Annotated in this window: 189 protein-coding genes and 4 pseudogenes (1 of these 193 running past the window's edge); 96 read left to right on the forward strand and 97 right to left on the reverse strand. The window is 60.3% G+C overall.

The window, feature by feature from the left end; all coding sequences use genetic code 11:
• The 6 genes from murC to lpxC all read left to right on the forward strand — a co-directional run.
• Window positions 1–819, forward strand: the 3' portion of a protein-coding gene (gene murC, locus AACY44_RS04865) for a UDP-N-acetylmuramate--L-alanine ligase (RefSeq protein ID WP_339417584.1). It extends 627 nt beyond the left edge of the window; the window shows 819 of its 1,446 coding nt (coding positions 628–1,446); its start codon lies off the left edge, out of view; the stop codon is at window positions 817–819.
• Entirely contained in the window at window positions 816–1,772 is a 957-nt protein-coding gene (locus AACY44_RS04870) for a D-alanine--D-alanine ligase (RefSeq protein ID WP_339417585.1), read from the forward strand. The genes murC and AACY44_RS04870 overlap by 4 nt, the downstream gene beginning before the upstream one ends.
• 3 nt (window positions 1,773–1,775) lie before the next feature.
• Complete coding sequence (locus AACY44_RS04875; protein WP_339417587.1) at window positions 1,776–2,645, forward strand: cell division protein FtsQ/DivIB; 870 nt, start codon at window positions 1,776–1,778, stop codon at window positions 2,643–2,645.
• A gap of 15 nt (window positions 2,646–2,660) precedes the next feature.
• On the forward strand, window positions 2,661–3,923 hold the full coding sequence (gene ftsA, locus AACY44_RS04880; RefSeq protein ID WP_339417589.1) for a cell division protein FtsA: 1,263 nt from the start codon (window positions 2,661–2,663) through the stop codon (window positions 3,921–3,923).
• Between the two features lie 130 nt (window positions 3,924–4,053).
• Window positions 4,054–5,259, forward strand: a complete 1,206-nt coding sequence (ftsZ, locus tag AACY44_RS04885; protein WP_339529870.1) for a cell division protein FtsZ — start codon at window positions 4,054–4,056, stop codon at window positions 5,257–5,259.
• 112 nt (window positions 5,260–5,371) lie between these two features.
• Window positions 5,372–6,283 carry a UDP-3-O-acyl-N-acetylglucosamine deacetylase gene (lpxC, locus tag AACY44_RS04890; RefSeq protein ID WP_003171886.1) on the forward strand — a complete coding sequence of 304 codons (912 nt, stop codon included), beginning with the start codon at window positions 5,372–5,374 and terminating at the stop codon, window positions 6,281–6,283.
• Between the two features lie 193 nt (window positions 6,284–6,476).
• Here lpxC and AACY44_RS04895 read toward each other — a convergent pair whose 3' ends face one another.
• From AACY44_RS04895 to AACY44_RS04915, 5 genes and pseudogenes are all read right to left on the reverse strand, one after another.
• Window positions 6,477–7,979: a GGDEF domain-containing protein gene (locus AACY44_RS04895; protein WP_339417609.1), complete on the reverse strand. Its 1,503-nt coding sequence runs from the start codon at window positions 7,977–7,979 to the stop codon at window positions 6,477–6,479.
• Window positions 7,980–8,063: 84 nt separating this feature from the next.
• Complete coding sequence (locus tag AACY44_RS04900) at window positions 8,064–9,386, reverse strand: OprD family porin (RefSeq protein WP_339417611.1); 1,323 nt, start codon at window positions 9,384–9,386, stop codon at window positions 8,064–8,066.
• A 318-nt stretch (window positions 9,387–9,704) separates the two neighbouring features.
• A pseudogene (locus AACY44_RS04905) lies at window positions 9,705–10,278 on the reverse strand (response regulator).
• A gap of 31 nt (window positions 10,279–10,309) precedes the next feature.
• Window positions 10,310–13,405 (reverse strand): multidrug efflux RND transporter permease subunit, encoded by a 3,096-nt coding sequence (locus tag AACY44_RS04910; RefSeq protein ID WP_339529913.1) that lies wholly within the window; start codon window positions 13,403–13,405, stop codon window positions 10,310–10,312.
• Window positions 13,405–14,571 (reverse strand): efflux RND transporter periplasmic adaptor subunit, encoded by a 1,167-nt coding sequence (locus tag AACY44_RS04915; protein ID WP_339417612.1) that lies wholly within the window; start codon window positions 14,569–14,571, stop codon window positions 13,405–13,407. Before AACY44_RS04915 ends, AACY44_RS04910 begins: the two co-directional genes overlap by 1 nt.
• A gap of 213 nt (window positions 14,572–14,784) precedes the next feature.
• On the opposite strand from AACY44_RS04915, the gene AACY44_RS04920 reads away from it, so the two are divergent.
• Together AACY44_RS04920 and AACY44_RS04925 are read left to right on the forward strand one after the other, a co-directional pair.
• Complete coding sequence (locus AACY44_RS04920; RefSeq protein ID WP_339417613.1) at window positions 14,785–15,018, forward strand: hypothetical protein; 234 nt, start codon at window positions 14,785–14,787, stop codon at window positions 15,016–15,018.
• A 164-nt stretch (window positions 15,019–15,182) separates the two neighbouring features.
• Window positions 15,183–15,953 (forward strand): transporter substrate-binding domain-containing protein, encoded by a 771-nt coding sequence (locus AACY44_RS04925; RefSeq protein WP_339493665.1) that lies wholly within the window; start codon window positions 15,183–15,185, stop codon window positions 15,951–15,953.
• A gap of 179 nt (window positions 15,954–16,132) precedes the next feature.
• On the opposite strand, the gene AACY44_RS04930 is transcribed toward AACY44_RS04925, so the two are convergent.
• From AACY44_RS04930 to AACY44_RS04950, 5 genes are all read right to left on the reverse strand, one after another.
• Window positions 16,133–16,876 carry a YkgJ family cysteine cluster protein gene (locus AACY44_RS04930; RefSeq protein ID WP_339417616.1) on the reverse strand — a complete coding sequence of 248 codons (744 nt, stop codon included), beginning with the start codon at window positions 16,874–16,876 and terminating at the stop codon, window positions 16,133–16,135.
• Between the two features lie 108 nt (window positions 16,877–16,984).
• Window positions 16,985–17,467 carry a GNAT family N-acetyltransferase gene (locus AACY44_RS04935; protein WP_339417618.1) on the reverse strand — a complete coding sequence of 161 codons (483 nt, stop codon included), beginning with the start codon at window positions 17,465–17,467 and terminating at the stop codon, window positions 16,985–16,987.
• Window positions 17,464–18,366, reverse strand: a complete 903-nt coding sequence (locus AACY44_RS04940; protein WP_339417620.1) for a chemotaxis protein CheV — start codon at window positions 18,364–18,366, stop codon at window positions 17,464–17,466. The genes AACY44_RS04935 and AACY44_RS04940 overlap by 4 nt, the downstream gene beginning before the upstream one ends.
• A gap of 113 nt (window positions 18,367–18,479) precedes the next feature.
• Window positions 18,480–19,454: a 2-hydroxyacid dehydrogenase gene (locus AACY44_RS04945; protein ID WP_339436101.1), complete on the reverse strand. Its 975-nt coding sequence runs from the start codon at window positions 19,452–19,454 to the stop codon at window positions 18,480–18,482.
• Between the two features lie 207 nt (window positions 19,455–19,661).
• A complete protein-coding gene (locus tag AACY44_RS04950) occupies window positions 19,662–20,630 on the reverse strand; it encodes a LysR family transcriptional regulator (protein ID WP_186688424.1) in 969 nt (322 codons plus the stop codon).
• 182 nt (window positions 20,631–20,812) lie between these two features.
• On the opposite strand from AACY44_RS04950, the gene AACY44_RS04955 reads away from it, so the two are divergent.
• Genes AACY44_RS04955 through AACY44_RS04970 form a run of 4 tightly spaced genes read left to right on the forward strand, consistent with a single transcriptional unit; the run spans window position 20,813 to window position 25,612 of the window.
• Entirely contained in the window at window positions 20,813–22,348 is a 1,536-nt protein-coding gene (locus AACY44_RS04955) for an efflux transporter outer membrane subunit (RefSeq protein WP_339417628.1), read from the forward strand.
• Between the two features lie 10 nt (window positions 22,349–22,358).
• Window positions 22,359–24,548 (forward strand): FUSC family protein, encoded by a 2,190-nt coding sequence (locus tag AACY44_RS04960; RefSeq protein WP_339417630.1) that lies wholly within the window; start codon window positions 22,359–22,361, stop codon window positions 24,546–24,548.
• A complete protein-coding gene (locus tag AACY44_RS04965; protein ID WP_012722318.1) occupies window positions 24,538–24,738 on the forward strand; it encodes a DUF1656 domain-containing protein in 201 nt (66 codons plus the stop codon). Before AACY44_RS04960 ends, AACY44_RS04965 begins: the two co-directional genes overlap by 11 nt.
• A 10-nt stretch (window positions 24,739–24,748) precedes the next feature.
• Window positions 24,749–25,612 carry an HlyD family secretion protein gene (locus AACY44_RS04970; RefSeq protein WP_339427142.1) on the forward strand — a complete coding sequence of 288 codons (864 nt, stop codon included), beginning with the start codon at window positions 24,749–24,751 and terminating at the stop codon, window positions 25,610–25,612.
• 6 nt (window positions 25,613–25,618) lie between these two features.
• Here the strand turns inward: AACY44_RS04970 and AACY44_RS04975 are convergent, their stop codons facing one another.
• The 7 genes from AACY44_RS04975 to AACY44_RS05005 all read right to left on the reverse strand — a co-directional run bounded on the left by AACY44_RS04975 (window position 25,619) and on the right by AACY44_RS05005 (window position 30,331).
• A complete protein-coding gene (locus tag AACY44_RS04975; protein WP_339529873.1) occupies window positions 25,619–26,077 on the reverse strand; it encodes a hypothetical protein in 459 nt (152 codons plus the stop codon).
• Window positions 26,067–26,915 (reverse strand): NAD synthetase, encoded by an 849-nt coding sequence (locus AACY44_RS04980; RefSeq protein WP_339427141.1) that lies wholly within the window; start codon window positions 26,913–26,915, stop codon window positions 26,067–26,069. The genes AACY44_RS04975 and AACY44_RS04980 overlap by 11 nt, the downstream gene beginning before the upstream one ends.
• 249 nt (window positions 26,916–27,164) lie before the next feature.
• The gene (locus AACY44_RS04985; protein ID WP_339417637.1) at window positions 27,165–27,623 is read right to left on the reverse strand and encodes a hypothetical protein; all 459 of its coding nucleotides are present in this window, start codon (window positions 27,621–27,623) and stop codon (window positions 27,165–27,167) included.
• The gene (locus tag AACY44_RS04990; protein WP_339529875.1) at window positions 27,613–28,533 is read right to left on the reverse strand and encodes an NAD synthetase; all 921 of its coding nucleotides are present in this window, start codon (window positions 28,531–28,533) and stop codon (window positions 27,613–27,615) included. Before AACY44_RS04990 ends, AACY44_RS04985 begins: the two co-directional genes overlap by 11 nt.
• Window positions 28,534–28,638: 105 nt before the next feature.
• Window positions 28,639–29,040 (reverse strand): DUF4440 domain-containing protein, encoded by a 402-nt coding sequence (locus AACY44_RS04995; protein ID WP_339417640.1) that lies wholly within the window; start codon window positions 29,038–29,040, stop codon window positions 28,639–28,641.
• Window positions 29,040–29,852 (reverse strand): SDR family oxidoreductase, encoded by an 813-nt coding sequence (locus AACY44_RS05000; protein WP_339437897.1) that lies wholly within the window; start codon window positions 29,850–29,852, stop codon window positions 29,040–29,042. Before AACY44_RS05000 ends, AACY44_RS04995 begins: the two co-directional genes overlap by 1 nt.
• Window positions 29,853–29,866: 14 nt before the next feature.
• Window positions 29,867–30,331 carry a multidrug transporter gene (locus AACY44_RS05005; RefSeq protein ID WP_339417643.1) on the reverse strand — a complete coding sequence of 155 codons (465 nt, stop codon included), beginning with the start codon at window positions 30,329–30,331 and terminating at the stop codon, window positions 29,867–29,869.
• A 357-nt stretch (window positions 30,332–30,688) separates the two neighbouring features.
• Here AACY44_RS05005 and AACY44_RS05010 point away from each other — a divergent pair, with 357 nt between their 5' ends.
• Both AACY44_RS05010 and AACY44_RS05015 read left to right on the forward strand, forming a co-directional pair.
• Window positions 30,689–30,925, forward strand: a complete 237-nt coding sequence (locus AACY44_RS05010; RefSeq protein ID WP_339417645.1) for a hypothetical protein — start codon at window positions 30,689–30,691, stop codon at window positions 30,923–30,925.
• A gap of 177 nt (window positions 30,926–31,102) precedes the next feature.
• Window positions 31,103–31,579 (forward strand): hypothetical protein, encoded by a 477-nt coding sequence (locus tag AACY44_RS05015; protein ID WP_339427139.1) that lies wholly within the window; start codon window positions 31,103–31,105, stop codon window positions 31,577–31,579.
• Between the two features lie 92 nt (window positions 31,580–31,671).
• On the opposite strand, the gene AACY44_RS05020 is transcribed toward AACY44_RS05015, so the two are convergent.
• The 13 genes from AACY44_RS05020 to yaaA form a co-directional block, all read right to left on the reverse strand.
• Window positions 31,672–33,123: a mannose-1-phosphate guanylyltransferase/mannose-6-phosphate isomerase gene (locus tag AACY44_RS05020; RefSeq protein ID WP_339417649.1), complete on the reverse strand. Its 1,452-nt coding sequence runs from the start codon at window positions 33,121–33,123 to the stop codon at window positions 31,672–31,674.
• 140 nt (window positions 33,124–33,263) lie between these two features.
• Complete coding sequence (locus AACY44_RS05025; RefSeq protein ID WP_339417650.1) at window positions 33,264–33,917, reverse strand: alginate O-acetyltransferase AlgF; 654 nt, start codon at window positions 33,915–33,917, stop codon at window positions 33,264–33,266.
• Between the two features lie 16 nt (window positions 33,918–33,933).
• Complete coding sequence (locus AACY44_RS05030; protein ID WP_339436096.1) at window positions 33,934–35,118, reverse strand: alginate O-acetyltransferase; 1,185 nt, start codon at window positions 35,116–35,118, stop codon at window positions 33,934–33,936.
• An 11-nt stretch (window positions 35,119–35,129) separates the two neighbouring features.
• The gene (locus AACY44_RS05035) at window positions 35,130–36,662 is read right to left on the reverse strand and encodes an MBOAT family O-acyltransferase (protein ID WP_339529878.1); all 1,533 of its coding nucleotides are present in this window, start codon (window positions 36,660–36,662) and stop codon (window positions 35,130–35,132) included.
• 214 nt (window positions 36,663–36,876) lie between these two features.
• Window positions 36,877–37,986: a mannuronate-specific alginate lyase gene (locus AACY44_RS05040; RefSeq protein WP_339455519.1), complete on the reverse strand. Its 1,110-nt coding sequence runs from the start codon at window positions 37,984–37,986 to the stop codon at window positions 36,877–36,879.
• A 24-nt stretch (window positions 37,987–38,010) separates the two neighbouring features.
• Window positions 38,011–39,456 (reverse strand): alginate O-acetyltransferase, encoded by a 1,446-nt coding sequence (locus AACY44_RS05045; protein WP_339427208.1) that lies wholly within the window; start codon window positions 39,454–39,456, stop codon window positions 38,011–38,013.
• Window positions 39,457–39,467: 11 nt separating this feature from the next.
• Window positions 39,468–41,042 carry a mannuronan 5-epimerase AlgG gene (algG, locus tag AACY44_RS05050; RefSeq protein ID WP_339417657.1) on the reverse strand — a complete coding sequence of 525 codons (1,575 nt, stop codon included), beginning with the start codon at window positions 41,040–41,042 and terminating at the stop codon, window positions 39,468–39,470.
• Window positions 41,042–42,529, reverse strand: a complete 1,488-nt coding sequence (locus AACY44_RS05055) for an alginate export family protein (protein ID WP_339417658.1) — start codon at window positions 42,527–42,529, stop codon at window positions 41,042–41,044. The genes algG and AACY44_RS05055 overlap by 1 nt, the downstream gene beginning before the upstream one ends.
• Window positions 42,526–44,049: an alginate biosynthesis TPR repeat lipoprotein AlgK gene (algK, locus tag AACY44_RS05060; protein WP_339417659.1), complete on the reverse strand. Its 1,524-nt coding sequence runs from the start codon at window positions 44,047–44,049 to the stop codon at window positions 42,526–42,528. Before algK ends, AACY44_RS05055 begins: the two co-directional genes overlap by 4 nt.
• An 8-nt stretch (window positions 44,050–44,057) precedes the next feature.
• Entirely contained in the window at window positions 44,058–45,224 is a 1,167-nt protein-coding gene (locus tag AACY44_RS05065; RefSeq protein ID WP_339417660.1) for an alginate biosynthesis protein Alg44, read from the reverse strand.
• A 37-nt stretch (window positions 45,225–45,261) separates the two neighbouring features.
• Window positions 45,262–46,743, reverse strand: coding sequence for a mannuronan synthase (alg8, locus tag AACY44_RS05070; RefSeq protein WP_314569913.1), 1,482 nt, complete (start codon window positions 46,741–46,743; stop codon window positions 45,262–45,264).
• An 83-nt stretch (window positions 46,744–46,826) separates the two neighbouring features.
• Window positions 46,827–48,143 (reverse strand): nucleotide sugar dehydrogenase, encoded by a 1,317-nt coding sequence (locus AACY44_RS05075; protein WP_339417661.1) that lies wholly within the window; start codon window positions 48,141–48,143, stop codon window positions 46,827–46,829.
• 852 nt (window positions 48,144–48,995) lie between these two features.
• Window positions 48,996–49,775, reverse strand: coding sequence for a peroxide stress protein YaaA (gene yaaA, locus AACY44_RS05080; protein ID WP_339417662.1), 780 nt, complete (start codon window positions 49,773–49,775; stop codon window positions 48,996–48,998).
• A 120-nt stretch (window positions 49,776–49,895) separates the two neighbouring features.
• Between yaaA and AACY44_RS05085 the strand changes: the two genes are divergently transcribed.
• The 5 genes from AACY44_RS05085 to moaE all read left to right on the forward strand — a co-directional run bounded on the left by AACY44_RS05085 (window position 49,896) and on the right by moaE (window position 54,015).
• The gene (locus AACY44_RS05085) at window positions 49,896–51,020 is read left to right on the forward strand and encodes a polysaccharide deacetylase family protein (protein WP_339417663.1); all 1,125 of its coding nucleotides are present in this window, start codon (window positions 49,896–49,898) and stop codon (window positions 51,018–51,020) included.
• A gap of 339 nt (window positions 51,021–51,359) precedes the next feature.
• Window positions 51,360–52,754, forward strand: coding sequence for a PhoH family protein (locus tag AACY44_RS05090; protein WP_339417665.1), 1,395 nt, complete (start codon window positions 51,360–51,362; stop codon window positions 52,752–52,754).
• Between the two features lie 96 nt (window positions 52,755–52,850).
• Window positions 52,851–53,324 (forward strand): cyclic pyranopterin monophosphate synthase MoaC, encoded by a 474-nt coding sequence (gene moaC, locus AACY44_RS05095; protein ID WP_339417667.1) that lies wholly within the window; start codon window positions 52,851–52,853, stop codon window positions 53,322–53,324.
• Window positions 53,321–53,563, forward strand: coding sequence for a molybdopterin converting factor subunit 1 (gene moaD / locus AACY44_RS05100; protein WP_053131334.1), 243 nt, complete (start codon window positions 53,321–53,323; stop codon window positions 53,561–53,563). The genes moaC and moaD overlap by 4 nt, the downstream gene beginning before the upstream one ends.
• A 2-nt stretch (window positions 53,564–53,565) precedes the next feature.
• On the forward strand, window positions 53,566–54,015 hold the full coding sequence (gene moaE, locus AACY44_RS05105) for a molybdopterin synthase catalytic subunit MoaE (RefSeq protein WP_339417672.1): 450 nt from the start codon (window positions 53,566–53,568) through the stop codon (window positions 54,013–54,015).
• A gap of 53 nt (window positions 54,016–54,068) precedes the next feature.
• On the opposite strand, the gene rhlB is transcribed toward moaE, so the two are convergent.
• Complete coding sequence (gene rhlB / locus AACY44_RS05110) at window positions 54,069–55,544, reverse strand: ATP-dependent RNA helicase RhlB (protein WP_339417858.1); 1,476 nt, start codon at window positions 55,542–55,544, stop codon at window positions 54,069–54,071.
• A 96-nt stretch (window positions 55,545–55,640) separates the two neighbouring features.
• Window positions 55,641–56,297, reverse strand: a complete 657-nt coding sequence (locus AACY44_RS05115; protein WP_339417673.1) for an alpha/beta hydrolase — start codon at window positions 56,295–56,297, stop codon at window positions 55,641–55,643.
• Window positions 56,298–56,642: 345 nt separating this feature from the next.
• Between AACY44_RS05115 and AACY44_RS05120 the strand changes: the two genes are divergently transcribed.
• The 5 genes from AACY44_RS05120 to AACY44_RS05140 all read left to right on the forward strand — a co-directional run bounded on the left by AACY44_RS05120 (window position 56,643) and on the right by AACY44_RS05140 (window position 62,203).
• Window positions 56,643–57,674 carry an amino acid ABC transporter substrate-binding protein gene (locus AACY44_RS05120; protein WP_339417674.1) on the forward strand — a complete coding sequence of 344 codons (1,032 nt, stop codon included), beginning with the start codon at window positions 56,643–56,645 and terminating at the stop codon, window positions 57,672–57,674.
• 72 nt (window positions 57,675–57,746) lie between these two features.
• Window positions 57,747–58,928: an amino acid ABC transporter permease gene (locus tag AACY44_RS05125; protein ID WP_339417675.1), complete on the forward strand. Its 1,182-nt coding sequence runs from the start codon at window positions 57,747–57,749 to the stop codon at window positions 58,926–58,928.
• 10 nt (window positions 58,929–58,938) lie between these two features.
• Complete coding sequence (locus AACY44_RS05130) at window positions 58,939–60,036, forward strand: amino acid ABC transporter permease (protein WP_339417676.1); 1,098 nt, start codon at window positions 58,939–58,941, stop codon at window positions 60,034–60,036.
• Window positions 60,037–60,047: 11 nt separating this feature from the next.
• Entirely contained in the window at window positions 60,048–60,812 is a 765-nt protein-coding gene (locus AACY44_RS05135; protein ID WP_339417678.1) for an amino acid ABC transporter ATP-binding protein, read from the forward strand.
• Between the two features lie 95 nt (window positions 60,813–60,907).
• Window positions 60,908–62,203 carry a CynX/NimT family MFS transporter gene (locus AACY44_RS05140; RefSeq protein ID WP_339417680.1) on the forward strand — a complete coding sequence of 432 codons (1,296 nt, stop codon included), beginning with the start codon at window positions 60,908–60,910 and terminating at the stop codon, window positions 62,201–62,203.
• A gap of 90 nt (window positions 62,204–62,293) precedes the next feature.
• On the opposite strand, the gene AACY44_RS05145 is transcribed toward AACY44_RS05140, so the two are convergent.
• From AACY44_RS05145 to AACY44_RS05200, 12 genes are all read right to left on the reverse strand, one after another.
• Window positions 62,294–62,917, reverse strand: a complete 624-nt coding sequence (locus tag AACY44_RS05145) for a DUF1120 domain-containing protein (RefSeq protein ID WP_339436093.1) — start codon at window positions 62,915–62,917, stop codon at window positions 62,294–62,296.
• Window positions 62,918–62,952: 35 nt separating this feature from the next.
• Window positions 62,953–63,579 (reverse strand): DUF1120 domain-containing protein, encoded by a 627-nt coding sequence (locus tag AACY44_RS05150; protein ID WP_339417684.1) that lies wholly within the window; start codon window positions 63,577–63,579, stop codon window positions 62,953–62,955.
• Window positions 63,580–63,614: 35 nt separating this feature from the next.
• Entirely contained in the window at window positions 63,615–64,235 is a 621-nt protein-coding gene (locus AACY44_RS05155; RefSeq protein ID WP_339417686.1) for a DUF1120 domain-containing protein, read from the reverse strand.
• A gap of 41 nt (window positions 64,236–64,276) precedes the next feature.
• The gene (locus AACY44_RS05160) at window positions 64,277–64,912 is read right to left on the reverse strand and encodes a DUF1120 domain-containing protein (protein WP_339417688.1); all 636 of its coding nucleotides are present in this window, start codon (window positions 64,910–64,912) and stop codon (window positions 64,277–64,279) included.
• Window positions 64,913–64,922: 10 nt separating this feature from the next.
• Entirely contained in the window at window positions 64,923–65,555 is a 633-nt protein-coding gene (locus tag AACY44_RS05165; protein ID WP_339529882.1) for a DUF1120 domain-containing protein, read from the reverse strand.
• A 10-nt stretch (window positions 65,556–65,565) separates the two neighbouring features.
• Complete coding sequence (locus AACY44_RS05170; RefSeq protein ID WP_339427135.1) at window positions 65,566–66,690, reverse strand: DUF1120 domain-containing protein; 1,125 nt, start codon at window positions 66,688–66,690, stop codon at window positions 65,566–65,568.
• 11 nt (window positions 66,691–66,701) lie between these two features.
• Entirely contained in the window at window positions 66,702–69,140 is a 2,439-nt protein-coding gene (locus AACY44_RS05175) for a fimbria/pilus outer membrane usher protein (RefSeq protein ID WP_445261110.1), read from the reverse strand.
• Window positions 69,141–69,277: 137 nt separating this feature from the next.
• Window positions 69,278–70,024 (reverse strand): fimbria/pilus chaperone family protein, encoded by a 747-nt coding sequence (locus AACY44_RS05180; RefSeq protein ID WP_339417692.1) that lies wholly within the window; start codon window positions 70,022–70,024, stop codon window positions 69,278–69,280.
• Between the two features lie 2 nt (window positions 70,025–70,026).
• Window positions 70,027–70,653 carry a DUF1120 domain-containing protein gene (locus AACY44_RS05185; protein ID WP_339417694.1) on the reverse strand — a complete coding sequence of 209 codons (627 nt, stop codon included), beginning with the start codon at window positions 70,651–70,653 and terminating at the stop codon, window positions 70,027–70,029.
• Window positions 70,654–70,735: 82 nt separating this feature from the next.
• On the reverse strand, window positions 70,736–71,359 hold the full coding sequence (locus tag AACY44_RS05190) for a DUF1120 domain-containing protein (protein ID WP_339417695.1): 624 nt from the start codon (window positions 71,357–71,359) through the stop codon (window positions 70,736–70,738).
• 38 nt (window positions 71,360–71,397) lie between these two features.
• Entirely contained in the window at window positions 71,398–72,015 is a 618-nt protein-coding gene (locus tag AACY44_RS05195; RefSeq protein ID WP_339417697.1) for a DUF1120 domain-containing protein, read from the reverse strand.
• Window positions 72,016–72,109: 94 nt separating this feature from the next.
• Window positions 72,110–72,739, reverse strand: coding sequence for a DUF1120 domain-containing protein (locus tag AACY44_RS05200; protein ID WP_339417699.1), 630 nt, complete (start codon window positions 72,737–72,739; stop codon window positions 72,110–72,112).
• Window positions 72,740–73,131: 392 nt separating this feature from the next.
• Here AACY44_RS05200 and AACY44_RS05205 point away from each other — a divergent pair, with 392 nt between their 5' ends.
• The 7 genes from AACY44_RS05205 (at window position 73,132) to dacB (ending at window position 81,134) form a co-directional block, all read left to right on the forward strand.
• Window positions 73,132–73,944: a response regulator gene (locus AACY44_RS05205; protein ID WP_339417701.1), complete on the forward strand. Its 813-nt coding sequence runs from the start codon at window positions 73,132–73,134 to the stop codon at window positions 73,942–73,944.
• A gap of 180 nt (window positions 73,945–74,124) precedes the next feature.
• Window positions 74,125–74,760: a response regulator transcription factor gene (locus AACY44_RS05210; RefSeq protein ID WP_339417702.1), complete on the forward strand. Its 636-nt coding sequence runs from the start codon at window positions 74,125–74,127 to the stop codon at window positions 74,758–74,760.
• Between the two features lie 463 nt (window positions 74,761–75,223).
• Entirely contained in the window at window positions 75,224–75,694 is a 471-nt protein-coding gene (locus tag AACY44_RS05215; RefSeq protein ID WP_339417703.1) for a nuclear transport factor 2 family protein, read from the forward strand.
• Between the two features lie 36 nt (window positions 75,695–75,730).
• Window positions 75,731–76,003 (forward strand): GIY-YIG nuclease family protein, encoded by a 273-nt coding sequence (locus AACY44_RS05220; RefSeq protein ID WP_339417704.1) that lies wholly within the window; start codon window positions 75,731–75,733, stop codon window positions 76,001–76,003.
• Between the two features lie 75 nt (window positions 76,004–76,078).
• Complete coding sequence (locus AACY44_RS05225) at window positions 76,079–77,014, forward strand: glutathione S-transferase family protein (RefSeq protein ID WP_339417706.1); 936 nt, start codon at window positions 76,079–76,081, stop codon at window positions 77,012–77,014.
• 109 nt (window positions 77,015–77,123) lie between these two features.
• Window positions 77,124–79,544 (forward strand): TonB-dependent siderophore receptor, encoded by a 2,421-nt coding sequence (locus AACY44_RS05230; RefSeq protein WP_339529886.1) that lies wholly within the window; start codon window positions 77,124–77,126, stop codon window positions 79,542–79,544.
• A 144-nt stretch (window positions 79,545–79,688) separates the two neighbouring features.
• Entirely contained in the window at window positions 79,689–81,134 is a 1,446-nt protein-coding gene (gene dacB / locus AACY44_RS05235) for a D-alanyl-D-alanine carboxypeptidase/D-alanyl-D-alanine endopeptidase (protein ID WP_339417708.1), read from the forward strand.
• 1 nt (window position 81,135) lies between these two features.
• Here the strand turns inward: dacB and AACY44_RS05240 are convergent, their stop codons facing one another.
• Window positions 81,136–81,915 carry an IclR family transcriptional regulator gene (locus tag AACY44_RS05240; RefSeq protein ID WP_339417709.1) on the reverse strand — a complete coding sequence of 260 codons (780 nt, stop codon included), beginning with the start codon at window positions 81,913–81,915 and terminating at the stop codon, window positions 81,136–81,138.
• 120 nt (window positions 81,916–82,035) lie between these two features.
• On the opposite strand from AACY44_RS05240, the gene hmgA reads away from it, so the two are divergent.
• From hmgA to AACY44_RS05260, 4 genes are read left to right on the forward strand one after another with little or no spacing between them, the layout of a single operon-like run.
• On the forward strand, window positions 82,036–83,319 hold the full coding sequence (hmgA, locus tag AACY44_RS05245; RefSeq protein ID WP_339417711.1) for a homogentisate 1,2-dioxygenase: 1,284 nt from the start codon (window positions 82,036–82,038) through the stop codon (window positions 83,317–83,319).
• Window positions 83,320–83,322: 3 nt separating this feature from the next.
• The gene (fahA, locus tag AACY44_RS05250) at window positions 83,323–84,609 is read left to right on the forward strand and encodes a fumarylacetoacetase (RefSeq protein ID WP_339417713.1); all 1,287 of its coding nucleotides are present in this window, start codon (window positions 83,323–83,325) and stop codon (window positions 84,607–84,609) included.
• Window positions 84,610–84,621: 12 nt separating this feature from the next.
• A complete protein-coding gene (gene maiA / locus AACY44_RS05255) occupies window positions 84,622–85,263 on the forward strand; it encodes a maleylacetoacetate isomerase (RefSeq protein WP_339417715.1) in 642 nt (213 codons plus the stop codon).
• A gap of 55 nt (window positions 85,264–85,318) precedes the next feature.
• Window positions 85,319–86,686 (forward strand): MFS transporter, encoded by a 1,368-nt coding sequence (locus AACY44_RS05260; protein WP_339529889.1) that lies wholly within the window; start codon window positions 85,319–85,321, stop codon window positions 86,684–86,686.
• Here the strand turns inward: AACY44_RS05260 and AACY44_RS05265 are convergent.
• The gene (locus tag AACY44_RS05265) at window positions 86,683–87,486 is read right to left on the reverse strand and encodes a SirB1 family protein (protein ID WP_339417717.1); all 804 of its coding nucleotides are present in this window, start codon (window positions 87,484–87,486) and stop codon (window positions 86,683–86,685) included. The two genes, AACY44_RS05260 and AACY44_RS05265, sit on opposite strands and share 4 nt — an antisense overlap.
• A 187-nt stretch (window positions 87,487–87,673) precedes the next feature.
• On the opposite strand from AACY44_RS05265, the gene AACY44_RS05270 reads away from it, so the two are divergent.
• The gene (locus AACY44_RS05270; protein WP_339417718.1) at window positions 87,674–88,693 is read left to right on the forward strand and encodes a Glu/Leu/Phe/Val dehydrogenase family protein; all 1,020 of its coding nucleotides are present in this window, start codon (window positions 87,674–87,676) and stop codon (window positions 88,691–88,693) included.
• Window positions 88,694–88,747: 54 nt separating this feature from the next.
• Here AACY44_RS05270 and AACY44_RS05275 read toward each other — a convergent pair whose 3' ends face one another.
• Window positions 88,748–89,008 (reverse strand): YebG family protein, encoded by a 261-nt coding sequence (locus tag AACY44_RS05275; RefSeq protein WP_003171979.1) that lies wholly within the window; start codon window positions 89,006–89,008, stop codon window positions 88,748–88,750.
• A 252-nt stretch (window positions 89,009–89,260) separates the two neighbouring features.
• Here AACY44_RS05275 and AACY44_RS05280 point away from each other — a divergent pair, with 252 nt between their 5' ends.
• Window positions 89,261–89,749 carry a phosphate-starvation-inducible protein PsiE gene (locus AACY44_RS05280; RefSeq protein ID WP_339417719.1) on the forward strand — a complete coding sequence of 163 codons (489 nt, stop codon included), beginning with the start codon at window positions 89,261–89,263 and terminating at the stop codon, window positions 89,747–89,749.
• Here the strand turns inward: AACY44_RS05280 and AACY44_RS05285 are convergent.
• Together AACY44_RS05285 and AACY44_RS05290 are read right to left on the reverse strand one after the other, a co-directional pair.
• The gene (locus AACY44_RS05285; RefSeq protein WP_339417720.1) at window positions 89,746–90,060 is read right to left on the reverse strand and encodes a DUF3509 domain-containing protein; all 315 of its coding nucleotides are present in this window, start codon (window positions 90,058–90,060) and stop codon (window positions 89,746–89,748) included. The two genes, AACY44_RS05280 and AACY44_RS05285, sit on opposite strands and share 4 nt — an antisense overlap.
• A 228-nt stretch (window positions 90,061–90,288) precedes the next feature.
• Window positions 90,289–90,512, reverse strand: a pseudogene (locus tag AACY44_RS05290) (HAAAP family serine/threonine permease); the annotation flags it as partial.
• Window positions 90,513–90,761: 249 nt separating this feature from the next.
• Between AACY44_RS05290 and AACY44_RS27655 the strand changes: the two are divergent.
• Together AACY44_RS27655 and AACY44_RS05300 are read left to right on the forward strand one after the other, a co-directional pair.
• A pseudogene (locus AACY44_RS27655) lies at window positions 90,762–90,962 on the forward strand (LysR family transcriptional regulator); the annotation flags it as partial.
• A gap of 221 nt (window positions 90,963–91,183) precedes the next feature.
• Window positions 91,184–91,594: an HPF/RaiA family ribosome-associated protein gene (locus AACY44_RS05300; protein WP_339417721.1), complete on the forward strand. Its 411-nt coding sequence runs from the start codon at window positions 91,184–91,186 to the stop codon at window positions 91,592–91,594.
• 61 nt (window positions 91,595–91,655) lie between these two features.
• Here the strand turns inward: AACY44_RS05300 and fecA are convergent, their stop codons facing one another.
• The 3 genes from fecA to AACY44_RS05315 all read right to left on the reverse strand — a co-directional run bounded on the left by fecA (window position 91,656) and on the right by AACY44_RS05315 (window position 95,510).
• Entirely contained in the window at window positions 91,656–93,992 is a 2,337-nt protein-coding gene (gene fecA, locus AACY44_RS05305; RefSeq protein ID WP_339435843.1) for a TonB-dependent Fe(3+) dicitrate receptor FecA, read from the reverse strand.
• A gap of 91 nt (window positions 93,993–94,083) precedes the next feature.
• Entirely contained in the window at window positions 94,084–95,025 is a 942-nt protein-coding gene (locus AACY44_RS05310; protein ID WP_339417723.1) for a FecR domain-containing protein, read from the reverse strand.
• On the reverse strand, window positions 95,022–95,510 hold the full coding sequence (locus AACY44_RS05315; RefSeq protein ID WP_339417724.1) for a sigma-70 family RNA polymerase sigma factor: 489 nt from the start codon (window positions 95,508–95,510) through the stop codon (window positions 95,022–95,024). Before AACY44_RS05315 ends, AACY44_RS05310 begins: the two co-directional genes overlap by 4 nt.
• A 170-nt stretch (window positions 95,511–95,680) precedes the next feature.
• Between AACY44_RS05315 and AACY44_RS05320 the strand changes: the two genes are divergently transcribed.
• From AACY44_RS05320 to AACY44_RS05340, 5 genes are read left to right on the forward strand one after another with little or no spacing between them, the layout of a single operon-like run.
• A complete protein-coding gene (locus AACY44_RS05320; protein WP_339417725.1) occupies window positions 95,681–95,983 on the forward strand; it encodes a DUF3649 domain-containing protein in 303 nt (100 codons plus the stop codon).
• Entirely contained in the window at window positions 95,980–97,554 is a 1,575-nt protein-coding gene (locus tag AACY44_RS05325) for a PepSY-associated TM helix domain-containing protein (RefSeq protein WP_339435844.1), read from the forward strand. The genes AACY44_RS05320 and AACY44_RS05325 overlap by 4 nt, the downstream gene beginning before the upstream one ends.
• Window positions 97,555–97,881, forward strand: a complete 327-nt coding sequence (locus AACY44_RS05330; protein WP_339417729.1) for a DUF3325 domain-containing protein — start codon at window positions 97,555–97,557, stop codon at window positions 97,879–97,881. It begins immediately after the preceding gene.
• A gap of 7 nt (window positions 97,882–97,888) precedes the next feature.
• Window positions 97,889–98,467, forward strand: a complete 579-nt coding sequence (locus AACY44_RS05335) for an RNA polymerase sigma factor (protein WP_339417860.1) — start codon at window positions 97,889–97,891, stop codon at window positions 98,465–98,467.
• Entirely contained in the window at window positions 98,464–99,441 is a 978-nt protein-coding gene (locus tag AACY44_RS05340) for a FecR family protein (RefSeq protein WP_339417732.1), read from the forward strand. Before AACY44_RS05335 ends, AACY44_RS05340 begins: the two co-directional genes overlap by 4 nt.
• Here AACY44_RS05340 and AACY44_RS05345 read toward each other — a convergent pair whose 3' ends face one another.
• Complete coding sequence (locus AACY44_RS05345) at window positions 99,442–99,792, reverse strand: glutaredoxin family protein (RefSeq protein WP_339417734.1); 351 nt, start codon at window positions 99,790–99,792, stop codon at window positions 99,442–99,444.
• Window positions 99,792–100,796, reverse strand: coding sequence for a nucleoid-associated protein YejK (yejK, locus tag AACY44_RS05350; RefSeq protein ID WP_049709838.1), 1,005 nt, complete (start codon window positions 100,794–100,796; stop codon window positions 99,792–99,794). Before yejK ends, AACY44_RS05345 begins: the two co-directional genes overlap by 1 nt.
• Window positions 100,797–101,193: 397 nt before the next feature.
• Here yejK and AACY44_RS05355 point away from each other — a divergent pair, with 397 nt between their 5' ends.
• A complete protein-coding gene (locus tag AACY44_RS05355; protein ID WP_003212743.1) occupies window positions 101,194–101,475 on the forward strand; it encodes an HU family DNA-binding protein in 282 nt (93 codons plus the stop codon).
• Window positions 101,476–101,552: 77 nt separating this feature from the next.
• On the opposite strand, the gene rlmF is transcribed toward AACY44_RS05355, so the two are convergent.
• The 6 genes from rlmF to AACY44_RS05385 form a co-directional block, all read right to left on the reverse strand.
• A complete protein-coding gene (gene rlmF, locus AACY44_RS05360; RefSeq protein WP_339417735.1) occupies window positions 101,553–102,572 on the reverse strand; it encodes a 23S rRNA (adenine(1618)-N(6))-methyltransferase RlmF in 1,020 nt (339 codons plus the stop codon).
• A 36-nt stretch (window positions 102,573–102,608) separates the two neighbouring features.
• Window positions 102,609–102,764 carry a hypothetical protein gene (locus AACY44_RS05365; RefSeq protein ID WP_339435845.1) on the reverse strand — a complete coding sequence of 52 codons (156 nt, stop codon included), beginning with the start codon at window positions 102,762–102,764 and terminating at the stop codon, window positions 102,609–102,611.
• A gap of 12 nt (window positions 102,765–102,776) precedes the next feature.
• Window positions 102,777–105,623 carry a valine--tRNA ligase gene (locus tag AACY44_RS05370; RefSeq protein ID WP_339427129.1) on the reverse strand — a complete coding sequence of 949 codons (2,847 nt, stop codon included), beginning with the start codon at window positions 105,621–105,623 and terminating at the stop codon, window positions 102,777–102,779.
• A 121-nt stretch (window positions 105,624–105,744) separates the two neighbouring features.
• Complete coding sequence (locus tag AACY44_RS05375) at window positions 105,745–106,125, reverse strand: DNA polymerase III subunit chi (RefSeq protein WP_339417741.1); 381 nt, start codon at window positions 106,123–106,125, stop codon at window positions 105,745–105,747.
• Between the two features lie 7 nt (window positions 106,126–106,132).
• Window positions 106,133–106,561: a DNA polymerase III subunit chi gene (locus AACY44_RS05380; RefSeq protein ID WP_339417743.1), complete on the reverse strand. Its 429-nt coding sequence runs from the start codon at window positions 106,559–106,561 to the stop codon at window positions 106,133–106,135.
• 51 nt (window positions 106,562–106,612) lie between these two features.
• Complete coding sequence (locus AACY44_RS05385; RefSeq protein ID WP_339417745.1) at window positions 106,613–108,103, reverse strand: leucyl aminopeptidase; 1,491 nt, start codon at window positions 108,101–108,103, stop codon at window positions 106,613–106,615.
• Between the two features lie 284 nt (window positions 108,104–108,387).
• Between AACY44_RS05385 and lptF the strand changes: the two genes are divergently transcribed.
• From lptF to tadA, 10 genes are all read left to right on the forward strand, one after another.
• Complete coding sequence (gene lptF / locus AACY44_RS05390; RefSeq protein WP_339417747.1) at window positions 108,388–109,506, forward strand: LPS export ABC transporter permease LptF; 1,119 nt, start codon at window positions 108,388–108,390, stop codon at window positions 109,504–109,506.
• On the forward strand, window positions 109,499–110,578 hold the full coding sequence (gene lptG / locus AACY44_RS05395) for an LPS export ABC transporter permease LptG (protein WP_339493629.1): 1,080 nt from the start codon (window positions 109,499–109,501) through the stop codon (window positions 110,576–110,578). Before lptF ends, lptG begins: the two co-directional genes overlap by 8 nt.
• 151 nt (window positions 110,579–110,729) lie before the next feature.
• Complete coding sequence (lepA, locus tag AACY44_RS05400) at window positions 110,730–112,529, forward strand: translation elongation factor 4 (RefSeq protein ID WP_339417750.1); 1,800 nt, start codon at window positions 110,730–110,732, stop codon at window positions 112,527–112,529.
• A 5-nt stretch (window positions 112,530–112,534) separates the two neighbouring features.
• The gene (gene lepB, locus AACY44_RS05405) at window positions 112,535–113,386 is read left to right on the forward strand and encodes a signal peptidase I (protein WP_339417752.1); all 852 of its coding nucleotides are present in this window, start codon (window positions 112,535–112,537) and stop codon (window positions 113,384–113,386) included.
• A gap of 152 nt (window positions 113,387–113,538) precedes the next feature.
• Window positions 113,539–114,228, forward strand: coding sequence for a ribonuclease III (gene rnc / locus AACY44_RS05410; RefSeq protein ID WP_017136295.1), 690 nt, complete (start codon window positions 113,539–113,541; stop codon window positions 114,226–114,228).
• Window positions 114,221–115,123: a GTPase Era gene (gene era / locus AACY44_RS05415; RefSeq protein ID WP_027604661.1), complete on the forward strand. Its 903-nt coding sequence runs from the start codon at window positions 114,221–114,223 to the stop codon at window positions 115,121–115,123. Before rnc ends, era begins: the two co-directional genes overlap by 8 nt.
• A 163-nt stretch (window positions 115,124–115,286) precedes the next feature.
• Window positions 115,287–115,976: a DNA repair protein RecO gene (recO, locus tag AACY44_RS05420; protein ID WP_339417755.1), complete on the forward strand. Its 690-nt coding sequence runs from the start codon at window positions 115,287–115,289 to the stop codon at window positions 115,974–115,976.
• Window positions 115,977–116,027: 51 nt separating this feature from the next.
• On the forward strand, window positions 116,028–116,771 hold the full coding sequence (gene pdxJ, locus AACY44_RS05425; protein ID WP_339417757.1) for a pyridoxine 5'-phosphate synthase: 744 nt from the start codon (window positions 116,028–116,030) through the stop codon (window positions 116,769–116,771).
• A 152-nt stretch (window positions 116,772–116,923) separates the two neighbouring features.
• On the forward strand, window positions 116,924–118,300 hold the full coding sequence (locus AACY44_RS05430; protein WP_339493626.1) for a multicopper oxidase family protein: 1,377 nt from the start codon (window positions 116,924–116,926) through the stop codon (window positions 118,298–118,300).
• Window positions 118,300–118,797 carry a tRNA adenosine(34) deaminase TadA gene (gene tadA, locus AACY44_RS05435; protein ID WP_339417759.1) on the forward strand — a complete coding sequence of 166 codons (498 nt, stop codon included), beginning with the start codon at window positions 118,300–118,302 and terminating at the stop codon, window positions 118,795–118,797. Before AACY44_RS05430 ends, tadA begins: the two co-directional genes overlap by 1 nt.
• Before the next feature lie 139 nt (window positions 118,798–118,936).
• Here the strand turns inward: tadA and cmoB are convergent, their stop codons facing one another.
• The 7 genes from cmoB to AACY44_RS05470 form a co-directional block, all read right to left on the reverse strand.
• Window positions 118,937–119,893, reverse strand: coding sequence for a tRNA 5-methoxyuridine(34)/uridine 5-oxyacetic acid(34) synthase CmoB (gene cmoB, locus AACY44_RS05440; RefSeq protein ID WP_339417760.1), 957 nt, complete (start codon window positions 119,891–119,893; stop codon window positions 118,937–118,939).
• On the reverse strand, window positions 119,890–120,633 hold the full coding sequence (cmoA, locus tag AACY44_RS05445; RefSeq protein ID WP_339417761.1) for a carboxy-S-adenosyl-L-methionine synthase CmoA: 744 nt from the start codon (window positions 120,631–120,633) through the stop codon (window positions 119,890–119,892). Before cmoA ends, cmoB begins: the two co-directional genes overlap by 4 nt.
• A gap of 145 nt (window positions 120,634–120,778) precedes the next feature.
• The gene (locus AACY44_RS05450; protein WP_339417762.1) at window positions 120,779–121,201 is read right to left on the reverse strand and encodes a hypothetical protein; all 423 of its coding nucleotides are present in this window, start codon (window positions 121,199–121,201) and stop codon (window positions 120,779–120,781) included.
• A 135-nt stretch (window positions 121,202–121,336) separates the two neighbouring features.
• Window positions 121,337–121,996, reverse strand: a complete 660-nt coding sequence (locus AACY44_RS05455; protein ID WP_339427126.1) for a lysoplasmalogenase — start codon at window positions 121,994–121,996, stop codon at window positions 121,337–121,339.
• A gap of 1 nt (window position 121,997) precedes the next feature.
• Window positions 121,998–122,387 carry a protease inhibitor I42 family protein gene (locus tag AACY44_RS05460; RefSeq protein WP_339427125.1) on the reverse strand — a complete coding sequence of 130 codons (390 nt, stop codon included), beginning with the start codon at window positions 122,385–122,387 and terminating at the stop codon, window positions 121,998–122,000.
• A 204-nt stretch (window positions 122,388–122,591) separates the two neighbouring features.
• Window positions 122,592–125,015: an endopeptidase La gene (lon, locus tag AACY44_RS05465; protein WP_339435848.1), complete on the reverse strand. Its 2,424-nt coding sequence runs from the start codon at window positions 125,013–125,015 to the stop codon at window positions 122,592–122,594.
• A 139-nt stretch (window positions 125,016–125,154) separates the two neighbouring features.
• Complete coding sequence (locus AACY44_RS05470) at window positions 125,155–126,144, reverse strand: GntR family transcriptional regulator (RefSeq protein WP_339435849.1); 990 nt, start codon at window positions 126,142–126,144, stop codon at window positions 125,155–125,157.
• Between the two features lie 337 nt (window positions 126,145–126,481).
• Between AACY44_RS05470 and AACY44_RS05475 the strand changes: the two genes are divergently transcribed.
• The 9 genes from AACY44_RS05475 to AACY44_RS05515 all read left to right on the forward strand — a co-directional run bounded on the left by AACY44_RS05475 (window position 126,482) and on the right by AACY44_RS05515 (window position 136,760).
• Entirely contained in the window at window positions 126,482–127,804 is a 1,323-nt protein-coding gene (locus AACY44_RS05475) for an amidase (RefSeq protein WP_339455534.1), read from the forward strand.
• A gap of 11 nt (window positions 127,805–127,815) precedes the next feature.
• On the forward strand, window positions 127,816–128,694 hold the full coding sequence (locus tag AACY44_RS05480; protein ID WP_003234086.1) for a polysaccharide deacetylase family protein: 879 nt from the start codon (window positions 127,816–127,818) through the stop codon (window positions 128,692–128,694).
• A gap of 33 nt (window positions 128,695–128,727) precedes the next feature.
• On the forward strand, window positions 128,728–130,068 hold the full coding sequence (locus tag AACY44_RS05485; protein WP_339529893.1) for an MFS transporter: 1,341 nt from the start codon (window positions 128,728–128,730) through the stop codon (window positions 130,066–130,068).
• A gap of 10 nt (window positions 130,069–130,078) precedes the next feature.
• Window positions 130,079–130,840, forward strand: coding sequence for an SDR family NAD(P)-dependent oxidoreductase (locus AACY44_RS05490; RefSeq protein ID WP_339427122.1), 762 nt, complete (start codon window positions 130,079–130,081; stop codon window positions 130,838–130,840).
• A gap of 69 nt (window positions 130,841–130,909) precedes the next feature.
• Window positions 130,910–131,659 carry an SDR family NAD(P)-dependent oxidoreductase gene (locus tag AACY44_RS05495; protein ID WP_339417775.1) on the forward strand — a complete coding sequence of 250 codons (750 nt, stop codon included), beginning with the start codon at window positions 130,910–130,912 and terminating at the stop codon, window positions 131,657–131,659.
• A 13-nt stretch (window positions 131,660–131,672) separates the two neighbouring features.
• Window positions 131,673–131,972 carry a hypothetical protein gene (locus AACY44_RS05500; protein ID WP_339417776.1) on the forward strand — a complete coding sequence of 100 codons (300 nt, stop codon included), beginning with the start codon at window positions 131,673–131,675 and terminating at the stop codon, window positions 131,970–131,972.
• The gene (locus AACY44_RS05505; RefSeq protein ID WP_339455538.1) at window positions 131,969–132,943 is read left to right on the forward strand and encodes a CobW family GTP-binding protein; all 975 of its coding nucleotides are present in this window, start codon (window positions 131,969–131,971) and stop codon (window positions 132,941–132,943) included. The genes AACY44_RS05500 and AACY44_RS05505 overlap by 4 nt, the downstream gene beginning before the upstream one ends.
• A complete protein-coding gene (locus AACY44_RS05510; protein WP_339417779.1) occupies window positions 132,940–134,115 on the forward strand; it encodes an ABC transporter substrate-binding protein in 1,176 nt (391 codons plus the stop codon). Before AACY44_RS05505 ends, AACY44_RS05510 begins: the two co-directional genes overlap by 4 nt.
• Window positions 134,116–134,423: 308 nt before the next feature.
• Window positions 134,424–136,760 carry a putative bifunctional diguanylate cyclase/phosphodiesterase gene (locus AACY44_RS05515; RefSeq protein ID WP_339427121.1) on the forward strand — a complete coding sequence of 779 codons (2,337 nt, stop codon included), beginning with the start codon at window positions 134,424–134,426 and terminating at the stop codon, window positions 136,758–136,760.
• 89 nt (window positions 136,761–136,849) lie between these two features.
• Here the strand turns inward: AACY44_RS05515 and AACY44_RS05520 are convergent, their stop codons facing one another.
• Window positions 136,850–139,261 (reverse strand): glucose/quinate/shikimate family membrane-bound PQQ-dependent dehydrogenase, encoded by a 2,412-nt coding sequence (locus tag AACY44_RS05520; protein ID WP_339455541.1) that lies wholly within the window; start codon window positions 139,259–139,261, stop codon window positions 136,850–136,852.
• A 414-nt stretch (window positions 139,262–139,675) separates the two neighbouring features.
• Window positions 139,676–141,694, reverse strand: a complete 2,019-nt coding sequence (locus AACY44_RS05525) for a TonB-dependent receptor (protein WP_339455543.1) — start codon at window positions 141,692–141,694, stop codon at window positions 139,676–139,678.
• A gap of 149 nt (window positions 141,695–141,843) precedes the next feature.
• On the opposite strand from AACY44_RS05525, the gene AACY44_RS05530 reads away from it, so the two are divergent.
• Both AACY44_RS05530 and AACY44_RS05535 read left to right on the forward strand, forming a co-directional pair.
• Window positions 141,844–142,077 (forward strand): VF530 family protein, encoded by a 234-nt coding sequence (locus tag AACY44_RS05530; RefSeq protein ID WP_012722427.1) that lies wholly within the window; start codon window positions 141,844–141,846, stop codon window positions 142,075–142,077.
• 4 nt (window positions 142,078–142,081) lie between these two features.
• Window positions 142,082–142,705, forward strand: a complete 624-nt coding sequence (locus AACY44_RS05535; protein ID WP_339417785.1) for a Pr6Pr family membrane protein — start codon at window positions 142,082–142,084, stop codon at window positions 142,703–142,705.
• A gap of 107 nt (window positions 142,706–142,812) precedes the next feature.
• On the opposite strand, the gene AACY44_RS05540 is transcribed toward AACY44_RS05535, so the two are convergent.
• Together AACY44_RS05540 and AACY44_RS05545 are read right to left on the reverse strand one after the other, a co-directional pair.
• Window positions 142,813–143,580, reverse strand: a complete 768-nt coding sequence (locus AACY44_RS05540; protein ID WP_339417786.1) for a siderophore-interacting protein — start codon at window positions 143,578–143,580, stop codon at window positions 142,813–142,815.
• Window positions 143,577–144,098 carry a PadR family transcriptional regulator gene (locus tag AACY44_RS05545; protein WP_049709805.1) on the reverse strand — a complete coding sequence of 174 codons (522 nt, stop codon included), beginning with the start codon at window positions 144,096–144,098 and terminating at the stop codon, window positions 143,577–143,579. The genes AACY44_RS05540 and AACY44_RS05545 overlap by 4 nt, the downstream gene beginning before the upstream one ends.
• 487 nt (window positions 144,099–144,585) lie before the next feature.
• On the opposite strand from AACY44_RS05545, the gene AACY44_RS05550 reads away from it, so the two are divergent.
• The 5 genes from AACY44_RS05550 to AACY44_RS05570 all read left to right on the forward strand — a co-directional run bounded on the left by AACY44_RS05550 (window position 144,586) and on the right by AACY44_RS05570 (window position 150,256).
• Window positions 144,586–145,074 carry a CS1 type fimbrial major subunit gene (locus tag AACY44_RS05550; RefSeq protein ID WP_339435855.1) on the forward strand — a complete coding sequence of 163 codons (489 nt, stop codon included), beginning with the start codon at window positions 144,586–144,588 and terminating at the stop codon, window positions 145,072–145,074.
• Window positions 145,075–145,203: 129 nt separating this feature from the next.
• Window positions 145,204–147,726: a CS1-pili formation C-terminal domain-containing protein gene (locus AACY44_RS05555; RefSeq protein WP_339417788.1), complete on the forward strand. Its 2,523-nt coding sequence runs from the start codon at window positions 145,204–145,206 to the stop codon at window positions 147,724–147,726.
• A gap of 72 nt (window positions 147,727–147,798) precedes the next feature.
• Complete coding sequence (locus AACY44_RS05560; protein WP_339417790.1) at window positions 147,799–148,539, forward strand: molecular chaperone; 741 nt, start codon at window positions 147,799–147,801, stop codon at window positions 148,537–148,539.
• 4 nt (window positions 148,540–148,543) lie between these two features.
• A complete protein-coding gene (locus tag AACY44_RS05565; RefSeq protein WP_339417792.1) occupies window positions 148,544–149,026 on the forward strand; it encodes a CS1 type fimbrial major subunit in 483 nt (160 codons plus the stop codon).
• Between the two features lie 18 nt (window positions 149,027–149,044).
• A complete protein-coding gene (locus AACY44_RS05570; protein WP_339455545.1) occupies window positions 149,045–150,256 on the forward strand; it encodes a hypothetical protein in 1,212 nt (403 codons plus the stop codon).
• A gap of 66 nt (window positions 150,257–150,322) precedes the next feature.
• Here the strand turns inward: AACY44_RS05570 and AACY44_RS05575 are convergent, their stop codons facing one another.
• Window positions 150,323–155,182 (reverse strand): NEL-type E3 ubiquitin ligase domain-containing protein, encoded by a 4,860-nt coding sequence (locus tag AACY44_RS05575; protein ID WP_339529898.1) that lies wholly within the window; start codon window positions 155,180–155,182, stop codon window positions 150,323–150,325.
• 217 nt (window positions 155,183–155,399) lie between these two features.
• Between AACY44_RS05575 and AACY44_RS05580 the strand changes: the two genes are divergently transcribed.
• A complete protein-coding gene (locus tag AACY44_RS05580; RefSeq protein WP_339417797.1) occupies window positions 155,400–159,983 on the forward strand; it encodes a hypothetical protein in 4,584 nt (1,527 codons plus the stop codon).
• 96 nt (window positions 159,984–160,079) lie between these two features.
• Here AACY44_RS05580 and AACY44_RS05585 read toward each other — a convergent pair whose 3' ends face one another.
• Both AACY44_RS05585 and AACY44_RS05590 read right to left on the reverse strand, forming a co-directional pair.
• Entirely contained in the window at window positions 160,080–160,214 is a 135-nt protein-coding gene (locus tag AACY44_RS05585; RefSeq protein ID WP_339417861.1) for a hypothetical protein, read from the reverse strand.
• Between the two features lie 8 nt (window positions 160,215–160,222).
• Window positions 160,223–160,839 (reverse strand): annotated as a pseudogene (locus tag AACY44_RS05590) (transglycosylase domain-containing protein); the annotation flags it as partial.
• Window positions 160,840–161,018: 179 nt separating this feature from the next.
• Here AACY44_RS05590 and AACY44_RS05595 point away from each other — a divergent pair.
• A complete protein-coding gene (locus tag AACY44_RS05595; protein WP_339417799.1) occupies window positions 161,019–162,437 on the forward strand; it encodes an amino acid permease in 1,419 nt (472 codons plus the stop codon).
• A gap of 39 nt (window positions 162,438–162,476) precedes the next feature.
• Here the strand turns inward: AACY44_RS05595 and AACY44_RS05600 are convergent, their stop codons facing one another.
• The 3 genes from AACY44_RS05600 to AACY44_RS05610 all read right to left on the reverse strand — a co-directional run bounded on the left by AACY44_RS05600 (window position 162,477) and on the right by AACY44_RS05610 (window position 166,194).
• Window positions 162,477–163,607, reverse strand: a complete 1,131-nt coding sequence (locus AACY44_RS05600; protein WP_339417800.1) for an OpgC family protein — start codon at window positions 163,605–163,607, stop codon at window positions 162,477–162,479.
• Between the two features lie 174 nt (window positions 163,608–163,781).
• Window positions 163,782–165,401 carry an FMN-binding glutamate synthase family protein gene (locus AACY44_RS05605; RefSeq protein ID WP_339417802.1) on the reverse strand — a complete coding sequence of 540 codons (1,620 nt, stop codon included), beginning with the start codon at window positions 165,399–165,401 and terminating at the stop codon, window positions 163,782–163,784.
• Window positions 165,402–165,429: 28 nt separating this feature from the next.
• A complete protein-coding gene (locus tag AACY44_RS05610; protein WP_065872550.1) occupies window positions 165,430–166,194 on the reverse strand; it encodes a helix-turn-helix transcriptional regulator in 765 nt (254 codons plus the stop codon).
• 93 nt (window positions 166,195–166,287) lie between these two features.
• On the opposite strand from AACY44_RS05610, the gene AACY44_RS05615 reads away from it, so the two are divergent.
• The 6 genes from AACY44_RS05615 to AACY44_RS05640 all read left to right on the forward strand — a co-directional run bounded on the left by AACY44_RS05615 (window position 166,288) and on the right by AACY44_RS05640 (window position 171,440).
• Complete coding sequence (locus tag AACY44_RS05615) at window positions 166,288–167,103, forward strand: carbon-nitrogen hydrolase family protein (protein WP_339417806.1); 816 nt, start codon at window positions 166,288–166,290, stop codon at window positions 167,101–167,103.
• 92 nt (window positions 167,104–167,195) lie between these two features.
• Window positions 167,196–168,521, forward strand: a complete 1,326-nt coding sequence (locus tag AACY44_RS05620; RefSeq protein WP_339435861.1) for an APC family permease — start codon at window positions 167,196–167,198, stop codon at window positions 168,519–168,521.
• Between the two features lie 100 nt (window positions 168,522–168,621).
• Window positions 168,622–168,894 carry a type B 50S ribosomal protein L31 gene (locus AACY44_RS05625; protein ID WP_339417808.1) on the forward strand — a complete coding sequence of 91 codons (273 nt, stop codon included), beginning with the start codon at window positions 168,622–168,624 and terminating at the stop codon, window positions 168,892–168,894.
• 166 nt (window positions 168,895–169,060) lie between these two features.
• Entirely contained in the window at window positions 169,061–170,401 is a 1,341-nt protein-coding gene (locus AACY44_RS05630) for an HD domain-containing phosphohydrolase (RefSeq protein WP_339417809.1), read from the forward strand.
• Between the two features lie 128 nt (window positions 170,402–170,529).
• The gene (locus AACY44_RS05635) at window positions 170,530–170,937 is read left to right on the forward strand and encodes an NUDIX hydrolase (protein WP_339417811.1); all 408 of its coding nucleotides are present in this window, start codon (window positions 170,530–170,532) and stop codon (window positions 170,935–170,937) included.
• Complete coding sequence (locus AACY44_RS05640) at window positions 170,934–171,440, forward strand: GNAT family N-acetyltransferase (protein WP_339417813.1); 507 nt, start codon at window positions 170,934–170,936, stop codon at window positions 171,438–171,440. The genes AACY44_RS05635 and AACY44_RS05640 overlap by 4 nt, the downstream gene beginning before the upstream one ends.
• 56 nt (window positions 171,441–171,496) lie before the next feature.
• Here AACY44_RS05640 and metR read toward each other — a convergent pair whose 3' ends face one another.
• Complete coding sequence (gene metR, locus AACY44_RS05645) at window positions 171,497–172,414, reverse strand: transcriptional regulator MetR (RefSeq protein ID WP_049709781.1); 918 nt, start codon at window positions 172,412–172,414, stop codon at window positions 171,497–171,499.
• Window positions 172,415–172,596: 182 nt separating this feature from the next.
• Here metR and AACY44_RS05650 point away from each other — a divergent pair, with 182 nt between their 5' ends.
• The 5 genes from AACY44_RS05650 to AACY44_RS05670 all read left to right on the forward strand — a co-directional run bounded on the left by AACY44_RS05650 (window position 172,597) and on the right by AACY44_RS05670 (window position 176,149).
• Window positions 172,597–173,616 carry an alpha/beta fold hydrolase gene (locus tag AACY44_RS05650; RefSeq protein WP_339417814.1) on the forward strand — a complete coding sequence of 340 codons (1,020 nt, stop codon included), beginning with the start codon at window positions 172,597–172,599 and terminating at the stop codon, window positions 173,614–173,616.
• Window positions 173,617–173,671: 55 nt separating this feature from the next.
• A complete protein-coding gene (locus tag AACY44_RS05655) occupies window positions 173,672–174,325 on the forward strand; it encodes a DsbA family oxidoreductase (RefSeq protein ID WP_339417816.1) in 654 nt (217 codons plus the stop codon).
• Window positions 174,326–174,450: 125 nt separating this feature from the next.
• Entirely contained in the window at window positions 174,451–175,371 is a 921-nt protein-coding gene (locus tag AACY44_RS05660; protein WP_339427117.1) for an arginase, read from the forward strand.
• Window positions 175,368–175,748, forward strand: a complete 381-nt coding sequence (locus AACY44_RS05665; RefSeq protein ID WP_339417819.1) for a transporter — start codon at window positions 175,368–175,370, stop codon at window positions 175,746–175,748. The genes AACY44_RS05660 and AACY44_RS05665 overlap by 4 nt, the downstream gene beginning before the upstream one ends.
• Window positions 175,745–176,149, forward strand: a complete 405-nt coding sequence (locus tag AACY44_RS05670) for an EamA family transporter (protein WP_339417821.1) — start codon at window positions 175,745–175,747, stop codon at window positions 176,147–176,149. Before AACY44_RS05665 ends, AACY44_RS05670 begins: the two co-directional genes overlap by 4 nt.
• Before the next feature lie 25 nt (window positions 176,150–176,174).
• Here AACY44_RS05670 and AACY44_RS05675 read toward each other — a convergent pair whose 3' ends face one another.
• Entirely contained in the window at window positions 176,175–176,945 is a 771-nt protein-coding gene (locus AACY44_RS05675; protein WP_339417823.1) for a MipA/OmpV family protein, read from the reverse strand.
• 228 nt (window positions 176,946–177,173) lie between these two features.
• Between AACY44_RS05675 and AACY44_RS05680 the strand changes: the two genes are divergently transcribed.
• The 6 genes from AACY44_RS05680 (at window position 177,174) to AACY44_RS05705 (ending at window position 184,536) form a co-directional block, all read left to right on the forward strand.
• On the forward strand, window positions 177,174–177,878 hold the full coding sequence (locus AACY44_RS05680) for an MtnX-like HAD-IB family phosphatase (RefSeq protein ID WP_339417825.1): 705 nt from the start codon (window positions 177,174–177,176) through the stop codon (window positions 177,876–177,878).
• Window positions 177,871–179,265, forward strand: a complete 1,395-nt coding sequence (locus AACY44_RS05685; protein WP_049709772.1) for an aspartate aminotransferase family protein — start codon at window positions 177,871–177,873, stop codon at window positions 179,263–179,265. Before AACY44_RS05680 ends, AACY44_RS05685 begins: the two co-directional genes overlap by 8 nt.
• Window positions 179,262–180,170 (forward strand): alpha/beta hydrolase, encoded by a 909-nt coding sequence (locus tag AACY44_RS05690; protein WP_339427115.1) that lies wholly within the window; start codon window positions 179,262–179,264, stop codon window positions 180,168–180,170. Before AACY44_RS05685 ends, AACY44_RS05690 begins: the two co-directional genes overlap by 4 nt.
• Before the next feature lie 85 nt (window positions 180,171–180,255).
• Entirely contained in the window at window positions 180,256–181,380 is a 1,125-nt protein-coding gene (locus AACY44_RS05695; RefSeq protein WP_339417830.1) for a GNAT family N-acetyltransferase, read from the forward strand.
• Window positions 181,380–183,149, forward strand: a complete 1,770-nt coding sequence (locus AACY44_RS05700) for a sensor histidine kinase (protein ID WP_339529902.1) — start codon at window positions 181,380–181,382, stop codon at window positions 183,147–183,149. The genes AACY44_RS05695 and AACY44_RS05700 overlap by 1 nt, the downstream gene beginning before the upstream one ends.
• On the forward strand, window positions 183,139–184,536 hold the full coding sequence (locus AACY44_RS05705) for a sigma-54-dependent transcriptional regulator (protein ID WP_339529904.1): 1,398 nt from the start codon (window positions 183,139–183,141) through the stop codon (window positions 184,534–184,536). The genes AACY44_RS05700 and AACY44_RS05705 overlap by 11 nt, the downstream gene beginning before the upstream one ends.
• A 32-nt stretch (window positions 184,537–184,568) precedes the next feature.
• Here the strand turns inward: AACY44_RS05705 and AACY44_RS05710 are convergent, their stop codons facing one another.
• The 11 genes from AACY44_RS05710 to AACY44_RS05760 all read right to left on the reverse strand — a co-directional run bounded on the left by AACY44_RS05710 (window position 184,569) and on the right by AACY44_RS05760 (window position 196,848).
• Window positions 184,569–184,907 carry a GlpM family protein gene (locus AACY44_RS05710; RefSeq protein WP_339529906.1) on the reverse strand — a complete coding sequence of 113 codons (339 nt, stop codon included), beginning with the start codon at window positions 184,905–184,907 and terminating at the stop codon, window positions 184,569–184,571.
• Window positions 184,907–186,256: a sigma-54-dependent transcriptional regulator gene (locus AACY44_RS05715; RefSeq protein ID WP_339417837.1), complete on the reverse strand. Its 1,350-nt coding sequence runs from the start codon at window positions 186,254–186,256 to the stop codon at window positions 184,907–184,909. Before AACY44_RS05715 ends, AACY44_RS05710 begins: the two co-directional genes overlap by 1 nt.
• On the reverse strand, window positions 186,253–188,154 hold the full coding sequence (locus tag AACY44_RS05720) for a sensor histidine kinase (protein WP_339417838.1): 1,902 nt from the start codon (window positions 188,152–188,154) through the stop codon (window positions 186,253–186,255). The genes AACY44_RS05715 and AACY44_RS05720 overlap by 4 nt, the downstream gene beginning before the upstream one ends.
• A gap of 107 nt (window positions 188,155–188,261) precedes the next feature.
• Entirely contained in the window at window positions 188,262–188,996 is a 735-nt protein-coding gene (locus AACY44_RS05725) for an amino acid ABC transporter ATP-binding protein (RefSeq protein WP_339417839.1), read from the reverse strand.
• Entirely contained in the window at window positions 188,993–189,664 is a 672-nt protein-coding gene (locus AACY44_RS05730) for an amino acid ABC transporter permease (protein ID WP_339417840.1), read from the reverse strand. The genes AACY44_RS05725 and AACY44_RS05730 overlap by 4 nt, the downstream gene beginning before the upstream one ends.
• Window positions 189,664–190,410 (reverse strand): amino acid ABC transporter permease, encoded by a 747-nt coding sequence (locus AACY44_RS05735; protein ID WP_065872525.1) that lies wholly within the window; start codon window positions 190,408–190,410, stop codon window positions 189,664–189,666. Before AACY44_RS05735 ends, AACY44_RS05730 begins: the two co-directional genes overlap by 1 nt.
• A gap of 193 nt (window positions 190,411–190,603) precedes the next feature.
• On the reverse strand, window positions 190,604–191,530 hold the full coding sequence (locus AACY44_RS05740) for a glutamate/aspartate ABC transporter substrate-binding protein (protein WP_339417842.1): 927 nt from the start codon (window positions 191,528–191,530) through the stop codon (window positions 190,604–190,606).
• A 304-nt stretch (window positions 191,531–191,834) separates the two neighbouring features.
• Window positions 191,835–193,373 carry a glycerol-3-phosphate dehydrogenase gene (glpD, locus tag AACY44_RS05745; protein ID WP_339529909.1) on the reverse strand — a complete coding sequence of 513 codons (1,539 nt, stop codon included), beginning with the start codon at window positions 193,371–193,373 and terminating at the stop codon, window positions 191,835–191,837.
• A 184-nt stretch (window positions 193,374–193,557) separates the two neighbouring features.
• A complete protein-coding gene (locus AACY44_RS05750; protein WP_339417845.1) occupies window positions 193,558–194,313 on the reverse strand; it encodes a DeoR/GlpR family transcriptional regulator in 756 nt (251 codons plus the stop codon).
• A gap of 95 nt (window positions 194,314–194,408) precedes the next feature.
• Window positions 194,409–195,914 (reverse strand): glycerol kinase GlpK, encoded by a 1,506-nt coding sequence (glpK, locus tag AACY44_RS05755; protein WP_339417846.1) that lies wholly within the window; start codon window positions 195,912–195,914, stop codon window positions 194,409–194,411.
• 76 nt (window positions 195,915–195,990) lie between these two features.
• Window positions 195,991–196,848: an MIP/aquaporin family protein gene (locus tag AACY44_RS05760; protein ID WP_049709757.1), complete on the reverse strand. Its 858-nt coding sequence runs from the start codon at window positions 196,846–196,848 to the stop codon at window positions 195,991–195,993.
• Between the two features lie 327 nt (window positions 196,849–197,175).
• On the opposite strand from AACY44_RS05760, the gene ybaK reads away from it, so the two are divergent.
• Window positions 197,176–197,646: a Cys-tRNA(Pro) deacylase gene (ybaK, locus tag AACY44_RS05765; RefSeq protein ID WP_049709756.1), complete on the forward strand. Its 471-nt coding sequence runs from the start codon at window positions 197,176–197,178 to the stop codon at window positions 197,644–197,646.
• Between the two features lie 44 nt (window positions 197,647–197,690).
• Here the strand turns inward: ybaK and AACY44_RS05770 are convergent, their stop codons facing one another.
• Complete coding sequence (locus AACY44_RS05770) at window positions 197,691–198,800, reverse strand: ABC transporter ATP-binding protein (RefSeq protein ID WP_339417848.1); 1,110 nt, start codon at window positions 198,798–198,800, stop codon at window positions 197,691–197,693.
• Window positions 198,797–199,717, reverse strand: a complete 921-nt coding sequence (gene argF / locus AACY44_RS05775; protein WP_339417850.1) for an ornithine carbamoyltransferase — start codon at window positions 199,715–199,717, stop codon at window positions 198,797–198,799. The genes AACY44_RS05770 and argF overlap by 4 nt, the downstream gene beginning before the upstream one ends.
• 434 nt (window positions 199,718–200,151) lie before the next feature.
• Here argF and AACY44_RS05780 point away from each other — a divergent pair, with 434 nt between their 5' ends.
• Window positions 200,152–202,260, forward strand: a complete 2,109-nt coding sequence (locus tag AACY44_RS05780) for a molybdopterin oxidoreductase family protein (RefSeq protein ID WP_339437935.1) — start codon at window positions 200,152–200,154, stop codon at window positions 202,258–202,260.
• 77 nt (window positions 202,261–202,337) lie between these two features.
• A complete protein-coding gene (grxD, locus tag AACY44_RS05785; RefSeq protein ID WP_339417852.1) occupies window positions 202,338–202,676 on the forward strand; it encodes a Grx4 family monothiol glutaredoxin in 339 nt (112 codons plus the stop codon).
• Between the two features lie 154 nt (window positions 202,677–202,830).
• Here grxD and bfr read toward each other — a convergent pair whose 3' ends face one another.
• Entirely contained in the window at window positions 202,831–203,301 is a 471-nt protein-coding gene (gene bfr, locus AACY44_RS05790) for a bacterioferritin (protein WP_065872518.1), read from the reverse strand.
• A gap of 201 nt (window positions 203,302–203,502) precedes the next feature.
• Window positions 203,503–203,721 (reverse strand): bacterioferritin-associated ferredoxin, encoded by a 219-nt coding sequence (locus tag AACY44_RS05795; RefSeq protein ID WP_339418292.1) that lies wholly within the window; start codon window positions 203,719–203,721, stop codon window positions 203,503–203,505.
• Between the two features lie 243 nt (window positions 203,722–203,964).
• Between AACY44_RS05795 and AACY44_RS05800 the strand changes: the two genes are divergently transcribed.
• Window positions 203,965–204,567, forward strand: a complete 603-nt coding sequence (locus AACY44_RS05800; protein WP_003172097.1) for a peroxiredoxin — start codon at window positions 203,965–203,967, stop codon at window positions 204,565–204,567.
• A 77-nt stretch (window positions 204,568–204,644) separates the two neighbouring features.
• Here the strand turns inward: AACY44_RS05800 and rnt are convergent, their stop codons facing one another.
• Together rnt and pyrC are read right to left on the reverse strand one after the other, a co-directional pair.
• Window positions 204,645–205,316 (reverse strand): ribonuclease T, encoded by a 672-nt coding sequence (gene rnt, locus AACY44_RS05805; RefSeq protein WP_339418291.1) that lies wholly within the window; start codon window positions 205,314–205,316, stop codon window positions 204,645–204,647.
• Window positions 205,313–206,359 carry a dihydroorotase gene (gene pyrC / locus AACY44_RS05810; protein ID WP_339435865.1) on the reverse strand — a complete coding sequence of 349 codons (1,047 nt, stop codon included), beginning with the start codon at window positions 206,357–206,359 and terminating at the stop codon, window positions 205,313–205,315. Before pyrC ends, rnt begins: the two co-directional genes overlap by 4 nt.
• A 156-nt stretch (window positions 206,360–206,515) precedes the next feature.
• Here pyrC and AACY44_RS05815 point away from each other — a divergent pair, with 156 nt between their 5' ends.
• Together AACY44_RS05815 and AACY44_RS05820 are read left to right on the forward strand one after the other, a co-directional pair.
• Complete coding sequence (locus AACY44_RS05815; RefSeq protein ID WP_339418289.1) at window positions 206,516–207,424, forward strand: flagellar protein MotY; 909 nt, start codon at window positions 206,516–206,518, stop codon at window positions 207,422–207,424.
• Window positions 207,425–207,566: 142 nt separating this feature from the next.
• Complete coding sequence (locus AACY44_RS05820) at window positions 207,567–208,784, forward strand: argininosuccinate synthase (RefSeq protein ID WP_339418288.1); 1,218 nt, start codon at window positions 207,567–207,569, stop codon at window positions 208,782–208,784.
• A 56-nt stretch (window positions 208,785–208,840) separates the two neighbouring features.
• On the opposite strand, the gene AACY44_RS05825 is transcribed toward AACY44_RS05820, so the two are convergent.
• Window positions 208,841–208,961 (reverse strand): transposase (locus AACY44_RS05825; RefSeq protein WP_141228961.1); only part of this gene is annotated, 121 nt, incomplete at its 5' end.

Consider the following 208,961-nt stretch of genomic DNA (forward strand, 5'->3'; position numbering starts at 1 on the left):
ACCTTCGTCGAGTTCCTGCACAACCTGCCGTTCTACGGTCTGGCCGTGGTGTGCCTGGACGACCCGGTGGTGCGTGAAATCCTCCCATCGGTCAAGCGCCCAACCGTGACCTACGGCTTCAGCGAAGACGCCGACGTGCGCGCGATCAATGTGCGCCAGGAAGGCATGCAGACCTATTTCACCGTGCTGCGCCCGGACCGTGAACCGCTGGATGTCTCGGTGAACATGCCGGGCAACCACAACGTCTTGAACTCGCTGGCGACTATCTGCATTGCGAGTGACGAGGGCGTCAGCGATGAAGCCATCGTCGAAGGTCTGTCGCGCTTTGCCGGCGTGGGCCGTCGCTTCCAGGTCTACGGCCAACTGCCGGTAGAAGGCGGCGACGTGATGCTGGTGGACGACTATGGTCACCACCCCACCGAAGTGGCCGCCGTGATCAAGGCCGTGCGTGGTGGCTGGCCGGAGCGCCGCCTGGTGATGGTCTACCAGCCGCACCGTTACAGCCGTACCCGGGATTTGTACGACGATTTCGTCAATGTATTGGCCGATGCCAACGTGCTGTTGTTGATGGAAGTCTACCCGGCCGGTGAAGAACCGATTCCGGGTGCCGACAGCCGCAAGCTGTGTAACAGCATCCGTCAGCGTGGCCAGTTGGACCCGATCTACATAGAGCGCGGTGTGGACCTGGCCCCTATCGTCAAGCCACTGCTGCGTGCCGGCGACATTCTGCTGTGCCAGGGGGCCGGTGACATTGGCGGCCTTGCCCCGAAATTGTTGGCGAGCCCGCTGTTTGCGGCCGCGAAGGGGAGGTCGAAATGACCACTGACTACGGCTCCCTGTTCTCCACTGTCACGCCTGCCGACTTCGGTCGCGTGGCGGTGCTGTTCGGCGGCAAAAGCGCTGAACGCGACGTGTCGCTCAAGTCCGGCAACGCCGTGCTTGAAGCCCTGCAAAGCGCTGGTGTGAACGCGTTTGGTATCGACGTAGGCGACGACTTCCTCGCCCGCCTGCAGGCCGAGAAAATTGACCGCGCCTTCATCATCCTGCACGGCCGTGGCGGTGAAGACGGCAGTATGCAAGGCCTGCTGGAGTGCGCTGGCATTCCTTATACCGGCAGCGGCATCCTCGCGTCGGCATTGGCCATGGATAAGCTGCGCACCAAGCAGGTGTGGCACAGCCTGGGCATTCCGACCCCGCGTCACAGCGTGCTGTGCAGCGAAGACGATTGTATTTCTGCAGCCAAGGAACTGGGCCTGCCTTTGATCGTCAAACCAGCCCATGAAGGCTCCAGTATCGGCATGGCCAAAGTGAACTCGGCCGCCGAATTGATCGACGCATGGAAAGCGGCAAGCACCTACGATTCGCAAGTATTGGTTGAACAGTGGATCCAGGGTCCCGAGTACACCATCGCCACCCTGCGTGGCCAGGTATTGCCGCCCATCGCATTGGGCACGCCCCACACCTTTTACGACTACGACGCCAAGTACGTGGCTTCCGATACCCAGTACCGGATCCCGTGCGGCCTTGATGCAACCAAAGAACAGGAATTGATGGACCTCACGGCGAAAGCCTGTGAGGCGCTGGGTATCGCCGGTTGGGCGCGGGCAGACGTGATGCAGGATGACCAAGGGAATTTCTGGTTCCTTGAAGTCAACACCGCTCCGGGCATGACCGATCACAGCCTGGTGCCCATGGCCGCTCGCGCAGCCGGTCTGGATTTTCAGCAGTTGGTGCTGGCGATCCTCGCGGCAAGCATTGAGCCCAGAGGCTAAGACATGAAAGGCGCATCGCTTCGTCATCAGCCCGCACAAGCACCGAACCGCAAGCCGGTGCCTCGGGGTGCCAGCCGAATGGTGGCTAAAGAGCCGATGTCGGCGCGCCTGCCGAAAGCCAATTTTGGTTTCCTCAAGGCGCTGTTCTGGCCGGTGCTGCTGGTGGTGTTGGGTTTTGGCACTTACGAGGGCGCACAGCGTCTACTGCCGTACGCCGACCGGCCGATCACCAAGATCAGTGTGCAGGGCGACTTGAGCTACATCAGCCAGCAAGCGGTACAGCAGCGCATCGGCCCGTACCTGGCGGCGAGCTTCTTTACCATCGACCTGGCCGGTATGCGCGCGGAGCTGGAACAGATGCCGTGGATCGCCCACGCCGAAGTCCGCCGTGTATGGCCGGACCAGGTAACGATCCGCCTGGAAGAACAACTGCCCGTGGCCCGTTGGGGCGATGAAGCGCTGTTGAACAACCAGGGCCAGGCGTTCACCCCGCGTGAGCTGGCCAACTACGAGCACCTGCCGCAGTTGTTCGGGCCACAGCGGGCGCAGCAGCAAGTGATGCAGCAGTACCAGGTCTTGAGCCAGATGCTGCGGCCACTGGGCTTCTCCATTGCACGCCTGGAGCTGCGTGAACGGGGCAGCTGGTTTTTGACGACCGGGGCTGGCAGTTCCGGCCCGGGCATCCAGTTGTTGCTGGGACGCGACCGCTTGGTGGAAAAGATGCGCCGCTTCATTGTCATCTATGACAAGACCTTGAAAGAACAGATTACGAACATTGCGAGCGTCGACCTGCGTTACGCCAACGGCCTTGCCGTCGGCTGGCGTGAACCGGCTGCGCCCACGGCAGCGCAACCCGCTGTCGCGAAGAATTAAGAAGAGGCAGGACCCATGGCAAACGTGCAAAGCGGCAAAATGATCGTCGGTCTCGATATCGGCACCTCCAAAGTGGTGGCGCTGGTGGGCGAGGTTGGGGAAGACGGCACGATCGAAATCGTCGGTATTGGCACGCATCCGTCCCGTGGCCTGAAGAAGGGCGTGGTGGTGAACATCGAGTCCACCGTGCAATCGATCCAGCGCGCTATCGAAGAAGCGCAACTGATGGCCGGTTGCCGGATCCATTCGGCGTTTGTCGGCGTGGCGGGCAACCATATCCGCAGCCTGAACTCCCACGGCATCGTGGCGATCCGCGACCGCGAAGTCAGCTCGGCTGACCTTGAGCGTGTACTCGACGCTGCCCAGGCCGTGGCGATCCCGGCTGACCAGCGTGTGCTGCACACCCTGCCGCAGGACTACGTGATCGATAACCAGGAAGGCGTTCGTGAGCCTCTGGGCATGTCGGGCGTGCGCCTGGAAGCCAAGGTCCACGTGGTGACCTGCGCCGTCAACGCTGCACAAAACATTGAGAAATGCGTGCGCCGCTGTGGCCTGGAAATCGACGACATCATTCTCGAGCAACTGGCCTCGGCCTACTCGGTACTGACCGACGATGAAAAAGAACTGGGCGTATGCCTGGTCGACATCGGCGGCGGCACCACCGACATCGCGATCTTCACCGAGGGTGCGATCCGTCACACCGCCGTGATCCCGATTGCCGGCGACCAGGTGACCAACGACATCGCCATGGCGCTGCGTACACCGACCCAGTACGCCGAAGAAATCAAGATCCGCTACGCCTGCGCCCTGGCCAAGCTGGCCGGTGCCGGCGAGACCATCAAAGTGCCAAGCGTGGGCGACCGTCCACCGCGCGAATTGTCGCGTCAGGCCCTGGCCGAAGTGGTCGAGCCGCGCTACGACGAGCTGTTCACCCTGATCCAGGCTGAACTGCGTCGCAGCGGCTACGAAGATTTGATCCCGGCCGGCATCGTGCTGACCGGTGGTACTTCGAAGATGGAAGGCGCGGTCGAGCTGGCCGAGGAAATCTTCCACATGCCCGTCCGCCTGGGCTTGCCCCATGGCGTCAAAGGCCTGGGCGACGTGGTACGCAACCCGATTTATTCCACCGGTGTGGGCTTGCTGTTGTACGGGCTGCAAAAGCAGGCCGACGGCATTTCCTTGTCGGGCCCGAGCAACCGTGACAGTTACCGCAGCGACGACGAGGCGAAAGCGCCGTTGTTCGAGCGTTTGCAGGCATGGGTCAAGGGCAACTTCTAAAGAAGTAGCTTCAAGCGGCAAGTTACAAGCTTCAAGTAACACGCTTCAAGCTTGCAGCTAATAGCTTGCAACTTGTAGCTGATGTAAAGCAGTAGGCGAAAAAACTAGAGAAAATGAAAGGAGAGGGAACATGTTCGAACTCGTAGACAACATCCCCGCTAGCCCGGTCATCAAAGTGATCGGTGTCGGCGGTGGCGGCGGTAACGCTGTGAACCATATGGTCAAGAGCAACATTGAAGGCGTTGAATTCATCTGCGCCAACACTGATGCCCAGGCGCTGAAAAGCATCGGCGCGCGGACCATCCTGCAATTGGGCACAGCCGTGACCAAAGGCCTCGGCGCTGGCGCCAATCCGGAAGTCGGCCGTCAAGCCGCGCTGGAAGACCGTGAGCGTATTGCTGAAGTGCTGCAAGGCACCAACATGGTGTTCATCACCACCGGCATGGGCGGCGGTACCGGTACCGGTGCTGCGCCGATCATTGCCGAAGTGGCCAAGGAAATGGGCATTCTGACGGTGGCTGTCGTCACCCGTCCGTTCCCGTTCGAAGGTCGCAAGCGCATGCAGATCGCCGACGAAGGCATCCGTCTGCTGTCTGAAAGCGTCGACTCGTTGATCACCATTCCCAACGAGAAGCTGCTGACCATCCTGGGCAAGGACGCAAGCCTGCTGTCCGCGTTCGCCAAGGCTGACGATGTACTGGCCGGTGCCGTTCGCGGTATCTCCGACATCATCAAGCGCCCAGGCATGATCAACGTCGACTTTGCCGACGTACGCACTGTCATGAGCGAAATGGGCATGGCGATGATGGGCACTGGCTGCGCCAGCGGTCCGAACCGTGCACGTGAAGCGACTGAGGCGGCCATCCGCAACCCGTTGCTCGAAGACGTGAACCTGCAAGGCGCACGCGGCATCCTGGTGAACATCACCGCCGGTCCTGACCTGTCCCTGGGTGAGTACTCCGACGTGGGTAGCATCATCGAAGCCTTCGCTTCCGAGCACGCGATGGTCAAAGTCGGTACCGTTATCGATCCAGACATGCGTGATGAATTGCACGTGACCGTGGTTGCGACCGGCCTGGGCGCTAAAATCGAGAAGCCTGTAAAGGTGATCGACAATACCGTTCATACCAGCCACAACAGCCACGCCAGCCAAGCGGCTGCTGCTCCAGCGCCTTCGCGCCAGGAACTGTCGTCGGTGAACTACCGTGATCTGGACCGTCCGACCGTGATGCGCAACCAGGCTCAGGCCGGTGCTGCTGCGTCCCGTAGCCCGAATCCGCAAGATGATCTGGACTATCTGGACATCCCGGCATTCCTGCGTCGTCAGGCCGATTGATGGAATGTATCAGGGCTATGAAGGTGATTGGTGTTCAGCAAAGGTCTGGTCTGCTATTATCGCCAGCCTTTGTTGATACCAGTTCGCAATTTGCGCTCAAGCGGTCCAAGCCATGATTAAACAACGCACCCTGAAGAATATTATCCGTGCCACAGGTGTAGGTCTGCACTCCGGGGAGAAGGTATACCTGACCCTCAAACCTGCACCTGTCGACACCGGCATCGTGTTTGTTCGTGCCGACCTGGACCCTGTGGTGCAGATTCCTGCTCGCGCGGAAAACGTTGGCGAAACCACGATGTCGACCACATTGGTCAACGGTGACGTCAAAGTGGACACGGTGGAGCACTTGCTCTCGGCCATGGCTGGCCTGGGCATCGATAACGCCTACGTCGAGCTCTCCGCGTCCGAAGTCCCGATCATGGATGGCAGCGCTGGACCCTTCGTATTCTTGATTCAATCTGCCGGCCTGGAAGAACAGGACGCAGCCAAGAAGTTCATTCGCATTCTGCGGGAAGTGACAGTAGAAGACGGCGACAAGCGCGCCACCTTCGTCCCGTTCGAAGGCTTTAAAGTGAGCTTTGAGATCGATTTCGATCACCCGGTATTCCGTGACCGCACACAAAGTGCAAGCGTGGATTTTTCCAGCACTTCGTTCGTAAAAGAAGTCAGCCGCGCCCGTACCTTTGGTTTCATGAGTGACATCGAGTACCTGCGCAAGCACAACCTCGCACTCGGCGGCAGCGTTGAAAACGCCATTGTGGTCGACGCGGATGGTGTACTGAACGAAGACGGCCTTCGCTACGAAGACGAATTTGTGAAGCACAAGATCCTCGATGCAATCGGTGACCTCTACCTGTTGGGCAATAGCCTGATAGGCGAGTTCAAAGGCTTCAAGTCGGGCCATGCCCTTAACAACCAGTTGCTGCGCAAGTTGATTGAGCAGACAGATGCTTGGGAAGTTGTGACCTTCGAAGATGCCAGCACCGCACCGATCTCTTACATGCGTCCCGTCGCGGCGGTGTAAGTAACAACTCTCTTTCTTTAGTTTTGAAAGGCTGCCTTCGGGTGGCCTTTTTTATGTGCGCTGTTTCTGAGAGCAAAGCAACTCGAATGTGGGGCTGTCGAGCCCCAGCGGGGCTGCGGTGGGATCACCTCATTGTGCCTGCAGTAACGAGTCGTCTGCATCCCAGGCGAGCCAGCTCCCACATTGACCGGGCTCACACATCTCGCAGTGATGCAGCATCCACAATTCTATTGCGCCCACTGTGCTTGGCCTCATACAGCGCCCGATCCGCACTCAACAACAACGCCTCCAGCGACATGTGACTGCGCTTGTCCCAAGTGCTCACGCCGATACTCACGGTAATCGGCCGCTCATCCCCTGCCACCCGTGGCAAATGCTCGATGCTGCTGCGGATGTGCTCGGCAATCACCCTGGCGCCCTTGGCATCGGTATGCGGCAGCACCACTGCAAACTCTTCTCCACCATAGCGCGCGGCCAGGTCGCCAGGGCGACGGATGTTGCTGACGATCACTTGGGCCACGGTGCGCAACGCTTCGTCCCCACCGTGATGGCCGTGGCGGTCGTTGAAGGCTTTGAAGTGGTCTACGTCAATCATCAGCACCGTCAGTGGCTCGGCCGAGCGCTGGGCGCGCTCCCATTCCAGGCGCAGGCGTTCGTCGAGGATGCGGCGGTTGGCCAGGCCGGTCAGGGCATCGGTGGCTGCCAGTTCTGACAGTACACGTTCAGCGCGATAACGGCGCCGCAGTTCCCGGCGCAGCATCCAGGTCAGCCATAACACGCCAATACACAGGATGCCGGTGGCCCCACTGGTGAGCAGCGCGGCGCGCTTCCATGGCGCCAGCACGTCTTGGCTGGACAGCGCCACCACCACGATCAGCGGCAATGCCCCGACATTAGTGAACGTATACAGGCGCTCCTTGCCGGTGATGGTCGAGATGGCCTGAAAACTCCCGCTGCCTTCATCGAGCATGCGTTTGAAGTTCGGACGATCGCTCAGGTCCTTGTCAATCATGTCGCGCTCCAGCAGTGGTTGCTGGGCTAACAGAATGCCGCGGTTGTTGAGCAGGTTGACCGAGCTGCCGTTGCCGATCGTCAGGCGACTGAACAGTTGGTCGAAATAAGCCAGGCGCATGGTCGCTACCGCTACGCCGGCAAACTCGCCATTGGGGCCTGATACGCGCCGGCTGAATGCAATGCGCCACACTTGGTCGCAGTGACAGTGGATGTGGAATGGACGACTGATATACAACTCCGTTTGCTCAGCGTTTTTGTGTGCCAGGAAATAGTCACGGTTGGCGAAATTACGCGGTGTCGGCGTGAGTGTCGACGAGTCTGCGATCACTGAACCATTGGCGTCCAGCAGCAGGACCTCGCCTTTGAAAGGCGCGGCGATGGATTGATCAAACTGCACCAGGTGCTGGATGGCCGCCGATGCCTGGGACAAGTCCTGATGCTGCCTGGCAGTGATCAATCCCTGCAAGGCAAAGTCATAGAGTTCGACGTTACGCAACACGTCGGCGTTGATCAGTTGTGTGATGTTGCTCGTCGAGCGTTGAGCGGCCTGCAAGGTGCTGGCGTGTTCACGAATCAACAGCGCCGCGACAATGATCACAATCAAGGTCACGGTGAAACCGCTGCCCAGAATCAGTAACAGCTCCGGGCGCGCAGGCAGGGTACGAGTGCGGCGTTGGCTCATCGCGCAGGCTTCAGCAGGGAAGATACTGGCAGTTTAGCCCTACCCGATGAAAATCAAATAATCGCCGCGAAAGAAATGAGAGTGTCAGAACACGTTGATCGGATAGTCGACGATCACCCGATATTCATCCACATCCCGATCCACCGCTGAGTAACCGTTGCTGCCCCGGTTGACCGCCCATTGCAGGCGCAATGCCAAGTCCTTGGCCTTGCCGCCTTGTACCACGTACTTCACATCGATATCCCGTTCCCAGTGCTTGGCGTTCTTACCGTCAGCGCTGTACCAGGCGCTGTAGCCACGGCTTTGCGGATCGACCTTGGTCAGGTCGGTCTTGCCGCTGATATAGGACACGGCCGTGCTCAGGCCGGGTAGGCCCAGGCCGCCGAAGTCATAGGCGTACCTGAGCTTCCACGAGCGTTCGTTGGGGCCGTTGAAGTCGGAGTATTGCTGTGAGTTGTCCAGGTACACACTATCGCCCTGGGCAATGTAGTCGAACGGCGTGTTGCCATTGACTCGCTGGTAGGCGGCGGTGACGCTGTGATGGCCCGCGTTCACGGTGAAATGCAGGCTGTAAGTATTGTTATCAATATCTCCCAGTAGCGACTGCCCGGTGTCCTGGGTGTGATAGTAGTGCAGGCCGGGGTTGAGACTGATCATCTCGTTCACCACATAGGTGTAGTCCAGGTCGTAGTAGTACTGGTTCCACACGTCCTTGAGTTCTGAGGCGTAGAGGTTGCTGGTCAGCCCATCGATGCCGCTGAACGACATGCCTGCCCAGTTCATGTGCTGGCTGTCCGCGTTGTTCGGCAGAGCGCCGTAGCTGGTGCCGATGCGCCGGTGGCCGCTCTGGTTATAAAGCTTGGTGAAGCTGGCCTGACCACCTTCGAACATCCAGCCATCCAGGCTGTGGTTGGCCAGGCTCACGCCGCGGAAGGTCTGTGGCAGCATGCGCGTCATGCCGCCGGCGATCACCGGGTTATTCAGAAACAGGTCGCCGGCTTTCAGCTCGGTATCGAACACACGCATTTTCAAGGTGCCACCGGCTGTGGAAAACGAGCCGGGTGCCTTGCCGTTGCCACTGCCGTAGGGAAGGATGCTGGAGCCATCAGTGCCGCCACCGCCGTCGAGCTTGAGGCCAAGCATGGCGTGAGCGTCCAGGCCGAAGCCGAGAGTGCCCTGAGTGTAGCCGGATTCAAAAGTGCCGATGAAACCCTGGCCCCATTCTTTGCTGTCATCGGTGTGGATGTCGCGCCGGTCGCGGTTCATGTAGTAATTGCGGGCGTTTAGCGTGAGGCTGGAACCTTCGACAAAGCCATCGGCAGGGGGAGTGTCTGCCGCATGGGCAAGAGGGGCAATCGTTGCTGCAATCGCGAGGAATAACGGGGTGAACGTCAGCGAGTTCTTCACCGGTGGAGCTCCTTTGGTCAATCTGGAACGGCCAATGTCGTGGGGGTGTGCCTGGCCTTTTTTATGGCAAAAAAAAGCCGCTGAAGTCAGCGGCTTTAAGACAGATTCCCAGTGTAGAGCCCTGGAAATAAGTCGAGGGAAATTCGGGTAAGCGCAAGCTGCCTTTGCCGTCGCGCTCATCGATGCGTCAAATTAACGCAGGCGAGCGGTACGATACAGAGTGTAACAAGATAATGACTGTTGCCCAAACTGCAACAGTCGGGCTGCCTGATATCTTCGTCTGGTGTACATCGAACAAACTGTGGGAGGGCAATGGAGTTAGCTGACACTGCGACTCTCCAGCACATACCTCATGCCACGAATGGTGTGCAGCAGCTTGGTGTCGAACGGCCCATCGAGTTTGACGCGTAGGCGCTTGATCGCCACTTCCGCGGCGTTGGCGCCGCTGTCGAAATTGATGTCTCAGACCATTTCTGCAATGCGGCTGATCAGGTCGATCCACAGGTCGGCAACGGTTACCTGCACCGGCTCATGATCACCGCTGCGGCGGGTCAAGGCTTGCAAGCGTGCCACCAGCTCCAGGAAAGAGAACGGCTTGCCGAGGTAATCGTCAGCGCCTTCGCGCAGGCCATGAATGCGATCTTGCACGCGCTTGCGGGCGGTGAGCATGATCACCCGCGTTTGTTTGCGCGCACGCAACGTACGCAATAACCAAAGCCATCGAGGCCTGGCAGCATCACATCGAGCACGATCACGGCGTAGTCATTCTCCGCGCCAGGTGCAAACCCTCGACGCCTTCGCGGGCCACATCGACGGTCTAGCCCTGTTCTATCAGGCCGTGGTGCAGGTAGTCCGCGGTTTTTTCTTCGCCTTCAATAATCAGGACGCACATGAGCCTTTTGCTCTAGGGTGGGGGCCCAGCCTCAATGTGTGGTCGCCAACTCAGGTGTTGGTTTGGGCTTGTGGAAAAACTTCTCAAGGTACAAGTAGATGACCGGCGTGGTGAACAGCGTCAGCGCCTGGCTGACCAGCAGCCCGCCGACCACTGAGATGCCCAGCGGCTGGCGCAGTTCCGCACCGGCGCCATAACCGAGCATCAGCGGCAGGGCGCCGAGCAGCGCGGCCAAGGACGTCATGATGATCGGTCGGAACCGTGTGATGCAGGCTTCGAAGATCGCATCCTGCGGTGACAGCCCACGTGTGCGCTGGGCGTCCAGGGCGAAATCGATCAGCAGGATACCGTTCTTCTTGACGATGCCGATCAACAGCACCAGGCCGATCAGCGCCATGATCGAGAAATCCTGGCCCAACAACCACAGCATGACCAGCGCACCCAGGCCTGCCGAGGGCAACGTCGAGATGATCGTCAGCGGGTGCACGAAGCTCTCATACAGCACGCCGAGAATGATATAGACCGCCACCAATGCCGCAAGGATCAGCCACGGCTGGCTGGCCAGCGAACTCTGGAACGCCTGCGCCGCACCCTGGAAACTGCCAATGATCGAAGCCGGCATGCCGATCTCGTTTTTCGCCTGGTTGAGCAGAATCACCGCATCACCCAACGCAATACCGGGCGCCAGGTTGAACGACAGGTTGGCGGCCGGGAACATGCCGTGGTGGCTGATGGAAAGCGGCCCAACAGTGGGCGCTTCGACGCGGGCCAATGCCGACAGCGGCACCATTTCATTGGTCAGCGGCGAACGCAGGTAGAAGTAATTCAGGCTTTCGGCCTTGCCGCGCTGTTGGGTGTCCAACTCCAGTACCACTTGGTATTGGTTGACCTCGGTTTGGAACTCATTGACCTGGCGTTGGCCGAAGGCGTCATACAGCGCTTGGTCGACGTCGGTGGCGGTGAGCCCGAACCGTGCTGCAGCGCGGCGATCGATGGTGATGTGGGTGATGCTGCCGCCCAGTTGCAGGTCATTGGATATGTCGCGGAACGCCGGAATGGAACGCAGTTTTTCGGTCAGACGTTGGGTCCAGGTATTCAGCGTCGCGCCGTCGTTACTTTTGAGCACGTACTGATATTGACTACGGCGTGGGCCAGAGCTGAGGTTGATGTCCTGGCCTGCGCGCAGGTACAACACGATGCCAGGCACCTTGGCCAGCTGAGGTCGGATGCGGTCGATAAATTGGCTGGCGGACACATCCCGATCACCCCGGGGTACAAGGGAAATCCAGAAGCGCCCGTTGGCGATGGTCTGGGTTCTACCGGTTACACCGACGGAGTGGGAGAACGCTCGCACAGCCGGATCTTTTTTCATGATTTGCGCCAGCGCCTTGTGCTTGGCGACCATGTCCGGGTAAGACGCGTCCGCCGCCGCCTCGCTGGTGCCGAGGATAAAACCGGTGTCCTGCACCGGAAAGAAACCCTTGGGAATAAACACATAGCCAGCCACGGCCAGGGCCAAGGTCAGCATGAAGATGCCAGCCATGGTGCGCTGGTGGGCCAGGGCGCGACGCAAGGTTCTTTCGTAGGCTGCCAGCAGTCTTTCACCAAAGCCGGGTTTGTCATGCGCGCGGTGGTTTGGTGCATTCATGAACAATGCCGCCAGGGTCGGCGCCAGCGTCAGGGACACCACGACAGAAATCAGAATGGTCGACGTGGCGGTCAAGGCAAACTCCTTGAACAGCCTGCCGACTACGCCGCCCATGAACAGCAGCGGAATAAACGCTGCCACCAGGGACACGCTGATAGACACCACGGTAAAGCCAATTTCACTGGCCCCCTTGATCGCCGCCTCGCGCTTGTCCATGCCGGTCTCAAGATGGCGATGGATGTTCTCCACCACCACAATCGCATCGTCCACTACAAAGCCTACGGCCACCACGATGGCTACCAGGGTCAGGTTGTTCAGGCTGAAGCCCAGCACGTACATCAGGGCAAAACTCGCGATCAACGATACGCCCAGCACGCTGGAGACAATGATGGTTGCCGACCATTGGCGCAGGAAAATCGCCATCACCCCGACCACCAGCAATACGGCGATCAACAAGGTCATTTCCACTTCGTGCAGCGAGGCACGGATGGTGGTGGTACGGTCCATCAGCACGCTGGCCTGCACCGATGCCGGCAACATGGCCTCCAGTCGTGGTAATTCGGCCTGGATGCGCTCCACGGTCTCGACGATGTTGGCGCCGGGCTGGCGGGTAATTACCAGGTTAACGCCAGGCGTGTCGACGGCCCACGCCTGTACGTAGGCGTTTTCCGATCCGCTGACGACTTTGGCGACGTCGCGCAGTTGAACAGGTGCGCCATCCTTGTAGGAGACGATCAAGTCGCCGTATTCACTCGGGTGAAATAGCTGATCGTTGGTTGCCAGGGTCGAGACGCTGTTCTTGCCGTACAGCGCCCCTTTGGCCAGGTTGAGGCTGGATTGCTGGATCGCCAGGCGGATGTCGGCCAAGGTCAGGCCGATGGCGGCGAGCTTATCGGGAGAAGCCTGCACGCGAATCGCCGGGCGCTGCTGGCCGGTGATGTTGATCTCGCCTACGCCGTCGATCTGGCTGATCTGACGCGCCAACAACGTTTCGACCAAATCACTCAGTTCAGTGCCGGACATGTCGTGGGAGCTGACGCTGACGATCAGAATCGGACTGTCCGCCGGGTTTACCTTGCGCCAGGTCGGCAGACTCGGCATATCGCTCGGCAGTTTGCCGGCAGCGGTATTGATAGCTGCCTGGACTTCCTGCGCAGCGGTATCGATGCTTTTATCGAGGGTGAATTGCAGGGTCAGCAGAGTGGAGCCCAAGGCACTGCTGGAGGTCATCTGAGTCATGCCAGGGATTGCGCTGAACTGCACTTCCAGCGGGGTCGCAATCGACGATGCCATGGTGTCGGGGCTGGCACCTGGTAACTGTGCGGTCACCTGAATGGTGGGAAATTCAGCCTGTGGCAGTGGGGCGATGGGTAATTTTGGAAAGGCAATCAGCCCGAGCAGCACCAGGGCGAAGGTGAGCAGCAGGGTGGCGACCGGGCGGTCGATACACCAGGCGGAAATCGAGCCCCGGGATGTCATCATGGCTGCACCTTGACGTCAGCGGTCTGGATCACTTGGGGTGGTTCTTTGAGAACCTCTATCTTGGCGCCCGTCTTGAGCCGCGACTGACCATCGCTGACCAGCACATCGCCCGCCTGGATGCCCTTGAGAATGTTGCGTTCACTGTCCTGATACACCACTTGCACCGGCACGATTTCAACCTTGTCACCGTTGACGCGGTACACAAAGTGCGAGTCCAGGCCGCGCTGCACCACGCTTGGCGGAACCGCCAGGGCGTTGCGGTCGAGGGCGGTCTGGATCTTGATCGTCACCAGTTGGCCCGGCCAGAGTTTCTGTGTGCTGTTGCTGAATTCGGCCTTGGCGCGGAGGGTGCCGGTGGTACTGCTGATCTGGTTGTCGATCAGACTCAAGCGGCCCTGGCCCAGCAGGTCGGCGTTGTCGCCTTCGGTATCGGCACCCAGGTAGGCGTCCACGCGGGCGGGATAAGCGGCTGCGATCAGGCCCTGCAACGTCGGTAACATCTGCTGTGGCAGGGAGAATTCTATGCCAATCGGGTCGATCTGGGTGACCGAGAACAGCCCTTGGGCATCGCTCATGCGCAGGAAGTTGCCTTCATCCACACTACGGATACCGACGCGGCCGGTGACGGGCGAGCGAATCTGCGTGTAAGACAGTTGCACCTGGGCCGCGTCGATGGCGGCCTGATTACCCTGTAACGTGGCTTTCAGCTGGTTGACCAGCGCTTGTTGCTGGTCGTAGGTCTGCTTGGAGATGCCATCATCAATGCTCAGCTCCTTGTAGCGCTTGAGGTTGACCTGCGCCACGTGCAGTTGCGCCTGGCTTTCGCCCAGTTGTGCCTTGGCCTGGTCGAGGCTGGCACGGATCGAGCGGTCATCGATGCTCGCCAGCAGATCACCAGCCTTGACCCGTTGCCCCTCCTTGACCAGCAATCGAGTGAGGATGCCGTCGATTTGCGGGCGAATGATCACGCTGTGCAACGACAGCACCGAGCCGATTCCGGTCACGTAGCGCGGCAAGTCCTGCTCCACCACCTTCACGACCCTTACCGGCACGGCGGTGGAGACAACCAGTTTGGGCTTGGCAGGTCGGGTCAGCGCCCAGGCCGCGACAGCCAGAATTGCGAGGACTCCTACGGTCAATACAGTTTTTCTTTTAATGTGCATGCTGTAAGGCGCCAAGGCAGGGGTTGAGGTAGGTGGGAGTATTTATAGCCTGCTGACCCAGTCAGTAAAGTGACCGCTATCTGACAGCTGCGTCAGTTAACTCCTGACCATTCGTACGACGTTGGTCAAAGATCTGAGTCGCACAGGTATACTTCCTATCTATGTGGCCCTTCACTTGGGGCTACATCATTTTCTGCATGCCCCGGAGCTTTCATGAAATCCCCGACACCCCCCTCTGTTGAAGCGGCCGAACTCGTCGATTCGGCCAACGCCGACGGCGTTGAAAAAGCCGAGATCCCGGCGTTCAAGTTTCCCTTCAAACCGGGTGAACTGGGCGGCAGCAAGAGTGACGCCCAGCCCTGGTACAAAAACGGTGCCAAGAACGGCCACACCAAGACCCCAGGCATGGCGCCGCCGGGTACTCGTCGTTCGATGGGTAAACGTTAGGAATAATCTGCAACACGCATTGCAGGATGCTACCTACAGCGCCCGCTGAAATTTCCGCTTGTAGGCCCGCGATCGTTTCTTGAAAGCTTGCACCGCTTCTGTTCTGCCTCGACTTTTTACCGAGGCTGAACAGACGGCGCTCTTTCCGGAAAAGGATGTTTCCTGTGGCCCTGATACAGCTCTGTGTAGCGCTTGCCCTGTTGCTCGCGGTGGATGCCGTTGCTGGCATTGATCAACCGCGACGCGAAATCCGCTTCGCCGTTGCCGCGCAATTCCCCCCCTTCCAGAGCCGTAACCCTAAAGGGCAGTTGGTCGGTCTGAATATCGAGCTGGGCAATGCTTTGTGCCAGCAGTTGAATGCGCGCTGCACCTGGGTCGACCAGGTGTTGGTCGAGAACTTCGAAGGCCTTGATGCCCGCCAATTCGATGCAATCATGGGGATCGCGCCCACCCCCAAGCGGCGGCGCTGGGTGAGCTTCAGCGATATCCTCTACCCCTTCACCACGCGCCTGGTCGCGCATCGAACCTCAGGCCTGATGCCAACGACAGCGTCGCTCAAGGGCAAGCGCGTTGGCGTATTGTTGGGCAGTAATCGCGAAGCCTTTGCCCGGTCGCAATGGGCGCGCAACGGCGTGATCATCAAGAGCTTCTGGCTCAACGACGAATTGGTGCGCAGCCTGGTGGCAGGCGATATTGACGCCACTCTGCAGGGCACTGTGGAAATCCGCAACGCCCTGCTCGACACGGTCGCTGGTGCGGATTTCGACTTTCTGGGCCCTGCCGTGTCTGCCGAACTGCTGGGCGAGGGCGTGGCGATTGCACTGCGCAATACCGACACGGCGTTGCGTACTGAGCTTAATCGCGCCCTCGAACACCTTATGCACAACGGCGAGTATCAGCGGATTCTTGCGCCTTACCGGCTGAATGCACCGTGAGCGTCCAACAGGCCCAGCATGCTGGCGTCGCACTGGAGGTGCCAGCCCCAGCCAGTGCGTCACGCAAATCAACGCCCTCGTGGTGAAAGCGCCATCGCTATCGCGGGCAAGCCCGTCTCCCACAGGGGCACGCAGTCTGCTGTGGGAGTCGGGCTTGCCCGCGATGAGGCAGGAACAGCCTAAGCCGCCCGCAACGAAATAAACGCATAGTTGGCCGGCACCTCAGTCGCAACCCGCGCGCCGGCGTCCAGCACCTGTTCGGCGATGTCCAGGCCCGACACATGGAACACCCACTCGCTGGCCACGGGTGGCTGATTCGCTGCGGACTCAATCGCCTGGCCAAATGCGCCCATGTCCGGCAGGTAAGCGGTAAACCCATCCCCCTTGAGCGCCGTGGTCCGTATGCCCAGCAAGGCGCACACCGTTTCCTTGGTCTGCACGTCATCGCGATCGGCCTGACGTGAACGGCGGATCAACTCAGCCAGCTCCAGGTCCATCAACTCACCGCCCACGATCAGCGCAGGGCCCTGTTCCCAGGATTCCGGTGGGCAATCCTTGGCGGCAGGGTTCAGCGGGATGTGCGGGTTGATCTCCATTGGGTAGATGCGGCACACCAATGGCCGGCGTTCATAGATGCGGCACAGGTTGTCTTCGTCAAGATTCCGGCAGCGTCCGGCGTTGTAGGCGGCAAAGGTGATCGCCACAAACGCCTCGGTGTTGCCGCTGGGCACCACCACCGAACGGCGCTCGGCATGTTCGCGTTGCTGCTGGGGCAGGCCCAGGCCATTACCCAGGAACCCTTCCACCAGGACGATGACGTTACCGCCGTCCGCCGCCCACAGGCGGGCCTCGTCGAGTGTCAGGGGCACGTGATGGTCGGTGCAGCATTTACCGCAACCGACGCAGGAAAAGTGAGTGTTCATGGCAGATCTGTCACCAGGCTAGGTCAGAAGGCACGCAGGAACGGTGACGGGTTTTTACCTCTGTTCACCGTTCAGGGACTCTGGAAGCAAGTTATGCGCCAGCGACTGTCAGTCGTCTGCGGCCACATCCCGTAGGACAAATACCATGCCCGCGCTTTCATACAGTTGCCGGGCACGCAGGTTGCTCTCCAGCACCTTGAGGTCCACGTAGGGTTCGCCGCGCTGCTTGAAGACCTGGAAGCTGTGCAGCAACAACGCGCGGCCCACTCCCTGGCCCTGGGCGCAAGGGTGTACGCAAAGGTTCTTGATAAAGGCGCTGGTCCAGCACTGGGCCACGCCGAGAATGCTCTCGCCGTTGCTGGCCACCAGGCACAGCGTGGGGTCGAACTCGGCATCGGTATTGAATTGGCGCTGCCAGGTTTCCAGGTTGGGAACGCGGCCGCCGCCCTGGTCCTGGGTCATGCGCAACACCGCGTGAATCGCCGGGGCGAGGTCTGCGCGGTAATGATCCAACTGTGTATTGGCCGGCCACTGCGGGGCGGGCAGGCTGCCCCTCAGGTCGCGGCGCAGTAGTTGGAAATACTCGGTCACAGACCCTGTTGCGCCACGGTTTTGGCGGCCACTACCAGGCACTTGGTCAGCTCGGGCGAGGAAAACTTGGTCAGCACCGAGTTAGCCCCGGCCAGGCGGGCTTTTTCGCTGTTCATCGCGCTGTCCAGGGAGGTGTGCAGCAATACATACAGGTGCTGGAAGTCCGGTGTTTCACGCAGGGTGCGGGTGAGGGCATAGCCGTCCATTTCAGACATCTCGATGTCCGACACCACCACATTGATCTGCTCGGCCGTGCCTTGCAGCTCCAGCAGCACATCAATAGCTTCCTTGGCGCTGCGCGCGGTGTGGCAGGTGAGGCCGAGGTTGCGCAGGGTGTGCACCGATTGCTGCAGGGCGACCTGGCTGTCGTCGACCACCAGGATCCGCGCATGGCCGAGTACTTCAGCTTCTTCCATGGTCAGGTCGGTAGGCGCCACTTCGACCGGTGCCGGCGCGATACCGTGGATGACTTTTTCGATATCCAGTACCTGCACCAGGCCGCCTTCCACCTGGGTGACCCCGGTGATGAACGCGCGGTTACCGCCGGAGCCATAGGGCGGCGGGCGGATGTCGGTGGTCAGGCAATGCACGATCTTGCTCACCGCCTGCACATGCAGGCCCTGCTTGGAACGGCTCACATCCGTGACGATCAGGCAGCCGCCGTTGGGGTCTTCAAGGGGCATTTCGCCCAGGGCACGGCTCAGGTCGATCACTGCCAGCGAGGCACCGCGCAGGGTGGCAATGCCTTTGACGTGCGGGTGAGACTCCGGCAGCTTGGTCAGCGGCGGGCACGGAATGATTTCGCTGACTTTCAGCAGGTTGATGGCCATCAGCTTGCCGCTGCGCAAGGTAAAGAGCAGAAGCGAAAGTGAGTCTGCGCGGGCTTTGGTGGTGGACATAAAAACCTTCTGTGGATCAGGGAGGACGATCTATGGAAGGTTATCGACTTGGGCGCGCCAGGCTTTAACCGTATTTTGTGTGGTACATGGCCCGCTCCCACAGAGAATTTTTGTCAACCCTTCCACACCTGCGGGTTCACCAGGTCCTGCGGACGTTGACCCAGCAGGGCGCTGCGCAGGTTGTCCACCGCACGGTTGGCCATGGCTTCACGGGTTTCATTCGTGGCCGAGCCAATGTGCGGCAGGGTCACGGCATTGCTCAGTTGGAACAGCGGCGACTCGGCCAACGGCTCTTGTTCATACACATCCAGCCCGGCGCCACGGATGCGCTGGGTTTGCAGTGCTTCGATCAGCGCCGGCTCGTCGACCACCGGGCCTCGGGAAATGTTGATCAGGATCGCGCTGGTCTTCATCAGCCCCAGCTCGCGGGTGCTGATCAGGTGACGGGTCTTGTCGCTCAACGGCACCACCAGGCAGACGAAGTCCGCCTCGGCCAGCAGTTCATCCAGGCTGCGAAATTGTGCGCCCAGTTCCTGCTCCAGCGCCGGCTTGCGGCTGTTGCCGCTGTACAGGACCGGCATGTTGAAACCCAAGCGTCCACGCCGTGCCACGGCCGCGCCGATATTGCCCATGCCGACGATGCCCAGCGTCTTGCCATGCACATCGCAACCGAACAACGGCGCGCCCACGCTGGCTTTCCACTGGCCGGCTTTGGTCCAGGCGTCCAACTCGGCCACACGGCGGGCGCTGCTCATCAGCAGGGCGAAGGCCAGGTCGGCGGTGCTTTCGGTGAGGACGTCGGGGGTGTTGGTGAGCATGATCCCGCGCTCGTTGAAGAACGGTACGTCATAGTTGTCGTAACCCACCGACACGCTGGACACCACTTCCAGTTTGCCCGCGCCTTGCAACTGCTCGCGGCCCAGCTTGCGACCCACGCCGATCAGGCCGTGGGCGTGGGGCAGGGCTTCATTGAATTGAGCGTTGATATCGCCCAGCTTGGGGTTGGGCGCAATCACCTCGAAATCCTGTTGCAGGCGTTCGATCATTTCCGGGGTGACACGGCTGAAGGCGAGGACAGTCTTTTTCATTGCAGGCGGGCTCATCGACTACGGAAGAATGCCAAGCACGCTAACATTCCTGCCAACAATTGTCAGGGCACCGCCGACCTAAAGTGGGCAGGGAGCGAATGTGTGTGGCTTGCCTGCGATGGCGGCGTATCAGCCAACATCAGCCGTCGCGGACCCGCCACTATCGCAGGCAAGCTCCCACATTGAATCGGTGTTGCGTGAGAGGACTCAGTTCGCCAACCGAGCGCCGCTGAGGCTGCCACTCAACTCATACGCCACCAACTCCGCCTGGTGCGCCGCCAGAATCTCCGGCAGCGAGCCGCGCAGGTATTCCACCCAGGTTTTGATCTTCGCATCGAGGTATTGGCGCGACGGGTAGATGGCGTACAGGTTCAACTCCTGGGAGCGGTAATTGGGCATCACCCGCACCAGGGTGCCGTTGCGCAAGCCCTCGATGGCCGCATACACCGGCAGCAAGCCGATGCCCATGCCGCTGGTGATCGCGGTTTTCATCGCATCGGCCGAGTTCACCAGAAAAGGCGAGGTGTTGATCGCCACGCTTTCCTGGCCTTCGGGGCCGTTGAAGGTCCACTTGTCCAGCTGGATCACCGGGCTGACCAGGCGCAGGCAGGCATGGTTGAGCAGGTCATGGGGGCGATGCGCGCAGCCCTTGGCCTTGACGTAATCCGGCGAGGCGCAGGCGATGCTGTAGGTGATGCCCAGGCGCTGCGACACGAAACCCGAGTCCGGCAGCTCGCTGGCGAGCACGATCGACACGTCATAGCCCTCGTCGAGCAAGTCCGGCACGCGGTTGGCCAGGGTCAGGTCGAAGGTCACGTCCGGGTGGGTACGGCGGTAGCGGGCGATCGCGTCAATCACGAAATGCTGGCCGATGCCGGTCATGGTGTGCACTTTCAACTGCCCGGAAGGGCGCGCGTGGGCATCGCTGGCTTCGGCCTCGGCTTCTTCGACGTAGGCCAGGATTTGCTCGCAGCGCAACAAATAACGCTTTCCGGCTTCGGTCAGCGCAATGCGGCGGGTGGTGCGGTTGAGCAAGCGGGTTTGCAGATGGGCCTCAAGGTTGGAGACCGCGCGCGACACGTTGGCTGTGGTGGTATCCAGTTGCACGGCGGCGGCGGTGAAGCTGCCCGCTTCGGCCACGCAACTGAAGGCGCGCATATTTTGCAAAGTGTCCATGGGGATTTCTCAGGGGAGATAACAAATTGTGACAGAAAGTTACGCCGTCCAGTGATCCCTACCAACGGATTATCGCTGGAACGGTAACAAAGATTCACAGGAATACCAGCTTATCGTCTCTCATGGTGCCGCCTAGAATTGCGCCACCTCCCTCGCATCACCACCTCAGGAATTCGCTTGCCGTGCCGCGTCGCATCAGCAGAGAGCTGAAGACTCTCATTAACAGAGGGCTGAAGGCTCTCAGTGTTTGCGCCTTATCGTTAGCAATCAGCGGCTGCATCGGAACCGGAGGAATCGCTCCCCAAGGCCAGTCCCTCAACGCCAACAACCTGACCACCGACGAAGCGATTCAGAGTGCCGCCAAGGATGCTCATTGGCCCACCGCGCAATGGTGGCAGGCCTACGGCGACCCTCAACTCAACCGCTGGGTCGACCTCGCCACTCAAAACAACCCGAGCATGGCCATGGCTGCCGCACGCGTCCGTGAAGCACGGGCGATGGCCGGGATTGCCGAGTCAGCCGAGTCGTTGCAGGTCAACAGTGACACCACCCTCAAGCGCCACAACTGGCCGAAGGATCAGTTCTATGGCCCAGGTGAATTGAGTGGCGCCAACACCTGGGACAATAATTCGTCCCTCGGCCTGAGCTATGCCCTTGATCTCTGGGGCCGCGAAAGCAATACCACCGAGCGTGCCGTCGACCTGGCGCATGTGAGCGCCGCCGAAGCACGCCAGGCCCAGCTCGAACTGCAAAATAAAGTGGTGCGCGCCTATATCCAGCTGTCATTGCACTACGCCAATCGCGATATCGTCGCGGCCACCCTGGCGCAACAGCAGCAGATTCTCGACCTGGCCAACAAACGCCTGAACGCCGGGATCGGCACGCACTTCGACGTCAGCCAGGCTGAAACCCCGCTGCCGGAAACCCACCGGCAACTTGACGCCCTGGACGAAGAAATTGCCCTGAGCCGTAACCAGTTGGCGGCGTTGGCGGGCAAAGGCCCGGGGGAGGGCGCGCAATTGCATCGCCCGACACTGTCCCTGGCCGCACCGCTGACATTACCCTCAAGCCTGCCCGCGCAATTGCTCGGCCAACGTCCGGATGTGGTCGCCAGTCGCTGGCAGGTTGCGGCCCAGGCGCGTGGCATCGATGTGGCCCACGCCGGCTTTTATCCCAACGTGGACCTGCTCGGCAGCCTTGGCTATGTGGCCACCGGCGGCGGCATGCTAGCGTTCCTGGCGGGCAAGAAATTCAACTACAACGTTGGCCCGGCGATCACCTTGCCGATCTTCGACGGCGGTCGCTTGCGTGCGCAACTGGGTGAGGCCAGTGCCGGTTATGACATCGCGGTGGCGCGCTATAACCAAACCCTGGTGAATGCGCTCAAAGGCATCAGCGATCAATTGATCCGCCGTGAATCGATGGATAAGCAATCCTCTTTCGCCGCGCAATCGGTGGCGTCGGCGCAAAAGACCTACGACATCGCGATGATCGCCTACCAGCGCGGCCTCACCGATTATCTCAATGTGCTCAACGCCCAGACCTTGCTGTTCCGCCAGCAGCAGGTCGAGCAACAAGTACAGGCCGCGCGCCTGGCCACCTATGCCGAACTGGTGACCGCCCTGGGCGGCGGTATCAAGGCCGGCGACGACGTACCGCCAGATACCAAGACCCTCCCGAGCAAGACCCCGGCGGCGCTCGCCGTGTTTGATCACTGAGTAGGATTAGATGACCCCCTTGCCTGCACCGCTGCGCTGGCTGCATTCCCTTGAGTGGCGCCGTGGTTTTTTCGACTGGGCACGCAGCGACGGCGTGACCTGGGTGTATATCTTCAAGGTGCTGATCGCCGCGTTCCTCACGCTGTGGTTGGCCATGCGCCTGGAGCTGCCGCAACCGCGCACGGCAATGATCACCGTGTTTATCGTGATGCAACCGCAGAGCGGCCAGGTGTTTGCCAAGAGTTTCTACCGCTTCCTTGGCACCCTGGCGGGGTCCGCGGTGATGGTGTTGTTGATTGCCCTGTTTGCGCAGAACACCGAGTTGTTTCTCGGCGCGCTGGCGATCTGGGTCGGTGTCTGCACTGCAGGTGCGACGCGCAACCGTAACTTTCGCGCCTACGGGTTTGTACTGGCCGGCTACACGGCGGCGATGGTCGGCTTGCCAGCCCTGGCCCACCCGGACGGCGCCTTTATGGCGGCGGTGTGGCGCGTGCTGGAAATCTCCCTGGGGATTTTGTGTTCCACGCTGGTCAGCGCGGCGATCCTGCCGCAAACCAGCAGCGCCGCCATGCGCAACGCTTTGTACCAACGTTTTGGCGTGTTCGCGCTGTTTGTCACCGATGGCCTGCGCGGGCGCAGTGAACGCCACTGTTTCGAGGCCAGCAATGTACGCTTTATCGCCGAAGCGATCGGCCTGGAAGGGCTGCGCAGTCTCACCGTGTTTGAAGACCCGCACATGCGCCGGCGCAATGGTCGGCTGAGCCGCCTCAACAGCGAATTCATGAGTATCACCACGCGGTTCAACGCCTTGCACCAGTTGCTTGAACGCCTACGCACCGACGAGGCGGACCACGTGGTAGCGGCAATCAAACCCGGCCTGCAGGATCTTGCCGAAGTGCTCGACGGTTTCTCCGGTCGCGCACTCACCAGCCCTGACGCGGCGCGCCTGGTCAACCAACTGAGCGCCTACAAGGGCGACCTGCCCGCCAAGGTCCGCAGCCTGCGCGCGACCTTCCAGGAACAGAGCCCCAGCGAAGCCGAACAGCTGGATTTTCATACCGCCTACGAGCTGCTTTACCGCTTTGTCGATGACCTGCACAACTACGCACAAACCCACGCCTCCCTCGCGGATCACAGCCATGCGCGCGAGCAGTGGGACGAAACCTTCATACCGAAAACCAATTGGCTGGCCTGCGCCGCCTCGGGGATTCGTGCGTCATTCATCTTGATTGTGCTCGGCAGCTATTGGGTCGCTACCGCCTGGCCCAGCGGCGCAACCATGACCCTGATCGCCGCTGCCACCGTCGGCTTGTCCGCCGCCACACCCAACCCCAAGCGCATGGCATTCCAGATGGCGTGTGGCACCTTGATCGGTGCACTGGTGGGTTTTGTCGAAATGTTCTTCGTATTTCCCTTGATCGACGGTTTTGCGCTGCTCTGCGTGATGCTCGCCCCGGTGATCATCTTTGGCGCCTTCCTCGCTTCACGCCCGCAATACGCGGGTGTAGGCGTGGGCCTGCTGATCTTCTTCAGCACCGGCTCGGTGCCGGACAACCTTACGGTCTACAACCCCTACACCTTTATCAACGACTACATCGCCATGGTCATCGGCATGCTGGTGTGCGCGGCGGCGGGGGCGATCATCCTGCCGCCCAACAGCCGCTGGCTGTGGCGCCGCCTGGAGCAGGACCTGCGTGAGCAAGTGGTATACGCGATCAGCGGCAAGCTCAAGGGCCTGGCCTCGAGTTTCGAAAGCCGCACCCGCGACCTGCTGCACCAGGCCTATGGCCTGGCCGTCGGCCAGCCACACGTGCAGCGCGACCTGCTGCGCTGGATGTTCGTGGTGCTGGAAGTCGGCCACGCGATCATCGAGTTGCGCAAGGAACAGGCGATTTTGCCAGTGCACCCGGCGTACGCCGAATCCCAGCCCTGGCGCCAGGCGATCCGCGTGATGGGCCGCTCACTGGTGCGCCTGTTCCTGCAACCCAGCGCGAGCAACCTGGAGCGTGGCCTGATCGCTGTGGACCACGCGATCAGCCGCGTGCAGGCCACCGACGAACCCTTCGCCCCGCACTTCGACACCTCGGCCCTGCGCCGGGTGAAGAGCTATCTGCACTTTATCCGCACCTCGCTTTTGAACCCGCAATCACCACTGGCAGCCCTCGAAGGCGCCACGCAAGGATCTCCGCATGCCCCGTGAAATCGCCTTCCACGGCGTGTACATGCCGACCATGACCCTGATGTTCCTGATCGCGGCCGTGCTGGCCTGGGCGCTGGATCGCTTCCTGGCCGGGTTCGACCTGTACCGTTTTTTCTGGCACCCGGCGTTGCTGCGCCTGAGCCTGTTCGTTTGCCTGTTTGGCGCCCTTGCGCTGACCGTCTACCGTTGAGAATGCCCCGATGAAAAAGTTTTTCAGCCTGCTTGCGACCTTGCTGGTATTGGCTTTGGCGATCTGGATTGGCCGCACGCTGTGGGTGCATTACATGGAGACCCCATGGACCCGCGACGGCCGCGTGCGTGCGGACATCATCAACGTGGCGGCTGACGTAACGGGTGAAGTGGTCGATGTGCCTGTGCGTGATAACCAACGGGTGAAAAAGGGTGACCTGCTGATGCAGATCGACCCCGAGCACTACCGCATTGCGGTCAAGCAGGCGCAATCGCTGGTGGCGTCGCGCAAGGCCACCTGGGAGATGCGCAAGGTCAACGCCCATCGCCGAGCTGACCTGGATGCGCTGGTGATCTCCAAGGAAAACCGGGAAGACGCCAGCAACATCGCTGACTCGGCGCTGGCGGATTACCAGCACGCGTTGGCGCAATTGGAAGCGGCCGAACTCAACCTCAAACGCACTCAAGTCGTGGCGGCGGTCGATGGTTATGTCACCAACCTGAATGTGCATCGCGGCGACTACGCCCGCATCGGCGAAGCCAAGATGGCGGTGGTGGATATGAACTCGTTCTGGGTCTACGGGTTCTTCGAAGAAACCAAACTGCCTCACGTCAAGGTCGGTGACAAAGCCGATATGCAATTGATGAGCGGCGAGACCCTCAAGGGGCACGTAGAAAGCATCTCGCGCGGCATCTACGACCGTGACAACCCCGAAAGTCGCGAGCTGATTGCCGATGTGAACCCGACCTTCAATTGGGTGCGTTTAGCGCAGCGCGTGCCGGTGCGGATTCACATTGATGAAGTGCCGGAAGGGGTGTTGTTGGCGGCAGGCATTACCTGCACCGTGATTGTTCGAGAGTTGCAGGTCGATTGAGTCTGACTAATACGCGAGTGCTCTGGCCCTCACTTTGCGCCGGCGTCTGACGCGCAACATACCGACGAAGCGGCGATGGTTTTTTTTATTGAGCAACAGTAGGCAGAACAGAGCTTGAACCAACGGAAATAGCGCGAACATAGTAACGCGGTGGTTGCCCAAATAGTCTGCCGCCAGCAAAGCGTTCAGGGCGGCGGCGCCCACAAGTAGAACAGGCCCCAAGCGTAAGCCTGCCGCTACCAGGGTCAAACCAGCGCAAATTATCAGTAGCAACATCAGGCTCGCCGCTATCGAGTATTCGCTGGGGAGATAATTTATTCGGGAGTAATACGACAGGCTATGTGAAAGGTTGCCTGAGAGACTGACCAAGTTCATGGACACTGCGGTACCCACCGTAAAAGCAAAACGCTGGGTGTAACGCCGCAATGTTTGAGGCGCCCGAGTGGGTTCGTTTTTACTGCTCATGGTTGTCAAACTCCTCATATAAGGCGATGACGATTTGGTTGATATTCCCAGAGAGGCTGCTGCCAGTTATCGCAATAACCGCCCCCACTTGATCGGCTAGTTGAATGAGAATGTCCCGACGTAGCTGGGGATTGCTGAACCGCTTTGGAAGCTTTCCAGCCAATTGCTTCAACCGGATCATTTCGCGAGCATGGCGGGGATTTTGCAGGCGCAGAACTTCATGAGTCAGTTTTGCGCGTTCCTGTCGACTCAAGCGTCTTAAAATGTCAGTGACGCTGCGGTCTGTGGTGTTTTTGATCGTCATGACGGTTTTTACCGTGACAAACGTCGTGCTGCCCGCGCCCACCAGCGAAATACCGTCCAAGGCTGAAGTCATTGCCTGATACCAGCTTAGGCTGTCGTAATAATCGTTCTCTGCCGGGTTGGTAAGTTCTTTGTAGGTTCGCCACAGACCGTTGGCACATTGCACACCGCTTGCAGCCGCGGCTGTATAAGCAATGTAAGTGATTGCAAGAGTGGAACCCGCACTTAGCGCAGCCGTCGCGATCCCTGCCTTGGCCACGATGATTCCAATCGCGGCCCCACTGCACGCCGGCGCCATTCCCGACGCCTCCTTCCACAGCTGAGACTCTCGCGGTGAACTTGCCGCCAGTTGCGCGTAGTCATCGGCGGTCATCAACACCCCGGCCACCTCCCGCAAAATCACCCGTTTGGGCTTGACGCCACATAACGGTAAAAACTCACGCAGCACCGTCACACGATAATCACTGCCGATATGCACCACCCCGGCCCCGACGATAGCCGGGTCGGCATCGATTGTTCGATAGAGCTTAGGCAAGTCCAGCTGACTGGTCAGTCGCTGGCGGGTCGTGGTGTGCGCATCCGGCGACCGCTTCGCAGGAAATCGCTGGGCATCCTTTCACCTGTGAGTAAACAGAGGTGAAAGAGCCTGGGGATTGGTTAGTTGTAATGCTGTCAGGCATTTCGCTGTTTTTTGTAGGACCCGGCCTGGCAGAGGGGGTGTTGCTGGCAGCGGGGATTACTTGCACGGTGATTGTCGGTGCAGTGCAAAAATGAAGAGGTGGGTCTAGGTAAATAGTGCTTTAAACCTGATTTTTCGTCGGCGCTTTACCCTGAGCATGCTGGTATAGCGGCGGTGGTTCTTTGAGTGGAGGACCAAGATGTAAAGCAGGGATGTGAACAAAGGGAATAAGTTGAACAGCGTCGCCGGGTGATTGGCCAGGTAGCTAATCGCGAGCCAGGTATTAACGATGGCGACGGGTGTGAGTATTCGGAATGCGTGACGCAAGCCTTCAAATAGCATTATCTGGCCTGCTAAAAAAATCAGACAAAGTGCCATACCTGTCCCGAAAGAAAACTCAATCGGTAAATGATTGGCCTTTGCGTAATAAGACAAGCTAAGCGCCATGTTGATCGCTATGTTGTTCAGGCTCAGCAGCAGAGCACTGCCCCATGAGGGTAAGAACCGATAGGCGTAACGGCGCCAAATTCGATATTCACGGGAGGGGTCGACGCTATAAGTCATGGTCGGAAAACTCCTCATAGAGACCAATGACTATGTGATTGATATTTCCGCAATAGGTGCTGCCTCCAACGCTCAATGTCGCTCCAACCTGGTCTTTTATTTGAGTGAGAATGCCTAAACGCAATTGGGGGTTGCTGTAGCGTTTGGGTAGCTGCCCCGCCAGCTGCTTCAGGCGAAGCATTTCGCGGGGATGGCGAGGGTTCTGCAGTCGCAGCACTTCGGTCGTTAACTTTGCACGTTCCTGGCGACTCATGCGTCTCAAGATGTCTGTCGAATTACGCCCAGTCGCACGCTTGATGGCCATTACTGTTTTGACGGTAGCGAAGGTGGTGGTACCTGCCCCGACCAATGAAATGCCATCCAGGGCGACGGTCATTGCCTGATACCAGCTTAGGCTGTCGTAATAGTCGTTTGTGGCGGGATTGGTCAATTCGTTGGCGACTCTCCATGAACCATTGACACACTGGAGGGCAGTCGCAGCGCTGTAAGCGACGTAGCTTAATGCAAGGCTGGTACCCGCGCTGAAAGGCGCTGCTGCGATTCCTGATTTCGCAATGATGTAGCCAATTACGGCCCCTCCACAGGAGGTAGCCATCCCCGATGCCTCTCGCCATAGCTGCGATTCACGCGGCGAGCTTGCCGTCAGCTCCGCATAGTCATCGGCAGTCATTATCGGCCCAGCCACCTCCCGCAAAATCACCCGTTTGGGCTTGACGCCACATAACGGTAAAAACTCACGCAGCACCGTCACACGATAATCACTGCCGATATGCACCACCCCGGCCCCGACGATAGCCGGGTCGGCATCGAGTGTTCGATAGAGCTTAGGCAAGTCCAGCTGACTGGTCAGTCGCTGGCGGGTCGTGGTGTGCGCATCCGGCACACCGCTTCGCAAGAAATCGCTGGGCATCCTTTCACCTGTGAGTAAACAGAGGTGAAAGAGCCTGGGGATTGGTTAGTTGTAATGCTGTCAGGCATTTCGCTGTTTCTTGTAGGACCCGGCCTGGCAGTTACCTCATTGCGCTATAAAAGTCTCATGCAAATGCCGCCACAACAGCGCGCCGCTGGCTTGCTTCTCGAACACCACCGTGGCGCGGCGATCGGTCTGGGTGCCGCTGTCGTCGATCTGATGTTCACGATAAGTCACCGTGGCGCCACGTGCATGCCGGTCAATCCCGGTCATCTCGCTCAACGTGATCTTCAACCCTGGACGCATGCCGCCCAAACGAGTGAATAGCGCATTGACCCCGGCCGTATTGACCCGGGTACCGGTCGCCGGTGCAACCATGCTGAACGCCGGCGAGAAACGCGCGAGCAAACTCTGCAAAGTGCCCTCCGGCGCAACGCCGGCAAACCATTGCTCGATCTCGACATGGGTCTGGATCACTTCATCAAAAAAGTCGCTGTAGTCGATCATTACAAACTCCGCTCCAATCCAAAGCGCTTTTTCAAGACGCTCTCTAATAAACCTTTGGGCAGCAGTGCCGCCATCAACGGCAGCGCTCGGCTGCCATTGCCCGAACGCAACAGGCGTGGAGGCTGAGGTTGCTGCACGGCCTTGAGCACCTCGGCCGCGAACTCGCTGGCCGGCGTCGGCTTGTCCTGGGAGGCCTGGCTGCGCGCACGGATGTTGTCGCGCAACGGCCACCACGGCGACTGTTCATTGATCAACAGTTCGGCCTGGGCCCCGGCATTTTTTGCGAAGTGGGTGTTGATTGCGCCAGGCTGGACCTCCATCACGCGCACACCAAACGGTGCCAACTCCATACGCAGCGCATCGCTCAATGCATGCACGGCCGCTTTCGACGCGCAGTAGGCGCCTGCGAAAGGCGTCACCAGTACCCCGGAAACGCTGCCGATATTCACCACCAGGCCCTTACTGCGCCGTAGGGTTGGGAACAACGCCTGGGTCACGCCGACGATGGAGAACACGTTGGTCTCGAATTGGCGCTGCATTGCCTCGGTGCCGCCGTCCAGCAGCGGTCCCATGGCGCCATAGCCAGCGTTGTTGATCAGAACATCCAGCTCTCCCAATTGCTCGGTCAGGTGCATCAAGGCGACCCGATCGTTGACGTCCAGTTCGACGGCATTGAAGCCAGTGGCGGCGAGAGCGGTGACATCTTCCGGGCGGCGGGCGCTGGCCCACACGGTGTAGCCAGCCGCTTTGAAAGCATCTGCCAGAGCACGGCCGATGCCGCTTGAACATCCGGTGATGAGTACGTTGGGCATGGGTCAGTCCTTTGTCAGTCCGAGAAACTGCCTTGCACGTGCTCGGCACGAAATTGCAGGGTTTGCGGGCGGTAGCCGGCGCGCAGAGGCGGTGTGGGCAGGCAATCGTCCCAGGTGGCGCCGGCCTGCAACTCACCAGGGCCGCGATAGCGCGGGGCGGCGTAGACATTGTCGGCGAGGTTGACCGTGTCGCCCGGCGCATAGGCGGCGACGCGCCAACGCAGCTCGGTGAGGGGCACGTCGTTGCCGTTGTTCAGGGTCAGTTTGAGCGGCCGGTCGGCCGGGCATTCTTCGGCGGCATAGGTGATTCGCAGTTCCAGCCGGGCTAATTGAGAGGCTTCGCGGTTGTCCAGCCATACCACCCACACGGCGACCAGGCCCAGGCCAATGGCGGCTGCCAGCGACACTGGCAAGGCCTTGGCCGGGTAGCGCAGCAGCAGGATCAACCAGGTGATGATCAGTAGGACGCCGAAGAACATGATGACAACCTCATAAGCAGATAAAACATCCTACCTGCGGGGTGGCCTCGGTGCCTATCGCGGGAGGCGGTTTTCGTTTACAGGGAACCTGATAACTCATTTTCTCCACAGAGCCAGCATAGGGAAATACCGACTACCCAGGAGGGTTATCAACCGCAGTCTGATTAAGTGAGAAAAACTATGATTGCAGCAGCCCTTCTTGCGCCGGCCGTCACCTCCGCCCTGGCGTCGGCGGTGACCTCTCTCATCACGGCTCAGCGAGCACCAGCGGCGAATACGGCTGGAGCGTCCAGGCAAACGAACGAAGAGCCGGGTTCACGCCCGTCTGGTCGTATGCAGAATCAGAAGCTTACAAACTTGGGGCAAACCTTGCTGCAAGCGCCTTCAGCAGATCTGCGCAACAGCGGTATGAGCGCCCGGCACGCCAAGGGGTTTGGTATTGGCATGGGCGGCATGGCCACCCAGGAGGCTGGGCAAAAACTGGCCACCAGCGGTGGGGCGTTGTCCAAGGTCCTCGGCGCCGCGATGATCGTGGGGGGCAAGGTTGCCCAGGAGTATGGTGCCGACACATTCGATCACGCCAATCGTAGGTAACGGCAATCAAAACCCAGGATTGCGTCTGTTCAGCAGCCGCAAAGCACGACCTGGGTGTGTAGGCATTTCCTTTGATACGGGAACCGGTTTCGAGCTTTTTCCCACAGAGTTTGAGCACGGAGTTGCGCGTTTAGCCATGAAGGAACTCTACCGTAGACTTACGAAGTGAGATGTTCTATGACCGTATCAAATACCCTTGCCCCTGTACCGACGCCTTTTGTCTCGCTGGCATCCACGCCAGCGCCTGCGGTGCTGGAAACACCCAATCAAGTGCTCAAGCAAGAGGTCAGCTCGAACGGGTTACCGCGTATGCAAAACCTGGGGCTTACGAATCTGCGCCACACACTCATGCAAGGCATCAGCAATCGCGTCAATTCGCCGTTTTCAACGGCGCTTCACGTTAAGGATGATTCGAATAAGGGCAAGGCCGCCGGGGCCGCCATAACGGTGGCAGGTGCGGCGATGCAGGGGGCTGGCGCGAGAATTGCGACCAGTGGTGGCGCAGGTGCGAAAGTGTTCGGAGGGGCTATGGTCTGGGGCGGCAGGACTATGGAGGAATATGGCAAGAACAAATATGACATGGCGGGCGCCAGCACTAACAATACGGGCAATTACAATGCCTATTCCCCAAGTAACTGGGGCGGTCGCGCATAGTCTTGAACGGCCGGTGAACTAAAAAGCCCCCGCCCAACCGGCTGCGGATAGGGGACGCAGGCGGCTGGACGGGGGCTTCTTGTACGACTGTTTTACTGCGCGATAGTTTTCACCGACACGCCACGCTCAACTGGCGTCGAGCGGCCGTAGATATCTTCAAACCGCTCGATATCGTCTTCGCCCAAATAGCTGCCCGATTGCACTTCGATGATCTCCAACGGGATCTTGCCTGGGTTGCGCAGGCGATGCACCGAGGCGATGGGGATGTAGGTGGACTGGTTTTCGGTGAGCAGGAACACGTTCTCGTCACAGGTGACTTCGGCCGTGCCGCTGACCACGATCCAGTGTTCGGCGCGGTGGTGGTGCATTTGCAGCGACAGGCACGCGCCCGGCTTGACCGAAATGTGTTTGACCTGGAAGCGGCCGCCCATGTCCACCGAGTCGTAGGAGCCCCACGGGCGATAGACTTCACAGTGGTTCTGGGTTTCAGTGCGGCCCTGGTCGTTCAGGGTGTTGACCATCTGCTTGACGCCCTGGACCTTGTCCTTGTGGGCAATCATCATCGCGTCCTTGGTTTCAACGACCACGATGTTGTCCAAACCAATCACCGACACCAGTTTGCCGTTGCCGTGGATCATGCAGTTGCGGCTGTCCTGGATCACCACGTCGCCTTTGCTGACGTTGCCGTGGATGTCTTTGTCGTTGACAGCCCACAGCGACGCCCAGCAACCCACGTCGCTCCAGCCGGCGCTCAGCGGCACCACGCAGGCGCGCTGGGTTTTTTCCATCACGGCGTAGTCGATGGAGTTGTCCGGGCAGCAGGCGAAGGTGGCTTCGTCTAAGGACACGGTGTCGGCATCTTGCTCGCTGCGTTCCAGGGTCAGCACGCAGGTGTCGTAGATGTCCGGATCGTGCTTTTTCAGCTCTTCGAGGAAGCGGCTGGCGCGGAACAGGAACATGCCGCTGTTCCAGAAGTAACCGCCGCTTTTGACGAACTCGACTGCACGTTTTTCATCGGGTTTTTCCACGAACTGTTGCACGCGGCTCACGCCTTCGGGCAGCAGCGAATCGGCGGTGGACTTGATGTAGCCATAACCGGTTTCCGGACGTGTCGCCGGCACGCCGAACAACACCATCTCACCACGCTCGGCGGCTACGGTGGCCAGGGCCAGCGCACGTTGCAGGGCTTTCTGGTCGTCGATCACGTGGTCGGCCGGCAGCACCAGCATCAGCTCGTCGCGGCCTTCGTTGACCAGCATCATCGCGGTGAGAGCCACGGCCGGCGCAGTGTTGCGACCGAACGGTTCCATCAGGATGCGCTGGCATTCCAGCTTACGGGTCGCCAGTTGTTCGTTGACGATAAAGCGGTGGTCCTTGTTGCAGACCACGATCGGGGCGTCCATGCCTTCAAACACCAGGCGTTCCAGGGTTTGCTGGAACAGCGTGTGTTCGCCGGTCAGGGCCAGGAATTGTTTAGGGAACTGTTTACGGGAAAGCGGCCAAAGACGTGAGCCGCTACCACCGGAAAGGATTACTGGGATCATGTGTTTCTCCTTGAATCAATTTGGGTCAGAGCTACGAAGGTTTGTCGTTTCACTCTTGTTTTTGTCTCGGTCCGACCAGACTCCTCGGTCCCTGTGGGAGCCAGCTCCCACAGGGGAACGGAGTCTGGTCGAAAAATTGATCAGCGGGTCGACACTGGGCGTTTCACCCAGACTGGCGACAGGCTCGAACCGGAACCCGTAACGTACAGCACGGCGGCTTCACCGCGCTCCAGCGCAACTGGCTTCAGGTCGCTGACTTTCTTGTCGCCGTCATACAAGGCCAGGCTCACTTTCACCGGGTTGATTTCGCGCTCGCCGCGGCCTTTGGCAGCCACGGTCTTGACCACGTCGGTCTTGCCGTCAGCGGTTTTCAGGGCCAGGGCCTTGTCGCTGAGGTTCTGCACGCGCACCAGGGACTTCTGCTTATTCTTGAACGGTGGTTCTTCGATCAGCTGTGGCTGGCCGCTGCCGTTGTTGACCAGGGTGTAGTAGTGGTCGGCGGCGAGTTTGACCGGTACGGTCTGGCTGCCCACCTTGGCGCTGTAGTCACCGCCCGGCATGAAGCTGAAATCGCTGCTCGCCAGCGGCGCGACGTCGCTCAGGTTGGTGCTGCCAACGGTGGCGCTGACTTCTTGATTGGAGGCGTTGTAGACGCGCACGAAGCTTGAACCTTTCGGTGCGACGGGGCCGTACAAGGCGGCATCACCGGCGAAGGCCGACATCGAAGCGATGCTCATGCCAGCGGCGAGGGCCAAGGTTTTGGCGAGACGACGAGGAGTTGTAGTGAAAGTCATGTGAGTTACCTCTCTTTCAGTTGTGCGCCCGGTCGGGCGTCTCGGATTTTTGATGTTTAACTGGGGTGTTCTGTGCCATGTCTTGTCGGCGCGTACCGGCTTGTTTAAGTTGCGCAACCCACTTGGGGTCGGCATCGCCGATTTCGTTGTTCACGGGCAGATAACGTTCAGGAAACTCCCAGATCAGCACCTGTGGCGGGCTGTTCTTGAAGTCATCGCTTTTGAGGTAGCTGAGCATCGGCAGGATCGGGCCATGGCCGTCTTCGGCGTAGCTGACTACGTCGCTGCCCAGGGCTTGCTTGAGGGCGCCGACGAAGTTCCAGTTGGGGTTGGCGCTGTAGCTGGTGCCCACCAGTGCCACCGGGGTTTCGCTGTCGCTGAACAGCGCGTCGTCACCTTTGGTTTCGGCCAGGTGCGTGACGCGTTTTTCCAGCGGCTCTTTAGGTGGCATCAGGTTTTCGAACAGCGGGTCCAGGGGCAGGAACAGGCGCAGGTCGCCTTTGTGCGGCTCGGTTTTCTCGGCTTCGGTGACAAAGCGTTGAGGCTCGCCGCTCAGCGGGGTCTTTTCGGTAATCGTCTTGGCCAACTGCTTGGCGGCAATTTCAGCACCGTCCGGCGTCCAGTGAGTGTCGGTGCGCAGGAACACCTGCTTGCCAGCGAGCTTGGCCTGTTGCAGTGGGCCAAGCAGGTCGGGGGCGATGATCTTGTCGGCGGCGACACGGGCGTGGAAGTCCTGGTACAGGTTGGCGTGGATGCTGGCCGGTTTCACTTCACCCAGGTGTTCCGGGTACAGGCGCACCTTGGCCGGCACGATCGCCATCACCAGTTGAATGCCCTGCGCCTTAAGCTTCTGGCGTACGCCTTCGACCAGCGCGTAGTTGCCTTCAAGGTTCTGGTCTTCGTTGACGATGGGGTTGAACTCCTCGTCGCTGTACAACCAGTGATCGCGACCCAGTACTACGCCAGGGCGACCTTCATTGAACAGCTTATAGTCCAGCGCTGCCCACAGGTTGGTGCCCAGGCGTTTGATCGGGAACTCTTCGTCGTAGTGCGTCTCGACAGCCTTGGTCCAACGGCCGTTGAGCACGGTCGCGTCGGCATTGGTGCTGAATCCGAAAAAACTGCGCAGCGACCAGGCACCCAGGGTCAGCAGCAGCACCAGGAACAGGCCGATATAGAGGACGCGTAATGAACGGGTCATGGTCGGCTCCCTCAGAATTGGAAGTAAAGGAACGGCGAGAAACTCTGCGCCGACAATTTGAGAATCGACGCCACGAACAACAGCAGCACCGCAGCGCGCATGGCGTAGCGTGGCCAGTCAGCGGTCCAGTAGGCCGGTTGCACGGCGGCATCTTGGCCCACGGTGAAACCGGGCTCGTGGATGCTGCCAGGGTTGTCGCCCGGTACGGCCTTGATCAGGCTCGGGTCGGCTGGCTTGGTCTTCTCGGCAAGGCGATTGGTGTAGAAGTCGCGCAGGCCAAAAAACGCCAGGGTTGCATAGGCCACCACCAGCGTTGCCACTTGCAGGCCGGTGAGGTTGGCGCGGTTGAGTTCCGACAGCGACCACTCGCCAAAGCTGAACATCGCACCGTACATGCGGCCGGCGACGTGCAGGTTCTCGGCGCGGAAGATCACCCAGCCCATTACCACCAGCAGGAAGGTAAAGGCCCACCGCACGGGGTTGAAGCTGCGCGGCGAGGTGTTGAGGCCGATGGCTTTTTCAATCGCCAGCCACATGCCGTGCCAGGCGCCCCACACGATGTAGGTGATGTTCGCACCGTGCCACAGGCCACCGAGCAACATGGTCAGGAACAGGTTGCGGTAGGTGGTCAGCGTGCCTTTACGGTTGCCGCCCAGGGTGATGTACAGGTAGTCACGCAGCCAGGTGGAGAGGCTGATGTGCCAGCGACGCCAGAACTCGGTGATCGACTGGCTGATGTACGGCTGCTTGAAATTTTCCATGAAGCGGAAACCCATCATCAAGCCCAAACCAATCGCCATGTCGCTGTAGCCGGAGAAGTCGAAGTACAGTTGTGCGGTGTAGGCCAGCGCGCCGAGCCAGGCATCACCCGTTGTCGGGTTTTGCAGGGCGAAGCAATGGTCGGCCACCACCGCCAGGGTGTCGGCGATGAAGACCTTCTTGATGAAACCCTGCATGAACCGCGTGCAGCCCTCGGAGAACTTGTCGAGGGTGTGGGTGCGGTTGTTGAACTGGTCGGCCAGGTCGCGAAAGCGCAACACAGGGCCGGCAATCAAGTGCGGGAAGATTGCCACGAACGCTGCAAAGTCGATGAGGTTGCGCGTGGCCGGGGTGTCGCCGCGATACACGTCGATGATGTAGCTGATGGACTCGAAGATGTAGAACGAGATACCGATCGGCAACAACACGTGGGTCAGGATAAACGGCTCCAGGCCCGCCGACTTCATCATCACATTGATGCTGTCGACGCCGAAGTTGGCGTACTTGAAGTAGCCGAGGATGCACAGGTCGACCACCACGCCCAGCAGCAGCCAGCGCTGGGCCGGCTTGGTGCGCACGCCTGCCGCACCGACCTTGAGGCCGATCCAGTAGTTCCACAGCGTCACCGCGGCGAACAGCGCCAGGAAGTCCACTCGCCACCAGGCGTAGAACACGTAGCTGGCCAGTAGCAGCAGCAGGTTGCGATAGCGTTGCCCGCTCAAGTAATACAAACCGAGAAAGATCGGCAAGAACAGAAACAGGAACACATTGGACGAGAAAACCATCCCGATCTCTCCATGTTTAACAGACAGTCAAGGGCCAGAGCCCCCCCAAACCCCCCCACGAAATTCGGGGGAGGGCGGTACAACAATTTCACTGTCGAAACCGGCTCAGTGTGGGAGCTGGCTTGCCTGCGATAGCGGTGTGTCAGACGACATCAATGTTGCATGTCATATAGCTATCGCGGGCAAGCCCGCTCCCACAGGGGACCGAGTCCGGTCAGGAACCTTTGTCGCCTTTCTCATGCGCCGGGTCGTACACCTTGGTCAGGTCGCCCCCGAGGCGGAACGTCTTGAACGGCTGCATCCCGTGTTTGCGCTCGATCACATCCGGCGCACAGGTGTAGAGGGTGCAGAACGGCTCAAGCCATGCGTATTTCATGTCTTCCCTGAGGTCCTTCATGTCTTGCTCTTTGCCATTTTTCTGCTCGAAGATTTCCGGGTCTTTCACCCCAGCCAGCACTTTGTCGCCCAGGCGCTTGAGCGCGCTGTTGTTTTCCTGGCGCAGATCAACACCGTTGACCAGGGCAAAACTGGCGATCATTGACAGCGGCGGCAGGGCGTAGTTGTGGTACGACAAGGCGCGTTGCTGGCGTTTCAATTCGTTCGGCAAGAAGCCTTGGTCATCGACCTGGTTGACGCCGACCTTGTATTCCTTGACCGCCCAATCAAACAGGTCGCGGCGGTTGGTGGCGACGGACGTTGCCATCACCGACCAGGCGGCCCAGTAGGAGTGGTTGTTGGTTTTTTCCAGGGGCAGGTTGTCCCAGTCGCTGACTACCTGATCGGCCAGTTTGTTGAACCAGGCTTCGATCAGTTGCGATTCCTGCTGGTGGTTAGCCAGCGGGTGCGAGTTGGAGAACTTCAGGCGCACATAGGCCGAGGCCATGCTGCCCAGCGCCCACTTGCGCATGGATTTGCCGGTGTGGTTGAAGTCCTTGGACATCAATGCATCGGCCTTGGCCCACGATACCAGCCAGTTCAGGGTGCATTCGAGTTGCTCGGGGCGACCGTCGCGCATGAACTGCATCACGCGTTTGCTGGTGTCTTTTTCCAGCTTGGTGATGTCGGCAGTGCTGTCGCGGAAGGCTTTTTCGGATTGCACATTCAGCGTGGAACGCGCCTTGTCGGAGCCTTCGTACTTGCTGCGAAACTGCAACGGCCCGGTGTACGGCGTCGGCATGGTGTCGCAGTTTTTCTTGAAATCGCCAGTCTTGAACGCTTCAATCGGTGCGAAATAGCCTTGTGGTGGACGCAGCGGTGCCGCGGCGTTGACGGAGCCTGCGAACATCGCCAGGCCCAGTAACGTAGGGATCAATAACTTCTGCATAGGTAACCTCATTGCACGCTTATTTCAATGCGTTGATGCGGTTTTTTGACCGCCGCTTGGGAATACGTTGCGTGTGCAAATTTTCGCTTCGACTTTCTGCGCGGCAGCGCCTGCTTCGGGGCCCTGCACTTCCACGGCCAGCAAGTTCTGAGAGGCCCAGTCTTCATCGGTGCGCAGTTCAAAGGCGAAACGCCCGTCTGTATCGGATGTTTCGGGTTTCTCGATCTTGATGTCCTCGTGGCGACCGTTCATGTACCAGAGGGTGGCTTGCAAGGTTTTCACCGACGGGTCGGCAAAGCGGATATCAACCTGATGGTTGGCGTTGCGCAGGTCTTTGTTCGAACTGTTCACCAGCAATTCGTTCTTGCCGGGTTTCAAGGTGGTGCTCGCGGCCATCTGCGCGGTCTTGCCTTCGCAGCCGTTATCGAGCAGGGACATCATCTGGCGATAGATGGTCTCCTGGTCGAGGCGATACAGCGGCGAGAACTCCCAGATCAGAATCTTTGGCGGCGACTTCTGGAATTCGTCGCTGCCCAGGTACTGGAGCATCGAGCCTTCAAGACCACCACCGGGGAAGGCGACGTTGAGGATATCAGCGCCGATTTCCTGTTGCAGGAAGCCGGCGAAGTTGTAGTTCTTGCCGCTGTGACTGGTGCCCACCAGGGTGATCTGCGGGTTGCTCGAATCGCCGAACAGGTCGCCGTCACCGGCTTCGCCCTTCGGCTCGGTGGTGAACTGGTCCATGTACTGGATCGCGTAGCTGGTGCCGCACAGTTGCCCGGCCATGTTATGCAGGGTGCCGGTCTTGCCCATGCGCCCGGAGCGCTTGGTTTCGAATTCGCGCTTGGGAATATCGGCGAATTCAGGCATGGCACGCACTTTGGCGCCGACGATTTTCGCGGTGCGCTGGGCGCCGTACGGGGTCCAGTGCTGGTCGCCACGGAAGTAGAAATCGTGGGCCGGCAGCTCATCCGGCAGTTGCTCGTTGGTCAACGGCGACAGGTCCGGCACTACGTAGCCCATCTTGGCGAAACGGCCAAGCATGGTCTTGTAGTTGGTCAATGCCTTGTCGAAATCGAACTTGGCTTTTTCCTCGGGGTTGAGCTTGTTGCGGTTCACCAGGCCACGGGTCGGCTGGTAGACCACCACCAGTTCCACACCCTTGGACTTGAACGCGTCATGCAGTTGTTGCATGCGCTTGTAGCCAGACGGGGTAGTGTCGAACTCGGTACGCAGGTCTTCCTGAGTACGGAACAGCCAGTCGCCCTGGGCTTGTACCAGGGTGGTGAAGTTCTGCTGATAACGTGTGGTGTAGTTGCGCGCGTCATGGGCGGCCGGGCACAGGCTGCAGCACGGCTCGGCGGTGAAGGTCGGCGCCTTGATTTCGTCGGCGCGCACGCCCTGGCTGGCCGCGAGCAGGCCGAGGGTCAGACCCGAGAGGCTCAGCAGTTTGATCATGTGTGGGTGCATAAGGGTCATCCTCAGTCCTGCATTTCGGTCTGGCGTTCGACAGGGTCGATCAGCACGGCTTTCTGCTGGCGAACCAGCAGGTCGAGAATCTCTTCCTGGCGATCGCCAAGCACGCCGGAGAAGCTGATGCCGCTGGATTTGGTCGGCGCCAGCATCGACACGCGGTACAGCTCGATGCTCAACGGCGAGTCGATGGACAGCGGCCCGCTGCCGTTACCCGCCAGTTCACCGCCGACCACGATCAGCGAGACCTTGGCGTCGAACGGGTCGAGGGCGATGTCGCGGTCGGTGTCGGTCAAATCCTTGATGTGGCCGTAGACGCCGGTCAGGCCGTTGGCCATGGCAGTGTTTTCGTACAGCTTGATGTTCACGCTGTTACGCACGCGGATACCGTGGCGACGGTTGGCAATCACTTTGTTGCCCCACAACAGGTTGTCGCCGCTCTCATAGAGGGTGATGCCGTCGGTGTGGTTACGGTAGATCTCGTTGTCGGCGATCAGGTTGTTCACGCTGTTACGGTCGATCACCAAGCCTGAAAGTTTGTTGTCGTAGCTGCGGTTGTTGAAGATGAAGCTGTCGTTCACTTCACGGGAAATGATGATGCCGTGCTTCTTCTTGGTGCCGTAGACGGTGTTGTCCGCGATGATCAGGCCATGGGAACGGTCGTGGGGGTCAATGCCGTAGACGATGTTGTCTTTGTAGGTATTGCCCTTGATCACGAAGCCCGTGGTCTCGTAGCAGTAGAAGCCGTACCACATGTCCGAGAACTCGGAATCAATGATCCAACCGGTCGGCTCAGGACGCTTGAGCACCTTGGCCATGTTCGGCGTGTACTGGGAAATACTCACCCCGTACGACTTACTGTTGGCGTAGCCGAAGCTGGCCATCTTGGTATTGGAGATGTACGTCTCGGTGCCGCCCCAAGCCAGCAGGAACGGGCGAAATTCCTTGGCCGACTTGAACAGCGCCGGGCCGTTTGCTTTTTCGCTCCAGCCGGTGACTTTAGTGTCACTCACAAACAGCTGGCCATCGTTGATCAGGAACGAACCGGCTTCCTGGGACAAACGCAATTCCTGGGTTTTCTTGTCGATTTCCAGGATGCCTTTGCGCCCGACCACGATCGGCAACTTGGCCAGGAACACGCCCGGCGAAGTTTCGCTCAGGTACTGCTTGGGCACCTTGCCCAGCAGGTCCTTGAGGTTCATGTAGCCGTCATCGACAAAGATCGCCTGGGGAATGCCGTGCTGGCGCACCACCCATTCGGCCATCTTGTTGTCACCGCCAATGAAGTCCTTGAGGGCGTCTTCCTGCATCATGCGACGGATGCTGATCTTGCCCGCTTTGCCCCGCACGATCTTCTTTTGCATCGCAGCAGCGGTGTAGCCCGACAGGTCCGGCAGGGCCGGCTTGGCCATTTCCAGCGGCGCGGTCGGCGGGCTGGAAATAGTGTAGGTCTTGGCCTGTTGCAGTTCTTTGGCGATGGTCGGCGCCTTGACCTGCTGCGCGGTATCGGCGAAAGCTGTGGCGCTGGCCATCAGTATCGCGGTCACCAGCAAGCGTTTAGGAATCATTGCGCAGGCTCCCATCAGAACTTCCAAATCACGTCGACAAAGGCGCGATGCATGTACGAGTCAACCTGGCTGCCATAGGCGTCACCCGGCTTGAACACACCGGCACGCAAACGCACCAGCGCAGACGGCTCATCAATCGACTGGCTGAGCGCGGCCGGCAGCAAGCCGGTCTTGAAGTACTTGGTAACGACCAGATCCATCTCTTGGCCCAGGTCTTTCTTGCCGTCTTCAAGCGGCAGGGAAGTGCTGGACAGGATCGCGCCGGTCACATCGTCGGTGTTGTTCTGTACGGCATCGATGCCGTTGCTGCCCACCGGCTTGTTGCCGTCGACACGCCAGAATTTGTGGTACACCAAACTGGCGTCGTAGTCCTCGCGCAACTGCCAGGAACCGAAGAGACTCATGGACTGCATGTTGTTCATTTCGCCACGGAAGGCTTCGCCGAAGCGGTGCACGCGGGACTGGGTGCCGGTCCAGTTCGAACGGTTGCTTTGCAGACCGTTCTGTTCGTATTCGGCGCTGGCGCGGGCGTAGGCCGCACCCACTTGCCACTGCGGGTCGAGGCGCAGGCGAATACCCAAGTCGGTGGCCCAACCATTCACGTCGTCGCTGCGCTTGGCCTGGTCGGGACGGGTGCCGTCGGCCTTCAACGCGTTGACCGTGTCACGGTCGCCCTGCATGCCGGTGATGCTCGCCCAATAGTTGACGGTGTTGGTGTTGCGCCAGTTGTACGCGTCGCTGTTGGCTTCGATGCCGAGCCAGGTCAGGTCGCCGTTCTCGCGCTTGTCCAGCGAGTCGGTCGGTTGGCCCGGTTCCGGGTAATCGAGCTTACCGTTGTCATGGGTGTGGTGGCCGCGCAGGCCGATCCATTGGCCCGGCGTCCACTGGTAGGACGCGTCGGCGTACAAGTGCTGACGGTCCTTGTCCTTCGGCGACAGTTCCTTGAGGTCGGTGCGGTATTCGCTGAAGCGTTCGGCAACGCCGACATTGGCCTTGAGCAGGGTGGTGTCGAAGGTCCAGTTCAGCGCTTCGATGTTGGTGTCACGCCATTGGCCGTCGTCATTGCGCAGGCGTTGACGACCCAGCTTGAGGATCTCGCCGGGGTAAGGCGTGAAGCCGCTGTAGCCGACCCAGAACTCGCGCATGGCCAGGTAGTTTTTCTTGGCCTTACGGTCGTTGTTGGTGGTTTGCTGGTTCTGGTCATCGGCCGACTGTTGCAGCGTATCAGTCTCGATGATGTCGCTGGACACCACCGCCTGGCCCATGGCGTAGGCGCTCCACGCACCGCTTTCGCCGTAGATCCAAGGACGCAGGTCGAGGCCGACGCCGTTGACGTCGCCGCCTTTCTGGGTGCCGAGATCGCGGTCATCTTCGGACTGCGCGGTGGCTTTGACTTCCAGGCCGAAGTTCTTGGCTTCGGTCAGCGCGGCCAGGGTCGGGCACGACCACAGCAGGGCGAAGGTCAGGCCGATGCCGGCTTTGACGAATGGGTTGAGCTTCATAGGGATTCCTCGCCGTCTTCTTCTTGCAGGGCGTGCAGTTGCAGCGTGCTCTGGGCCAGGGTGCCGCGTGCGGCCAGTTCCTGTTGCACCAGGCGTTGGCCTTGAGCGCGTTGCTCAGGCGTCAGCGGCGCTTCCAGCTGCGTGGCCAAGTCATTGGCCTCTGGCGTGCCCTGGGCTTTAGCCAATTGGCTGAAGACATAGGCATTCAGTGGGTCGGGCTTGGTGCCCTTGCCTTGAGAAAACAATTGGGCGATGGCGTAGTCGGCACTCTTCTGGCCGTTGCGCGCTGCCGTCAGCAAGTGGTCCAGCGCTTTTTGCGAGTAGACCTTGCCCAGGTAGCCACGGCGGTAGATCTGGCCGAGGTAGTAATCGGCAGCCACTTCGCGGCCTAAGGCGTTCTGAAAGTGTGCTTCGGCCGCCTTGGCGTCTGCCGGCACCCACTTGCCTTCGTAGTAGAGCTTGCCCAGCAACAGCTCGGCGCGCGGCTGATCGGCGGCGCGGCCGTTGTCCAGGTACTTCATCATCTGGTCGACGTCGCCGAGTTCCGGGAAGTCGTAGAGCAGTTGCGCCAGGCTGACCCAGGAAGCCGGGTAGCCAGGCGCGATTTTTTCCAGCAGCGCCTGGGCAGTTTTCTCGTCGGTCTTGCCCAGCGAAGCATCACCCAATACGCGAGCAACACTGTCGACGCGTTGTGCGGTGACGGTGCCATGGCTGTAGCCTGCTTCCATTTGTTTGAGCAGCTCGGCCTGTTTTTCGGGCTCGGCTTTTTTCTGGTAAACCGTGGCCAGCTCGACGTAGCAGATGTCTGTGGTGTTGAGCGCGGCTTTACAAATGCGCTCCACATCATCCAGATGCTGGTCGTAGGTGTCCTGGGTGCGATACAGCAGCACCTGGGCCAAGCCGGCTTCCGGATAACCCGCTGCTTGCCACTTGCTGATCTGCTGCTGGGCGTTCACGTTCGCAAAGCTGTGCGGGTATTGCAGGTACAGCATCGCCAGCGGAATTAACGTGTTGCCTTCGCCATTGGCGAAGGCTTTTTTCAGCAGGCCTTCGGCTTCATGGTGCTCGGCTTCGGTGGAGCCGGGCTTGGCCACCAGCAGGCGACCGAGACGAGCCTGGGCACGGGACGAGGTGCCCGCCGCCGCACGGTAAGTGGCTTCAGCCTGTTTGATTTGCGCCGGATCGCGGGTGCCTACCTGGATATCGGCCAGGCCCACTTGGGCCTCGCTGTAACCCAGGTCTGCCAGTTGCTGGTAATTCTGCTGCGCGGTGACGGTGTCGCCACGCTTGAGCGCTTCATTGGCCAGGCGTTGGTCGGGCAGGCCGGCGCAACCGGCGAGGCTGACGGCCAGAGCCAGAGCGCAATACACGGCGGCCGAATGAGATCTGCTCTGTGTGGGAGCTGGCTTGCCTGCGATGCGGGCACCTCGGTGTTGCAGGTGTACCGAGTCGATGCCATCGCGGGCAAGCCTGGCTCCCACAGGGGGCTGTGCTGTTCTTGAAATTGGGTTCACAGGCATGTCCTCGCTTACAGACCGTGAGCCATGGCTTTATCGATCAGCCAGTTCAGCGATGGGCCACGGTCGCTGGTCACTTCGACCGGGCGGCCGGCGTAAGTGCTGTCCAGCGGCGCGTCAGGCTTGATCTGCACGCGGATGTCCGAGGACAGGTCGGCACTGTTCAGGCTGGTGCTGCTGACGATGGTGCCCGTGCGCAGTTGTTCTTCGTCGGCCACCTGGAAGCTCACCGGTGTACCTGGGCGAACGTCACCAAACTGGCGATAGGTGAAGCGCGCTTCAACGTTGGCTTGGGCGCCGCGCGGTACCAGTTGGAAGATCACATCGCCTTTGCTGGCGTACTGACCGTCGGCGACCATTTGCTGGGCAACGATGCAGTCGCATGGCGAAGTCAGGGTGCCGGTCATTTGCTTGCCGAACAGCTCCTCAACCTTGGCCGGTTGCAGTTGGTCTTCATCCAGATGGCCCTTGAGCACATCCAGCATGCTGGTGCTGAAGGTGGCCAGTGGTGCGCCTTTAACCGCGATCGCATCACCCTTGAGCAGGCTTTGCACGGTGCCGTCGCGTGGCATGGTTACGTTCATGCCAGGCACGCTGACAATGCCGGCCTGGGCGTGGCTGACGAAGTACATGCCGTAGACCGACTTGAACACAAAGCCGAACGCGGCCAGACCCACCAGGAAGATTGCCAGGCTGAAAGTCACGGCGCGCAAGCGACCGAAGGCGCTCATGTTGCTGCCACTGTCCTTGACCTTGCGCGCCTTGGTGAAGTTGTCACGCTGCAGGGTCGCGAGCACGTCGCCCATGGTCACGATGTCACCGGACAAGTGCGAGGTGATCAGGTGGCGCAGGGTGGAAATATCCTGGGCATCGAGGTTCTGGAACTGGCAACCGGTGCGGCCGGTCTGGCGGTCGTAGGAGCGAATCTGCAGCTCCACGTCCATGGCCAGGCCGAGGTTGTCGATGACGAATTGCAGGCGCCCCTTGTGCACTTCACCGATGGTCAGCGGCTGCGTCGCTGTGAACGAGAGGCCGCCGGCGGACAGGTCGTGCACGCGTGCTTCGGTCGGCGTGCGGTCGGTGTTGAAAAAGCGCAGCTTGGCCGGGATTTTGACACGGGCGTGCTGGCGCTGGGCTTCGGATTCGTGGACTACGTTGGCGTTTACTGGACTGTTCATCAGGGCATTTCCTAGAGTTAATTCAGGCTTGGCAGGGTCAGACCATCATCAGCAACACGGCAACGAATATGCTGCCGGCGGAGAAGGTCATGGTCCGAGACGACCAGGTGTTGAACCAACGTTGAAAGCTGGCCAAATCGCGGGTCAGTTTGGTGTCCTGGCGGGTCCAGGACTGTTGATCAAGGCGGAAGAACACGTAGATCTTCACCAGTGCGCCCATGATCTGGTTGTAATAGAGAATCACCGGGTAGGCCGGGCCGATCTTGTGGCCGGAGCACGACAGCAGCAGGGTCAGGATCAGGCGGGTGATGCCGATCCACAGCAGGTACGCAAGGATGAACGCGCCGCCGTATTTGAAGGTGGCGATGATCGCCACGGTCAGGCCGAGCAGGGACGTCCACATCGACACGCGCTGGTCGAACAGCACCACGCTGGTGAACAAGCCCAGCCGACGAACACCCAGGCCCAGGGCACGGGAGTTCTGGCGCAGGTTGTTGCCGTACCAGCGGAACATCAGCTTGCGGCTGGCCTTGATGAAGCTTTTTTCCGGCGGGTGTTCCACGGTATTGATCGCGGCGTCCGGCACGTAGAACGTGTCGTAACCCAGGCGCATCAGGCTGAACCAGCTGGACTTGTCGTCGCCGGTCAGGAACTTGAAGCGGCCCAGGCGCCAGTGTTGCAGCGAGTCGCTTTCCACATCGGCGATAAAGCCCGGGTCGGTCACTACGCTGGCACGGAACACCGACATACGACCGGTCATGGTCAGTACGCGCTTGGACAGGGCCATGGAACACATGTTGATGTGGCGTTGGGCGAAGCGCAGTTTGTGCCACTCGCTCATGATGTAGCCGCCGCGCACTTCGCAGAACTCGTTGGTGGTCAGGCCGCCGACATTGCCGAACAGCTGGAACCACGGCACGGTCTTGCGCACGACGCCTTCGGCGAGCACGGTGTCGCCATCGATCACCGCAACCACTGCACGGTCATCCGGCAGGTGGCGGGAGATGGCGCGGAAACCAAAGGCCAGGCCGTCGCGTTTGCCGGTACCGGCGATCCGCACGAAGTCGAGCTTGACGTGCTCCGGTGGGTTCATGCGTTCCCACAAACTCTTCACCAGCAACTCGTCGGACATTTCCACCAGTGAGCAGACCACGGTCGTAGGGAAGCCGCATTCGATGGCTTCGCGAATCACCGAGCTGTAGACCTGGGCAGTGGTCAGCGCATCGATACGGAAGCTGGTGACCATCAAGAACACATGGGAGGGGTCTGCGGCCTTGCCCAGCTTGCGCACTTTACGGCGCAGGTGCGGGTAGACCACGTACAGGAACAGCATGCCGCGAAAGAAATGCGTAGCACCCATCGAGTAGCGCCAGATACCAACGGCGCCAATCAGGAAAATAAAATTCTTCGACTCAGAGTCGAACGTACTCGCCGGCAGCAGCAGGGCGAGTCCCAGCAGCAGGCTCAGGAAGAACAGCCAGCCGGCGGATTGGAGCAGTACGTGTTTTAACTTGGACATGAGCGTCATCCGAAGGTGAAGAAGGCTCCAGGCTGCAAGCGCTGGGGATTGGTACGCTTGCAGCCCGGAACTTGCCGTTGCTGTTACCAGCAAATGCCTTCGGTACGGCCGGTTACGCTGGTGGCTTTGGACATGAAGCCCACCAGGTCAACCACTTGCTTGCCGTGCGGGGCGTTCTGCGCCAGGGCACGGAACTTCTCATCGCGGTTGCCCAGGATGATCACGTCGGAGTTGTTGATCACGTCGTCGAAGTCCGAGTTGAGCAGGGACGACACGTGCGGGATCTTGCCTTCGATGTAGTCTTTGTTCGCGCCGTGGACACGGGCGTACTCGACGTTGCTGTCGTAGATACTCAGGTCATAACCCTTGCCGATCAGCATTTCGGCCAGCTCTACCAGCGGGCTCTCGCGCAGGTCATCGGTGCCGGCCTTGAAGCTCAGGCCCAGCAGCGCGACTTTGCGTTTGTCGTGGCTGGAAACGATGTCGAAGGCGTTCTGCACCTGAGACTCGTTGCTGCGCATCAGCGAGTTGAGCAGCGGCGCTTCCACGTCCAGGGTGCTGGCGCGGTAGGTGAGGGCGCGCACGTCTTTTGGCAGGCACGAGCCGCCGAAGGCGAAGCCTGGGCGCATGTAGTACTGGGACAGGTTGAGGGTCTTGTCCTGGCACACCACTTCCATCACTTCGCGACCGTCGACGCCGACAGCCTTGGCGATGTTGCCGATCTCATTGGCGAAGGTCACTTTGGCGGCGTGCCACACGTTGCAGGTGTACTTGATCATCTCGGCAACGGCGATGTCCTTGCGGATGATCGGCGCGTCGAGTTCTTCGTACAGCGACTGCAGGACATCGCCGGAGGCTTTGTCGAATTCGCCGATCACGGTCATCGGTGGCAGGTCGTAGTCAGCGATGGCGGTGGATTCACGCAGGAATTCCGGGTTGACCGCAACGCCGAAGTCCACACCGGCTTTTTTGCCAGAGCAGTCTTCGAGGATCGGGATCACCACGTTGGCTACGGTGCCTGGCAAGACGGTGCTACGCACGACCACAGTGTGGCGGGTGGCTTTGTCACGTAGGACCAGGCCGATCTCGCGGCATACCGCTTCGATGTAGTCGAGTTCCAGGTCGCCGTTCTTCTTGCTCGGCGTGCCGACGCAAATCATCGACAGGTCGGTATCGCGGATGGCTTCGGCGAAGTTGGTCGTGCCGCGCAGCCGGCCGGTTTCAATACCCTGGCTCAACAGTTCGCCCAGGCCTGGCTCAACAATCGGCGATTTGCCAGCGTTGATCAGGTCGATCTTATCCTTGGAGATATCTACGCCGACCACTTCGTGGCCACGTGCAGACAGGCAACCGGCACAGACTGCGCCAACGTAACCCAAACCAAATATGCTGATGCGCATCGCATTTACCTCATGTGTCATTGAAGACGGTGTTAATCATGCCAATAATTGGCCGGAGTTCATGTTTGCAAGCGTCACTGATGCCGCGAAAGTTAGGCGAATAGACGCCGACTTATCGCGTACAGGCATGTTAAATAGTGAGTGACTAACTATTGCACTCAAGTTGTGCGCAACGTGGCCTTATTGTTGGGGCCTGCCCTGAAATGCAGCCAGCCTTCCTGGGAGAAGGGCGTGGCGCCAGTGCCACAAGATTTTGATATGGGCTTTTTTAGCCTTAAATATCAATGTCTTGGATTGTGTCACTGACCCATTAGGGTAAGCACAGCCTTGGCCTCATAGTTCGTGGCAAATCATCCTTGTCGCCGCTCCTAACTAAGCATCTATAGAGTGACCACTCAGTCAAAGTTTAATGTGACAACTTCGATACTCTCCATTGGTCGCCATGTAAGTCATCTCCTACAGAAACAGAGAATTTCGTTACCGGTGGTATGAGCCGTGCGTATTGACGAAGTTCCGGGCCGCTCATCCTGTTTCCCGAAATTTCTTGAAATATTAGGCAAGATGGCACTAGTGCTATATTGATAGCACTTGCTATTTGGGGCAGTAGTTGTGGGGAGTTGGCGCGCAGAGATAGTTTTGTGCCATCACGTTATTAAAAAAGTGGTGCCACTACGAAAAAAAATGACGGATGTCGAGTGAAAGAATTGTTAGACATACTTCAAGATGTTTTTTGACGCCAAAAGTATGACGATCCGGCGTTGAAGCGCGGACAGAAATGTGGGAACTGCGGCGCGACAATTCGACTTGTCACACCGCAGCTCCCACATTTGAACATCTGTGCCCGTGAAGGCCTTATTGCGGTGCGTGATCGCGCAAAAATACCAGGTTATCCGGCTTCGACTGCTCTGCATTGAAGCGATACCCCTGCACATCAAACGCTTTGAGCTTTTCCGGGTCGTTGATGCGTTCTTCGATCACAAAGCGGCTCATCATGCCCCGTGCCTTCTTGGCGTAGAAGCTGATGATCTTGTACTGGCCGTTCTTCAGGTCCTTGAACTCGGTGTTGATGATCCGCGCGTTCAGGGCCGTGCGCTTGACCGCCGAGAAGTACTCGTTCGAGGCCAGGTTGAGCAGCACGTCATCACCTTGTTCGGCCAGCGCTTGATTGAGCCATTCGCTGATGCGCGTGCCCCAGAAGGCGTACAGGTCCTTGCCACGGGCGTTGGGCAGTTTGGTGCCCATTTCCAGGCGGTACGGCATCATCAGGTCCAGCGGGCGCAACAGGCCATAGAGGCCCGAGAGCATGCGCAGATGGTCCTGGGCGTAGGTGAAATCGGCATCGCTGAAGGTGTCGGCATTCAGGCCGGTGTAGACATCACCCTTGAACGCCAGCAGTGCCTGTTTGGCGTTGGCGTGGGTGAACGCTGGGGTCCAGCTGCCGAAGCGGGCGGCGTTGAGGCCACCGATCTTGTCGGATACGTGCATCAATTCGCTGATTTGCGCCGGGCTGAGGGTGCGCAATTGCTCGATCAGTGCCTGGGAGTGGTCCAGGTACTGCGGCTGGGTGAAGCGCTGGGTCACGGGCGCGGTCTCGAAATCGAGGGTCTTGGCGGGGGAAATCACCATCAGCATGAAGTTGGCTCCTGGAATCGTGGGAGGGATTCTAGGGGCTTGAGCGTTTTGACTCCACCTATGATGGCGATAGGCGCGATCCGCTATGATGGCCGACGACTCTGGAGAGGGAGACCCTGTGTGCGAATAGCGCTTTTATTGTCGGCGTGCCTGCTGTGCCTGAATGCCCAGGCGGCGCCCGTGGATGTGGTCAGCCTGGACCGTGGCACCTGGCCCGAAAAACTCGGCAGCCCGGCGTTGTTCGACGTCGCCTCGCGCGCGGAAATCCTGATGTTCGCCCATAGCCTGTTGGCCAGCGAGAATCAGGATGAAGCCGCGCTCAAACAGCGCCTGGGCCTGAAGATCATCAATCTGTCCGCCATCGATGACCTGCGTCGTCAGCTCTGGCAGCGCCTGCTCGAAAACTACACCTTCGCCCAGCAGAGTTGCGAGGAAGATGCTTCGTTTTGCTACCTAGTGGAAAACATGGAGGACCTGCGCGAGCAGGCCGGCAAGTTCGAGGTCAGCAGCGATTCCTTCTATATAAGCTGGGCCGGCCCCAGTCATACCTTCCATGAACGCTACTTGGATGAACTGCTGCGCAAGGCTGCGCTGTTTCCACAGATCAGCAGTGAAATCGCGCGGTTTGGTGACCATGAGCGTAATGGCGATGAATTCAACGACCGGCTGTTCCTGCTGACCTTCGACGGCGGTCCGGCCCCGGTCAGCGGCAACACCGACTGGCTCACCGACTACCTGCGCAAGCAAAAGATGAACGCCACGTTCTTCGTCCTCGGCAGCAGCCTGCAAACCCGGGTGGAGCGCAGTTCCGTTGCTGATGTGCAGGCGCTGTACCAGGGCCAGTGCGTGGGCACCCAGGGTTGGCAGTACCGTTCCCACAGTCATTGGGTGGATTGGCAGAGCTCCATCACCCGCAGTGCCTCACTGGCGCAAAACCTGATGCCGGAAAACTACGTGCCTCTCTTCCGTCCGCCCTACGGCCAGCGTCGCGCCGACAGCCAGGGTTTCTTTCAAGCCCAAGGCTTGCAGGTGGCATTGTGGGACATCGATTCCCAGGACGAGCCCGGTAAGCTCAAGGCCGATGAGTCGGCGCAACGGGTGCTGACATTGATGCTGCTGTGGCGCAAAGGCGTGATTGTGTTTCACGATACCCAGGACAAGGCGCGGGTTGCTTTACCCATCCTGCTACAGGCAACGGCGCAGAGTGGTCTGGGTTGGCAGGACTGCCGAGAGGCGTTTCGCTGAAGAGCCCGACCCTGTTCGGTGTGAGGCATTTTCGGGGTGATTTTGTACGGTAATTCGATGTAGGCCGACTTCCGACTTTAACGGGGTACTTGGTACTCGGCTAGTGCTATTCGTCATCTTGAAAAATAAACTTCAAAAAAGCGTCAAAGTGCTTTTTCCTGTCATGGGTTTTGCGGTATTACGAAGTCAGATCGCCGAAACCTGCAACACAGGTGGCGTCTTTCAAGACTCCTCATGTGGGCACTGCGCTTGACGTCACTCAGGTGCAGTCGGTGGTCGAATCGAGGCGCAGCACCGCCCAGGTATTGCGTCGACTGGCTCCCACAAAGGTGACCGAGTATGGATGATCATGGACGTAACCCTTCTTCCGACCAGCCAATCCTTTATGTGCTTGATACCAACGTACTGATACACGACCCGAACGCACTGCTTAACTTCGAAGAACACCACGTCGCCATTCCGATGATCGTGCTTGAGGAGCTCGACAAACTTAAAGGCGGGCCCCACAGCGTTGCCGCCGAATGCCGCCAGGCCATCCGCCTGATCGACAAGACACTGGGCGAAGCATCGCCGGAGGATGTTGAAGTCGGCGTACCCATCCAGCGTGGCAAAAGCGGGCCCAAGGGCTTGCTGTCGATTCTGATGAGCAAGCGCAGCGAGCCCAACAGCCTGCTGCCGGAAAATCTGAACGACAACAAAATCATCAACCAATTGATCGACCTGCACGCCCGCGACAAGGACCTGCGCGTGGTGCTGGTGACCAAAGACATCAATATGCGCCTCAAGGCACGCGCGTGTGGGATCGCCGCCGAGGACTACAGCACCGACCAACTGGTCGACGACGTGTCGATGTTGTCGCGTGGCTATCACACGGTAACAGGCTCCTTCTGGGACCTCGTCAGCAAGGTCGAAACCCGTCAGGACCATGGCCGCACCTGGCATCAGGTACAGCTGATCGACAACCTGCCGGCGGTACACATCAATGAATTCATCATCGACGAACAGGGCTTTGTCGGCTGGATCAAAGAAATCCAGGTCGACAAGCTGCTGATTCTCGATCTGCATCAGGAACCCCTGTTGCACCAGGAAGCCTGGGGCCTGAAACCGCGCGATATCTACCAGAGCCTGGCGTTGTACGCGCTGCTCGACCCGGACATTCACTTGGTCAACCTGACGGGTGCTGCCGGTTCCGGTAAAACCATCCTTGCCTTGGCTGCCGCCATCGAGCAGACCATGGTGACCAAGCGCTATCGCCGCATCATCGCCACCCGCAGCGTGCAGGGCCTGGACCAGGAAATCGGTTTCCTGCCCGGCACCGAGGCGGAAAAAATGGAACCGTGGCTAGGGGCGATCACCGACAACCTCGAAGCCTTGCACATGGATGACGAAAACACCCATGGCAGCGTCGACTACATCCTCAGCAAAGTGCCGTTGCAGTTCAAATCCCTCAACTACATTCGAGGTCGCAGCTTCCAGCAGAGCCTGATTTTGATCGATGAATGCCAGAACCTGACCCCACACCAGATGAAAACCATCATCACCCGTGCCGGTGCCGGTTCCAAAGTGGTGTGCCTGGGCAACCTGGCGCAGATCGACACCCCTTACCTGTCCGCGACCAGCTCCGGGCTGACGTACCTGACGGAGCGCTTCAAAGACTTCCCGAACGGCGTACACATTGCGCTGCAGGGTGTTCCACGTTCGATCCTGGCTGAATACGCAGAGTCGCATCTCTGAGTAGCAAGCTTTAAGCTACAAGCTGCAGGTTGGTCCAGTGAGCTTTTCACTGGCCGCTTGCCGCTTGTAGCTTTTTTGCTGCCTCAAGGAGGCCTCGTGCTAACTCATCTCGATTCCCAAGGTCGCGCCCATATGGTCGACGTCACCGACAAGTCCGTGACGTTCCGTGAGGCGGTGGCCGAAGCGCGCGTGCGCATGTTGCCCGAGACCCTGAAAATGATTGTTGACGGCGCCCATCCCAAGGGCGACGTGTTTGCCGTGGCCCGCATTGCCGGAATCCAGGCCGCGAAAAAAACCAGTGACCTGATCCCTCTGTGCCACCCGTTGATGTTGACGGGCGTCAAGGTCGAACTGAGCGCCGACGGCGCAGACTCGGTGCATATCTTGGCGCGCTGCAAACTCTCCGGCCAGACCGGCGTGGAGATGGAAGCGTTGACTGCCGCCAGCGTCGCGGCATTGACCATCTACGACATGTGCAAGGCCGTGGATCGCGGCATGACCATCGAAAGCATTCGCCTGCTGGAAAAGCTTGGCGGTAAAAGTGGGCACTTCAAGGCGGACCAGCCATGAGCATCAACGTACTGTTTTTTGCGCGTTACAGCGAAGCGGTTGGCCTGGACTCCTTGGAAATGGAAGGCGACTTCGCCACCGTCGATGCGGTGCGCCAAGCGTTGGCCGGTGATCCGGGCTTCGAAGTGCTCAACGAAACCAGCCTGATGTGCGCGCGCAACCAGGAGTTGTGTGGTCTCGACGAGCCATTGCAAGCTGGCGACGAAGTGGCGTTCTTCCCGCCCGTGACGGGAGGCTAAGCATGGGCATTCGTGTGCAGGCCCAGGCGTTTGATCCGGGCGTCGAGGTGAATGCGATGCACGCGGCCAATGTCGGCGTGGGCGCGGTGGTGAGTTTTGTCGGCTACGTGCGCGACTTCAATGACGGCCGCGACGTGTCTGGCATGTTCCTGGAGCACTACCCCGGCATGACCGAAAAGGCCCTGGCCAAGATCGCCTTGGAAGCTGAACAGCGCTGGCCGTTGCTCAAGCTGGAAGTGCTGCACCGCATTGGCGCGCTGGAGCCGGGTGAGCCGATTGTGTTTGTTGCGGCAGCCAGTGCCCATCGCCAGGCGGCGTTTGATGCCTGTGCGTTTGTGATGGACTACTTGAAGACACGGGCGCCGTTCTGGAAAAAAGAAAACACCCGTGAGGGGCCGCGCTGGGTAGAAGGGCGCAGTAGCGACCATGCAGCCGCTGATCGCTGGAAATAGCACGCCGAACGCAGAACAAAATGTGGGAGCGGGCAAGCCCGCTCCCACATTTTTTACTGCGTTTCAGCCTGGGGGCGTTTACGCTCAACGGCTCGCAGCAGGTGCGTCGGCGGCGTCTCGCAACTGATCTTGCGCCCCAGCAGCGCCTCGATCGACGGCAACTGATACGAGTCATCCTCGCCCGCAAAGCTGATCGACACACCCGCCGCCCCGGCACGGCCGGTACGGCCAATGCGGTGCACGTAGTCGTCCGGCACTTCCGGCAGGGTAAAGTTGATCACGTGGCTGATGCCATCAATGTGAATCCCGCGACCCGCCACATCGGTGGCGACCAATACGCGGATCTTGCCTTCGCGGAAGCCTTCCAGCGTCTTGATGCGTTTGTGCTGCGGCACGTCGCCCGACAGTTGCGCGGCGTTCACACCATCGCGCACCAAGCGCTCTTCGATGCGGCGTACTTCGTCCTTGCGGTTGGCGAATACCATCACGCGTTCCCAACCGTTGTCGTTGACCAGGTTGTAGAGCAGCTTGTACTTGTCGGCACCGGCCACGGCGTAGATGTGCTGCTCGACGTTTTCGCTGGCGACGTTGAGCGCCTCGATCTCGACGATGGACGGGTCAGTGGTCCATTGCTTGGCGAGGTTCATCACGTCTTCGGTGAAGGTCGCGGAGAACAGCAGGGTTTGGCGCTCGGCTTTGGGCGGGGTCTGGCGGATGATCTGACGCACTTGCGGGATAAAGCCCATGTCGAGCATGCGGTCGGCTTCGTCCAAGACCATCACTTCGACCATGTCCAAGTGCACGTCGCCGCGCTGGTTGAAGTCGAGCAGGCGGCCCGGCGTCGCTACCAGGATGTCGCAGTGACGGGCTTCGAGGTGCTTGAGCTGCTTGTCGAAGTCCATGCCACCGACGAACGTCATGACGTTGAGGCCGGTGTACTTGGTCAGGTCGGCGGCGTCCTTGGCGATCTGTACCACCAGCTCCCGGGTTGGGGCGATGATCAGCGCGCGCGGTTCACCCATGTAGCGTTCTTTCGGCGGCGGCGTCTGCAGCAGTTGGGTGATGATCGAAATCAGGAACGCGGCGGTCTTGCCGGTACCAGTCTGGGCGCGGCCGATGGCGTCTTTGCCCGCCAGGGTAAAGCCCAACACCTGCGCCTGGATCGGCGTGCAGTACGGGAACCCCAGGTCCTGGATGGCGTGCATCAGTTCCGGGGCCAGTTTGAAATCGTGGAAGCGGGTCTTGCCTTCCTGGGGCTCGACGGCGAAGTCTTCGAGTTTCCAGGGGATGACGACCGGCTTTGGTGCGCGTTCGCGGCGAGGCTTGGGAGCCACTGGCGCGGGCGCGGCTGCAGCCGGTATTGCCTGTTCAGGCGGTGTTACCTTCGGCTGGGCAACGGGTGCTGTCCGGCCGGGTTGTTCACCGTCGTTGCGGCTGCCGGTAATAGAGACAGGAGCACTGGAATCAGGCGCGAGCGGCTCAGCCTCGCTTTTGCCGAACATCTTCTTGAGTGCTTTGAGCACGGTGATCTCATTAATTGGTTAAGGAATGTACGCCGGCCAGTGTAATGCAAGAATCGGGCGCGGCGTAGTGCGTCTGTCATACGGCTACACAAACGGTGGTTTTCAGCCCAGGCGAGCAGTCAACCAGGCACCGATATCACGGATCTCTTCCGGTAACACTTCGTGTCCCATTGGGTATTCCTGCCATGTCACGGTGACACCACGGCTCTTTAAATGCTCGTAGGCGCTGCGGCCCATGGCGTTCTGCACCACTTCATCGTACTGGCCGTGCAGGCACAGCGTTGGAATGCGCTGCTGGCTGGCGGATAACGCCAGCTCATCGCCGAATGTCGGTGCGTAGGTTGAGAGGGCAATAACGCCGCCCAGTGGGCCTTCCCAATTCAGGAATGCGGTATGAAATACCACGGCGCCGCCCTGGGAAAACCCGGCGAGGAAAATCCGCGACGCGTCTATTCCGGTTCTCTTCTGCGCTTCGATCAAATCCGCGACCATTTTTGCCGACACCTCCAGCTCTTCCAGGCTGATCGAGCGGGCCGGGCTCATGGCCTTGATGTCGTACCAACTGGGCATCTCATAGCCGCCATTGATCGTCACCGCACGAGTAGGTGCCTGGGGCAAAACGAAGCGGGTCGTCAGCAAGCTTTCCTGTAACGCCTCGGCCACCGGCAGGAAGTCGTAGCGATCGGCACCCAGGCCATGCAACCAGATTACGCAGGCGTCTGCGGGCTTGGAGGGCTGAAGAATCAAGGGTTCGGTCATGTCTGCTCCATTAATGTGCGTGCGCTCCGATTAAGTGCAACGGAACGGTGCGCGACGGGTTGATCTGTTAATAAGATGTCGCACGGTTGAATCTTTTGCTATTGACCGTGGGCTGAATCGGCTCAGCCGGCACTATGGTACGGGCCTTGCTACGTGTTGGACGATGTCAGCGCTATCTCAGGACGGTAACACTATCAGTGACTGCCGCTTGCGGGATAGCAACTGGATTGACTGCAACAACCTCATGCCGCTTGACCCTAAAAAAAGCCAACACGGGTCGATATCGCCTCATAAGGGTGCGCTGAGGTTCGAGCTCCGACACAACAAGAGCAACTGGAGGTTTGAATGAAGTTATTGAAATCCACCCTGGCCATCGTTTCCGCGGCGGCTGTACTGGGTGTCAGTGGTTTTGCCCAAGCTGGCGCCACGCTGGACGCCGTGCAGAAGAAAGGCTTTGTGCAATGTGGCGTGAGTGACGGTCTGCCGGGTTTCTCGGTACCGGATGCCAGCGGCAAGATCCTGGGGATCGACGCTGACGTGTGCCGCGCTGTGGCCGCTGCCGTTTTCGGAGACGCGACCAAGGTCAAATTCAGCCAGTTGAACGCCAAGGAGCGTTTCACCGCACTTCAATCGGGCGAAGTCGACATTCTGTCCCGTAACACCACCATGACCAGCTCCCGCGACGCCGGCATGGGCCTGAAATTCCCAGGCTTCATCACTTACTACGACGGCATCGGCTTCCTGGTAAACAAAAAGCTGGGCGTTAAAAGTGCCAAGGAATTGGACGGTGCAACCATCTGCATCCAGGCCGGCACCACCACCGAGCTGAACGTTTCCGACTACTTCCGCGGCAACAACCTCAAATACACCCCGATCACCTTCGACACCTCCGATGAAAGCGCCAAGGCGCTGGAATCCGGTCGTTGCGACGTACTGACCTCCGACAAGTCCCAACTGTTCGCCCAGCGCAGCAAGCTGGCCGCACCGAAAGACTACGTGGTTCTGCCGGAAACTATTTCCAAGGAGCCGCTGGGCCCGGTCGTGCGTAACGGCGACGACGAGTGGCTGGCCATCGTGCGCTGGGTTGGCTACGCCATGCTCAACGCTGAGGAAGCCGGTATCACTTCGAAAAACGTTGAAGCTGAAGCCAAGTCCACCAAGAACCCGGACGTCGCTCGTCTGCTCGGTGCTGACGGCGAATACGGCAAAGACCTGAAAGTGAAGAAAGACTGGGTCGTACAGATAGTCAAGCAAGTCGGTAACTACGGCGAAGTGTTCGAGCGCAACCTCGGCAAGGACACCCCGCTGGAAATCGACCGCGGCCTGAACGCGCTGTGGAACGCCGGCGGCATTCAATACGCACCCCCTGTGCGCTGATCGCTGATGGTTCTGTCACCCGGTGGGCCAACTGCCGGGTGATGTTCTGTTCCATTATTTTCGGGGCACTTCATGCAAAATAAAATCGGCGCACCCAAGCAGAAGCTCAGCTTCAGCGATCCCAAAGTGCGTGCGTGGCTCTTCCAGATCATCACGATTGTGGCGGTGGTCTGGCTCGGCTGGTACCTCTTCGACAATACCCAGACCAACATGCAGCACCGGGGCATCACCTCGGGTTTCGACTTTCTTGAACGCAGTGCCGGCTTCGGCATCGCGCAGCATTTGATCGACTACACCGAATCGGACAGCTACGCCCGGGTCTTTGTGATCGGTTTGCTCAACACTTTGCTGGTGACGTTCATCGGCGTGATCCTGGCAACGCTGCTCGGCTTTATTATCGGTGTGGCGCGACTGTCGCCGAACTGGATGATCAACAAACTGGCGACCGTGTATGTGGAAGTGTTCCGCAACATCCCGCCGCTACTGCAGATCCTTTTTTGGTATTTCGCAGTATTTTTGACCATGCCGTTGCCGCGTAACAGCCATAACTTTGCCGATATGTTCTTTATGAGCGCCCGGGGTTTGAATATGCCGGCCGCTCTGGCAGCTGAAGGTTTTTGGCCGTTTGTGGTCAGCGTCGTCGTCGCTATCGTGGCGATCGTGCTGATGGCGCGTTGGGCCAACAAGCGCTTTGAGGCTACCGGCGTACCGTTCCATAAATTCTGGGCGGGCCTGGCGTTGTTCATCGCAATCCCCGCGTTGTGCACCTTGATTTTTGGCTCACCGCTGCACTGGGAGATGCCTAAATTACAAGGCTTCAACTTTGTCGGTGGCTGGGTATTGATCCCCGAACTGCTGGCGCTGACCCTGGCGCTTACGGTTTATACGGCCGCGTTTATCGCCGAGATCGTGCGCTCGGGTATTCAGTCTGTGAGCCACGGCCAGACCGAAGCCGCGCGTTCCCTGGGCTTACGCCCTGGGCCGACGCTGCGCAAGGTCATCATCCCGCAGGCCCTGCGGGTGATCATTCCGCCACTGACCAGCCAATACCTCAATCTGGCAAAAAACTCGTCGTTGGCCGCCGGTATCGGTTACCCGGAAATGGTTTCGTTGTTTGCCGGCACGGTGCTCAACCAGACCGGCCAGGCGATTGAAGTCATGGCCATCACCATGAGCGTGTACCTGGCGATCAGCATCAGCATTTCCCTGCTGATGAACGCGTACAACAAGCGCATTGCGCTGATTGAACGGTGAGGAAACATCCATGAGTACGCATACGTTCAAACCTGACATGCCGCCGCCGGGCAGGGTATTCGGCCCGATGGCATGGATGCGCGCCAACCTGTTTTCCAGTTGGCTCAACACCCTCCTGACATTGCTGGCGATCTACCTGGTCTATTTAGTGGTACCGCCGCTTTTGCAGTGGTCAATTTTAGACGCGAACTGGATCGGCACTACCCAAGCCGATTGCACCAAAGAGGGCGCCTGTTGGGTGTTTGTCCAACAACGCTTCGGGCAGTTCATGTACGGCTACTACCCTGTCGACCTGCGTTGGCGTGTGGACCTCACCGTTTGGCTGGCGATTGTCGGCGCAGCGCCGTTGTTCATTTCGCGCTTCCAGCGTAAGGCTGTCTACGGCCTGAGCTTCTTGGTGCTGTACCCGATCATCGCGTACTACCTGCTGCACGGCGGTAGTTTCGGCCTGACTAACGTGCCTGCCAACAAATGGGGCGGCTTGATGCTGACCTTGGTCATCGCCACCGTCGGCATCGCCGGCGCATTGCCGCTGGGCATCGTATTGGCGCTGGGGCGACGTTCGAACATGCCCGCGATTCGTGTGCTCTGCGTGACCTTCATCGAGTTCTGGCGCGGCATACCGTTGATCACCGTGCTGTTCATGGCCTCGGTGATGCTGCCGCTGTTCCTGCCTGAAGGCATGAACTTCGACAAACTGCTGAGGGCGCTGATCGGCGTGATCCTGTTCCAGTCGGCTTACGTGGCGGAAGTGGTGCGCGGCGGCCTGCAGGCGATTCCCAAAGGTCAGTACGAAGCGGCCGCTGCGATGGGCCTGGGTTACTGGCGCAGCATGGGCCTGGTGATTCTGCCGCAAGCCCTGAAGCTGGTTATCCCCGGCATCGTTAACACCTTTATCGCGTTGTTCAAGGACACCAGCCTGGTGATCATCATCGGCCTGTTCGACCTGCTCAACAGCGTCAAGCAAGCCGCCGCTGACCCGAAATGGTTGGGCATGGCCACCGAAGGCTACGTGTTCGCGGCCCTGGTGTTCTGGATTTTCTGTTTTGGTATGTCGCGCTATTCCATTCATTTGGAACACAAGCTCGACACTGGCCACAAGCGTTAGGAGTTGTTGTTATGAGCGAAGCGATCAAACAGCCTGTGAGCCCTGAAGGCATTATCCAGATGCAGGGCGTCAACAAGTGGTACGGCCAGTTCCACGTGTTGAAAGACATCAACCTCGACGTCAAGCAGGGCGAGCGTATCGTGCTGTGCGGCCCGTCGGGTTCGGGCAAGTCCACCACCATCCGTTGTCTCAACCGCTTGGAAGAGCACCAGCAGGGACGTATTGTGGTCGATGGCGTAGAGCTGACCAACGACCTCAAGCAGATCGAAACGATCCGCCGCGAAGTCGGCATGGTGTTCCAGCATTTCAACCTCTTCCCGCACCTGACCATCCTGCAGAACTGCACGCTGGCGCCGATGTGGGTGCGCAAGATGCCCAAGCGCAAGGCCGAAGAAATCGCCATGCACTACCTTGAGCGCGTGCGCATTCCGGAGCAGGCTCACAAGTTTCCGGGGCAACTGTCCGGCGGCCAGCAACAGCGCGTGGCGATTGCCCGGGCGTTGTGCATGAAGCCAAAAATCATGTTGTTCGATGAACCCACTTCGGCCCTCGATCCGGAGATGGTCAAAGAAGTGCTGGACACCATGATCGGCCTCGCCGAAGACGGCATGACCATGCTCTGCGTGACCCACGAAATGGGCTTCGCCCGTACCGTGGCCAACCGCGTGATCTTCATGGATAAAGGTGAAATCGTCGAACAAGCGCCACCGAACGACTTCTTCGATAACCCGCAAAATGACCGGACCAAGCTGTTCCTGAGCCAGATCCTGCATTGATGCGCGGCGCAAGCTGAACAAAAAACCCGGCCTGGCGCCGGGTTTTTTTGTGTGTTTTCGGCCAATATGCAGCGCTCTTTGCTGGCAGTTGATCAATGAACCTTGAACCCGAGAACCCAATGTCCCCTTCAGAGCACGCCTCGCCCAAGGCCGAAGTTGAACAATGGCTGATCGACGCCGAAGCCGATGATGCCCAGGTGCAGCACGCTCAACCGGTTGTGGGACGCCCGTGGTTACTGCTGCTGGGCCTGATTCTGGTGGCGTTGAACCTGCGCCCGGCGTTGTCGAGCCTGTCGCCGTTGCTCAGTGACGTCTCTGCAAGCCTGGGCTTGTCGGCGGCCAGCGCCGGCCTGCTGACCACCTTGCCGGTGTTGTGCCTGGGCCTGTTTGCGCCATTGGCGCCGATTCTCGCGCGACGTTTTACCGCCGAACGGGTGGTGTTGGGGATTTTACTGACGTTGGCCGGTGGGATTATTTTACGCAGTTCATTCGGTCAAGCCGGGCTGTTCGCCGGCAGCCTGGTGGCTGGCGCGAGCATCGGCATCATCGGCGTATTGTTGCCCGGCATCGTCAAACGTGATTTCGCAAAGCGGGCAGGGGCCATGACCGGCGTCTACACCATGGCTTTGTGCCTGGGGGCGGCGCTGGCGGCCGGCGCCACGGTGCCGTTGAGTCAGTACTTTGGCGACAGTTGGAGCCTTGGCCTGGGTTTCTGGATGCTCCCGGCGCTGTTGGCGGCCCTGTTCTGGTTACCGCAAGTGCGCACCCAACACGGCGTCCACCGCGTGGCCTATCGCGTGCGCGGATTGCTGCGTGATCCGCTGGCCTGGCAAGTGACCTTGTACATGGGCTTGCAATCGTCCCTGGCCTATATCGTGTTTGGCTGGCTGCCGTCGATCCTCATTGATCGCGGCCTGAGCGCGACCCAGGCCGGGCTGGTGCTCTCCGGCTCGGTGATCGTGCAACTGGCAAGCTCCCTGGCTGCGCCCTGGTTGGCCACGCGCGGCAAAGACCAGCGCCTGGCGATTGTGTTGGTGATGCTGCTGACCTTGGGTGGCCTGTTCGGCTGCCTGTATGCGCCGCTCGACGGCTTATGGGGCTGGGCGATTTTGCTCGGCCTGGGCCAGGGCGGCACCTTCAGCCTGGCGCTGAGCTTGATCGTGCTGCGCTCGCGCGATTCCCACGTGGCGGCCAACCTGTCGAGCATGGCCCAGGGCATCGGCTATACGCTGGCATCCATGGGGCCGTTGGCGGTGGGCGTCTTGCATGACTGGACCGGTGGCTGGGGGGCCACCGGCTGGGTGTTCGGCGTAATCGGCCTGGGCGCGATGGTTGCCGGGCTGGGTGCCGGTCGCGCTTGTTATGTAGGCGTCACCAGCGAGAAGGTGTAAGGCATTCACGGCGCAGCGTATGCGAAGGAGCGGCAGGTCGGTGGTGGCGCAACGGCAAGTACTTGCAGGCCTGCGTTGCGCCCTTAGGCATTACAGGTATTTGACGGTCAGTGTGACGGAACCATCGATGGTTTCCTCTTTGGTGAACGTCAGATCCTGGGCTGGGGCGATTGCCGCTTTGATCTGCAAGTCGGCAGTGAGGCGTTGTACTGGCAAGGGGGTGAGGGTGTCCAGTTCGGAGACGGCGGTGAGGCCGTCATCCATAAAGCTACCTTCGCGTTGCCAGGTCACCCCGCCATCCCTTGAGCCGATCGCTCTGACAGGCATCCCATCCGCTATCAGATTGGAGGTGGATATCGTGAGAAAACCGAGTTTTTCACTGCCGTTGATCATACCCAGACCAAAGGTGTAGTAATCGTATTGGGCGTCCGAACCTTCGCGATTGTCTGTGGCGGCGATGGCGATCAGCGTCGCGGCATCGCAGGTCACGGTCATCTGCATGTCCTGTCGGGGCAGGTAGGTTGGCCAGTCAAGTCGAAGATCCTGAACGGAAATTTTGCCCAATTCGACCACGCCGTCATTGGCCAGGGTGGGCTCGCAGGCGCTTGGGGTAATAAGGCCGCGCACGCTCAGGTCGACACTGGAGGCGGCGATGGCCTGGCTGGCGGCGCTCAGCAGCAGCGCGGCGATCAGGCTGTGAAGGGACTTGCTCATGGTGTGGCTCCTAGGGAAAGTAGAGGGTTTGAGGGTCACAGGTACATGACCGTCAGCGTCACCGATCCGTCGATGGCCACCTCGTTGTTGAGGGTCAGGCTGTTGGTGGGGGCGATAGCGGGAGAGATCGCCAGTTCCGCGCTGAACACTTGGACCGCAATGGGCACTAACGTCCCCAACGCGGCCACTGAAATTATATTGTTGCGATACAGATAGTTGTCGTTGTACCACGTTGCACCGCCGTCCTCTGAGCTGACGGTGCGGGCCGCCACACCGTCGGCTAGCGGCTTGATGAGCCGCATTCCCAGGGCGCCTAGCTTCTCGTCACCATTGATCAAGCCCAGGCCAAATTCATATATCTCGTCGTTTTGAAAATGGGAGCCGGCTCGATTGTCTTGGGATTGCAACCCCATCAAGGTCGGCGCGTCGCAAGTCACGGTCATTTGAAGAGAGTGATAGGGGAAAAAGCTCGGCCGGTCAGGATTGAGGTCCTTGGCGGCAATTTTGCCCAGGTCATACACCCCGCCATTTGACAACGTGGGCTCGCAGGCGCTTGGGGTAATAAGGCCGCGCACGCTCAGGTCGACACTGGAGGCGGCGACGGCCTGGGTGGCGGTGCTCAGCAGCAGGGCGGCAATCAGGGTTTGAAGGGACTTGCTCATGGTGTGGTTCCTAGGGAGCGCAGCGAGTTTGAGGGTCACAGGTACATGACCGTTACGGTGGCGGAACCGTCGATAGGCACTTCTTGCGTCAGGGTCAGGGTATTGGTGGGGGCGATGATCACTTTTACGGTCATCTCCATGCTCAACGTCTGTACGGGCGTCGGGACGAGGGTGGCATTCTCGGCAACAGACGCAATGCTATCGGTCGCCAGATAACCGCCCCGAATCCAAGTCGATCCGCCATCCAGTGACTCGATGATTTCAGCTGAGGCGCCGTCGGCCACCGCCGATGCCAACGTGACCCAAAAGGCGCCAAGTTTCTCGTCGCCATTGATCAGGCCCAGGCCAAAACCGCCCTCGTCGCGAAATGCCGTTCCCGGGCGATTGTCCTTGGGTTGCAGGGCGAGAAGGGTGGCGGCTTCACAGGTCACCTTCAGTTGCATGTTGTGCGGGTCAAGTCGGGTATAGGTTTCGACATTCAGGTCTTTGGCGGAAATCTTGCCGATGTCATACACCCCGGCGTTGGATATTTCAGGGACGCAGGCGCTTGGGGTAATAAGGCCGCGCACGCTCAGGTCGACGCTGGAGGCGGCGACGGCCTGGGTGGCGGCGCTTAGCAGCAGCGCGGCGATCAGGGGGTGAAAGGACTTGCTCATGGTGTGGCTCCTCACTAGGGAAAGTAGAAGGTCTCAGGGATTTACAGGTACACAACTTCCAGGGTCGCGGAGCCGTCCATTGGCGTTTCCGTGCTCAGGTCGAGGTTCTGCCGCGCGTTGATCGTGGCTTCCAGCTTCAGGGTGCTGGTGAGTGTCTGGATCGCCGATGGGCCGGAGGTGCTGCCCCCTACATCGGTGAAACCGAGCAGACTGCGCGAGCCGATATCGATGGGGTTGAGGTTGGCGGTGCGCCAGGCCATGCCGCCGGTAGTGGACTCGGTGCCGTACACCACGGCAAGGTCGTCGACCACGGTTTGCTTCGGATCAAAACTCACCGAATACACGCCGATTTTGTTGCCGCTGCTGTCCAGCCCCAGCCCGTAAAAAATCTCGCTGTTAACGTGGGCGGTGCCGTCGCGGTTGTCGCGCATGCGCAGGGCGAAGCGCCCGGCGGCGTTGCAGTTGACCGTCAGCGTCAGATACTTGTGCGGCAAGCGGGTGCCGTTGGTGAGGTTGAGGTCATTGCGCGAAATCTTGCCGAAATCCACCAGCCCGCCGCTGGACAACAGCGGCGTGCAGGCCATCGGCGTGATCAGGCCCTTGACGGTCAGTTCGACGGTGGAGGCGGCGTGTGCAGTGCCGGATAGAAGGAGCAAAGCAATCAGAATAGTTTTCATGGGAGGGTACCTAGAGGTAGGTGATGTCGAGGGTGGCCGACCCGTCGATGGGGACTTCCCCGGTCAGGGTCAGGGTGTTTGCCGGGGCAATTTTCGGTTCGATCAGCACGTCAGCGGTCAGTCGCTGGATCGGCGCCGGTGCCATACCCGGCGTGCTTATGTCGTGGGTGAAGGAGGTGAGGAACGCCGGTGACAGGACTTGCGTTGGCCCCCAACCGGTCGTTCCCACGGAGCCGATGCCATACATCGGGGCACCATCGGCCACGATCGACTCCAAGCTCAACCCCATGCCTCCGACCTTTTCGTTGCCATTGACCAGCCCCAGGCCGAATCTGAGTGAGTTGTCGCTTTCGTAATGGGAGCCGGGACGATTGTCCACGGACCTTATCGCCACCAGCGTCAATGCCTGGCACGTGATTGTCATCTGCAGGCTTTTGGCCGTAAGGGGTGTCGGTTGATCGACATTCAAGCCCTTGGCGGGGATCTTGCCCAGTTCGTATACGCCGCCATTGGACAGGCCAGGTTCGCAGGCGCTGGGGGTGATCTTGCCGTTGACTTTCAGGTCGATGGAGGACCCGGCCTGGGCGAGTGAGCTGCCTGCAAACAGCGACAAAACGGCCAGTGGTATCAGAAGGTTTTTCATGGAGAGGCTCTTAGAGGTAGTTGAGTTCGAGCGTGGCAGCGCCGTCGAGGCGCACCTCGCTGCCCAGGTCCAGTGAACCCAACGGCGCCATCACCGCCTCCAGGCTCGCCGTGGCGCTGAGTTGTTGAATGGCGGCGGGGCCACTGGTGGTTCCGGCGCTCGCGTTGAACCCCAGGTGTCGGCTGGCGCCGATGGCCAAAGGGCTGGCGCTGGCACTGCTCCACGGAGCGTTGACGGTCGGGGAATCGGTGCGGTAGAGCTGGGCAAAACTATCGGCGGTGGCGCGCGCGGGATCGAAGATCACCGCGTAGCGTCCGATTTTTTGCCCCTTGGCATCGAGCCCCAGGCCGTAGGTGGTTTCGTCGTTGTGACCGGTCGCTGAGCCCTGGCGGTTGTCCTGCAAACGCAAGGTGAAGGCCGTGGGGGCATCGCACGCGACGCTGACCACCAACGGTCGGTCGGGCAGGGCGGTTTCCTTGTCCATGTGCAAATCCATCACCGACAATTTGCCGAAATCCACCGTGCCGCCGTTGGACAGGCTCGGCGTGCAAGCCGCCGGAGCGAAGCGCGCTTGCAGGCGTAGTTCCCGTGAGCGTGCGGTGCTGATCGCGTCAAACACTCCGCTGGTTTCCCAGGTCACGGCATCGCTGACCCGCGAGGCCTCTTCACTGGCCCAGGCACTCGCCTCAAGCTGCAACGACAAGCTGCGCCCACTGACCGGCACCCCGGCGCGCATCGGCACGATGCCGTGCTCCGGGCGCCAGCGCAGGGTGGCGCCGGTGCTGACGGCAGGCTGGCCGCTGCCCGCAAGCAAGCCCAGTTCGACGGCCTGGCCGTCGAGTAACGCATCGCTTGCCCGCAGGCTGTAACTGCCGCGCGAGGTAAACTGAAAACGCTCGGCACCGGCTGCAATACCGCGATAGAACAGGCTCATGTCAGTGGGGTTCGGGCAGTTCAGGGTCAGGCTTAAACGCCGTTCCCCAAGCAGGCGTTCGTCTGCTGGAACCAACGCGATAGCGCGGTTCATCAGTCCGAAATCCAACACGGTTTCGTTCAGGCTCAACTGGCACTCATCGCCCCAGGCATTGGCGCCCAGTAGCAAGCCGAGCGAGAGCAAGACGGGTTTCAGGCCCATGGTAGAAGTCCTCATGATTGGCACCGCGCCGGCGCGGTTTCGTAGTACACCTCGGGGTCGCCTTTCTCGGGCAGTTCAAAGCTCAGGCGACAGCGGGGTTGGCCGGGGGCACTGATCCATAGCGGGCGACCGTCAAGCACATCGGGCAGGAACACTTGGCTGCCTTCCTGCACCAGCGTCACGAACTCGCCGTCCTCGGTAGTCACGGTGGCGCCACGGGGCAGTGGTTGGCCATCCTTCGTGGTGACGTTGAGCAGTGCACGACGGGTCAGGGCTACGCCAAATTCGACCTTGTCCACCGCGCCACGCCCGACGGAAAGCACGGCCAGGCCATTGCTGATATCAGCGTTGCGCGGCAGCGAGCGGGTGTGCACCTCCACCGGGCTGCGGCCATAGGCGCTGAGTTGCGGCACCACGGCCTGGCCTTGCCAGTCGGTCCACACGGGGCCGCTTGGGGTGCTGACCTTGATCCCGGCCATGTCGCCCACCGACATCACCGCAAATGTTTCGCGTACCGGGTACGGCGAGAACGTCAGGCCATCGCCATGCAGCACCACCCCACCGCGCGCGCCGCCTTGATAGCTGGAGCGCTCGGCGTCGTTGCGGGTGTAGTTGAAGTCCAACTGGCTGTAATACGGCAAGGCCGAAACGCCCACGGACGACTCCACCGCACGGTCGCGGCTATCGCGTTCCACGCCGACGCGGTAGCTCAGTTGGTCGTTGAGTTGTTCGTTGATGCCCACGCCGAGGCGATGCTCGCCGCCGGCATGACGTGCCCATGAGCGGCCACGGCGGTTTTCACCGAGGGGCACGCTGATGTTCAGGTAGACACTGTCATCGCTTTGCTGGCGGCCGCCGACTTGCCATTCGGCGCTGGCCGATACCGATACCTGACCAAAGCTGGTACCCCATGACGCCAGCGCGCGGCTGCTGCTGTCGCCGGTAAAGGTCGACGAGCGCGAGATCCCTGCACTGAATGCCCCCAGCATCGGATGCGACCAGGATGCCGTGGCACTTTGTTGGTCGCGGTAGCGCGAGCGCTGTTGTTCGCGGGTGTCAGTGGTGTAAGTCGAGTCCTCAAGGTCGCGATAGCCCATCGTGCGCCAAGAGCCGGCGGTGGTAATCGCCCAGTTCTCGGTGAGGCGCTGCGACCACGACAGGTCGGTTTGCACGCCGCGTTCATTGCCTGGGCGACTGGCCTGGGCGAGTTGTGTAGAGACTTGAAACTGGCCGTCTTGCCACGGCAACCACCCCAGGTTCAGCCCGGTTGCGCGATAGTCTTCGGCCGCCAACACCCCGGCGCCGACGCTGACTTGCGGGTGCAGCGCACCGCTCCAGCCGCCACTGACCACCCAGGGTTCAGCGCCTTCGCCGTCACCGATTTGACGTAGGCGACCGGCGGCCACCGAGTAACCTGGCGCCGGCAAACCCAGACCTAGCATGGCAGCTGGTACTGTGAAACGGCGTTCTTCACCCGTGGTTTCCTTGACCGTCACCTCCACGTCGGAGCGGCTGTTAAGGCGTCGCACATCGGTCAGGGAAAACGGCCCGGCGGGCACAACGGTGGAATGAATCAACGTACCGTTCTGGCGGATCTCCACCTGCGCCGGGCTGTTGGCGATGCCGGTGATGGTCGCGCCCTGATTCTGGTCCTGCAGCGCGGTTTCGGTCAGCACCTGGGCGCCGGTGATCTGCGCACCGGCCAGCACCGGGTTGTAGAGGTTGATCTGTCCTGCCTGGAACACCGCCTGCTGTTTGGCAAAGGTGCGCTGGGCGTAGGCGTCCAGATGGATCGTGCGCGAGACTTTGTCTTGCCAGGTGCGCACCTGGCGGCTGCGCACGATCCAGTCGCCGGCATTGAAGCCAACCTCGGTATTGGCCGACGCGAAGCGGCTGTTGTCGTCGCCGTACTCGTTTTGCAGGCCGGTGACATCGTAGTTGAGCACGCCGGCATACCCGCCGGTCTGGTAGCCGGAGATATCTTGCACGGCGGGGCGCAAGGCCTCGGTCGGCACGATCAGGAACAGGCTGAGGCTGGCCGGGTCTTGCTCGATCACGGTCTGCGGGTACGTGCTGAGGAAGTCATGGCATTCGGCATTGTCAGCCGGCATTTTCAAGCTGCCTGCGTCCAGCAGTGCCTGGTTGAAACACAACCCGCCCTGGTCGTTGAACACCACGTCGATCCGGCCGCGCCGCTGGCCGTTGACGTTCAGATTGAGGGCATGGCGCCCGGCGGCGAAGCGCGGTGCTTGCAGCAGCAGGTTGGCCAGCGTCGGGTCGATGCCACGCTGGGACAAGGTTTGCGGATCGAACGAACCGGCGACCTCATCCGCCAATGGTTTGGCCGCTGGCAGGGTGGTCCCGACGGCCAGTGCCAGGCCCGCCAGCCACCTACGGCGCGCCCGGCGCAGTGAAACGCCAGGCTCGGCTTCGCCGTCGCGATCAGTCATTACTGTGCTCACAAGTCGTACTCAAATAATGGAGGCGTTCCCGTTCCACTCCCTGGCGCGGGCAGGCTCCTGGTGGCCTTCACGGTGAGGCCACTTCGTTATCAGGGCGCCGGGAACCAGTCCTCCCGGCGCTGCGATCAGAGGGTGATCGGTGCTTGGTACGGTTCCACGGCAAAGCCATAAACGGTGGCCGGTTGCAGTTGCACAGTGCTGGCCGTCGGTTGGCTGGCAGCAACGCTCAAGGTCTCTCCCGGCAGTACGTAAGTGCGTGGCAGCAGCGCCGAACCATCGCCCGGCAGCAGCTTCAATTCCTGGGCCAGACGCACCACGTAGGGCGTCGGGTTATGCACGCTCAGTTGACTGTTTTGCAGGCTCCAGGTCAGCCCGGTCCAGGGCGTGCGGTTGGGTGCCAGGCCCTTTGGATGCAAGATCACTGGCAGGTTCTGGCGCACGGTCACGCCGACCCGCGCATGCCCGGCCTGGCCTGCGGTCTTGCCTTGGGGCATGCCCTCGAAAATGACGCGCATCAGGTGTTGGGTTTGCAACGGTTCGGGGGTTTGCAGGATGAAGCGGATCAACTGACTCTTGGAGGGTTCGACCCGAGACAAGGGGGGGGTAACGAAGACTCGCGAAGCGGTGTCTTCAGGAATGTTCTCCAGGGTCACGTGCAATAGCGCCAGCTTCGAATCGGTGTTGGTCACCGACACCGAGGCTTCGCCGTCGGCTTCGTTGACGATCACCACTGAGGTATCCGGCACCATCCCGTCGGCGAGCACCAGCGTTGGGCCCCACATGGGCAACGCTACCGCGCCGAGGTACAGGCAGGCATAACGCACGACGTTGAAGGCCCGTGAGAAAACTGCAAAACAAGGAAGAGGGAACATGACTACAGGTACCTCAGGTCTAGCACGATGGAGCCGTCCAGCGGCACCTCTTGGTCGAGGGTCAGGTAGGCGGCGGCGTTGATCGATGTATTGATTTGCAAGGTGGCAGTGACCAGGCGGTGGGGGGCCGGGATCAGGGTGCCGGGTGGCGCAAAGCCCATGTAGTTGTCGGGGTAGGCGTTGGGTTCCGGAAACCAGGTCTCGCCCTGATTACTCGAGGCCAGCACCAGCGCGGGCTGGTCGTCAGCCATCACTTCATGGATGGCCAGAGATACCGAGCCGAGGCGCTCATCGGGCGCATGAATGTTGTTGCCCAGGCCGTAATAAAAGCCGGGCCCCACTGACGAATCAGCACGGTTGTCCACGCCTACCAGCACAAACAGCACCGGCTCGTTGCAGCTCACATGCAGCTCCAGTTGCTTGCTGGGCAATGGGGTGAACACGTGTTCATTGAGGGAACGGGCCGGAACCCGCCCATGATCGACAATGCCACTGGGCGATAACGTCGGCGTGCAGGCACTGGGAATGATGCTGCCGGACAACGTCACCTCCACCGATGAGGCGCACAGGGCAGGGGTAGCGCACAGGCAAAGAAAAGTCGGCATCAAACGGCGTGAGAGCATGTTCATGGTCGGGTGTTGGAGCCTTGGTCAAGGGGCCATCTGTGAAAACGGCGATGGGCGCAAGGCATTGCGTTGCGCCCGCGTGCCATTACAGGTATTTGACGGTCAGGGTGACGGAGCCATCAATGGCCACTTCGTCGAGCAGGGTCAGGCTGCTGGCGGGGGCGATGGACGGCGTGACAGCCAAATCAGTGGTGAGCACCTGGACCGGAATCGGCGCCATGGTCGTGTTGTCGGCAACCGATGTAATGTTGCCGGTTGCCAGGGTCGGTTGCCGGACCCAGGTCGTGCCGCCGTCCGTTGAGCCAATGATGCGTCCTGCTACGCCGTCGGCGAGCGGAGCTTCGAGCCACATCTCGAGGAACCCGAGCTTCTCGGCACCGTTGATCAGGCCCAGGCCGAAGCGCGACGGGATGTTGTCAGAGCTGGAGCCTGCGCGGTTGTCCTGAGGTTCGATCGCCATCAAGGTTGCAGCGTCGCACGTCACGGTCAGTTGGAGGCGGTATTCGCCCAAGTTGGTGATGTCATCGAGCTTGAGATCCTTGGCGGAGATTTTGCCGACATCGACATTTCCACCATTGGGCAAGCTCGGCTCACAGGCGCTCGGCGTGATAAGGCCCTTCACGGTTAAATCAACGCTGGACGCCGCGAGCGCATTACCGGCGCTCGCGATCAGCACAGTGGCAAGCAGAGGGTTCAGGCTTTTGTTCATGGTATTGCTCCTTAGCGGGAAAAGTTGAAAACGGCTGCTCACAGGTACTTCAGTTGCAGCGTGGCCTGGCCGTCGATGGGCACTTCATCGAGCAGGGTCAGGTCGGTGGATTGAACGATGATGGTGAAGGCGCGGAACCTGACGCTCAGTTTTTTCAGCGCGATGGGCGTGTGGGGGGGCGCGCCCACGGCGGCAAACGACGTCAGCGCCTTGTGGCCCAGGTAGGGCGAGAGGCTCCAGCTGGCACCGCCATTGCGCGAGATGATCACGTTTACCGCGTTTCCATCCGCCACGGGGTCAAACAGTGAGAACGCCACACTGCCCAGTTTCTGGTCTTCAGGGGTGGTACCCAAGCCATGGTGCGCCGGGTTGATCGCCGAGCTGCCCGCGCGGTTATCCACCGTGCTCAGGGTGAAAAAAGTCTCTCCCTCGCACTGCACTTCCAGGCGCATTTCTGCCGGATCAAGCTGGGTCGGCTTGGTCGGTTGCAGGTCTCGGGCGGTCATTTTGCCGTGATCGATCACGCCGCCATTCGACAGCATGGGCGTGCATGAACTGGGGGTGATGGCCCCGGTTACATTCAGGTCGGTATTGCTGGCGGCGAAAGCGCCTGGCGTAAACGCCGCCAGCAGGAAGGTAAGAGCGGTTTTGTTCATCAGCACATGTCCTTGTGAGGGCGCGCAGTCGGCCTGCAGGCAAGCGCGCCTACCGTGGGGCGGTCGCCCAGCGGAAATTTCCAATCGAGAGGGGTCACAGGTAACGCAGTTCAAATGTGGCAGAGCCGTCCAGCGCTATCGTTGTGCCGGTCGGAATATCCGTTTTCGAGTGTATGAAGGACTCGACTAACAGGTCTAGAGAAACGGTCGTGAGGTGGACCGGTACTCTGATGCCTGAGGTCTGATTGCCGAACGCTATAAGCGTGCTGGACGGCAAGTCCTGTTCAGAATTGAACAGCCAGGTCGAGCCGTTATCGAAGGAGTAGATCGCATAGGCGGCAGGGTCATCGGTCAGGATGTTTTGCATCGTCAAGACATAAGAACCGATCCACGTTGTTGGCGTCAGACGCCCCATGACCCAACGAGAAGAAGGGCCAGGTGCTGAAGCACGATTGTCTACGGACGCCAGTGCGAACAAACTTGCGCCCTCGCAATCAATTCCCAGTTTCAGGACGGCGTTAGGCAGTTCGGTTGGCCCTGTGGGTTCGAGGTCCTGTACCGAGATCTTGCCGTGATCCACCAACCCGTTATTGCTGATGCTGGGGGTGCAGGCGCTCGGCGTAATTGACCCTTTGACCGCTAGGTCCACCGTGCTGGCGGCCATTGACACACTGGCGTGGGCAATGAGCAGGGCGCCGGTCAGGGCTGCGAGAGAGTCTTTCATGTCGTCTGGTATTCCTGTGCAAGGGCCATGGGGACAGGTTCGTGCGGTGAAGTTGCCCAAGGGTTTTTGGTTGTTGCGGGCGGGCGCAGCTTTAGCGAAAACCGGGAGAGAATGTATCGCCGGGCCCCTATACAGGAAATGCAACTATTACGAATGACAGGTCGGCACTGTCAAAAGGGGCTTGTTTCTTGAAAGTTCGTGCTTGAGCGTCGGTTGTCGTACTTGTTGTATCGCCGTTTCCCATACATTCGGATACTTTTCCGCGCTCTTTGATTACCTGAATGCCTTCATTCGGACTCGCGTAATCGTCTCGCTGCGAGCAAGTCGGCTGTGATCCACGTATTGCTCGCGCAGGTGGGACGGTTGGACTGATCGCTCTTGATGAGGGCTCTATGCCGGGCAACTTTCCAGACCCAGGTGCGCCCGAAGAAGCCCTGGCGAACCCTTGGTCCCGTGTGCGGGTGTTGGTGGTGGACGACCACTGCACCTATCGCCTGCTGCTGGGCTCACTACTGGGAAAACTCGGTGTGGCCCATCAGTGCTGCTGTAATGGCGAGCAAGCATTACAGGCGCTGGCGATCAAGCGTTTCGACCTCGTGATCAGCGATTGCCGCATGCCGGTCATGGACGGTTACGGCATGACCCGCGAACTGCGCCAGCGCGAGCACGCCGAAGGTCGCCTGCCCATTACGGTGCTGGGGATGACCTCCAGCCTGGGCCCGGAAGAAATCCGCCTCTGTGTGGCATGCGGCATGGATGGATGGTTGCCCAAACCCATCGGTTTTGCGCAGTTGCGTGACGTCTTGCGTTGTTGGCTACCGCCGCCGCAATGCGCCGCTTTCGACGGGACGCGAACAGGTTCGACGGTGGCGCACAACAGCACGTTCCCGAGCCGCGCCAGCCTGATCGAGGCATTTGGTTCCTGGGATGTGGTGGAACCGATGCTGTTCAGCCTGATTCAGGAAGCTCACGCCGACTTGGCAATGCTGATCCATGCGCAAGCGACGCTGGATGCGAGGATGGCCGCACAATGTTTGCACCGCTTGGTGGGCAGTGTGGCGTTCCTCGGGGAAACCGGATTGGAAGGACCTACGGTGGCGTTGATCAACAGCGTGCATTCAACAGGCATGGCGTTGAACCGAACGGCCTTGGATGCGTTACGCCATGAAGTGGCGCGTTATTTGGATTATCTAAGTTGTCTCTGAAGGAATACACCCTTTTGTTATGTAGTACTTTTCTGTATTACTTTTCTCTCTTTTGTGTAGGCGCTTTTGTTGGGGCTTTAAATGCAGGGTTAAACCGAAAGTTGGAGATTTATTACCTATTGTTGCAAAAAGACTATCGCGGTATTTTGCCGGTCTCAAATTGCCATCATGGAGCAGTCGATGATCCGCATTATTATTGCTGACGATCACCCTATAGTTCGTGTTGGACAACGCGTCGTGATCGAGGCGAGTGGTAAGTGCAAAGTTGTGGGTGAGGCCGAGGGTCCGGATCAACTGTTGGAGTTGGTGAGTCGTGTGCCGTGTGATCTGATCGTCACCGATTTCGCGATGCCCGGAAACCAGCAGGCTGACGGGTATGGGCTGTTGGGATTATTGAATCGCACCTATCCGGATCTGCCGGTGATCGTGGTGACGATGTTTGCCAATGTCGCAACGCTGCGGGCGGCCTTCGGCCATGGCGCGCGCGGTGTGGTTGCCAAGAGCGCGTCTGCCAGGGAATTGCCCCAGGCCCTTAACACCGTGGCTCAGGGGCGCACCTTTGTCAGTGAGTGTTTGCGCGTTCAGTTGGACCAGGCATGTTTGGCCCAGCCAACCGCAGCGCCTACGCTTTCCGGCAAGGAGCAGGAGGTGGTGCGCATGCTGGCCAGCGGCATGACCGTCAGCCAGATTGCTGCGCGGGTTAATCGGAGTATCTCGACAATCAGTAAACAGAAGAGTACGGCGATGCAGCGGTTGTGTATTTCGACTGATGTTGATTTGTTTGCGTATGCACGAGATACCGGCATGGTGCCTTAGTTTGGAAGACCTTGAAGGGTCGTAATTATTGTATTGGGTGCGCAATAGCGGCGTTGTAAAGTATTGCAGGCTCTCGCGCGAAGAGTGTAGGCGCCTCAGTCACTAGTTTGATTGCAAAGGCGTACTGTTTAGACGTCTGGCGAACAAGTATGCCTTATGTTTGTCGATAAAGATGCACGCTGGTGATCAGGGTGTTAATGAATAAATTACCGATCTCAGTGGCGGTTGTTGTTGCATGGGTCGCGATAAAAATCGCGATAAGCGGCGAGTAGTTCATCCACTACGACCCTGTTACGGACGCCGCTGCCCAAGGATCAAGAAATACCCATCGACGGCAGCGCGACCCTGGACATCGTCTACCTCTAACCGCACCGCCCTCATCTATGTGGCAAATGGGCATAGCCTTCCTCTCACGTGCAGACTATCGTGCAGCCCTGATAACAACGAACTGCGGAGCCTGCCCATGAGTGATGCCCACGACGCCTTGATCACCCGATTCTACCAGGCGTTTCAACGCCTCGACGCGCAAGCCATGGCGGCCTGCTACACCGACGATGTGGTGTTCAGCGACCCGGCCTTCGGCGAGTTGCACGGCCGTGATGCCGGCGACATGTGGCGCATGCTCACCACCCGCGCCAAGGATTTCTCCCTGACCTTCGACAATGTGCGCAGCGATGAAACCACCGGCAGTGCTCACTGGGTCGCAACGTATCTGTTCAGCGCTACCGGCAATACGGTGGTCAACGATATCGGCGCGCGATTTGTATTTCGTGATGGCAAGATCTGTGCGCACCACGACCACTTCGACTTGTGGCGCTGGTCGCGTCAGGCCCTGGGCGTCAAGGGGCTGTTGCTGGGCTGGTCGCCGGCGCTGAAAAACGCCGTGCGCGCCCAGGCGCTCAAAGGCTTGAAGGCATTCCAGGCCAGTCGTTGATAAGCTTGGCATCCCTTGGTCTTACCGAATGCACCCGTGACCACGCCTGAACCCAAACCCTGGTTTGTCTACCTGGTGCGCGCCGCCAATGGCGCGCTGTACTGCGGCATCAGCAATGACCCGGTGCGTCGCTTTGCCGCTCACCAGAGCGGCAGGGGCGCGCGGTTTTTCCTGTCCAGCCCGGCGGTGGCGCTGGTGTACACCGAGCAGTGCGCGAGCAAGGGCGAAGCGTTGCGTCAGGAGCGGCTGATCAAAAGGTTGAAGAAGAGCGCCAAGGAATGCCTAGCGGCGAGTGGCTCATTGATTTGACTGATGGATTGCCATCACGCCACCCAATGGTTTTGCACGCTAAGCTGCGGGTTCCTTTGTTAAGTGGACCCAAGCATGTCTGAGCTGATCCTGCACCATTACCCCACCTCTCCGTTTGCGGAAAAAGCTCGGCTGCTGCTGGGCTTCAAAGGCTTGTCCTGGCACTCGGTGCACATCTCTCCAGTGATGCCCAAGCCGGGCCTGACAGCCCTTACCGGCGGCTATCGCAAGACCCCAGTGTTGCAGGTCGGCGCCGATATTTACTGCGACACTGCCTTGATCGCGCGCCGGTTGGAGCAGGAGAAGGCCGTGCCGGCGCTGTTCCCGCTGGGCCAGGAAATGATCACTCAAACCTTCGCCACCTGGGCTGACAGCGTGGTGTTCGCGCATGCCGTGAGCCTGGTGTTTGAGCCTGAATCGGTGGCGGTACGCTTTGGCAAACTGCCGCCAGAGGCAATCAAGGCGTTTCTCGCCGACCGCGCCGCGCTGTTCAGCGGTGGCACCGCGAGCAAGCTCCCGGCCGAACTGGCCAAGCATCAATGGCCGGCGATAATGGCGCGCCTGGAGCAACAGCTACAGCGCGAGGTAGGGGATTTTCTGTTTGGCGAACCGTCGATTGCCGACTTTGCCTTGGCGCATTCGTTGTGGTTCCTCAAAGCCACCCCAGTGACTGCGCCGTTGGTGGATGCTTATCCGGGCGTGTTGGCCTGGTTGGGCCGCGTACTCGGTTTTGGCCACGGCACGGCCAGCCAGATGAGTGCCGAGCAGGCGTTGGACATCGCGCGTGATTCCACGCCCGCTGCTTTGCCGGACGAGGTGTTCGAGGATCTGAATGGTTTCAAGGCAGGCCAGCACGTCACCGTTTCGGCGATCGATTACGGCGTCGACCCGGTCGCAGGCGAACTGCTATTTGCTGGCCGCGAAGAGCTGATCCTGAGGCGTACCGATGAACGCGCGGGCACCGTGCATGTGCATTTCCCACGCTTCGGTTTCCACATTCAGGCGCAATAAGTAAAAATATTTGCAAATAAGAGTGAGGTAAATTGCCGTCCCATCCGTGTAGTGCATGAAACTGCGATCTATTCGCATTAACAGCGTTTTCTACACGGGTTCTCACAGCATGAAGTCGACGGCGGGCGGTTTGGTTAAACAGTGGTTGGGCGCCTCGGTATTGGCAGCGTCGGGGCTGGCGTTGCTACCCCTCTGCGTGGCGCAGGCGCAGGCGCAGCAAAGTGTGCAGTTCAACTTTGCCCTGGCGGCCAAACCGCTGCCCCAGGCCCTGAGCGATTTCAGCCGGGTCACCGGGATCAGCGTGATCTACACCGATGAAGCGCCCTACGGCCTCAAGGCCCCGGCGGTCAGCGGGCAGATGAGCGCGACCCAGGCCCTGCAACGCCTGCTCGGTAACAGCGGCTTTACCTTCCGCCAGATCGATGCCCGCACCCTGGCCCTGGAACCGGTGCCCACCGAGGGGGCGGTCAACCTCGGTGCCACCACCATCAGTGGCGTCGGCCAGCAGACCCAGGACAGCACCAGCTACCAGCCACCGCCTACCAGTTCGGTGATGCGCTCCCACGGCCTGCTGCTCGAAACCCCGCAAACCGTCAACGTCGTCCCCGCCCAGGTACTGCGTGACCAGACCCCGCGCAACCTGGATGACGCCCTCGCCAACATCAGCGGCATCACCCAGGCCAACACCTTGGCCAGCACCCAGGACGCGGTGATGCTGCGCGGCTTTGGCGACAACCGTAACGGCTCGATCATGCGCGACGGCATGCCTATCGTGCAGGGGCGTGCGCTGAATGCCACGGCGGAGCGCGTGGAAGTGCTCAAGGGCCCATCCTCGCTGCTGTACGGCATCCAGGACCCGGGCGGCGTGGTGAACATCGTCAGCAAAAAGCCTGACCTGGTGCAGTCCACGGCTCTGACCGTGCGCGGTTCAACCTTCGGTGACGGCAAGAACGGCAGCGGCGGCAGCCTCGACACGACCGGCCCGATTGGCGACAGCGGCCTGGCGTATCGGTTGATCGTTGACCATGAAGACGAGGATTACTGGCGTAACTTCGGCACTCGCCGTGAGAGTCTGGTCGCGCCGTCGCTGGCCTGGTATGGCGACACCACCAAGTTGCTGTTGGCCTACGAACATCGCGAGTTTCTCTCGCCGTTCGACCGTGGCACCGCCATCGACAAGTCCAACCACCCGCTGGACATCCCGTCTACCTGGCGTCTGGACGAGCCGTTCAACAACATGGAAGGCCGCTCCGACCTGTACCGCTTCGAAGCCGACCATGATTTGAACGACGACTGGAAAGCTCATTTCGGCTACAGCTGGAACCGTGAAACCTACGACGCCAGCCAGGTCCGTGTCAGCGCCGTGGCCACCAACGGCAACCTGACTCGCAGGATGGACGGCACCCAAGGCGCGATCACCACTGACCGCTTCACCACCGCGAGCCTTGAAGGCAAGGTCAATGTGTTCGGCCTGCAGAACGATCTTGTGTTTGGCATGGATGATGAGTACCGCAAGGTCTACCGCGCCGACCTGATCCGCCAGAATTCACGCAGCCCGTTCAATTACAACAACCCGGTGTACGGCAACGAAGTGGCGGGCACCACCGTCAGCGCCGCCGACAGCGCCCAGACCGACCTGCTGCGCAGCGACTCGCTGTTCTTCCAGGACGCGATCCACCTGACCGATCAGTGGATTTTCGTCGCCGGCGCGCGCTACCAGATGTACGACCAATACGCCGGCAAAGGCGTGCCGTTCAAGGCCAACACCAACGGCAATGGCCAGGCCTGGGTGCCGCGTGCCGGCCTGGTGTATCGCTACACCGATGAGCTGTCGTTCTATGGCAGCTACACCGAATCGTTCAAACCCAACTCCACCATTGCTGCCTTGGCGGATGGCAGCACCTTGACCGGCGACCTCACGCCCGAAGCATCCAAGTCCTGGGAACTGGGGGTCAAACTCGACATTCCGGGGCGTATCACCGCCAGCGCGGCGTTGTTCAATATCGACAAGCGCAACGTACTGGTGTCGGTCGGTTCCGGCGCGAATACGGTCTACAGCATTGCCGGCCAGGTGCGTTCGCGTGGCCTGGAACTGGACGCCACCGGCCAGTTGACCGACCGCTGGAGCCTGATCGGCAGCTACGCCTACACCGACGCCGAAGACATCAAGGACAACGACCCGACGCTGGAAGGCAACCGCCTGCAAAATGTGGCCAAGCACACTGGCTCGCTGTCGGTGGCCTATGACTTTGGCAACATTTTTGGCGGCGATCAGCTGCGTGTGGGCACCGGTGCGCGCTATGTCGGTGAACGCGCAGGTGATGCGGCCAACGATTTCACCCTGCCGGGTTACACCGTGGCGGATGCATTTGCCACCTACGACACCAAAATCGATGGGCAAAAGGTCAAGTTCCAGCTCAACGTGAAGAACATGTTCGACCGCGTCTACTACACCTCGGCCGCGAGCCGGTTGTTCGTGTCCATGGGCGATGCGCGACAAGTGTCGGTCTCCAGCACCCTGGAGTTCTAATGTGGGCTTGTCGTGAACGGGCTTGTCGAATCATCGCACCGCCCCGCAGCGCGGGACGAGCCCGCTGACTACACCAGCGCGCTCGCCACGCAGGGAGCGAGCTGGTAGCGTGGCCGCACAGTTTTTTGCGGAAATAAAGCACCGATGTTTTTTGGAAAATGGATATACGCCAGCGTCATACTGTTTCTGCTGGGTGGTTGCGCGAGTGTTTCGCCAACCTCCACCCAGGCCTCCCTGGACCATCTCCTGGCTGATCCAGCGCTGCATGGTGCCACCGTCTCCCTGATGGTGCGCGACGCCCGCAGCGGCAGCACCCTCTACCAGCACAACCCACGTACGCGATTGGTGCCGGCTTCCAATCTCAAGTTGTTCACCACTGCTGCGGCGATGGACGTGCTGGGGCCGCAGTACCGGTTCTCCACTCAACTGCTCAGTAATGGCGCGCAGCAAGGTGAGCGCCTCAGCGGCAACCTGTACCTCAAAGGCCTGGGCGACCCGACCACGCAATTCGCCGACTACCAAGCGCTGGCCGCGCAGCTGGCGGCGCAAGGCGTGCGCCAGATCCAGGGCGACCTGGTGTTCGACGACACCTGGTTCGACGCTGAGCGCCTGGGTGTTGATTGGGCCCAGGACGACGAAAGCACTTACTACGGCGCGCAGATTTCGGCGCTGACCGTATCGCCCAATACGGACTTCGATGCGGGCACCTTGCTCGTCACGGCGAAGGCGCCGGTCGCGGTCGGCCAGCCGGTAAGCGTGGTGATAAGCCCAGCCACCGACTATGTGCAACTGAGCAACCGTGCCGTCAGCGGCCCAGGCAACAGCTACGGCATCACGCGCCAGCACGGCACTAACCTGTTGCAACTCACGGGCGCTTTGGCACCGGGCAAGCAAAGACGGCAGTGGGTGAGCGTGTGGGAGCCGACACAACTGGTGGCCAATCTGTTTGAACAGGCATTGGCGCAGCAGGGCATTCAGGTGATGGGACGGCGTGTGATCGGCGGTGCAAGCCCTGTGACGGCCAGGGTCCTGGCGGAGCATCAATCGGCGCCTTTGCGGGAATTGATCACGCCGCTGCTCAAGCTGTCGAACAACAACATGTCCGAAGCCTTGCTCAAGGCCATGGGGCGCAAAGCATCCAATGCAGGTACGGCGCAGGCCGGTGTCGCGGCAGTGGCGGACTTCATGCGCCGCCAGGGTTTGGACCCGATGACGCTGAGCCAGGTCGATGGTTCGGGCTTGTCGCGGCGCAATCTGGTGTCGTCGCAGAACCTCACCGATCTGTTACTGGCCACGGCCAAACAGCCCTGGTTCGAGGCTTGGTACAACGCCTTGCCGATCGCCGGCAACCCGGACCGCATGACCGGCGGCAGCTTGCGCTACCGCTTGCGTGGGACGGCTGCAGAAAACAATCTGCACGCCAAGACCGGTTCCATGGCCGGGGTTTCCTCGTTGAGCGGCTACATCACCGACGCCGAGGGCCGACGCCTGGTTTTTTCAATAATCAGCAATAACTACCTGAGCAATGCCGCGCCCATCCGTGCGCTGGAGAATCGCGTGGCACTTGCACTGACCCAATGGCACGACTAGCTCACGGCTGATAGCCCATGCGCCAACTCACGGCCCGGGTCGCCGCCAGCAAGCGCTGCGCCGCCGGGCCATCTTCATCGGCGTGGAACAATGAGGTGGGACCGACCACGGTCATCACCGCCGCCACTTGGCCGATGGCGTTGAACACAGGCGCCGACAAGGCATCCACCCCCGGCATCAGCAGACCATGCACAAAATGCAGGCCACGGCTGCGGATCTGCTGGCAGACGGTGGCGTAAGCCTGGTCATCGGCCAGGGCATGGGCGATGCCAGCCTGGATCTCGCGTTCACGCAATTCCACGGTTTCCCGCGACGGCAGAAAGGCGCTGAACACCAGCCCGGTGGACGAGCTGAGCAGCGGCAACACGGAACCCAATTGCGTCACCACCGTGACGGCGCGCACGGCGGGTTCGATCTGCACCACGGTCGCCCCCTGGTTGCCCCACACCGCCAGAAAGCAGGTCTCATTCAACGCGTCGCGCAACTCCGCCAGCGGCATTGCGCCGACTTTCAGCACGTCCATGCTGCCCAGCGCCGCCAGGCCCACGCGCAAGGCTTCGCGGCCCAGCCCATAGTGGTTGGTGGCGGTGTTTTGTTCGGCAAATCCCGAGGCGATCAACGCCTGCAAATAACGATGCACCTTGCTCGCCGGCATCTGCACGTGCTCGGCCAGGCGCGACAGCGAGGTGGCCGGCGACAGTTCGGCCAGGGCCTTGAGGATGTCGGTGCCCACTTCGGCCGAGCGGACTTTCTGTTTACCGGTGTCGCGGGGCTTTTCCATGGAAGGGCGAGAATCCGAGAGATGAATGGGCGTCTTTATAGCTTGACGGTCGACAGTGATCAAATTACGTTATGCGTAACTGGATTACGATAAAAACAACTTCCGTGTAGAGGACGATCCATGAACCTCGAATACCTGTCGGGCTTCGGCAATGAATTCGCCAGCGAAGCCCTGCCCGGCGCATTGCCGGTCGGCCAGAACTCCCCGCAAAAAGCGCCTTATGGGCTGTACACCGAGTTGTTCTCCGGCACAGCGTTCACCATGGTGCGCAGCGAAGCCCGGCGTACCTGGCTTTACCGCATTCAGCCGTCGGCTAATCACCCTGCGTTCGTCAGGCTTGAGCGGCAATTGGTCGGTGGGCCGTTGGGCGCGGTGACGCCCAATCGCTTGCGTTGGAACCCGTTGGATGTTCCAAGTGAACCGACGGACTTCGTTGATGGGCTTGTAGGAATGGTCGCCAATTCGGCGCTGGAAAAACCCTCTGGCATCAGCATCTATCACTACTGTGCCAACCGTTCCATGGAGCGCGTGTTCTTCAACGCCGATGGCGAATTGTTGATCGTCCCCGAGCAAGGTCGGCTGCGTATCGCCACGGAATTGGGCGTGCTGGAGGTGGAACCGCTGGAGATCGTCGTGCTGCCGCGAGGCCTCAAGTTCCGCGTCGAACTGCTGGATGCCCAGGCGCGTGGCTACGTCGCCGAGAACCACGGCGCGCCGTTGCGCCTGCCGGACCTGGGCCCCATCGGCAGCAATGGCCTGGCCAATCCGCGCGATTTCCTCACGCCGGTTGCTCACTACGAAGACCTGAAAAAGCCTACGACGTTGGTACAAAAATTCCTCGGTGAACGCTGGGCCTGTGAACTGGACCATTCCCCGCTCAACGTCGTCGCCTGGCACGGCAATAACGTGCCGTACAAATACGATCTGCGCCGTTTCAACACCCTCGGCACCGTGAGTTTCGATCACCCGGACCCGTCGATTTTTACTGTCTTGACCTCGCCGACGAGCACCCACGGCTTGGCTAACCTCGACTTCGTGATTTTCCCGCCGCGCTGGATGGTGGCCGAAAACACCTTCCGCCCGCCGTGGTTCCACCGCAACCTGATGAATGAATACATGGGCCTGATCCAGGGCGCCTACGATGCCAAGGCCGAAGGCTTCCTGCCCGGCGGCGCGTCGCTGCACAGTTGCATGAGCGCCCACGGCCCGGACGGCGAGACCTGCACCAAGGCGATCAACGTCGATCTGGCGCCGCACAAGATCGATAACACCATGGCTTTCATGTTCGAGACCAGCCAAGTGCTACGTCCCACGCGGTTCGCCCTGGAATGCCCGCAACTGCAAAACACTTACGACGCGTGCTGGGCCTCGCTGCCCGCCACCTTCAACCCGAATCGGAGATAACCCATGACTCAGCCAACACTAACGCGCAGCTGGGTGGCCTCGGCCAATGGGCACGCGGATTTCCCCCTGCAAAACCTGCCGCTGGGGGTGTTCAGCCTCAACGGTTCGGCGCCGCGCAGTGGCGTGGCGATTGGTGATTCCATCCTTGATCTGCACGCAGCCTTGGATGAGTTCGAGGGTGAAGCGCGTCGCGCCGTTGAAGCGACCGCCGGCGGCCAACTGAACGCGTTTTTTGAACTCGGCCGTGGCCCGCGCGTGGCCTTGCGCGAGCGTCTGCTGGAACTGCTGGCTGAAGGCAGCACACTGCAAACCCGCGAGGCACAGGTGCTGCACCGCGCCGCTGATTGCCAGATGCACCTGCCGGCGAAAATCAATGACTACACCGACTTCTACGTCGGTATCGAACACGCGCAAAACGTCGGCAAACTGTTTCGCCCCGACAACCCGCTGCTGCCCAACTACAAGTACGTGCCGATTGGTTACCACGGCCGCGCATCGACCATCCGCGCCTCGGGCACCGAGGTGCGTCGTCCCAAAGGCCAAACCTTGCCAGCCGGCCAGACCGAGCCGACCTTCGGCCCGTGCGCGCGCCTGGACTACGAACTGGAGCTGGGCATCTGGATCGGCCAGGGCAATGCGATGGGCGATTCGATCGCCATTGGTGACGCGGCCGAGCACATTGCCGGTTTCTGCCTGCTCAATGATTGGTCGGCGAGGGATATCCAGGCCTGGGAATACCAGCCGCTGGGGCCGTTCCTGTCGAAAAGCTTCATCACCACCCTTTCACCGTGGGTGGTGACCGCCGAGGCCTTGGAGCCGTTCCGCAAGGCACAACCGGCGCGGCCTGAAGGCGACCCGCAACCGCTGCCGTACTTGCTGGATAAGCGTGACCAAGCTGCGGGTGCGCTGGATATCGAATTGGAAGTACTGCTCACCACCGCCGCCATGCGCGAGCAGAACCTGCCGGCTCATCGCCTGGCTCTGAGCAACAGCCTGCACATGTACTGGACCGTCGCGCAGTTGGTTGCGCACCACAGCGTCAACGGCTGCCAGTTGCAAGCGGGTGATCTGTTTGGGTCGGGCACCTTGTCGGGGCCGCAAGAAGGCCAGTTTGGCAGCCTGTTGGAAATGACCGAAGGCGGCAAAAAGGCTATCGAGTTGCCGTCCGGCGAAGTGCGCAAGTTCCTTGAAGACGGCGACGAAATCATCCTGCGCGCCCGTTGCAGCCGCGAAGGGTTTGCTTCGATCGGCTTCGGCGAGTGCCGCGGCACTGTGATCGCGGCGCGCTAGGAGGGCAGGGTGATGGAACTCTACACGTACTACCGTTCGACCGCGTCGTACCGGGTGCGTATTGCCCTGGCGCTCAAGGGCCTGGATTTCAGCGCCGTGCCGGTCAACCTGCTGGTGCCGTCGGGTGGTGCCAATCGCCAGCCGGAGTACCTGGCGATCAACCCACAAGGTCGCGTGCCGGCGCTGCGTACTGATGAGGGCGAGTTGCTGATTCAGTCACCGGCGATCATCGAATACCTGGAGGAACGTTATCCACAGGCGCCGTTGCTTTCCAAAGACTTGACGACCCGCGCGCATGAGCGTGCGGTGGCGTCGATTATCGGCTGTGATATCCACCCGCTGCACAATTCGAGCACCCAGAACCTGCTGCGGCAATGGGGGCATGACGAGGCGAAGGTGTTGGCGTGGATCGGTCATTGGATCAGCCTGGGGCTTGGCGCGGTGGAGCAATTGATTGGTGATCAAGGTTATTGCTTTGGCGAGCAGCCGGGGTTGGCGGATGCGTTTCTGATCCCTCAGCTGTATGCGGCAGAACGCTTCAAAGTGCCATTGGCGGCGTACCCGCGCATTGGCCGTGTGGCGGGGCTGGCGGCGCAGCATCCGGCATTTATACAGGCTCACCCTGCCAATCAACCTGACACACCCCAACCCTGAATGTGGGAGCGGGCTTGTTCGGCGTCATCTCTATAAAAATAATAGGTACCTTGCGATGCACAACCAAATTGCCAGCTTTCGCGCGGCACTCGACGCCCGTCCGGTGTCGCGCTATCAGTGGTTGATTCTCCTGTTGCTCGCGCTGCTGCTGGTCACCGATGGCTACGACGCCCAAGTGCTGGGTTATGTCGTGCCGGCGCTGGCCAAGGATTGGGGGCTGGAGAAAGCCGCATTTGGTCCGGTGTTCAGCGCCAACCTGCTGGGGCTGACGCTCGGGTCATTGCTGGTCACACCCTTGGCCGATCGCTTTGGCGTGCGCCCCATCCTGCTCGGCTGTGTGCTGATCTACGCCAGCCTCACCGTGCTGATGGTGTTTGCCAACTCGCTGAACACGCTGATGGCCGCGCGGTTTATCTGCGGTATCGGCATGGGGGGCGCGATGCCGAGCGCGATGGCGTTGATGTCGGACTACTCCCCACCGCGCTTGCGCACGTTGATGGTGACCTTGGCAGCCTGTGGCTTCTCGTTTGGCGGGGCCGCGGGTGGTTTTGTGGCGGCGGGGTTTATTGAAGGCTTCGGGTGGCAGGCTGTGTTTCTTGCAGGAGGCGTGACACCGTTGTTGCTGTTCCCGTTTCTGGTGTGGCTGCTGCCGGAATCTCTGCCGCGTTTGCTGCGTGATGCCCCGTCCTACGCAAGGTTGCGGAAGGTGACGGTGCGTATGCTTCCCGACTGGCAACCGCCGTTGGCGACCGAGGCTGAAAACCAACAGGCGCAAAGCAGCAAGCTGACGGTCGTGGAGTTGTTCCGTAACGGCTACGCGCGCCCGACCGTGCTGATCTGGGCGACCTTTTTTGTCAGCCTGATCCTGCTGTATTTCATGATCAGCTGGTTGCCGTCGCTGCTTCTGGAAAGTGGTTTGACGCTGAAAGACGCCAATCTGGTGACGTCGATGTTCCTGTTCGCCGGCACCTTGGGCGCCATCGGCATGGCTTGGTTCGCCGACCGCTTGAAAAGCAAAGTACGACTACTGTCAGGCGTGCTGGCGGCGGCTGCTGTGTGCACCGTTTTACTCGGCCTGAACCATGACAACCCTCGCTACTTGGTGGCCTGCGTATTTGCGGCCGGGTTTTGCATCATCGGTGGCCAGTTGACCCTCAATGCCTTTGCCAGCAACTTCTACCCGGCGCATGTGCGCGCTACCGGTACGGGCTGGGCGTTGGGGGTAGGGCGATTTGGCTCAATCCTGGGGCCGCTCTTTGGCAGCATGCTGCTCGCGATGCATATCCCGGTGGAGCAGATTTTCTTCTTCTGCGCGATACCGGCGGTGATTGCGGCATTGTTGATTATTCAGGTGCGTTCGCCCGGGGTTGATGTGCCGAAGAGCCGGATGACAGGGGATATTCTCAAGACGCCACAGGCTTAGTGCACCACTGAATTGGGTGGCAGGTGCCCCAGCCGCTCGGTCAGGCGCAGGCGTTGGATGGGATCTTCGCTGAGCATCAGTGCGTGCTCCAGGTCGAAGCGTTCGGCGTTAGGGCAATCCAGGCGCTGATACAGGCTGGCCCTCGCCAGGTAATCGGCGGCGCTGGCGTTGCCCAGCTCCAGCACGCGTTCGGCATCGACCAGCGCTTCAAGCGGGGCGTCATTGGAAAGGTGCAGTTGCCGCAAGTTGCGCGACAGCCGTTGCAGGATCGAACGCGGATCGGCGGTGTACAGGTGGTCGGCCTGCAACTTGAGGTTGGGGCCGTACTGGCGTTGCAGTAGGTCCCGACAATCATTGGGGTACAAACGCCGCCCGCCGCAGGGGTCCAGCAGGTGATCGGCACCGGGTACCCGCAGCAGGAAGTGGCCGGGGAAATTCACGCCGACCATGGGGATGTCCAGGCGCCGCGCCAGTTCCATAGCGATCAGCCCCATGGCCAAGGGTTGTCCACGTTTGCGTCGCAAGACCTTGTCCAGCAGGGCAGCGGCGGGGCGCAAGGGGGTGAATTCATCCTGGGCAAACCCCAGGTCATTCATGCGCCGCAGCAGCGGCTGGGCCTGCTCATCCGCTGGCAGCATGGGCATGCCCAGGCTCACCTGCTGTTGCAACAGGGTCAATTCCTGCAGGATCAGCAAAGGCTGCACCGCCGGGTCGTGCTCGGCGGCAATCCACAGCGCCGCTTCAAACAGCGCAGGTGGTGAGCGTTCCAGGCAGGCGAAAAAGGCTTTGCGGGGATTCATTGCATTCTCCGACATAGGCCCCCGTTTTAGCCTTGCTGGGGTTTTTCGTCCAGTGGCTTAGCAAATATCCAGCGCGCTTATGTCCCAAATCCTGCAAAAACGGGCGTCTTATTCCAGCGTGGTCCGGCATTTTTCTGCCGCAAGCCTATACTTGGCCCACTACCAGAAGTGATTCGGGAGCTTGACGATGTTTGCTCTCATGCATAGCACCCGCCTTGAATCGCTGCACTTGAGCGTCGACCCGGTCACCGGGCTGAAGGCGGTCATCGCCATCCATAACAGTCGCCTTGGGCCCGCCCTCGGTGGTTGCCGTTACCTCTCCTACCCCGACGACGAAAGTGCCGTGGCCGATGCCGCGCGCCTGGCCCAGGGCATGAGCTACAAGGCCGTACTGGCGGGGTTGCCGGTGGGCGGCGGCACCGCAGTGATACTGCGCCCAGGCCACGTGGAAAACCGCGCGGCACTGTTTGAAGCGTTTGGCCGTTGTATCGAACAACTCGACGGCCGCTACATCACCGCCACCGACAGCGGCACCTCGGTGGCGGACATGGATTGCATCGCCCAGTACACCCGTTACGTCACCAGCACCACCGCCGCGGGCGACCCTTCACCCCATGCCGCCATGGGCGTGTTTGCCGGCATCCGCACCACCGCCATGGCCCGCCTGGGCAGCGACAACCTCGAAGGGTTGCGCGTGGCCATCCAGGGCCTGGGCAATGTTGGCTACGCCCTGGCCGAACAGCTGCACGCCGCCGGTGCCGAGTTGCTGGTCAGCGACATCGACCATGGCAAGGTGCAACTGGCCATGGAGCAACTGGGCGCGCACCCAATCGCCAACGAGGCGCTGTTAAGCACGCCGTGCGACATCCTCGCGCCCTGCGGCCTCGGCGCCGTGCTCAATCGCCAGAGCGTCGGCCAGCTGCGCTGCGCCGCCGTGGCCGGTTCCGCGAGTGCGCAACTGACCAACCTGCAAGTGGCCGACCAACTGGAAGGGCGCGGCATCCTTTACGCCCCCGACTACGTGATCAACTCCGGTGGCCTGATCTACGTGGCTCTTAGGCACAGCGGCGCAGAGTTGCCGATCATTACCGCGCACCTGTCTAACATCGGCACGCGCCTTACCGAAATCTTCGCCCACGCCCAGGCCGAAAAGCGCTCCCCCGCACGGGTGGCGGATGAGCTGGCCGAACGGTTGCTGTACCAATAGCCAGCTATTAAAAAGGCCCTGAATCCATGATTCAGGGCCTGTTCAATTCTGGCTTTACTCCGCTGCAGCGTTGAGCAACTCGGACAACGCGTCCGGTTGGCTCTTGAACGCCTTGGCAAATACATCGCGGTTCTTCGCCATGTAGATACCGGCTTCTTCCACCTGCTGCTCACTCAGGGACGGCACTGCTTTTTGCAACACTTCTGCCAGCAACTCAGCGAGTTCAAGCATCTTGTCATGACGGTCAGCTTCGGCTTTATCCATGAACAAACGCTCCAGATCTCGGCTGCTGCGGTATACCACTTCGACGGCCATTCACCACCTCACATGCCTTCACGATAGTTGTCTTTTGCGACTACTGTATTTATATACAGCAAAAAGAGTAAGCCAAACCGTGGGGTTTGGATAGCAGTTTTTAATGTAGCCGGTAAATACAGGTTAAGCGTGCCTCATGTCACCCGGCCACCATCTCATACCTGCCCTGGCCTTTTTTCTGCATGCAACAGCAGAACAACCGTCACGTCCAACCCGCATTATCCGGTCGAGTCGACCTAAGGAAGCATCATCGTGAAAATCAACTGGGCCGAAAGGCTGCGCCAGCAAGTACATGGTCTGGCCGAGTCCCTGGGCAATCTGTTTGTCGAGTCGTTCCACTTCCTGGCGTTGTTCGCCATTGGTGCGGTGACCGCTTGGGCAGCGGTGATGGAATTTCTGGGGATGCTGGAGAACGGGCACATCAAGATTGATGACATCTTGCTGCTGTTCATTTACTTGGAATTGGGCGCCATGGTCGGGATTTATTTCAAGACCAACCACATGCCGGTGCGCTTCCTGATCTACGTGGCGATCACCGCCCTGACGCGGCTGCTGATTTCCAACGTGTCGCACCACAACCCACCAGACGTAGGAATCATCTACCTGTGCGGCGGGATTCTGCTGTTGGCGTTCGCCATCCTAGTGGTGCGCTACGCGTCGTCGGCCTTCCCGTCGGTGAAGGTCGAAGGCCCGCGTCGCAAGGGTGGTGCGAGCCTGGAAACCGAGAAGGGCGAGCTTTAAAGCCCGGCGCTGAAGGGCAGGGGACGGGGGGGCAGTCGCTGTAGCACTGTGTGATCGCCATCTGTCATCACGGCGAGGATTTCCATGGCGCTGTGGCCTTGTTCGATGGCAATACCGAATTGGATGCTCTGCACCAGACGCTTCAGCCGCTTTGGATCGTTGCGCTGTTCGGCGCTGATCATGCGTTTGGCCACCACCCCGTCGTCATTGGAGAGGGTGAGCATAATGCTGCCGTCCAACCGTTGGATGCTCAGGTTGACCCGATAGTCCGGGGTGAAGGTGTCGGTGATGATCTGAAAAGGATTGTCCATGGTGCGTACCGCCTGATAAGAACATGCAGTCATTGACGACCGGTGTTGGGATTAGTTCGTGTCTCCTGACCACCGGCCACTTCGTCGCTGAAGCGTCACAAGATCCGTTTGCTTCGTAAGCTGTACAGCAAGGGGCGTGCCGTGTGGCGGTCTATCAGCCAGTGAGGTGTCAATGTGGGCGCGGGCTTGCTCGCCCGCGCCCATATTGAATGGGCGTTGTGGGCTATTTCAGGGCAGTACTGAAAAAACGATCGCAGACAGCGCAATCAGCCCGATCCTCCCAAAAATACATTCGAGACTTGGCCCGAATACTGGCGCAGGGAAGGCACGCGGCGGATTGCGTACATTGGCATCAGGAGCAGCAGGCACGCGATGATCGGCCCGCCCATGGTCTCGATCATGCCCAGAATGCTCGGGTTGAAAGTGTCCACGGCCCAGCAGGTCAGCACGATGGCCATGAGGCCGAGGATCAGTACCAGCGACAGGATCGCCCGCGGCAGCGGGTCATGTGCTGTGGGTGCTCCATGAAACTGCCCAGGGTGTTGGTGAGCGCCACGCTGTACACAAGCAGGATCGGAAGACCGCAAAGAAATAGAGCAGGGTGCGGATCACCCGGTCGAGGGAAATAAAGTGTTTGCCGTCATCGCGCAGGGCCATTTGCACGAATTATCCTAAGACAACCTTTAGCAGCACTAAACGCTATGACCCGACCCCTCCATGGTCAGACTTACGTCTGGCTGCACGTTTTTTCCAGTGCGGCGCGGCATTTGTCGTTCACCCGCTGCGCTGAAGAACTACACATCACGCCAGGTGCGCTGAACCATCCGGGCGTGCGGGCAGTCCATGATTGGCTGGTGGAAGAAGCGATGATTTTTCGCGGATTGCACCCCTTGGGAGAAGGGCAATTGTAGGGAATTGGGAGCGTAGGAAGATGTACCCAACTCCCGAAGATAACAGCGTGTTTGATCCTTGTCAGACTTAATTTGTAATGTGTGATTTATCTTTGCAAAGGGCTTGAATTGTTTCGCGGACTGCCCAATTGTGTAATCAAGAGGTCATGGTTTTACCTGCCTGGTAAAGCAGTCGTGACCTCTCGCGAGCTAGCTGAAATAAGGGAAAAACTATGCAAATCCAAGTCAATAGCGATAACCATATTGAAAGCAGCATCCGACTGGAGGAGTGGGTACGTACTACCATTGAAAGCACGCTCGAACGTTATGAAGAAGACCTGACCCGCGTTGAGGTCTACCTTAAAGATGAGAACGGGGATAAGCCCGGTCCCCACGATTTAAGTTGCCGCCTGGAAGCACGGCCAAAAGGCCACCAGCCGGTTTCGGTACTGCACAAGGCCGATACCCTGGAACAGGCGATCGACGGTGCAGCCACCAAGCTGGACCATGCGTTGGAACATTTGTTTGGCAAACTGCAAGGCAAGCCGCGCGCTGCCGGTAAAAACCTGTCGGTCAATAAAGTGAACGATGACGCGCTTGAAGAGGAATTCCTGGAAAACGAAAATGCTGCACTTAACAGCTGACAGTTTTTTCACACCCCACTAAAAACGGGCCTGCATTTGCAGGCCCGTTTTCGTTTCAGTCTTAAAACGCGATGGAGGTTTGCACGTAGACCGTACGCGGCTCTCCCACGTATTTGCCCTTGTTGTTATCGTCGAACGAGCGGGTGAAGTACTGCGTGTTGAAGATGTTTTTCACGCCGACTGCCACGTTCAAGTCCGACAACTGCGGGCCGAAGTCATATGCCGCGCGGCTGCTGAATAACAGGTAGCCCGGGATGCGTCCGTTTGCGCCGTCAGCACTTTCCTTTTGGGTATTGGCGTTGTCGGCGAACTGGCTGCTCTGGTAGCTGCTGTCCAGGTTGAGCTTCCAGCGGCCTTCGGTGTAACCCACGCCCAGGGTGCCCTTGTGCTTGGACGAGAACGGCACGCGGTTGCCTTTGTTCGGGCCGTCTTCGCGGATGGTGGCGTCGACGTAGGCATAGGTGGCATACACATCAAAGCCGGCCAGCGCCGGGCTCAAACCGTCGAGCGCATAGTTGACGCTGGTCTCGATGCCTTGATGGCGCGTTTCGCCACGGGCAATCACCGAGTCGTTGGTCTGGTTGCTTTCGTACTGGTTGTCGAAGTTGATCAGGAACGCACCGATTTCTGCACGCAACGTGCCGTCGTCGTAGCGGGTGCCCAGTTCCCAGGTGCGGGCTTTTTCCGGTTTCACTTCGCCGCTGGTCACGCGGTTGGGCATCTGGCTGTATTGGACGCTGCCCAACGAGCCTTCGGTGTTGGCGTAGAGGTTCCAGCTGTCAGTGAGGTGGTAGAGCACGTTCAGCGCCGGCAGCGCGGTGTTGTAGTCGCCCTTGTATTTGACGTTGGTGAGGTTGTTGGTCTGCTGGGACTCGATCATCTCGTAGCGAATGCCCGGGGTGAGGGTCCACTTGCCGATATCAATCCGGTCATCGACGAAGAAAGCGTTGGCTTCGGTGCCGCCACGGGTGTCGCGGTCGTTGCGGCTGTCGGTGCTGGGGATTTGCTGGTTGGCGGCGATCGGCGTGCGGTAACGCAGTTCGTGGCCAGCCTCGTTGATGTAGCGGTAACCGACGCCGACTTCATGGCTGGTCGGGCCCAGGTCGAAGCCTTGGGCGAAGCGGGTCTCGATGCCACGTACCCAATATTCACGTGGGGACAACGAGAGGAACGTGCCCTGGTCCAGGTAGCCGCTGCGCAGGGTCTTGGTGAAGAAACTGTTTACGGTGAATTCGCGACGGTCCTGCTCATAGCGATAGCCGATGTTGAACATCGTACGGCGGCCCCAGAATTTGTCGTAGGGGCGGGTGGACTGGTACGGGTCGGCCTTGTAGTTAGCGACATTCAGGCCTCCAGGCATATCGGCCTGGCCTTCGTAGTACTGCGCCATGGCGTTGAAGCTGTTGGCGTCGTCGAGTTGGTATTTACCCTTGAGGATCAGGTCGTCGATTTGCGTGTCGCTGTGTTCGCGCCAGTCGCCGCCACGGGTACCGGAGTACAAAATCGCCCCGCCCAGGCCGTTGTCGGCAGTGCCGCCCGCCAGCAGGTTGCCGGTGGTCTTGAAGCCGTCGTGGCTGGAAGAGGGGCTGGTTTCGGTCTGCAAACCGCCTTTGACGGTGGGCGCATCCGGAATTGCGCGGGTCACGAAGTTGACCACACCGCCGACGTTTTGCGGGCCGTAGCGCACAGCGCCGCCGCCGCGCACCACGTCTACTGCATCCATATTGCCCATGCTGATCGGTGCAAACGAAAGCTGTGGCTGGCCGTAAGGCGCGAAAGGCACCGGGATGCCGTCCATCAGCACTGTGGAGCGTGATGCCAGGCGCGGGTTGAGGCCGCGAATACCGAAGTTCAGCGCCATGTCATGGCTGCCGGTGCCGTTATTGTCCGGGGCGTTGACGCCGGGAATGCGGTTGAGCACGTCTTTGGCCTGGGTCGCGCCCTGGCGTTCGAATTCTTCACGGCGGATCACATCACGGGCGCCGGGGTGTTCGAAGACGTTGGTTTGCGCGGCGTCGCCGAGCCAGTCGCCGACCACGCTGGAGGTGCCCAGCTCAATGCTGGCTGGGGCAGTGGCCGGTCGCAGGCTGTAGGCATTGTCGCCTTCGGCGCGGGCTTGCAGGCCGGTGCCTTCCAGCAGTTTTTGCAGGCCTTCAGCCGCGCTGTAGTTGCCCGTCAAGCCACGGCTCTGCATGCCCGCCGTCACTTCGGAACCAAAGGAGATCAACACGCCGGCTTCGCGGCCAAATTGATTCAGTGCGGCTTCCAACGAAGTCGGCGCGATGTGAAAAGGCTTGGCGTCGGCGGCCATGACCTGAGGCAGTACGGTAAGACTCAGGCTGGCGCCGAGTAGGAGTTGGCGCAGTGAGCGGGCGAGAAGCGTCGGTTGCTGGGGCATGACGGGCGGTCCTGAGAAGGAAGGATCTAGGTGGCTTTCCTTCTCTGTCACGCGAGGTGTGGAAAACGGCTCATCGTTTTTAAGAAAAAGTTCAGGCGCGGGCCTGGACGGTCACCCAGTAGCGGGTAAACCGCCGAACGTTGACCGGCAGGCTCACTTCCAGCAGGTCGAGAATGCGTTCGCTGTTGTCCAGTGGATAGCTGCCGGAGATCAGCAGATTGGCCACCTGTGGGTCGCAATTAACCTGGCCACGGCGATAACGGCCGAGTTCGGCGAGGAAATCTTCCAGGCGCATGTGAGACGCGACCAGCATGCCGTCGGCCCAGGCGCCGCTGTTGGCGTCGGTAGGGCGCGGGGTGTCCCAGCCTTTGCGCGTGAAATTGACCTGATGCGAAGCCTGGACTGTCAGCGGCAGGCCGCTATAGGTATTGGGCATGACGTCGACGCGCCCCTCGAACACCGACAGTTGAGTGTGATCGCTGAACTGACGCACGTTCAAACGCGCCGCCTGGCTGCTGAGCAGGCCCTGGCCGGTCAGCACCTGCAGCGGCGTATTGCCTGCGGCGCCGGTCAGCAGGATCTCGCCTTCGAGCAAGCGGATCAGGCGTTGCTGGCCGTCGAAATGCACATCCACCGCACTGGCGGTATTGAGCTGCAATTGGCTGCCATCCGCCAGTTGTACCTTACGGCGCTGGCCGACGGGGCTGCGGTAGTCGGCGCTCAGCGGCGGCAATATAGGTTGCTGGCACAGGCTCCAGGCGGCGGCCGAGCCTGCGCCGAGTATCAGCAGCAGCTTCAGGGCCTGGCGTCGGCTGGTGGAGGTGGGTGCGTTCAGTGCCGCGTGGGCCAGGGGCAGCGGCATGCCGCGCAGGCGCTGGTTGACACGCTGCATGTGGTCCCACGCGCGCTGGTGTTCGCTGTGGGCGTTCAACCATTGCTGCCAGGCGGCTTGCTGGCGTGGATTGAGGGCGCCTTGCTGCATTTCCATCAGCCAATGCACGGCTTGTTCGGCGACGTGCGTGGAAAAATTCATAGGGCGAAGTAGCAGCGCATCGCCGCTTTGCTCAAGTGGCGTTTAACAGTGGCGATGGAAATGCCCAACTCAGCGCCGATTTGCGCGTAGGTCAGGCCATCCAGTTGGGCCAGCAGGAAGGCACGCTTGACCTGCGTGGGCAGGCCGTCGAGCAGTTGGTCCAGTTCAACCAGGGTTTGCAGAATGATCGCGCGTTCTTCTTCCGACGGTGCAACGTGTTCGGGCATTTGCGCCAAGGCATCGAGATAGGCGCGTTCCAGGTCTTGGCGACGGTAGAAGTTGAACAGCACGCGCTTGGCGACAGTGGTGAGGAACGCGCGGGGTTCGATCAGCGTTGGCGTTTCCCGCGCGGTGAGCACGCGGATGAACGTGTCCTGAGCCAGGTCGGCGGCACTTTCCGGGCAGCCGAGTTTGCGTCGCAACCAGCCGGTGAGCCAGTGGTGATGGTCGTTGTACAAAACTTCGACGGTAGTGGACGGGCTCAACGGGAACGCTCCGCAAGCATCGGCATGCTTTAGAGAACAAGAATTGTTCGCATTGTAGAGCGCATGGCGGGCTTCGGCAATCCATCTGCACAGGTGTTTCATCCGTTCTCTTTTGCTTATGAGAATATTTATCATTAATATCGCGTGCTGATGAACCTGGCGCCTCTCGCATGAAAAGCAAAACCTCGCTGCCTGTCTCCTATCGTCTCGCTGTGACCTCGCGCGTACTGGCTGCTGTGGTGGGCGGTTACCTGATGGCTTCACTGGCCAGCATCTGCCTCGCGCTGTGGATGCCCACGTCGCGTGCCGACGCTGTGATCACCGGGATGATGAGTTCATTCGTGTTCTATCTGCTGGCCGTGCTCTGGTGTTTCGCCTGCCGCAGCGCCATACGCGCCTGGTTCGGCGTGATGCTGCCGAGCGCAGCATTTGCCACGCTGGCGGGCGTGGGCTTTTGGATGGCGCGCACATGAAAGAGGGCTTTCGACAGGCCATGGCCTGGTTGCACACGTGGGCTGGATTGATCTTCGGCTGGCTGTTGTTTGCGATTTTTCTGACAGGCACGTTGGCGTATTTCAAAGACGAAATCAGCCACTGGATGCAGCCCGAAGTGCAGGCTCGTCCCTTGGACGATGCGCGTAGCCTGAACGTCGCTCAAACCTATCTGCAGCACGTCGCGCCGACCGCTGCCCGCTGGTTTATCACCCTGCCGGACAGCCGCGACCCCAGCCTGTCGGTAATGTGGCAAGACAAAGTCGACCCCGGCAAGCGTGGCAACTTTATCCAGAAAACCCTCGACCCCGTCACCGGCCAGGCAGTGCAGGCCCGTGAAAGCATGGGGGGCGAGTTCTTCTATCGCTTTCACTTCCAGCTGCAAATGCCGCATCCCTGGGGCCGCTGGCTGTCGACCATTGCCGCGATGGTGATGTTTGTTGCACTGATCACCGGGATCATCACCCACAAGAAAATCTTCAAGGACTTCTTCACTTTCCGCCCCCGCAAAGGCCAGCGTTCCTGGCTCGACGGGCACAACGCGGTGGGTGTGTTAGTGCTGCCATTTCACCTGATGATCACCTACAGCAGCTTGGTGATTTTCATGAGCCTGGTGATGCCGGCACCGATCCTGGCCTCGTATGGCAACGACACCCGCGCCTTCTTCAGTGAGGTGTTCCCGGCGACAAACAATGCACCGGCGCTCGGGCAACCTGGGCAGTTGAAGCCGCTGGTGCCGATGTACGAACAGGCGCGTGAGCAGTGGGCGGGTGGACATGTCGGGCGTGTGGCGGTGAATAACCCCAGTGATGTGAACGCTTCGGTCAATGTGTTTCGCGCCGGCTCTGACAGCGTGGTGCATGATTTCGGCAGCACGGTGTCCTTTAACGGCAACACGGGCGAGCTGTTGCGGGTCAGTGGTGAGCAGTCACTGCCCGCCGTGATCGGCGGCAGTTTTTATGGCCTGCACATGGGCCATTTCGCCGGCCCGGTACTGCGCTGGTTGTACTTTATCTGTGGTCTGGCGGGCACGGCGATGATTGGCACCGGGCTGGTGATCTGGCTTGGCAAACGCCAGCTCAAGCACGCTAAAAGCGCGGTGATGCCGTTTGAATTGCGCCTGGTGGAAGTGCTGAACATCGCCAGTATGTCCGGACTGATGATCGCCATCGCGGCGTTTTTCTGGGCCAACCGTTTGTTGCCGGTGAGCTTCGCCGAGCGTTCCGACTGGGAAGTGCAAACCTTCTTTATCGTCTGGGGCCTGAGCCTGGTGCACGCCATGCTGCGCCGCGGTCGCCAGGGGTGGATCGAACAGTTGAGCGCTGGCGCGCTGCTGTTTATCGCCATTCCACTGCTCAATGCGCTCACGACCTCCCATCACCTGGGCGTTTCCCTGGCAACGGGCGACTGGGCCATGGCCGGCTTCGACTTGACTTGCCTGGCCAGCGGCGTGTTCCTGGCCTGGGCCGCCTGGAAAATGCAGCAGCGTATGGTGCCTGCCTCCAAGCCTGAACGCGCACGCCGGTTGACGCTCAAGCGGGAGGCGAACTGAATGCTGCTCGCACTGCTGATGTGCTACGGGGGGTTCACCGCATTGTGCTTGTCTACCGACCGACATCACGGCGAACTGCTGCACAGCAAGCCATCGCCCCGTCGTCGGCTGGCCCTGCGTGTGGCCGGGTGGGTGCTGCTGACGGTGTCGATCTGGCCCGCCGTGAATATCGCGGGTTGGGGCCAGGGCCTTGTGCAATGGTGCGCGGTATTGATGCTCAGTGCGCTGTTGCTGGTGCTGTTGTTGCCGTATCGGCCAAGGCTGGCCTTGATCCTGGCGGGCGTCGGCCTGCTCGCCAGCCCTGTTGCGGCCTTTGCCACTCTTTGAGTTCAGCCTGATGATCAGCACCCCACCCGAGTCCCAGGACAGCCCGCACGCTGACGCGGTAGGTGGACGTGCGCATTTCCTGCAGGTGTTTTTGTCCCAGCGTTCGCAGATGGAGGCCTTGGTGAACCGCCGTGTGGGATGTCGCGCCACGGCGGCCGACCTGGTGCAGGACCTGTTCCTGCGCTTCTGGCGCAGGCCATTGGTGCAGGTCGAAGAACTCAGCACCTACCTGTTGCGCTGCGCCGGCAATATTGCCATCGACCACCTGCGCAGCGAAAGCGCGCGGGTGCGCAGCAGCGAAGGCTGGCTGCCCGAGCAGCAGGACAATCAGGGTTGCGAGCCGCAGGCAGCGCTGGAAGCCGGCAATGATTTGCGCCACGTCGAAGCCGCCTTGCGCAGCTTGCCCGAACGCACGCGGCAGATTTTCCTGCTCAACCGCATTCACGGCCGCAAATACGCGGAGATCGCCAAGGCCATGGGCCTGTCCCAAAGTGCCGTGGAAAAACATATGATGCGTGCCCTCGAAGCCTGCAAAGCCAGCCTTCGCGAACCATCGCCCCCACGCACGCCAGGGAAAGCACCGTGAACGTCACCCCCACGCCCGCGCAGGAGCAGGCCGCACTGGCTTGGCTGAGCCTGTTGCATGACCAACCCAGCAGCGGCGACCAGGCCACGTTCAGCCACTGGCTGCGCGCCGATCCCGCGCACGTCGAGGCCTATGCACAGGCACAGGTGCTGTGGGAGGTGAGCGAAGTGCCGGCACGCAAACTGGCGGATGAAGAGGCCATGGCCTTGCAGGGTTATCTCAATGCGATGAACACCTCGAAGCGCTCACGGGTTGTGCGTTGGTCTGGCGCGTTGGCAATGGCCGCCTGTCTGGTGTTGATGGTGTCGATGGGCGCCGGTTGGCAGCCGTCGCGCTGGGTCGATGACTTCGGCGCCGACTACGTGACGGCGCCGGGGGAGGTCAGAACCTTCACGCTGGCCGACAAGTCCCAAATCACCCTCGATGCCGACAGTGCCATTGCCGTGGATTTCAGCCAGGGTGAGCGGCATATCCAGTTGCGTCGCGGTGCCGGGTTTTTCAGCGTAACTCACACCGGGCAATCCTTTGTGGTGGAGGCGGGCAGCGGTGAAGCGCGGGTGTTGGGTACGCAGTTTGAAGTGCGCCTGCAACCGGAGGGGGCTGAGGTAACCGTGTTGTCCGGGCGCGTTGGCGTCATACCGTCCAAGCAGGGCCCGCAGCAAATTCTTACGGCAGGCCAGCAAGTGACCTACGCCGACGGTGTCGCCGACCCTCTGCATGCGGTCGACAGCGAATCACGCCTGGCTTGGCGTGACGGCTGGCTCAACTACTACAACGCGCCGCTGGCCGATGTGATCAATGACTTGGGGCGCTACTATCCTGGACGCATTCTGTTGCTCAACGAAGAGGCGGGCGCCAAACGGGTCAGCGGCAGCTTCCCGAGCAAAGACCCGCAGGCGGTGTTGAATGCGTTGCAGGCTGTGCTTGGCTTTGAGCAGCACACGGTATTGGGGCGGATGATCGTGGTGCGCTGATTACTTCAGCGCAGCCATGATCTTCTCGGGGCTGTAATCGCGGATCAGCGTGCCATTTACATCCACGAACGGAATCCCACCGCCACCCAACGCCTTATACGCCTTGCGCGCCTGGGGGTTTTTCTCGATATCAAACGCTTGGTACGCAATGCCCTTCTGGTCCAGGAACCGGCGGATCTGCTTGCAGTAACCACACCACTCGGTGGAATAGAGCACCACGCGCGCCGAGGCGCGGGTCTGCTCTGGTACCACCTGCGATGGGTTGAACACCCGCTCGATCTTGCCCCAGTTCTGGATCACCACCACGACCAGCAACACCAGCAGGACTTTCTTGAAAACACCGCCGAGCATCAGTTACGGCGCTTGAGCTGGTCGGTCAGTTGGGTCGGCAAGCCCTTGATGATCAAGGTCCCGGCGGCTTCGTCGTACTCAATCTTGTCGCCCAGCAAGTGCGCTTCAAAGCTGATCGATAAGCCTTCGGCGCGGCCGGTGAAGCGACGGAACTGGTTGAGGGTGCGTTTGTCAGCCGGGATCTCTGGCGACAGGCCGTAGTCCTTGTTGCGGATATGGTCGTAGAACGCTTTTGGCCGATCTTCATCGATCAGCCCCGAGAGTTCCTCCAGGCCCATCGGCTCGCCGAGCTTGGCCTGGCTGCTGGCGTAATCCACCAGGGTCTTGGTTTTTTCGCGAGCGGATTCGTCCGGCAGGTCCTCGCTTTCGACGAAGTCGCTGAAGGCCTTGAGCAGCGTGCGGGTCTCGCCCGGGCCGTCGACGCCTTCCTGGCAGCCGATAAAGTCGCGGAAGTACTCCGAGACTTTCTTGCCGTTCTTGCCTTTGATAAAGGAAATGTATTGCTTGGACTGCTTGTTGTTCTGCCACTCGGAGACGTTGATGCGTGCCGCCAGGTGCAGTTGGCCGAGGTCCAGGTGACGAGAAGGGGTCACGTCCAGCTCATCATTCACCGCCACGCCTTCGCTGTGGTGCAGCAGGGCGATGGCCAGGTAGTCGGTCATGCCTTGTTGGTAGTGGGCAAACAGCACGTGACCACCGACGGAGAGGTTGGACTCTTCCATCAACTTCTGCAGGTGCTCGACGGCAGTGCGGCTGAACGTGGTGAAATCCTGGCCGCCGTCGAAATATTCCTTCAACCAGCCGCTGAACGGGTGCGCGCCGGACTCGGCATGGAAGAAGCCCCAAGCCTTGCCTTGTTTGGCGTTATAGCTCTCGTTAAGGTCGGCAAGCATGTTCTCGATGGCAGCGGATTCGGACAACTCCGAGTCACGGGCGTGAAGAACTGCAGGTGTGCCGTCGGGTTTTTTGTCGATCAGGTGGACGATGCAATGACGGATCGGCATAGGCTTCTCGGCTGGTTGAAGGGGAGCGGTGCGCCCTCCCCAAAAAGTCGCCCAGTGTACCGCACCCATTGGGTAAGACGTGCTTCGAAGGCGGTTATGCGTACCCTCCGACGGTTCCTATACCTTTTTTTCACGGTTTAGAGCGATAAAGCTGACCAAATGGGTAGGTAGAGGCGGATATTTCCCCGTCTCTGTGCTAGTTTTGCCCCGTCTTACGCCAAGTCTCGGCGATAAGCGTGCATTCAGCATCTGTCAGGTCGAACCAATCCCCGTTTCAAGCATCTATAACCCCGATCTCCGTGGTTATAGCCGGGGGTGCCAGGCCGTGACGGTCGGGCTCGACGGCTGACACTGCACTCTGCAATCCATATGAATTTGATAGGGAAGGAACACCACAATGGCTATTACTAAAGACCAACTGATCGCTGACCTGGCTGAAGCAGTAGACGCACCGAAGACCACCGTGCGCGCTCTGCTGGACCAACTGAGCCAGATCGTTGCTGATCAGCTGGAAAACGGCGGCGAAATCACTCTGCCAGGCGTTGGCAAACTGAAAGTGACCGAGCGTCCTGCCCGTACTGGCCGTAACCCTTCGACTGGCGCTGCCATCGAAATCGCTGCCAAGAAAGTTATCAAGCTGGTTGTGGCCAAAGGCCTGACCGACGCTGTTAACAAGTAAGACGCAGCAAAAAAACCGTGCTCCGGAGCGATCCGGGCACGGTTTTTTGTTGCCTGCGATTCTACTGTGATGAAGGGCTAGTCGCGTACCCAGCGCTGGCGCCAGATCTGCTGTTCGTTCTTGGTCTGGAAGGTCCAGGCCACAAAGCGGCTTTGCTTCTGCCCCTGAGACATTTCCACCACTTGGCTTTCCAGCACGCCGGCTTTTTTCAGCGCAGTCTCGATGGCGGGCAAGTTCGACGCTTTTGACACCAGAGTGCTGAACCACAACACCTTGTGGGCAAAGTGCGCGCTCTCGGCGATCAACTGGGTCACGAAGCGTGCTTCACCGCCTTCACACCACAACTCGGCCGATTGGCCGCCGAAGTTCAGCACCGGCAACTTGCGTTTCGGGTCAGCCTTGCCCAAGGCTCGCCACTTGCGTTCGCTGCCCTTGGTGGCTTCGTCCATGGACGCGTGGAATGGCGGGTTGCACATGGTCAGGTCAAAGCGCTCACCCGGTTCCAGCAAGCCCAGCAGGATCTGCTTAGGGTTAGCCTGCAGGCGCAACTGGATGACTTTGCTCAGGTCATTGGACTGCACGATGGCCTTTGCCGCGGCCACGGCGGTAGGGTCGACCTCCGAGCCCAGGAAGTTCCAGCGGTACTCCATGTAGCCAATCAACGGGTAGACGCAATTGGCGCCCATGCCGATGTCCAGCACCTTGACGATTGAACCACGCGGGATCTTGCCGTCGTTGACGCTGGCCAGCAGGTCGGCGAGGAAGTGTACGTAGTCTGCACGTCCCGGCACCGGTGGGCACAGGTAATCCGCCGGGATGTCCCAGTGCTGGATGCCATAAAAAGCCTTCAGCAGTGCCCGGTTGAACACCCGCACCGCATCCGGGCTGGCGAAGTCGATGCTTTCCTTGCCGTAGGGGTTGAGGATCACGAACTGCGCCAGTTCCGGCGTGGTTTTGATCAGCGCAGGGAAGTCGTAACGGCCCGTGTGACGGTTGCGCGGGTGCAGGGTGGCCTCTTTGCGCGGCACGACGGGCTTGGCCGTGACTGCGGTTTTAGGCTTCTTGCGCGGAGGTTTTGGCGTGCTGGGGGGGGTCATGATGATTCTGGTGTTGGCTCAAAGTGGTGGGCATTGTCACACATTCTTGAGGTGATCTCGGTCAAATGTGGGAGCTGGCTTGCCTGCGATGGCATCAACGCTCTCTTGCAGGTACACCGAGTTGCCTGCATCGCAGGCAAGCCAGCTCCCACAAAAAGCAAAAAAAAGAGACCCGAAGGTCTCTTTTTTCACGCGGTTCACACCTTACAGGCTGGAAATCCGCGCATGTTGCTCCGCCAGCTTACCCAAGGCCTGTTCAGCCTCTGCCAGCTTGGCGCGTTCTTTTTCGATCACTTCAGCCGGCGCCTTGTCGACGAACGCCGCGTTGGACAGCTTGCCGCCCACCCGCTGCACTTCGCCTTGCAGGCGCAGGATTTCTTTGTCGAGGCGGGCCAGTTCAGCGCCCTTGTCGATCAGGCCAGCCATCGGCACCAGCACTTCCATGTCGCCCACCAGAGCGGTGGCGGACAGCGGTGCTTCTTCGCCCGCAGCCAATACAGTGATCGACTCCAGCTTCGCCAGCTTCTTGAGCAGTGCATCGTTCTCAGTAAGACGACGCTGATCCTCAGCGCTGGCGTTCTTCACAAACACTGCCAGTGGCTTGCCCGGCCCGATGTTCATCTCGGCACGGATGTTACGTGTGCCCATCATCAACGTCTTGAGCCATTCGATATCGCTTTCGGCCGCCTCATCGATACGCGCTTCGTTGGCCACCGGCCAAGGCTGCAGCATGATGGTCTTGCCTTCGATACCGGCCAGCGGCGCGAGGCGCTGCCAGATTTCTTCGGTGATGAACGGCATGAACGGATGCGCCAGGCGCAACGCCACTTCCAGCACGCGCACCAGGGTGCGACGGGTGCCGCGCTGGCGTTCGACAGGTGCGTTTTCGTCCCACAGCACGGGCTTGGACAGTTCCAGGTACCAGTCGCAATACTGGTTCCAGATGAACTCGTACAAGGCCTGTGCGGCGAGGTCGAAACGGAACTGGTCGAGTTGGCGGGTCACTTCGGTTTCGGTGCGTTGCAGTTGCGAAATGATCCAGCGGTCAGCCAGGGACAGTTCGACCTCTTCGCCGTTCTGGCCGCAGTCTTCGCCTTTGTCCAGCACGTAGCGCGCCGCGTTCCAGATCTTGTTGCAGAAGTTGCGATAGCCCTCGACACGGCCCATGTCGAACTTGATGTCGCGACCGGTAGACGCCAACGAGCAGAAGGTGAAGCGCAGGGCGTCGGTGCCGTAGCTGGCGATGCCGTCGGCGAACTCGTCGCGGGTCTGCTTCTCGATCTTCTTCGCCAGTTTCGGCTGCATCAGGCCCGAGGTGCGTTTCTGCACCAAGGTTTCCAGGTCGATGCCGTCGATGATGTCCAGCGGGTCCAGGACGTTGCCCTTGGACTTGGACATCTTCTGGCCCTGGCCATCACGCACCAGGCCGTGCACGTACACGGTTTTGAACGGTACTTGCGGCGTGCCGTCTTCGTTCTTCACCAAATGCATGGTCAGCATGATCATCCGGGCAACCCAGAAGAAAATGATGTCGAAACCGGTAACCAGCACGTCGGTGGAGTGGAATTTCTTCAGGAATTCGGTCTGCTGCGGCCAGCCCAGGGTAGAGAACGTCCACAGGCCCGAGCTGAACCAGGTATCCAGTACGTCGTTGTCTTGTTGCAGCGCAACGTCCGGGCCGAGGGTGTGCTTGGCACGCACTTCGGCTTCGTCGCGGCCTACGTAGACCTTGCCTGATTCGTCGTACCAGGCCGGAATGCGATGGCCCCACCACAGCTGACGGCTGATGCACCAATCCTGGATGTCACGCATCCACGAGAAGTACATGTTTTCGTACTGTTTCGGCACGAACTGGATTCGGCCATCTTCCACTGCGGCAATCGCAGGCTCGGCCAGCGGCTTGGTGGACACGTACCACTGGTCGGTCAGCCACGGTTCGATCACGGTGCCGGAACGGTCGCCCTTCGGCACTTTCAGGCCGTGGTCGTCAACGCTCACCAGCAAACCGACGGCGTCGAAGGCGGCAACGATCTGCTTGCGCGCTTCGAAGCGGTCGAGGCCGACGTATTCGGCCGGGATCTTGCCGTCGATGCTCTCGTTCAGCGTGCCGTCCAGGTTGAACACCTGGCAGGCCGGCAGTACGGCGGCATTCTTGTCGAAGATGTTCAGCAGCGCCAGGTTGTGACGCTTGCCGACTTCGTAGTCGTTGAAGTCGTGGGCTGGGGTGATTTTCACGCAGCCGGTGCCGAATTCAGGGTCGCAGTAGTCGTCCGCGATGATCGGGATGCGACGGCCAACCAAAGGCAGCTCGACGAACTTGCCGATCAGCGCCTGGTAGCGTTCATCGTTCGGGTTAACCGCTACGGCGGCGTCGCCGAGCATGGTTTCCGGACGGGTGGTGGCGACGATCAGGTAGTCATTGCCTTCAGCGGTCTTGGCGCCGTCGGCCAGTGGGTACTTGAGGTTCCACAGGAAGCCTTTCTCGTCGTGGTTTTCCACTTCGAGGTCGGAAATCGCCGTGTGCAACTTGGTGTCCCAGTTGACCAGGCGCTTGCCGCGGTAGATCAGGCCGTCTTCATGCAGGCGCACGAAGGCTTCTTTCACGGATTCCGACAGGCCATCGTCCATGGTGAAGCGCTCGCGGCTCCAGTCGACGGACGAGCCCAGGCGGCGGATCTGACGGCTGATGTTGCCGCCGGACTGGTCTTTCCATTCCCAGATCTTTTCCAGGAATTTCTCGCGACCCAGGTCGTGACGGCTCTGGCCGGTCGCTTCGAGTTGGCGTTCCACCAGCATCTGCGTGGCGATACCGGCGTGGTCGGTGCCTGGCTGCCACAGGGTATTGCGGCCCTGCATGCGGCGGAAACGGATTAACGCATCCATGATCGCATTGTTGAAGCCATGGCCCATGTGCAGGCTGCCAGTGACGTTCGGTGGCGGAATCATGATGGTGTACGAGTCGCCCGCACCTTGTGGGGCGAAATAGTTCTCGGACTCCCAGGTGTTGTACCAGGAAGTTTCGATAGCGTGGGGCTGATAGGTCTTATCCATGCGCGGCGGGACCCTAGTTGGCATTAATTCAGGAAAGCCGGCAAGTATAACGGGGGGGAGCAGTTGCAAGCTACAAGCTATGAGCTACAAGCTTGGGGGCAACTGCTCTTGCAGCTTGTAGCTAATTGCTTGTAGCTGCGGCGATCAGCCGCTCCATCCGTGCATCCAACCGACGCTTTATCTCGGTCTCGATATGCGGGGCAAAGTCGTCGATCACGTCTTGCATGATCAATTGCGCAGCGGCGCGCAGTTCTTTATCCAGGTGCAGCAGCAGGGCGTCGGGCCCTTTTTCGGCGGGAGCGGGTTCTGCTACTGCAGTGACTGCTACCGGGGCTGCGGGCTTATTACCGACCATGTCGAATAACAGCGGAATCTGGACCTCGCCATTGACCGTCTCGGTCAGCAGCGGCGGCTGCAAGTCATCATCACCCAGCAACTGGCGGATCGACTCAAGGTCGTCCAGCAGGTGGTCGTCTTTTTTTACAGAATTGGGAGTGTCCATCGTGTGCTCAAAGTCGTTGTAACCGGTGATCTTGCAGAGGATAGCCCTGTTCGCGGTAGAAACGGAAACTCTCCCGCGCGGCCTGACGAATAGCCGGATCTTCCACCACCACTTCCGCCACACGGGCGAACGCCTTGGCAAAGGGCGGTACTTTCAGGTCCAGGTTGACCAGCAGGTCCTGATGAGCGCCGCAGTTGTCGCCTAAGCCCAGCACCACCAAGCCTTCAGGTTCAGACTCGGCGGGGCCGTGGGGCACGAAGCTTTCGCCCTTGAAGCGCCATAGGCGGGCATCAAGCTCGTCACGCTGCGCAGCATCGCTGCAATGCAGGTAAATACGGTGGCCCAAGCGCCAGGCTTTTTCGGTGAGTTTGCAGGCAAAGTCCAGGCGCGCGAGCGGGTCGGCGCTGGGCAATATATAGAAGTCGACTTGGGTCATTGGGGTTCCTGAGACCGGGACGGCGTGATGGCCGTCCCGGAATCGTCAGTTTCAGGCCTTGGCGCGATCCAACAGGTATTGGGTCAGCAGTGGCACCGGACGGCCAGTGGCGCCCTTGTCCTTGCCGCCGCTGGTCCAGGCCGTGCCGGCGATGTCCAGGTGGGCCCAGTTGAAGTTTTTGGCAAAGCGCGACAGGAAGCAGGCAGCAGTGATGGTGCCGGCTTTCGGGCCGCCGATGTTGGCGATGTCGGCGAACGGGCTGTCCAGCTGTTCCTGGTACTCATCGAACAGCGGCAGTTGCCAGGCGCGGTCGTCGGCAGCCTTGCCGGCGCTGAGCAGTTGCTCGATCAGCTCGTCGTTGTTGCCCAGCAGGCCCGAGGTGTGGGAGCCCAGCGCGACGATGCAGGCGCCGGTCAGGGTGGCGATATCGATCACGGCCTGTGGCTTGAAGCGCTCGGCGTAGGTCAGGGCATCGCACAGCACCAGGCGGCCTTCGGCGTCGGTGTTGAGGATTTCGACGGTCTGGCCGCTCATGGTGGTCACGATATCGCCCGGGCGCGCCGCGCCGCCGCTTGGCATGTTCTCGGCGCAGGCCAGGATGCATACGAGGTTGATCGGCAGTTTGAGTTCCAGCACGGCACGCAGGGTACCGAACACGCTCGCGGCGCCGCCCATGTCGTACTTCATCTCGTCCATGCCCTGGCCCGGCTTGAGGCTGATGCCGCCGGTGTCGAAGGTGATGCCTTTGCCGACCAGGGCGTAAGGCTTCTCGGACTTCTTGCCGCCGTTGTATTGCATCACGATCAGGCGTGGCGGCTGGTCGCTGCCCTGGCCTACGGCATAGAACGAGCCCATGCCCAGTTCCTTGATCTTTTTCTCATCCAGCACTTCAACTTTCAGGCCCTTGAACTCTTTGCCCAGTGCCTTGGCTTGTTCGCCCAGGAAGGTCGGGTGGCAGATGTTCGGCGGCAGGTTACCCAGGTCGCGGGTGAACGACATGCCATTGGCGATAGCTGTCGCGTGGGTCACGGCGCGCTCGACTTCAGCCTGGGCCGCCTTGATGGTCAGCAGGGTGATTTTCTTCAGGGCACGCGGTTCGGCTTTCTGGCTCTTGAACTGGTCGAAGAAGTAACCGCCATCCACCAACGTTTCAGCCAGCAGGCGGGTCTTGCCGTAGCTGTCACGGCCTTTTACAACGATTTCATCGAGTGCCAGCGCTGCATCGCTGCCGCCCAGGCCCTTGAGGGTGGTGAGGATGGCGCTGATGATCTTGCGGAAAGGGCGGTCGCCGAGTTCGGCGTCCTTGCCCACGCCCACCAGCAATACACGCTCGGCTTTGAGGTTGGGCAGGCTCTGCAGCAGCAGGCTCTGGCCGACTTTGCCGGCCAGGTCGCCGCGCTTGAGCACTGCGCTGATAGCGCCGCCGCTGAGTTCGTCGAGTTGCTTGGCGGCAACGCCGAGTTTGCGGCCTTCGCCAATGGCGACCACGAGGGTGGCGGTTTTCAACGTTTCGGGGCTAACGCTTTTTACAACCAATTCCATTTTCGGGTCCCTTATAAAGGTCTATTAGCCAGGAGTCTGTACTCCGGCTTTAATACCCGGCAGCTGTGTAAACCGCCGGCGACAAAGGCCGCAGTTTGAACCTCGCCGGCGGAGCCTGACAACCCTTGCCGCCAGCTTTGTGCACGTGCATGAGGTTGCGCAGTGACAGGCGCGGTCAATCACAGGATAATGCGCCATCTTTTTAGCCGGCCCTGTGTAAAGGGGCTGACTCGGTATGCTTGCTTGTTTGGCCGCCTTAGCCTGACAACCCTGGAGTGTCTGGTTTGATCGTCTTCCGTTATCTGTCCCGCGAAGTCCTGTTGACTCTGAGTGCCGTGAGTGCGGTATTGCTGGTCATCATCATGAGTGGTCGTTTCGTCAAATACCTGGCCCAAGCCGCTTCGGGCGCCCTGGACCCAGGCTCGCTGTTCCTGATTATGGGCTTTCGCCTGCCGGGCTTCCTGCAACTGATCCTGCCGTTGGGCCTGTTCCTGGGGATCCTGCTGGCATACGGCCGCCTATACCTCGAAAGCGAAATGACCGTGCTCTCGGCCACAGGCATGAGCCAGCAGCGCCTGCTGGGCATGACCATGATCCCAGCCGCCGGCGTCGCGCTGATCGTCGCCTGGCTGAGCCTGAGCCTGGCTCCCCAGGGCGCCATGCAGTTCCAGTTGGTGCTGAACAAACAAGACGCGATGACCGAGTTCGATACCCTCGAGCCAGGCCGTTTTCAGGCGCTCAATGACGGCTCTCGGGTGACCTACACCGAAACCCTGACCGACGATCGCGCTAACCTGGGCGGGGTGTTCATCTCCGAGAAGCGCCTGGGCCAGGACAAGAAGGACCGTGGTATTTCCATATTGGTAGCCGATTCGGGGCGTCAGGAAGTGCGCCCGGACGGCAGCCGCTACCTGATCCTGGAAAACGGCTATCGCTATGACGGTAGCCCCGGCATGGCCGATTACCGTGCAATCCAGTACGACACCTATGGCGTGATGCTGGCGCGTCCGGATATCAGCGACGAAGTTACCGACCGTGACGCCATCCCGACCTCCGAGCTGTTCGGCAGCAAGGAACTGCGTTCCATCGCCGAACTGCAATGGCGCATCTCCCTGCCGTTGCTAGTGTTCATCGTGACCTTGATGGCCGTGCCGCTGTCGCGCGTCAACCCGCGCCAGGGGCGTTTTCTCAAGCTGCTGCCGGCGATCCTGCTGTACATGGCTTACCTGACCATCCTGATTTCCGCCCGCGGTTCCCTGGAAAAGGGCAGGCTGTCCCCGACCCTGGGCCTTTGGTGGGTGCACGGGATCTTCCTGGTGATTGGCCTGGGCCTGCTCTACTGGGAACCCATACGTTTGAAAATGATGAGCCGTCGTGGCCAGAAGGAGTTGGCTCGTGGCTAAGCTCGATCGCTACATCGGTAGCAGTGTACTGATCGCCATCCTGGCGGTATTGGGCATCATCCTGGGCCTGGCGTCGTTGTTCGCCTTCATCGATGAAGTGGGTAACGTCAGCGACACCTATACCGTGTGGGATGTGCTCAGCTTTGTCGCGCTGACCGCGCCGCGTCGTCTCTACGAGATGATGCCGATGGCCGCGCTGATTGGCTGTCTGATCGGCCTGGGTACCCTGGCCAGCAACAGCGAACTGACCATCATGCGCGCGGCCGGGGTTTCCATCGGTCGTATCGTCTGGGCGGTGATGAAGCCCATGTTGCTGCTGATGCTGTGCAGCGTGCTGATCGGTGAATACGTCGCGCCGCCGACTGAATCCACGGCCCAGGCTAATCGTGCCTTGGCTCAGGGGTCGGGCGATGCGCAAAGCTCCAAGCGCGGTCTGTGGCACCGCCAGGGTGATCAATTTATCCACATCAATGCCGTTCAACCGGGCGGCCTGTTGATTGGCGTGACCCGCTACAACTTTGACAAAGAACGCCATCTGCTGTCGTCAAGCTTCGCCAAACGTGCGCAGTACGGTGATGAAAAGTGGCAATTGAGCGATGTCACTACCACGTATTTCCGCGATATCGGCCAAGGTGCCAAGGCCAGCACCGAAGTGATCAACGTGCCAAGCGCAGAATGGGACATCGCCCTCAAGCCGCAATTGCTCAATACCGTGGTGATGATCCCGGAAAGCCTGCCGATCTCGGGGCTTTGGAGTTACATCCACTATCTGAAGGACCAGGGCCTGAACAACGGTCGTTACTGGCTGGCATTTTGGGTCAAGGTGTTGCAACCGGTGGTGACGGCTGCGCTGGTGCTGATGGCGATCTCGTTCATCTTTGGTCCGCTACGCTCCGTAACCCTGGGCCAGCGTGTGTTTACCGGCGTACTAGTGGGTTTCACATTCCGTATCGCCCAGGACCTGCTAGGCCCGTCGAGCCTGGTGTTCGGCTTCTCGCCGCTGTTTGCGGTGCTGGTGCCCACGGCCATCTGTGCCTTGGCTGGCTTCTGGCTACTGCGTCGAGCCGGTTGATACCACGCTTATGAACAAAAAATGCCCCGGTCCAGAGTTCGGGGCATTTTTGTTCTGGTCAGCAAAGATGACGCCTGGCCTGAGCATCAGGTACAATTCCCGGCTATTTTTCGGCGGGCAATCTGCCTGCAGCCTTTTTGAGTGTTGATCCGTGAGTGATTTGAGTCATATCCGCAATTTCTCCATCATCGCCCACATTGACCATGGTAAGTCGACGCTGGCCGATCGATTCATCCAGATGTGCGGCGGCCTTGCCGAGCGTGAAATGGAAGCCCAGGTGCTGGATTCCATGGACCTCGAACGCGAGCGCGGGATCACCATCAAGGCCCACAGTGTCACCCTGTACTACACCGCCAAAGACGGTATCAAGTACCAGCTGAACTTCATTGACACCCCGGGCCACGTCGACTTCACCTATGAAGTCAGCCGTTCCCTGGCGGCCTGCGAAGGCGCATTGCTGGTGGTGGACGCGGGTCAGGGCGTTGAAGCCCAGTCCGTAGCCAACTGCTACACCGCCATCGAGCAAGGCCTGGAAGTGATGCCGGTGCTGAACAAGATCGACTTGCCGCAAGCCGATCCGGACCGCGTCAAAGAAGAAATCGAAAAAATCATTGGTATTGACGCCACCGACGCCGTCGAGTGCAGCGCCAAGACCGGCCTGGGCGTCGACGAAGTGCTTGAGCGCCTGGTCAATACCATTCCTGCGCCAACCGGCAACTACGAAGATCCGCTGCAAGCGTTGATCATCGACTCCTGGTTCGACAACTACCTGGGCGTTGTCTCCCTGGTGCGCGTGCGCCACGGCCGTGTGAAGAAAGGCGACAAGATCCTGGTCAAATCCACCGGCAAGATCCACCTGGTGGACAGCGTCGGTGTGTTCAACCCGAAACACACTGCCACCGTCGACCTGAAAGCCGGTGAAGTGGGCTTCATCATCGCCGGTATCAAGGACATCCACGGTGCGCCGGTCGGTGACACCCTGACCTTGAGCTCCACCCCTGACGTCGATGTGCTACCGGGTTTCAAGCGCATCCAGCCGCAGGTCTACGCCGGCCTGTTCCCGGTCAGCTCCGACGACTTCGAAGACTTCCGCGAAGCCCTGCAAAAGCTGACCCTCAACGACTCGTCGTTGCAGTACACCCCGGAAAGCTCCGACGCCCTGGGCTTCGGCTTCCGCTGCGGCTTCCTCGGCATGCTGCACATGGAGATCATCCAGGAGCGCCTTGAGCGCGAATACGACCTGGACCTGATCACCACCGCGCCGACGGTTATTTTTGAGCTGGCGTTGAAAACCGGTGAAACGATTTACGTCGATAACCCGTCGAAGCTTCCAGACCTGTCTTCCATCGAAGACATGCGCGAACCAATCGTGCGCGCCAATATTCTTGTGCCACAGGAACACCTGGGCAACGTCATTACCCTGTGTATCGAAAAGCGTGGCGTACAGCACGACATGCTGTTCCTCGGTACCCAGGTGCAAGTGACCTATGATTTGCCGATGAACGAAGTGGTGCTGGACTTCTTCGACCGTCTCAAATCCACCAGCCGCGGCTATGCTTCGCTGGATTATCATTTCGACCGTTACCAGTCGGCTAATCTGGTGAAGCTGGATGTGTTGATCAACGGCGACAAGGTCGATGCCCTGGCACTGATCGTGCACAAGGACAATGCGCACTATAAAGGTCGCCAGTTGACCGAGAAGATGAAAGAACTGATTCCGCGCCAGATGTTCGACGTCGCGATCCAGGCCGCCATCGGCGGGCAGATCATTGCACGGACCTCCGTCAAGGCACTCAGAAAGAACGTACTGGCCAAATGCTACGGCGGTGACGTAAGCCGTAAGCGCAAGCTGCTTGAGAAGCAAAAGGCCGGTAAAAAACGCATGAAGCAAGTGGGCAACGTGGAAATTCCACAAGAAGCCTTCCTTGCGGTGCTCAGGTTGGATAGTTAGGTCCTATGTCACTAAATTTCCCGCTGTTGCTGGTCATCGCCGTTGCCGTTTGTGGCTTCCTGGCGTTGCTTGATCTGGTGTTCTTCGCCCCGCGTCGGCGGGCGGCTATCGCTTCGTATCAGGGCAGCGTCAGCCAGCCCGATGCCGTGGTGGTCGAGAAGCTGAACAAAGAGCCTTTGCTGGTTGAATACGGCAAGTCGTTCTTCCCGGTGTTGTTCATCGTGCTGGTGCTGCGTTCGTTCCTGGTGGAGCCGTTTCAGATCCCTTCGGGGTCGATGAAACCTACCCTGGACGTGGGCGACTTCATTCTGGTGAACAAGTTTGCCTACGGGATTCGCCTGCCGGTGATCGACAAGAAGGTCATCGAAATTGGTGACCCGCAGCGCGGCGATGTGATGGTGTTCCGCTACCCGAGCGACCCGAGCGTCAACTACATCAAGCGCGTGATCGGCCTGCCGGGCGATGTGATTCGCTACACGGGCGACAAGCGTCTGTTGATCAACGGTGAGTCGGTGGCCGAGAAGTTGCTCGGCTCCGAGCCAAGTTCCCTGGGCAGCGCCGAGCTGTACCAGGAAAAACTCGGCGCGGTAGAGCATGAGATCCGCAAGGAAATGTCGCGCTACCGCCAGCCTGGCGGTGAGTGGAAAGTGCCTGCCGGGCACTACTTCATGATGGGCGACAACCGTGACAACTCCAATGACAGCCGCTATTGGAATGATCCCAACATTCCCAAGGACCTGCTGGGCATGGTTCCCGACCAGAATATAGTCGGTAAGGCCTTTGCGGTCTGGATGAGCTGGCCGGAACCCAAACTCAGCCACCTGCCGAATTTCTCGCGGGTCGGGCTGATCAAGTAATACAGGCGGCGCTGTGAACACAGCGCCGAATGCTTTTCTGGGGCTGGGACAATTATTTGCCCGGCCCCATGCAGCACCAACCAGGATTTGAATTTGAACACTGCGTCAATCGTCGATGGCCGCCGGTGCCACCAAACAGATATGGGTAAACCGTGAGCGTTTCTTTAAGTCGTCTCGAGCGCCAGCTCGGCTACACCTTCAAGGACCAGGAATTGATGGTCCTTGCCCTCACACACCGCAGCTTTGCTGGGCGCAACAACGAGCGCCTGGAATTCCTCGGTGATGCCATCCTTAACTTTGCCGCCGGTGAGGCGCTCTTCGAACGTTTCCCTCAAGCGCGCGAAGGCCAGCTGTCGCGCTTGCGTGCACGCCTTGTGAAAGGCGAGACCCTGGCCGTGCTGGCCCGTGGTTTCGGCCTGGGTGAATACCTGCGACTGGGCTCCGGTGAATTGAAAAGCGGTGGCTTCCGTCGCGAGTCGATCCTGGCAGATGCCCTGGAAGCGTTGATCGGTGCGATCTACCTCGATGCAGGTATGGAGACGGCCAAGGAGCGCGTGGTCGCCTGGCTGGCCTCGGAAATCGAAAGCCTGACGCTGGTCGACACCAACAAAGATCCCAAGACCCGCTTGCAGGAATACCTGCAGTCCCGTGGTTGCGAACTGCCACGTTACGAAGTGGTGGATATCCAGGGTGAGCCGCATTGCCGCGTGTTCTTCGTGGAATGTGAAATCACCTTACTGAATGAAAAAAGCCGAGGTCAGGGTGTGAGCCGTCGTATTGCCGAACAGGTAGCGGCCGCTGCAGCACTGATTGCCCTGGGCGTGGAGAATGGCCATGACTGATTCAACCGCAACACGCTGTGGCTATGTTGCCATCGTTGGCCGCCCCAACGTGGGCAAGTCCACGCTGCTCAACCACATCCTCGGCCAGAAGCTCGCGATCACCTCGCGCAAGCCGCAGACGACTCGCCACAACATGTTGGGCATCAAGACCGAAGGCAGCGTGCAAGCGGTCTACGTCGACACCCCGGGCATGCACAAAGGCGGCGAGAAAGCGCTTAACCGCTACATGAACAAAACCGCTTCGGCGGCGTTGAAAGACGTCGACGTTGTGATCTTCGTGGTCGACCGCACCAAGTGGACTGATGAAGACCAGATGGTTCTCGAGCGAGTGCAATACGTGACCGGCCCGTTGATCGTCGCGCTGAACAAGACCGACCGTATCGAAGACAAAGCCGAACTGATGCCGCACCTGAGCTGGCTGCAGGAACAACTGCCAAACGCCCAGATCATGCCGATCTCGGCCCAGCACGGGCATAACCTCGAAGCCCTGGAACGCGTGATAGCAGGCTACCTGCCGGAGAACGAGCACTTCTTCCCGGAAGACCAGATCACCGACCGCAGCAGCCGTTTCCTCGCCGCCGAACTGGTCCGCGAGAAAATCATGCGCCAGATGGGGGCCGAGCTGCCGTACCAGATCACCGTCGAAATCGAAGAGTTCAAGCAGCAGGGCAAGACCTTGCACATCCATGCGCTGATCTTGGTCGAGCGTGACGGCCAGAAGAAAATCATCATTGGCGACAAGGGCGAGCGCATCAAGCGCATCGGCACAGAAGCGCGCAAGGACATGGAGTTGCTGTTCGATTCCAAGATCATGCTCAACCTGTGGGTGAAGGTTAAGGGTGGCTGGTCTGATGATGAGCGTGCGCTGCGTTCGTTGGGCTACGGCGACTTGTAACAAAGCCTGAGAACACCACCGGACAAAATGTGGGAGCGGGCTTGCTCGCGAAAGCGGTGGATCAGTCACTAATAAGTCGACTGACATAACGCATTCGCGAGCAAGCCCGCTCCACATTGGATAGTCGTAGTTTTCAAGGCCGTGCTCTGTCAGCGAGAACCTCATGTCCCAATCCCCGCCCCCCAGCCAACTCGCCTACGTCCTGCACAGCCGCGCCTACCGTGAGACCAGCGCCTTGGTGGACTTTCTCACGCCTCACGGTCGCCTGCGCGCGGTATTGCGCAGCGCGCGAGGCAAGGCGGGCACGCTGGCAAGGCCATTCGTGGCGCTGGACGTGGAATTTCGCGGCAAGGGCGAGTTGAAAAACGTTGGGCGGCTCGAGAGCGTCGGTACGTCGGCCTGGCTCAACGGTGATGCGTTGTTCAGCGGCCTCTACCTCAACGAACTGCTGATCCGCCTACTGCCCGCCGAAGACCCACACCCTGGCGTCTTCGATCACTACGCCGCCACCTTGCTCGCCCTCGCCGAAGGCCGCCCGCTGGAGCCGCTGCTGCGCGCCTTTGAATGGCGCCTGCTTGACGACCTGGGCTACGGCTTCGAACTCGCCAACGATCTGCACGGTGACCCCATCGCCGCCGACGGTATGTATCGTCTGCAAGTCGATGCCGGCCTTGAGCGCGTGTACCTGCTGCAACCTGGCCTGTTCCAGGGTACCGAGTTGCTGGCGATGAGCGAAGCCGATTGGAGCGCTCCGGGTGCTTTGTCCGCCGCCAAGCGCCTCATGCGCCAAGCGCTGGCTGTGCACCTGGGCGGGCGGCCGCTGGTCAGTCGCGAGTTGTTTCGAAAGCCCTGACAACCCCGTGTATGCTGTGCAGCGTTTCTTTCCCTATTCAGGAGCGCTTCCGTGACCACCAGCAATCGCATTCTTCTTGGCGTCAACATCGACCACGTCGCCACCCTGCGCCAGGCCCGGGGCACCCGTTACCCTGACCCGGTCAAGGCCGCGCTGGACGCCGAAGAAGCGGGCGCCGACGGCATCACCGTGCACCTGCGTGAAGACCGCCGCCACATCCAGGAGCGCGACGTGCTGGTGCTCAAGGACGTGCTGCAAACTCGCATGAACTTCGAGATGGGCGTCACCGAAGAAATGATGCAGTTCGCCGAGCGCATCCGCCCGGCGCACATCTGCCTGGTCCCGGAGACCCGTCAGGAACTGACCACCGAAGGCGGCCTCGACGTGGCGGGCCAGGAGGCAAGGATCAAGGCTGCGGTAGAGCGCTTGTCGAAGATCGGCAGTGAAGTGTCGCTGTTCATCGACGCCGACGAGCGCCAGATCGAAGCCTCGCGCCGTGTCGGTGCGCCGGCCATCGAGCTGCACACCGGCCGTTACGCCGACGCTACTACACCGACCGAAGTCGCCGACGAACTGCAACGCATCATTGACGGTGTGAACTGCGGCCTCAAGGAAGGCCTGATCGTCAACGCCGGCCACGGTCTGCACTACCATAACGTCGAGGCCGTGGCCGCGATCAAGGGCATCAATGAGCTGAACATCGGCCACGCACTGGTGGCGCACGCGCTGTTCGTCGGTTTCAAAGGCGCGGTAGCCGAGATGAAAGCGCTGATCCTGGCCGCCGCCAGGACTTAAGCCACAGCCTAAAGAACGCTGAATATCAGACGTGTGTGAGCGCCAGTGAATTCAGCCATGCGGCAATGCGAAGCCTTACTGTTTAGCCGTTGCAGGTGTATCGTATCTGCCCTTTGCAGGCCCTGGGCTTGCGGCAGATACGTGAGGTTGTTGTGTCCCGATCCTTTTCCCGTCGACAAATCCTGGGTGGCCTTGCAGGCCTGGCCGTAGTGGGCGTGGGGGCCGGTGGCGCCTACCGCTACTGGCTGGGGAAAGTCGCCGAGGCTGAGGCTGGGCACGATTACGAACTGATCGCAGCACCCCTGGACGTGGAGTTGGTACCGGGCCACAAGACCGAAGCCTGGGCATTCGGCCCCTCAGCGCCGGGCACCGAGTTGCGCGTGCGCCAGGGTGAGTGGTTGCGGGTGCGCTTTATCAACCATCTGCCAGTCGCCACCACCATCCACTGGCATGGCATCCGCCTGCCGCTGGAAATGGACGGCGTGCCCTACGTCTCGCAATTGCCGGTACTGCCCGGTGAATACTTCGACTATAAATTCCGCGTGCCGGACGCGGGCAGCTACTGGTATCACCCCCATGTGAACAGCAGTGAAGAACTGGGCCGTGGCCTGGTCGGCCCGCTGATCATTGAAGAGCGCGAGCCTACCGGTTTCAAACACGAGCGCACCCTGAGCCTGAAAAACTGGCACGTGGACGAAGAGGGCGCTTTCGTGGCCTTCAGCATCCCCCGTGAAGCGGCGCGGGGCGGCACCGCCGGGCGTTTATCGACGATCAATGGCGTGTCCCAGGCGGTCATCGATCTGCCCGCCGGGCAGATCACCCGCGTGCGCCTGCTCAATCTCGACAACACCTTGACCTATCGCATCAATATTCCAGATGTCGACGCGCAGATCTACGCGCTGGACGGCAACCCTATCGAGCCGCGCCCGCTGGGCAAGGAATACTGGCTGGGCCCCGGCATGCGCATCTGCCTGGCGATCAAGGCACCGCCTGCCGGTGAAGAACTGTCGATCCGCAACGGCCCGGTGCGCCTCGGTACGTTTCGTTCGGTGGCCAACTCCGATGCACCGAGTGAGTGGCCGCCCGCATTGCCCGCCAACCCGATCAGCGAACCGGACCTGGCCAATGCCGAGAAGCTCAACTTCAATTTCGAATGGGTTGGCAGCGTTTCAGTCGATGATGGCAAGCCTCCAAGCCTGTGGCAGATCAACGGCAAGGCGTGGGACATCACAGACAAAACCTGTGCCGACCGCCCGATTGCCAAGCTGGAAAAGGGCAAGAGCTACATTTTCGAATTGAAGAACATGACCCAGTACCAGCATCCGATCCACCTGCATGGCATGAGCTTCAAGGTGATTGCCTCGAACCGCCACAAGGTGATCCCGTACTTCACCGACACCTACTTGTTGGGCAAAAACGAACGCGCCCGCGTGGCCTTGGTGGCGGATAACCCGGGGGTGTGGATGTTCCATTGCCATGTGATCGACCACATGGAAACCGGCCTGATGGCCGCCATCGAGGTGGCGTGATGCGCCAGTTTCGCCCACCGGCGATCATCGACCGCAGTCGCGACCAGGACTTCATGCTTGAAGCCCTGGCCCTTGCTGCCCAGGGCGCTGCACTCGGCGAAGTGCCCGTCGGCGCAGTGCTCGTACAAGACGGCGAGATCATCGGTCGTGGCTTCAATTGCCCGATCAGCGGCAATGATCCCAGCGCGCATGCTGAAATGGTCGCCATCCGCGCCGCCGCGCAAGCGATCAGCAACTACCGCCTGATCGGCAGCACCCTGTATGTCACGCTGGAGCCGTGCAGCATGTGCGCCGGCCTGATCGTGCATTCGCGTGTTGCGCGGGTGGTCTATGGCGCGCTGGAGCCCAAGGCGGGGATTGTGCAAAGCCAGGGGCAGTTTTTTACCCAGGGATTTCTGAATCACCGGGTGTTGTTTGAGGGGGGAGTGTTGGCTGAGGAGTGTGGGGCGGTGCTGAGTGAGTTCTTCAAGGCCCGGCGGGCCAAGCCCACACTCTAACGATTACGGGTGAGCAAATGTGGGAGCGGGCTTGCTCGCGAATACGGTGTATCAGTCACACATGTACCGACTGACCCACTGCATTCGCGAGCAAGCCCGCTCCCACATTTTGATCTCCACTTGGCAGGCAGATTGGAGGTTACTTCTTGGCGATGATCACTGCGCGCATCGGCGCCGGCAGCCCTTCGATGGTCTTGCTGTGATCCTCCGTATCAAGAAAATCACTCAGCGACTGAAACTTCATCCACTCGGTCCCGCGCTGTTCTTCAACCGTGGTCACGCTCACATCCACACAGCGCACATCGCTGAACCCTGCACGGCGCAGCCACAGCATCAACGCCGGCACCGACGGCAGGAACCATACGTTACGCATTTGCGCATAGCGGTCTTCCGGCACCAGCACTTGCTGCTGATCGCCTTCCACCACCAAGGTTTCCAGGACCAGTTCACCGCCTTTGACCAGCGTGTCTTTCAGCGCCAACAAATGCTCGATCGGCGAGCGGCGGTGATAGAACACGCCCATGGAAAACACCGTGTCGAACCCTTCCAGATTCGACGGCAAGTCTTCGAACGGGAACGGCAAGTGCCAGGCGTTGGGTTCGGACAGGTAACGCTGCACCGCCTGGAACTGGCAGAAGAACAACCAGTTCGGATCGACCCCAATCACGCTGTCCGCGCCGGCGCCGAGCATGCGCCACATGTAGTAGCCATTGCCGCAGCCGACGTCAAGGATGCGCTTGCCTTTCAGATCCAGGTGCGGCGCGACCCGCGACCACTTCCAGTCCGAACGCCATTCGGTATCGACATGCACGCCGAATAGGTGGAACGGGCCTTTGCGCCACGGGCTCAGGCCCATCAGCGCAGTGTGCATTTGCGCGCGGGTAGCGTCGTCGCAATCAGTGTCCAGGGTCAGGTCATTCAGCAAATCGACTTCGCTGGGCATTATTTTCGGTAAGGCATCCAACGCACTCTGCCAACGCTCCAGGTCGCCATGACCTTTCTCCATCTTGCTATCGAGTTGCGCTTGCAGGCCCTGGGCCCAAACGGCCAAAGGAGTGCCCACCAAGTGGCGGGCAAGGGGGGAGAGATCAATCATGGCAGGGCAATCAACGAGGCAAAGTTAAGACACTGGAACCACGGCACGACGTTCGAGAACCCCGCCGCCAGCAGGCGTTCGCGGTGTTCTTCGAGGCTGTCGGGCTTCATGACGTTTTCGATGGCGCTGCGCTTCTGGGCGATTTCCAGTTCGCTGTAGCCGTTGGCGCGTTTGAACGCGATATGCAGGTCGGTGAGTAGCGCGTGTTCTTCAAGGTCATTGAAGCGCAGCTTTTCCGAGAGGATCAGCGCTCCGCCCGGCAGCAGCGACTGGCGGATACGCGAGAGCAAGGGCAGGCGTTCATCCGGTGCGATAAATTGCAGGGTGAAGTTGAGTGCAACCACTGAGGCCGGTTGGAATTGCAGCGCGAGTATATCGCCCTCGATAACCTCGACCGGCAGCAACTCCTGGAACATCGAGTCCTGGCCATTGAGGTACTCGCGGCAGCGCTCCACCATCGCCGCCGAGTTATCCACTGCAATCACCCGGCACCCGTCGGTGCGCACATGGCGGCGCAGGGCCTGGGTCACTGCGCCGAGGGAAGAGCCCAGGTCGTACAGCACGCTGCCCGGCTGGGCAAACTGCGACGCGAGCACGCCGAGGTTCTCGACGATGGTCGGATAACCCGGCACCGAGCGCTTGATCATGTCCGGGAACACCCGCACCACGTCCTCGTTAAAGGCGAAGTCCGGCACCTGGGGCAGGGGCTGGGCGAATAGGCGATCGGGTTCTTTGCTCACGGTTGTTCCGGCGACGAAGGGGAAAGGCCGGCATTTTAGCCAAGTTAGCCTTCGTGCGCGCGAGTTGTCTGATAAACCGCGATGTAACAGGCAGTGTTGGCTTCACCACCCCTTCGGGTTGACCGGGAGGCGGTGGAGCGCTTTGTCACTGTTTGGAGAGTGGATTCGTGCGGATATCACAATCACCGACTACGCCAATAGTGTCTTTTGGCTGAAAAAGGTTGTTTGCAGTGAAGTTGAAGTGGCACCTGTAGCGGCCATTTTCACGGTCGAAATCAACGTTCACGCTACCGCTCTGAGTCAAATAGTGCGCAGGAGCAGATTTTCCACCGGCTGTGAGTGCACAAATCTGCTTGCTCGGAAAAACATAGTCGCCGTTCGGTGTATTCGACAGCATCTCAATTTCGATGATGCGCAGGGGGCCGGGTGAATTTTCCTCGACGCCTACGATAGTTATCTGCTCATTCTCATTAGTCAGGTCAACCGCGCCTGCATTGAAACTCACGACACCGTTGACGGATGCGGTCAATGTTCCCGTTGCTTCCCCGTAAGCAGTACTGTTGGTCATGATCGAACCCTCTTGAACCACTCGCCCACCGGATTGTGTGCGATGTCGTGGAACGATAGAGGCAGGCACCCATCTGCGTAACTGTTAGAAATACCAGTTCTGCAGAGGTTATTAATCTAAATAGGCGGTGTTTTTTCAATGATGGCGCGTAGGGTGTTCAGTCTGTGGATTGAGGGCAAATGCAGCCGCAGTGATCCCCCACTGTCCCAGCCAGTAAGTACTGATCAGCACATACGGCGCCGCATCGAATGCCACCACAAACCGACTGATGCCGATCAGCGTGTCGGAAAAAACAAACGACAGCGCGCCTGCTGCCGCCAGCAATGCCGAGCGTTTCGGCACGTCAGTGCCCAAGCGTGCCAGCGCACGCCAGAGCATCGCACTGATCACCAGCGCATAAACCACTACCGGCATCAGCAGGTCGCCAAGGCCGTGGGAGATCAGGATGCTCAGCAGAATCGCGCCCACGCCCAGGGCCAATGCCAACGGCAACAGGGCTAAGCGGCGGCAGTCGCTGAAGTAGGCTTTGAGGTAGGCCAGGTGCGCAAACAGAAATGCGCCCAGCCCAAAGATAAACAGATCGCCCGGCCAGGCGAGCAGCACATCGCCTATCAGGGAAAAGATCAAACCCAGGCTGATCCAGCGTCGATACTCGGTGGGCGGCGCATCATGCAGCCAGCCCAGCAGCGCCAGGACCGGCAGCGGCTTGACCAGCAGGCACAGCAACGTGGCATGGGTGGTCAGGCCGTAGATAAAAGTGCCGGCGCCCATCAACGCAAGAATCAGCCATGGCATATCAGTTCACCGTGATGGCGCAGTCGAACGTTTCGGCGGGTTCGGCTTCCGGCTCCCAGGGTTGCTGGGACGTCAGGCGCAAGCGGCCCTGGCCGGTCGCGAACGCCTGGAACCGCCAGGTCGACTGGCCGCCGCCACCGACCACGCCGGATTCCGAGCTGGTGTAGACCTCCGGGCTCAAGGCGCGCAACACACCGCCAGCGGAATCCTGGATGGCCCAGCGGTAACCCGTGGTGGGGTTGCTCGGCAGGGTGAGGATCAGGTTTTGACCGGTTTTAAGCTGAAGTGGGCAGGCGCTCTGGTTGTCCACGCTGACGTTTTGCTTGGGGGCACTGGCGCAGGCGGCCAGCAGGGCAAGGCTCAAGGGGAGAAACAGGCGAGCAGCGGTCATGAGGGCTCCATTGATTGGCGACGAAGGGCGAGCATAACCGAAGATGGGACGAGGTGTGACTGGGTGGGGTTTTGTGGTGACCGGGCCGGCCCTTTCGCGAGCAAGCCCGCTCTCACATTTCGACCGCATTCCAAAGGATTTACTCGGTCAACATGTGGGAGCGGGCTTGCTCGCGAAGAGGCCAGTAAAGGCGCTACATAACTATCAGAAGAGCACTTTAGCCACATCCGCAAACCGCTTGGCAAAGTGCACTGTCATCCCTTCCTTCAGGTACTCCGGCAACTCCTCAAAACTGCCCCGATTCGGCTCCGGAAGGATCAGCTCATGGATCTTCTGGCGCCGCGCCGCGATCACTTTCTCGCGCACCCCGCCAATCGGCAGGACATGCCCGGTCAACGTCAGCTCACCGGTCATGGCCACGCCTTTTTTCGGCGGCTGGTTACGTGCCAGCGACAACAGCGCACTGGCCATGGTCACCCCCGCACTCGGGCCGTCTTTGGGCGTGGCGCCTTCCGGCACGTGCAGGTGCACGAAAGCTTCGTCAAAAAATTTCGGATCACCGCCAAACGACTTCAGGTTCGAGCTGATGTAGCTGTAGGCAATTTCGGCGGACTCCTTCATCACTTCACCCAACTGCCCGGTGAGCTTGAAGCCGCGATTGAGCGTATGGATACGTGTCGCCTCAATCGGCAGCGTCGCGCCGCCCATGCTGGTCCACGCCAGGCCGGTGATCACACCGGTGCCGGACAGCACCTGCTCATTGCGGAACACCGGTACACCCAGTGAGCTTTCCAGGTCTTTGTTGCCAATCTTGATCACCAGGTCCGGCTTATCCAGCAGCTTGACCACGGCCTTGCGCACCAGTTTGCCCAGCTGTTTTTCCAGCTGGCGCACACCGGCTTCGCGGGCGTAGCCGTCGATCAATGCGCGCAACGCGCCGTCGCTGATGGTCAAGGTGTTTTTCGACACGCCGGCTTTTTCCAACTGCTTGGGCCACAGGTGGCGCTTGGCAATCGCGACTTTTTCTTCGGTGATATAGCCCGACAGGCGAATCACTTCCATACGGTCCAGCAGCGGGCCTGGGATGGAGTCCAGGGTATTGGCGGTGCACACGAACAGCACTTTGGACAGGTCCAGGCGCAGGTCCAGGTAGTGGTCGAGGAATTCGACGTTTTGCTCGGGGTCGAGGGTTTCCAGCAGTGCCGACGCCGGGTCGCCCTGGAAGCTCTGGCCCATCTTGTCGATCTCGTCGAGCATGATCACCGGGTTCATCACTTCCACATCTTTGAGCGCCTGCACCAGCTTGCCGGGCATGGCGCCGATGTAGGTGCGGCGATGGCCCTTGATCTCGGCCTCGTCGCGCATGCCGCCGACGCTGAAGCGGTAGAAGGGCCGTCCCAGCGACTCGGCGATGGATTTACCGACGCTGGTCTTGCCCACGCCCGGCGGGCCGACCAGCAGCACAATGGAACCGGCGACTTCGCCTTTATAGGCACCCACCGCGAGGAATTCGAGGATGCGACTCTTAATGTCGTCCAGGCCTGCGTGGTGCTTGTCCAGCACCTTGCGCGCATGTTTCAGGTCGAGTTTATCCTCGCCAAACACACCCCACGGCACCGAGGTGGCCCAGTCCAGGTAGTTGCGCGTCACCGCGTATTCCGGCGAGCCGGTTTCGAGGATCGACAGTTTGTTCAGTTCTTCATCGATGCGTTTTTTCGCCTGGGCCGGCAGTACTTTGCTTTCCAGGCGTTGCTCGAATTGCTCGACATCCGCACTGCGGTCGTCCTTGGTCAAGCCCAGCTCCTGCTGGATGACTTTGAGCTGTTCCTTGAGGAAGAACTCGCGCTGATGCTCGCCGATCTTGCGGTTCACTTCAGCGGAGAGTTCTTTTTGCAGGCGCGCAACTTCGACTTCTTTGCGCAGCATCGGCAGCACTTTTTCCATGCGCTTAAGCATGGGCACGCAGTCCAGCACTTCCTGCAATTCGTTACCGGTGGCCGAGGTCAACGCGGCGGCGAAGTCGGTGAGCGGCGACGGGTCGTTGGGGCTGAAGCGGTTGAGGTAGTTCTTCAGCTCTTCGCTGTACAGCGGGTTGAGCGGTAGCAGTTCCTTGATCGCATTGATCAGCGCCATGCCGTAGGCCTTGACCTCGTCGGTCGGCTCCGAGGGCTGGTGCGGGTATTCGACTTCCACCAGGTACGGTGGGCGGTGGTGCTTGAGCCAGGTCTTGATGCGCACGCGGGTCAGGCCCTGGGCCACGAATTGCAGCTTGCCGTTTTCGCGGCTGGCGTGGTGCACCTTCACCAGCGTGCCGTACAGCGGCAGGCTGGAGGTATCGAAGTGGCGGGGGTCGTCCGGCGGGGTGTCCATGAAGAACAGGGCCAGGGAGTGGTGGTCGGATTTGCTCACCAGTTCCAGGGTCTCGGCCCACGGCTCTTCATTGACGATCACCGGCAGCACTTGCGCCGGGAAGAAGGGCCGGTTGTGGATCGGGATGATGTAGACCTTGTCCGGCAGGTTTTGCCCGGGTAGGGCCAGGCCGGTGTTGGAGGACGCTTCGTGCTCGGCGTTTTCGGGATCTGCGTAGTCGTTGAGGTCGTAATCAGGGAATTCTTGCTGGTCGCTCATGGGGCACCTGCATCAGGAAGTATGGTGCTTAGATGGGGCGGGGCGGCGGTGGTTTCAATGGCAGCGGCGAGATCGCAACATATTGCATGAAATTCTCGACAGCACCGCCGCTCCCTCCTCTATTTGGAACTGTGTGCGGTCAGCTGATTTTGTGCAGGTAGGCGGGCAGGGGTTGTTCTGGCAGGACTGAGAGCACTTTCAGCCGTTGCAACATGCGCTGGCGTGCTCGCTGAAGATGCTCACGCAGATTCAGCGCCGCCGCATCCACCGCGCCATGCAACAAGAGCTCAAGAATCAACCGATGTTCGGCCAACATCGCCGGATCGGCGCCGATCCCCAGCAACCGATAAAAAATCCGGCTGATGATCATTGGGCTCTGGCCCTGGCGGATCAGTGCAGCGATCTTGCGATTCTGCAAGCCGGCCAAGCAGTGCTGGTGCAAGTCTTCCTCGATCTGTTCGATGGCCTCAAGGCTGCAGTGAGGGCTGTCCTGGGCAGCCAGTACGCGTTGCAACATGGCTTCAAGCAGCTGGCGATCAAGGTGCGGTGCGCTCTGGCGCAAGGCTTCGGGTTCCAGGCAGGCGCGCAGTTCGTAGTCTTCGGTAACTTCCCGCGCCGTCAAAGGCCCCGCCAACCATTGGGAATAGGGTTCCTTTTCCACCAGGCCGCGATCTCGCAGGCGCATCAGTGCTTCACGCACCACTGCACGGCTGACGCCATAGTGGTCGGCGGCGGCTTGCTCATCCAGGCGGTAATGGCCGAAGGCAATGCAGGTGGACAGCGCCGCGCCGATTTCCTCGACGATACGTTCACCCAACGGCCGCGTATCCACCAGATCATCCTTACCATCAAGACCCAAATGTGTATGGCTCAAGGGCAGGCGTAGCGGCTCCATCGCCAGGCCTTCGGGGTTGATCAGGTAACCCCGGCCATTGAAGCGGCAGATCAGGCCTTCGGCGTGCAGCAGGTCCAAGGCCTTGCGCACCGGTACACGGCTGGTACCGAACAGTTCGGCCAACGGCGCTTCCAGCAAAACCAGGCCGTGGCGAGCGGTGCCGTTGACGATCGCGTCACGCAACACTTGGTGAATCATCGCGTAACGAGAGGCCGAAGCGGACACTGCTTTCATCGATTTCTCTAAAGGGGGGAGGACGGTGGCCGGGGATTCTCTCATAAGTTGCACCTGTCACTCTGGGCCACGTCGATGGCACTTTTTTGGGGCCCGAAAACTGGGAATGTTACCTTTCTGCACCAAAATGTACTTATTAATAAAAGATACATTATTTCGTTGGCGGCATTGCACCTCCCTCAGTCACGGTTTTTTCCTGCCCATCAAAACCATCTATCCCGTTGCTCTCAGCGAAAAAACCTGACAGCGCAAAACCACCTCACAAGAGACTGGCACGAAAGCTGCCTTTGTAAAATGTACATTTTATTAATATGTACGTTTTTTGAGGGTCATCTTGATGTCAGACGCCACTTCAATGGCCGAGGATTTTGCCTGCGGTCGCAGCGATCCGGTGCAAGCCCTCGAACAGGCACTCGAAAAGGCAAGCCAGGTGCCGTCGGTATTTATCAGCCTGACCACCGAGCGTGCCCGCCGTGAAGCCGAAGCCGCCGCTGCCCGTTGGCGCGCCGGCCAGCCCTTGAGCGTGTTCGATGGCGTGCCGTTGGCCTGGAAAGACCTGTTCGATGTGGCCGGCAGCACCACCACTGCTGGCGCCGCCTATCGCCGCAATGCGCCTGCCGCTTTGCTCGACGCGCCGACCGTGGGCCTGTTGTGTCGCGCCGGGATGGTCAGTGTGGGCAAGACCAACCTCAGCGAATTGGCCTACTCAGGCTTGGGTCTGAACCCGCATTTCGGCACGCCGCACAACCCCCATGGCACTGACCAACCACGCATCCCAGGCGGTTCGTCGTCCGGTTCTGCAGTGGCCGTTGCGGCCGGGATCGTTCCCATCGCCATGGGCACCGACACCGCCGGGTCGATCCGCATCCCGTCGGCGTTCAACGGCCTGGTCGGTTATCGCAGCAGCAGCCGACGCTACAGCCGCGATGGCGTATTCCCCCTTGCCCACACCCTCGACAGCCTCGGCCCGCTGACCCGCAGTGTGCGCGACGCCTTGGCCATCGACGATTTGCTGCATGGGCGCGCCCAAACCCACCATGCCCGCAGCCTCAAGGGCCAACGCTTCGTATTGGCGCAACAGGATGTCGAGCCTGCTGTGCGCAACAACCTGCTGCGTGCAGTCGAGCAACTCAAGGCCCAAGGTGCGCTGATCGAAGAGCGCGAATGCCCGACCTTCCAGGCCACCCTGGACCTGATCAACCACCACGGCTGGCTCGGCTCGTTCGAGGCCTTCGCCTTGCACCAAGGGTTGCTCGACAGCCGCGACGCCGAACAACTCGACCCTCGCGTACGCCGCCGCCTCGAAGCCGCACGTTCGCTGCCAGCCAGCCAACTGATCCACCTGACCGACGCGCGCAGCCGCCTGCAACAGCAACTGATCGATGACCTCGACGGCGCCATTCTCATCACCCCAACCGTTGCCCACGTGGCGCCCGCATTGGCACCGCTGGAAGCCGACGACGACCTGTTCGTGAAAACCAACCTTGCCACCCTGCGCCTGACCATGCCCGGCAGTTTGCTCGACATGCCCGGCGTGACCCTGCCCAGCGGCTGCGATGCCCAGGGCCTGCCCACCGGGCTGCTGCTCAGCGCACCGGCGGGAGAAGACGCACGCCTGCTGCGCGCGGCGTTGTCCGTCGAAACCGTACTTAACGTTTAAGGAGATTCATCATGGCTAAAGACATTCTCTGTGCATTTGGCGTCGACGTTGACGCCGTGGCCGGTTGGCTCGGTTCCTATGGCGGTGAAGACTCGCCGGACGACATTTCCCGCGGCTTGTTTGCCGGTGAGATCGGTGCGCCGCGCCTGCTCAAATTGTTCGAACGCTACGGCCTGCGCACCACCTGGTTCATTCCCGGCCACTCGATGGAAACCTTCCCCGAGCAGATGAAGGCGGTGGCCGACGCCGGTCACGAAATCGGCGTGCACGGCTACAGCCACGAAAACCCCATCGCGATGACCGCGGAGCAGGAGGAAATCGTCCTCGATAAATCCATCGAGCTGATCACCCAAGTGACTGGCAAACGCCCGACGGGCTACGTTGCGCCATGGTGGGAATTCAGCAAAGTCACCAACGAACTGCTGCTGAAAAAAGGCATCAAGTACGACCACAGCCTGATGCACAACGACTTCCATCCCTACTACGTGCGCAAGGGCGACAGCTGGACCAAGATCGACTACAGCCAGCACCCCGACACCTGGATGAAACCCTTGGTACGCGGTGAAGAAACCGACCTGGTGGAGATCCCGGCCAACTGGTACCTGGACGACCTGCCGCCGATGATGTTCATCAAAAAGGCCCCCAACAGCCACGGCTTCGTCAACCCGCGTCACCTCGAAGAAATGTGGCGCGACCAGTTCGACTGGGTTTACCGCGAACACGAACACGCCGTGTTCACCATGACCATCCATCCCGATGTCTCCGGCCGCCCGCAAGTGTTGTTGATGCTTGAGCGGCTGATCGAACACATCCAGAGCCATGCCGGCGTGCGCTTCGTCACCTTTGACGAAATCGCCGACGACTTTATCCGCCGCCAACCGCGTACCTGACACCCACCCTTGCTCACCCCCTGAGGCGCGATTATGTCCATCTATAACAAGCTTGACCTGACTGGCTGGAAACCCCGGCAACTGACGTCCAAGGAAGTACGTTTCGCCACCTGGATCGCGTTTTTCGCCTGGGTGTTCGCGGTGTATGACTTCATCCTGTTCGGCACTTTGCTGCCGGAGATTGGCCGGCATTTTGGCTGGGGTGAAGTGGAGCAAGCTGAAATCGCGACGTGGGTGGCGGTGGGCACGGCGGTGGTCGCCTTTGCCATCGGCCCCGTCGTCGATAAGTTGGGGCGGCGCAAAGGTATTATTTTCACCGTGGCGGGTTCCGCGCTCTGCTCGGCACTGACTGCAATCGGCGGCGCGTGGGGCAAGTCGCCGCTGATTCTGATCCGGTCGCTGGGCGGGCTGGGCTATGCCGAGGAAACCGTCAACGCGACTTATCTGAGCGAGCTGTATGGCGCCTCGCAAGACCCGCAGTTGACCAAACGTCGCGGCTTTATCTACAGCCTGGTGCAGGGCGGCTGGCCGGTCGGTGCGTTGATCGCCGCAGGGTTGACCGCGTTACTGTTGCCGATCATTGGCTGGCAGGGCTGCTTCATCTTTGCCGCGATCCCAGCGGTGGTGATAGCGATCATGGCGCGCAAGCTCAAGGAGAGTCCGCAGTTCCAGATCCATGAACGCATCAGCCGGCTGCGTAAAAGCGGCGCGGTGACTGAAGCACAAAATGTCGCCGTGACCTACGGCGTGGACTATGACGAACACAGCAAGGCCGGTCTCAAGGCCGCCTTCCGTGGTTCGGCGCGGCGCGCCACCCTGGTGATCGGCGCTGCGCTGTTGCTTAACTGGGCAGCTATCCAAGTGTTCAGCGTGCTCGGGACATCGGTGATCGTCAGCGTGCACCACATCTCGTTCGAGAACTCGCTGATCATCCTTGTGCTGTCGAACCTGGTGGGCTATTGCGGCTACCTCAGCCACGGCTGGATGGGCGACAAGATCGGCCGTCGCAACGTGATCGGCCTGGGCTGGATGCTTGGCGGGCTGGCGTTCGCCGGGATGCTGTTTGGTCCGAGCAATATGCCGATGGTGGTCGGGCTGTACAGCCTGGGCCTGTTCTTCCTGATCGGGCCGTACTCGGCGGCGCTGTTCTTTATCAGCGAGAGTTTCCCTACCAGCATCCGCGCCACCGGCGGCGCGATCATCCATGCCATGGGCCCGATCGGGGCAGTGGTCGCAGGTTTTGGTGCGACCCAGGTGTTGTCCGCCGGCAGCGACTGGCAGACCGCCGCGCTGTGGTTTGGCGCATTGCCGTGCTTCCTGTCCGGCGTCCTGATGTTTGCCGCGCGCCATGTGCGCCCGGAAACCGTTCAGTAAGGAGTGAGTGATGAGCCGTAAAGTTGCCTTGATTACCGGTGCCGCCAGCGGCATCGGCCAAGCCCTCGCCGTGGCCTATGCCCGCCACGGTGTGGCGGTAGTGGGCGGGTACTACCCGGCTGATCCGCATGACCCGCAGACCACCCTAAGCCTGGTGCAACAAGCCGGCGGCGAGTGCCTCATGCTGCCGTTGGACGTGGGCGATACCGCCTCGGTCGACGCACTGGCCGCGCAAGCCATACAGCATTTCGGGCGGCTGGATTATGCGGTGGCCAATGCGGGCCTGTTGCGCCGCGCGCCGTTGCTCGAGATGACCGATGCGTTGTGGAACGAGATGCTCAATGTCGACCTCACAGGGGTGATGCGCACTTTCCGCGCGGCGACCCGGCATATGCACGAAGGCGGCGCGCTGGTCGCGATTTCGTCGATTGCCGGTGGCGTGTATGGCTGGCAGGAACACAGCCATTACGCGGCGGCCAAGGCCGGTGTGCCGGGGTTGTGCCGGTCGTTGGCGGTGGAATTGGCGCCGCTGGGCATTCGTTGTAATGCGGTGATTCCAGGGTTGATTGAAACGCCGCAGTCGCTGGATGCAAAGAACTCGCTGGGACCGGAAGGTTTGGCCAAGGCGGCGCGCGCTATTCCGCTGGGGCGGGTAGGGCGGGCGGATGAAGTGGCGTCGTTGGTGCAGTTTTTGACCAGTGAAGCGTCGAGCTACCTGACCGGGCAGAGCATCGTCATCGACGGCGGCCTGACCGTACGCTGGCCTGACTGAATGTGCTGGATCTAAATGTGGGAGCGAGCAAGCCCACATTGGATCTGTGTTTGCTTTAGGAGATTTGACATGCCCCAACTGACTAACCGCCGCGCCGTCATCACCGGTGCCGGCAGCGGCATCGGCGCCGCCATCGCCCGCGCTTACGCCGCCGAAGGCGCGCGCCTGGTGCTGGCCGACCGCAACGCCGCCAGCCTCGCCGAAACCGCGATCACCTGCCGCAACCTTGGCGCCGAGGTGTTCGAATGCCTGGCCGACGTCGGCACCGTCGGAGGCGGCCAGGCCAGTGTCGACCGTTGCGTCGAACAGTTCGGCGGTATCGATATCCTGGTCAACAATGCCGGCATGCTCACCCAGGCGCGCTGTGTCGACCTGACCATCGACATGTGGAACGACATGCTGCGCGTCGACCTCACCAGTGTGTTCATCGCCAGCCAGCGCGCCTTGCCGTACATGCTCGAGCAGCGTTGGGGCCGGATCATCAACGTCGCCTCGCAACTGGGCATCAAGGGCGGCGCCGAACTGACTCACTACGCCGCCGCCAAGGCTGGGGTGATCGGCTTTACCAAGTCCCTGGCGCTGGAAGTGGCCAAGGACAACGTGCTGGTCAACGCCATCGCACCGGGCCCGATTGAAACGCCGTTGGTGGGCGGTATCAGTGAGCAATGGAAGCGCGCCAAGGCCAAGGAGTTGCCGCTGGGCCGTTTCGGCCTGGCCGATGAAGTGGCGCCGGTGGCGGTGCTGCTGGCCAGCGAGCCCGGCGGCAACTTGTTCGTTGGCCAGACACTGGGCCCGAACTCCGGCGATGTCATGCCATGAATGAGGTGTAGCCATGTGCGGACTCTGCGGACTGCTTGGCGAAGACCTGCACTGGAGCGATCCCCTGGGCGATGAGTTACCCCGGCGCCGTGAACGCCTGCGCCGGATCGCGGCGATCAACCAGGTGCTGGCGGTGTTCCGGCTCAAGGTCGAAGACTTCCAGGGCGCGTCGTATCTGCTGCTCGGCGCCACTGGCAAGCAGGCGCTGGCCAGCGGTCTGGATCAACTGTGGCAAGCCGCCGAAAACATGCTCGGCCGGCCGCTGGATCCCCTCGATCCGCGTTTGTTGGACCACTTGGAGTCAGCCCCATGAGCATCGCCCTCAACGTCATCACCGGCTTTCTCGGCAGTGGTAAAACCACCTTGCTCAAGCGTCTGCTGCAGGGTGAAAGCCTGGGCGACACCGCGTTGCTGATCAACGAATTCGGTGATGTCGGCATCGACCATCTGCTGGTGGAAGAGGTGGCGCCGGACACGGTGCTGCTGCCCAGCGGCTGCGTGTGTTGCTCGATCCGTGGCGAGTTGAAAGACGCGCTGCTCGGCCTGCTGCAACGCCGCGAGCGTGGTGAAATCCCCGCCTTCAAACGGGTAATCCTCGAAACCACCGGCCTGGCCGACCCGGCGCCAATCCTGGCCACCTTGAACAACGACGTGCAACTGCGCGGGCGTTTTCATATTGGCTTGGTGATCACCCTGGTGGACGCCAGCCATGCCATCCTGCAAGAACGCCTGCACCCGGAATGGCTGGCCCAGGTGGCGGCGGCGGATCGTTTGCTGCTGAGCAAGACTGATCTGGCGGATGACTGCGCTGCGCTGCGCGCACATCTGCAAGCGCTCAATACCGGCACGCCGATCCTCGATACCCACGACATCCATAGCGGCGACCAACTGCTGCTGGGCGAAGGCCTGCGCAGTGCCGAGCCCGCCATGGAAGTCAGCCGCTGGCAGCTGCATCACACCACCACGGCCACCCACGGCGCCGCGCAAGTCTGCAGCCTGACCTTCGACCAGCCTCTTGATTGGGTGGGTTTCGGGGTATGGTTGTCGATGCTGTTAAGATGCCACGGCGAACGAATTCTCCGCGTCAAAGGGCTGCTCAACGTGAACGCCAGTAACGCCCCTATCGTCATTCATGGCGTGCAGCATTGCCTGCATGCGCCGGTGCATTTGCCTGCATGGCCGGGCAGCGACCGCCAATCACGCCTGGTGTTTATCCTGCGTGGCCTCGAGCCTGCGCTGCTAAAGCGTTCGTTTGAAGCGTTCTCGCGGCGGCTCGCTGCATGATCACACTCCGCGTTCTCGGCACGTCGGTCACCCTGCTTGAATGCCTGCGCGTACGCGCCGAAGAGGAGCTGGGCATTCGCCTGGTCTACCAAGTGCACGACGTCGAACAGGCGCAACGCATCGCGGTGATGCAACCCGACAGCTACGACCTGTATGACCAGTGGTTCCACAACGTCGACTTCGTGTGGCCGGCCCGGGCGATCCAGCCTATCGACACCCGACGCATCGCGCTGTGGCACGAGATCAATGACCTGCCCAAGCGCGGGCGCCTGTCGCCCGATGACCGCCTGGGCAGCGGCAGCGTGCCCAGCGAGCGGCTGTTCGTGCAGCACGACGGCAGCCTCGGCAGCACGGTCACCGAGCGCATCAGCATGTTGCCCCTGACCCACAACGCCGACAGTTTCGCCTACCGCCCAGAGCGCTTGCCCGAAGGTTTTTGCCACGGCAACGAAAGCTGGGGCTGGCTGCTCAACCCCGCGTGGCGTGCGCGCACCGCCTTGCAAAGCGACGCCGCCATCGGCGCCCTGGATGCTGCGCTGGCGGTGCAGGGCGCGGGGCTGGCGCAGTTCAAGGACATCGGCAATATGAGCATCGAAGAGATCGATGTACTCGCCGATATCCTCGTGCGTAAACAGAAGGAGGGGCATTTCGCGGCCTTCTGGTCGGACGACGAAGAGGCCGCGCAACTGATGCTCAGCCCGAGCATCGACATCCAGAGCCTGTGGTCGCCGACCCTGATGCGCCTGCATCGTGCCGGAGTGAAATACCGCCTGGCGGTGCCGCGCGAAGGTTATCGCGCCTGGTTTGGTGGTTTGTCATTGTCGCAGCATGCCAAGGGGCCGGTGCTGGATGCTGCCTATGCGTATCTGAATTGGTGGTTGTCCGGTTGGCCGGGGGCGGTAATGGCGCGTCAGGGTTACTACATCGGTAACCCGGCGCGCGCGCGTGATCACTTGAGCAGTGCGGAGTGGGATTATTGGTACGCTGGAAAGCCCGCACGCGAGCAATTGCTGGGCAGTGATGGGTTGCCGTTGATCGAGATCGGAGAAGTGCGCGATGGAGGGGCTTATGAGGCGCGCATGGGGCATATTGCGGTATGGAATTCGGTGATGGACGAACATAATTATCTCGTGCGCCGATGGGGCGATTTCATGCGAGCTCGGGCTGTTTGACCGGGCTCACCCGTTTGAACCGACCGGCCTAACGTCGATCTCGCTCTCACATTCGATCTCCCGTATCAGGCATATATCACGCGCTCTGGATCGGTGCATCCCCTGGTCAACCCTCTGTCGCCAATAAAATGCCACCAAAATCCTAGCTTTTATTGGGTGCACGTACCCCAAGTCCCAGCTAATCTCCTGAATCCGAATATTCAATAAAAATGGATATCTTTTTGACGCCAGGTTAGCTGTCGCAGGGAATGCACATGACAAAGGGACGCGGTGGCAGAGAGAGGCGAGCGCTGCCGGAGGGCACTGCAATGAGGTGGCGTCATACGTTCCAAACCCGCATCGCCGGAGTGCTCGCGCTGTTGCTGTTGGTCGTGGTCGCCGCTACTTACTTCGCCGTGAAGACCGCCACCACCCGCGCCGTGGAGAACCAGGCGCAAGTCCAACTGCAAACCGGCAGCCAGGTGTTTGAACGCCTGCTCGACCTGCGCGGGCATCGCCTGCAGTACGGGCTGGGCTGGCTGACCGTCGATATTCCCTTCAAAAAGGCCGTGGCCGAAGGCAAGGCGGCACCGATTCTCGCCGCGCTGCGTCGCCACGGCACGGGCATTCGCTCCAGCGAAGTGTTCGTACTGGGCCTGGATGGCAAGGTCATGGTCAGTACCTTGCCGATATTGACCCGCGGCGAGTTATTCCCCTATCACGACGCCCTGCGCCGTGCGCGGCGCACGGGGTTGCAGATGCTGATTGTGGCCATGGATGGGCGCCCGTATTTGCTGGTGCAGGATGAAGTGCTCGACCCGCTTCCCATCGCGCGCATCGTCATGGGCTTTCCCATGGACAAACTGTTCGCCAATGAATTGCGCGCCATGAGCAACCTGGAAGTGTCGTTCCTCAGCGTGCAGAACGGCGCGCCCGGCCCGTTGTTCAGCACTCAGCCGGATGCTCACCAAGCCGCCATCCTCAGCCTGTTACGTGACGAGCCCGTCGACCCCGAGCCAAGAATCCATGTGTTCTTCGGCCTACGTGTGCTCAGCCAAGTGTTGCCGCTGGACAACACCGGCGATGGCGATGAAGTGCGGGTGCTGCTGCAAAGCCGGCTGGACCATGCGCTGGAATCCTTTGCGCCGCTGGATCGGCAGTTCCTCGGGATCGCCCTGGCGGTGCTGCTGGTGTCGTTGGCCGGTGCGTTGTTTTTGGCACGCAGGGTGTCACGCCCGCTCAATGCCCTGGTGCAAGCGGCCGAACGGATTGGTGCCGGTGACTACCGCACGCCGGTGCGGGTGCGCAGCCATGATGAATTCGGCCTGTTGGCCCGGGCCTTCAACGCCATGCAAAGCGGCATCGCCGTGCGCGAGCGGCAATTGGCGCACAACGCACTGCACGATCCGCTGACCGGCCTGCCCAATCGCGCCTTGGTCATGGAGCGCCTGGGCAGTGCGATCAGCGCGGGGCGGCCAGTGGTGTTGCTGTACCTGGGGATCGAAAATTATCGGGTGATCAATGAAGATTTCGGCCCACAGGGCGTGGAAGAAATGCTGCGCGAGGCCAGCCGCTGCCTGTCCATGAGCCTGTTGGCCAGCGATACGGCGGCGCGCATCACCGGCAGTGAGTTCTTGCTGTTGCTGGAAAATACCGAAGTCGACCGCGCTGTAGCCCGCGCCGACCGCCTATACGCACTGCTCACCGAGCCCCATCGCATCGGCAATGACGAACTGCGCCACGAAGTGAGCATCGGCATCGCCGCCTACCCTGCCGACGGCCAGCAGGTGGACGAGTTGATCAGCCGCGCCGCGATCGCCCGGCATGACGCCGCGAGCCTGCCGGGGCATCTGCAGGTCTACCAGCAGGACCGCGACCTGGCCCACCAACGCCAGATCACCCTGATCCGCGACTTGCGGCGTGCGGCCCTTGAGGGGGAATTATTCCTTTGCTACCAGCCCAAACTCGATCTCAAGCACGGCCATGTGCGCCAGGCCGAAGCCTTGTTGCGCTGGCAGCACCCGACGTTGGGCCAGGTGTCTCCCGCCGAGTTCATCCCCCTGGCCGAGCGCACTGGCAGTATTCGCAACCTGACCCTGTGGGTGATCGAGGAAGCCATCCGCCAGATCGCCGAGTGGGCACAACGCGGCATGCTGATCCAGCTGTCAGTGAATATCTCAGTGGACGACCTGGCCGATGATGACCTGGCGATTCGCGTTACCGCCCTGCTGATGCAGTACCGCGTGGCGGCCGAACAACTGATCTTCGAAATCACCGAAAGCGCGATCATGCACAACCCGCAACAGGCCCTCAGCGTGCTGGAGCAACTGCGCGGCTGCGGCATCAGCCTGTCGGTGGATGACTTTGGTACCGGCTATTCGTCCCTCGCGCAATTGCAGCGCCTTCCGGTGCAAGAGTTGAAGATTGACCAGTCATTTGTGCGCAACCTCAGCAGTACCAGCGGCGACGCGGTGATCGTGCGCTCCACCATCGAGATGAGTCACAACCTGGGGCTCAAAGTGGTGGCCGAAGGGGTCGAGTTCGAGCCTAGCCTGAAGCTGCTCAAACAGTGGAAGTGCGACACTGCCCAGGGCTATTTGATCAGCCGGCCGTTGAATGCGATGGCGTTTGAGAGGTGGATGCGTCGGGAGCGAGCGCCGCTCTAAAGACCGGTACTCCCACATTTTGATCTTCGTCGTACATTAAAAAGGCGGCTACCTGTGAGGGTAGCCGCTTTTTTTACCGCCAGTTTCGCTTAATCCGGCAGTTTAAACGCCATCACATAATCACCCTGTTTGGTACCCAGGGAACCGTGACCGCCCGCCATGACCAGCACGTACTGCTTGCCGTCCTTGCCGGTGTAGGTCATCGGCGTGGTTTGCGCGCCTGCTGGCAGGCGACCTTCCCACAGTTGCTTGCCGTTTTTCACGTCATAGGCACGCAGGTACTGGTCGAGGGTGCCGCTGAGGAAGGACACGCCACCTGCGGTGGTGAATGTGCCGCCCAGGCTAGGCACGCCCAGGGTCAGTGGGATCGGAACCGGCGAGCTGTCGCGCACGGTGCCGTTTTTGTGCATCCAGATGGTTTTGTGGGTGGTCAGGTCGACCGCCGCCACGTAACCCCACGCTGGCGCCTGGCACGGCAGGCCCATTGGCGACAGCATGGCTTCGAGGATCACACCGTACGGCGCGCCTTTGTTCGGCTGCACGCCTTCGGTTTCACTGACGCGTGGGCCTTGCTTGGCGATGTCGGCCTTCGGGATCAGCTTCGATTTGAACGCCATGTAGCTTGGGTTCACGAAGGCGATCTGACGCACGGGGTCGACGGAAATGCCACCCCAGTCGAACACGCCAAAGTTACCCGGATAAACGATCGAACCTTGCAGCGATGGCGGGGTGAACGGGCCGTCGTAGCGCAGGGATTTGAAGTCGATGCGGCACAGCATCTGGTCGAACGGCGTCACGCCCCACATGTCACGCTCTTTGAGCGGCGGTGGCATGAAGTTCAGGTCCGACTTCGGTTGGGTAGGGGAGGTGCGGTCGCCCGCCACTGCGCCTTGCGGTACCGCCACTTCGTGGATCGGCACGACCGGTTGGCCGGTAGCGCGGTCCAGTACATAGATGCTGCCTTGTTTGGTCGACGCCATCACTGCCTGCTTCACGCCGGCTTCGGTCTTGATGTCGATCAGCGAAGGCTGGCCGCCCACGTCCATGTCCCACAGGTCGTGGTGAGTGAACTGGAAGGTCCACTTCACGTGGCCAGTGTCGATGTCCAGCGCAGTGAGGCCAGCAGCGTATTTTTCGGACTCGTCGGTACGGTCGCCGCCGTACTGGTCGGGCATCTGGTTGCCCATCGGCAGGTAGAGCATGCCGAGCTTTTCATCCACGGCGAACATGGACCACATGTTCGGCGAATTGCGGGTGTAGGTCTTGCCTTCGGCCAACGGGGTGGTGTCTTCCGGGTTGCCGCTGTCCCAGTTCCACACCAGCTTGCCGGTGTGCACGTCGAACGCGCGGATCACGCCGCTCGGCTCGTCGATGGAAACGTTGTCGGTCACGTGACCGCCGATCACGACCAGGTTCTTGGTCACGGCCGGTGGCGACGTGGAGTAGTAACCGCCTGGGGCGAAGCTGCCGATATTGGCACGCAGGTCGACCTGACCTTTGTCACCGAAGTCTTCGCACATCTTGCCGGTGTCGGCGTTCAGGGCGATCAGACGGGTGTCGGCGGTCGGTACGAAAATGCGTTTCGGGCAGGCATTCGGCGCGGCAGCCGGGCTGGCGGTGCCGGTCGGGCTCTGCGACGAAGCGTAGACGGCATCATCGTGATACGACACGCCACGGCAGGTCATGTGCGCCCAACCCTTGAAGTTCTCAGCACCCTGGGTGGTGATCTTCGGGTCGAAGCGCCAGATTTCCTTGCCGGTGTCCGGGTCCAGGGCAATCACTTGGCTGTGCGGTGTGCACACGTAGAGCATGCCGTTGACTTTCAGCGGGGTGTTTTCTGCGGTGGTTTCACCCGGGTCGCCTGCGCCAGGGATGTCACCGGTGCGGAAGGTCCACGCCGGCACCAGTTTGTGGGCGTTTTCCGGGGTGATCTGCGCCAGCGGCGAGTAGCGATCGCCAAAGGCCGAACGGCCGTAGGAGTTCCAGTCGCCATCGGCCTGGGCCGGTGCAGCGTTGGCCATGCCCGGTACCGCGTCGCGGTCCAGCTGGCCTTTGATTTCACCGGGGTTGGTGAATTGGCTGGCAATGGCGGCAGCACCGGCCAGCACCACGGCCACGCTCAGCGCGCCAGTGCCCAGCGGAGCAGGCTGGCCACGCAGCAACGGACGGCGAAACCACGGGAGCAGCATGATGAGACCCAGCGCGAACAGCAGCGCCAGGCGTGGCACCAATTGCCACCAGTCCAGGCCGACTTCCCACAGGGCCCACACGGTACTGGCGAACAGCACCAGTGCGTATAGACCCAGCGCGGCGCGGCGAGTAGCCAGCAGCAGAACGCCGGTCAGGGCGATGCCGATACCGGCCAGCAGGTAATACAGCGACCCGCCGAGCATCGTCAGCTTGATACCCCCGGCCAGCAAGGCCAGGCCCATGATCAGCAGCAAGACGCCTAGCAGCCTGGGCAGCAGGCGACTTGGGCTTGAGGCACCGTCAGTGCTCATAATTGTGTTTCTCCGTTGCGTTGGAATTATGTATCCCGTGTTTCTTCACTGTAGATGACGATTCGACACGGGCTTGGTTCAGCGTTAATTCAGTTTTCTGGGAATAAGCACGGTTATCCACAGGCGGGCGATTTATTCCCACGCGCAGGTCCGTGTAAGACAGCGCTGTCTTGATGGGCGGTATGAATCGGCAAGATGGGTTCGACCGGGAGGTGAAACGTTTCAGATTATTGCGGGCAAGGATAAAGGGAGTGCGCGTCGAGAGAAAGCGCAAATCGCAAGATGCATTATTTCAAATTGGGTAACAGTGACTAAATGTCGCTGCAAAACCATTGGGCAGGGCGGGATATTTGTAGTGAGCGAGCTTGCCTCGCGCGGGGCAAGCCCGCTCATTACAAATAGTGTTTGTACTTATTAGAAGGTGGTGCGAACGCCGAACTGCACGCTTCTGCCCGGCGCGGGTGCGATATCCCGCAGGATCGAGCTGGCGTAGCGCACGGTTTGGTTTGTCAGGTTTTCACCGTTCACAAACGCCAGCCATTGGCTGCCACCGAGATTGAAGCGATAGCCCGCGCTCGCCCCCAAGGTCGTATAGCCATCGGTGCCACTCTCGTTATCCGGCACGCGGCCTTGTCCGGCGGCATGTTCAACATCGATGCGTGCCTGCCAGCGGTCCAGCTCCCACAATAAGCCGCTGTTCAAGCGCAGCGGCGCAATACGCGGCAAGGCTTCACCGGTATCCAGGTTGTTCGCGCGGGTGTAGTCGCCCGACAGTTCCAGGGCGAACTTACCGTAGGCACTTTCGCCAAGTTTCCAGTGATCCTGGGCTTCGAAGCCGGCAAACCGTGCACGCACGCCGGTGTATTTGTACTCAGGAATACCGCCCGCGTCGTCTTCACCCTCATCGTTCAGTGTGCGACCGCTGCCCAGCAGGCCGATGTAGTTGGAGAAACGGCTGTAGAACACGCCAAAGCTGCCTTTGTGGGTGCCATTGTCAAAGCGCAGGGCCAGGTCGCTGGACACGGCTTTTTCTTTCTTCAGGTCGGCATCGCCCAGCTCGTAGGTGCCGGTGGCGACATGGGCACCGTTGGCGTACAGCTCGTAAAAGGTCGGCGCGCGTTCGGTATAGCCCAGGGTCGCGGCCAGGGACCAGATTGGCGTGAGTGTGTAGACCGCCCCGGAGGACAGGCTACCAGCGGTGAAATCATTGGATTTGTCTGCACTGGCGAAGCGCGCGTTGCCTTTGGCATCCGGGTCGACGCTGGTGTGTTCCAGGCGCCCGCCGAGGCTGAGTTTCAGGCGCTCGGTGGCCTGCATTTCTTCGAGGATAAACAGCGCGCCGGCGTTGGTGTCGGTCTGCGGCACGAAGGCTTCTTCACCGAGGGCCGAGAACTCGTTGCGGGTCACTTGTGCGCCAACCACGCCGTCGAACGGGCCGATGGGCTGGTGACGGGCTTCGACGCGCGCTTCATACCCCTTGTTCTTGAAGATCGTGCCGGTTTCGCCGCCTTCGATTTCACGGTGTTCGTAATCGGTGTAGCCCGCGTCAAGTTTTACCGAGGTAAACGGGCCTTGCAGGTTGCGGATCTCCGACGCGAACGCGTAGTGGTCCTGCTGCATGCGGATACGTACGTCCTGCTCGGCCGGGGAGCCATAGTTTGCGTCGTAGTTGCTGTAGGACAGCCCGGCATAACCGTCATCCCAGGTGTAGGACCCTCCCACCGCGCCGCCGTCCTGGCGGCCGTCGCTGTTGCCCAGGCGGCCGCTTTTGCCGGGTGCATCATTGGTTTCCGGGGCATGGCGGCTGCGCGCCTGGCCAGGGATTTTCAGGTCATTGAATTCCCGCGCATTGGCGTCCAGGTGCAAGGCAAAGGCGCCGTTACCGGCTTCCAGCCTGCCAGCGCTGCTGCGCGTAGTGTCGGCGCCGCCGTAGCGCAATTCACCGGCACCGTGGATGCCTTCGATGGCCTCGGTGGGGATACGGTTGTCGAACGTGTTGACCACGCCGCCGATGGCGCTGCCGCCGTACAACAACGCCGCCGGGCCGCGCACGATTTCAATGCGATCGACGTTAACCGGGTCCAGCGGCACCGCGTGGTCGTAGGACAGCGAAGAGGCATCCAGCGCACCCACGCCATTGCGCAGGACGCGGATACGGTCGCCATCCTGGCCACGGATGATTGGCCGGCTCGCGCCCGGGCCGAAGTAAGAAGACGACACGCCCGGCTGTTTGTTCAGGGTTTCACCGAGGCTGCCTTTTTGTTGCAGGGTCAGTTCATCGCCCTCCAGCACAGTGGTCGGCGAAGCAAGCTGTTCGCTGCCCAGCGGGTTACCGGTAATGACTTGGGGTTGCAGCTCCAGGGCGTGGGCTTCGGAGCAGATCAACAGGGCGGCGGCGAGTGGGGTCAAGCGCCACAAAGAAGAGAGGGGCATCGGACATTCCTTGGAAAAACGACGAAAAGATTTGAGATTTATAGTTACAATATAACATCTCCTTTTCGTTGGAGGCCGGAACTTTTTATAACGAGCAGGTGGGGTGATAAGGTGTGCGCCTTCGTGAACACATTTTTCATAGGCCTGGCATGACCGCGACAAGTAACGACCCACTCCACGGCGTGACCCTGCAGCACGTCCTCACCACCCTGGTGGAACACTACGAATGGGAAGGCCTTGCCGAGCGTATTGATATCCGCTGCTTCAAGAGTGACCCGAGCATCAAGTCGAGCCTCACCTTCTTGCGCAAGACGCCTTGGGCGCGGGAGAAAGTCGAAGGGTTGTACGTGAAACTGATGCGCACCAAACGCCCGTTGGATTGAACCCATGAAGCGGTTCGTGGCAGCAGTGGCGCTGGCCGGTTGGGCGGGGCTGGCGATCCAGCAATACCTGATTTTCTATTCGCGCTGGGCGTCCGGCGCCAGCCTGATGGGCGGGTTGATCAACTTTTTCAGCTTCTTTACCGTGCTCACCAACACCCTGGCGGTGGTGGTGTTGAGCTATGCGTGGGTGAATCGCGATTGCGCAGCGAAGCGGTTTTTCCTCGGGCCCAAGGTCAGCAGCGGCATCGCCGTGAGCATCGTGGTGGTGGGCCTGGCCTATAACCTGTTGCTGCGGCACTTGTGGCAGCCCGAAGGTTTCCAGTTTATCGCTGACGAGTTGCTGCACGACGTGATGCCGGTGCTGTTTTTTGTCTACTGGTGGCGGTATGTGCCCAAGGGCAGCTTGCACGTCAGGCACATTGCGGCGTGGGTGATTTACCCGCTGGTGTATTTTGGCTATGCGCTGCTGCGTGGGGATTTGCTCGGGCAGTATCAGTACCCGTTCATTGACGTGAGCACGTTGGGTTATCCACAGGTGTTTGCGAATGCCGGGGGGATTTTGGCGGGGTTTGTGTTGATTGCGTCGGCAGTGGTGGGCCTGGACAGGTTTCTAAAGCGAGCACGGTAAAACGGTAGGAGCGGGCTTGCTCGCGAATGCTGTGTGTCAATGGATGTATCTGTAACTGATCCAGCGTATTCGCGAGCAAGCCCGCACACATTTTGACCGCGTCAGGTTTAATTGTCTTCACTGCCCTCGGCGCGCCAGTAGCCTGCGGCCTTGAGGTATTCCTCATTGACCTTGTGCGTGTCCAGCAGCACTCGCCGTACTCGGCGCGACAGCTTGGTTTCGGTCGCCACGAAGCTGTACAGTGAACCGCTCGGCAGCGTCAGGTTCTGTACGGTGTCGAGCAGATCGTCCTGGCCACGCACCACCCATTTCACCTGCACATCGGCGGCACTTTGCAGTGCTTGCTGCTCCGCCGCATTGGCGATCTCAATCACGGCCAACACCTTGCGGCCCGCCGGCAGTTCTTCCAGGCGTCGCGCAATGGCAGGCAGCGCGGTTTCATCGCCGATCAACAGGTAGCTGTCGAAAATATCCGGCACGATCATCGAGCCTCGTGGCCCGCCGATGTACAGGTGTTGGCCGACCTGCACCTGCTCGGCCCAGGTGGAGGCAGGGCCATCGCCGTGCAGCACGAAGTCGATATCCAGCTCGCCAATACTCAGGTCGAAACGCCGTGGCGTGTAGTCGCGCATGGCCGGTTGCGGGCCATCACCCTTGATGCTGAAGCCCGGGCTTTCCAGCGCGGCCTGTTCAGCGGCGTTCTGCGGGAACAGCAGCTTGATGTGATCGTCGCTGCCCAGGCTCACAAAACCCGCCAGTTCAGGGCCGCCGAGGGTGACACGGCGCATGCGTGGGGTGATATCGACCACCCGCAATACGTCCAGGCGACGGCGTTTGATGTCGTGGGTAACGCGGTGGATGACTTGCGTATTCATTGGTCTTTCCCGTCGGCAATGGCTTGGGCGGTGCGATTGAGCAGCGCCGCGACACGAACGATTTCTTCCGGGCTCCAGCGCCCGTGGTGCGAATGCAAGGCATGACGCAGGTTGTGCACCGCCTCGTGGATTTCCGGCGGGCGGTCATGGCCACGCAGTGAACGCTTGCTGACGTCGATGCGCATACGCACGCCGTCCAGGGCAACCGCTTGCTCGCTTAAGAAGAGACGACCGGCGTCGGTGATTGTGTAGCGCTTTTTTCCGCCATCGGCGTCGCCCTGGATCAAATCGCTTTCTTCCAGAAAGGTCAGGGTCGGGTAAATCACACCCGGGCTGGGTGTGTAGGCGCCGTCAAACAGGCTTTCGATCTGGCGAATAAGGTCATAACCGTGGCACGGCTGTTCGGCGATCAGTGCCGGCAGCAGCAATTTCAAGTCGCCGGGCGCAAATACCCGAGGGCCACGACCGCGGCCGGCGCGTGGGTCAAAACCGTCACGTTGGTGAGGATGGTCTCGCATGGTAGGAGCCTCTGTGTGTGTCTAGATATAACGTAAGATATATCTTATGGTCGTGGCAAGGGCTCCAGACGGACGGTCAGCCACACCTGCGTCCCAGCGTTCTTCAGCTCACCGCTACTTGAAACATGTAATAGCAGGACGACTCGACTAAATAGAAAGTGGGTGGGGACGCGTAAAGGCTGTTGTTTTTTAGTTGTTGTAATACTAGTCTTACGGAACTGATCCGCAATAAATTATTATCATTTATTCACGTGTAGTCTGTTTCTTACGGGTAATTTTAAAGTTTTGGCAAAATGCCATGATTTTCCTATGTGTCATGGTGTAACTCGGCTACGCAACTAAACGAATCAGACGGCTTACTTAGTATTTATTGCTGTGGATACTTGCCTGGCGTTGAACAAGTCCCCGACTTGCAATGCAATTAGTTGGAAAATTAAACGCTTCCAACGCCTCTAAGAACCCTTTTTTTAGATGACAGGTATTCAGCATGTTCAAGAAATTCGCCGTAGCGGCACCTCTCGTCGCCGTCGCCATGTCCGCCACCACGGCTTTTGCGGTCGACGATGCGCGTTCGTCCATCAACATCACGGCCAATATCCCTACCAAGCAGTTTCACGCTCAGCCGCGTGACCCTAACTTTGGTAAGGATGAAACCATGAACTACAACCCTGTCAGCGGTGAACTGAGTTCCCTGCGGGCAACTTTCGATGTCAAGAACACCGACGGTTCGGTTCACGCCTACATCGAAGGCGGCCCGACCGCGGCTGCGTTATACAACGGCTCGGACAACATCGCGCTGACCAACACCTTCAACGGCGTCACCCTGACGGCCACCCCACAGGAAGTGGTTGATGATCCTCAATCCACCCCAGGCACCCAAGCTGATCTGGTCGTCACTCCGGCCAAACCGCTGGACACTCAGAACGGCCTCTACACTTCCAACTACACCGTGATCTTCGACGCCGTACCGCGTTGATGTGAGCCTGTGGTTCACCCCGTGAACGCGATGATTGCGGGGGTTTGAATAGACAGGCCGGCAGCTTCCTTCCCGAACGCCGGCCTGGTTTAACAGTTTCGACTGTCCGTACTGACGAGTATTCCGTCCATGTTTCCGATGACGCCACTGATGGGCGCGCTCGCGTTATTGCTGTGCGCCAATGCCCTGGCTGCACCGACAGTTCCCGGTACAACACCGGGTAGCTTGTTATCACAGTCCAAGGGACTGCCTGAAGAGTTTGAGCAACACTTTTTCGATGTGCCACTGGCGGTGCGCGTAGAACTCGATCAACAGTTTCTCGGCGAAGCCATGATTGTATTGGGCCGCGATGACCGTATTACCTTACTTGAGTTTACTGACCGGGGCGACAGTCAACTGTCTGCCGCTGTCAGTGCCACTTGGGAGCAACGCCTTAAAGACGGCATGCCCTTGGGCGGCTGCGAACAAAGTTGCCCGTCGCAATTGTTGGCGGTGCACTACAGCCTGGAAAACTCGCTGGTCTCGATCCTCACGGAAAACGTCGAGCGCAACGCGCAGGTGAAGCAGTTTTACGATCAGCCGGCAGCCGGCAGCCTGGGCATGATTTTCAATAACCAATTCAACCTCACCGGTGGCCAGGACGAGTCAGTCGGCGGCCGCTATGGCCTTGAGGCCAGTTCCAGCATTGGCAACTGGAGCCAGGCGATGAACCTGCAGTTGTCCCGCGTCGGTGGGGTGGACACCACGCTCTACCACGCCATGCACGAGCTTTACACCCAGCGCGAACTGGAAGGCAATTTCGTCCGCCTGGGCTACTTCACCCCTGGCTCCAACGGGCTCACGCGGCAGATTCGCTCATTCGGCGCCAACCCCGACACCGCCGTGGGTGTGATGTACGGCAGCTCCGACAGCCTGCTCATCAACAACCCCAAGCCCAGCGTCTACCCGGTGTACGTCACCGCCAGCCGCCAGGCATCGGTGGAAATCTACCGCGCCGGCCTGTTGATCAACACCCAGCCCGTCGCTGCCGGCTTGCAGACCCTCGACACCCGGCCCTTGCCGGGTGGTATCTACGAGGTGGAGGTGCGCCTGATCGAAGACGGTTTCACCACCGCCACCACCCAGGAGTTGATCTACAAGCCCAACAACTGGCGCAACGCTGATGAACGCTGGCGCTACAACACCTTCATCGGCCAGGAAACCAAACTGCTGAGCAACTGGGACGAGCAGTCGAGTCGCTTCATGACCTATGGCGCCGGGATTAACTACCTCGCGCATCCTCGGGTGATTCTCGGCCTGTCGACGCGCAAGGTGCGGGAAAAAATGCAGTACGGCACGTCCATCGACTGGACGCTCGCCAACAGCCTCAGCCTGTATGCCAACGTCTACCAGACCCAGGACCACGGCACCGGCGTCGACCTGCAAACCCTCTACAGCTATGGCCAGGGCAGCGTGGTGTTCAGCCACAACCGCAGTTGGCTCGACACCACGCGCACCTACGAGCTGCTGCCGGACGGCACGCGCATCCGACAGCGCAACGTGTTTATCGGCCAGACCAGCAACTCGTCGCTGTCCCTGAACCATCGCCTCAGCAACAAAAGTTCGATCAACTCGCGGCTGTCCTACAGCCAGGGCAACATCGAAGGCACGGGCGTGGACGTGGGTTGGACCCAACGCGGCACGTTCCTGGGCAGCGATGCCAACTGGCGTTTGTCGCTGTTCGACCGGCCCGCCACCTCAGCCACCGGTGACAACCGCAACCGCGGCGTCGACCTCAGCGTCAGCGTGGCCTTGGGTTCGCCGGGCGAGCAGTGGTCCGCCAGCATCGGCTCGCGTACCGCGCGTGACGGTGGTCGCGACAATAACGGCTCGCTGACCTACACCAAGACCCTTGACGATCACCTGCTGCAAAGCGTCTCCGGCACCGCGATTGCCGACACCTATGGCGTGGGTTTGTCGGGGCGCGCCAGCTTCCAGAGCGACGAACTCTATGGCGACACCTACGTGCAGCGCTCGTCGTTCAACGGGCGCCTGTCAGGTGGCTTGAACCTCAGCAGCACGGTCGCGGTGGGCGGCAGCAAAGCCGTGCTCAGCAGCCAACAGCAACGCGGTGGCGCAGGCATGATCGTCGACGTGGAAACCGACCTCGAAGACATCACCCTGCGCGCCGATGACTTGACCGGCGGCAGTTCACGCCTGCGGCCAGGGCGCAACTTTGTGCCGATCAGCGCTTACAAGAGCAGCACCCTCGCGTTCGACTTTGACGGCAACCATCCACCGGCCGCCAATATCCAGCCGGCGCGTACCCAATACCACCTGAACAAAGGCGGCGTGGAGTACCGCAAGATCAGCGTGATGCGCACCGTCACGGTGTTGGGCCGCCTGGTCGACGGGCAGGGCTCCCCCCTCAAGGGCCACCACGTGATCAACCACGCCAGCCGCGCGGTCAGCGAAGTGGACGGCTTCTTCTCAATGGAAATGAACGCCGGCGCGCCGACCCTGGAAGTGCGCTACGCCAACCAGTTGCGGTGCCAGTTCAGGCTCGACCCGAGCAAGGCGCGTCAGGAAAGCGATGTGCTGATGATCGGGGATTTGCGGTGCACGCCGGATACGTTGGCTGATATCGCCCTGACTGACCGAGCTGCGGGCTGATCACCTTTTTATGCAACGGCCTGAAACGGTCCTAGACAACCGTCTTCTCGCGATAAACCTGAGGTTGAGTAAATGAAACGTGTGTTGATGCTATACGCCTTATCGCTGTTTTCCCTTGCGGCCCTGGCCGGCCCGCAGATCAATGTGGGGGTGGTGTACGACTACCTCGACGGCGATAGAAGTACCTACATGAAACGTGTGTTTAACGGCGGTACATCCACCGCGTTCGTCAAGGTCAATATCCTTGAGATGATCTATAACGACGACGGCAGCTACCGCGAAGTGCCGCTGCAAAACCAGGTGGGCGCCGTTGCGCGCGAAGGCTTGATGGCGAGCCCTGCGCGCTTGATCGTGCCGGCCAACGGCACACAGGGCACGCGCTTGCTGTTCATGGGCAACCGCGACAAGGAGCGCTATTTCCGCGTGCGCTTCGTGCCGGTGGTGCCGCAGTCCGACGATGACTTTGCCGTTACCGATGAAGAGCGCGACGAGTATCAGCAAAGCCTCGCGGCGGGTGTCAGGGTTTTGGCCGGCTACGGCACGGTGTTTTTCGTACGGCCCAAGGTCACCCGGTTCGACACGGCGATCCAGGACAACGCCACGCGATACACCCTAAGCAACAACGGCAACAGTGTGGTGGTGATCGACGAGTTCAAGGACTGCTCGGCCGAGTCCCCGCAAGAGTGCCGGCCGACCCTGCGTCACCACATCCGTGCCGGGCGTTCGTATGGCTTCGACAAGCAACCGGGTCGCGAATACCGCTTTAGCCTGATCGAAGGCGACGAGACCAGAAAAATCGAGGTCAAGGGGTAAACCTATGTACAAGCTCCTGGCCCTGGCCATGTTAGTCATCGTCCTTGGGATGACGGGGTCGCGGATTCACGCCGCCGTTGAGCGCGAGACGTTTGAAGTGTCTGTGACCATTCCGACGGCCGACTTTTATGTGCTGCCGGTCGACCCGCAACTGGTGCAGCGCGACCAGAAACTGGTCTACAACCCGGTGAGTTCCCAGTTGGCCACCTTGCGCGCGCCGTTCGATGTGAAAAATATCGCTGGGGCCATTGGTGCGCGGCTGGACCAGGAGGCGTACCTGTCCAACGGCACCGAGCGCGTTGACCTGCGCGTGACCTTCAATGAGGTGGAATTGGGGTTGAACCAGACCGAGGTGGTGTCCACAGCCCAAGCGCGGCCCGGCACACGCGTGAGCCTGGAAATCGCCGCCATCAAACCGGACGACGATTACCGGCCCGGCCATTACTACGGCACCGTGCACATGGTGTTCGATGCAATTGCGCCCTGATCGACTGGAGATTTATTGATGAATGTATTGAGTGGGCGCTGGATTGCGATGCTCGCATTTTTTTTGTGGACGGCGCATGCCCAGGCGCTCGTGCAGGAAATGACGGCTGAGTTTCGCCCTGACCCGTCTAATCCGATGATCAATCGGTTTAAAAACACCACGCCGGAAAGTGGCATTTGTCCTTGGCATATGCCAGAGCGTTGCAAGCAATTAGGTATCTTCAGTATTCGGACCACGGCGATTCAGTTCAACTCCAGTGGCCCAATCCTCGGCAATCACACAGACCCGCGCAAAGGCGCGATGTTCAAGGTGCCCACCGAATGGCGTGACCTGCAGGTGACCAATACGGTGACAGCAAAAACCGAAACGCTGCAGGTCAGAATTGCTGGCATTGGGGGTAAGTACGTGTTGCCCGTTGCTGACCGGTGGCTTTGGCTTTATGGCACTCTTGGATGGAAAATCGCCCGAAGTCCTTGCGTGTCCACGGACTACGCGATTGGCAACGATCTCTTTTTGTTGTGGTCGTGGATCACACCCGTTGGCATCGGAGCGTGCGCTGTGCCTGCGGCCAAGGACATTTCAACCCTGTTTTACGAAACGTTCGAGTATTCGTACGAATTGAAAACCCCCAACCCCTTGCAAATGGATGCCGGCCAATACGTTGGCAGCACGACCTACACCATCGGGCCCGGTGCGGATTTTGACTTCGGCGACATCATGATCCCCACCGACAACGTGCTGACCTTCAACTTCACCCTGGATGTGGATCACCACCTCAAAGCCGAAGTCCCCCCTGGTGGCAACCGCATCCAGCTTGAACCCCAGGGCGGCTGGCAAGCCTGGCTGCAGAACGGCCGTAGGCCCAGCCGGCTGTTCCGCGACCAGACCGTCAACCTGTGGGCCAGCTCGCAATTCAAGATGACCCTGGAATGCCCGGAACCCATGGGCAACAGCTGCAGCCTGCGTAACGCTGCCGGTCATCAGGTACCGCTGGACGTCGCCGTCAGTTTGCCGCATGGCCTTGTCGACGCTGCCGGGCGCCCGGTCAACCGCTTGCCCCTGCGCCTGGACGGCAGCGGTACCGAACTGTTCCAGCCGATAAACTACATCAACCGCAAACCCAGCACTTTGCACTTTGAAGTCAAGGCCGACGCCGTGGCCGAAATGCTTGAACAGGCCGGGAGTACCTACAGCGGCGTAGTCACCGTGGTGTGGGATTCGCAGGCCTAGCGTTTCCCGTGGCGAGCGGGCCTGTTGTGTCACGCGGGCGCGCCCGCTCGCCACGGCGCTCAATAGTTAGTGCGCTTGCTGTGGCGTGCCCCGGCCGCTTTCGTAGTCGTTCAGGCGATGTAAGGCGTTGCGGGTCAGTTGGTGGGCAAGGGCGGTTTCACTGATTTGGTCATCCGTGAAGCCGCCTGCGAGCAGACGTTCGTACGTTTCGGTGGTCATTGGCTTGCCCGTGAGGACGACGTCGTGGGGCACGTTCAGCGCATCCGCCAACGTCAGCAGGTGTTGCTTGAGCGTGGGTTGCTCTTCAGGGGGCCGCGATTGGCCTTTAGCCCATTGATCTTGCGCGTCTCGCAGTTCGTCCAGCGGGCCGATCAACTCATAGCCGCGGTCCAGGCTAGCGGCGAATTGCTCGGCATGCCGGGCATGCAAATACTCAACCCAGAACGGCTGATCGAGCATGCCCGCCGCCAGTCCGTCCCCGGCCTCTTGAGCGATCACCTGGTTGTACGCCGTTTCAAGGCTGGGTTCATCCACCTTCGCTGTCATGCGGTAGGTCATGTGCTCGGCGATCCAGGGCAAGTCGAGGCGTCGTTTGAGCCCGGTGTGGTAGGCCAGGTAAACCTCCACCTCATCCACCGTTCCCGGCACACCGTCGATAACGTCAGTGGTAAAGCGCAACCCGTGTCCGCCTTCCTCGGGCGCAGTGATGCGCAAGCGGATAGCGGCTTGCGCCACTTTGTTCAGGCGATCCAGGCGTGTTTTACCCCTGGCCAGGTGGGACAGTTTCAAGTCCCGATCGAGGCCGAGCAGATCACGGTTGATCTCGACGAGCAGCACCTCGTAGCCCATGGCATTGAACACATGTGCGCCGGCATCGGCGCAGGTCAACGGGTTGCTGGCCATGAGAAACAGTCGCAAGCGCAGCGCCTCATCGCCTTGCATCGCCAACAGCATGCGCCAGACCTTTGCGGTCAGTTCGCGGCGACCCTGTGCAAACATCGCTTCATCGTTGGGGTCCTCGAAATACGCCGACGGTTCAAGGCTCTTGATCACCTCAAAGAACCCCTGCGAGCCGTGTTCCTCTTCAAGTTCCTGCCACAGTTGCCGCAGCCAGGGGCTGTGTTCAGGCGTTTCGAGTTCAAGCCAATAAGCCGCGTCGCCTTTCGGCGGATAGAGGCGGAACGGGTCCAGCCCTGCCTCGATCCGGTAGCTCACCAGTCGTTTCTCGGCGTCAGTGGTCAGGTGGTTGCGATCCAGGCGCACCCGCGCCACCAGTTCGGCCTCGGGCTGCCAGGGCAGAAATGCCGGCACGTCGATAATCGCCGTGTGTTGTATATCGAGAAAAAAATGCGCCGGGCTCCGCCTTGGAAACAGCCCTTGCGGCCATTCGCTGATCGCCGTGTTGCGCAGGCACAGCCAGCGCAGGTCAGGCAGTTGGGAAAGGTTTGGCGCTACAGTCAGGTTGCGGTTGTCCGCCAGGGACAAGCGCCGCAGACGCCGCATGCCGCTGAGCTTGGCCAGACCGTGCGCCTCCCACTGAATCGGCGTGCGATCCAGGTTCAGGGTTGTCAGGCTGCGCATTCCGGTCAGCGCATCAGGCAAGCGCGTCAATCCATTGCCGGAAAGGTCCAGGTTGTGCAGCCGTGGAAACACGCTGAGAAAGTGCGTATCGCTGTCGGTCAGTTCGGCGTCGATCAAATCCAGCTGCAAGATATGTTCAAAGCGGGTACGCAGGCGCAGGTCGCTCAGCAGCCCTGACAGCTCAACCCCATTGAGGGTCAAGCCGAAACCGTCCGGGTCGGGGTCAATGTTCTGTTCCCAGGTGCGCAGCAGCGCCGTGGCCAATTCTTGCTTTATGCGGCCCATGTGCGGGTGTTCCAGCGCCGGCGCGGCGTCCAGCCAATTATTCAGGTCTTCCTCCAGGCGGGATTTTTCCAGCGCTCGCGCCTCGAAAAGATCGCGTTGCACCGAGTCATCGAGGCCCAGCAGATAAGTCTCGATCACGATCTGCGGCGCAAAAGGGTAGAGCGCCTTGACCCGATCCCTCAACGACGTGGGAAACAGCTCGCACATCCATTGACCCATCCGGTGCATCGGTTTTTGCGTCAGCACCAGCGCATCCCTGGGCGCGTTCGCGGGCTTACCGGCCGGTTCAAACAGGCTGCGCCGTTGCTGCGGCGTTTGAATGCGGTCCATCAGCCAGCGCTTGAGCGTCGTCCCCTCATTGAGCTTCAGGGCGGCGCTTGTGTCGACGGGCAACGCCAGTAGCAGCGCGTCAAAAAAATCATCCATGTGTTGCAACGCGTGCTGACGCTCGTCGTACAGCTGATAACCGCCATCGTGCGCGACCAGCACCCGCGTGCGGCGTGCACCCTGCGGCCCGGCACTCGCGCGCAGAGTGCCCTGCAGGTGTTGCTGGCGCACTTCGATTCGACAATCACCCAGCGCATCGCTGTTGACGCGCAGGGTATTGAGGCTCATCTGTTCGGCATCGGCGCCGAACAGTTCGGGTTCGTGCAAGCCCTGAAAGGCATGGGCGGCGCGTGCCTGCCACTGCCATTCGCGGGCGAGATTTTTCAAGCGCAGAGGCAGGCGTTGTTCTTCGCGCAGGCGCCTCAACTCCGCCGGGCGGGCGTGGTCGAGCACACTTTGCAACAGGCTTTTGGGCAGGTCCGGCATGGCTTGACGCACCCGCAACGCGGTTTCATCGTGCAGCTCTTCGCTGTTGCGATACAGGTAGTCGAACACCGCACCATGACGGCGCTCGAGGTTGTCGGCGAGGCGCTCACGCAGTGCCTGGATGCGCGCCGGGCGCTGGTCCGGCAACTCGCCGAGCAGCGCGCTCAGTTGTGTGTCGTCGAGCACGTCTAGCAGGCGCTCCGGCAACGTGCCTTGGTTAAGGGCCTCCTGGCTGATGGCAAGTACCTCGCCGGCGTCCGGCTCACCGAAGCGTAAGCAAGCGCCGCTGAGGTCTGCGTTTTCATACACGTCGATCGCCACATCGGCCGGCCAACCCTGCAGCTCACGGGCCAGGTGCGGGCTCCAGTAAGTGTCCTGGTCCACCGGTTTGCCCTCACGCAAGCGCTGCACCATGTCGCGGGTGTCCTGGCTCAGGCGCACGCGTTTGACGGTGTCGTCCAACAACGGTGCGCGCAGGTGCTCTGATTGCACGGCGCGCAATACGCCATGGTCGACACCGCTGATGCTGCGGATGTGCGCCTGTTGCTCGTCGCTGAACGGCCCCAGTTGGCGCCACAGTTGTTGTTCACTCCAGGCTTGCGGCTGGTCGAGGTACTGCAGGGGCGGCGCATAGGCGTCCGGGCGGCTGGCGTGCTGGACCCGGTAGGTGGCCTCAGGCGCATCCAGGGCGACGGCATAGTGTTGGCCATCCACCGGCAACAAGCTGCGGTCATTGTGCTGGAGTAGGCCGCGCTCATCCGGCGTCAAGTCGGCGGGCAGGTCCAGTCGCGGTTGCGCGTAGGGCTTTGGATCAGGGTTCCACAACTGCGTTTTGCCGTTGAAGCTGATCGGCTTGAGCTGATTGACGAAGGCCGACTGTGCAAAGTGTCCGGCCACGCCAAAGGCACCCAGTTGCACCACCTGGCTGACCACGCCGATCAGATGGCCGGCGGCTTCGCGGGCCTGGCCCTCGGTGAGGTCCACCACACCTTCGACCACTTCATCGAGCAATTGATAGGCGGTATAGGCCAGTGTCAGCTCGCCCAGCAACGGCACGAACGGCGTGATCACCAGCAGCGCCGCATTGAATACTTCTTCGAGCAATTGACTGAAATTGTCCCACCAACTCCAACGAGCACGGCTGTCGGCGTAGGCGGTAGCCACCGCCAGTTCGCGGCCGTCGTTGAGTATTTTATTCAACATCGATTGGTAGCGGTGCTGCCACAAATCGCCATTGATGAGGGTTGCCTCAAAACGCGGGCGCTGTTGCAGCGCACTGAAAAAACGCCCGCGCTGCTGCTGATCGACGAACTGGCTGAAGAACGCTGGGTAGCCCGTATCCTTCAGCCTCGCTTGCAAGTCATCCATCAGCGCGACGGTGCTGACGTACTGCTTTATCGGGGTTTTCAGCTCGTGGGGGATGTACATCACGATGGGGACGAGGGTCGTGGCTGCAAGCAGATCAGGCGCAATCAGCAGGATGCCGGTCAGTTGCGTGTCCTGTATGCGCAGTTGATAAAACTGCATCACGCCGCGCTCGCCGGCTACGGCGCGCTGCACCAGGTGAAAGGTCGCCGCGTCGAGCTCACCGGTATGCAGCGCCAGGTGCGCCGCCGCGTTCAAGGCGGCTTTCTGGCTGGCGATGACCTCAGTTTGCAAGGCGTCCTTGTCTGCCTTTGCAGGCGGCTGCAGGTAACGCTGCAGATGCCGCTGGTACTGCGCGCCCAGGTCCAGCTCGCGGCACAGCGTCACGAACTGCGCGATGCTCATGCGGTCTTTCATCGGCGTGATCATGAAGTGCCCGCGCGCATCAGGCCGGGTGATGTAGCTGGAATCGGTACTGAACACCTCGCTCCTGGCGAAGTTGTGCAGCGCGGCGTCCAGCAGGGACACGCTGCGGCTGGTCGTGCCCTTGAGCCAGGTGCCTTTTTCGCTGTGCAAGAACAGGTAGATGGCCTTGACGTCGAGGTGCAGCGCGTAGCGTTGCTTCAGTGCATGGGTGAGCAAGGGTTCGGCGAAGGCGTGCAGGTCGAGCACTGCGTCCAGACGTTTATCGACGCTGTTCTGCGCACGCCAGGCGTGCGCGTTGGCACGTTTGAGCGGTGCTTGAGGCGTGCCGGCCAGCCGATGGAAGGTCGTCAGTGCCGCCATCGACGCGCCTTGCAGACGCTGGGCGCGCGGCCAGGCGGTGCTGCGCAGCCAGTCGGGAAGGTTGAGTGTGATCACAGCGTCAGGTGTGACAGGCATGGCGGATGACCTCGAGTGCTATTCAAGGTCATCAGCCTAAGGACCCGGTGCGGGCCTTGGGGTTACATAGTTAGCGCGTTTCGCCCTGGGCTTCACAGACGGCGGCATACGGGCAGCCCGCCGGTACCGCGGTGAACAGGCCAGGGGTAATTGTTTAGTGCCCGCGCGCCGCCGCTCCCGCCTAGGGTTGCGCTCAATCCCTGACTGAGAACGCACCATGACTGTCGATGCTCCACTGTCGCTACGCCAGGCTCATATCGAGCAGGTCTTGACCCTATTCGCCGATCCGCCCACGCTGTTCGTCGTGGCCCAGGATTGCGCCCAGGCCTGGCTGGACACCTATGCTGAGCAACACCGTAACGCTGCCGGGCTGATTTATCTGGGGTTTCCGGAGATCGAAACCGCCCCGACCACTTATCGCTACAAAAGCCTGCCGCAACTGTTGCTGGAGCGTCTGGCGGCGGCGCAACCGACGTTATTGGCCGCGGATTACCACGTGGTCGCGCAGCGCACCCGTGAAACCTACACCGTCGCAGGTCCGAGCCTGGCGACCGTGGAGCGGCTGATCAATCAATGCGGCGCCCTATTGCTCACCCGCTTCGCCCAGCGCTTGCAAGCCTGGTGGAATGAATCGCTGCCGGTGAACAGGACGCGCTGGGGGTATCTGTCCGACGAATTACTGGGGTTGCTCTACGATTCCCCGCGCCCGCCCGGCATGAGCGAGGCACGGTATGCCCAGGTGTTGCCCAAGTCGGGCCTGCATCGGCAGCGACCCAATCGCCACTGGAGCGCTCTTGGCCCTGCGCTGCGGGTACAGACCCTGCATCTGCGGCGTGGCAGGAACGAGCCCGTGCAGATGCTGCCGTTGCTGGTGCTCAGCCCCGCAGGGCAGGGGCCTGTGGTGTTGTTCAGCCCGGCCAGCGGCGTGCAGGTGCTCGATAACCTGCAAGCGGTGCAGGCCTTGTTGCCGGCTTATGCCAGCCCGTTATTGCCGGGCGCTGCCGGGGATTGGTTCGCTGTCGAGGTCGTGAGCGACCCGTTCGATGAATTGGCGGCGAGTTACCTGCAGCGCCAATTGCGGGAAATCGCCAGCCTGGATCTCGCGGTGCCACGTGCCGTCGAGGATTATCAGGCGCTGCTGAGGACCATTACCGATGTGCAGCGCTGGTTCATTCCGCGCTTGAGCCCCCGTCAGCAACAGCTGCGCGATCAGTTGCCGCTGTGGCTGCTGCACGTCGACGGACAAACCTGCAGCGCCTACGCGCGTCTGCTCCAGGCCCAGGTGCTGGCCCGGCAGGAAAACGGAACAGAGCATTTTCTGGATGATATTCCCGCACTCCCGGAATACGCCGAACAGCAGTTGCAGGCGTGTCTCAAGAACGACCCGAAAACCGCCACACTCGAACCCTCTGCGATCAGTGTGAGCTTTGACAAAGTCATCGCCGCCGCCGTGCCGGTGCCGGGCGGTTTCATTGCCGGGCAAGTGCAGTCAATTACCGTCACCTTGGCGCAGCTTGCCCTGGAAAACCTTGCCGGGTTTCCCTATACCGCGAAAAGCATCCGCCTCAAGGGGGAACCGGCGCCCGCGTGGTTGACCTACAACCTGCTCAAGACGTGTGTGACTAACGCCGATGTGGGCCAGACGTACCCTGCGCTGTTGAAGAAAACCCTGGTCGACGACCCGGTGCAAGCGACGCGCCGCCGGCGCTTATTCAGTCAGCAACTGCGCATCCAACTGCCCATGCAGGCGCTGGAGTGGCAGGTGAGCGGCCTGCACGGCCTGACCTTCCAGGGGTTTCGCCGGCTGCTGGCGGCGCTGCAAGACACGCGGGCGCAACGCCTGGTGGACGGGCAAGCCGTGGCGATGTGGCCACTGGCGTTCAAGGCAACACGCGACGCCGCGCCGGACGAGGTGGCGAATATGTTTATCATCGGCCCGGAGCAAGGCCAGCAAGGTGCGCATCTGTTGTACCGGCCCTTGTGCGTTCCGCTGCTGCTCGAATACCCCAGCCTCGATGCCCTGTTCGCGGCCGTACAGGCGCCTGGCGATTTGCAGGCCAGCGTCCTGAACTGGCTCGATCCGTCGCGCCAGGCGGTGTATGCCCACGGCGGTTTTCGCGAACCTCATGTGCGGCGTTTTTTGTCGGGCGATGAGTTCACTGCGTTCGAGGCGCCTGGGCCTGCGCAATTGAGCAAGCGGATCAATGTGGACGACCCCGCGCACCAAGTGTTCGCCGCCACTGCCCAGGCTATGGTTGCCCAAGCGGATCGGCAAAGCGTGTCGAACGCTGAACAGCGCTGGGCCAGCGTAAAGCAGGTTGGCTGGCTGTTGTTCGGTATTTTGCAACCGCTGCTCGGCGGCCCGGTGATGTTGGCGGGCTGGCTGGTGCAGGTGCTCGACAGTGCCCGGCAGGATATGCCTAGCCTGCAAAGCGATGACGACCAGACACGTAACGCCGCCGTCATGGACGTGCTTGCCAACCTGATGGCAATCCTCGCGCACCAGGCCTCGCCCCACGACGCGCGCCAGCATCTGCTGCTGGAACACCCGGTGTTCGCCCCTCTGGCCGCCCAGGAGCCGAGCCCGCTGCCGCCCACCTATCACGTTCCGCCGGTGAACTTCAGCGTACCGGCCGCTTGGGCCAATGCGCGTGACGTTCTGACGCCGCCGCTGCAGGCGCGTTTGCAAGGGTTTAGCCTGAACACCGTTGGCAAGCCCTGGCCCCAGGGCTTTACCGAGCAAAGCGGACCCTGGCAGGGGTTGTGGCATGACACCGCGCGCGCGCCCACGCAGTGGAAGGCGTTGGTGCGCGGCCAAGTGTTCGCCGTGCGCCTGCAACGGGGGCGGGCCCGTGTGATCAGCTCTGACGGGAGCCGGCTCGGGCCCTGGTTGAAACTCATCGGTGCCGGCCTGTGGGATATTGATCTGCAGTTGCGCCTCAGCGGGGGCGCGGACCAGGAGCCGAGCGAGCCTGTCGTGGACCGCAGTGTCCTGGAAGCTCAGTACCAGCATGCGATCAAGAATCGCACGCGCGCGCAACAGGCAGCGGAAGTTGCGTACGACCTGCTCAAAAACCCCAACAGCGGCGCCGACGAAAAAATGCTCAACGCATTCCGCGACCGCTACATCAAGGAGCTCAACGGCAAGGTGGCGTATTTGCTGCAGGAACTGAGGTTGCTCAGGCGCCTGCGGGAACTGGCGCCACGCCCGCGATACGAAGAAGAACTGAGTCAGATAGTGGAGTCGATTGTCCTCGCCGCACAATTGTCCGACGTCGTCAGCCGTGAACACATTCAGCGGGTCACGAATAAATTGCCCGCCGTGTTGAAGCAGTTGGAGGAGACGAGGCAAGCACAGTTTCATGACGAGCTGAGACAGATCATGCGTGAGCTGGCGACCCTGCATGGCAGCGCGATTCACTGGCGCACGATAGAAGAGCGCTACCTTGAAGAACTGCGCCAGGTCCCGCGACTGGGACGTGACAAGGCGCGCGTGTTAACCCTGCGTATGCCGCAACGTCCGTCGATCCTCGACCTGCAAACGTTGCAATTGACCACGCTTTGGAGTGCCGCCTTTGATGTGCGTGGTTCGCTGCTCAAGGATGATTTTATCGATGACATGAATGAAACGTTCGACCGCGCCCGTTTGGCCAGTCGCTCCCAGGTCGATTTGCAGCACTTGCAGTGCAGCCATGAACAACGCATCGAACTGCTCGAGAGCATTGATCGGGTCTACGCACAAACCGATGATCGCATCGAATTCTGGCGCGCCATGGAGCCGGATAAATTCGACCTGCCGTATCTGCAAAAACTCCAGGAACTGTTGGCATCCCTGCATCACCAGGCGCAACAGGACTTGGCGCAGTTGCTGCAACCTGCGCCGCGCCGCGTGATCAAACCCCGTCCTGAGGCGGCTGGCCAGTCAAGTGGGAAAATCATTCTTACCCGCAATCGCGACCTTTATGTGGCCCGGCTGAGCCCGGAACCCATGAGCGTCGAGACAGCCCAGTTGCATGACGCTGCGGGCGGTGTGATCGGTTCGTTCACCCAGGCCGACGATGGCGTTTGGGATCAGTTGAAAGCACCACCCCCCGTGCGTCCTGATCCAGAACTGGGGGCCTTGTTGAAAAAAGCGGACGTTCTGCTGCGTGATGAGGACAGGGCCATCGCCAATGTCGAGGCGATGATGGCTCGGGCCAACGATGCGGCGTCGCTTCAGGAACTGCTGGAGGCTCAGGGGCGTAGCCGTACGTTGGCGGCCGAGGCTATCAGGCACAAACTGAGCGGTCGGACGATCGTGCGACTCGAGAACGTCCAGCGCAGCAAAGCGCAGGATACCGAGGCGAAGTTGCGCCTGGCCGCGGCGCGGCTGGACGCGGCCGGGCTGGACGCGCGCATCCGCGCCAGCCGCAATAACCTACGCAGCGTCAATGACGTGGCGTTTTTGCAACAGCAGGGTGAAGTGAAGATCATCCGGCAGGGACAACGGGTGCCGCTGCGTGGGCGCCGCAATGATTTTTTGCAAGTGTACGCGGTGAACGACATCCACACCGGCCGCGCGCTGTGTTTTGCGCATTTTCACTACGCCAGTCGTCACGGGCCTGACGATCACTACACCTTCGGCCACATCAAAAGCCCCGAACAGAACCGCCTGGGTCGCCTGGCCCAGGCTGAGTTCGAAGCCCAGGCCTTTGCGCGCATGCGCCTCGGGCAGGGCGGCCGGGCGCAACAGACGCTGGAGATTTATCGCTCGCCTGTTGGATTGGCCATGGCACGTCGTCTGTTTTTCAGCCTCGACTGATCCCGTGGCAAGCGCGCTCGCCAGCGGACAGGCGTGGGCCTGAACGTTCTCTGACTGAATCGCATTGAGGCGATCCCGCGTGGGCTCAGCCCGGGCTCATGCACTGGCTGTGACTGCCCGGTCGCCGGAACTGCCAATCGCGGTGGCCAGTGAGGGTAGCAAGTGATCGAACGGATAGCCGAGCGCCTGCCAGCGCTGATGGATGTCGAGAAAGGCCTCGATCTCCAGCATGGTGCGGATACGCGGTCCAAGTCGTAGAGCGGACGTTGAAGCAAGGCGGCCAGACGGCTGCGGGCGACGCTGATGCCCTTGTTGGTATTGATCGGCTGGACGGTGGGTTGTAATTGCCAGTCGCGGTAGGCCAACGGCGCGCTCAAGGCGGCCTGCAACAACGGCGCATCAATCAGAGCATTCTGCGCGAACATACGCAGTTTCCAACTGCGTGGCCAGGGTACTGCCGCCGGCGCTTTGCCCCGGCAGGTGCAGCCGCTTGGCCACCTGAGACCACGCAGCCCTGGCAAAGCGTGGCCAGTCCACGGCAGGGTTGGCCTGGGGGGGCGCGGGGTCGAGCAGGTCGCGGTTTTCGATAAACAGCAAACGGTTGACCACCAGCGGCGGAATCGCGGTGAAACGCTCGTAGAGTTGCTGTGGATACACGTATTGATACAGCGGCACGGCACGGCAATCGGTGATCGACAACTCGGCGTGGCTCTTTTCGGCGTAGGGCACGAACAGGCCTTTGTGGGCGTACTCCAACAGTTCGGCAGAGAACTGCGTCTGGGCCTCGATCACATAACCACGCTTGAGCAGCCGGCCGATCAAACGGGCCGGCGCCCGGGTAGACGATGGCGTCGCTGAGGCATTTTTACGCTCAAGGCAGGTATAATGCCCCTGCCAAATGGCATTTCTGCGGTTTGTTTCACTGAATTTTTCGTGTTTTATAGTGAATCACTCTAAGCCCCGCTTTTTATACTGCACGCCCGCCAAGCTTGCTCCACGGCGGACACTCCAATAACAAAATGAGGTTGTACCTTTATGCCAGTCGGCAACCCACTGCCCCACGGCGAGACCGCTCAAGGCGGTCCGCTCAAACGCGAACTTGGCGAGCGGCACATTCGCCTGATGGCCCTAGGCGCCTGCATTGGTGTCGGCCTGTTCCTCGGTTCGGCCAAGGCCATTGAAATGGCCGGCCCGGCAATCATGCTGTCGTACATCATCGGTGGCCTGGCGATCCTGGTGATCATGCGTGCGCTCGGTGAGATGGCGGTGCACAACCCCGTCGCCGGTTCGTTCAGCCGTTATGCCCAGGATTACCTCGGCCCGTTGGCGGGCTTTCTCACCGGCTGGAACTACTGGTTCCTGTGGCTGGTAACGTGCGTTGCAGAGATCACCGCCGTGGCTGTGTACATGGGCGTGTGGTTCCCAGACACGCCGCGCTGGACCTGGGCCCTGGCGGCACTGATCAGCATGGGTACGATCAACCTCATCGCAGTAAAAGCCTTCGGTGAATTCGAATTCTGGTTCGCGTTGATCAAGATCGTCACCATCATTGCGATGGTCATCGGCGGCGTCGGCATCATCGCGTTCGGCTTTGGCAACAACGGCGTGGCGCTGGGTATTTCCAACCTGTGGGCCCATGGCGGTTTCATGCCCAACGGCGTGCAAGGCGTGTTGATGTCGCTGCAGATGGTGATGTTTGCCTACCTGGGCGTCGAGATGATCGGCCTCACCGCCGGTGAAGCACGCAACCCGCAGAAGACGATTCCAAGCGCTATCGGCTCGGTGTTCTGGCGCATCCTGCTGTTCTACGTCGGTGCGTTGTTTGTGATTCTGTCGATCTACCCGTGGAATGAAATCGGCACTCAGGGCAGCCCGTTCGTGATGACGTTCGAGCGCTTGGGCATCAAGACCGCTGCGGGCATCATCAACTTCGTGGTGATCACGGCGGCGCTGTCGTCGTGCAACGGCGGTATTTTCAGCACGGGGCGCATGCTCTACAGCCTGGCGCAGAACGGGCAGGCACCGGCCACCTTTGGCACCACCTCGAGCAATGGCGTGCCGCGCAAGGCGCTGTTGTTGTCGATCTTTGCTTTGTTGCTGGGCGTGCTGCTCAACTACCTGGTGCCGGACCAAGTATTCGTCTGGGTAACGTCCATCGCTACCTTTGGCGCGATCTGGACCTGGCTGATGATCCTGCTGGCCCAGCTCAAATTCCGCAAAAGCCTGAGTCCCGCTGAGCAGGCCGGTCTCAAGTACCGCATGTGGCTTTACCCGGTCAGTTCCTACCTGGCGCTGGCGTTCCTGGTGCTGGTGGTGGGCCTGATGGCGTACTTCCCGGATACTCGCGTGGCGTTGTATGTGGGGCCGGCCTTCCTGGTGCTGCTGACGGTGCTGTTCTACGTGTTCAAGCTGCAACCGAACAACGCGACTGCGGCGCCGGTGCGTTCGGCCTGACGCCACAAATGGCCCGCTGCGTGCAGCGGGTCATCCAGTCTATCCCGCGTGCACGCTTGCCTTGAGCGACTGATCCAGGCGCTTGTTGAACGCCAGCCACAGCGCTAGCAACCCCATCAGTGCAGCACCGGCCACAGCGGTCAGCAATTGAATCGCCAAGGCATCCCCGGCCATGGCATTGATCATGTCCGCCAACGGCGCGAGCACGACGCCCAGGCAAAACACCTCCAGCGAATAACGCCCCATGCGACAGGTATGTTGCGCCAGCCAGTTTTCGGTCCAGCCACGGCCCGGCAGCAGCTTGGCGGTGACATAAGCCAGGGCAAGGAAGTGCAGCAGGCGCAGCGGTGATAAGTCGGTCTTGCTGATGGGGTAGATGAGGTCGCTGATCATCGACGGCATCAGCGCATCGTGGATCTGCGGCCAGCGCCAGGACAGCGTGAGCACGCCGGCCATCAACACATAAATCGTTGCCGCGACAAACATCGGCTGGCGGCGCAGTGGCCGGGTGTCCACCGGCCGTTCTTGTCGGCTGTAGAGCGCCGCCGCACCTCCCAGTATGAACAGCAGTTGCCAAGTGACGGGGTTGAAGTACCAGACACCATCGGCAATCGCCCGCAGGTTCCAGCCCATCCACGGCGCCAGCAAGTAGAGCGTCGTAGACACGGCCACCACTGCCCAGGTATTGCGCAGCATCAACGGCAACACCAGCGGCAGCCCTGCCAGCAGCACAATGTAGAGCGGCAACGGGTCCATCAGGTTGGGTTTGAAACGCAGCAGCAGCTCATCGGTCAGCGCTTGCTGCGGTTGGGTGACGAAGTGCGTCAGGCCCATCTCTTCGACAAGGTCGCGGGTTTCCACGTGGCTGTTGGCGAAGAACACGATGCCCATCAGCATCGCCAGCAGGAAGATATGCACCACATATAACACCCAGGCACGCCGCAGGATTTTCAGCGAGGCAATCCAATAGCCATCGCGTTGCAGGATCTTGCCGTAGGCCAATACCGCCGCGTAGCCGGCGAGAAATACAAACACCTCAGCCGCATCGCTGAAGCCGAAGTTGCGCAGCGTGATCTGGCCGAGCGGGTTGTGGGGGACGTGATCCCAGAAAATGAAGATCAACGCCAGGCCCCGAAAAAAATCGATGCGCGGGTCGCGTCCGTTCAACATGGCAGCGGGCTCTTGTACGAAATGTTTATTAAAGACAGGCAGGCGTGGGCGTTGGCGCACGCCACCCGTCGGGCGGGCGCAGGTTGGCGGTATTTGTAAGCAATTGCAAAGGTTGGGTATTACTGAATGTCTCGACGGCCTGCCCGGCACGGGCAGGCTCAAGAAGGAGGGTTATCAGGCAGCGACGACTTCCTGCGCCTCAAAACTGTCCGCCCGCGCCATCTGCCACATGCGCGAGTAAAACTCACCGTTCACTTCACCGGTCAGTAATTCACCGGGCTTGAGGAACACATGCAACTGCGAGAACAACTTGATCTCAGTCGCCGACATACGTCGTACCAGGTGTTTGGCCGACAGTTGCGAGGGGTGATCGAGGCCGGCGGCGGCGAGCATTTCCGCCAGCGCCTTGAGCGTGTTGCGATGGAAGTTGAATACGCGCTGGGCTTTGTCCGGGACCACCAGCGCACGTTGACGCAACGGATCTTGGGTAGCAACGCCGGTCGGGCATTTGTTGGTGTGGCAGCTCTGCGATTGAATGCAACCGATCGCGAACATAAAGCCGCGCGCCGAGTTGGCCCAATCGGCGCCGATGGCCAGGACGCTGGCGATATCGAACGCGCTGACGATCTTGCCGCTGGCGCCGAGTTTGATCTTGTCGCGCAGGTTCAGGCCCACCAGGGTGTTGTGCACAAACAGCAGGCCTTCACGCAGCGGCACGCCGATATGGTCGGTGAACTCCACGGGCGCGGCGCCGGTGCCGCCTTCCTTGCCATCCACTACGATAAAGTCCGGCAGGATGCCGGTTTCGAGCATGGCCTTGGCGATGCCCATGAATTCCCACGGGTGACCCAGGCAGAACTTGAAGCCTACCGGTTTGCCGCCGGACAGTTCGCGCAGTTGGGCGATGAACTGCATCAGTTCGATAGGGGTGGAAAACGCGCTGTGGCGCGACGGCGAGATGCAGTCTTCGCCCATCATGATGCCGCGGGTATCGGCAATTTCCTGGGTGACTTTGTGCTTGGGCAGGATCCCGCCATGGCCGGGTTTGGCGCCCTGGCTCATCTTGATTTCGATCATGCGCACTTGTGGATTCTGCGCCTGCACGGCGAAACGTTCCGGATCGAAACGGCCGTCACTGGTGCGGCAGCCGAAATAGCCGCTGCCCAATTCCCAGGTCAGGTCGCCGCCGTTCTCGCGGTGGTAGGAGCTGATGCTGCCTTCGCCGGTGTCATGGGCGAAGTTGCCCAGTTTGGCACCTTGGTTCAACGCGCGAATTGCGTTGGCGCTCAACGAGCCAAAGCTCATTGCCGAGATATTGAACACCGACGCCGAGTACGGTTGCGTGCACTGTGGGCCGCCAACCATCACGCGAAACGCGCTGGGGTCGCTGAGCGGCGCGGGGCGCATGGAGTGGCCGATGAATTCGAAACCTGACTGGTACACGTCGATCAAGGTGCCGAAGGGTTTGTCGGCAGATTCATTCTTGGCGCGCGAATACACCAATGAACGCTGGGCCCGGGAGAAGGGCAGGGCGTCGCTGTCGGACTCCAGCAGGTACTGGCGGATTTCCGGGCGGATGGCTTCTACCAGGTAACGGATATTGCCCAGGATCGGGTAGTTGCGGCGCACGGCGTGGGGGCTTTGCAGCAGGTCGAAAATCCCGATCAGGCTCAACACCCCGGTGACCACCGTGATCGGCCACAGCCATTCATGTTCGATAAAGGGGAGGCTGGCGAGGGTGAAAATGACGCACACGGCAAAGAAAGCGTAACGACTCAGTAGCGACAGGCTCATACGGGTTTCCTGAATTCGGACTCATCGGCTAGGCGTTTTGCGCCTGTAGAAAGATTGAGAACAGCTCTGACTGGGATTTGATCCCTAGCTTGCTGTACATGTGTTTCTTATGGACTTTCACGGTTTCAACAGAGATTTCCAGCTTACGAGCGATTTCTTTGCTGGAGCAACCGCTGAGCATCAAACGGCCCACATCCAGCTCGCGGGCGGTGAGTTGCGCGCCCCACTCATCATTCTGGATCGGCGGCTGCGGGGCGCTGACCTGGTGCAGTTCAAAGGGCAGGCGCTGGCGCAGCAGGCCCAGCACCCAGGGCTGGATCAACGACAGCAGGGCAATCTGCGCCGGGTCAAAGCGCTGCCTGGAGCCCAGTGACAGGCACAGGGTACGCCCATCCGGCTGCTGGCAATTAAATTGGATTTCATCAGCCACCACGTTCAGGCGGAAGTAGCGCTGGTAGTACTCGGTGAGTTCGAAGTGCTCCGGCGCCACTTCGGCCAGGCGCAACAGCCCGGTGCGCGAATGTTCACGGCTGGCGATGTAGAAGGGGTCGAGCAGGTACAGGCCGTTGAGGTAGTCCTGGAACAAATGATCCGGTGTGCCATCGGCGCCTGGGCATTCGGCGAATACCAGCGGGCGGTGTTCGCTGCTGAACAGCAATACCACCCAACTGTCGAACGGCACGTATTGGTCCAGCAGGCGGACAAGCTGGGTCCAGAAATTGGGCTGGTCCAGGGCGTCTATCATTTGCCCCACCGAACGGTGCCAGGCGATGTCTTGCAATGACATGGTCATTGTTCTACCCCTATCGGGTTACCCCCGCCGCGTGATTCCCTGGCCGGTTGCGCCTGCGCATACTGCGGCACGTACACAGAACAAGGAATACCCATGAAGGTCGAATTTGCCCAGTTGGCGGGCCGTGATAACGGTACAGCTTACAACCTTGAGCGGGCCTTGGCGGCGATCGCTGCAGCGGCTGCGGACACGCAACTGATCGTCTTCCCGGAAACCCACCTGATGGGCTTCCCCAGCGCCGAGACCGTCGCTGACATCGCTGAACCGCTGGACGGGCCTACCGTGCAGGCTGTGATCCAGGCCGCCCGCGCGCGCCATATCGCCGTGGTGATCGGCATGGCCGAAAGCGACGACGGCCAATTCTATAACACCACCTTGCTGATCACCCCCGAAGGCATCGCCCTGCGTTATCGCAAGACCCATCTGTGGGCCTCGGATCGCGGTGTATTCGCCCCAGGCGATCGCTACGCCACTTGCCTCTGGAACGGTGTGCGCGTCGGTCTGTTGATCTGCTACGACATTGAGTTCCCGGAAACCGCCCGAGCCAATGCGCAACTGGGCGCCGAATTGCTGATCGTCACCAACGGCAACATGGACCCGTACGGCCCCACGCACCGCACCGCGATCATGGCGCGCGCCCAGGAAAACCAGGCGTTTGCGCTGATGGTCAACCGAGTGGAAGAGGGGGATGGCGGATTGTTGTTTGCCGGTGGCAGTGCGCTGGTGGACCCGTTTGGTACCTTGCTGTTTGAAGCCGGGCGCGACGAAGGGCAATTCACGGTCGAGCTGGATCTCGACCAATTGGCAGCGGCGCGAAAGGACTACCGCTACCTGGATGACCAGCGCTTGAAGTTGCCGGGTGAGGTGATCGAGCACACTGACGGCACGCGCGAACTGCTGATTCCTTAAGCCCGCTCACTACGATCGACATAAGAAAAACGACAACGGCTTCATCGACTTAAGTTCTGCCATAAATCTAATAATTTCGCGGAGAATCGCTCATGGCTCATTTGCAACGCACCCTGTCATTAGGGTCGGTGGTGCTGTTCGGCATCGCCTATATGACGCCGATCATTGTGCTCGGCACCTTCGGTATCCTGGCGCAATCCACTGCGGGTATGGTCCCCGCCGCTTATCTGGCGGCGCTTGTGGCGATGTTCTTCACCGCCATGAGTTACGGGCGCATGGCCTCGGCGTTTCCGGTCGCCGGTTCCGCCTACAGCTACGTGCGCAAAGCCATCAGCCCGAAACTGGGGTTTATCGCCGGCTGGGCAGTGCTGCTCGACTACCTGTTCCTGCCCATGGCGATATGGCTGATCGGTGCGGCGTACCTCAACTCAGCGTTCCCAGCGCTGGCGCAGTGGATCTGGGTGTTGGCGTTTATCGGCATCACCAGCGCCATCAATATCGTCGGCCTCAAGCTGGCGAACGGCATCAATGCCTTGCTGATGCTGGTGCAGTTTCTGGTGTTGATTGCGTTTGTGGCGCTGTGCATCCACTACATCGGTGGTGATGCTAGCAAGCCTCTATGGACGACCGCTCCGTTCTTCAACGGCCAGATGCAACTTCCGCTGATCATGAGCGGCGCGGCCATCGCTTGCTATTCATTCCTGGGCTTTGACGCGGTCAGCACCCTCACCGAAGAAACCCGCGACCCGCGCCGCACCATCCCACGAGCGATCATGTTGATCACCCTGATTGGCGGGCTGATTTTCGTGGCGGTGTCCTACTTTGTGCAGATCGCGCACCCGTCTTTCGAATTCACCCATGTGGATTCGGCAGCGTATGAAATCGCGCGCAACATCGGTGGCGACTTGTTTGTGTCGATCTTCCTGATCGGCCTGATCGTTGGCCAGTTCGCCTCGGGGCTGTCGGCCCAGGCCAGTGGTTCGCGCTTGTTGTTTGCGATGGGCCGCGACGGCGTGTTGCCCAAGTCGTTCTTTGGCTCCCTGCATGCGCGCTTTGGCACACCGGTCAACAGCATCCTGTTGTGCGCGGTGGTGGCGCTGCTGGCGTTGAAGCTGGACGTGACCACGTCCACATCGTTTATCAACTTCGGCGCCTTCCTGGCGTTCAGTCTGGTGAACCTGTCGGTGATCTTCCATTACTGGATCGGCGCCAAGCAACGGGGTGTGCGTGAGCTGATCCTGTTCCTGGTATTCCCGGCCATCGGCCTGCTGGCGGATTTATGGCTGATGGTCAGCCTCGATCACCTGGCGATTTACCTGGGCTTGGCGTGGTTGGCGATCGGGGTGGTTTACCTGGGCTTCCTCACCCGCGGTTTCTCTCGACAGCCACCGGAAATGGACTTCAAGGAAGCCGCATAGAAGCTACAGGCCTATCCTTATTGCAATCGGTTCTCGTTTGGGTGCATGATTTATGTTACTGTATAACGCATCAAAAGCACCCAGACGCCCCGGAGGCCTTATGAAAGCTGGTATCCATCCCGACTACCGCACCGTGCTGTTCCACGACACCGCCGCCGACGTGTTCTTCCTGATCGGCTCCACCGCCGACAGCGACCGCACCCACACCCATAGCGACGGCAACTCTTACCCCTACATCCCGCTGGACGTATCCAGCGCCTCGCACCCGATCTACACCGGCCAACAGCGCAAGACCCAGGTCGAAGGCCGGATTGCCGGGTTCAACAAGCGTTTTGCTTCGTTTGGTTCGAGCCCGAAAAACGCTGAAGCGTGAGGCATGTTGGTTTCACCTCGAAGGCTGCTCTGGTTTCCGGAGCGGCTTTTTTATGCGTTGATGTCGGAAAGCTATCACCTTTTACCAAACCTACTAAACTACTCAGTAATGGCCAGGAAGGCACACCCCAACCTAAGGACCGCACACCGACGATCCGAGGTGTCTCATGGGAGAGTCAGTTACGTTCACCGATACCGACCGCGCCGTGGTGCTGTTGATTGATGCCCATCCGGAGGTTCTCCACAGCCTCACGCACCTGTTGCGTCTGGAACCTTTCGACCTGCACAGCGCCACTTGCGCTGCCGAAGCTTTGGTCATCCTGGCCAGCCAACCCGTCGACCTGGTGATGAGCGCCGCGCGCCTGCCGGACATGGACGGTGCTTCGCTGCTGGCTCATGTCCACCAGCGCTATCCCCACACCGTGCGCATTCTGCTGACAGGCGAGACCGACCTGACGCTGATCGTCAAAGCCATCAATGAAGGCGAGATCTACCGCTACCTGAGCAAACCCTGGAAAGATGAGGAGTTACTGCTGGCGCTGCGCCAATCCCTGGCCCACCAGCATTCCGAGCTTGAACGCCTGCGCCTCGAACAACTGATCCAGCAGCAGAACGATGAACTCAAGCAGCTCAACGCCACCCTGGAAAAACGTGTGGCCTCGCGTACCAGCGAGCTGCAACAGACCGCCGACATGCTCGACCTGGCCTACGAAGAACTCAAGCACAGCTACGCCACCGGCACGGAGGTGTTCTCGCTGTTGGCCAACCTGCGCCTGCCCCGCGCCAAGCAGACCAATCGGCAAATCATCGAACTGGTACGCACCTGGTGTGTGGCCCATGGTGTGGACGAGGCCAGCAACCGTGACCTGACCATGGCCGCCGCGCTTTACAACATCGGCAAGCTGAGCTGGAGCGACAGCATGATGGCTTCACCCTCGGACCTGCTGCACGGCAGCGACCGTGAACGCTATCGCGCCTACGCCACCCAGAGTGAATCACTGCTGATGACCCTGGACCCGATGAAGGATGCCGCGCGGCTGATCCGCCATCACCAGGAACGCTGGGACGGCAGCGGCTTCCCTGACCACCTCAAGGGTGAAGCGATTCCCGCCGGCTCCCGTCTGCTGAAACTTGCGGTGGATTTTATTGAGCTGCAAAAAGGTCTGATCCTGGAGCGGCAGATGAACAGCGACGAGGCGCTGCTGTACATCCGCAAATACGCTGGGCGGCTGTATGACCCGGTGATGGTCGAAGATTTTGTAATGGTCTGCGCCATCTACCTCAAAGACGTGACCTTGGGCGACCCCAGCGTCAAAGTCCTTGGCACCCGCGAGTTGGAGGAGGGAATGGTACTGGCGCGCAACCTCAATGCTGACAACGGCATGCTGTTGCTTAACGCCGGCAAGGTGTTGAACCTGCCGTTGGTGGACAAGTTGATTGCGTTCGAGGCCATGGAAGGCGCGCGCTACAGCTTGTTTATCAAGGAGCAAACTGCGCCCCCCGGCTGAGCGCGTTAAAGGATGTGGGAGCTGGCTTCAGTCAAACCGCTATCGCAGGCAAGCCAGCTCTCACATTGATTGCGGTGTGCCCGGGCGCATGTGATCCTTACGGCTTTTACCGCCAAGGACGACTTTTCATGACCTCCACGATCCGCATCGCCGCTGCCCTCCTGATCGGCGCTGACGGCCAGACCCTGCTGGTGCGCAAGCGCGGCACCCAGGCCTTCATGCAACCCGGCGGCAAGATCGACGCTGGCGAGCAACCCGCCGAGGCCTTGGCTCGTGAGTTGCACGAAGAGCTGAACCTGCGTATCGAGCCGAGCGAAGCCGTGTACCTCGGGACGTTCACGGCGCCGGCCGCCAACGAGCCGGGGTTCACCGTGGAAGCCGAGTTGTTCCAGGTGCAGATCGACGTTGTGGTAACCCCCGCCGCCGAAATCGAAGAGGTACGCTGGATTGACCCTGCCGGCGACGGAGGCCTGCAGTTGGCGCCCTTGACGCGCGATTTGATCCTGCCATTTTACCGCTCGTCCCTGAACGCATGATGGTTCGCACGCTGGGGACGCATGACGCCGAGGCCTATCGTGCATTGATGCTTGAGGCCTATGGCGCCTATCCCCAGGCGTTCACCTCCAGCGTGGCGGAGCGTGCCGCGATGCCGTTGAGCGGGTGGGAAAAACGCTTGAGCAGTCCGCTGGACCGGCTGCTCGGTGCTTTCGAAGGGGATGAACTGGCCGGCATTGTCGGCCTGGCGTTTGAAGCGCGAGAGAAAGCGCGGCACAAGGTGACGCTGTTCGGCATGTATGTGAACGCGGCCCACCAGCAAAAAGGGCTGGGCCGTCAGTTGGTCGAGGCGGCATTGGAAGAAGCGCGCAAACAGCCGCGCCTCAAGGTGATCCAGCTGACCGTCACGGCCGGTAATGACGCGGCGTTTGCCTTGTACCAACGCTGCGGTTTTATCCAATACGGCCTGGAGCCATTGGCGGTGCGCGTCGGCATCGAATACTTCGACAAGATCCACATGTGGCGCGAACTGGAAGATCACTGATGTTCAATGTGGGAGCTGGCTTGCCTGCTCCCACACGGGATCGCAGTGTTCTTAAGTCAGCGAACCGCACTCACCCCATCCAACGTTGAAAACGACGTGTCCTTGGCCGTCAGCAAAAAATCGCGCATATACGGCGCGTCCAGCATGTCCGCGCGAATCCCCGCGTACAGCGTCGCAAACAAGCCTTTCTCGCCCAGGCGCTTGGCCTTCACGTAGCCGCGCGAGCTGTATTCATGCAGCGCCCAATGCGGCATGCCGCACACGCCACGTCCGCTGGCGACCAGTTGCATCATCATCACTGTCAGTTCCGAGGTGCGCACTTGAGCGGGTTCCACGTCGGCCGGTTCCAGGAAGCGGGTGAAGATGTCCAGCCGGTCGCGTTCCACCGGGTAGGTGATCAGCGTTTCGGTCAGCAGGTCTTCCGGCACGATGTACGCCTTGTTCGCCAGCGCGTGCTGGTTGGCCACTGCTAGCATGGCTTCGTAGGTGAACAGCGGCACATAAGTGATGCCCGGCAGTTCCAGCGGGTCGGAGGTCACCACCAGGTCGAGGTCGCCGCGCGCCAGGGCCGGTAGCGGCGCGAAGGCAAAACCGGACGCCAGGTCCAGCTCGACTTCCGGCCAGGCATCGCGGAACTGGTCAATGGTCGGCATCAGCCACTGGAAGCAGCTGTGGCATTCAATCGCCATGTGCAAACGCCCCGCAGTGCCGCCGGCCAAGCGCGCGATGTCCCGCTCGGCGCCGCGCAGCAAGGGCAGGGTTGCGTCGGCCAGTTGCAACAGGCGCAAGCCGGCGCTGGTGAAACGCAGCGGCTTGGTCTTGCGCACGAACAATTGCATGCCCAGGCGCTCTTCCAGCTCTTTGAACTGGTGGGAAAGCGCCGATTGCGTCAGGTGCAGGCGTTCTGCGGCTTCGACCAGGCTGTCAGCCTCGCGCAGGGCGTGCAGGGTCTTGAGATGGCGGATTTCGAGCACGGGCTCTCCATGAGGAAAATTTGTAACGAAGGCGGATAGCGTGAGTTTGTCTCATGTTGAAACGCGTGTCGACCATGACCGCCGGGCACTCTTCATCAAACTGTCATGGAAGTGTGGCAGCGCGCTTGAACAAACTTCATCAGACTCGCGTTCTACTGGGGTTCTGCGTTTCGGTGTTTTTCATGCGCGTGTTGTTTTTACTGGCCGTTTTACTGTTCGGCCTGCCGTCTTTTGCGGCTTCTCGATGTGACGTCAATGTCCCGACCCAAACGGTCGACCTGGCTCAGGTGAGCATCGCTTACCAGAGCATCGGTCGTGCGTCCGACCCTGCCTTGTTGCTGGTGATGGGCCTGGGCGGGCAGTTGATCCACTGGCCGGACGAAGTGGTGGTCGCCCTGTGCCAACAGGGGTTCCGGGTGATCCGCTACGACAACCGTGACGTCGGCCTGTCGACCTGGCGCCAGGCGCCGGCGGGCGCCAACCTGACCTTTGAGGTACTGCGATACAAGCTCGGCTTGCCGGTGGCGGCGCCGTATACGCTGACCGACATGGCCGACGACGCCTTGGGCTTGATGAACGCTTTGCAGGTCCAGCAATTCCATGTGCTGGGTGCGAGCATGGGCGGCATGATCGCCCAGCACCTGGCGGCCATGGCGCCGCAACGGGTCGAGAGCCTCACGTTGATCATGACCAGTTCTGGCGCCGAAGGCCTGCCAGCGCCGAATGCGGCGCTGGTGCAATTGTTATCACGGCGCAGTGCGCCCAATCGAGAAGTGGCGCTGGAGCAGCAGGCGGACCTGTTGGCGGCGCTGGGCAGCCCGAATGTGAAGGATGATCGCCAGGCGTTGCTGCATCAGGCGGCGCTGTCCTACGACAGAGCGTTCAACCCAGAAGGCGTGAAGCGCCAGATCATGGCGATCCTTGCCGAACCGAGCCGGGTGCCATTGCTCAACCAGTTGCGCGTGCCAACCCTGGTCGTGCATGGCACGGCCGACCCGCTGTTACCGGTGATGCACGGCGTGCACTTGGCGGCGCATATCCAGGGCAGCCAGTTGAAGCTGATTCCTGGCTTGGCCCATCGTTTTCAAGAGGCGTTCAAGGCGCCATTGCTGGCGGCGGTGTTGCCGTACCTGCAAGCGCATCGTGAAGATGCCGCGCACTGGGCGCAGATTGACCCGGTCGCGCCTTCGAAGCTGCTGTGACATTGGTGTATCGTGCAACCTTTGCGGCCCATTCAAGCCAGCGAGGTTGCCTGCCATGAGTACTCCCCTGAAAATCGATTTCGTCAGCGACGTGTCCTGCCCCTGGTGCATCATCGGCCTGCGCGGGCTGACCGAAGCCCTCGACCAGCTTGGCGCCGAAGTACAGGCCGAGATCCATTTCCAGCCGTTCGAGCTGAACCCGAACATGCCCGCCGAGGGCCAGAACATCGTCGAGCACATCACCGAAAAATACGGCTCCACCGCCGAAGAATCCCAGGCAAACCGTGCGCGAATCCGCGACATGGGGGCTGCGTTGGGCTTTGCTTTTCGCACTGATGGTCAGAGCCGTATCTACAACACCTTCGACGCCCACCGCCTGCTGCATTGGGCCGGGCTGGAAGGCTTGCAGTACAACCTCAAGGAAGCGCTGTTCAAGGCGTATTTCACTGACGGCCAGGACCCGTCCGATCATGCGACGCTGGCGATCATCGCCGAAAGCGTTGGCCTGGATATCAAACGTGCGGCCGAGATTCTCGCCTCCGATGAATACGCCGCCGACGTCCGCGAACAGGAACAGCTGTGGATCTCCCGTGGCGTGACCTCGGTGCCGACCATTGTGTTCAACGATCAGTACGCCGTCAGCGGTGGCCAGCCAGCCGAGGCATTTGTGGGCGCGATTCGGCAGATCATCAGCGAAGCCAAATCCTAAAGCCAGGCACAGATCAAACTGTGGGAGCGAGCAAGCCCGCTCCCACATGGGTTACTCGCTGTCCTCAAGATAAACGCTGGCCCGTCCCTTGCATTGACCCCCTAAAGCCTTAGGGGAATACTGCCTTGAACATTCTTGACCTCGACCACAGCCTCACCGGCCAGGCGCCGATTGCCCGGCGTTTGGCCAGCGGCCGTGCCACGCGTATCGACCTGCTGGACCTGGGCCCCAAGCTGCGCCTGTGGTCTACCGAAAAAACCTGGAAGCGCTTCGCTGAACGCCTGGCCCTGCGGCCTCGGCCTAAGGATGCGCGGCCGGAAATCCTGTTTGTCGGCTCCGGCGATTATCACCACCTGACGCCGGCGTTTCTCGCCGACTTGAAAGAACCCATCAGCCTGATCCACTTCGATAACCACCCCGACTGGGTACGCTTTGCGCCCAAGCGTCACTGTGGCTCCTGGGTCAACCGTGCGCTGAAAATGCCGGCGATCAAACGCATCGTCACCCTCGGCCCTTGCAGCGATGACCTGCATAACCCACAACTGCGTGGCGGCAACCTCGGGGCGCTCAAGCGCGGGCACTTGCAGCTGTTTCCCTGGCAGCATCCGCCGTCGAAAGTCTGGGGCCGGGTGGGGGATGGCGCTGGCCATCAGCAGCGCGAAGACCACCTGCATTGGCGCAACCTGGCTGAGCTGGACTGGGCCGCTTTCCTCGATCAGATGATCAGCAGCCTGCCCACCGAAGCGATCTGGATCACCCTCGACAAGGATGTGCTGGCCAGCGAAGACGCGGCCACCAACTGGGACCAGGGCGGCATGCGCTTGACCCACCTGCTGCAAGCCCTGCGGGCGTTGGCGGCGCGCAAACGCATCATCGGTATCGACGTGTGCGGCGAGTTCGCCACACCGGTGTTCAGCAATGCGTTCAAGCGCTGGGAGGCCAAGTCCGACCAGCCACCGCCCGAGCGCTGGAGCGCAGAGGATCTGCAGCGCAATGCGGCGACCAATGAAGCCCTGATCGACCTGTTTGAGGAGCTGTTTGCGTGACGTTGACTGTGGTGTTGCTGGTGGCGTTTTCCATCGTGCTCGATGTGGTCGGCCAACTGTTTTTCAAGCTCGGCCTGGACCGTTTACCGGAGCTGGACGGCGGTTTCCGCCTGAACGCGTTCTGGGGCCAGGTGTTTAATGCGCCGTTGCTTTGGGCTGGGATCGGCGCCTATGTCGTCGAGTTTTTCGTCTGGCTTGAAGCCCTGTCGCGTGCGCCTTTGAGCCTGTTGTTTCCAGCGGCGGCGCTGGCGTATTGCGGGGTGGTACTGGCGGGCAAGGTGGTGCTGGGCGAAACCGTCAGCCGCCGCCGTTGGATGGGCACGCTGGTGATTACGCTGGGTGTGATGTTGGTGGCCATTGCAGGGAGTCAGGCATGAGTACGCAAACGATGAATACCGGATGGCTGCACGGGCGCTTCGGCACCGTGGTGTTGTGGGCCTTGCTGATCTGTACCGAAAGCGCTGGCCAGTTGTTTACCAAAGTGGCCGGTAATCAATTGGGGCAGATGGATTTCAACTGGCAGTGGCTGGGTGAGGTGGCCCGCAACCCAGGCATTCTGGCGGCCATAGCCTGCTACATCGGCGCGTTCTTCGTGTGGATGCTGATCCTGCGGCGCAGCAGTCTGTCCCTGGCGTTCCCGCTGAGTTCACTGGTGTTTGTGGTGGTGTTGCTCGGTTCGTGGCTGGGGCTGGGGGAACATATCAGCCCGCTGCACTGGGTGGGGGTGGCGGTGATTATTGGCGGGATTGCGCTGTTGGCCGAAGGCGAAGAGAACTGAGGTTTCTCTCACTCTCTCGTAGGAATTAATCGAACTTGTAACTGATCGCCGTCTGCACCTGGCCCTGGTTCACGTCGCCGGTTTGCTTGACGATGCTGCTGTCCGCCGCTGAGCCCACCAAATGCACCCAACTGGCACTGGTCAGCAGCGACCATTTTGCGTCCAGCGGGAACTCGAAACTCTGGGTCAGCGTGACGTTCTGGAAACCACCACTGGCGTTGTACGGGCGAATCCCGGAGGCCGCGGATTCATTGGCATCTACCCCGAAATACGTCTGGGTCTGGCGCGCGTCGGCGAAGTTCGCCGCCAGGCCGGTGCTGCCGATAATCCCGCCGCCCAGTGGGTACCCGAGTTCGCCACCGAGCTTGCCCAGCGCGCCGCTTTGCGAATGCCCGCCGCCCACGGCCTGGCCCAGCCGCGCATAAATGCGCCAGAAGTCGGCGGGCGCGTACTGGATGAAGCCGCCTACCTCAGCCATGTCCGATACATTGCGCAAACCTTGCAGCGAGCCATTGGAGGTGCGTCCTTGCAGGTAATTGATATAGGGGCCGGCAGTGAGACCGTTGGTGTTCAGCGCGCTCCAGGTCAAGCCGTCATCGGTGCTCAGGCTGACACTGCCCCAGTCCAGATCCAGGTACGGCACGGGCCGTGTTTCATAGCGGCTGCCGGTGGGGTCGTGGGGCTGGTAGCTGAAGCCCGCGCCCACTTCGCCGGTGATTGCATCGGCCAGGACCGTGCTGGAGAAGCCACACAGCCCCAGTAAACCGGCGAATACAGCAGAAGTAGCCTTGAGCATGGAGCCGTTTCCTCGTCTGGACAGGCACGCATGAACGCGCGAAGGGCCACCTGTACGCAAGCACTCATCTTGTTTGTAGCAAGCTACAAAAATTGTAGTTTGCACGACACATATTGCTTTGGAACATCAGGCAAAGCCCCGGCCCTGCTGGGCGCCGGCCAGTTGGCACACTCTCTGCTCTACCCCTTGTGCAAGCGCACTGAGCGCGCCCTTACAAGGTAAACGTAGATGATCCACTGGCATATCGTGTGTGACTTCGACGGGACCATTACTCCCACCGATGTCATCGACAACGTCCTCCAACGCTTCGCCGGCCCCGAGTGGGAAACCATCGAACAGGAATGGCTGGATGGGCACATCGGTTCACGCGAATGCCTGAGCCGCCAACTGGCGCTGATCAAGGCGACGCCCTCCGAACTGCTGGCGTATTTCGACAGCGTGGAGATTGACCCGGACTTCCCGGACTTCGTCGATCACGTGATCGGCCTGGGCGCGTCCATCGAAGTGGTCAGCGACGGCATCGAGCAGGGCATCGCGCGGATCCTCTCGCGCAACTACGTGAGCTTGCTGCCGATCCTCGCCAACCGCCTGCGCCAGGTCGACCAGAACAGCTGGCGCATCGACTTTCCGTACGCCAGCGACGCCTGCCGTGCCGCGTCCGGCAACTGCAAGTGCAAATCCACCCCACGCCACAAGCGCGTGCTGGTGATCGGCGACGGCAAGTCCGACATGTGCGTGGCCTCCACCGCCGACTTTGTCTTCGCCAAGGGCAGCCTCGCCGACTACTGCGGGGCCAACAACATCCCTCACGCGCGCTTCGACAGCTTTGCCGAAGTGCCTGCATTGCTGGCGCTGCTGCCACAAGGCATCGCCGCCAACGCCACCACCTTCAACACCTCTTCCGACAATCAGGAACTCTTCCACCATGTCTGATATCCGTATTGCTACCGCCGAAGACCAGATCCTTCTGGATAAAGAAGCCAAATACTGCTCCTACGGCGACACCGTTCACTACATCGAGCCGCCGCGTATTTTCAGCCGTTGCGAAGGCTCCTACGTGTGGGACACCGAAGACCAGGCCTACCTCGACCTGCAAATGTGGTACTCGGCGGTCAACTTCGGCTATGCGAACCCGCGCCTGAACAATGCGCTGAAACAGCAGATCGACACCCTGCCGCAAATCGCCAGCCAGTACCTGCACAAGGGCAAGATCGAGCTGTCGGAAATGATCGCGGTGGACGCCAAGAAGAAGTTCGGCCTCGACGGTCGCGTGCACTTCAACGTGGGCGGTTCGCAGTCCATCGAAGACTCCCTGAAGGTGGTGCGTAACGCGTCCAACGGCAAAAGCCTGATGTTCGCCTTCGAAGGCGGCTACCACGGCCGTACGCTCGGCGCGTCGTCGATTACCTCGAGCTTCCGCTACCGTCGCCGCTACGGCCACTTTGGTGAACGCGCAAACTTCATTCCGTTCCCGTACCACTTCCGCGGCCCTAAAGGCATGACCAAGGAAGAATACGGCAGCCAATGCGTGCAGCAATTCGCGCGCTTGTTCGAGACCGAATACAACGGCGTCTGGGACCCAAAAACCAATCAGTGTGAATACGCAGCGTTCTACGTCGAGCCGATCCAGGGCACCGGCGGCTACGTGATCCCGCCGATGAACTTTTACCGCGAACTCAAGCACGTGCTGGATCAGCACGGCATTTTGATGGTCTCCGACGAAATCCAGATGGGTTTCTATCGCACCGGCAAACTGTGGTCGATCGAGCACTTCGACGTGCAGCCGGACGTGATCGTCTTTGGCAAGGCGCTGACCAACGGCCTCAACCCGCTGGGTGGCATCTGGGCCCGTGAAGAATTGATCAACCCGAAGATCTTCCCACCAGGCTCGACCCACTCCACCTTTGCCTCCAACCCGTTGGGCACGGCGGTAGGTCTGGAAATGTTCAAGATGACCAACGAAGTCGACTACGGCGCGATGGTCATGGCCAAGGGCAAGTTTTTCCTCGAAGGCCTGCAAGACCTGCAGAAACGTTTCCCGATCATCGGCGACGTCGACGGCCTGGGCTTGGCCCTGCGCTGCGAAATCTGCGGCCCGGACGGTTTCACGCCAGACAAGGCGACCCTGGACTACATGGTCGAAGAAGGCATGAAAGGCGACATGGTCGTAGATGGCCAGAAACTCGGCCTGATCCTCGACGTAGGCGGTTACTACAAAAACGTGATCACCCTGGCACCGTCCCTGGAAATCAGCTACCCGGAAATCGAACTGGGCCTGAAGTTGCTTGAACAACTGCTGGTGCGGGCGACCAACCGGTGAGCCAGGCAGAGATCGACCTCGGTGAAGGTTCTGCCGGTTTCGTTCTCGGTGAAGGTCCGGTCGGGGTCCTGTTGATCCACGGCCTGACCGGCACCCCGACGGAGTTGCGCCAGGTCGCCAAGGGCCTCGCCAAGGCGGGCAATTGCACGGTGTATGTGCCCACCCTGGCCGGGCATTGCGGTGACAACAGCGACCTGCAAGCCACTGGCTGGCGCGACTGGTACGAAGGGGTGCGCAAGACCTTCGTCGGTGTGAAACAGCGGCACGAGCAGGTGTTTGTCGGTGGTTTGTCGATGGGCGCGGTGATGTCGATGTACCTGGCGTCGGAGCATCCAGGCCAGGTCGCCGGCTTGCTGATGTACTCCACCACACTCAAGTACGACGGCTGGAGCATCAGCAAAATGGCGTTCATCACGCCGTTGCTGATCCGTATTCCATTCGGCGTGCGCCTGTTCCGCTTTACCGAGAAACCGCCCTACGGCATCAAGAACGAACGCCTGCGGGCCATCGTTGAACGGCAGATGAAAGAGGGCGAAAGCAGCGAAGCGGGTTTGTTGACGATGGAGGGCGTGACCGTGCGTGAATTGCACTGGATGAACGCCGTGGTCAAAAAGCGCATGCCATCGATCAACGTACCCGCGCTGGTGTTGCATTCCATTGAGGACGACATCACCAGCCGCTGGAACGCCGATTACGTGGAGCGCCACTTGGGCGGGCCGGTGACCAAGATTCTGTTGGACAACTGCTACCACATGATCACCGTCGACCTGCAATACCGCCGGGTGATCGAGTTGAGTGCCGAGTTCATCGAACAGCACACGCATTATGTTCTGCCAAATCGGGTCGTTGTGGGAGCTGTCGAGCTTAAGCGAGGCAGCGATGCAGGCGCCTCGGTCTATCAGTGAAACCGAGGTGATGCTATCGCAGCCTCGCTTAAGCTCGACAGCTCCCACATTGGATCGGCGTTCGCCAAAGAAATAAGGGGAATACGTGATTACCACCCAAGCCTTTCCAACCATCCGGGCCATCCAGCGCAGTGCCTGGAACGACTGTTTCCCGGGAGCCCTGGAAGACTGGGACTATTACGTCGCCGTGGAAAACGCCGCTATCGATGATTTTCAGTGGCGTTACCTGGCGGTCTACGAAAATGGCACGCTGGTGGCAGTGGCCGCCGCGTTCATTACTCATTATCGCCTCGACGCCACGGTATCGGGCGCCGGCAAGCGCCTGACCGAGCGTGTAGAACGGCTGTGGCCCGGGCTTTTGCAGTTGGGGTTGTATGCCCTCGGCTCTCCGGTGGCCGAACGTTGCGACGTGGGTTTCGCCAGTGGCGTGGCGGATGCGCGCCGCCCGATGATGCTCAAGCACCTGCTGGAAGCCGCGCGCCGGGATGCCGATGACGTTGGTATCGGCCTGGTGGCGGTCAAGGACGCGCCAAGCACAGACCCCTATTGGCTTGAGACTTGCCGGGCTGCAGGCTTTCAAAGCATGCCGAGCCTGCCCACCGGCGTGTTGCCGCTGCCTTATGGATCGGTAGATGCTTACCTCGGCTCGCTGGGCAAATCCACCCGCAAGGACCTGCGCCGCAAACTGCGCGCGCCGGGGCCGCGGGTGGAGTGGCGGCGCAATATCGACGACGTGCTGCCCGACGTCATGCGCCTGTACGAAGCCACGCTGACACGCGCCGAGTTGCAGTTCGAACGGCTGCCTGCCGGCTACTTCACCGGCGTGCTCGAACGGCTTGATCAGCGCGCGGTTTGTGTTCTTTACTGGGTAGACGAGCGGCTGGTGGCGTTCAACCTGATGCTGGTGGACGAACAACGGCTGGTGGACAAGTTTTTCGGGCATGACGTCGAGTTCACCCGCGACTACAACCTGTACTTCCGTAGTTGGCTGACCAACGTCGACTACTGTATTCAGAATAATATTGCGTTGTATGAGTGTGGGCAGGCCGGGTATGCCAGTAAGCTGCGCCTGGGCTGTGAGTTCCAGGGGAACCGTGTGTTTTTCCGCCACCGCAACCGGCTGGTCAACGGCCTGCTCAAGCTTTTAAAAGTGTTTATTCGACCGGACCGTTCCGACCCCGCCATGGCTGCTGCGATAAGCGAAACCTGATGATCACCAAGACCCGCCAGAAAGCCCGCCCCTTTGCCATTTCGCGCTGGAGCGTCCAGCGCAAGCTGGTGCTGGCGTTCTGGTTGGTCAGTGTGATCCCGACCATGATCGCGGCGGAGTTGGCCGCCACTACGTTGTCGCAGATCTTCGACAGCAACGTGCGCATCTGGCTGCAGGAATCCACCAAGATCGTCAAGGACGAGATCGGCGATATCCTTCATGACAACGCGCGCATGGCCAAATTGTTCCTGCGCTACACCAGCCCGCCTGAGAACAAGCAAGCCGCCAAACACGACCGGCTGACCGCCGACATTGCCGATGCCACTGATATCGACGTGGTAGCGTTGATTCGCACCAGTGACCAAAAAGTCGTGTTCAGTACCGCCGAATCCGACATCGTCAAGCAGATCAGCCTGGCCAAAAATACGGTGTTGCAGACTGTGCAGGTGGGGGGCGTGTCCACCGGCATCGTGGTCTCGACGTTCGATACCTCCCAGGACGGCGTTGATTACGAGCTGCTGGTCGGGACTTACCTGGACAGCAGTTTCCTCACCAGCGTGGCCGATGTGCATTCCCTCGACCTGCGCCTGTACCTGGCCAACCCGGACGGTTTCTCCGAGATTTTCTCGACCCAACGGTTTGAGGATCACCCTTCGCGCATCCCCAAGAGCGTTGAAACCGCGATGCGCGCCACCCGGCAGCCCAGCGAGCAGTTCACCAATAACTACAGCGGTTTGTACTGGCCGATCTTCAATGATGCCGGTGACTTGCAAGGCGTGATTTTCAGCGGCCTGCTGCGCCACACCAGCCTGGTCGGGCTGGTGAACCAGAGTAATCTGTTCGTGCTGATCTTCCTGCTCAGTTCGGCGCTGTCGTTGGCGGCCGGGGTGTTGGTGTCGCGACGCCTGACCAAGCCTTTGCGCGACCTGTCCCAAGGTGTTAACGCGGTGATTTCCGGCGACTACGCGCACCGCGTGGAGGTCAGCGGCGGCGACGAGCTGGCGCAGTTGAGCAGCACCTTCAACCACATGACCGAGCGTCTGGGCGAGTTGCATCACCTTGAAGCCCAGTTGCGTCGGCGTGATCGCCTGCATGCCTTGGGTGAAGTCGCCATGGGCCTGGCTCACGAGATCCGCAACCCGCTGGGAATCATCAAGACGGCGACGCAACTGCTGCACCGTCGCGCTGACCTGGCGGAAACCGACAAGCGTCACCTGGAATACGTGATCAGTGAAGTCAGCCGCATCAATGACCTGATCACCGAGTTTCTCGACTTTGCCAAGCCCAACCCACCGTTGCGCGTGCTGCAGCCAACGCGACCCTTGGTGGAGGAAATCCTCGGCTTCTGCGGCCCGGAATTGGCCACCCATAACATCGATGCACACATCGACGACCAGGCGCCGGGGGCGACGATCTACGCGGATGCCAAGCAGCTCAAGCAGGCGTGCCTCAACCTGATTCTCAACGCCATCGACGCAATGCCCGAAGGCGGACGCCTAACTCTGGGCATTCGCGCCGTGGGCGAAAATACGGTGATCAGCATCGCCGACACCGGCCAGGGTATTCCGGCGGAAATGGTCGAGCGTATCTTCACGCCATTCGTCACCACCAAGGCTTCCGGCACCGGCCTGGGCCTGGCTAAAGTCTATTCGATTATGGAAAGTCACGACGGCAGCATCGAATGTGCCAGCGAGAAAGATGCCGGCGCCACGTTCAGCCTGTACATTCCGGCAATGGGCGAAGACGACGAGGACAGTCATGACGCATAACATTCTGGTAGTCGACGACGAACCCAAGCTCTGCGACCTGCTTGCCTCGGCCCTGGGCCAGAACGAGGTGCAGGTGTTTGTCGCCGGCAACGGCCTGCACGCGCTCAAGGTGCTGGAGCAGGAAGACATCGACCTGGTGATCAGCGATTGGCGCATGCCCGGCATGGACGGGCCGGCGCTGCTGGCCGAGATCAAGGTGCGCTACCCGCACGTGCCGGTGATTGTGATGACCGCCTACAGCACGGTGAAAAACGCCGTGCAGTCGATGCGCAACGGCGCCTACGACTACATCGCCAAGCCGTTCGATATCGACGAGCTCGACATCACCGTGGCCAAGGCCCTGCAATTTCGCGACATCATGCGCGACAACGCACGCCTGCGTGCCGAGCTGGATGAGCACGCGCAGTTCGACAGCCTGGTGGGCGACAGCCCGGCGTTTCGCAAGGTGCTGCAAGCGGTGGACTCGGTGCGTGACAGCAGCGCCACCATCCTGCTGACGGGTGAAAGCGGCACCGGCAAGGAAATGGTCGCCCGCGCCATCCACAAACACGGCTGCCGGGCTGACAAACCGTTCGTGGCGGTCAATTGCGCGGCGATCCCGGAAGGCTTGCTGGAAAGCGAAATGTTCGGCCATTGCAAGGGCGCGTTTACCGGCGCCGTGGCTGATCGGGTAGGGCGCTTCCAGCAGGCCGACAAAGGCACATTGTTCCTGGATGAAGTGGGCGATATGCCCCTGGCGTTACAGGCCAAGATCCTGCGCGCCTTGCAGGAGCGGGTGATCGAGCCGGTGGGCGACCCCCGCGAGCGCAAGGTGGATGTGCGGGTGATCGCCGCTACCAATAAGAACCTGCTGGAGGCGGTGGCTAACAAAGAGTTTCGTGAAGACCTTTATTACCGCCTCAACGTGTTCCCGATTCCTTTGCCGGCCTTGCGCGAGCGTGTGGAGGACATCGCGCCCCTGGCTCGCCACTTCGCCCACACCCTCAGCGCCACGGCCGGCAAGCGCATTACCGGTTTCAGCGCCGAAGCGTTGCAGGCCATGGCGGCGTATCACTGGCCGGGCAATATTCGTGAGCTGCAGAACTGCGTGGAGCGCGCGACCATCGTGGCCGCCTCTCCCGTGATCGAAGATATCGACCTACCGGGTTATTTGTTTGCCTCGAAGCCGAGCGAGGGCGGCTTAGCGGCGATCCTCAGCGAGGGGCCGGGGATTCCCCAGGACCTGGATGCGGCGCTGGCGGAGGTGGAGAAGGCCTACATTCTGGCAGCGTTGCAGGAGAGCAACGGCGTGCAGGCTGCGGCGGCGGCGAAGATCGGGATTTCGGAGAGGAGCTTTTGGTATCGCTTGAAGAAGCTGGGGATTCAAGTCGACAAGATCGTACGCTGATCCCCTGTTAGCTACATTTCGACCGTGTTTTGTCAGGAATGGACGCGTACCCAGATGCTGACCAGGACGGTTGCGGCCATCAACCACGCTACCGCCGCTACGGCTAAAGAGGCCTCCAACCGCATCCGATCCACCACCACATACAACGTCGCCAAATACACAAAATACGGAATGATCGACCACATTCCGAACAGGATGGTGGTCTTCAAATCGTCCACCGAGCGGCCCTTGCCGACGATGTAATGCGCGATCAACGCAAAGGTCGGAAACAGCGGTACCAACCCTGCGATGTAATAGTTCTTGGTCTTGGCCAGCGCCGCCAGGATCAGCACCACCGCCGCGCCCACGGCGGCTTTCAAGAATAGATCCATCAGTGGCTCAACCCGTACTTTTTAACTTTATCGAACAAGGTGGTCTTGGCCATCCCCAATTCCTGGCTGGCCTGGGTCAGGTTGCCGCCACTGCGTTGCAAGGCATCGTTGAGCAGGTTGCGTTCGAAGGCCTCCACCGCCTCGGTAAAGGCCAGGCCATGGTTGCCGCCGCTGGCGCCGCTTTTCTTGAAGGCGGGCAGGCCCAGGGCGAAGCGTTCGGCGACGTTGCGCAGTTCGCGCACGTTGCCGGGCCAGTCGTGGCTCATCAGGTTCGACAGGGTCTGGTTGTCCAATTCCGGCACGGCCCGGTCGAAGCGCAAGGATGATTGCTGCAGGAAATGTTCGAACAGCTGCAGGATGTCTTCGCGGCGTTCGCGCAGCGGCGGCAGTTCAAGGGTCACCACGTTGAGGCGGTAGTACAGGTCGCTGCGGAACTGACTGGCACGGCTCAATTCGTCGAGGTCGGACTTGGTGGCGGCTATCACCCGGCAATCCACTGCCACGCTCTGGTTCGAACCCAAGCGTTCCAGGGTGCGTTCCTGCAGCACCCGTAGCAGTTTGATCTGCAGGTTGATCGGCATGCTTTCCACTTCATCAAGGAACAACGTGCCTTCGTGGGCGTGCTCGATCTTGCCGATGCGGCGCTTGCCGGCGCCGGTAAAGGCGTTGGCTTCGTGGCCGAAAATCTCGCTTTCGAAGAGGTTCTCCGGCAAGCCGCCGCAGTTCAACGCGACGAACTGGTGCGAATGGCGCCGGCTGAAATCGTGCAGGCAGCGCGCGACCAGTTCCTTGCCGGTGCCGGTCTCGCCTTCGATCAGCACGTTGGCCGAGGTGTCGGCGACGTTGGCGATCAGCTCGCGCAGGTTCTGCATGGCGGGCGAGCGGCCAATGATGCGGCCCTCGAGGGCGTCGCGCTCGGCCAGCTGACGGCGCAACGACCAGACTTCCCGCGCCAGCCCGCGCTGCTCCAGGGCGCGACGGGCGACGTCCACCAGGCGTTCGGGGGAGAAGGGTTTTTCCATGAAATCGTAGGCGCCGTTGCGCATCGCGCCGACCGCCATGGAGATATCGCCATGCCCGGTAATCAGCACCACCGGCAGGCTTTTATCCAGGGCCTTGAGGCGGGTGAGCAGCTCCAGGCCATCAATGCCCGGCAAGCGGATGTCACTGATCACAATGCCCGCGAAGTTCTCGCCGATGCGCTTCAAGGCTTCTTCGGCACTGCCCACGCCGACGCTGTGGATGTCTTCCAGTGCCAGGGCTTGCTGGCAGCCGAGCAGTACATGGGGGTCGTCTTCGACGATCAGCACGGTGAGGTCGTCTTTAGGGACTGTAGCGTCTGTATTCATGTCGACTCAGCTTTTTGAGCACCCGCCAGCGGCAGGCTCAGGACAAAGGTCGTTCCACCACTGGCCGGATGCTCCACGGCAAGGTTGCCGCCAGTGGCCGCCGCGAGGCTGGCGGAAAGCGTCAGGCCCAAGCCCAGGCCTTGCTCGCCGGGTTTGGTGGTGAAGAACGGTTCGAACAAATGTTTGCGCGCCTCGGCGTCGATGCCGTGGCCGTTGTCGCGTACGTGCAGGCGATATTTGCCCTCGCTGCTGCTGCCGTCCAGCCACAGCTCGGGGGCAGGTTGGGCCTGCATGGCGTCGAGGGCATTGCCGATCAGGTTGACCAGGATCTGCTCCAGGCGCGTCTGGTCGATTTGCAGTTGGGCGGGGACAAAGTCACGGTGCACGCTCAGCGACAGGTCGTCCAGGCGCGCGCCCAGTACCTGGAACGCGGCGTCCACGGCTTTGGCGAGGTTGGCTTCGCCCTGGTCATCGCCGCGCCGGGCGAAGGAGCGCAGGCTGGCGGTGATGCGGCCCATGCGGTCGATCAGTTCATTAATGGTCTTGAGGTTGGCGCTGGCGGTGTCGAGGGCGCCGCGCTCGAGGAAACGCACGGTGTTGCCGGACAAGGTGCGCAAGGCGGCCAGGGGCTGGTTCAGTTCGTGGGCGATGCTGGTGGACATCTGGCCGATAGCCGCCAGTTTGCCGGCCTGCACCAGTTCATCCTGGGCGCGGCGCAGGGTTTCTTCGGCCTGGCGGCGTTCGCGGATCTGGCCCTTGAGCCGTTCGTTGCTGGCGCGCAGGTCGGCGGTGCGTTCGGCAATCCGACGCTCCAGCTGGCTGTTGGCTTCCTGCAGGGCTTCCCGCGCGGCGAGGCGGGTGGCGATGACTTTGCGCCGCTCATTCCAGGCAATCAGCAAAAACGCCACCAGGCCAAACGCGACCGCCACCAGGATGCCCTGGTTGATGGCGGCGCGACGCAGGTCGTTGAGCGGGGTAAGCAGGGTGAAATTCCAGGGTGTGTCATTAAGCGGACGGGTTTGCGCCAGGTAGCTGACTTCGCGCTGGTCGTTCACCACTTCGTTGTTGGCTGGGAACGTCAGTTTCTCGGTGGCTTCATTGAGGCGCTCGCGGGCCAGGGGTTCCAGCTCGTTCAATGTCGCCCAGTAATACTGCAGGCTGTGGGCCAGGCGATCCTTGGTGTCATCGCTCAGCGGGCGCACGGCCTTGAGGCGGCGGGCCGGGTCGCTGGAAAGGATAATGATGCCGTTCTCATCGCTGACGAAGGCCTCGAGGCGCGCGCGTTGCCAGCGTTCCTCCAGGGCTTCGAGGCGCACTTTGACCACGGCGACGCCGATGATTTTGCCGTGTTCTTCCAGGCCGTGGGCCAGGTAGTAGCCAGGTTCGCCGTTGGTGCTGCCGATGCCATAGAACCGCCCGGGCTGACCACGCACGGCGTTCTGGAAGTAGGCACGAAAGGACAGGTCTTCACCCTGGTAACTGTCGGCATCGCGCCAGTTACTGGTGGCCAGCACGCGGCCGGTGGTGTCCATCACGTAGATGGCCCGACTGCGACTGCGTCGGTTCAGGCCTTCGAGGTAGTCGTTGACGGTCTTGCGGGTTTCCTGGGTTGGGTCGGCCAGCAGTTTGGAGACGCTGGACTCCAGTTCCAGAAGGCTGGGCAGGTAGGTGTATTTGCTTAGTTCGCTTTCGACGGTGCGGGCATGCAACTCCAGTTGGCGTTCGCCGGTATCGCTGAGGGTGCGGATGCCGTAGTACTCACTGATCCAGAAGCCGATATAACCCAGGCTGATCATCAGGGCGATGATCAACGGCGGCAGGAACAGTTGGCGTATCAGGCGTGGTTTCACGGCAAGTGATGGCGGTGCGGCGCGAAATTGGTTGGGGTCGCATTTCATCACAGATGCCTTGGGTCAACCAGCGCTTGCCTGCCTGTACGGTCCATTGTGGGAGCGGGCTTGCTCCCATAATGGATCCGGTTTCTACAGTGAAAGCGCTGTAATGCTTAGTGCTGCAGGATTTTCTCAAGGAATTGCTGCGCGCGTTCGGAGCGGGCGCTGATGTCGCCGAAGAATTCTTCTTTCGGGCAGTCTTCGATGATCTTGCCGGCGTCCATGAAGATTACGCGGTCGGCCACTTTGCGGGCGAAGCCCATTTCGTGGGTCACGCACATCATGGTCATGCCTTCGTGGGCCAGTTGCACCATCACGTCCAGTACTTCGTTGACCATTTCCGGGTCGAGGGCTGAGGTGGGTTCGTCGAACAGCATCACGATCGGGTCCATGGCCAAGGCGCGGGCAATAGCCACACGTTGTTGCTGGCCGCCGGAAAGCTGACCCGGGTGCTTGTGGGCGTGCGCCGACAGGCCCACACGCTCAAGCAATTGCAGGCCCTTCTTGGTGGCTTCTTCCTTGCTGCGACCCAGCACCTTGATCTGCGCGATGGTCAGGTTCTCGGTGATGGTCAGGTGCGGGAACAGTTCGAAGTGCTGGAACACCATGCCCACGCGTGAACGCAGTTTCGGCAGGTTGGTTTTCGGGTCGGCGATGGAGGTGCCGTCGACCACGATGTCGCCCTTCTGGAACGGTTCCAGCGCGTTGACGCACTTGATGAGGGTGGACTTGCCCGAGCCGGACGGCCCGCACACCACGATCACTTCGCCTTTTTTGACATCAGTGCTGCAATCGGTCAGCACCTGGAAGTCGCCATACCACTTGTTGATGTTCTTGATAGAGATCATACGGCAAACCTTTTTTGCAGACGCTTGACCAGCAGCGAGGCGGAAAAGCTGATGATGAAGTAGACGACACCGGCAAAGATCAGGAACTCATTGGAGCGGCCGATGATGTCGCCGTTAGAGCGGGCGGAGTTGAGGAAGTCCACCAGGCCCACGGTGTAGACCAGCGAGGTGTCCTGGAACAGGATGATCGACTGTTGCAGCAGCAACGGGGTCATCTTGCGGAACGCCTGGGGCAGGATGATCAGGCGCATGGTCTGGCCATAGCTCATGCCCATTGCCTGTGCCGCCGCCATCTGGCCCTTGGGGATCGACTGCACGCCGGCTCGCACGATTTCGCAGAAGTACGCGGCTTCGAACATCATGAAGGCCACGACGCAGGAGGCGAACGCGCCGATTGGGGTGTCTTCGCCGGTGATCCAGCGCAGCACGAACGGCACCGCCAGGTAGAACCAGGTGATCACCAGCAGCAGCGGGATCGAGCGGAAGTAGTTCACATAAGCGCCGGCGAGGCGCGACAGCAGTTTGCTGGACGACAGGCGCATCAGCGCCAGGACCGTACCCAGTGCGATACCGCCGACCACGCCCATGACCATCAACTGCAAGGTCATGACCATGCCGTTCCACAGGCCCGGGATGGCGGGGATGATGCCGCTGAAATCGAAGTCCATTATTTACCCCCCACGGAGATCAGGCCGGGCACCGCGACTTTCTTCTCGACCATGCGCATCAGCAGCATCAGGCTCATGTTCAGGGTGAAGTAGATCAGCGTGGCCAGGGTGAAGGCCTCAAACAGGTTGGCCGAGAACTCGGCGGTCTGCTTGGTTTGTGCCAGCAGTTCCATCAGGCCGATCAAGGACGCCACGGAGGAGTTCTTGAAGACGTTGAGGAATTCCGAGGTGAGCGGCGGAATGATGATCCGGTAGGCTTGGGGCAGCAGCACGTTCCAGTAGATCTGCGGCAGCTTGAAACCCATGGCACGTGCAGCTGATTCCTGGCCACGCGGAAGTGCCTGAATACCGGTACGTACTTGCTCACACACTCGGGCGGCGGTGAACAGGCCCAGGCATACGACGACGCTCAGGTAAGCCGAAGTGGTCGGGTTGAGGTCTTGTTTGTACCAGTCTTGCAGGTTCTGCGGCAGCAGGTCGGGTATCAGGAAATACCAGATGAATAGCTGAACCAGCAGCGGCACGTTACGGAACAGTTCCACATAGCAGGTCGCAATGCCCGCTACGAGACGGTTCGGCACGGTGCGCATGACGCCCAGAATGGACCCCAGCAGTAAGGCGATAATCCATGCCACGACAGCGATGGCGATGGTCCAGCCCAAGCCGGCGATGTACCAGTCGAGATAAGTCTCGCTGCCCACGCCGGTGGACTTGAAGAACACGCTCCAGTCCCAGTTGTAATTCATTAGGGTCTCCCCCGAAATCGATCGATGTACAAGCACCCGCTTGGGGAAGATCCTTTCCCGCCTGACGGTGAACGCCAGGCACACACGATCGGCTCGAAAACCGCCAGGTCGAGTGTTCCAATTTATTGCCAGCAGGTAGTAACAGACGCCTGAGGGAGGGTTGGCTCCCTCAGGACATAAGCTTAGTCAGGTATTAGATTTTTACGTCAGGCGCTGGCTTGTCGCTTGGGTTAGCGATCAGCTCCTTAACCTTGTCGCTCATCGGGAAGTTCAGGTTCAGGCCTTTTGGTGGGATCGGGCTCTCGAACCACTTGCTGTAGATCTTGTTGATCTCGCCGGATTTGTACAGGGCGACGATGGCGTCATCGACAGCCTTTTTGAAGGCCGGGTCGTCTTTACGCACCATGCAGGCATAGGCTTCAAAGGACTGTGGAGTACCGGTGATGACCCAGTCGTCCGGCTTCTTGGCCTTGGCTTCTTCACCGGCCAGCAGGGCGTCGTCCATCATGAAGGCAACGGCACGGCCGCTTTCCAGCATCTGGAAGGATTCGCCGTGGTCTTTGGCGGAGATGATGTTCATGCCCATTTGCTTGTCAGCGTTCATCGATTTGATGATGCGCTCGGACGTGGTGCCAGCGGTGGTCACGACGTTCTTGCCTTTCAGGTCAGCAAAGTCGGCGTAGCTCGGCTTGCCATCCTTGTCTTTCTTGACGAGCAGACGGGTGCCGATTTCGAAAATGTTGACGGTGAAATCAACTTGTTGGGCGCGTTCGGCATTGTTGGTGGTGGAGCCGCACTCGAGGTCCGCGGTGCCGTTCTGGATCAGCGGAATACGGGTTTGCGAAGTGACCAGGTTGTACTTGGCCTTCAGGTCGGGTTTGTTCAGGTCTTTTTTCAGTTGCTCTACGACGGCCAACTGAATGTCGTGGGAGTAGCCCACTGGTTTGCCCGAACCATCCGCGATGTAGGAAAACGGAATGGAGCTGTCGCGGTGAGCGAGAGTGATGGTGCCGGAGTCGTTGATCTTTTTCAGCGTGCCGGTGAGTTCGGCGGCGAAAACTGGAGTGCTGATCAGAGCAGCAGCGATAGCTGCGCCCAGAATATGGGGAACGATGCGCATCAATACTTCCTCGACATTTGTTTTTTTTATGAAGCCGGCTAAACGGCTCTCTTGTACAGCGAATGCCCGTGACGGCTCCTGAGGCGTCTCAGGCAATCGTCCAAGAGTGTAGAGCATGAGTCGTGCCAGACCAGCGTTAAAAGCTTAAAGCTTTGATTTTTATGAAAATTAACTTTATGTGTCGGAAAAAATCTTAGTTCTGGATCCGGCAAACCGAATAGGGTTGGCTGTCGCGTTCGGAAAACCGAATGCAAAACAAAGCCCCTGGACCTCACGGTGCAGGGGCTTTGTTCGTTATTGGCAGTCAGGCCGCTTCAATCTTGCGGCGGTTCTGCTCGACCTTGGACAGATAACGCTGCACGTTCTCCTGTTCTTGCGCAGTGGTGAACAGGCCCAGCTTGGTACGACGCCACAGTATGTCTTGAGCCTGGGTCACCCATTCTTCAGCACACAGGTAATCGACTTCTCGGGTATACAGGCCGCCACCCAGGTGCTCGCCCAGGTCAGCCATCGATTGCACGCCTTCCAGCAAGCGCCATGTGCGGCTGCCATAAGTAGTGGACCAACGGCGGGCGATTTCACTCGGCACCCAGTCGAATTTGCTGCGAATGGCTTCGGCCAAGGCTTCTGGCGTGGTCATGTCCTCGCCGCCAGGCAGGCTGGCCTTGGCGGTCCAGCTTGGGCGCATCTGGGTGAAATACGGCGCCAGTTGCGCCATCGCCGATTCGGCGAGCTTGCGATAGGTGGTCAGCTTACCGCCAAACACCGACAGGATCGGTGCCTCGCCCGTGCCGCCGGACAGCGCCAGCGTGTAGTCGCGGGTAATGGCCGACGGGTTGTCCGACTCGTCGTTGCACAGTGGGCGAACGCCAGAGTAAGTATGGAGGATGTCGTCGCGGCTCAGTTGCTTCTTGAAGTGTGCGTTGACCACCTGGAGCATGTAGTCGGTTTCACCTTCGGTGATCGCAACTGCAGCCGGGTCGCCCGTGTATTCGCGGTCGGTGGTGCCGATGATGGTCAGGTGGTTCAGGTACGGAATGGTGAAAACGATGCGCTGGTCTTCGTTCTGCAGGATGTGCGCGTGGGCACCTTCGTAGAGTTTCGGCACGATCAGGTGGCTGCCCTGGATCAAACGGATGCCGTAGGGCGAATCCAGTTTCAAGTCATCCTTGATGAACTTGGCCACCCATGGGCCAGCGGCGTTGACCAGTGCGCGGGCACGGATCGAGAACAGGCTGCCATCGGCGCGTTCCATGTTCATTTCCCACAGGCCCTTGCTGCGATGGGCGCTGACGCACCGGGTCTGGGTATGGATGTGCGCGCCTTTTTCGCGGGCGGCCATGGCGTTTAGGACGACAAGGCGGGCGTCATCGACCCAGCAATCGGAGTACTCGAAGCCTTTGGTAATTTCGCTTTTCAGTGGGCTGTCCGGGCCGAACTTGAGGCTTTTCGAGCCGGCGAGCTTTTCGCGCTTGCCGAGATTGTCGTACAGGAACAGGCCGGCGCGGATCATCCATGCCGGACGCAGGTGCGGGCGGTGCGGCAACACGAAACGCATCTGCTTGACGATGTGCGGGGCCTTGGCCAGCAGCACTTCGCGTTCGGCCAACGCTTCGCGCACCAGGCGGAACTCGTAATGTTCAAGGTAGCGCAGGCCACCGTGGATCAGCTTGCTGCTAGCGGAAGAGGTGTGGCTGGCCAGATCATCCTTTTCACAAAGGAAAACCGACAAACCGCGACCGGCTGCGTCTGCTGCAATGCCGACGCCATTGATTCCGCCGCCTATAACGGCAACGTCATAGACTTCGGCAAGCGGTGGAGCAGGCAAGGTAGAAAGGTTCATCGGCTGGCCTCGCGATCTTTTCGTATTGGAATTCGAACATTAATGTTCATTTGCGAAAATAGTAGCGGATAAACGCGCGCGCAGCCACCTGACTTCGATTGAAAAAACTCATCGAAGGGCGGGTAAAGGAAAATTTGTGAACATAACCGCTGATAGTTCCCACGCGGAGCGTGGGAACGAGAACCTAGACGACTTCCAACTGAACCTTATGCTCATTCAACAACTGCACCAGCGCCGGCACCGGCTGCTGATCGGTCACCAGACAATCCACCAGACTGATCGGCCCCAGGCGAATCATGGCGTTGCGCCCGAATTTGCTGGAGTCGGCCGCCAGGATGACCTTGCGCGCATTGGCGATAATTGCCTGGGAAACCCGCACTTCCTGGTAGTCAAAGTCGAGCAAGCTGCCATCTTCATCGATACCGCTGATACCCACCAAGGCAAAGTCGACCTTGAACTGGTTGATGAAGTCGACACTCGCCTGGCCCACCACGCCGCCGTCACGGCGCACATTACCGCCCGTCAACAGCACGTCGAAGTCGTCCTTGGCGCTGAGCATGGTGGCGACGTTGAGGTTGTTGGTGATGATTTTCAGGTGGTTGTGGTTGAGCAGCGCACGGGCGATGGATTCGGTAGTGGTGCCGATATTGATGAACAGCGAGGCGTGATCGGGGATTTGCGCCGCGATGGCTTCGCCGATGCGCTGTTTCTCGTCGCGCATCTGGTCGGCACGCATGGCGTACGCGGTGTTTTCGACACTGGAATCGTAGGCCGCGCCGCCGTGGTAGCGGCGCAGCAGATTGGCGTCCGCCAGTTGGTTGATATCGCGGCGGATGGTTTGCGGGGTGACAACGAATAGCTGCGCCATTTCCTCGATGCTGACATAGCCGCGTTCGCGGACCAGTTCGAGGATTTGTTGTTGGCGGGGAGGCAGATTCATGGGGCGTCCTTTGGGCTGCCATACAAAAGTGGCCCATGATGACGCAGGAATCCGCTCCCTGCCAGTTACAACCCTATATGGATCCGGCGCTTGGCTTATTCAGCGCCTTCGTGCGGTTCCCAGTCGCGGGTACGGCTTACCGCTTTTTGCCAGCCGGCGTAGAGCTTCTCCTTGGCGACTTCGTCCAACTGGGGTTCGAATTCGCGTTCGATCACCGCCTTGCCGCGCAATTCATCCAGGCTGCCCCAGAAGCCGCAGGCCAGGCCTGCCAGGTACGCGGCGCCCAATGCGGTGGTCTCGCGCATTTGCGGGCGCTCGACCTGGGTGCCGAGGATATCGGCCTGGAACTGCATCAGGAAGTTGTTGGCGACCGCGCCGCCGTCCACACGCAAGGCTTTGAGGCGTTCGCCCGAGTCTTGTTGCATGGCGTCAAGTACGTCGCGGGTCTGGTAGGCAATCGACTCCAGGGCCGCACGAATGATGTGATCCACGCGTACGCCGCGGGTCAGGCCAAACAGGGCGCCGCGGGCATACGGGTCCCAGTACGGCGCGCCCAGGCCGGTGAACGCCGGGACCAGGTACACGCCGTTGCTGTCCTTGACCTTGCTGGCGAAGTATTCGGTGTCGGTGGCATCGGCAATAATCTTCAGCTCGTCACGCAGCCATTGCACGGTGGAGCCGCCGTTGAACACGGCGCCTTCCAGGGCGTAGGCCACTTCGCCACGCGGGCCGCAGGCGATGGTGGTAAGCATGCCGTGCTGGGATTTCACCGCTTTGTCGCCGGTGTTCATCAGCAGGAAGCAGCCAGTGCCGTAGGTGTTCTTGGCCTGGCCTGCTTCAACGCACATCTGACCGAACAGTGCAGCCTGCTGGTCGCCGGCGATACCGCCGATAGCGATGCCGCTTTTGGTGCGGCCGTAGATTTCCGACGACGACTTCACTTCCGGCAGCATTTCGCGCGGCACGTCGAGGATCTCCAGCATCTTCGCATCCCACTCAAGGGTGTGGATGTTGAAAAGCATGGTGCGCGAGGCGTTGGTGTAGTCGGTGACGTGGGTTTTGCCGCCGGTAAATTTCCAGATCAGCCAGCTGTCGATGGTACCGAACAGCAGCTCGCCGTTGCGCGCACGCTCGCGGCTGCCTTCGACATTGTCGAGGATCCACTTGAGCTTGGTGCCGGAGAAGTACGGGTCGGTGACCAGGCCGGTGGCGTCATTAATGTATTGCTCATGGCCGTCGCGCTTGAGTTGCTGGCAAATCTCGGTGCTGCGGCGGCATTGCCAGACGATGGCGTTGTAGATTGGGCGACCGGTGACTTTGTCCCACACCACGGTGGTTTCACGCTGGTTGGTGATGCCGATGGCGGCGACCTGATCATGGTGCAGGCCGGCCTGGGCCAGGGCCTCGACCATCACCGCGCTCTGGGTGGCGAAGATTTCCATCGGGTCATGCTCGACCCAGCCCGGCTGTGGGTAGTGCTGAGTGAACTCACGCTGGGCGGTGCAGACCACGTTGGCGTCACGATCAAAGATGATCGCGCGGGAGCTGGTGGTGCCCTGGTCAAGGGCGATGATGTAGTTCTTATTCTGAATATCGGTCATGTCGAATGCCTTGGGAAATAAGAAAGTCGGTAGTCAGCCTGGCTGCAAAAGAGCAGGAGCGGCCAGGCTGGCGTGATCAGGAAATACGGGTTTTGCCGTTGACAGCCGTGTCAGGTGTTTCTTCAGCTATAGCAGGTGCGGCGCTTGGCAGGTGACGGGCAATCAGCCCGCGATACGCTGCAGCACCTAGGCATGCGCCAACAATCGGCGCGAAAATCGGTACCAGGAAGTAAGGAATATCGCGGCCACCGGTAAAGGCCATTTCACCCCAGCCGGCGAAAAAGGTCATCAGCTTGGGCCCGAAATCCCGCGCCGGGTTCATCGCGAAGCCGGTCAGCGGGCCCATGGCACTGCCGATCACGGCGATCAGCAGGCCGATCAGCAGCGGGGCCAGCGGGCCGCGTGGCAGGCCGTTGTTGTCATCGGTGAGGGCCATGATCACGCCCATCAGGATCGCGGTGATGACCATTTCCACCAGGAAGGCCTGGGCGGTGCTCAGTAGCGCATGGGGGTAGGTGGAAAACACCGACGCCAGTTCCAGGCTGGCTTGCGTGCCACGGACCATATGGTGGGTTTGTTCGTAATCGAAAAACAGGTTGCTGTAGAGGGTGTACACCAAGGCGGCCGAGCAGAAGGCGCCGGCGATCTGGGCGAGGATATAGAAGGGCAGTTTACGTTTGTCGAAGTCGGCGAAAATGCACAGGGCAATACTGACGGCGGGGTTCAGGTGCGCCCCGGAAATGCCGGCGCTCAGGTAGATCGCCATACTGACGCCCACCCCCCAGATGATACTGATCTCCCACAAGCCAAAGCTGGCACCCGCGACCTTGAGCGCAGCGACACATCCCGTACCGAAGAAGATAAGAAGCGCAGTCCCCAGGAACTCGGCCATACATTGGCTCGAAAGTGAAGGCTGTTGAAGAGCAGTTGTCATGGAAAACCTCAGTTGTTGTTCTTGTCTGGCGCACAACCTCAACGGGTTATTGCGCGATTTTCACCGTGGCAAGGATCCCCATCCCGGACACGGCTTACTGCTTGAATACTGCGGAGCTATTCCTACAGCATTCGGAAACGAAAAAATATAGACAAGAATGACCGCTGTCAAAGGTCGAAAGTGAACGGTCAGTCACTTTCAAACTATTGGTCTGGTGAATGATCACGCTTGTCATCTTGCGTGTGTACCTTAAAAGTGGGCGTACTAGAGCCTTTTGCGTGGGCTTGGCCTAGAATCGGCCATCTGTTTGCAATGCCCGGAGACACCATGACGCCTGCATTGGATTTGTTGAAAAAAGTTCGCGCCGAACATCGTATCCACAGTTACGAACATGACCCCAAGGCGGCTTCGTATGGGCTGGAGGCCGCGGAGAAGTTGGGCCTCGACCCGGCGCAGGTGTTCAAGACCTTGCTGGCGAGCAGTGAGAAAGGCGAATTGTTGGTGGCGGTGGTGCCGGTCGTCGGAAGTCTCGACCTGAAAGGGCTGGCGCACGCTGCCGGGGTGAAAAAAGTCGAAATGGCCGACCCGGCAGCGGCGCAGCGCTCTACGGGTTACTTGTTAGGCGGCATCAGCCCGCTGGGGCAGAAGAAGCGGTTGCGCACGTTTATCGATGTGACGGCGCAGCCGTTCGCGACCATTTTTGTGAGCGCGGGTAGAAGGGGGCTGGAAGTGGAATTGCCAGCGGCGGTGCTGGCTGAGCATACCCAGGCTAAATTCGCGCCGATTGGCCGAGCCTGAATCTATTTTGCAGCGCCTGAAGTCAAGCCGGTTTCGTCAGTTATTCAGTGCGCAGGGCTGTAGCGGCGTACGCCGGATTCGACTTTAGGGATTTGCGCCGCCGTACTCCCTGACGCCTGAAATAACACCAGATGCTCAGCCGCAACCCGAATCCCCACATCCGCTCCCACCTGATGGTCGGCGTGGCTGGGGAAAATCGACTCCAATTGCGCGCCCGTCGGAAGTTGCAGGCGGTACAAGGTAGACGCCCCCAGGAACGTCTTGCCGACGATCTGCGCTTTCAGCGCGCTGTCTGGCGCGTAGACGATGTCATCCGGGCGCAGCAGCACATCCACCGCACCACCGGTAGGCCAGGTGTAGGCGCGGTTGCCGCGTAGCTCGCCGAGTTCGGTGCTCACGGATTCCGGCGAACTTAACTGGCCACGAATGAAGTAACCCTGGCCGATAAAGCTGGCGACATATGGTGTCTGCGGTTCGTGATAGAGGTTGTAGGGCGTGTCCCACTGCTCAAGGCGGCCCTCCTTGAAAACACCGACCTGGTCGCTGACCGCGAAGGCTTCTTCCTGATCATGGGTCACCAGAATCGCACTGGTGCCGCGTGCCTTGAGGATATCCCGCACCTCGTGGCTGAGCTTGCGTCGCAACTCGCCATCCAGGTTGGAGAAGGGTTCGTCCAGCAATAACAATGCCGGCTCCGGCGCCAAAGCACGGGCGAGAGCGACGCGTTGTTGCTGGCCGCCGGAAAGCTCATGAGGAAAGCGCTTGCCCAGGTTTTTCAGGTTCACCAGTTCCAGCAACTCAGCGACCACGCGGTCTTGTTGCGGGTGCTTGCGAATGCCGAAGGCGATGTTGTCAGCCACGCTGAGGTGAGGAAACAGTGCGTAGTCCTGGAACACCATGCCGATGCGGCGTTTCTCCGGCGCCAGAGTGAACCCGGCACTGGAGATCACTTCGCCCGCCAGGCTGATTTCACCCTCGTGCACCGGCTCAAACCCGGCAATGGCGCGCAACGTTGTGGTCTTGCCGCAGCCCGAAGAGCCTAACAGGCAACCGATATCGCCGGCATTCAGGTGCAGGTTGAGGTTCTGCACCACCCGTTGATCTTGATAGCCGCATGCCAGATTGCGCAGGTTCAGCAGTAATGGCTGGCTCATGCGTGGTGGTACGACGGCGGGACGAGGAACTCGAGCAGGGCTTTTTGCGCATGCAGGCGGTTCTCGGCCTGGTCCCAGGCGACCGAGCGCGGATCGTCAAGCAGGTCAAGGCTGATTTCTTCGCCACGGTGCGCCGGCAGGCAGTGCATGAACAACACGTCGGGCGCGGCCAGGTCGAGCAGGGCGCGGTTCACTTGATACGGGGCGAACTGGGCCAGGCGCTTGGTGGTTTCGTCTTCCTGGCCCATGGAGGTCCAGACGTCGGTGCTCACCAGGTGCGCGCCGATCACCGCGTCACGCGGGTCGCGAACCAGGGTCACGCGGTCACCGGCCTGCGCCAGGAAGCGCGCATCAGGTTCATAGCCTTCCGGGCAGGCAACGCGCAATTGGAAGTCGAATTGGATCGCCGCTTCTATATAACTGTTGCACATGTTGTTGCCGTCGCCGATCCACGCCACGGTCTTGCCCTGAATCGAGCCACGGTGTTCGAGAAAGGTTTGCATGTCGGCCAGCAACTGGCACGGGTGCAGGTCATCGGACAGGCCGTTGATCACCGGTACGCGGGAGTTGGCGGAAAATTCGGTCACGGTACTGTGGGCAAAGGTACGGATCATCACGGCGTCGAGCATGCTCGACATCACCTTCGCGCTGTCGGCGACCGGCTCGCCACGCCCTAATTGGGTGTCGCGCGAGGACAAGAAGATGGCCTGGCCACCCAGTTGAATCATGCCGGCTTCGAAAGACACGCGGGTGCGGGTTGATGACTTCTCGAAAATCATCCCGAGCACGCGGTTTTTCAAAGGCTCGAACAGTACGCCGCGGTTACGCAGGTCTTTAAGCTCAATGCCTCGACGGATCACGCTGACCAGCTCTTCGGGCGTGCAATCCATCAGGGAGAGAAAGTGCCTTGCGCTCATCATTAACTACCTTTTTGCAACAGACCGCAGATACTCAAAGCCTTGTTTATTGTGACAACGGGCGAGACCTGCGGCGAAAGCCGCACGGGGCGACGAAATAGGGGAAGGCGCGATCTTATAATTAAATGTCGCGTCTTACCAATAGGGCTACGGTTTTAAAGGGCGTTCAAGCAGGGCGCCAAGGCGCTTTTGAAGATGAATTCCAGACAGCAGCGGGCCATTTGTACACTGGCGTAGCAACCTTTTGCAATGCGCGGGGGCGGCTGCAGGCCAGGCTGCGTCGGTTTCAGGGCGAGCGTGTGAGGTTTCTGAAACATTTGCTCATGCTTAGCCATGGCCTGGCCTGATGCTTGTCGATTCACGAGGCGAACGTTGCTGGCGCGCTTGCCGGTCGCGGCCCATAGTTGGACCAAAGCCCTTATAAGAGACTGGCGATGACCAAGACTCTCCACCACCGTGCCTGCCATCTGTGTGAAGCCATCTGCGGCCTGACGCTGGAAACCACCCGAGCCGACGACGGCAACTTGGTGATCACCTCGATCAAGGGCGATGCCCAGGACAGTTTCAGTCGTGGGCATATCTGCCCCAAGGCCGTAGCGCTGCAGGATATCCAGAATGATCCTGACCGCCTGCACCAGCCCATGTTGCGGGTAGGTAGCGAATGGCAGCCGATCGCGTGGGACGAGGCTTTCGCGCTCGTAGCCGAACGGCTGGCGGGCATTCAGGCGCGTCACGGGCAGAATGCGGTGGCGGTGTATCAGGGCAACCCCAGCGTGCACAACTATGGGCTGATGACCCACAGCAACTACTTCCTCGGCCTGTTGAAGACGCGTAATCGGTTTTCCGCGACCTCGGTCGACCAACTGCCCCATCACCTCACCAGCTATCTCATGTACGGCCACGGCCTGTTGCTGCCGATCCCGGACATTGATCACACCGACTTCATGCTGATCCTGGGCGGCAACCCACTGGCGTCCAATGGCAGCATCATGACGGTGCCCGACGTGGAAAAGCGCCTCAAGGCGATCCAGGCGCGGGGCGGTAAAGTGGTGGTGGTCGACCCACGGCGCAGCGAGACGGCGGCGATGGCTGATCAGCATCTGTTTGTGCGCCCAGGCGGTGATGCGGCGCTGTTGTTCGGGGTGCTCAACACCTTGTTTACCGAGAACCTGACCCGCGACAGCCATTTGCCGGTTGAAGGCCTGGAGGATGTACGCCGCGTGATCGCCGGGTTTACCGCCGAGGCCATGAGTCGTCAGTGTGCGGTGCCTGCCGAGCAGATCCGCCAACTGGCACGGGACTTTGCCGCAGCGGATAAAGCGGTGTGCTACGGGCGCATGGGCGTATCAACCCAGGCGTTCGGCACGCTGTGCCACTGGCTGGTGCAACTGATCAACCTGGTGACTGGCAATCTCGACCGTGTGGGTGGCGCCTTGTGCACGACGCCCGCAGTGGATCTGGTGGCGTCGACCGGTGGCGGGCATTTCAATCGCTGGCAGAGCCGGGTTTCCGGGCGTCCGGAGTACGGTGGCGAGTTGCCGGTGTCGGCCCTGGCGGAAGAAATGCTCACTGAAGGCGAAGGACAAATCCGCGCGTTAGTGACAGTGGCCGGTAATCCGGTGTTGTCGACCCCTAATGGGCGGCAATTGGAGCAAGCCTTGGAAGGCTTGGAGTTCATGGTCAGCGTCGACCTCTATATCAACGAGACCACGCGGTATGCCGATTTGATTCTGCCGTCCACGTCAGCGTTGGAAAACGATCACTACGACACGACCTTCAATATGTTTGCGGTGCGTAACGTCACCCGTTTCAACCAGGCGATCTTGCCCAAACCCGAGGGTGCGCTGCATGACTGGGAAATCTTCGTCGGGCTGGCCAAGGCCTTTGCGGCTCAGACCGGTGCCACACTCAAGCCGACGATGCCGCCGGCGCAGATGATCGATTTCGGGCTGCGCGCGGGCGCGTACGGTGATGGCTCCAGCCACAAATTATCGGTGGCGATGCTGGCCGACCATCCCCATGGCGTGGACCTTGGGCCGCTTCAGCCCAACCTTGCCGCGCGTCTGAAAACCGTTGATGGCAAGGTGCAGGCGGCGCCGGCAGTTATCCTCGCCGACCTGGTGCGGTTTGCCGCGCAGCCGGGTCCTGTGGTCGACGAACTGTTGCTGATCGGCCGTCGCCATGTGCGCAGCAATAATTCCTGGATGCATAACTATCACCGGCTGGTGAAGGGCAAGCCGCGTCATCAATTGCTGATGCATCCTGACGACCTGGCCAGCCGGCGTTTACTGGATGGCCAGCGGGTGCGGGTGAGTTCTAGGATTGGCATGATCGAGGTGGAAGTTGTCTCCAGCCTGGACATGATGCCTGGTGTCGTCAGCCTGCCCCACGGCTGGGGCCATGGTCGCCCGGGCGTCCAGATGGGCATCGCCAGCGCGCAACCCGGAGCGAGCGCGAATGACCTGACCGACGAACGGCAATTGGACGAGTTGTCGGGCAATGCCGCTCTCAATGGCGTTCCGGTCCAGGTAGCAGCCGCCTGAGCACCGCGCTGGAATTTTGCGTTACAATGCGCCACCGTGCCGACCTGTGAGTCGCAAAGTTCCAGCCGAGGTGTTCCATGGATATCATCGAAACGATCAAAGAGCAGATTGCTGCCAACACCATTCTGCTTTACATGAAGGGCGCGCCAAACGCTCCTCAGTGCGGTTTCTCCGCGAAGGCGTCGCAGGCCATCATGGCGTGTGGCGAGAAATTCGCTTACGTGGATATCCTGCAAAACCCTGAAATCCGCGCCAACCTGCCGAAGTACGCCAACTGGCCTACGTTCCCACAACTGTGGGTCGCCGGTGAGCTGGTCGGCGGTAGCGATATCATCACTGAAATGGCCGCAGACGGTTCGTTGCAGGCGCTGATCAAAGAGGCAGCGGTGAACGCCGCGGCCAAGGCTGACGCCTGATCTGCAGGAGCCGGCTTGCCGGCGATTGGCCCCACAGCCTGGCGTCGTACTTTCGGACGCTATCGCTGGCAAGCAGCTCCTGCAATCTGCCGTTCAATAAAAAGCCCCGCTTCTCGTAAGAGAGCGGGGCTTTTTTGTACCTGTTACCTGAGGGTTATTCACCCATCTGCGATTGCAGGTAGTTTTCCAGGCTGACTTTGTCGATCAGGCCCAGTTGGGTTTCCAGCCAGTCGATATGTTCTTCCTGGTCTTCCAGGATATCTTCCAGCAGTTCACGGCTACCGTAGTCGCCGGTCAGTTCGCAGTGAGCAATGGCGGCCTTGAGGTCGCTGTGGCTCTTGCGCTCAAAACCAAGGTCGCTGCTGATCATTTCCTGGGTGTGTTCGCCGATGTTCAGCTTGCCCAGGTCCTGCACGTTCGGCAGGCCTTCCAGGAACAGGATGCGTTTGATCAGCGCGTCAGCGTCCTTCATGGCCTTGATCGATTCTTTGTATTCACGCTTGCCCAGCTTTTCCAGGCCCCAATCGTCGTACATACGCGCATGCAGAAAATACTGATTGATCGCGACCAGTTCATTGGCAAGGATTTTGTTGAGTTGCTGGATGACTGAGATGTCGCCTTTCATGACTGGGGTCCTGCCCTGTAATAGCTGTATATAGAGCGGAGTTTGAGCGGCGCAATCCCTAGTGTCAAACCTAAGTTATTGAATAATAAATGAAAATTAATCGGAATAAGAATGTTTGTGTTCCGCGTCTTGGCGCTAACTAATTGAATTCCGGGCATAAAAAAACCGAACACTAAGTCCGGTTCTTTAAAACACGCCAAATCAGGCGTGTGTAAATTCTGCTGAATAGGGGAGCGCGGCCTGGGCTGTCTGCAGCTGCGTCAGGGTTTCCCGTACCACTTGCTTGGCGAGGCAAGCACATTTGCCACACTGGCTGGCCACACCGGTGGTTTCACGTACTTCCTTGTAGCTGCAGCAACCTTCGTAGATTGCTTCGCGGATTTTTCCGTCGGTGACGCCAGTACAGAGGCACACATACATAAGGGAGAACCATCGCGGGTTAAGGCTTAAGTGCGATGGATCTTAATGTTAACGAGAATGATTGTCAAAGTAGATTCGTCGGTTATTTGCTGGCATCGCGCCCGCACTGACGAACGGTTTTTTCAGTGTATGATGGCCGGTCTTCACGAAGCGTGACTGCGTCACAGGGCTGTCGCTTATAAACGGCAGACTCAGGGCCGGTCCTTTTACTTCAATCGTCACCCTTACATCAGGAGATACCCAATGAGCGTACTCGTCGGCAAACAAGCCCCGGATTTCGACGTTCCAGCCGTTCTCGGCAATGGCGAAATCGTTGACAGCTTCAAACTGTCTGAAGCCATCAAAGGCAAATATGGCCTGGTATTCTTCTACCCGCTGGACTTCACCTTCGTCTGCCCTTCGGAGCTGATTGCTCTGGACCACCGCATGGACGACTTCAAGGCGCGCAACGTTGAAGTGGTAGCCGTTTCCATCGACTCCCATTTCACCCACAACGCCTGGCGCAACACCGCCATCAACGATGGCGGCATCGGCAAAGTCAAATACACCATGGCTGCCGACATGAAGCACGACATCGCCAAGGCCTACGACGTTGAGTCCGAAGGCGGCGTAGCGTTCCGTGGCGCATTCCTGATCGATGACAAGGGCGTTGTTCGTTCCCAGATCATCAACGACCTGCCACTGGGCCGTAACATGGAAGAGCTGATCCGCCTGGTCGACGCACTGCAATTCCACGAAGAGCATGGCGAAGTCTGCCCTGCCAACTGGAAAAAAGGCGACAAAGGCATGAATGCTTCGCCAGAAGGCGTTGCGGCTTACCTGACCGAGAACGCTGGCAAGCTGTAAGCCAGTTTCCCGCGTATAAAAAAACCGGCCTGAGAAGGCCGGTTTTTTTATACGCGGGAAACGGCTGTAGTGAGATTTCAGTCGTTGAAGTCTTCCCAGCCGCCCATCTGCTTCCAGCGGTTGACGATGCCGCAGAACAGTTCGGCGGTTTTCTCGGTGTCGTAGCGGGCCGAATGGGCCTCACGCCCGTCAAAGTCGATACCGGCTGCCTGGCAGGCTTTTGCCAACACCGTCTGGCCATAAGCCAGGCCGGCGAGGGTCGCGGTGTCAAAGCTGGAGAACGGGTGGAACGGGTTGCGCTTCATGTCCAACCGCGTCACGGCGGCGTTCAGGAAGCCCAGGTCGAAGCTACTGTTATGGCCGACCAGAATCGCGCGCTTGCAGCCATTGGCCTTCAACGCCTTGCGCACGCCGCGGAAGATATCGGTCAGCGCCGCTTCTTCACTCACCGCCATGCGCAGTGGGTGATCGAGCTTGATCCCGGTGAACTCCAGGGCGGCCGCTTCGATGTTGGCACCTTCGAACGGCTCGACACGGAAGAAGTGGGTGTGTTCCGCGAACACAAAACCCTGTTCATCCATGCCGATGGTGGTCGCGGCGATTTCCAGCAGCGCGTCGGTGGCGCAATTGAAACCACCGGTTTCTACGTCGATGACTACTGGCAGATAACCGCGAAACCGCTCGGCCATCGGGTGACGGGAACCGCCACCACTGTGCTCATGTTCGTCGTCGTAATGGTCTTCACTCACTTGCTTTCCTCCAGCAGGCGCCAGCGCAGTGTTTCACCGGCGCGCAGCGGGATAACAGTCAGCTCGCCAAACGGCAGGCTGGCAGGGACGGTCCAGTCTTCACGAACCAGGGTAATGCGGTCGGTATTTACCGGCAGGCCGTAGAAGCGCGGGCCGTTGAGGCTGGCGAACGCTTCGAGCTTGTCCAGCGCGTTGCGCTGTTCGAACGCCTCGGCGTACAGCTCGATGGCAGCGTATGCGGTGTAGCAACCGGCACAGCCGCACGCCGCTTCTTTGGCGTGCTGGGCGTGTGGGGCGGAATCGGTGCCGAGGAAGAACTTCGGGTTGCCGCTGGTCGCAGCATCCAGCAAGGCCACCTGGTGGGTGTTGCGCTTGAGGATCGGCAGGCAATAGAAGTGCGGCCGAATCCCGCCCACCAACATGTGGTTGCGGTTGTACAGCAGGTGATGCGCAGTGATGGTCGCGCCGACGTTGCCCGAGGCCTCGGTGACGAACTGCACAGCATCGGCGGTGGTGATGTGCTCGAACACGACCTTCAGGGTCGGGAACAGCTCGACCACACGGCGCATGTGTTCGTCGATGAAGATCTTCTCGCGGTCGAACACGTCCACGTCGCCACGGGTGACTTCACCGTGGATCAACAGCGGCATGCCGACTTCGGCCATGGCTTCGATGGCTGGCAGGATCTTGTCGATACTGGTCACGCCGGAGTCGGAGTTGGTGGTCGCGCCCGCCGGGTACAGCTTGGCGGCGTGCACGAAACCGCTGGCCTTGGCCTCGAGAATTTCTTCGGGCTGGGTGCGGTCGGTGAGATAAAGCACCATCAACGGTTCGAAGCGGCTGCCGGCCGGCCGTGCAGCGAGGATTCGCTGTCGATAGGCATCGGCTTGCTCGGCGTTACGCACCGGAGGTACCAGGTTAGGCATGATGATGGCGCGGCCAAAGGTACGCGCTACATCGGCCACGGTGTGGGGTAACGCAGCACCATCGCGAAGATGAATATGCCAGTCGTCGGGACGCAGCAGGGTCAGGCGGTCGGACATTGGGGATTCCAGGCGGGTCAATCTGGTGGGAATGCTACCGGAAAAGACTCTTGCAGGCACTCGCTATCAAGTTTTGCAGGAGGCAACCGATAGCCTTTCGTATGCCTTATCGATGTATGACGCTTTGAAGTGTTGTAGAAACCAGTGGAGCCTCCCGTGCGCCAGCATTATCTAGCCCTGCTCAGTGTGTTCGCCAGCCTGCCTGCGATGGCCCTCACGTTCCAGACACGTCTGGAGAATATTGAGTGGAAGGTAGAAGGGGACCAGTTCGAGTGCCGCCTGACCCAGCCGATCACCGACTTCGGTTCGGGTGAGTTCGTGCGCCGGGCTGGCGAGCAGGCGACGTTTCGTCTCAAAGCCTATAACGGCTCGCTGGGTGGGGGCTCGGCCACGTTGCTGGCCGCCGCCGCCCCTTGGCAGCCGGGGCGAGGTGATATCAACCTCGGCGCCGTGCGTGCCGGCAGTGGCGACGTGTTGTTCAACAGCTCCCAGGCCCAGGCTGGGCGCTTGTTCAATGGCTTGCTGGAAGGGCGTAGCCCGACCGTTCGCCATTACGGACGTGAAGGCGGCTACTCGGAAATCCGCCTGTTGCCGGTCAAATTCAACAAGGCTTACAACGACTACCAGGTGTGTACTACCAAGCTGTTGCCGATGAATTACGATCAGGTCAAACAGACCGAAGTCGGATTCCCAGGTGGCGGCATTGAGCTGGACGCGGCGGCCAAGAAGAAACTCGACGTGATTCTCGCGTTCCTGAAAGCCGACCCCACCGTCAACCACATAGAGCTCAATGGCCATTCGGACAACAGTGGCAACCGCCTGACCAACCGTGATGTCTCGCGCCGCCGCGCCTTGGCGGTGATGGACTACTTCAAGGCCAATGGCATCCAGGAATCCCAGGTCACCCTGCGCTTTCATGGCGAAAGCTACCCGCTGGCGCCCAATACCAATGCGGCTAACCGGGCGCGCAACCGTCGGGTCAATATCCAGCTGGAGCGCGTGGCAGCCCCCGAGAAACCGGCGCCCCAGGCAGCCGGCCCGAGCAACCCTGCGCACACGTCATGAAGTGGCGGCATAAGGTGCGACCATCGGTCGCTCGCTCGACATAATCTGTCGCTTTATCTTCATTTGCTGTCGCGCCCCTGTAAATTCACGGTTTTGATCGGTAGAATCGATGCCTTTCCGTACAACCCCGTGGAGTGATGGCATGGCCGACGTAAACAAGGTCGTTCTCGCGTATTCCGGCGGCCTGGACACTTCGGTGATCCTCAAGTGGCTGCAGGATACTTATAACTGTGAAGTGGTGACCTTCACCGCTGACCTGGGTCAGGGCGAAGAGGTCGAACCTGCACGTGCCAAGGCGCAAGCCATGGGCGTGAAAGAGATCTACATTGATGACCTGCGCGAAGAATTCGTCCGCGATTTCGTTTTCCCGATGTTTCGCGCCAACACTGTCTACGAAGGCGAGTACCTGCTGGGTACTTCCATCGCACGTCCGCTGATCGCCAAGCGCCTGATCGAAATCGCCAACGAAACCGGCGCCGACGCCATTTCCCATGGTGCTACCGGCAAGGGCAACGACCAGGTGCGTTTCGAACTGGGCGCCTATGCGCTCAAGCCTGGCGTGAAAGTGATTGCTCCTTGGCGTGAATGGGACCTGCTGTCCCGTGAAAAGCTGATGGATTACGCTGAAAAGCACGCGATCCCGATCGAGCGTCATGGCAAGAAGAAGTCCCCGTACTCGATGGACGCCAACTTGCTGCACATCTCCTATGAAGGCGGCGTGCTGGAAGACACTTGGACCGAACACGAAGAAGACATGTGGAAATGGACCGTCTCCCCAGAGAACGCTCCTGACAAAGCCCAATACCTGGAACTGACCTACCGCAACGGCGACATCGTCGCGCTGGACGGCGTCGAAATGACCCCGGCCACCGTACTGGCGACCCTGAACCGTATCGGTGGCGAACACGGCATCGGCCGTCTCGACATCGTCGAGAACCGCTACGTGGGCATGAAGTCCCGTGGCTGCTACGAAACCCCGGGTGGCACCATCATGCTGCGTGCCCACCGCGCCATCGAGTCCATCACCCTGGACCGCGAAGTGGCTCACCTCAAAGACGAGTTGATGCCCAAGTACGCCAGCCTGATCTACACCGGCTACTGGTGGAGCCCTGAGCGTCTGCTGCTGCAACAAATGATCGACGCTTCCCAGGCCCATGTGAACGGCGTTGTGCGCCTGAAGCTGTACAAGGGCAATGTGATTGTGACCGGTCGCAAGTCCGATGACTCGCTGTTCGACGCCAACATCGCCACTTTCGAAGAAGACGGCGGCGCCTACAACCAAGCGGACGCAGCAGGCTTTATCAAGTTGAATGCATTGCGCATGCGCATTGCGGCCAACAAAGGTCGCTCGTTGTTCTAAGTTTGCGTGCGCTGTGAAGAATGGCCCCTTGTACAAGGGGCCATTTTTTTGGTTCTTCACGGATTGCCGGGAAAGACACTCTTGATCTTCATGAAGAAGAACTCGCTGTCCCGGTAACCGTACGCCATTCGTTTGATGACCTTTATTCGATTGTTTATTCCTTCCAACTGACCAGTG

The sequence above is a fragment of the Pseudomonas sp. RA_15y_Pfl1_P11 genome (assembly GCF_963970975.1).
Classification (GTDB): Bacteria; Pseudomonadota; Gammaproteobacteria; order Pseudomonadales; family Pseudomonadaceae; genus Aquipseudomonas; species Aquipseudomonas tritici.

Excerpts from the sequence above, each read along its gene's own strand:
- AACY44_RS05480 (WP_003234086.1), top strand. The coding sequence starts at position 127,816 with ATGGCTAAAGACATTCTCTGTGCATTTGGCGTCGACGTTGACGCCGTG.
- AACY44_RS05525 (WP_339455543.1), bottom strand. The coding sequence starts at position 141,694 with ATGCCCCTCTCTTCTTTGTGGCGCTTGACCCCACTCGCCGCCGCCCTG.
- AACY44_RS05185 (WP_339417694.1), bottom strand. The coding sequence starts at position 70,653 with ATGAACATGCTCTCACGCCGTTTGATGCCGACTTTTCTTTGCCTGTGC.
- AACY44_RS05140 (WP_339417680.1), top strand. The coding sequence starts at position 60,908 with ATGAACCTTGAACCCGAGAACCCAATGTCCCCTTCAGAGCACGCCTCG.
- AACY44_RS04985 (WP_339417637.1), bottom strand. The coding sequence starts at position 27,623 with ATGACTTATAGCGTCGACCCCTCCCGTGAATATCGAATTTGGCGCCGT.
- AACY44_RS04920 (WP_339417613.1), top strand. The coding sequence starts at position 14,785 with ATGAAATCCCCGACACCCCCCTCTGTTGAAGCGGCCGAACTCGTCGAT.
- era (WP_027604661.1), top strand. The coding sequence starts at position 114,221 with ATGACTGATTCAACCGCAACACGCTGTGGCTATGTTGCCATCGTTGGC.
- AACY44_RS05615 (WP_339417806.1), top strand. The coding sequence starts at position 166,288 with ATGAAGGTCGAATTTGCCCAGTTGGCGGGCCGTGATAACGGTACAGCT.
- bfr (WP_065872518.1), bottom strand. The coding sequence starts at position 203,301 with ATGAAAGGCGACATCTCAGTCATCCAGCAACTCAACAAAATCCTTGCC.
- AACY44_RS05190 (WP_339417695.1), bottom strand. The coding sequence starts at position 71,359 with ATGAACAAAAGCCTGAACCCTCTGCTTGCCACTGTGCTGATCGCGAGC.
- AACY44_RS05545 (WP_049709805.1), bottom strand. The coding sequence starts at position 144,098 with ATGCGAGACCATCCTCACCAACGTGACGGTTTTGACCCACGCGCCGGC.
- AACY44_RS05630 (WP_339417809.1), top strand. The coding sequence starts at position 169,061 with ATGGGAGAGTCAGTTACGTTCACCGATACCGACCGCGCCGTGGTGCTG.
- AACY44_RS05720 (WP_339417838.1), bottom strand. The coding sequence starts at position 188,154 with ATGAAATGCGACCCCAACCAATTTCGCGCCGCACCGCCATCACTTGCC.
- AACY44_RS05325 (WP_339435844.1), top strand. The coding sequence starts at position 95,980 with ATGAAAGAGGGCTTTCGACAGGCCATGGCCTGGTTGCACACGTGGGCT.
- maiA (WP_339417715.1), top strand. The coding sequence starts at position 84,622 with ATGGAACTCTACACGTACTACCGTTCGACCGCGTCGTACCGGGTGCGT.
- AACY44_RS04930 (WP_339417616.1), bottom strand. The coding sequence starts at position 16,876 with ATGAACACTCACTTTTCCTGCGTCGGTTGCGGTAAATGCTGCACCGAC.
- AACY44_RS05300 (WP_339417721.1), top strand. The coding sequence starts at position 91,184 with ATGCAAATCCAAGTCAATAGCGATAACCATATTGAAAGCAGCATCCGA.
- AACY44_RS05320 (WP_339417725.1), top strand. The coding sequence starts at position 95,681 with ATGAAAAGCAAAACCTCGCTGCCTGTCTCCTATCGTCTCGCTGTGACC.
- glpK (WP_339417846.1), bottom strand. The coding sequence starts at position 195,914 with ATGACCGATATTCAGAATAAGAACTACATCATCGCCCTTGACCAGGGC.
- AACY44_RS05125 (WP_339417675.1), top strand. The coding sequence starts at position 57,747 with ATGCAAAATAAAATCGGCGCACCCAAGCAGAAGCTCAGCTTCAGCGAT.
- AACY44_RS05015 (WP_339427139.1), top strand. The coding sequence starts at position 31,103 with ATGACCGTATCAAATACCCTTGCCCCTGTACCGACGCCTTTTGTCTCG.
- AACY44_RS05460 (WP_339427125.1), bottom strand. The coding sequence starts at position 122,387 with ATGACCGCTGCTCGCCTGTTTCTCCCCTTGAGCCTTGCCCTGCTGGCC.
- AACY44_RS05705 (WP_339529904.1), top strand. The coding sequence starts at position 183,139 with ATGACGCATAACATTCTGGTAGTCGACGACGAACCCAAGCTCTGCGAC.
- AACY44_RS05510 (WP_339417779.1), top strand. The coding sequence starts at position 132,940 with ATGATCACACTCCGCGTTCTCGGCACGTCGGTCACCCTGCTTGAATGC.
- AACY44_RS05330 (WP_339417729.1), top strand. The coding sequence starts at position 97,555 with ATGCTGCTCGCACTGCTGATGTGCTACGGGGGGTTCACCGCATTGTGC.
- AACY44_RS05055 (WP_339417658.1), bottom strand. The coding sequence starts at position 42,529 with ATGAAGCTCAACCCATTCGTCAAAGCCGGCATCGGCCTGACCTTCGCC.
- AACY44_RS05530 (WP_012722427.1), top strand. The coding sequence starts at position 141,844 with ATGACCGCGACAAGTAACGACCCACTCCACGGCGTGACCCTGCAGCAC.
- AACY44_RS05780 (WP_339437935.1), top strand. The coding sequence starts at position 200,152 with ATGACCAAGACTCTCCACCACCGTGCCTGCCATCTGTGTGAAGCCATC.
- AACY44_RS05685 (WP_049709772.1), top strand. The coding sequence starts at position 177,871 with ATGTCTGATATCCGTATTGCTACCGCCGAAGACCAGATCCTTCTGGAT.
- AACY44_RS05215 (WP_339417703.1), top strand. The coding sequence starts at position 75,224 with ATGAGTGATGCCCACGACGCCTTGATCACCCGATTCTACCAGGCGTTT.
- fecA (WP_339435843.1), bottom strand. The coding sequence starts at position 93,992 with ATGCCCCAGCAACCGACGCTTCTCGCCCGCTCACTGCGCCAACTCCTA.
- dacB (WP_339417708.1), top strand. The coding sequence starts at position 79,689 with ATGTTTTTTGGAAAATGGATATACGCCAGCGTCATACTGTTTCTGCTG.
- grxD (WP_339417852.1), top strand. The coding sequence starts at position 202,338 with ATGGATATCATCGAAACGATCAAAGAGCAGATTGCTGCCAACACCATT.
- AACY44_RS04960 (WP_339417630.1), top strand. The coding sequence starts at position 22,359 with ATGACCCCCTTGCCTGCACCGCTGCGCTGGCTGCATTCCCTTGAGTGG.
- AACY44_RS04910 (WP_339529913.1), bottom strand. The coding sequence starts at position 13,405 with ATGACATCCCGGGGCTCGATTTCCGCCTGGTGTATCGACCGCCCGGTC.
- algK (WP_339417659.1), bottom strand. The coding sequence starts at position 44,049 with ATGCCTGTGAACCCAATTTCAAGAACAGCACAGCCCCCTGTGGGAGCC.
- AACY44_RS05725 (WP_339417839.1), bottom strand. The coding sequence starts at position 188,996 with ATGATCTCTATCAAGAACATCAACAAGTGGTATGGCGACTTCCAGGTG.
- AACY44_RS05030 (WP_339436096.1), bottom strand. The coding sequence starts at position 35,118 with ATGACCCGTTCATTACGCGTCCTCTATATCGGCCTGTTCCTGGTGCTG.
- AACY44_RS04975 (WP_339529873.1), bottom strand. The coding sequence starts at position 26,077 with ATGAGCAGTAAAAACGAACCCACTCGGGCGCCTCAAACATTGCGGCGT.
- AACY44_RS05155 (WP_339417686.1), bottom strand. The coding sequence starts at position 64,235 with ATGAGCAAGTCCTTTCACCCCCTGATCGCCGCGCTGCTGCTAAGCGCC.
- AACY44_RS05090 (WP_339417665.1), top strand. The coding sequence starts at position 51,360 with ATGGATGATCATGGACGTAACCCTTCTTCCGACCAGCCAATCCTTTAT.
- AACY44_RS05520 (WP_339455541.1), bottom strand. The coding sequence starts at position 139,261 with ATGAGCACTGACGGTGCCTCAAGCCCAAGTCGCCTGCTGCCCAGGCTG.
- AACY44_RS04950 (WP_186688424.1), bottom strand. The coding sequence starts at position 20,630 with ATGGACACTTTGCAAAATATGCGCGCCTTCAGTTGCGTGGCCGAAGCG.
- AACY44_RS05200 (WP_339417699.1), bottom strand. The coding sequence starts at position 72,739 with ATGAAAGACTCTCTCGCAGCCCTGACCGGCGCCCTGCTCATTGCCCAC.
- cmoB (WP_339417760.1), bottom strand. The coding sequence starts at position 119,893 with ATGATTGATCTCTCCCCCCTTGCCCGCCACTTGGTGGGCACTCCTTTG.
- AACY44_RS05075 (WP_339417661.1), bottom strand. The coding sequence starts at position 48,143 with ATGCGCATCAGCATATTTGGTTTGGGTTACGTTGGCGCAGTCTGTGCC.
- AACY44_RS05500 (WP_339417776.1), top strand. The coding sequence starts at position 131,673 with ATGTGCGGACTCTGCGGACTGCTTGGCGAAGACCTGCACTGGAGCGAT.
- AACY44_RS05730 (WP_339417840.1), bottom strand. The coding sequence starts at position 189,664 with ATGGACTTCGATTTCAGCGGCATCATCCCCGCCATCCCGGGCCTGTGG.
- AACY44_RS05640 (WP_339417813.1), top strand. The coding sequence starts at position 170,934 with ATGATGGTTCGCACGCTGGGGACGCATGACGCCGAGGCCTATCGTGCA.
- fahA (WP_339417713.1), top strand. The coding sequence starts at position 83,323 with ATGACTCAGCCAACACTAACGCGCAGCTGGGTGGCCTCGGCCAATGGG.
- AACY44_RS05580 (WP_339417797.1), top strand. The coding sequence starts at position 155,400 with ATGACTGTCGATGCTCCACTGTCGCTACGCCAGGCTCATATCGAGCAG.
- AACY44_RS05025 (WP_339417650.1), bottom strand. The coding sequence starts at position 33,917 with ATGACTTTCACTACAACTCCTCGTCGTCTCGCCAAAACCTTGGCCCTC.
- AACY44_RS05715 (WP_339417837.1), bottom strand. The coding sequence starts at position 186,256 with ATGAATACAGACGCTACAGTCCCTAAAGACGACCTCACCGTGCTGATC.
- AACY44_RS05655 (WP_339417816.1), top strand. The coding sequence starts at position 173,672 with ATGAGTACTCCCCTGAAAATCGATTTCGTCAGCGACGTGTCCTGCCCC.
- AACY44_RS05740 (WP_339417842.1), bottom strand. The coding sequence starts at position 191,530 with ATGCGCATCGTTCCCCATATTCTGGGCGCAGCTATCGCTGCTGCTCTG.
- AACY44_RS05560 (WP_339417790.1), top strand. The coding sequence starts at position 147,799 with ATGAAACGTGTGTTGATGCTATACGCCTTATCGCTGTTTTCCCTTGCG.
- AACY44_RS05670 (WP_339417821.1), top strand. The coding sequence starts at position 175,745 with ATGAGTACGCAAACGATGAATACCGGATGGCTGCACGGGCGCTTCGGC.
- AACY44_RS05490 (WP_339427122.1), top strand. The coding sequence starts at position 130,079 with ATGAGCCGTAAAGTTGCCTTGATTACCGGTGCCGCCAGCGGCATCGGC.
- AACY44_RS05275 (WP_003171979.1), bottom strand. The coding sequence starts at position 89,008 with ATGGCCGTCGAAGTGGTATACCGCAGCAGCCGAGATCTGGAGCGTTTG.
- AACY44_RS04940 (WP_339417620.1), bottom strand. The coding sequence starts at position 18,366 with ATGTCCACCACCAAAGCCCGCGCAGACTCACTTTCGCTTCTGCTCTTT.
- AACY44_RS05820 (WP_339418288.1), top strand. The coding sequence starts at position 207,567 with ATGGCCGACGTAAACAAGGTCGTTCTCGCGTATTCCGGCGGCCTGGAC.
- AACY44_RS05750 (WP_339417845.1), bottom strand. The coding sequence starts at position 194,313 with ATGAATCTGCCTCCCCGCCAACAACAAATCCTCGAACTGGTCCGCGAA.
- AACY44_RS05285 (WP_339417720.1), bottom strand. The coding sequence starts at position 90,060 with ATGGACAATCCTTTTCAGATCATCACCGACACCTTCACCCCGGACTAT.
- AACY44_RS05475 (WP_339455534.1), top strand. The coding sequence starts at position 126,482 with ATGTCAGACGCCACTTCAATGGCCGAGGATTTTGCCTGCGGTCGCAGC.
- AACY44_RS05040 (WP_339455519.1), bottom strand. The coding sequence starts at position 37,986 with ATGCAGAAGTTATTGATCCCTACGTTACTGGGCCTGGCGATGTTCGCA.
- AACY44_RS05240 (WP_339417709.1), bottom strand. The coding sequence starts at position 81,915 with ATGGAAAAGCCCCGCGACACCGGTAAACAGAAAGTCCGCTCGGCCGAA.
- AACY44_RS05035 (WP_339529878.1), bottom strand. The coding sequence starts at position 36,662 with ATGGTTTTCTCGTCCAATGTGTTCCTGTTTCTGTTCTTGCCGATCTTT.
- AACY44_RS04990 (WP_339529875.1), bottom strand. The coding sequence starts at position 28,533 with ATGCCCAGCGATTTCTTGCGAAGCGGTGTGCCGGATGCGCACACCACG.
- ftsZ (WP_339529870.1), top strand. The coding sequence starts at position 4,054 with ATGTTCGAACTCGTAGACAACATCCCCGCTAGCCCGGTCATCAAAGTG.
- AACY44_RS05385 (WP_339417745.1), bottom strand. The coding sequence starts at position 108,103 with ATGGAATTGGTTGTAAAAAGCGTTAGCCCCGAAACGTTGAAAACCGCC.
- AACY44_RS05120 (WP_339417674.1), top strand. The coding sequence starts at position 56,643 with ATGAAGTTATTGAAATCCACCCTGGCCATCGTTTCCGCGGCGGCTGTA.
- AACY44_RS05355 (WP_003212743.1), top strand. The coding sequence starts at position 101,194 with ATGGCTATTACTAAAGACCAACTGATCGCTGACCTGGCTGAAGCAGTA.
- ftsA (WP_339417589.1), top strand. The coding sequence starts at position 2,661 with ATGGCAAACGTGCAAAGCGGCAAAATGATCGTCGGTCTCGATATCGGC.
- yejK (WP_049709838.1), bottom strand. The coding sequence starts at position 100,796 with ATGCCGATCCGTCATTGCATCGTCCACCTGATCGACAAAAAACCCGAC.
- AACY44_RS05710 (WP_339529906.1), bottom strand. The coding sequence starts at position 184,907 with ATGGATCTATTCTTGAAAGCCGCCGTGGGCGCGGCGGTGGTGCTGATC.
- AACY44_RS05605 (WP_339417802.1), bottom strand. The coding sequence starts at position 165,401 with ATGAGCCTGTCGCTACTGAGTCGTTACGCTTTCTTTGCCGTGTGCGTC.
- AACY44_RS05625 (WP_339417808.1), top strand. The coding sequence starts at position 168,622 with ATGAAAGCTGGTATCCATCCCGACTACCGCACCGTGCTGTTCCACGAC.
- yaaA (WP_339417662.1), bottom strand. The coding sequence starts at position 49,775 with ATGCTGATGGTGATTTCCCCCGCCAAGACCCTCGATTTCGAGACCGCG.
- ybaK (WP_049709756.1), top strand. The coding sequence starts at position 197,176 with ATGACGCCTGCATTGGATTTGTTGAAAAAAGTTCGCGCCGAACATCGT.
- AACY44_RS05565 (WP_339417792.1), top strand. The coding sequence starts at position 148,544 with ATGTACAAGCTCCTGGCCCTGGCCATGTTAGTCATCGTCCTTGGGATG.
- recO (WP_339417755.1), top strand. The coding sequence starts at position 115,287 with ATGTCCCAATCCCCGCCCCCCAGCCAACTCGCCTACGTCCTGCACAGC.
- AACY44_RS05145 (WP_339436093.1), bottom strand. The coding sequence starts at position 62,917 with ATGAGCAAGTCCCTTCACAGCCTGATCGCCGCGCTGCTGCTGAGCGCC.
- AACY44_RS05800 (WP_003172097.1), top strand. The coding sequence starts at position 203,965 with ATGAGCGTACTCGTCGGCAAACAAGCCCCGGATTTCGACGTTCCAGCC.
- AACY44_RS05620 (WP_339435861.1), top strand. The coding sequence starts at position 167,196 with ATGGCTCATTTGCAACGCACCCTGTCATTAGGGTCGGTGGTGCTGTTC.
- AACY44_RS05535 (WP_339417785.1), top strand. The coding sequence starts at position 142,082 with ATGAAGCGGTTCGTGGCAGCAGTGGCGCTGGCCGGTTGGGCGGGGCTG.
- alg8 (WP_314569913.1), bottom strand. The coding sequence starts at position 46,743 with ATGTCCAAGTTAAAACACGTACTGCTCCAATCCGCCGGCTGGCTGTTC.
- lpxC (WP_003171886.1), top strand. The coding sequence starts at position 5,372 with ATGATTAAACAACGCACCCTGAAGAATATTATCCGTGCCACAGGTGTA.
- AACY44_RS05450 (WP_339417762.1), bottom strand. The coding sequence starts at position 121,201 with ATGACCAACAGTACTGCTTACGGGGAAGCAACGGGAACATTGACCGCA.
- tadA (WP_339417759.1), top strand. The coding sequence starts at position 118,300 with ATGCGCCAGTTTCGCCCACCGGCGATCATCGACCGCAGTCGCGACCAG.
- AACY44_RS05270 (WP_339417718.1), top strand. The coding sequence starts at position 87,674 with ATGTTTGCTCTCATGCATAGCACCCGCCTTGAATCGCTGCACTTGAGC.
- AACY44_RS04875 (WP_339417587.1), top strand. The coding sequence starts at position 1,776 with ATGAAAGGCGCATCGCTTCGTCATCAGCCCGCACAAGCACCGAACCGC.
- AACY44_RS05130 (WP_339417676.1), top strand. The coding sequence starts at position 58,939 with ATGAGTACGCATACGTTCAAACCTGACATGCCGCCGCCGGGCAGGGTA.
- AACY44_RS05600 (WP_339417800.1), bottom strand. The coding sequence starts at position 163,607 with ATGTTGAACGGACGCGACCCGCGCATCGATTTTTTTCGGGGCCTGGCG.
- AACY44_RS05380 (WP_339417743.1), bottom strand. The coding sequence starts at position 106,561 with ATGACCCAAGTCGACTTCTATATATTGCCCAGCGCCGACCCGCTCGCG.
- AACY44_RS05675 (WP_339417823.1), bottom strand. The coding sequence starts at position 176,945 with ATGCTCAAGGCTACTTCTGCTGTATTCGCCGGTTTACTGGGGCTGTGT.
- AACY44_RS05585 (WP_339417861.1), bottom strand. The coding sequence starts at position 160,214 with ATGCTGGAGATCGAGGCCTTTCTCGACATCCATCAGCGCTGGCAGGCG.
- AACY44_RS05680 (WP_339417825.1), top strand. The coding sequence starts at position 177,174 with ATGATCCACTGGCATATCGTGTGTGACTTCGACGGGACCATTACTCCC.
- AACY44_RS05005 (WP_339417643.1), bottom strand. The coding sequence starts at position 30,331 with ATGTTCTTCGGCGTCCTACTGATCATCACCTGGTTGATCCTGCTGCTG.
- AACY44_RS05115 (WP_339417673.1), bottom strand. The coding sequence starts at position 56,297 with ATGACCGAACCCTTGATTCTTCAGCCCTCCAAGCCCGCAGACGCCTGC.
- AACY44_RS05000 (WP_339437897.1), bottom strand. The coding sequence starts at position 29,852 with ATGCCCAACGTACTCATCACCGGATGTTCAAGCGGCATCGGCCGTGCT.
- AACY44_RS05180 (WP_339417692.1), bottom strand. The coding sequence starts at position 70,024 with ATGTTCCCTCTTCCTTGTTTTGCAGTTTTCTCACGGGCCTTCAACGTC.
- lon (WP_339435848.1), bottom strand. The coding sequence starts at position 125,015 with ATGAGCGACCAGCAAGAATTCCCTGATTACGACCTCAACGACTACGCA.
- lepB (WP_339417752.1), top strand. The coding sequence starts at position 112,535 with ATGTCACTAAATTTCCCGCTGTTGCTGGTCATCGCCGTTGCCGTTTGT.
- AACY44_RS05375 (WP_339417741.1), bottom strand. The coding sequence starts at position 106,125 with ATGGACACTCCCAATTCTGTAAAAAAAGACGACCACCTGCTGGACGAC.
- AACY44_RS05195 (WP_339417697.1), bottom strand. The coding sequence starts at position 72,015 with ATGAACAAAACCGCTCTTACCTTCCTGCTGGCGGCGTTTACGCCAGGC.
- AACY44_RS05165 (WP_339529882.1), bottom strand. The coding sequence starts at position 65,555 with ATGAAAAACCTTCTGATACCACTGGCCGTTTTGTCGCTGTTTGCAGGC.
- AACY44_RS05595 (WP_339417799.1), top strand. The coding sequence starts at position 161,019 with ATGCCAGTCGGCAACCCACTGCCCCACGGCGAGACCGCTCAAGGCGGT.
- AACY44_RS05485 (WP_339529893.1), top strand. The coding sequence starts at position 128,728 with ATGTCCATCTATAACAAGCTTGACCTGACTGGCTGGAAACCCCGGCAA.
- AACY44_RS05135 (WP_339417678.1), top strand. The coding sequence starts at position 60,048 with ATGAGCGAAGCGATCAAACAGCCTGTGAGCCCTGAAGGCATTATCCAG.
- AACY44_RS05175 (WP_445261110.1), bottom strand. The coding sequence starts at position 69,140 with ATGACTGATCGCGACGGCGAAGCCGAGCCTGGCGTTTCACTGCGCCGG.
- AACY44_RS05650 (WP_339417814.1), top strand. The coding sequence starts at position 172,597 with ATGCGCGTGTTGTTTTTACTGGCCGTTTTACTGTTCGGCCTGCCGTCT.
- AACY44_RS04970 (WP_339427142.1), top strand. The coding sequence starts at position 24,749 with ATGAAAAAGTTTTTCAGCCTGCTTGCGACCTTGCTGGTATTGGCTTTG.
- AACY44_RS05370 (WP_339427129.1), bottom strand. The coding sequence starts at position 105,623 with ATGGATAAGACCTATCAGCCCCACGCTATCGAAACTTCCTGGTACAAC.
- AACY44_RS05310 (WP_339417723.1), bottom strand. The coding sequence starts at position 95,025 with ATGAATTTTTCCACGCACGTCGCCGAACAAGCCGTGCATTGGCTGATG.
- AACY44_RS05225 (WP_339417706.1), top strand. The coding sequence starts at position 76,079 with ATGTCTGAGCTGATCCTGCACCATTACCCCACCTCTCCGTTTGCGGAA.
- AACY44_RS05540 (WP_339417786.1), bottom strand. The coding sequence starts at position 143,580 with ATGAATACGCAAGTCATCCACCGCGTTACCCACGACATCAAACGCCGT.
- AACY44_RS05210 (WP_339417702.1), top strand. The coding sequence starts at position 74,125 with ATGATCCGCATTATTATTGCTGACGATCACCCTATAGTTCGTGTTGGA.
- AACY44_RS05735 (WP_065872525.1), bottom strand. The coding sequence starts at position 190,410 with ATGAATTACAACTGGGACTGGAGCGTGTTCTTCAAGTCCACCGGCGTG.
- AACY44_RS05700 (WP_339529902.1), top strand. The coding sequence starts at position 181,380 with ATGATCACCAAGACCCGCCAGAAAGCCCGCCCCTTTGCCATTTCGCGC.
- AACY44_RS05265 (WP_339417717.1), bottom strand. The coding sequence starts at position 87,486 with ATGAATCCCCGCAAAGCCTTTTTCGCCTGCCTGGAACGCTCACCACCT.
- glpD (WP_339529909.1), bottom strand. The coding sequence starts at position 193,373 with ATGAACCTTTCTACCTTGCCTGCTCCACCGCTTGCCGAAGTCTATGAC.
- moaE (WP_339417672.1), top strand. The coding sequence starts at position 53,566 with ATGGGCATTCGTGTGCAGGCCCAGGCGTTTGATCCGGGCGTCGAGGTG.
- AACY44_RS04895 (WP_339417609.1), bottom strand. The coding sequence starts at position 7,979 with ATGAGCCAACGCCGCACTCGTACCCTGCCTGCGCGCCCGGAGCTGTTA.
- AACY44_RS05205 (WP_339417701.1), top strand. The coding sequence starts at position 73,132 with ATGCCGGGCAACTTTCCAGACCCAGGTGCGCCCGAAGAAGCCCTGGCG.
- AACY44_RS05760 (WP_049709757.1), bottom strand. The coding sequence starts at position 196,848 with ATGACAACTGCTCTTCAACAGCCTTCACTTTCGAGCCAATGTATGGCC.
- pyrC (WP_339435865.1), bottom strand. The coding sequence starts at position 206,359 with ATGTCCGACCGCCTGACCCTGCTGCGTCCCGACGACTGGCATATTCAT.
- AACY44_RS05160 (WP_339417688.1), bottom strand. The coding sequence starts at position 64,912 with ATGAAAACTATTCTGATTGCTTTGCTCCTTCTATCCGGCACTGCACAC.
- AACY44_RS04965 (WP_012722318.1), top strand. The coding sequence starts at position 24,538 with ATGCCCCGTGAAATCGCCTTCCACGGCGTGTACATGCCGACCATGACC.
- algG (WP_339417657.1), bottom strand. The coding sequence starts at position 41,042 with ATGGGAGCCTGCGCAATGATTCCTAAACGCTTGCTGGTGACCGCGATA.
- AACY44_RS05065 (WP_339417660.1), bottom strand. The coding sequence starts at position 45,224 with ATGAACAGTCCAGTAAACGCCAACGTAGTCCACGAATCCGAAGCCCAG.
- rlmF (WP_339417735.1), bottom strand. The coding sequence starts at position 102,572 with ATGACCCCCCCCAGCACGCCAAAACCTCCGCGCAAGAAGCCTAAAACC.
- AACY44_RS05515 (WP_339427121.1), top strand. The coding sequence starts at position 134,424 with ATGAGGTGGCGTCATACGTTCCAAACCCGCATCGCCGGAGTGCTCGCG.
- AACY44_RS04915 (WP_339417612.1), bottom strand. The coding sequence starts at position 14,571 with ATGCACATTAAAAGAAAAACTGTATTGACCGTAGGAGTCCTCGCAATT.
- AACY44_RS05230 (WP_339529886.1), top strand. The coding sequence starts at position 77,124 with ATGAAGTCGACGGCGGGCGGTTTGGTTAAACAGTGGTTGGGCGCCTCG.
- AACY44_RS04945 (WP_339436101.1), bottom strand. The coding sequence starts at position 19,454 with ATGAAAAAGACTGTCCTCGCCTTCAGCCGTGTCACCCCGGAAATGATC.
- AACY44_RS05505 (WP_339455538.1), top strand. The coding sequence starts at position 131,969 with ATGAGCATCGCCCTCAACGTCATCACCGGCTTTCTCGGCAGTGGTAAA.
- AACY44_RS05495 (WP_339417775.1), top strand. The coding sequence starts at position 130,910 with ATGCCCCAACTGACTAACCGCCGCGCCGTCATCACCGGTGCCGGCAGC.
- AACY44_RS05455 (WP_339427126.1), bottom strand. The coding sequence starts at position 121,996 with ATGCCATGGCTGATTCTTGCGTTGATGGGCGCCGGCACTTTTATCTAC.
- AACY44_RS05635 (WP_339417811.1), top strand. The coding sequence starts at position 170,530 with ATGACCTCCACGATCCGCATCGCCGCTGCCCTCCTGATCGGCGCTGAC.
- AACY44_RS05470 (WP_339435849.1), bottom strand. The coding sequence starts at position 126,144 with ATGAAAGCAGTGTCCGCTTCGGCCTCTCGTTACGCGATGATTCACCAA.
- AACY44_RS05150 (WP_339417684.1), bottom strand. The coding sequence starts at position 63,579 with ATGAGCAAGTCCCTTCAAACCCTGATTGCCGCCCTGCTGCTGAGCACC.
- AACY44_RS05575 (WP_339529898.1), bottom strand. The coding sequence starts at position 155,182 with ATGCCTGTCACACCTGACGCTGTGATCACACTCAACCTTCCCGACTGG.
- AACY44_RS05170 (WP_339427135.1), bottom strand. The coding sequence starts at position 66,690 with ATGGGCCTGAAACCCGTCTTGCTCTCGCTCGGCTTGCTACTGGGCGCC.
- AACY44_RS05570 (WP_339455545.1), top strand. The coding sequence starts at position 149,045 with ATGAATGTATTGAGTGGGCGCTGGATTGCGATGCTCGCATTTTTTTTG.
- argF (WP_339417850.1), bottom strand. The coding sequence starts at position 199,717 with ATGAGCGCAAGGCACTTTCTCTCCCTGATGGATTGCACGCCCGAAGAG.
- AACY44_RS05550 (WP_339435855.1), top strand. The coding sequence starts at position 144,586 with ATGTTCAAGAAATTCGCCGTAGCGGCACCTCTCGTCGCCGTCGCCATG.
- moaD (WP_053131334.1), top strand. The coding sequence starts at position 53,321 with ATGAGCATCAACGTACTGTTTTTTGCGCGTTACAGCGAAGCGGTTGGC.
- AACY44_RS05045 (WP_339427208.1), bottom strand. The coding sequence starts at position 39,456 with ATGCACCCACACATGATCAAACTGCTGAGCCTCTCGGGTCTGACCCTC.
- AACY44_RS05770 (WP_339417848.1), bottom strand. The coding sequence starts at position 198,800 with ATGAGCCAGCCATTACTGCTGAACCTGCGCAATCTGGCATGCGGCTAT.
- AACY44_RS05020 (WP_339417649.1), bottom strand. The coding sequence starts at position 33,123 with ATGATCCCAGTAATCCTTTCCGGTGGTAGCGGCTCACGTCTTTGGCCG.
- AACY44_RS04870 (WP_339417585.1), top strand. The coding sequence starts at position 816 with ATGACCACTGACTACGGCTCCCTGTTCTCCACTGTCACGCCTGCCGAC.
- AACY44_RS05260 (WP_339529889.1), top strand. The coding sequence starts at position 85,319 with ATGCACAACCAAATTGCCAGCTTTCGCGCGGCACTCGACGCCCGTCCG.
- hmgA (WP_339417711.1), top strand. The coding sequence starts at position 82,036 with ATGAACCTCGAATACCTGTCGGGCTTCGGCAATGAATTCGCCAGCGAA.
- AACY44_RS05610 (WP_065872550.1), bottom strand. The coding sequence starts at position 166,194 with ATGACCATGTCATTGCAAGACATCGCCTGGCACCGTTCGGTGGGGCAA.
- AACY44_RS05795 (WP_339418292.1), bottom strand. The coding sequence starts at position 203,721 with ATGTATGTGTGCCTCTGTACTGGCGTCACCGACGGAAAAATCCGCGAA.
- AACY44_RS04995 (WP_339417640.1), bottom strand. The coding sequence starts at position 29,040 with ATGATCGACTACAGCGACTTTTTTGATGAAGTGATCCAGACCCATGTC.
- AACY44_RS05555 (WP_339417788.1), top strand. The coding sequence starts at position 145,204 with ATGTTTCCGATGACGCCACTGATGGGCGCGCTCGCGTTATTGCTGTGC.
- AACY44_RS05345 (WP_339417734.1), bottom strand. The coding sequence starts at position 99,792 with ATGCTCGGCGGTGTTTTCAAGAAAGTCCTGCTGGTGTTGCTGGTCGTG.